At 44.5% G+C, this 230,686-nt stretch carries 197 protein-coding genes, 1 tRNA gene and 4 riboswitches (2 of these 202 running past the window's edge); of the genes, 66 read left to right on the top strand and 132 right to left on the bottom strand.

The window, feature by feature from the left end:
* Nucleotides 1–623: the 5' end (the start) of a choice-of-anchor A family protein gene (locus MKX41_RS27100; protein WP_340973925.1), read on the bottom strand. Its footprint begins 1,522 nt before the window's first position; the window shows 623 of its 2,145 coding nt (coding positions 1–623); the start codon lies at nucleotides 621–623; its stop codon lies off the left edge, out of view.
* 110 nt (nucleotides 624–733) lie between these two features.
* A riboswitch (cyclic di-GMP riboswitch) is annotated at nucleotides 734–824 on the bottom strand.
* 491 nt (nucleotides 825–1,315) lie between these two features.
* Between MKX41_RS27100 and MKX41_RS27095 the strand changes: the two genes are divergently transcribed.
* Together MKX41_RS27095 and MKX41_RS27090 are read left to right on the top strand one after the other, a co-directional pair.
* On the top strand, nucleotides 1,316–1,708 hold the full coding sequence (locus tag MKX41_RS27095) for a hypothetical protein (RefSeq protein ID WP_042184484.1): 393 nt from the start codon (nucleotides 1,316–1,318) through the stop codon (nucleotides 1,706–1,708).
* 441 nt (nucleotides 1,709–2,149) lie between these two features.
* A complete protein-coding gene (locus MKX41_RS27090) occupies nucleotides 2,150–2,524 on the top strand; it encodes a winged helix-turn-helix transcriptional regulator (protein ID WP_042184482.1) in 375 nt (124 codons plus the stop codon).
* Nucleotides 2,525–2,588: 64 nt separating this feature from the next.
* Here MKX41_RS27090 and MKX41_RS27085 read toward each other — a convergent pair whose 3' ends face one another.
* The 7 genes from MKX41_RS27085 to MKX41_RS27055 form a co-directional block, all read right to left on the bottom strand.
* Entirely contained in the window at nucleotides 2,589–3,131 is a 543-nt protein-coding gene (locus tag MKX41_RS27085; RefSeq protein WP_340973924.1) for an NAD(P)H-dependent oxidoreductase, read from the bottom strand.
* Nucleotides 3,132–3,607: 476 nt separating this feature from the next.
* Nucleotides 3,608–3,709 (bottom strand): sporulation protein YjcZ, encoded by a 102-nt coding sequence (locus MKX41_RS27080; protein ID WP_197071258.1) that lies wholly within the window; start codon nucleotides 3,707–3,709, stop codon nucleotides 3,608–3,610.
* 30 nt (nucleotides 3,710–3,739) lie between these two features.
* Nucleotides 3,740–3,895 (bottom strand): hypothetical protein, encoded by a 156-nt coding sequence (locus MKX41_RS27075; protein WP_197071257.1) that lies wholly within the window; start codon nucleotides 3,893–3,895, stop codon nucleotides 3,740–3,742.
* A 178-nt stretch (nucleotides 3,896–4,073) separates the two neighbouring features.
* On the bottom strand, nucleotides 4,074–4,304 hold the full coding sequence (locus MKX41_RS27070; protein WP_042184478.1) for a hypothetical protein: 231 nt from the start codon (nucleotides 4,302–4,304) through the stop codon (nucleotides 4,074–4,076).
* Between the two features lie 93 nt (nucleotides 4,305–4,397).
* A complete protein-coding gene (locus MKX41_RS27065) occupies nucleotides 4,398–4,841 on the bottom strand; it encodes an N-acetylmuramoyl-L-alanine amidase (protein WP_340975104.1) in 444 nt (147 codons plus the stop codon).
* A tRNA-Thr gene (locus MKX41_RS27060) sits at nucleotides 4,806–4,877 on the bottom strand. The genes MKX41_RS27065 and MKX41_RS27060 overlap by 36 nt, the downstream gene beginning before the upstream one ends.
* 95 nt (nucleotides 4,878–4,972) lie before the next feature.
* Nucleotides 4,973–5,281: an MTH1187 family thiamine-binding protein gene (locus tag MKX41_RS27055; RefSeq protein WP_076285946.1), complete on the bottom strand. Its 309-nt coding sequence runs from the start codon at nucleotides 5,279–5,281 to the stop codon at nucleotides 4,973–4,975.
* Nucleotides 5,282–5,655: 374 nt separating this feature from the next.
* A riboswitch (cobalamin riboswitch) is annotated at nucleotides 5,656–5,890 on the top strand.
* Nucleotides 5,891–6,107: 217 nt separating this feature from the next.
* Between MKX41_RS27055 and MKX41_RS27050 the strand changes: the two genes are divergently transcribed.
* The 4 genes from MKX41_RS27050 (at nucleotide 6,108) to MKX41_RS27035 (ending at nucleotide 12,267) form a co-directional block, all read left to right on the top strand.
* Nucleotides 6,108–8,093, top strand: a complete 1,986-nt coding sequence (locus tag MKX41_RS27050) for an anaerobic ribonucleoside triphosphate reductase (protein ID WP_076285947.1) — start codon at nucleotides 6,108–6,110, stop codon at nucleotides 8,091–8,093.
* Nucleotides 8,090–8,605, top strand: a complete 516-nt coding sequence (nrdG, locus tag MKX41_RS27045) for an anaerobic ribonucleoside-triphosphate reductase activating protein (RefSeq protein ID WP_340973922.1) — start codon at nucleotides 8,090–8,092, stop codon at nucleotides 8,603–8,605. The genes MKX41_RS27050 and nrdG overlap by 4 nt, the downstream gene beginning before the upstream one ends.
* Before the next feature lie 55 nt (nucleotides 8,606–8,660).
* Nucleotides 8,661–10,994 (top strand): ribonucleoside-diphosphate reductase subunit alpha, encoded by a 2,334-nt coding sequence (locus MKX41_RS27040; protein WP_042184468.1) that lies wholly within the window; start codon nucleotides 8,661–8,663, stop codon nucleotides 10,992–10,994.
* A gap of 241 nt (nucleotides 10,995–11,235) precedes the next feature.
* The gene (locus tag MKX41_RS27035) at nucleotides 11,236–12,267 is read left to right on the top strand and encodes a ribonucleotide-diphosphate reductase subunit beta (RefSeq protein WP_036682584.1); all 1,032 of its coding nucleotides are present in this window, start codon (nucleotides 11,236–11,238) and stop codon (nucleotides 12,265–12,267) included.
* 171 nt (nucleotides 12,268–12,438) lie between these two features.
* Here the strand turns inward: MKX41_RS27035 and ssuE are convergent, their stop codons facing one another.
* Nucleotides 12,439–12,987: an NADPH-dependent FMN reductase gene (ssuE, locus tag MKX41_RS27030; RefSeq protein WP_042184465.1), complete on the bottom strand. Its 549-nt coding sequence runs from the start codon at nucleotides 12,985–12,987 to the stop codon at nucleotides 12,439–12,441.
* Between the two features lie 497 nt (nucleotides 12,988–13,484).
* On the opposite strand from ssuE, the gene serS reads away from it, so the two are divergent.
* Nucleotides 13,485–14,771, top strand: coding sequence for a serine--tRNA ligase (gene serS / locus MKX41_RS27025; RefSeq protein ID WP_340973919.1), 1,287 nt, complete (start codon nucleotides 13,485–13,487; stop codon nucleotides 14,769–14,771).
* 431 nt (nucleotides 14,772–15,202) lie between these two features.
* Nucleotides 15,203–21,442, top strand: a complete 6,240-nt coding sequence (locus tag MKX41_RS27020) for a 5'-nucleotidase C-terminal domain-containing protein (RefSeq protein WP_340973917.1) — start codon at nucleotides 15,203–15,205, stop codon at nucleotides 21,440–21,442.
* A gap of 84 nt (nucleotides 21,443–21,526) precedes the next feature.
* On the opposite strand, the gene MKX41_RS27015 is transcribed toward MKX41_RS27020, so the two are convergent.
* The 11 genes from MKX41_RS27015 to MKX41_RS26965 all read right to left on the bottom strand — a co-directional run bounded on the left by MKX41_RS27015 (nucleotide 21,527) and on the right by MKX41_RS26965 (nucleotide 37,087).
* Nucleotides 21,527–22,165, bottom strand: coding sequence for a histidine phosphatase family protein (locus MKX41_RS27015; RefSeq protein ID WP_076285207.1), 639 nt, complete (start codon nucleotides 22,163–22,165; stop codon nucleotides 21,527–21,529).
* A 38-nt stretch (nucleotides 22,166–22,203) separates the two neighbouring features.
* The gene (locus MKX41_RS27010; RefSeq protein WP_076300123.1) at nucleotides 22,204–23,007 is read right to left on the bottom strand and encodes an aminoglycoside N(3)-acetyltransferase; all 804 of its coding nucleotides are present in this window, start codon (nucleotides 23,005–23,007) and stop codon (nucleotides 22,204–22,206) included.
* A 148-nt stretch (nucleotides 23,008–23,155) separates the two neighbouring features.
* Nucleotides 23,156–24,718, bottom strand: a complete 1,563-nt coding sequence (locus MKX41_RS27005; protein WP_340973914.1) for a response regulator — start codon at nucleotides 24,716–24,718, stop codon at nucleotides 23,156–23,158.
* Nucleotides 24,715–26,616: a cache domain-containing sensor histidine kinase gene (locus MKX41_RS27000; RefSeq protein ID WP_340973912.1), complete on the bottom strand. Its 1,902-nt coding sequence runs from the start codon at nucleotides 26,614–26,616 to the stop codon at nucleotides 24,715–24,717. The genes MKX41_RS27005 and MKX41_RS27000 overlap by 4 nt, the downstream gene beginning before the upstream one ends.
* A 131-nt stretch (nucleotides 26,617–26,747) precedes the next feature.
* Nucleotides 26,748–28,424, bottom strand: coding sequence for an extracellular solute-binding protein (locus tag MKX41_RS26995; protein WP_340973911.1), 1,677 nt, complete (start codon nucleotides 28,422–28,424; stop codon nucleotides 26,748–26,750).
* A gap of 91 nt (nucleotides 28,425–28,515) precedes the next feature.
* The gene (locus MKX41_RS26990; protein WP_340973909.1) at nucleotides 28,516–29,406 is read right to left on the bottom strand and encodes a carbohydrate ABC transporter permease; all 891 of its coding nucleotides are present in this window, start codon (nucleotides 29,404–29,406) and stop codon (nucleotides 28,516–28,518) included.
* 18 nt (nucleotides 29,407–29,424) lie between these two features.
* Complete coding sequence (locus tag MKX41_RS26985; protein ID WP_340973907.1) at nucleotides 29,425–30,414, bottom strand: ABC transporter permease; 990 nt, start codon at nucleotides 30,412–30,414, stop codon at nucleotides 29,425–29,427.
* Nucleotides 30,415–30,633: 219 nt separating this feature from the next.
* Entirely contained in the window at nucleotides 30,634–33,861 is a 3,228-nt protein-coding gene (locus MKX41_RS26980) for a cellobiose phosphorylase (RefSeq protein WP_340973905.1), read from the bottom strand.
* Nucleotides 33,862–33,889: 28 nt separating this feature from the next.
* Entirely contained in the window at nucleotides 33,890–35,227 is a 1,338-nt protein-coding gene (locus tag MKX41_RS26975; RefSeq protein WP_340973903.1) for a glycoside hydrolase family 30 protein, read from the bottom strand.
* Nucleotides 35,228–35,532: 305 nt separating this feature from the next.
* Entirely contained in the window at nucleotides 35,533–36,552 is a 1,020-nt protein-coding gene (locus MKX41_RS26970) for a LacI family DNA-binding transcriptional regulator (protein ID WP_340973902.1), read from the bottom strand.
* 52 nt (nucleotides 36,553–36,604) lie between these two features.
* On the bottom strand, nucleotides 36,605–37,087 hold the full coding sequence (locus MKX41_RS26965; RefSeq protein WP_340973901.1) for a hypothetical protein: 483 nt from the start codon (nucleotides 37,085–37,087) through the stop codon (nucleotides 36,605–36,607).
* Nucleotides 37,088–37,452: 365 nt separating this feature from the next.
* Between MKX41_RS26965 and MKX41_RS26960 the strand changes: the two genes are divergently transcribed.
* Nucleotides 37,453–38,178, top strand: a complete 726-nt coding sequence (locus MKX41_RS26960) for an HNH endonuclease (RefSeq protein WP_340973900.1) — start codon at nucleotides 37,453–37,455, stop codon at nucleotides 38,176–38,178.
* A gap of 103 nt (nucleotides 38,179–38,281) precedes the next feature.
* Here the strand turns inward: MKX41_RS26960 and MKX41_RS26955 are convergent, their stop codons facing one another.
* A complete protein-coding gene (locus MKX41_RS26955) occupies nucleotides 38,282–38,479 on the bottom strand; it encodes a YwbE family protein (protein WP_042184438.1) in 198 nt (65 codons plus the stop codon).
* 61 nt (nucleotides 38,480–38,540) lie between these two features.
* On the opposite strand from MKX41_RS26955, the gene MKX41_RS26950 reads away from it, so the two are divergent.
* Complete coding sequence (locus MKX41_RS26950) at nucleotides 38,541–38,843, top strand: hypothetical protein (RefSeq protein WP_339244493.1); 303 nt, start codon at nucleotides 38,541–38,543, stop codon at nucleotides 38,841–38,843.
* A 28-nt stretch (nucleotides 38,844–38,871) separates the two neighbouring features.
* On the opposite strand, the gene sdaAA is transcribed toward MKX41_RS26950, so the two are convergent.
* The 3 genes from sdaAA to MKX41_RS26935 all read right to left on the bottom strand — a co-directional run bounded on the left by sdaAA (nucleotide 38,872) and on the right by MKX41_RS26935 (nucleotide 41,339).
* Nucleotides 38,872–39,750 carry an L-serine ammonia-lyase, iron-sulfur-dependent, subunit alpha gene (gene sdaAA / locus MKX41_RS26945; RefSeq protein WP_340973899.1) on the bottom strand — a complete coding sequence of 293 codons (879 nt, stop codon included), beginning with the start codon at nucleotides 39,748–39,750 and terminating at the stop codon, nucleotides 38,872–38,874.
* Complete coding sequence (gene sdaAB, locus MKX41_RS26940; RefSeq protein ID WP_340973898.1) at nucleotides 39,747–40,457, bottom strand: L-serine ammonia-lyase, iron-sulfur-dependent subunit beta; 711 nt, start codon at nucleotides 40,455–40,457, stop codon at nucleotides 39,747–39,749. Before sdaAB ends, sdaAA begins: the two co-directional genes overlap by 4 nt.
* Before the next feature lie 300 nt (nucleotides 40,458–40,757).
* Entirely contained in the window at nucleotides 40,758–41,339 is a 582-nt protein-coding gene (locus MKX41_RS26935) for a DUF4269 domain-containing protein (RefSeq protein ID WP_340973896.1), read from the bottom strand.
* A 129-nt stretch (nucleotides 41,340–41,468) separates the two neighbouring features.
* On the opposite strand from MKX41_RS26935, the gene MKX41_RS26930 reads away from it, so the two are divergent.
* Complete coding sequence (locus MKX41_RS26930; RefSeq protein ID WP_340973895.1) at nucleotides 41,469–42,368, top strand: SDR family oxidoreductase; 900 nt, start codon at nucleotides 41,469–41,471, stop codon at nucleotides 42,366–42,368.
* A 32-nt stretch (nucleotides 42,369–42,400) separates the two neighbouring features.
* A complete protein-coding gene (locus tag MKX41_RS26925; protein WP_094874201.1) occupies nucleotides 42,401–42,856 on the top strand; it encodes a hypothetical protein in 456 nt (151 codons plus the stop codon).
* A gap of 7 nt (nucleotides 42,857–42,863) precedes the next feature.
* On the opposite strand, the gene MKX41_RS26920 is transcribed toward MKX41_RS26925, so the two are convergent.
* The 9 genes from MKX41_RS26920 to MKX41_RS26880 form a co-directional block, all read right to left on the bottom strand.
* Nucleotides 42,864–44,486, bottom strand: a complete 1,623-nt coding sequence (locus MKX41_RS26920; protein WP_340973892.1) for an NAD(P)H-hydrate dehydratase — start codon at nucleotides 44,484–44,486, stop codon at nucleotides 42,864–42,866.
* A 46-nt stretch (nucleotides 44,487–44,532) separates the two neighbouring features.
* Nucleotides 44,533–45,165, bottom strand: coding sequence for an NAD(P)-dependent oxidoreductase (locus MKX41_RS26915; protein WP_340973890.1), 633 nt, complete (start codon nucleotides 45,163–45,165; stop codon nucleotides 44,533–44,535).
* A 217-nt stretch (nucleotides 45,166–45,382) separates the two neighbouring features.
* Entirely contained in the window at nucleotides 45,383–45,796 is a 414-nt protein-coding gene (locus MKX41_RS26910) for a GNAT family N-acetyltransferase (protein WP_339268423.1), read from the bottom strand.
* A 245-nt stretch (nucleotides 45,797–46,041) separates the two neighbouring features.
* Nucleotides 46,042–47,181 (bottom strand): glycoside hydrolase family 88 protein, encoded by a 1,140-nt coding sequence (locus MKX41_RS26905; protein WP_379424940.1) that lies wholly within the window; start codon nucleotides 47,179–47,181, stop codon nucleotides 46,042–46,044.
* Nucleotides 47,182–47,224: 43 nt separating this feature from the next.
* A complete protein-coding gene (locus tag MKX41_RS26900) occupies nucleotides 47,225–49,180 on the bottom strand; it encodes an alginate lyase family protein (protein ID WP_340973888.1) in 1,956 nt (651 codons plus the stop codon).
* A gap of 79 nt (nucleotides 49,181–49,259) precedes the next feature.
* Nucleotides 49,260–50,882, bottom strand: a complete 1,623-nt coding sequence (locus MKX41_RS26895; RefSeq protein WP_340973886.1) for an extracellular solute-binding protein — start codon at nucleotides 50,880–50,882, stop codon at nucleotides 49,260–49,262.
* A gap of 58 nt (nucleotides 50,883–50,940) precedes the next feature.
* Nucleotides 50,941–51,801: a carbohydrate ABC transporter permease gene (locus MKX41_RS26890; protein WP_340973885.1), complete on the bottom strand. Its 861-nt coding sequence runs from the start codon at nucleotides 51,799–51,801 to the stop codon at nucleotides 50,941–50,943.
* A 10-nt stretch (nucleotides 51,802–51,811) separates the two neighbouring features.
* Nucleotides 51,812–52,732, bottom strand: a complete 921-nt coding sequence (locus tag MKX41_RS26885) for an ABC transporter permease (protein ID WP_231573375.1) — start codon at nucleotides 52,730–52,732, stop codon at nucleotides 51,812–51,814.
* A 281-nt stretch (nucleotides 52,733–53,013) separates the two neighbouring features.
* The gene (locus MKX41_RS26880) at nucleotides 53,014–55,278 is read right to left on the bottom strand and encodes a helix-turn-helix domain-containing protein (protein ID WP_340973883.1); all 2,265 of its coding nucleotides are present in this window, start codon (nucleotides 55,276–55,278) and stop codon (nucleotides 53,014–53,016) included.
* A gap of 254 nt (nucleotides 55,279–55,532) precedes the next feature.
* Between MKX41_RS26880 and MKX41_RS26875 the strand changes: the two genes are divergently transcribed.
* Nucleotides 55,533–55,841, top strand: coding sequence for a hypothetical protein (locus MKX41_RS26875; RefSeq protein WP_076285185.1), 309 nt, complete (start codon nucleotides 55,533–55,535; stop codon nucleotides 55,839–55,841).
* Between the two features lie 107 nt (nucleotides 55,842–55,948).
* Here the strand turns inward: MKX41_RS26875 and MKX41_RS26870 are convergent, their stop codons facing one another.
* The 4 genes from MKX41_RS26870 to MKX41_RS26855 all read right to left on the bottom strand — a co-directional run bounded on the left by MKX41_RS26870 (nucleotide 55,949) and on the right by MKX41_RS26855 (nucleotide 59,750).
* Nucleotides 55,949–56,173 carry a YezD family protein gene (locus MKX41_RS26870; protein ID WP_042184406.1) on the bottom strand — a complete coding sequence of 75 codons (225 nt, stop codon included), beginning with the start codon at nucleotides 56,171–56,173 and terminating at the stop codon, nucleotides 55,949–55,951.
* A gap of 111 nt (nucleotides 56,174–56,284) precedes the next feature.
* Nucleotides 56,285–57,148, bottom strand: coding sequence for a sulfate ABC transporter permease subunit CysW (gene cysW / locus MKX41_RS26865; RefSeq protein ID WP_340973881.1), 864 nt, complete (start codon nucleotides 57,146–57,148; stop codon nucleotides 56,285–56,287).
* A gap of 519 nt (nucleotides 57,149–57,667) precedes the next feature.
* The gene (gene cysT, locus MKX41_RS26860; RefSeq protein WP_076285184.1) at nucleotides 57,668–58,522 is read right to left on the bottom strand and encodes a sulfate ABC transporter permease subunit CysT; all 855 of its coding nucleotides are present in this window, start codon (nucleotides 58,520–58,522) and stop codon (nucleotides 57,668–57,670) included.
* Nucleotides 58,523–58,622: 100 nt separating this feature from the next.
* On the bottom strand, nucleotides 58,623–59,750 hold the full coding sequence (locus MKX41_RS26855) for a sulfate ABC transporter substrate-binding protein (RefSeq protein ID WP_340973878.1): 1,128 nt from the start codon (nucleotides 59,748–59,750) through the stop codon (nucleotides 58,623–58,625).
* 388 nt (nucleotides 59,751–60,138) lie between these two features.
* On the opposite strand from MKX41_RS26855, the gene MKX41_RS26850 reads away from it, so the two are divergent.
* Entirely contained in the window at nucleotides 60,139–62,406 is a 2,268-nt protein-coding gene (locus tag MKX41_RS26850) for a poly(ethylene terephthalate) hydrolase family protein (RefSeq protein WP_340973876.1), read from the top strand.
* Between the two features lie 129 nt (nucleotides 62,407–62,535).
* On the opposite strand, the gene MKX41_RS26845 is transcribed toward MKX41_RS26850, so the two are convergent.
* Complete coding sequence (locus tag MKX41_RS26845; protein ID WP_340973874.1) at nucleotides 62,536–63,585, bottom strand: lactonase family protein; 1,050 nt, start codon at nucleotides 63,583–63,585, stop codon at nucleotides 62,536–62,538.
* 249 nt (nucleotides 63,586–63,834) lie between these two features.
* On the opposite strand from MKX41_RS26845, the gene MKX41_RS26840 reads away from it, so the two are divergent.
* The 3 genes from MKX41_RS26840 to MKX41_RS26830 all read left to right on the top strand — a co-directional run bounded on the left by MKX41_RS26840 (nucleotide 63,835) and on the right by MKX41_RS26830 (nucleotide 65,967).
* The gene (locus MKX41_RS26840; RefSeq protein WP_042184394.1) at nucleotides 63,835–64,095 is read left to right on the top strand and encodes a GlsB/YeaQ/YmgE family stress response membrane protein; all 261 of its coding nucleotides are present in this window, start codon (nucleotides 63,835–63,837) and stop codon (nucleotides 64,093–64,095) included.
* Between the two features lie 236 nt (nucleotides 64,096–64,331).
* Nucleotides 64,332–64,832 carry a CcdC family protein gene (locus tag MKX41_RS26835; RefSeq protein WP_042184392.1) on the top strand — a complete coding sequence of 167 codons (501 nt, stop codon included), beginning with the start codon at nucleotides 64,332–64,334 and terminating at the stop codon, nucleotides 64,830–64,832.
* A gap of 172 nt (nucleotides 64,833–65,004) precedes the next feature.
* Nucleotides 65,005–65,967, top strand: coding sequence for an L-lactate dehydrogenase (locus tag MKX41_RS26830; RefSeq protein ID WP_042184390.1), 963 nt, complete (start codon nucleotides 65,005–65,007; stop codon nucleotides 65,965–65,967).
* 72 nt (nucleotides 65,968–66,039) lie between these two features.
* On the opposite strand, the gene MKX41_RS26825 is transcribed toward MKX41_RS26830, so the two are convergent.
* Nucleotides 66,040–68,286, bottom strand: coding sequence for a heavy metal translocating P-type ATPase (locus tag MKX41_RS26825; RefSeq protein WP_340973872.1), 2,247 nt, complete (start codon nucleotides 68,284–68,286; stop codon nucleotides 66,040–66,042).
* A gap of 232 nt (nucleotides 68,287–68,518) precedes the next feature.
* Here MKX41_RS26825 and MKX41_RS26820 point away from each other — a divergent pair, with 232 nt between their 5' ends.
* Complete coding sequence (locus MKX41_RS26820) at nucleotides 68,519–69,280, top strand: CPBP family intramembrane glutamic endopeptidase (RefSeq protein WP_340973870.1); 762 nt, start codon at nucleotides 68,519–68,521, stop codon at nucleotides 69,278–69,280.
* Nucleotides 69,281–69,335: 55 nt separating this feature from the next.
* Here the strand turns inward: MKX41_RS26820 and MKX41_RS26815 are convergent, their stop codons facing one another.
* The 4 genes from MKX41_RS26815 to MKX41_RS26800 form a co-directional block, all read right to left on the bottom strand.
* Entirely contained in the window at nucleotides 69,336–69,701 is a 366-nt protein-coding gene (locus tag MKX41_RS26815; RefSeq protein ID WP_042184384.1) for an ArsR/SmtB family transcription factor, read from the bottom strand.
* Between the two features lie 109 nt (nucleotides 69,702–69,810).
* Nucleotides 69,811–70,545, bottom strand: coding sequence for an ABC transporter permease (locus tag MKX41_RS26810; RefSeq protein ID WP_076285177.1), 735 nt, complete (start codon nucleotides 70,543–70,545; stop codon nucleotides 69,811–69,813).
* A gap of 2 nt (nucleotides 70,546–70,547) precedes the next feature.
* On the bottom strand, nucleotides 70,548–71,264 hold the full coding sequence (locus MKX41_RS26805) for an ABC transporter permease (protein WP_076285176.1): 717 nt from the start codon (nucleotides 71,262–71,264) through the stop codon (nucleotides 70,548–70,550).
* Nucleotides 71,261–72,172 carry an ABC transporter ATP-binding protein gene (locus MKX41_RS26800; protein ID WP_042184378.1) on the bottom strand — a complete coding sequence of 304 codons (912 nt, stop codon included), beginning with the start codon at nucleotides 72,170–72,172 and terminating at the stop codon, nucleotides 71,261–71,263. Before MKX41_RS26800 ends, MKX41_RS26805 begins: the two co-directional genes overlap by 4 nt.
* A 350-nt stretch (nucleotides 72,173–72,522) precedes the next feature.
* Here MKX41_RS26800 and MKX41_RS32365 point away from each other — a divergent pair, with 350 nt between their 5' ends.
* Nucleotides 72,523–72,780 (top strand): hypothetical protein, encoded by a 258-nt coding sequence (locus MKX41_RS32365; protein WP_405175478.1) that lies wholly within the window; start codon nucleotides 72,523–72,525, stop codon nucleotides 72,778–72,780.
* Nucleotides 72,781–73,154: 374 nt separating this feature from the next.
* On the opposite strand, the gene MKX41_RS26790 is transcribed toward MKX41_RS32365, so the two are convergent.
* The 5 genes from MKX41_RS26790 to MKX41_RS26765 form a co-directional block, all read right to left on the bottom strand.
* Nucleotides 73,155–74,210: a hypothetical protein gene (locus MKX41_RS26790; RefSeq protein WP_340973867.1), complete on the bottom strand. Its 1,056-nt coding sequence runs from the start codon at nucleotides 74,208–74,210 to the stop codon at nucleotides 73,155–73,157.
* Complete coding sequence (locus tag MKX41_RS26785) at nucleotides 74,200–74,775, bottom strand: sigma-70 family RNA polymerase sigma factor (RefSeq protein WP_339799955.1); 576 nt, start codon at nucleotides 74,773–74,775, stop codon at nucleotides 74,200–74,202. Before MKX41_RS26785 ends, MKX41_RS26790 begins: the two co-directional genes overlap by 11 nt.
* 801 nt (nucleotides 74,776–75,576) lie before the next feature.
* On the bottom strand, nucleotides 75,577–76,992 hold the full coding sequence (locus MKX41_RS26775; protein ID WP_339799953.1) for a HAMP domain-containing sensor histidine kinase: 1,416 nt from the start codon (nucleotides 76,990–76,992) through the stop codon (nucleotides 75,577–75,579).
* Nucleotides 76,989–77,663 (bottom strand): response regulator transcription factor, encoded by a 675-nt coding sequence (locus MKX41_RS26770; RefSeq protein WP_076285173.1) that lies wholly within the window; start codon nucleotides 77,661–77,663, stop codon nucleotides 76,989–76,991. The genes MKX41_RS26775 and MKX41_RS26770 overlap by 4 nt, the downstream gene beginning before the upstream one ends.
* A 147-nt stretch (nucleotides 77,664–77,810) precedes the next feature.
* Complete coding sequence (locus MKX41_RS26765) at nucleotides 77,811–78,230, bottom strand: pyridoxamine 5'-phosphate oxidase family protein (protein WP_339799951.1); 420 nt, start codon at nucleotides 78,228–78,230, stop codon at nucleotides 77,811–77,813.
* A 161-nt stretch (nucleotides 78,231–78,391) separates the two neighbouring features.
* Here MKX41_RS26765 and MKX41_RS26760 point away from each other — a divergent pair, with 161 nt between their 5' ends.
* The 6 genes from MKX41_RS26760 to MKX41_RS26735 all read left to right on the top strand — a co-directional run bounded on the left by MKX41_RS26760 (nucleotide 78,392) and on the right by MKX41_RS26735 (nucleotide 84,785).
* Nucleotides 78,392–79,606, top strand: a complete 1,215-nt coding sequence (locus MKX41_RS26760) for an MFS transporter (RefSeq protein WP_339799949.1) — start codon at nucleotides 78,392–78,394, stop codon at nucleotides 79,604–79,606.
* An 80-nt stretch (nucleotides 79,607–79,686) separates the two neighbouring features.
* Nucleotides 79,687–81,138, top strand: a complete 1,452-nt coding sequence (locus tag MKX41_RS26755; protein WP_042184368.1) for a hypothetical protein — start codon at nucleotides 79,687–79,689, stop codon at nucleotides 81,136–81,138.
* Nucleotides 81,139–81,287: 149 nt separating this feature from the next.
* Nucleotides 81,288–81,398: riboswitch (TPP riboswitch) on the top strand.
* A 160-nt stretch (nucleotides 81,399–81,558) separates the two neighbouring features.
* Nucleotides 81,559–82,608: an ABC transporter substrate-binding protein gene (locus MKX41_RS26750; RefSeq protein ID WP_076285169.1), complete on the top strand. Its 1,050-nt coding sequence runs from the start codon at nucleotides 81,559–81,561 to the stop codon at nucleotides 82,606–82,608.
* 266 nt (nucleotides 82,609–82,874) lie between these two features.
* A complete protein-coding gene (locus tag MKX41_RS26745; protein WP_036682688.1) occupies nucleotides 82,875–83,168 on the top strand; it encodes a thiamine-binding protein in 294 nt (97 codons plus the stop codon).
* Nucleotides 83,165–83,926 (top strand): ABC transporter permease, encoded by a 762-nt coding sequence (locus MKX41_RS26740; protein ID WP_340973865.1) that lies wholly within the window; start codon nucleotides 83,165–83,167, stop codon nucleotides 83,924–83,926. The genes MKX41_RS26745 and MKX41_RS26740 overlap by 4 nt, the downstream gene beginning before the upstream one ends.
* 16 nt (nucleotides 83,927–83,942) lie before the next feature.
* Nucleotides 83,943–84,785, top strand: a complete 843-nt coding sequence (locus MKX41_RS26735; protein ID WP_081393129.1) for an ABC transporter ATP-binding protein — start codon at nucleotides 83,943–83,945, stop codon at nucleotides 84,783–84,785.
* Nucleotides 84,786–84,899: 114 nt separating this feature from the next.
* Here the strand turns inward: MKX41_RS26735 and MKX41_RS26730 are convergent, their stop codons facing one another.
* The 3 genes from MKX41_RS26730 to MKX41_RS26720 form a co-directional block, all read right to left on the bottom strand.
* Nucleotides 84,900–86,450 carry a flavocytochrome c gene (locus MKX41_RS26730; protein ID WP_076285167.1) on the bottom strand — a complete coding sequence of 517 codons (1,551 nt, stop codon included), beginning with the start codon at nucleotides 86,448–86,450 and terminating at the stop codon, nucleotides 84,900–84,902.
* Nucleotides 86,451–86,653: 203 nt separating this feature from the next.
* Nucleotides 86,654–87,403: a WecB/TagA/CpsF family glycosyltransferase gene (locus tag MKX41_RS26725; RefSeq protein WP_076285166.1), complete on the bottom strand. Its 750-nt coding sequence runs from the start codon at nucleotides 87,401–87,403 to the stop codon at nucleotides 86,654–86,656.
* A 78-nt stretch (nucleotides 87,404–87,481) separates the two neighbouring features.
* Nucleotides 87,482–88,363 (bottom strand): nucleotidyltransferase domain-containing protein, encoded by an 882-nt coding sequence (locus MKX41_RS26720; protein ID WP_340973861.1) that lies wholly within the window; start codon nucleotides 88,361–88,363, stop codon nucleotides 87,482–87,484.
* 185 nt (nucleotides 88,364–88,548) lie between these two features.
* On the opposite strand from MKX41_RS26720, the gene MKX41_RS26715 reads away from it, so the two are divergent.
* Nucleotides 88,549–89,592, top strand: coding sequence for a YncE family protein (locus MKX41_RS26715; RefSeq protein WP_339268378.1), 1,044 nt, complete (start codon nucleotides 88,549–88,551; stop codon nucleotides 89,590–89,592).
* Nucleotides 89,593–89,660: 68 nt separating this feature from the next.
* Here the strand turns inward: MKX41_RS26715 and MKX41_RS26710 are convergent, their stop codons facing one another.
* Nucleotides 89,661–91,184 (bottom strand): DHA2 family efflux MFS transporter permease subunit, encoded by a 1,524-nt coding sequence (locus MKX41_RS26710; protein ID WP_076285163.1) that lies wholly within the window; start codon nucleotides 91,182–91,184, stop codon nucleotides 89,661–89,663.
* Between the two features lie 192 nt (nucleotides 91,185–91,376).
* Between MKX41_RS26710 and MKX41_RS26705 the strand changes: the two genes are divergently transcribed.
* The 5 genes from MKX41_RS26705 (at nucleotide 91,377) to MKX41_RS26685 (ending at nucleotide 96,796) form a co-directional block, all read left to right on the top strand.
* On the top strand, nucleotides 91,377–92,267 hold the full coding sequence (locus MKX41_RS26705) for a TetR/AcrR family transcriptional regulator (RefSeq protein ID WP_256716355.1): 891 nt from the start codon (nucleotides 91,377–91,379) through the stop codon (nucleotides 92,265–92,267).
* Nucleotides 92,268–92,293: 26 nt separating this feature from the next.
* Complete coding sequence (locus MKX41_RS26700; protein ID WP_042193184.1) at nucleotides 92,294–92,983, top strand: response regulator transcription factor; 690 nt, start codon at nucleotides 92,294–92,296, stop codon at nucleotides 92,981–92,983.
* On the top strand, nucleotides 92,980–93,984 hold the full coding sequence (locus MKX41_RS26695) for a sensor histidine kinase (protein ID WP_340973859.1): 1,005 nt from the start codon (nucleotides 92,980–92,982) through the stop codon (nucleotides 93,982–93,984). The genes MKX41_RS26700 and MKX41_RS26695 overlap by 4 nt, the downstream gene beginning before the upstream one ends.
* A gap of 114 nt (nucleotides 93,985–94,098) precedes the next feature.
* Nucleotides 94,099–94,860 carry an ABC transporter ATP-binding protein gene (locus MKX41_RS26690; RefSeq protein ID WP_076285161.1) on the top strand — a complete coding sequence of 254 codons (762 nt, stop codon included), beginning with the start codon at nucleotides 94,099–94,101 and terminating at the stop codon, nucleotides 94,858–94,860.
* Entirely contained in the window at nucleotides 94,850–96,796 is a 1,947-nt protein-coding gene (locus MKX41_RS26685) for an ABC transporter permease (protein WP_340973858.1), read from the top strand. Before MKX41_RS26690 ends, MKX41_RS26685 begins: the two co-directional genes overlap by 11 nt.
* A 58-nt stretch (nucleotides 96,797–96,854) precedes the next feature.
* Here MKX41_RS26685 and MKX41_RS26680 read toward each other — a convergent pair whose 3' ends face one another.
* Nucleotides 96,855–97,400 carry a GNAT family N-acetyltransferase gene (locus tag MKX41_RS26680; protein ID WP_340973857.1) on the bottom strand — a complete coding sequence of 182 codons (546 nt, stop codon included), beginning with the start codon at nucleotides 97,398–97,400 and terminating at the stop codon, nucleotides 96,855–96,857.
* A gap of 69 nt (nucleotides 97,401–97,469) precedes the next feature.
* Complete coding sequence (locus MKX41_RS26675; protein WP_076285158.1) at nucleotides 97,470–98,141, bottom strand: O-methyltransferase; 672 nt, start codon at nucleotides 98,139–98,141, stop codon at nucleotides 97,470–97,472.
* 331 nt (nucleotides 98,142–98,472) lie between these two features.
* Between MKX41_RS26675 and MKX41_RS26670 the strand changes: the two genes are divergently transcribed.
* Nucleotides 98,473–99,369, top strand: coding sequence for a LysR family transcriptional regulator (locus MKX41_RS26670; protein WP_076285157.1), 897 nt, complete (start codon nucleotides 98,473–98,475; stop codon nucleotides 99,367–99,369).
* A gap of 439 nt (nucleotides 99,370–99,808) precedes the next feature.
* Here the strand turns inward: MKX41_RS26670 and MKX41_RS26665 are convergent, their stop codons facing one another.
* Nucleotides 99,809–101,059, bottom strand: a complete 1,251-nt coding sequence (locus tag MKX41_RS26665; RefSeq protein ID WP_340973854.1) for an MFS transporter — start codon at nucleotides 101,057–101,059, stop codon at nucleotides 99,809–99,811.
* 186 nt (nucleotides 101,060–101,245) lie between these two features.
* Here MKX41_RS26665 and MKX41_RS26660 point away from each other — a divergent pair, with 186 nt between their 5' ends.
* Nucleotides 101,246–101,821, top strand: coding sequence for a TetR/AcrR family transcriptional regulator (locus MKX41_RS26660; protein WP_339244459.1), 576 nt, complete (start codon nucleotides 101,246–101,248; stop codon nucleotides 101,819–101,821).
* Between the two features lie 82 nt (nucleotides 101,822–101,903).
* Here MKX41_RS26660 and MKX41_RS26655 read toward each other — a convergent pair whose 3' ends face one another.
* The 3 genes from MKX41_RS26655 to MKX41_RS26645 all read right to left on the bottom strand — a co-directional run bounded on the left by MKX41_RS26655 (nucleotide 101,904) and on the right by MKX41_RS26645 (nucleotide 106,699).
* On the bottom strand, nucleotides 101,904–102,386 hold the full coding sequence (locus MKX41_RS26655; protein ID WP_076300085.1) for an NUDIX hydrolase: 483 nt from the start codon (nucleotides 102,384–102,386) through the stop codon (nucleotides 101,904–101,906).
* Nucleotides 102,387–102,419: 33 nt separating this feature from the next.
* Nucleotides 102,420–104,135, bottom strand: a complete 1,716-nt coding sequence (locus MKX41_RS26650) for an ABC transporter ATP-binding protein (RefSeq protein ID WP_340973851.1) — start codon at nucleotides 104,133–104,135, stop codon at nucleotides 102,420–102,422.
* A gap of 311 nt (nucleotides 104,136–104,446) precedes the next feature.
* A complete protein-coding gene (locus MKX41_RS26645) occupies nucleotides 104,447–106,699 on the bottom strand; it encodes a beta-L-arabinofuranosidase domain-containing protein (protein ID WP_340973849.1) in 2,253 nt (750 codons plus the stop codon).
* 145 nt (nucleotides 106,700–106,844) lie between these two features.
* Here MKX41_RS26645 and MKX41_RS26640 point away from each other — a divergent pair, with 145 nt between their 5' ends.
* Nucleotides 106,845–107,738, top strand: a complete 894-nt coding sequence (locus MKX41_RS26640; RefSeq protein ID WP_340973847.1) for a helix-turn-helix transcriptional regulator — start codon at nucleotides 106,845–106,847, stop codon at nucleotides 107,736–107,738.
* Between the two features lie 327 nt (nucleotides 107,739–108,065).
* Here MKX41_RS26640 and MKX41_RS26635 read toward each other — a convergent pair whose 3' ends face one another.
* From MKX41_RS26635 to MKX41_RS26625, 3 genes are all read right to left on the bottom strand, one after another.
* Nucleotides 108,066–109,622 carry a sigma-70 family RNA polymerase sigma factor gene (locus tag MKX41_RS26635; RefSeq protein ID WP_340973846.1) on the bottom strand — a complete coding sequence of 519 codons (1,557 nt, stop codon included), beginning with the start codon at nucleotides 109,620–109,622 and terminating at the stop codon, nucleotides 108,066–108,068.
* Between the two features lie 85 nt (nucleotides 109,623–109,707).
* Nucleotides 109,708–110,037 carry a carboxymuconolactone decarboxylase family protein gene (locus MKX41_RS26630; RefSeq protein WP_340973844.1) on the bottom strand — a complete coding sequence of 110 codons (330 nt, stop codon included), beginning with the start codon at nucleotides 110,035–110,037 and terminating at the stop codon, nucleotides 109,708–109,710.
* Nucleotide 110,038: 1 nt separating this feature from the next.
* Nucleotides 110,039–110,443, bottom strand: coding sequence for a tautomerase family protein (locus tag MKX41_RS26625; protein WP_340973843.1), 405 nt, complete (start codon nucleotides 110,441–110,443; stop codon nucleotides 110,039–110,041).
* 110 nt (nucleotides 110,444–110,553) lie between these two features.
* On the opposite strand from MKX41_RS26625, the gene MKX41_RS26620 reads away from it, so the two are divergent.
* Together MKX41_RS26620 and infC are read left to right on the top strand one after the other, a co-directional pair.
* A complete protein-coding gene (locus MKX41_RS26620) occupies nucleotides 110,554–111,459 on the top strand; it encodes a LysR family transcriptional regulator (RefSeq protein ID WP_340973842.1) in 906 nt (301 codons plus the stop codon).
* Between the two features lie 60 nt (nucleotides 111,460–111,519).
* Nucleotides 111,520–112,038 (top strand): translation initiation factor IF-3, encoded by a 519-nt coding sequence (gene infC, locus MKX41_RS26615; RefSeq protein ID WP_340973841.1) that lies wholly within the window; start codon nucleotides 111,520–111,522, stop codon nucleotides 112,036–112,038.
* A gap of 108 nt (nucleotides 112,039–112,146) precedes the next feature.
* Here infC and MKX41_RS26610 read toward each other — a convergent pair whose 3' ends face one another.
* From MKX41_RS26610 to MKX41_RS26570, 9 genes are all read right to left on the bottom strand, one after another.
* Nucleotides 112,147–112,848 carry a histidine phosphatase family protein gene (locus MKX41_RS26610; protein WP_340973840.1) on the bottom strand — a complete coding sequence of 234 codons (702 nt, stop codon included), beginning with the start codon at nucleotides 112,846–112,848 and terminating at the stop codon, nucleotides 112,147–112,149.
* Between the two features lie 18 nt (nucleotides 112,849–112,866).
* Entirely contained in the window at nucleotides 112,867–113,469 is a 603-nt protein-coding gene (locus tag MKX41_RS26605; protein WP_042184310.1) for a response regulator transcription factor, read from the bottom strand.
* The gene (locus MKX41_RS26600) at nucleotides 113,466–114,620 is read right to left on the bottom strand and encodes a sensor histidine kinase (RefSeq protein ID WP_340973839.1); all 1,155 of its coding nucleotides are present in this window, start codon (nucleotides 114,618–114,620) and stop codon (nucleotides 113,466–113,468) included. Before MKX41_RS26600 ends, MKX41_RS26605 begins: the two co-directional genes overlap by 4 nt.
* Before the next feature lie 4 nt (nucleotides 114,621–114,624).
* Entirely contained in the window at nucleotides 114,625–115,359 is a 735-nt protein-coding gene (locus MKX41_RS26595) for an ABC transporter permease (protein ID WP_042184306.1), read from the bottom strand.
* Nucleotides 115,360–115,361: 2 nt separating this feature from the next.
* Nucleotides 115,362–116,270 (bottom strand): ABC transporter ATP-binding protein, encoded by a 909-nt coding sequence (locus MKX41_RS26590; protein WP_042184304.1) that lies wholly within the window; start codon nucleotides 116,268–116,270, stop codon nucleotides 115,362–115,364.
* A gap of 194 nt (nucleotides 116,271–116,464) precedes the next feature.
* Nucleotides 116,465–117,217, bottom strand: coding sequence for an oxygen-insensitive NADPH nitroreductase (gene nfsA, locus MKX41_RS26585; protein WP_340973837.1), 753 nt, complete (start codon nucleotides 117,215–117,217; stop codon nucleotides 116,465–116,467).
* Nucleotides 117,218–117,248: 31 nt separating this feature from the next.
* Complete coding sequence (locus tag MKX41_RS26580) at nucleotides 117,249–119,711, bottom strand: heavy metal translocating P-type ATPase (RefSeq protein WP_339799899.1); 2,463 nt, start codon at nucleotides 119,709–119,711, stop codon at nucleotides 117,249–117,251.
* Between the two features lie 113 nt (nucleotides 119,712–119,824).
* Nucleotides 119,825–120,025, bottom strand: coding sequence for a copper chaperone CopZ (gene copZ / locus MKX41_RS26575; protein ID WP_339268345.1), 201 nt, complete (start codon nucleotides 120,023–120,025; stop codon nucleotides 119,825–119,827).
* A 53-nt stretch (nucleotides 120,026–120,078) separates the two neighbouring features.
* The gene (locus MKX41_RS26570; protein WP_231573462.1) at nucleotides 120,079–120,351 is read right to left on the bottom strand and encodes a metal-sensitive transcriptional regulator; all 273 of its coding nucleotides are present in this window, start codon (nucleotides 120,349–120,351) and stop codon (nucleotides 120,079–120,081) included.
* Nucleotides 120,352–120,728: 377 nt separating this feature from the next.
* On the opposite strand from MKX41_RS26570, the gene MKX41_RS26565 reads away from it, so the two are divergent.
* The 7 genes from MKX41_RS26565 (at nucleotide 120,729) to MKX41_RS26535 (ending at nucleotide 127,267) form a co-directional block, all read left to right on the top strand.
* Nucleotides 120,729–122,249 carry an MDR family MFS transporter gene (locus MKX41_RS26565; RefSeq protein WP_340973836.1) on the top strand — a complete coding sequence of 507 codons (1,521 nt, stop codon included), beginning with the start codon at nucleotides 120,729–120,731 and terminating at the stop codon, nucleotides 122,247–122,249.
* Nucleotides 122,250–122,254: 5 nt separating this feature from the next.
* On the top strand, nucleotides 122,255–122,818 hold the full coding sequence (locus MKX41_RS26560) for a PadR family transcriptional regulator (RefSeq protein WP_042184294.1): 564 nt from the start codon (nucleotides 122,255–122,257) through the stop codon (nucleotides 122,816–122,818).
* 119 nt (nucleotides 122,819–122,937) lie between these two features.
* Nucleotides 122,938–123,915 (top strand): aldo/keto reductase, encoded by a 978-nt coding sequence (locus MKX41_RS26555; RefSeq protein WP_340973834.1) that lies wholly within the window; start codon nucleotides 122,938–122,940, stop codon nucleotides 123,913–123,915.
* 288 nt (nucleotides 123,916–124,203) lie between these two features.
* Nucleotides 124,204–125,478 (top strand): hypothetical protein, encoded by a 1,275-nt coding sequence (locus tag MKX41_RS26550; protein WP_340973833.1) that lies wholly within the window; start codon nucleotides 124,204–124,206, stop codon nucleotides 125,476–125,478.
* Between the two features lies 1 nt (nucleotide 125,479).
* Nucleotides 125,480–126,067, top strand: coding sequence for a signal peptidase I SipW (sipW, locus tag MKX41_RS26545; protein ID WP_340973832.1), 588 nt, complete (start codon nucleotides 125,480–125,482; stop codon nucleotides 126,065–126,067).
* Between the two features lie 91 nt (nucleotides 126,068–126,158).
* Nucleotides 126,159–126,779, top strand: coding sequence for a TasA family protein (locus MKX41_RS26540; RefSeq protein ID WP_076285138.1), 621 nt, complete (start codon nucleotides 126,159–126,161; stop codon nucleotides 126,777–126,779).
* Nucleotides 126,780–126,937: 158 nt separating this feature from the next.
* A complete protein-coding gene (locus tag MKX41_RS26535; protein WP_340975100.1) occupies nucleotides 126,938–127,267 on the top strand; it encodes a helix-turn-helix domain-containing protein in 330 nt (109 codons plus the stop codon).
* A gap of 200 nt (nucleotides 127,268–127,467) precedes the next feature.
* Here the strand turns inward: MKX41_RS26535 and MKX41_RS26530 are convergent, their stop codons facing one another.
* Nucleotides 127,468–127,623, bottom strand: a complete 156-nt coding sequence (locus MKX41_RS26530; RefSeq protein WP_231573373.1) for an anti-repressor SinI family protein — start codon at nucleotides 127,621–127,623, stop codon at nucleotides 127,468–127,470.
* Nucleotides 127,624–127,649: 26 nt separating this feature from the next.
* Nucleotides 127,650–127,734: riboswitch (cyclic di-GMP riboswitch) on the bottom strand.
* Between the two features lie 470 nt (nucleotides 127,735–128,204).
* Here MKX41_RS26530 and MKX41_RS26525 point away from each other — a divergent pair.
* The gene (locus MKX41_RS26525; protein ID WP_042184285.1) at nucleotides 128,205–131,072 is read left to right on the top strand and encodes a 2-oxoglutarate dehydrogenase E1 component; all 2,868 of its coding nucleotides are present in this window, start codon (nucleotides 128,205–128,207) and stop codon (nucleotides 131,070–131,072) included.
* A 52-nt stretch (nucleotides 131,073–131,124) separates the two neighbouring features.
* Nucleotides 131,125–132,399: a 2-oxoglutarate dehydrogenase complex dihydrolipoyllysine-residue succinyltransferase gene (odhB, locus tag MKX41_RS26520; RefSeq protein WP_340973831.1), complete on the top strand. Its 1,275-nt coding sequence runs from the start codon at nucleotides 131,125–131,127 to the stop codon at nucleotides 132,397–132,399.
* A gap of 403 nt (nucleotides 132,400–132,802) precedes the next feature.
* On the opposite strand, the gene MKX41_RS26515 is transcribed toward odhB, so the two are convergent.
* The 5 genes from MKX41_RS26515 to MKX41_RS26495 form a co-directional block, all read right to left on the bottom strand.
* Complete coding sequence (locus MKX41_RS26515; protein WP_340973830.1) at nucleotides 132,803–133,771, bottom strand: hypothetical protein; 969 nt, start codon at nucleotides 133,769–133,771, stop codon at nucleotides 132,803–132,805.
* Nucleotides 133,732–134,340, bottom strand: a complete 609-nt coding sequence (locus MKX41_RS26510) for an RNA polymerase sigma factor (RefSeq protein ID WP_076299891.1) — start codon at nucleotides 134,338–134,340, stop codon at nucleotides 133,732–133,734. Before MKX41_RS26510 ends, MKX41_RS26515 begins: the two co-directional genes overlap by 40 nt.
* 334 nt (nucleotides 134,341–134,674) lie before the next feature.
* On the bottom strand, nucleotides 134,675–135,913 hold the full coding sequence (locus tag MKX41_RS26505; RefSeq protein ID WP_339268334.1) for an L-lactate MFS transporter: 1,239 nt from the start codon (nucleotides 135,911–135,913) through the stop codon (nucleotides 134,675–134,677).
* 138 nt (nucleotides 135,914–136,051) lie between these two features.
* On the bottom strand, nucleotides 136,052–136,780 hold the full coding sequence (locus tag MKX41_RS26500; RefSeq protein WP_042184277.1) for a LytR/AlgR family response regulator transcription factor: 729 nt from the start codon (nucleotides 136,778–136,780) through the stop codon (nucleotides 136,052–136,054).
* The gene (locus tag MKX41_RS26495; protein WP_340975098.1) at nucleotides 136,777–138,381 is read right to left on the bottom strand and encodes a sensor histidine kinase; all 1,605 of its coding nucleotides are present in this window, start codon (nucleotides 138,379–138,381) and stop codon (nucleotides 136,777–136,779) included. The genes MKX41_RS26500 and MKX41_RS26495 overlap by 4 nt, the downstream gene beginning before the upstream one ends.
* Nucleotides 138,382–138,643: 262 nt before the next feature.
* On the opposite strand from MKX41_RS26495, the gene MKX41_RS26490 reads away from it, so the two are divergent.
* Nucleotides 138,644–139,159: a nucleotidyltransferase family protein gene (locus MKX41_RS26490; protein WP_340975096.1), complete on the top strand. Its 516-nt coding sequence runs from the start codon at nucleotides 138,644–138,646 to the stop codon at nucleotides 139,157–139,159.
* A 51-nt stretch (nucleotides 139,160–139,210) separates the two neighbouring features.
* On the opposite strand, the gene MKX41_RS26485 is transcribed toward MKX41_RS26490, so the two are convergent.
* Entirely contained in the window at nucleotides 139,211–140,728 is a 1,518-nt protein-coding gene (locus MKX41_RS26485; protein WP_340973828.1) for a methyl-accepting chemotaxis protein, read from the bottom strand.
* Between the two features lie 244 nt (nucleotides 140,729–140,972).
* On the opposite strand from MKX41_RS26485, the gene MKX41_RS26480 reads away from it, so the two are divergent.
* The gene (locus tag MKX41_RS26480) at nucleotides 140,973–142,067 is read left to right on the top strand and encodes a GGDEF domain-containing protein (protein ID WP_149646260.1); all 1,095 of its coding nucleotides are present in this window, start codon (nucleotides 140,973–140,975) and stop codon (nucleotides 142,065–142,067) included.
* 172 nt (nucleotides 142,068–142,239) lie between these two features.
* Here the strand turns inward: MKX41_RS26480 and MKX41_RS26475 are convergent, their stop codons facing one another.
* Nucleotides 142,240–145,362, bottom strand: coding sequence for an EAL domain-containing protein (locus MKX41_RS26475; protein ID WP_340973827.1), 3,123 nt, complete (start codon nucleotides 145,360–145,362; stop codon nucleotides 142,240–142,242).
* Between the two features lie 291 nt (nucleotides 145,363–145,653).
* Between MKX41_RS26475 and MKX41_RS26470 the strand changes: the two genes are divergently transcribed.
* Nucleotides 145,654–145,797, top strand: a complete 144-nt coding sequence (locus MKX41_RS26470) for a hypothetical protein (protein WP_167348483.1) — start codon at nucleotides 145,654–145,656, stop codon at nucleotides 145,795–145,797.
* 171 nt (nucleotides 145,798–145,968) lie between these two features.
* On the top strand, nucleotides 145,969–148,296 hold the full coding sequence (locus MKX41_RS26465; RefSeq protein WP_340973826.1) for a septation ring formation regulator EzrA: 2,328 nt from the start codon (nucleotides 145,969–145,971) through the stop codon (nucleotides 148,294–148,296).
* A gap of 100 nt (nucleotides 148,297–148,396) precedes the next feature.
* Here the strand turns inward: MKX41_RS26465 and MKX41_RS26460 are convergent, their stop codons facing one another.
* The 22 genes from MKX41_RS26460 to MKX41_RS26355 form a co-directional block, all read right to left on the bottom strand.
* A complete protein-coding gene (locus MKX41_RS26460; RefSeq protein WP_076285217.1) occupies nucleotides 148,397–149,998 on the bottom strand; it encodes an ATP-binding protein in 1,602 nt (533 codons plus the stop codon).
* A gap of 180 nt (nucleotides 149,999–150,178) precedes the next feature.
* Nucleotides 150,179–150,967 carry a formate/nitrite transporter family protein gene (locus MKX41_RS26455; RefSeq protein ID WP_076285132.1) on the bottom strand — a complete coding sequence of 263 codons (789 nt, stop codon included), beginning with the start codon at nucleotides 150,965–150,967 and terminating at the stop codon, nucleotides 150,179–150,181.
* A gap of 358 nt (nucleotides 150,968–151,325) precedes the next feature.
* Nucleotides 151,326–152,426, bottom strand: coding sequence for a toxic anion resistance protein (locus MKX41_RS26450; protein WP_042184271.1), 1,101 nt, complete (start codon nucleotides 152,424–152,426; stop codon nucleotides 151,326–151,328).
* Between the two features lie 11 nt (nucleotides 152,427–152,437).
* A complete protein-coding gene (locus MKX41_RS26445) occupies nucleotides 152,438–153,142 on the bottom strand; it encodes a hypothetical protein (protein ID WP_076285216.1) in 705 nt (234 codons plus the stop codon).
* Between the two features lie 34 nt (nucleotides 153,143–153,176).
* On the bottom strand, nucleotides 153,177–154,232 hold the full coding sequence (locus MKX41_RS26440) for an ATP-grasp domain-containing protein (protein ID WP_076285131.1): 1,056 nt from the start codon (nucleotides 154,230–154,232) through the stop codon (nucleotides 153,177–153,179).
* On the bottom strand, nucleotides 154,229–155,062 hold the full coding sequence (locus tag MKX41_RS26435) for an HAD family hydrolase (protein ID WP_340973822.1): 834 nt from the start codon (nucleotides 155,060–155,062) through the stop codon (nucleotides 154,229–154,231). Before MKX41_RS26435 ends, MKX41_RS26440 begins: the two co-directional genes overlap by 4 nt.
* Nucleotides 155,059–156,210: a cysteine protease StiP family protein gene (locus MKX41_RS26430; protein WP_340973821.1), complete on the bottom strand. Its 1,152-nt coding sequence runs from the start codon at nucleotides 156,208–156,210 to the stop codon at nucleotides 155,059–155,061. The genes MKX41_RS26435 and MKX41_RS26430 overlap by 4 nt, the downstream gene beginning before the upstream one ends.
* The gene (locus MKX41_RS26425) at nucleotides 156,194–157,636 is read right to left on the bottom strand and encodes a phosphoribosyltransferase family protein (protein WP_445671327.1); all 1,443 of its coding nucleotides are present in this window, start codon (nucleotides 157,634–157,636) and stop codon (nucleotides 156,194–156,196) included. Before MKX41_RS26425 ends, MKX41_RS26430 begins: the two co-directional genes overlap by 17 nt.
* A complete protein-coding gene (locus MKX41_RS26420; RefSeq protein WP_256716336.1) occupies nucleotides 157,581–158,792 on the bottom strand; it encodes an HpcH/HpaI aldolase/citrate lyase family protein in 1,212 nt (403 codons plus the stop codon). Before MKX41_RS26420 ends, MKX41_RS26425 begins: the two co-directional genes overlap by 56 nt.
* Before the next feature lie 171 nt (nucleotides 158,793–158,963).
* Nucleotides 158,964–159,704 (bottom strand): TerC family protein, encoded by a 741-nt coding sequence (locus tag MKX41_RS26415; protein WP_340973818.1) that lies wholly within the window; start codon nucleotides 159,702–159,704, stop codon nucleotides 158,964–158,966.
* 26 nt (nucleotides 159,705–159,730) lie between these two features.
* Complete coding sequence (locus MKX41_RS26410; protein ID WP_076285128.1) at nucleotides 159,731–161,032, bottom strand: TerD family protein; 1,302 nt, start codon at nucleotides 161,030–161,032, stop codon at nucleotides 159,731–159,733.
* A gap of 232 nt (nucleotides 161,033–161,264) precedes the next feature.
* Nucleotides 161,265–161,846 (bottom strand): TerD family protein, encoded by a 582-nt coding sequence (locus MKX41_RS26405; protein WP_076299900.1) that lies wholly within the window; start codon nucleotides 161,844–161,846, stop codon nucleotides 161,265–161,267.
* Nucleotides 161,847–161,897: 51 nt separating this feature from the next.
* Complete coding sequence (locus MKX41_RS26400) at nucleotides 161,898–162,473, bottom strand: TerD family protein (RefSeq protein ID WP_042184261.1); 576 nt, start codon at nucleotides 162,471–162,473, stop codon at nucleotides 161,898–161,900.
* 29 nt (nucleotides 162,474–162,502) lie between these two features.
* Nucleotides 162,503–163,099, bottom strand: coding sequence for a TerD family protein (locus MKX41_RS26395; RefSeq protein WP_076285126.1), 597 nt, complete (start codon nucleotides 163,097–163,099; stop codon nucleotides 162,503–162,505).
* A 126-nt stretch (nucleotides 163,100–163,225) separates the two neighbouring features.
* Complete coding sequence (locus MKX41_RS26390; protein WP_042184258.1) at nucleotides 163,226–163,672, bottom strand: tellurite resistance TerB family protein; 447 nt, start codon at nucleotides 163,670–163,672, stop codon at nucleotides 163,226–163,228.
* A 327-nt stretch (nucleotides 163,673–163,999) separates the two neighbouring features.
* A complete protein-coding gene (gene aguB, locus MKX41_RS26385) occupies nucleotides 164,000–164,875 on the bottom strand; it encodes an N-carbamoylputrescine amidase (RefSeq protein WP_076285125.1) in 876 nt (291 codons plus the stop codon).
* Between the two features lie 53 nt (nucleotides 164,876–164,928).
* Nucleotides 164,929–165,957 (bottom strand): agmatine deiminase family protein, encoded by a 1,029-nt coding sequence (locus MKX41_RS26380; RefSeq protein ID WP_340973814.1) that lies wholly within the window; start codon nucleotides 165,955–165,957, stop codon nucleotides 164,929–164,931.
* A gap of 145 nt (nucleotides 165,958–166,102) precedes the next feature.
* Complete coding sequence (gene yfcE / locus MKX41_RS26375; protein WP_042184252.1) at nucleotides 166,103–166,651, bottom strand: phosphodiesterase; 549 nt, start codon at nucleotides 166,649–166,651, stop codon at nucleotides 166,103–166,105.
* A gap of 126 nt (nucleotides 166,652–166,777) precedes the next feature.
* Nucleotides 166,778–168,262: a glutamate synthase subunit beta gene (locus tag MKX41_RS26370; protein WP_340973813.1), complete on the bottom strand. Its 1,485-nt coding sequence runs from the start codon at nucleotides 168,260–168,262 to the stop codon at nucleotides 166,778–166,780.
* Nucleotides 168,263–168,557: 295 nt separating this feature from the next.
* Entirely contained in the window at nucleotides 168,558–170,513 is a 1,956-nt protein-coding gene (gene pulA, locus MKX41_RS26365; protein WP_340973812.1) for a type I pullulanase, read from the bottom strand.
* A gap of 121 nt (nucleotides 170,514–170,634) precedes the next feature.
* Complete coding sequence (locus MKX41_RS26360; protein ID WP_339268314.1) at nucleotides 170,635–171,258, bottom strand: C39 family peptidase; 624 nt, start codon at nucleotides 171,256–171,258, stop codon at nucleotides 170,635–170,637.
* Complete coding sequence (locus MKX41_RS26355) at nucleotides 171,258–173,459, bottom strand: PAS domain S-box protein (protein WP_340973810.1); 2,202 nt, start codon at nucleotides 173,457–173,459, stop codon at nucleotides 171,258–171,260. The genes MKX41_RS26360 and MKX41_RS26355 overlap by 1 nt, the downstream gene beginning before the upstream one ends.
* A gap of 280 nt (nucleotides 173,460–173,739) precedes the next feature.
* Here MKX41_RS26355 and MKX41_RS26350 point away from each other — a divergent pair, with 280 nt between their 5' ends.
* Nucleotides 173,740–174,555, top strand: a complete 816-nt coding sequence (locus tag MKX41_RS26350; protein WP_339244406.1) for a hypothetical protein — start codon at nucleotides 173,740–173,742, stop codon at nucleotides 174,553–174,555.
* Here the strand turns inward: MKX41_RS26350 and MKX41_RS26345 are convergent.
* On the bottom strand, nucleotides 174,548–175,324 hold the full coding sequence (locus tag MKX41_RS26345; protein ID WP_231573370.1) for a YheC/YheD family protein: 777 nt from the start codon (nucleotides 175,322–175,324) through the stop codon (nucleotides 174,548–174,550). The two genes, MKX41_RS26350 and MKX41_RS26345, sit on opposite strands and share 8 nt — an antisense overlap.
* A gap of 182 nt (nucleotides 175,325–175,506) precedes the next feature.
* On the opposite strand from MKX41_RS26345, the gene MKX41_RS26340 reads away from it, so the two are divergent.
* Nucleotides 175,507–176,610, top strand: a complete 1,104-nt coding sequence (locus tag MKX41_RS26340) for a glycosyltransferase family 4 protein (RefSeq protein ID WP_340973807.1) — start codon at nucleotides 175,507–175,509, stop codon at nucleotides 176,608–176,610.
* Nucleotides 176,611–176,668: 58 nt separating this feature from the next.
* Here MKX41_RS26340 and MKX41_RS26335 read toward each other — a convergent pair whose 3' ends face one another.
* Nucleotides 176,669–177,910 (bottom strand): DUF445 domain-containing protein, encoded by a 1,242-nt coding sequence (locus MKX41_RS26335; protein ID WP_076285116.1) that lies wholly within the window; start codon nucleotides 177,908–177,910, stop codon nucleotides 176,669–176,671.
* 273 nt (nucleotides 177,911–178,183) lie between these two features.
* Between MKX41_RS26335 and MKX41_RS26330 the strand changes: the two genes are divergently transcribed.
* Nucleotides 178,184–179,047, top strand: coding sequence for a Cof-type HAD-IIB family hydrolase (locus MKX41_RS26330; protein ID WP_340973800.1), 864 nt, complete (start codon nucleotides 178,184–178,186; stop codon nucleotides 179,045–179,047).
* A gap of 101 nt (nucleotides 179,048–179,148) precedes the next feature.
* Here MKX41_RS26330 and MKX41_RS26325 read toward each other — a convergent pair whose 3' ends face one another.
* The 4 genes from MKX41_RS26325 to MKX41_RS26310 all read right to left on the bottom strand — a co-directional run bounded on the left by MKX41_RS26325 (nucleotide 179,149) and on the right by MKX41_RS26310 (nucleotide 184,964).
* Nucleotides 179,149–181,377 (bottom strand): amylo-alpha-1,6-glucosidase, encoded by a 2,229-nt coding sequence (locus MKX41_RS26325; protein ID WP_340973799.1) that lies wholly within the window; start codon nucleotides 181,375–181,377, stop codon nucleotides 179,149–179,151.
* 64 nt (nucleotides 181,378–181,441) lie between these two features.
* The gene (locus MKX41_RS26320; RefSeq protein ID WP_445671349.1) at nucleotides 181,442–182,320 is read right to left on the bottom strand and encodes a carbohydrate ABC transporter permease; all 879 of its coding nucleotides are present in this window, start codon (nucleotides 182,318–182,320) and stop codon (nucleotides 181,442–181,444) included.
* Between the two features lie 18 nt (nucleotides 182,321–182,338).
* Entirely contained in the window at nucleotides 182,339–183,229 is an 891-nt protein-coding gene (locus tag MKX41_RS26315) for an ABC transporter permease (RefSeq protein WP_042184236.1), read from the bottom strand.
* Between the two features lie 22 nt (nucleotides 183,230–183,251).
* Complete coding sequence (locus MKX41_RS26310; RefSeq protein ID WP_339799851.1) at nucleotides 183,252–184,964, bottom strand: ABC transporter substrate-binding protein; 1,713 nt, start codon at nucleotides 184,962–184,964, stop codon at nucleotides 183,252–183,254.
* Between the two features lie 252 nt (nucleotides 184,965–185,216).
* On the opposite strand from MKX41_RS26310, the gene MKX41_RS26305 reads away from it, so the two are divergent.
* Both MKX41_RS26305 and MKX41_RS26300 read left to right on the top strand, forming a co-directional pair.
* Complete coding sequence (locus tag MKX41_RS26305; protein WP_339799849.1) at nucleotides 185,217–186,785, top strand: response regulator; 1,569 nt, start codon at nucleotides 185,217–185,219, stop codon at nucleotides 186,783–186,785.
* Entirely contained in the window at nucleotides 186,763–188,484 is a 1,722-nt protein-coding gene (locus MKX41_RS26300; RefSeq protein ID WP_340973797.1) for a sensor histidine kinase, read from the top strand. Before MKX41_RS26305 ends, MKX41_RS26300 begins: the two co-directional genes overlap by 23 nt.
* Before the next feature lie 103 nt (nucleotides 188,485–188,587).
* On the opposite strand, the gene MKX41_RS26295 is transcribed toward MKX41_RS26300, so the two are convergent.
* The 3 genes from MKX41_RS26295 to MKX41_RS26285 form a co-directional block, all read right to left on the bottom strand.
* A complete protein-coding gene (locus tag MKX41_RS26295) occupies nucleotides 188,588–189,949 on the bottom strand; it encodes a sugar phosphate nucleotidyltransferase (RefSeq protein WP_340975093.1) in 1,362 nt (453 codons plus the stop codon).
* 11 nt (nucleotides 189,950–189,960) lie between these two features.
* Complete coding sequence (locus MKX41_RS26290) at nucleotides 189,961–190,797, bottom strand: DUF6492 family protein (protein WP_340973795.1); 837 nt, start codon at nucleotides 190,795–190,797, stop codon at nucleotides 189,961–189,963.
* Between the two features lie 289 nt (nucleotides 190,798–191,086).
* On the bottom strand, nucleotides 191,087–191,266 hold the full coding sequence (locus MKX41_RS26285) for a hypothetical protein (RefSeq protein ID WP_340973794.1): 180 nt from the start codon (nucleotides 191,264–191,266) through the stop codon (nucleotides 191,087–191,089).
* A 267-nt stretch (nucleotides 191,267–191,533) separates the two neighbouring features.
* Here MKX41_RS26285 and MKX41_RS26280 point away from each other — a divergent pair, with 267 nt between their 5' ends.
* Entirely contained in the window at nucleotides 191,534–193,837 is a 2,304-nt protein-coding gene (locus MKX41_RS26280) for a UvrD-helicase domain-containing protein (protein WP_340973792.1), read from the top strand.
* Nucleotides 193,838–193,903: 66 nt separating this feature from the next.
* On the opposite strand, the gene MKX41_RS26275 is transcribed toward MKX41_RS26280, so the two are convergent.
* From MKX41_RS26275 to MKX41_RS26210, 14 genes are all read right to left on the bottom strand, one after another.
* Nucleotides 193,904–194,485: a 50S ribosomal protein L25 gene (locus tag MKX41_RS26275; protein WP_340973791.1), complete on the bottom strand. Its 582-nt coding sequence runs from the start codon at nucleotides 194,483–194,485 to the stop codon at nucleotides 193,904–193,906.
* A gap of 171 nt (nucleotides 194,486–194,656) precedes the next feature.
* Nucleotides 194,657–194,929, bottom strand: coding sequence for a helix-turn-helix domain-containing protein (locus tag MKX41_RS26270; RefSeq protein ID WP_262495646.1), 273 nt, complete (start codon nucleotides 194,927–194,929; stop codon nucleotides 194,657–194,659).
* Between the two features lie 15 nt (nucleotides 194,930–194,944).
* Complete coding sequence (locus tag MKX41_RS26265; RefSeq protein WP_339799838.1) at nucleotides 194,945–195,181, bottom strand: DUF6953 family protein; 237 nt, start codon at nucleotides 195,179–195,181, stop codon at nucleotides 194,945–194,947.
* Nucleotides 195,182–195,290: 109 nt separating this feature from the next.
* Entirely contained in the window at nucleotides 195,291–195,608 is a 318-nt protein-coding gene (locus tag MKX41_RS26260) for a hypothetical protein (RefSeq protein WP_042184217.1), read from the bottom strand.
* Nucleotides 195,609–195,702: 94 nt separating this feature from the next.
* On the bottom strand, nucleotides 195,703–196,578 hold the full coding sequence (locus MKX41_RS26255) for an alkaline phosphatase family protein (RefSeq protein WP_340973790.1): 876 nt from the start codon (nucleotides 196,576–196,578) through the stop codon (nucleotides 195,703–195,705).
* 5 nt (nucleotides 196,579–196,583) lie between these two features.
* On the bottom strand, nucleotides 196,584–197,627 hold the full coding sequence (locus MKX41_RS26250) for an ABC transporter ATP-binding protein (RefSeq protein ID WP_340973788.1): 1,044 nt from the start codon (nucleotides 197,625–197,627) through the stop codon (nucleotides 196,584–196,586).
* Nucleotides 197,624–198,427, bottom strand: a complete 804-nt coding sequence (locus tag MKX41_RS26245) for an ABC transporter permease (protein ID WP_042184213.1) — start codon at nucleotides 198,425–198,427, stop codon at nucleotides 197,624–197,626. The genes MKX41_RS26250 and MKX41_RS26245 overlap by 4 nt, the downstream gene beginning before the upstream one ends.
* Nucleotides 198,424–199,347, bottom strand: a complete 924-nt coding sequence (locus MKX41_RS26240) for an ABC transporter permease (protein ID WP_042184211.1) — start codon at nucleotides 199,345–199,347, stop codon at nucleotides 198,424–198,426. The genes MKX41_RS26245 and MKX41_RS26240 overlap by 4 nt, the downstream gene beginning before the upstream one ends.
* Nucleotides 199,348–199,438: 91 nt before the next feature.
* A complete protein-coding gene (locus tag MKX41_RS26235) occupies nucleotides 199,439–200,551 on the bottom strand; it encodes an ABC transporter substrate-binding protein (protein ID WP_042184209.1) in 1,113 nt (370 codons plus the stop codon).
* 194 nt (nucleotides 200,552–200,745) lie between these two features.
* Nucleotides 200,746–201,522 carry an ABC transporter permease gene (locus MKX41_RS26230; RefSeq protein ID WP_042184207.1) on the bottom strand — a complete coding sequence of 259 codons (777 nt, stop codon included), beginning with the start codon at nucleotides 201,520–201,522 and terminating at the stop codon, nucleotides 200,746–200,748.
* An 18-nt stretch (nucleotides 201,523–201,540) separates the two neighbouring features.
* The gene (locus MKX41_RS26225; RefSeq protein WP_340973784.1) at nucleotides 201,541–202,317 is read right to left on the bottom strand and encodes an ABC transporter ATP-binding protein; all 777 of its coding nucleotides are present in this window, start codon (nucleotides 202,315–202,317) and stop codon (nucleotides 201,541–201,543) included.
* 11 nt (nucleotides 202,318–202,328) lie between these two features.
* Complete coding sequence (locus MKX41_RS26220; protein ID WP_340973783.1) at nucleotides 202,329–203,360, bottom strand: ABC transporter substrate-binding protein; 1,032 nt, start codon at nucleotides 203,358–203,360, stop codon at nucleotides 202,329–202,331.
* Between the two features lie 22 nt (nucleotides 203,361–203,382).
* Nucleotides 203,383–204,837: an aryl-sulfate sulfotransferase gene (locus MKX41_RS26215; protein ID WP_042184203.1), complete on the bottom strand. Its 1,455-nt coding sequence runs from the start codon at nucleotides 204,835–204,837 to the stop codon at nucleotides 203,383–203,385.
* A gap of 28 nt (nucleotides 204,838–204,865) precedes the next feature.
* Nucleotides 204,866–205,411, bottom strand: a complete 546-nt coding sequence (locus MKX41_RS26210) for a MarR family winged helix-turn-helix transcriptional regulator (protein WP_042193136.1) — start codon at nucleotides 205,409–205,411, stop codon at nucleotides 204,866–204,868.
* A 408-nt stretch (nucleotides 205,412–205,819) separates the two neighbouring features.
* Here MKX41_RS26210 and MKX41_RS26205 point away from each other — a divergent pair, with 408 nt between their 5' ends.
* The 3 genes from MKX41_RS26205 to MKX41_RS26195 are packed head-to-tail and all read left to right on the top strand — an operon-like array spanning nucleotide 205,820 to nucleotide 208,315.
* Nucleotides 205,820–206,563 (top strand): metal ABC transporter ATP-binding protein, encoded by a 744-nt coding sequence (locus MKX41_RS26205; RefSeq protein WP_218640868.1) that lies wholly within the window; start codon nucleotides 205,820–205,822, stop codon nucleotides 206,561–206,563.
* Nucleotides 206,556–207,398, top strand: coding sequence for a metal ABC transporter permease (locus MKX41_RS26200; RefSeq protein WP_042184200.1), 843 nt, complete (start codon nucleotides 206,556–206,558; stop codon nucleotides 207,396–207,398). The genes MKX41_RS26205 and MKX41_RS26200 overlap by 8 nt, the downstream gene beginning before the upstream one ends.
* Nucleotides 207,395–208,315, top strand: a complete 921-nt coding sequence (locus MKX41_RS26195; RefSeq protein ID WP_340973781.1) for a metal ABC transporter substrate-binding protein — start codon at nucleotides 207,395–207,397, stop codon at nucleotides 208,313–208,315. Before MKX41_RS26200 ends, MKX41_RS26195 begins: the two co-directional genes overlap by 4 nt.
* Before the next feature lie 54 nt (nucleotides 208,316–208,369).
* Here the strand turns inward: MKX41_RS26195 and MKX41_RS26190 are convergent, their stop codons facing one another.
* From MKX41_RS26190 to MKX41_RS26170, 5 genes are all read right to left on the bottom strand, one after another.
* A complete protein-coding gene (locus MKX41_RS26190) occupies nucleotides 208,370–209,839 on the bottom strand; it encodes a stalk domain-containing protein (protein WP_339799822.1) in 1,470 nt (489 codons plus the stop codon).
* A 34-nt stretch (nucleotides 209,840–209,873) separates the two neighbouring features.
* A complete protein-coding gene (locus tag MKX41_RS26185) occupies nucleotides 209,874–211,751 on the bottom strand; it encodes a FecR family protein (RefSeq protein WP_340973780.1) in 1,878 nt (625 codons plus the stop codon).
* A complete protein-coding gene (locus tag MKX41_RS26180; RefSeq protein ID WP_340973779.1) occupies nucleotides 211,748–213,508 on the bottom strand; it encodes a CHASE2 domain-containing protein in 1,761 nt (586 codons plus the stop codon). Before MKX41_RS26180 ends, MKX41_RS26185 begins: the two co-directional genes overlap by 4 nt.
* 16 nt (nucleotides 213,509–213,524) lie before the next feature.
* A complete protein-coding gene (locus tag MKX41_RS26175) occupies nucleotides 213,525–213,743 on the bottom strand; it encodes a hypothetical protein (protein WP_340973778.1) in 219 nt (72 codons plus the stop codon).
* Between the two features lie 178 nt (nucleotides 213,744–213,921).
* The gene (locus MKX41_RS26170; protein ID WP_340973776.1) at nucleotides 213,922–219,777 is read right to left on the bottom strand and encodes an S-layer homology domain-containing protein; all 5,856 of its coding nucleotides are present in this window, start codon (nucleotides 219,775–219,777) and stop codon (nucleotides 213,922–213,924) included.
* A 255-nt stretch (nucleotides 219,778–220,032) separates the two neighbouring features.
* On the opposite strand from MKX41_RS26170, the gene MKX41_RS26165 reads away from it, so the two are divergent.
* Nucleotides 220,033–220,422, top strand: coding sequence for a hypothetical protein (locus MKX41_RS26165; RefSeq protein ID WP_042184194.1), 390 nt, complete (start codon nucleotides 220,033–220,035; stop codon nucleotides 220,420–220,422).
* 219 nt (nucleotides 220,423–220,641) lie between these two features.
* On the opposite strand, the gene MKX41_RS26160 is transcribed toward MKX41_RS26165, so the two are convergent.
* The 3 genes from MKX41_RS26160 to MKX41_RS26150 all read right to left on the bottom strand — a co-directional run bounded on the left by MKX41_RS26160 (nucleotide 220,642) and on the right by MKX41_RS26150 (nucleotide 223,780).
* The gene (locus MKX41_RS26160; protein WP_042184192.1) at nucleotides 220,642–221,658 is read right to left on the bottom strand and encodes an AI-2E family transporter; all 1,017 of its coding nucleotides are present in this window, start codon (nucleotides 221,656–221,658) and stop codon (nucleotides 220,642–220,644) included.
* Nucleotides 221,659–221,826: 168 nt separating this feature from the next.
* Nucleotides 221,827–223,011 carry a polysaccharide deacetylase family protein gene (locus MKX41_RS26155; protein ID WP_340973774.1) on the bottom strand — a complete coding sequence of 395 codons (1,185 nt, stop codon included), beginning with the start codon at nucleotides 223,009–223,011 and terminating at the stop codon, nucleotides 221,827–221,829.
* Between the two features lie 211 nt (nucleotides 223,012–223,222).
* Complete coding sequence (locus MKX41_RS26150) at nucleotides 223,223–223,780, bottom strand: GbsR/MarR family transcriptional regulator (protein ID WP_339799810.1); 558 nt, start codon at nucleotides 223,778–223,780, stop codon at nucleotides 223,223–223,225.
* Between the two features lie 218 nt (nucleotides 223,781–223,998).
* Here MKX41_RS26150 and MKX41_RS26145 point away from each other — a divergent pair, with 218 nt between their 5' ends.
* The 6 genes from MKX41_RS26145 to MKX41_RS26120 are packed head-to-tail and all read left to right on the top strand — an operon-like array spanning nucleotide 223,999 to nucleotide 229,192.
* A complete protein-coding gene (locus MKX41_RS26145) occupies nucleotides 223,999–224,880 on the top strand; it encodes a carbohydrate ABC transporter permease (RefSeq protein WP_076285209.1) in 882 nt (293 codons plus the stop codon).
* A gap of 25 nt (nucleotides 224,881–224,905) precedes the next feature.
* On the top strand, nucleotides 224,906–225,751 hold the full coding sequence (locus MKX41_RS26140) for a carbohydrate ABC transporter permease (protein ID WP_042184188.1): 846 nt from the start codon (nucleotides 224,906–224,908) through the stop codon (nucleotides 225,749–225,751).
* A gap of 34 nt (nucleotides 225,752–225,785) precedes the next feature.
* Complete coding sequence (locus tag MKX41_RS26135) at nucleotides 225,786–227,132, top strand: ABC transporter substrate-binding protein (protein WP_340975091.1); 1,347 nt, start codon at nucleotides 225,786–225,788, stop codon at nucleotides 227,130–227,132.
* Between the two features lie 14 nt (nucleotides 227,133–227,146).
* Nucleotides 227,147–227,935, top strand: coding sequence for an HAD family hydrolase (locus MKX41_RS26130; protein WP_340973771.1), 789 nt, complete (start codon nucleotides 227,147–227,149; stop codon nucleotides 227,933–227,935).
* A complete protein-coding gene (locus MKX41_RS26125) occupies nucleotides 227,932–228,273 on the top strand; it encodes a DMT family transporter (protein ID WP_445670737.1) in 342 nt (113 codons plus the stop codon). Before MKX41_RS26130 ends, MKX41_RS26125 begins: the two co-directional genes overlap by 4 nt.
* A 52-nt stretch (nucleotides 228,274–228,325) precedes the next feature.
* A complete protein-coding gene (locus MKX41_RS26120; protein ID WP_339268272.1) occupies nucleotides 228,326–229,192 on the top strand; it encodes a metallophosphoesterase family protein in 867 nt (288 codons plus the stop codon).
* Between the two features lie 82 nt (nucleotides 229,193–229,274).
* Here the strand turns inward: MKX41_RS26120 and MKX41_RS26115 are convergent, their stop codons facing one another.
* Nucleotides 229,275–229,871, bottom strand: a complete 597-nt coding sequence (locus MKX41_RS26115) for a TetR/AcrR family transcriptional regulator (protein WP_076285089.1) — start codon at nucleotides 229,869–229,871, stop codon at nucleotides 229,275–229,277.
* A gap of 225 nt (nucleotides 229,872–230,096) precedes the next feature.
* Between MKX41_RS26115 and MKX41_RS26110 the strand changes: the two genes are divergently transcribed.
* Nucleotides 230,097–230,686, top strand: partial view of a hypothetical protein gene (locus tag MKX41_RS26110; RefSeq protein WP_042184178.1) — the 5' portion only. Its footprint extends 244 nt past the window's final position; 590 of the gene's 834 nt are visible here — the first part of the coding sequence; the start codon lies at nucleotides 230,097–230,099; the stop codon falls past the right edge of the window.

Raw genomic sequence — 230,686 nt, 5'->3', positions numbered from 1 at the left:
TTAACTGAACTTCCGCTAACGTTAATGATAACTGTGGCGCTATTTGCAATATTAAACTGTAAGCCATTAGCACCAGCGAAATCGGCAGCACTAAGATTAAGAACGTTAAATGGTTCCGGAGCATCAATCGTTATTTTCCCATATTCCTTTTTGAAAGTTCCTATTGTAGCAAGCGAAGAGAATTCATTAGAACGTCCAATAAGAAATTGCTCTTCAGCATCAAAATCAATAGGAGTCCCTTTTCTCGCTGGTTCTTTAAGATCTACACCGTTGCTGGAAAAAACACCACCATAAACGGATGCTCCATGAACAGTCCCATTAGTAAAACTGATGTCATTACCAGCGATAAGAACATCTCCACCTGGATTATCCTTGGATACGCCGTAATTCTGCAAAGTAATATTACCTTTGGCCGCAAGGCGCCCATGAACCTGATCATTAGATTGTTTGAAATCCCCAAAAATAAAAGTATTAAAATTCCCTGCAATACCTAACACAGGTGTAGGAGTATAGGGAAGTACCTCCCCAGCCGCATTTACCAAATGACCTCCAGAAAGACCACTACCTACTGTCAAAATCCCCGCTAATATTAGTGCTAGCAGCGGTTTCATTCTTCTTTTCAAAAAGCACACCTCCTAAATCTATGATTTATATTTAATCAGAATAATTACCAGAAACTCTAAAGGACCTAACAACAAAAAAGACCGCCAAAAAAGAAGTGGAATTCCCTTCTCATGGCAGTCGGACGGTCATAGCGCATTTAAGACACTTTAGACTCCTGGACTTTGCGTCCCACCCTTTCAGGCGGTTTGCTATTATCATGATAATATATGTATTGACTTGCGGATTAGAACTAGCATTTTAAGCATCCTATTAAATAATCGTCTATGACTTTTAATACTTTTGAACTAATAATAGTTTAGCGCTCCATCCCCACAATTGTCAATCAATTCCTTTTGATATTCATACACGTAAGCAAGCACAAAAAAAGCGCCTAAAGGCGCTTCACACAAAGGTTTTCCTTCAATTTTAAAGTAACTTTATATAGCCTAATATCGATATCCATAATGGAATACTTAGAATCAAACCAAATACCATTCCACGGTGGAGACTTCCTTCCTCTTTCATCCTAATTCTCCCTTTATATAAGTCTGAAGCATTATTTTTTATTATTACAATTTTAATATATTTTATTCTTTCTAATTTAGTTGTGAATTCAATCACATTGGACTAGCTGTTTAGAAATACCATTGATTATTTTTGGAATATCGGGGTAGAATACGAATATACGTTCCCATTAGAGGTGATGAGATTCATGAATAGAGCTGAAAGCAGGGACAACATGCTGGTCAAATCTTATTTATTGCTTCCGATGATTTTATCAGCTTTCGAACGGGACTCCGCCATTCTATCTGCACATTTACGAACACCTACCCCCTATCTGGAGGTTCTTGAAACAGCCGCAGCAGTTGCTACAACAGATCTAAGAGATGTTCGTTCAGAGATGAGAAAACGGGGAATCAAGGTTTATGAGCAGAACAGACTTAACACGGGGATAGAAGCCAAATTTATATGTCGTGGATACCATGAACGAATGCTGTTGTTAAACGACATCGTCGCTGCCCAAGCTGCCATTCATATGCGCAGATATCTCGGTCTGGATATTTCATCTTTTAAGAGCTATGAAGAGCAGTATCAGATTAAGTGAAGTAGCGAAGAAGCTCCCCCTCCCTCATTTAATTAGCGAACAAAAAAATAGGCCTTACCATGGGAGTTGGCAAGACCTGAGAGATTTATACCACAAAACACTGGGGGGTGTTTGGTGTCTTCAATATATACCTTGAACCTGAAAATAAGATGATGCTCACATGAAAATTACATTAAAAACTTCAATTCGTCGCTTAGGCTATCCGCTTGGCACTTTTGATTTCCAACCAAAGAGGCCCGCTTCGCCGACAGAGAAAATCGACCGATTGATAGTTAGCCACGAGTGCTTTGAACAAATTGTTTCAAAATGATATAGTGAATTCGTTCTCACAGGATGACTTGATAGCAGGTTGTAAAACATAATAAAGTCGGGACCTGAGTACGGAGCGACAACAGGCGTTTGCCTTTTCGTTGAATATTTTCTGAAGGAGGGTAATAGCCCATGAGTGATGAAATCTGTATACCGCCTGGCATTCAACAGAAGGACACTAGCTTTGGCTACACCTTGTCTATTATTAGTGGTAAATATAAAATGACTATTCTCTACTATCTCTCTGAAAACAAGATCGTGCGGTTCAATGAACTGCAACGGGGTATCGGTACAATACCTTTTAAGACATTAAGCGTTATGTTGAAAGAACTGGAAGCCGACTGTCTCGTCAGGCGCGAGGAATTCCCCCAGATTCCCCCTAAAGTTGAGTATTCCTTGACCGAGAAGGGCCAATCGCTTATTCCGGTGCTGGATATGATGTGCACTTGGGGAGAGAAAAACTTCGTTCCAGCCGCGCAAGAGATAACCATACCTTTTACGATTTAACGACAACTTATGACAAAAGCAGCATTTCCATTAATGAAAATGCTGCTTTTTGCTTCAAATCTAATTACATATTTTCGATAAATTCAACATAGCCTTGCGAACTGATATCCAATTTATTTAAGTAATCCGTACTTCCTACCGTCTCAGATTCCGTGCCATAAATGGCATAGAAGGAACGATAATCAGCGTTGCAATACAAAAAAGTCGTGTCAAAGGGAGATAAAATACGGTCAAGCCCGTAGCCGAGTTTACCTTCTTCACTAAAGTCTTTTGCACTTCCTCCGGCAGTTACAGCTAATGCGATTTTTCGATTTCTTAATTTATCACTCTTCGAGCCATATGCCCATCCGTAAGTAAATACTTCGTCCAGCCACTTTTTAAGCAGAGGTGGACTACTAAACCAGTAGACAGGGAATTGTAAGACGAGCTTATCATGCGCTTCAATCAGCTGTTGTTCCTTTTCCACGTTGATTTTTTCATCGGGATAGGCTTTGTACAGCTCGTGCAACGTATATTTGTCTGGATATTTACGGAGTTCTTCGATCCAGCGTTTATTAACGACGGATGTTTCGATGTTTGGGTGCGTGACGACAATAAGTGTTTTCATTGGTGTATCCTCCATGTTTGAATCAGATTTAGGACTTGAGTATACCTCCCACCATGACATCGCGTAAGTATGCACTTTTAGTTCACGTACTTACCTAAAGGTAAGCACTGCAACCTGCCTGCACGTATGATTGATGTATAGTCTTCGGGGCGAATCTCGTCTTCGGTGTACACCCAAATATCACACAAGAGAGACTGGGTCATTCCGCCATTTTACTTGAGTAAAGGTTAGACGGATGTAACGTTATGTGTTTGAACTCTATATCACTGATAAAAAAATTTGCCTGAACGCAAAGAAATGCCCCACCATTACTGGCAGGGTACGGTACTTCCGCATAATTTCAACATAATCCATTTGGGATACTCGACTACCACTTAAGGTTGACAGGGTGCGTCTTTGATTATGTATGAAAAAAATCCACCAGCATGAGTACTGGCGGATTTAATAAGGTGCAGCTATATTGGGAGGTTTGAAACTTAAATAAACAAAGTCTTAGAGATGATTACCAACAAGATAAACAGAACCAGAATTGCGGCGGTAGAAGTAAAGCCACCATATCCTCCTGCGAATTCGCCCATTTTAACTCCTCCTTTGTAATTGAATACAATTTAAAATATACAAGCTTTTGTAATGATGACCAGCAGGATAAAGAGCACTAAGATTGCCCCTGTGGATGTAAAGGCTCCACCAACAAAACGTTCAGGTTCACGTTCACGTTCACGTTCACCAACGCCGCAACAACGTTCTCCACGTACTTCGCCCATTTGTCAATTCCTCCTTTTTAATTGGATACAAAACTAAGATATGCGGGATTTGTATCGGTGCTTGGGTAAAAAAGAAACGAAAATAGTAGGCCTGTTGCGGGATCCGACATTTCGTAAAAAACAAAAAAATACCCACCAGCCGAAGCCAGTGGGCGGTTTTTCCCGGTTTTATGATTTTTTAAATAAGGGCTATAGCCAGCAGAGTGAACAAACTCAAGGTTAAGATGTCATTTGTAGCAAAAGGATTACCAAAAAAAGCTGAAGTGTGCACAGATCCGTTATGTTCCGTTCTTAAGTAAACATTATTTCTGTCCACATTTGTAATTACGCCTACGTGCTGTCTACCATCTTTAGTCAGAATCCGCACTCTTCTATTCATGTAGCGCAAGCAGCTGCAATAAGCATCCATCAGGAAACTCCCCCTCGCTCGTATTACTTTATTTTATGATGAGAGGTTACGCCGGTAACGGCCAGCAGCGCCCAAAACTTCCGGCTCGACAAATTAACTTTCCAGTTCACTTTGTAAGGTTAACTGTCTTACTTGCTCTTTCTTGCCGTTTACGAGTACTACCACTTTATTGTCATTGTTGCCCTGATTCGCTGTTTCCTTCTTTTTCAGCCCTAGGTACTTTGCAATCCCGATCACATGGCTATCAATGATTGCTTGGATAACCACATCTTTTTTGAGTTTGGCAGCGTCGGTTACCACATCCAAAAATAAATTCTCCGTGAGTACTGCAGGTATGTTGCTCTCACGCACCACGTGCAGGTTTTTTGCCTTTTGGCCCCGGTCGTTGGGGACTCCATTACAAGCGGAAAAGACACTCTTTCGGTAAAAGAATGGTAGAAGAATCAAAAAAGCGCGGCTCTTGAAATTCCAAGAATCCGCGCCACAAAAGGTTTTTTTGGATGCTGGTGAAGGGAATTGAACCCCCGGCCTACGCATTACGAGTGCGTTGCTCTACCCCTGAGCTACACCAGCTTAAGGCTGATTTTTCTGTCAAACAAAAAATATTATACAACTTTCAGCCAGAAACGCAAGCCTATTTCTCCCTATTTCCCTACTCTCCCAAACTGCTATTCCACCTGTAGTTTACGCTCCACAGACTCCAGCTTTCCACGGCTAGTGGAGGGTTTATCGCGGCGGTCGTCTATTTTAAGTGAGGTAGAGACACGCTCTGCACCTGCGGCAAAAGGAGACTCGTGCAGCGCTTCGACTGCAGCAAAAATACGCTGAAGAGGCCCTTCGATGATTGTACCCATGGATGTAAGCTCATAAGTAATCCCTTCTACCGTCTTCAGCACTCGCTGCATATCCGCAACATAGCTGCTAAGGCTCGTACTACCTGTTCCAATCGGAATAACGGTTACTTCAGCAATAGGCATGAGAATACCTCCTCGGAATTTTAAAGTATGTGTCTCCTTCTATTGTAACAACTCCACCGCTCTGCCACAAATGATCTCATCTTTATTATGCCCCTTCTTCTTTCCCCAAAATTCTCCGAAATATGACTTTCGCCACAAGTATTTTTTCTAACATGAATTCTAGGGTCATCTGCACTACATTTATGGACTCTTTGTGGCATCTTTTCGGACAATTTATGAATCATTTTTTATATGCCTGTGGATCAATTGTGGATTACTTATGGACAGCCTGTGGATCATTTGTGGAGTACTTTTGAAGAACCCGCTCCCCGCGCGGGTTTTCTAAAAAACTGTTTACAAACACAACATCTTGGGTTATTTTTATCTAACGACAACAAAATATAGTGGAGACAGGCGCTTTGATCCTTTATCGGAATTAGAGCTTAATAGGGAAGTACGGTGAAAATCCGCTGCGGTCCCGCCACTGTAACCGGATGCCCCTTACAAGCTTTTAGAAGCTTAAGATGGGCAGATCTCCTGGCAGAAGCCACTGAGGGGTAAGAGCCCCTTTGGGAAGGCGCTGAGAGGTCCTACGGAAGCCAGGAGACCTGCCTGTTTCGACGACACCAACTATGAGTGCCTGCGAGGAACAGGAACGGTGTCCGCATGCGGTCATCTTCTTAGAGGCCACTACAAATATCTGTGTGGATATTTACATAACGCATCGGGCATTTTCTGCCATCCTCGCTAGAGGATGCTTTTTTTATGAGATCAGAATGAATATACGGCCGCTTATGCGGCCCCACTTCTTAATGATAGGACGATAGACTGAGAGGAGAGCTATACAATGACGTTGTTGGAGAGACAATTTAACGGTACAACAAATGCACGAGAAGTTCTTTTAGAAGAGCTCATTGATTTAGGACGCGATATTATCGACAGCCGGGATTTGGACTTGCTGCGCGAGAATGCCAATTTGAACGGAGAGAGTTTCTCCGGTAAAATGAGCAAGTTCGGCAGTGAATATTCAAAATGGTACGCCCGCAACTTTACGATGCCACCGCAGCTAGTGCAAGCCATTGATGACAATGTCGTCTATGTGCATGATCTGGATCAATACGCAATCGGAACGACTAACTGCATTTTTATCCCGTTTGATAAGCTTCTCCGCGAAGGCTTCAACACCGGCAACGGCAGTGTTCGTCCTCCGAACTCCATAATGACAGCTATGTCACTGGTAGCAATTATTTTTCAATCCCAGCAAAATGCTCAATATGGCGGCGTATCCGCCAATAAGCTCGACTATGATCTAGCACCTTATGTAACCAAATCCTTCGCTAAGCTGTTCCGCAAGGGTCTGGATTATTTTGATGAGGGACAAGCTAATGATTCTTTGGGCGAGATTACAATGAGTCGGACCGATCTGGCGGAGTTATATCCAAAAGCGTTTCGTTTTGCACTAAAGGAAACCGAAATCGAAACCCTGCAAGCGGCTGAAAGTATGGTACATAATCTCAACACCATGTCCAGCCGATCCGGTGGGCAAATTCCGTTTACCAGCATCAATTATGGTACTTGTACTTCACCAGAAGGTCAGCTTGTGATCAGCTCTCTGCTAACAGCAACGATGAACGGACTTGGCAGCGGAGAAACACCTGTGTTCCCGATTCAAATCTTCAAATGCAAGCAAGGAGTCAATCAACAGCAAGGTGATCCTAACTATGAATTGTTCCTAAAAGCGGCGGAATGTTCTGCACGCAGACTATATCCGAACTTCGCTAATCTGGACGCTCCGCTCAACTTGCAGTATTATGATCCAAGTGATCCTGATACGGAATTTGCTACAATGGGCTGCCGCACCCGAGTGCTCGGTGACCGTTTTGGGCGTAATCATTGCTCCGGGAAGGGCAACCTTTCCTTTAATACACTGAATCTGGTTCGGCTCGGTCTGGCACACGGCACAGTAACAGGCCGACGTACCGTCGCAGATGAAGCTGGCTTCTATGAGGATCTAAACCACTATATGGATATTGCGCTGGAAGGACTTCTTCATCGGTTCCACATCCAAAGCGCGCAAAAAGCTAAAGCATCCGATTTCATGATGCGAGAAGGCGTCTGGGAAGGCGGCGAAAATCTCGCTCCTGAAGACTCTGTAGGCGAACTGCTGAAGCATGGTAGTCTGTCGCTTGGCTTCATCGGTATGGCGGAATGCATGAAAGCCATGTACGGCAAACACCATGGCGAGGATATGGAAGTCCATGCCAAGGCTGTGGCTATCGTGCGTCACATGCGGGAGTATTGCGACCTTAAAAGTGAGGAACTTAATCTCAACATTACCTTGTTCGCAACACCAGCGGAGGGCCTGTCCGGCAAATTCACCAAGATTGATCGCAAGGTACTGGGTTCTATTCCGGGCGTAACTGACCGTGAGTATTATACGAACTCTTTCCACATCCCTGTATACTACGATCTAGGTGCTGCTCAGAAGATCAGCTTGGAAGCTCCTTTCCATGAATACTGCAATGCCGGGGCTATTTCTTATGTCGAATTAAATGGCAATGCCCGCAGCAATCCATCTGCTTTTATCAAAATCATTAAATATGCACTAGAACAACAGGTCAGCTACTTCAGCATTAACCATCCGATTGACCGCTGCTCCAGCTGCGGATACGAAGGCGTAATTGGGACAAACTGTCCTTCCTGCAACGCACATGAGAATGACGTGCACATCCGTCGTTTGCGCAGAGTTACAGGTTATTTAACTGGCGACTATCAGACCCGCTTCAATGCCGCCAAACAAGCCGAAGTACGGGATCGCGTTAAGCATCTATGAATATTTGCGGATACTATCCGGAGTCGATTAACGAGGGAGAGGGCATGCGGGCCGTCCTCTTCATCAGCGGCTGCCGTCATCGTTGCCCGGGATGCTTTAATCCCGAGACATGGAACTTTAAATATGGAGAAGTCTTCACCTTAGAACGTCAATATGAAATCATTGCAGAAATCGCCGCTAACCCTTTGCTGGATGGTCTAACACTGGCAGGCGGCGATCCTTTTTTCTCGGCAGAAGAGGTACTTGGGTTCGTTCATGAGCTTCGCGCCGTGCTCCCTGGCTTCCCCATCTGGATTTACAGTGGTTATACGTATGAGGAACTAACCGCCCTTCCCGGTTCGCCGGAGTGGAATCTACTTACACAGTGTCAGGTATTAATAGATGGACGTTTTATAGAAGAATTGAAAGATACTACACTTCCTTACCGAGGAAGCTCTAACCAACGCATAATCGACATTCCGGCCAGTACGAACGGCTCGGAGGTCTTTCTGTGGCAGCCTACTGCGCTATAATATATCAATTTTTGATATTCAAAATTAATCCAAAATAAGAAGGGATGAAATAACCATGCCACAATTCGTAGTAAAACCAGATAATCGCCAACTGGCTTTTGATGAGAAGCGCCTTTCCGTATACGCCGACCGTATCTTAGAAGGTCTTGATCAACTAAATAAAGAAACATTGCTGCGGGGAGTAATTTCCAAACTGCGTCGTGACTCCGTAAGCGGAGAAGAAATTAGCAATGCCTTCACCATGAGTGCTCTGGAGCTTGTAACGAAAGAAGAGCCTACTTGGAAGTTTGCAGCTGCCCGTGCCCTTCTGACTACCCTTTATAAAAAAGCAGCCGTTCATCGCCGCTATAAAGCTTATCCAGAAGAGCCCTACGGTGAGCTGTACCCGCTAATTACGGATCTCGTAAAAAAAGGAATCTATCGTGAAGAGCTTCTAAGTCATTACACCAAAGAACAAATTATCGAACTAGGTGGGTGTATCGATTATACACGCGATCTTTTGTTTGACTATATCGGTCTGCTTACGCTATCCGACCGTTATTTGGCGCATGATTTTGACGGCCGTGTAATGGAGCTTCCACAAGAACGTTATATGATTATTGCTATGTACCTGATGCACCGTGAACCAGCTGAGAAACGTCTTGAGCTTGTAAAAGAAGCTTACTGGGCTATGAGCAACATCTACATGACAGCTGCTACCCCTACAATGTCCAATGCCGGCAAAAAGGTCGCTGGACAGCTATCCAGCTGCTTCATCGATACGGTGGACGATTCCCTTGAGGGTATCTTTGATTCTAATACAGATGTAGCGCGCCTTAGCAAAATGGGCGGCGGTATCGGCGTCTACCTTGGTAAAGTACGGGCACGGGGTTCGGATATCCGTGGCCATAAGAACACTAGCTCCGGCGTAATTCCTTGGATTCGCCAATTGAACAATACAGCAGTCAGTGTAGACCAGCTCGGAACACGTAAAGGTGCTGTCGCTGTCTACCTTGATGTATTCCATAAAGATATTCTCGCTTTCCTCGATCTTAAACTAAATAATGGTGACGAGCGTATGCGTGCACATGACGTATTCCACGGTGTAACCCTGCCGGACTTGTTCATGGAAGCCGTTGAATCACGCAGCCACTGGAACCTCTTCTGCCCACATGAAGTGAAGAAGGTTATGGGCTGGACGGATGAGAACGGTCGTCCGCTTGGTCTGGAAGACTTCTACGATGAAGAGCTTGGTAAAGGCACTTTCCGTGAAAAATATGCTGAAGCTACAGCCAATTTGGAATTGTCCCGTATTACCGTTCCTGCGATCGACATCATGAAACGGATTATGAAATCACAGCTTGAAACAGGTACTCCATATATGTTCTACCGTGATACGGTTAACCGGACGAACCCGAACCGTCACCAAGGTATGGTCTTCTCTTCCAACCTGTGCACAGAAATTATGCAGAATCAATCCGCTACCGTTATTGAACAGGAAGAATTAGTAACCAAAGATGGCAAGACCCGGATTGTTATCTCCAAAATCCCTGGCGATTTCGTAGTCTGCAACCTGAATTCGATTCACTTGGCACGTGCGATTCCAGCTGGTGTGCTGGAAAGACTTGTACCTATCCAAGTACGTATGCTGGACAACGTAATCGACATTAATAATATTGAAGTTCTGCAAGCACAATACACGAACAGCCAATACCGCGCAGTGGGTCTCGGCACATTCGGCTTGCATCACCTATTGGCACTCAAGGGCATTCGTTGGGAATCTGATGAAGCCGTAGAATATAACAACCATTTGTATGAACACATCAACTACCTGTTGGTACGTTCGAGTATGGAGCTTGCCCGTGAAAAAGGCCGTTATCCGAAGTTCGCCGGTTCCGATTGGGAGACAGGTGCATACTTTACTTCACGTGGCTACGTTAGCGGTGAACAAGAAGGTAAATATGTTACCACTGAACAATGGCGCGAGCTGCAAGAAGAAGTGGCTAAAGACGGTGTTCGTAACGCATGGATGTTCGCGATTGCACCGAACGGCTCCACATCGATTATTGCCGGCTCCACAGCCAGCATTGATCCTTTGTATGAACTGCTTTCCTATGAAGAGAAAACAACTTACAAGATCGCTAACCCAGCACCAGATCTGTCCGACAAGACGATTTGGTACTATAAAACTGCGTTTACAATTGACCAAAACTGGTCGATCCGCATGGCTTCTGCTCGTCAGCGTCACGTCGATCAAGGTCAAAGCTTCAACCTGTATGTTCGTCCTGACATCAAGGCTACCGAGTTCCTTGAGCTGCATCTGAACGCCTGGAAGGGCGGATTGAAATCAACTTATTATGTGCGTAGCCGTGCTTTGACAATAGAAGAGTGTGATTCTTGCGCTAGCTAAGAGTCTTACTGCTTTAAAAAATTCGGTGATTTAATCGTAACTGCGAGCAATGTTTGGGCTTCCGGTCGCTGTTATCCTCAGATTTCTTGATCTATACCGTCTTCGCGGTAGAAATCCGAGGATAAAGGCGAACGCTATCGCTCCTACAGCTCCAAACTTTCTCTCCGTTACTTCATCAACCTCATTTAATTAAAGATCAGACAAGACGAATTACCCGCGCAAAAAAATGGAGGGAAAATAAATGCAACTACAAAAGATTTTTAACACTGAAGCACCCAACCAATCCACACGCATCATCGACGGTGAATGCTCCGGTATTCTGAACTGGAACGATATCCGCATGCCGCATATGTACAAGCTGTACAAGGTGCTGCTGCTGAATCACTGGATCGCGGATGAAATCCCAATGTCCAAAGATGCGCAACAATTCCCTATGCTCGATGCTGAGGAGCAACGCGTATTTAAGATCAACATCTCCCTGCTCGCCGTGTTAGACTCGATGCAGACGATGTTCGTAAGCGACGTGAAGCGTTATTTTACTGACTCTTCTCTAGAAGCTATCTCTGCCATTATAGGACAACAAGAAGTGGTGCATAACCAATCCTATTCCTATGTTCTTTCCTCTATCGTGTCGGAAAGTGAGCAGAAAGAAATTTTTGAATATTGGAAAAAAGACCCTGTCCTGCTGGAACGCAATCAGTTTATCTCTGATATTTATCAAGAGTTCCGTGATAACCCTACGAGACAAACCTTTTTCCATGCGCTGGTAGCGGATCTCATCTTGGAAGGAATTTTCTTCTACAGCACCTTTGCCTTCTTCTACAATCTGGCCCGTGACCAAAAGATGATGGCGACCAGCCAAATGATCTCTTATATCCAACGTGACGAGAATCAGCACTGCTATTTCTTCGCAGAAGTATTTAAGCAGCTGCTTGTAGATTTCCCTGAGTTGAACACTAAAGAGAATATGGATTACGTGTATCGTACGATCGACCGTGCGGTAGAGCTTGAAACCAACTGGGCTTACTACACCCTTACTAATGTCCGCGGTATTGATCTTAACGAGCTTAGTGACTACATCAAATATACAGCGAACAAGCGCTTAACTTTGATGGGTATGGAAAAAGCCTACCAAGGCGTTGATGTTAACTGCATGCCTTGGATCAAACCTTTCTCCGATGATGCGCTTAATGCCACCAAAACCGACTTCTTCGAAGCTAAGTCCCGTAACTACGGTAAGGTTGGCGACGATAACGGATTCGACGATTTGTAAGACAGGATTATAACGAACCCTTTATAAAAAAAAGGCCATTCTCTACTTTCACAGTGAGATGGCCTTTTTACTATAGCAAAAAGCGTCTCTTCACCCCTTGAATCAGGTATGAATGAGACGCTTATATAGTTGGTATGAATCCATCTGAAACAGAATGCTTGCTACTTAGTCTTAAGCCTTGCGTTCCACACGATGTGTAGTTTCTTCTGCAAGCTCAGCTAACGCATCATTCAGACGCAGCTTCAACTCCTCAGCAAGCTCTACCACTCCGTGATCATTACGAACCACCTGAGAATCCACGGCATACACTCCACCAAGAATGTAACGTGCACCGAGTACAGACAAAACAGGTTTCAAAGCATAATCAATCGTAAGTAGATGTGCAAGACTGCCACCCATGAAGAGCGGGAGTACGATTTTGCCGGCCAATCCCTTTTGTGGAACTAGATCCAAGAAGGTCTTCAACACGCCTGTATAAGAGGCTTTATAAACCGGGCTAACCACGATTACCGCATCGGCTTCGGCTACAAGGCCGTTCGCTTTGACGATAGAATCACTCTCAAACTTGGTATGAATCAAATCTTCCGCTGGCAGCTCTGCAACGTTAATACGCTCAACCTCAAAACCCTGATCCGTTAAGCTTGCCTCCGCATACTCTATAACTGCATTGATGCGCGATACCAAGGAAGGCGTTCCGTTAATCACAACAATTTTAGCCACTTCTCCACCTCTTTCATCCCATTAAGCAGCTCACACTGCAAGTATTTATCCCGACAGGAATACTTTAAATTAATATTAATCCTATCGCAGATTAGATATTATTGTCAAACCATAAACGCTTGCGCTCATCCCACTCTTGCGATATACTAAGCAACAATATTAAATCCAAGAATCAGGCCAATGACCGGCATCCAACCGTGAGGCGTCTGCGACCGGAGCCTATAATGACTCCCTAAGTTCACCGGGTTTCGCCCGTTACCGCGAAGACCAAAGAGGGTCGAATTCTTTCCTGCTGTTAAGGAGATTCGATCAACCTGGGTGGCACCGCGAGCTGACGCTCCTCGTCCCATGGATGAGGGCGTTTTTTGCGTTTTTTCAAGCATAAATACCTTCGGCGTCCTTATAAGGACGGTAAGTGTTTGTGCGAGAACTAGAAGGATAAAGTGAAGTGTGAAACTTACACTTTCTTATCTTTTAAACAAAAAGGAGCGAGCGATATGCTGGAAATGAACTGGATCAAGGATAATCAGGAACTTGTAAGAAACACTGCCACATGGAAAAGAATTGACTTCCCACTGGATGAATTGCTGGAATGGGATGAAAAGCGCCGAAGCCTGCGACAAGAAACAGAACAAATGAGAGCCGAACGTAATGGGCTAACTAAAGAGGTTGAACGATTATTACGGCAGGGTGACCGCCCTGCTGGAGAGATCGTCAAGGCACAGGTACGAGAACTCAATCATCGGCTGAACCTGCTGGAAGCTGATCTGAACGAGGCTGAACGCCGCTGTAGAGAGCTCATGCTGCTCGCACCGAATCCGGTGTCGCAGGATACACCCATCGGCAACGATGATAACGATAATGTAGAACTGCGGTTGAACGGAACGGTGCCGGAATTCGGCTTTGCGCATCGTGATCATGTGGAGCTAGGTGAACTCCACGATATTATTGATATTCCCCGTGGCGTCAAAGCAGGCGGTCCTCGCAGCTATGTGCTCAAAGGAGCCGGCCTGATGTTACATCTCGCTGTACAAAGACTTGCCCTAGATGTGCTCACTGCACGCGGATTCACCGTGATGGATGTTCCTGTGATTGTCCGCCCTGAAGCGTTGGAGCGAACCGGATTCTTCCCGGGTGGGATGGATCAGACGTACGAGCTCAGCGGAGATAATCGCTGGCTGGTAGGCACATCTGAAGTGTCGCTAGTTTCACTCTACAGCGACGAGATTGTAGAGCTCGACACACCCATGCGATTAGCCGGAATGTCGACTTGCTTCCGCCGTGAAGTTGGATCAGCGGGGCGAGATGTGCGCGGGCTGTACCGCGTACATCAGTTCTCGAAGATCGAGCAAGTCGTCTTATGCCGAAATGACGAGGGGGTCTCGGACCATATGCTTCACGAGATCCTCGCGAATGCCGAGCACATTCTTCAGCTCTTAGAGCTCCCCTATCGAGTCATGGCTGTCTGCACAGGGGATATGTCCCTGAAGACGCATAAGCAGTATGACATCGAGACATGGATGCCTAGCAGAGGCGCATACGGTGAGACCCATTCGGCTTCTAATCTACTCGATTTCCAAGCTCGTCGTTCGGGCATCCGTTATCGGGATGCGGACGGTCGCTTACAATACTGCCACACCTTAAATAACACCGCAGTGGCTACGCCAAGAATTCTGATCCCGCTGCTGGAGAATCACCAGCAAGAGGATGGTTCTATCTACATCCCTCAGGCGCTGCGCAAATACATGGACGGATTAGAGCGGCTAGAACTTCCACAACAGTAGTCTGTTTTATCCAGGTAAATTTAAAATATAATGCCTACTCACTTCTCAACAAGAAGCTGAATGGGCATTTTTTTGTTCTAAGACCTCCCGAATAGCCGAGCCCAATAACTCCTACTCTATTGTTATTCAAATGTAAAATTTAACAGAAGTATAGAATACATTTGTTGTAATCCTTTGATAATTCAACTATAAAAATTAATTTATATATGGGACTATTCATCATCCAATAAACACTAGATTTTAAGGATTATTGTATTTATGCACTATTTTCAGCCCCTATTCTTATGCGAAAACAATAACTTTTTATTTTTTTATTTTAATTTATAGAACCTTTAATTTATATTAATGCAAACCAACCTTTCATTTTACATTTGAATGATAAGATTTAGTAGGTTTCTAATAAAAGATTTGAGGGGAGAATACTTATCCAAATGATTATTTCTTCAAGAGTAAGGAAATGGTGGGCTAGTGGACTGGCAATGTTAATGCTTGTCGGCAGTGTGCTACCAGCTATTCAGACTGCCGAGGCAGCACCGGATAATAGCAATGTTGTTATCTCACAAGTCTATGGCGGTGGTGGAAACAGCGGAGCAGAGTTTAAGAATGATTTTATTGAATTATACAATCCTACCAACAAACCAGTAGTTTTGACTGGATGGAAAGTTCGGTATACTTCCGCAACTGGAACCTTTAGCAGCGGAACAGAATTAACAGGAACTATTCCTGCAAATGGATACTACCTCGTCCAAGAGGCTGCAGGAACAGGAGGAACTACTGCACTACCTACTCCTGATGCCGCAGGTATCCTAGCTATGAGTGGGACAAACGGTAAAGTCGACTTGGTTGACCCATCGAATAATACGATAGATTTAGTTGGCTATGGTACAGCTACAGGTGTTGAGGGAACTCCAACCCCTGCTCTCACCAACGCGACAGCCGCTATTCGTAAAGCAGCAGCTGGTGCACCAGCTGATAGCCGTGGTCTAGATACGGATAACAACGTTGCGGATTTTGTTGTTCAAGCAGCAAGTCCACGCAATAGTAGTTATGGTAAAGCACCAGAGACAGCTAGCTCCGTAGTAGCTTCACCAGCCGCTAATGCCTGGCCGGTAGGCACTGAAATTTCTCTGAACTCTCCGACAGTTGGAGCATCCGTCTATTCAGCTGTTTATGGATCAGGTGGTTCAACTGATTTCCAACCTTACACAGGGCCTATCACCTTAACTGAGGACACTACGATTAAGGCGTATGCTTCAGAACCGAATATGCCAAACAGCGCAATAACAACTTTTGACTACACGATTCTGACCAAAACAGACGTCGCAACAGCACGCCTTGGTAATAAAGGTCAGAATATTTCAACAGAAGGTATCGTAACTCACATTAACGCAGCAAAAATGTATATTCAGGATGGAACCGGTGGGATCGTACTTTATGGATTCCCAGAGTTCGCAAACGTTGGAGATCGTGTTGCAGTTAGTGGCGAGATGGATATCTACAGCAACCTGCAAGAGCTCAAACTCCAAAGCGGACTTCAATACTCTGTCGTTGCGAGTGATGTAGGTGTACCCGCACCTAAATTGATTACAGCAACCGACTTGTCTGCAGCGAACGGAGAAAACCATGAAGCTCAGCTGGTAACTATGAATAATGTCACTATAGATAATGTAAATGGAAATACAGTGACTGCAAGTCAAGGCGGACAACAATTCACAATTTTCTCAACCCTGCCTAAACTAGTAAAGGGTGCAACCTTTGATAGTATCACTGGGGTTATCGAGCAATATAATACAACTTATCAATTCATTCCACTTAACGAAAACGCTTTGGTGGAAGAAACCTTTTCTGTAATGGCGAGCCCTGGTGCAGGTCGCATCATTAAAGGAAGTGCTGTGACCCTATCCAGCCCTACCCTTGGAGCACAAATTCATTACACGACCGATGGAACTGAACCGACAGCAGCAAGCAAGCTTTATTCAGATCCAATTACAGTTAGTAAAGATCTTACCATTAATGCAATTGTCGTAGCAGATGGCAAGACAAGTAAGGTGTATACCTTTGCTTATAAAGCTTCTGATCTCCCTCGTATACATGATATTCAAGGAGAATCTCATGCCTCTGAGTATGTAGGTCAGAACGTTACTGACGTAGAAGGTATCGTTACCCAATACGGATACACATTCGCAACTGGCGCTTATAGAGGTTTCTTTATGCAGGACCCTCAGCCGGACAATAATGTGAACACATCGGAAGGTATTTTCGTTTACAGCACAAATGCATCCCTTAAACCTAAAGTTGGAGATTTAGTGCGCGTTAATGGAGTCGTTTCCGAGTATAACGAAGGAAGTGCGAGCAATCTAACCTCCACTCAAATTAATATGACATCACTAACAGTAGATTCCTCTTCTAGTTATACTGTGCCTGAACCTATCGTACTTGGCAAAGGTGGAAGAGCTATTCCTTCTTCCATCATTGATAATGACAGCATGGCTGATTTTGAACCTAGTGAAGATGCCATAGATTTTTATGAATCGTTAGAAGGCATGCTTGTAAAACTCCCTACCCCTACGATTATTAGTCCTTACTGGACAAGTGGTAGCGGAAATTCCATGCTTTATAACATCCCTACAAGAGTAGAAAATGATACTCCTGATGTCATCACACCAGCTGGTGGACTAGTTCTAAAAGAATATAACCAATTCAATCCTCAGCGCCTTATCATTGCTTATGGAAATCCGGGTCAAGAAGTCATCACCGGAGATAAGTTCGCTGGAGATGTTACAGGGGTCATCGGATACAACAATGGCAATTTCAAAGTAATTCCGGAGAACGGTAAGCTGCCAACCATTACCCCAAGTACTTTTAAACAAGAAACAACTACTCTTGAGGTTAATGAGGACAAGCTATTAATCGCTTCATACAACATTGAGAACTTCTACCCAGGCGTCGGAGCAACAAAAATCCAGAAACTTGCCGACTCCATCACGAATAATATGAAAAAGCCTGACATTATCGGCGTGGTCGAAATGCAGGATAGCAATGGTGAAACCAACAATGGAATCACTGAAGCAAGTGCTGACGAACTGATTAAGGCTATTGAAACTGCAGGCGGTCCTGTATATAAATACACAGACATCGCTCCAGTCAACAATCAGGATGGCGGAGCTCCAGGCGGAAACATTCGCGTAGGCTTCTTGTACAATCCAGCAAGAGTACAGCTTGCGGATAGTGTAAACGGTCAAAAAGGTACATCTACGCAATCCGTTGCATATGATGCAGCGACAGACAAGCTGACTTACAATCCGGGACGAATTGATCCAACGAATGCTGCATTTGCTAGTTCACGTAAACCACTTGCTGCACAATTTATTTTCGGTGGCGAAAAAGTGATCGTGATCGCAAACCATTTCAATTCAAAAGGCGGCGATAATGGTCCTTTCGGGAACGTTCAGCCACCGGTATTGTCCAGTGAAACACAACGTCATAAAATTGCGGCGGTCGTAAACGGATTTGTCAAAGAGGTTCTGACTGCTAATCCTGAAGCCAACGTCGTAGCTCTTGGCGATTTGAATGATTTCCAATTTACTAAAACTGCAACTATTTTAAAAGGTACAGAGCTGGACAATTTGATCGACACATTGCCTTTAAATGAGCAGTATACGTACACCTATGACGGAAACTCTCAAGTACTGGATCATATTCTTGTCAGTAAAAATCTAACGGCTTCTTCCAAAGTAGATGTCGTCCATCTAAATGCCGACTTCTCTCCATCGAAAGGTCGGGTATCCGATCATGATGCGGTTGTAGCACAGATTGATTTTAGTACTGCTGAAGACTTCCCATTAACAGTTCTACACACCAACGATACGCATGCAGGATTAGATACTGTAAGCTCACCAAACAACATCTTGCGCCGTGTAACAGCAATCAAAACTGCTAAGGCGACTACAGAAAACCCTATTCTTCTCGATGCGGGTGATGTGTTCTCCGGAACACTCTACTTCAACAAGTATCTGGGTCAAGCAGATCTGGCCTTTATGAATCTGGTCAAATATGACGCTATGACTTTCGGTAATCATGAATTTGATAAAGATTCTGATACGCTTTCCAAATTTATCGGCAACGCTAAGTTCCCTTTTGTCTCATCCAATGTGAATTTCTCTGCAGATGATACGCTAAGCAAAATGTTTACCAATGAAATCGGTCGTTCGGGTAATGCGGCAACCATCTACCCTGCTCTAATCAAAGAAGTTGACGGAGAACAGGTTGGTATCATTGGTCTGACGACAGAAGATACTGCCAACATTGCTTCACCAGGTAAAGTAACTTTTGAGAATGCTGTAGTGAAGGCAACAGAAACTGTCGCTATGCTGCAAAAAGAAAAGATTAACAAGATTATTGTTCTCTCACACCTTGGCTACGAAGAGGATCTCAAGTTAGCCAAAGCGGTTAATGGCATTGATATTATTGTCGGTGGTCACAGCCATACGCAATTAGATCAAGCGGTTGTAGATAACAGCGATCCTAATGCACCGAAGCTTATTGTACAAACTGGTGAAAAAGGACTCTTCCTTGGTCAGCTTGAAGTTAAATTTAACAAAGATGGCGTACTGACAGATTGGAAAGACCAATTAATCTCCATCGACGCTAAGAACGGCGCTAACTATGTTATCGCAGAGGATCCTGAAGCTAAAAAAATCCTGGATACCGACTATAAGCCAGGTATTCTAGAACTGAGCAATGAGGTAGTAGGAAACTCAGAGGTTGTTCTAAACGGCGTTCGTGATAATGTTCGTACAAAGGAAACTAACCTTGGTAATCTGATTGCCGATGGTATGCTTTTTGCAGCCAAGAAAGCTGGCACTAATGCGGTAATCGCCCTGCAAAATGGTGGCGGTATTCGCGAATCTATCAATGAAGGACCAATTACACAAGGTGAAGTACTCGGAGTACTTCCTTTCAACAACGATCTGGTTACGATCACTTTGACCGGACAAGAAATTAAGGATGCAATGGAGAATGGGGTTTCCAAAACTCCAGCAGCAGACGGACGTTTCCCACACGTTGCAGGGTTGAAATTCTACTATGACTCTACGAAGCCTGTGAACGAACGTGTATTACGTATCGAAGTGAAGAACGGAGACAAATACGTTCCTCTAGATCTAAAAGCATCTTATGAAGTAGCTACTAATGCTTTCACAGCTAAAGGTGGAGATTTCTATACTTCACTTGAAAAGGCCTATAAAGAAGGTCGCGTGAATCTACTGTACCTGCCGGACTTTGATGTATTTACGAAGTATCTTCAGAAGATTGGAAATGTCACTGCGAACACTTCCGCTGTTGAGGGCCGGATTGTGGATCTGAAGGGTGCACCATTGCCGGAGATAACCCCAACACCAGTGCCAACACCGGTGCCAACATCACCAACAGTTCCAACATCAACAGCAACAGCAACAGTAGCACCAACACCTACTGCAACAACAGCACCAACGGCTGCACCGCAAGTAACAACAATTGATGCTGCTGATCTGACCAAACAACTTGCTGAACTGCCAACTGGTAAACATGAACTGGTTATTCCGGTTAAAGCGACTACTGGCGGCGCTCAAGTAGAACTCCCAGGCAGTGTGCTTGTAAAACAAGCTGCTGCACAGCCTAACACCATTCTTACCCTTACTACTGATGGCGCTTCGTATTCCTTGCCGCTCAGTGTTGTAAACAGTGTATCGCTTGCCGCTCAATTAGGCACCAGCGACTTTACAATTACAGTATCCATTCTATTAGCGGATTCGAAAACGCTAAGCAGCACAAACCAAGCTATCGCTTCACAGCTAGGTAATGCTACTTTAGCTGCTCCAGTAATCGAATTTAGTGTTTCAGCAGTAGCCGGATCTAAGCGTGTACCGCTGAACAACTTCGGCAGTACTTATGTTAATCGGACGATCAATGTACCTACTTCCTTAAATTCAAATAACGCAACGGCAGTCGTCTTCGATCCTGCTACAGGCAAGATTTCCTTCGTGCCTGCGATATTTGCCCCTAAGGCTAATGGAACAACAGATGTTACGATTAAACGGAACAGCAACAGCTATTACACCGTTGTTAAATCTTCCAAAACGTTCGGAGATATTAGCGGACACTGGGCTAAAGCGTCCATTGATCTGTTAGCTTCCAAACTGATCGTTAGTGGAACCAATAGCGATACATTCTCTCCTTCACAGTCGATCACACGGGCTGAGTTCGCAGCATTAATTACGCGTTCTCTTGGACTTGTGACAACGGGTGGCGAGACAACTTTTAAGGATGTAAATCCAAACGCATGGTATGCTGATGCTATTCGCACTGCTGCAGAAGCCGAATTGATTTCTGGTTATACCGATGGCAGCTTTAAGCCAGGTAGCCCGATCACTCGGCAAGAAATGGCCTCTGTATTAGCTAAAGCCATCAAGTACACGGGCAAAACCTTAAATGCCGATCCTGCAGCACTAGCTAAATTCAGTGACGCAGCAAGCATTCCTGCTTGGTCCCAAGCAGCAGTAGCAGAAATCGCTGCTGAGGGCATCATTCAAGGAGCGAAAGACGGTTCCTTTGCTCCACAAAAGCTGGCAACTCGTGCTGAAGCCGTTACGATGCTGGAGAAGACCTTGAAATCTCTTCAGTTCATCAATTAATAAAGGCCCACAGCTCTGAGGACAAAAAGGCGGTTCCTAGGGTGCATAATGCACTCGAGGAACCGCCTCTTTTTCATATAACCTCTAGGATTCCATCCCAGCCTCATTCTCTTCATAATGACTTGTATCCCCGTGCAGCAGGATCTCCGGCACGCCATCCGTAAAATCAATCCTGGATAAGCAGGTTGGATATATGTAAGGCAGATCCCATAGCTTAGGCAACTCTCTGCCCTCAAAATAAGCCATCAAGAGCTTGATCACTACCGTATGCGTTACGATAAGAATCGTCTCACCCTGATGGGCAGTGAGAATTTCCTGAAGCTTCTCCAGTGTTCTTGTCTGCACCTCTGCGAAGGTCTCGCTGCCCTCCACTTTAAACCGGTCGGGTTCCTTCCAGAAATAACGATGCTGGTCTGAATACTGGGCTGCCAGTTCAGCAGAATCTCTACCTTCCCATACGCCCATGCCAATTTCTTTAAATGCATCGGAAATCTTCAGCGGAACATCCCGCTCTCCGCGTATAATTTCAGCTGTACGCAGCGCCCTTGGGCTAGAGCTTGCATAAATGACATCCAGATTTGTAGCCTGCATTCCCCGACTCAACCATTCCGCCTGTTGTACGCCAAGCGTCGTCAGCGCAGAATCCATATGACCTTGCATACGATTCTGCACATTCCATTCTGTCTGTCCATGACGCGTTAGATATATCGTTGTAGTACTCATCCGTTGCTTCTCCTCCTAATCCCTAATTCAGAGATAGTCTACTTCCTGTTTTGCTCCATCCAGTTCACCGCATAGTCTACAATTTCACGCTGTGGAATCAATTGAGCTGCAGCTGAGGCGATATGACCATTTGTAATGAGCCCTGTCTCTTGCCCGAATTGCTCAGCAAGTTCAACGAAATCGTCAGAGTTCCAATCTAGCTCCTTGAATTCCACCCACTGTCTATGACCATCCACTAGTATAGGTGCTCCGCCAATGGCTTCCTTCTTTCCTTCATAGAAGGCCCGGCATTCAGCAAGATGTAATGAAGTATTATTCAGATTTCCAACGCCTAGCAGCAGCACACTTCCCCCCAGATCATAAATACGAGCTAATGGAGAGTCATCCCCCAAACCGTATTCAAGGGAGTGACCATATATAATCTCATCCCTATGCTTGCCCCAAGCCGCAAATGAATGAATGGGGTGATCGCTGCGCTTTACCTCTTTTTGTCTACGGAAGCAATCCGGAATAACCCCCATCCCCCTCAGTGGGGTCAGGTCTGGATCATAAGCCGGCATCTGCTCACGGATACTTTGCCACCAAGATTCGGGCACCGGTGGGTTACTCCAGCCAGCAGGGTCCGTCAGATCACTAGAATGCGTGGGCATCACAAGTGTACCTGACTCTCCAAGGACCTCCTCAAGCGCCAAAATAACGGCAACCGGGCCACCTGCCACCCATTGGCCTAGTGATTTGAAGGACGAATGCAGTATAATCGTCATCCCCGCCTGTACACCCAGTCGCCGAAAGTCCTCTGCCAACGTCTGAACTGTAATCAAATTGCCTTGAATTTCTTCCACCCTTCATTCCTCCAAACTCTCTTGCTGCTAATCCTAGCAAAGCTTCTCACTGCCATTATATAGGAGGATCACTTCTAACGACACCCTTAACGCCCATCAAGGTACAGTACAGCAATGATATTTATACTAAAGCTACTTATCCTGCCTTTTACGACAGATCTTCAGACAGCATTTTGGCTCTATAATCCCCTGGAGAGATCCCTTCCAACTCTTTGAATACACGGGCAAATTGCTTACTGTTCTCAAAACCTACTTTCTCCGAAACCTCAGCAAGCTTGCCACATTCTTTCGCTAGCAGTTCTTTAGCATGACGGATGCGTACCTTTTTTAAATAAATGACAAAATTCTCACCAGTATATGCTTTGAAGGCTTCGCTAAAATAAGAATAATTCAAAGAAACATGGTTACTAACCATAGCCATATTTAGTGGACGAGCATAGTTCGTTTCAATATAGTTCAACGCTTCCTCCATATCAGCATGTTCCGTATGAGCAGAGCGCACTCCTACAATGTAATCACTCACACTCAGGAGCAAATTCTCAAGCGCACGATAATAATCATGGAAATGGCGATAGTTATACATGTTACCAACCGTACGATATAGCTTTAACACCTCAACCGAGGCTTCCCCATACAGCCGAAATACTTCATCCAGCACCTGCTCATTGATACTCTGCCCGACACTCTCGAGATAAGACAAGTCCAGTTCCTTCAAATGCTCTGTTTGAAAAATAACAGACAACAGGCATTTTATTTCCTTCTCACGTTCTGTCCCAAGCATATTGAGCAGTTTACGAAGCGCCTCCTTCGGCAAAGGAAAGTTACGACGCTCTTGACTGACATCCTCGTAATCCAAAAATCCTTCTTGCGGAAACAAAAAAGTATATTGTAGTGCCCGACAAGCTTCCTTGTAACAGGAACGAAGTTCTTCGAGACCTTTTCCCTCACGGCTGATTCCGATCGATAAACTAGTTATTTCTCTAGCTTCAGCTTGACGGGATAGTTCCATAAAGCTCTGTCTACTAGTCCCGATTAATACTAACTTACCGTCCCAGTCCGTTATAATTTCTGAAAAACACTTTTCGATTGGCCCCATCAAACGTTCGACCAGCCCTTGAACTTCTGTCGCCTTCATCCGAGTCCCATCATTAAAATAGTAATTCAGCACGCCAACTGTAAAAGGAACCTCCAAACCATTTAGCTCCTCTTGCTGCTCGGGCTCCAACTGAACCTCCTGCTGCTGCAGCAGTCCCCGTAAACGGCTGGAGCGTAGCTCTTTGCGAAACTGTTCTGCTTCCCGCTCTATTTTCTTGACGCTGAACTCCTGTTCTTCCTGTTCCTTATGGATATGCAGCAGGATTTCGAACAGCTCATCTCGGCGAATCGGCTTAAGTAGATAATCCTTCACACGATAACGTATGGCACATTTAGCATATTCGAAATCATCGTACCCACTTAGGATCACCACTGCTGGTTTTTTCTCGCCTCTTACCTCCACAGATAGCTGCTCCAAAAGCGTAATTCCATCCATTACCGGCATACGAATATCCGTAATAATAATATCTGCACCATCTGTCTTAAAAACCTCGAGCGCCTCTGCACCATTGCTCGCCATTATTATCGAATATGCGGACGGAAATTCCCTTTCAATCATGATCTTCAGACCTACACGAATATTTTTCTCATCATCAACGATCAGTAATTTCTTCATGGTTGTTTTTCTCCCGTCAAAAGAACTTTCGGCAAGCTTAGACGTACCATCGTCCAACTCCCTGCCTCGCTCTGTACTACAAGCCCGTATTCTTCGCCATAAAAGATTTGCAGACGCTGGTGTACATTTCGCAGTCCTATGCCCCCTGCTCTCTGGCTTACTTCCCGCTGTTCACAGGAGCTATCACAATTACAACATTCATCCTTAGCATATATCGCCTCGTTTAAAGCAACTAGACGTTCTGGGGTAAGACCGATACCATTATCACGAAGCTCTATGGAAATATCACCTTCCGTTTCCGAAATATGAATATGAATGTTCGGGTTCTCTAAATTCTCTTTTTCACCGTTCCAAGCATGCTTAACACTGTTCTCTACAATAGGCTGCAGTGACATTTTCAGCACCTCCAGCTCCAAATATCGAGGTTCAATATGAAGTACAAGCTTAACCGGGTACTCAAAACGAATATTCATTACTTCAATGTAATTCTCAATATGGCGGACTTCATCGCGAAGCTTCACATACTCCCCAGACCATTTGAAATTATAACGCATCATTCCACCGAGCGAAGTTAGTGCGTCTGATATCGTTCGCTGATTTTCAATTTCAGCAAGCATTTTAATATTTTCAAGTGTGTTATACAAAAAATGTGCATCTATTTGATTATGCAGCGTGCGCAGCTCAGCCTCTTTGGACAATGCCTGCTTACTCACAGCCTGAGCCACCAACTTATTAATTGTATTCATTAGCTTAGAGAAATGATGGGCAAGCTCACCGACTTCTCCCCCACCCCGAATCGTAATGCCACTATATGCTTCACCTCTGCGCACGCTTTTCATCGTTTCGGTCAATCTGCGCAGATTTTTTAGAATAAAGGCATTCATCACATAAGCGATCAACGTGAGTAAAATAATAAATCCGATGTTAGCTCCAATAATAAAGTTGCGTGTACGGGAGATATCCTTCAAAACGCCCTCCGTTGAGACCACATTTAACAGATAAGCATCAATACGTTCCAGCGGTGTGTTAATAAGTAAATAAGATTTACCGTTGGCTGTATAACTACTATCCCATTCACCAGTAGCCTTGAAGGTCTTGTATCGTTCAGTAATAACACTAGCCATCTCCTCGTTATCCTGTAGAAAAGACTGATCAGGACGAGTAAATAGCTGCAGCTCACCATCTACAAGGAACATTTGTGTCTGGTTATCCCGTACATCGGTATATGTCTTTGGTGTAAAGCGGTTCAACATCATATCTACTTGAACCATCCCAATATGGTTGCCAGCAGGACGACTCATCTCACGTAGTAAAGAAACCTTCGGCAAACTCTCAGTCGGTGCACCCAAGTATCTCTGCATCAGATCCGGATCACTCCTTTGAAAAGACCAGTACTCCTGTTCCTCCAACTGCAGTGCTTTCTGGTACCAGGGCTCGGAAGAGACTCGTTCTTCGCGAAATAAAATCGGCCAAATTTCATGCATCGTTTTACTTTTGGAATACAGCCGTAAATGCTCGATATTCGGATTATTAAATTGAATACGTGTCATATTCACATAAACATTTGTATTAAAATCAACCAAATCTTCAAGCATCGGCTCAGTCTCATTCGCAAGAAAGTCTTTAACATCCGAGTCAGAATACGCCATCTGTGCTGCCCGCTCCATCGCTTCAATTTGATTGTGGATATGCAATTTTTCCATTTGCAGCAAATACTCATTTTTCTCAACAGCATCTCGGAAATAGGTACTATTGATAGACTCATAAAAATAGACGGACACCAGCAAGCACGGACCTATAATAATAAAAACATAGGCAGCAATCAAACGACTCTGCAGCGACCTTCGTCCCCACCAATATAAGAAGGAATTCCAAATTTCTTTGCTGCGCTCACGCATATTATCCCTCTTCACTTCTTCAACGTTCACCTCGCTAATATCGTGAATACTTAACATACTTAACAACTATACCTTATTATTGTTTCAAAATAACCCAAAAACCCGCAATCAGCGGGCTTCTGGGTTATATTTTATTGGGCGAGCTTCACTTTGTTCTCTTCATACTTTTTCTGTTGATAGGCTTGGAATTTATCTACACCTATATCCTTTTGTTTCGCTAAATACTCACTCCATATTTTATCGAACTCAGCATCCGAAGAAGCCATAAGCAGCTTAGGAATCGTCTTCCCGCGCAGTTCTTTCAGCTTTGTAGCAATGATGCCTTCAGGGGAGTTACCTGTAGGATCAATCTGTTGGAACGTTGAAGTACTAGTCGCTTTTCCTCTCGTCCAATCTTCCAATTGTTTAAAAGGTTCTACTGATTTAGGTGCCCATTGATCCGTGATATTCGTGTTCTGCATCATCCAGTAGGTGAACGAAGATCCGTATTGCTTATCAAACGCCGAACGATCCTTATTCATTAGATCAAACACTTCAGGCTTAAATTGGTCTTTGCCATCAATCGTTTCGTAGCTGACACCCTTTTCACCGAGGAACAAATCTTTATTACCTTCTTCACTGTTCAAGTAGCTTAGGAAGCGGATAGCGCGAGCTTTATCCTTTACATCTTTGGAGATCAGTGTTACTGTCCAGCCTGCGATCGCAGGTCCATCTAGGGTCGGTTGATCCAAGTTCGTATTCGAAGGACCATCAATAGCAATATAAGTTTTGCTAGGATCTTGTTGGTAGATCGTACCTAGTTGCGCTGCAAAGTCTGTACGTTGGTAGAGCATCGCGAAATAACGACCTTGAGCGATCTTCTCTTCCATTTGTGGACGTTTATCAATAAAGATATCTTTAGCAAGTAGTCCATCCTGATTCGCTTGGCGAAGTGTCTTCATCCAGCGGATATATTCAGGATCAGTCTCACGGGCATATACCTGACCATCTTTTTCTCTAGGAATTGCCAGGAAGTTCTGAAGATAACCTTCCAGAGAATCATTACCGTTTACACCAAATTCATGCAGACCAAGCGGGATTAGCGGCTGTCCATTTACGTCAGGGAATTTCTCCTTCGCTAACTTAAGCGCATTCAAGAAACCTTCTGGTGTGCGCATATCAGGACTGCCAATCGCTTCATACATATCCTTACGGACCGCGAATACTTGGTTGGATACGTAGTTCTCTCCATATTTCTCATAGTCAGCAGGAGAGGAAGAAGAGTTAGGATAGCCATACACATTGCCATCTTCCTGAGTGTACCAATTCAGCTTATCTTTATCAGAAACTTTGTAGAAATAAGGATCATATTCATCAGCAAGCTTGTTCAGAGGTAGCGCAAGATCACCTTCGATTATTTTCTTAATTGCATCTTCATAGAAGCCCAATGTGATGAAATCAGGCAATTTACCAGAAGCAATGAGTGTGTTCAGTTTCTCATTCTCGTTACCAGCCGGAACGATGAAATTAATATCAACGCCGGTCTTCTTAGTTACATATTGAGAAGTTGGGTCCACGCCCCATTTGTTAGGGAACCAAGAGAAGTTCAGGTACCAGTCAAACGTAATCGGTGAAGTGTCAATCTTCCAACCTGGTTCATCAGCAGACAATGTAGCAGCAGGTGCATTTGTCGCCCCCGTGTTCGTTTCTTTAGTACCATCCGAATTTCCTTTAGCGTTATTTCCACTGGAACAGCCTGCGGCTGACAAGGCCATAATCGCTGCCAGAAGTAGAGCCATCGCTGTTCTCGGTTTGCGTTTCATACCCATATTCTTTACCCCTTTTCTATGATTGTTAATTATAAGCTCAACCCCAGAGCTCATAGAGATGAGCTGCTGGAGGAGTTACCTTTACTAAGGATCAGCCCTTAATGGAGCCGATCATCATGCCTTTAACAAAGTAGCGTTGTAAGAAAGGATATACGAACACGATAGGAAGTGTGGTGACCACCATCGTCGCCAGCTTAATAGACTGTGACGTTACGCTTCTTGTCATGCCGCTACCTTGTGCAGCGACCATCATTTGAGTCGAGCTAGATTGTGCTACAACGCGGAACAGGTACGTCTGAATCGGCTGTAGCTCTGTATTATTGATATAGATCATACCTGTAAAATAATCATTCCATTGGAACACGCCGTGGAACAGCGCAATGGTCGCAATAACAGGCATAGACACTGGAAGCACAATTCGTAGGAAGATGGACCAATCATTAGCCCCATCAATCCGGGCCGCTTCCTCCAATCCTTCAGGAATCTCTCGGAAGAAGGTCATGAAGATAATAAGATCGAAGAAGCTAAACATCGCAGGAATGATATACACTAAGAAATTATCTAGTAACTGAAGGTCTTTGATAAGCAAGAAGCTAGGGATCAACCCTCCCGCGAAGAAGAGCGTAACTGTACCCATAAACATGTAAAACTTTCCACCAATCAAGCCTTTACGAGAAAATGCATAGGCTACCATCGCTGTGAAAAATACATGCAGGACTGTGCCGATCACTGTTTTGGCAACGGTGATCCACATCGCCTGCATAATGCCAGGGCTGTCGAACACTGCCTTGAAGTTTCCTAGACTGAACACCCGCGGCCACCAGTATATACCACCTCGCATAGCGTCCGTGCCTTCATTAAAGGCATTGACGAGTACGTACCAGATCGGATAAAGCGTTATGAAGCAAATACACAGCATAATGATATTGTTGACGATATCGAATAGGGCCTCGCCCTTCGTTTTGCGATTGAGAGCAAACATGTGTAGGTCCTCCTTATCCTAGAACAATGATGTATCGTTGATTTTTTTAGACACTTGGTTAGCTATCAGCAGCAAGATTAGAGCAATAATCGATTTTAATAGTCCAACCGCAGCCGAATAGGAGAAGCGGCCTGAGAGAATCCCTGTGTAGTACACATAATAATCGATTACATTACTTGCACTATCATTCAACGAGTTACGTAGCACCAAGATCTGATCGAAGTTGGAGCTTAGTACACCACTGACTGCAAGAATGAAGAGAATACTGATCGTCGATTTGATGGCCGGCAGCGTAACAAACCACATCTTCTGGAATCTTCCAGCACCATCAATCGTAGCAGCCTCATACATTTCAGGAGATACACCAGAGATTGCTGCTAGATATATAATCGCTGACCATCCAAGTTCCTTCCAAATATCAGATGAAATAACAATCGTCCAGAAATAGCTAGGTTCGGCCAGATAGGTAATAGGCTGATCAATGATATTTAGCGCTAACAAGATGTTATTGATAATCCCTATATCCGCAAGCCAGGTCGCTAGAATCCCGCCGAGTACAACCCATGAGAGAAAGTGAGGTAAATACGAAATCGTCTGAATCCACTTTTTGAATCTCACCGAACGGACCTCGTTTAGGAATAGTGCAAATATAATCGGCAGCGGAAAACCGATGAAGAGCTTGATCAAGCTAATGCCTAACGTATTCCTAATAACGTCAACCAAGCTTTCATCTTGTAGGAATTCTTTGAAATGAGCTAGTCCTACCCATGGAGCTTCGGAAATTGATTTGACAATGTTGAACTCTTTGAAGGCAATAATAACTCCATACATTGGAATGTAGTTGAAGATGATCATCCAGGCTACGCCTAGTAGGGCCATGGTCTGTAAATGACGCTGGGCTAAAAATCTCCTCCACAGCGAGTTTCTATTTACTTTACCGGTTTCGAAATTGCCAGGAATTAACGGATTCATCGCTGGGCTTACTTCCACGCTTTTTTTGTTCTCCATCCTTTGGACCTCCAGGCTATGTATCTTTTTCTTTTTCTGAAGCGCTTACAATATCTATGTATTTATTGTATTTGCTTTTGCCTGTCTCCGTAAGGCTTTGAATTTCGGGTTATAGGTTCCATTTTTCGGGTTCAAGCTAAAACGCCTTCGGTGTCCTTTAAGGACTTTCTTATATTTGGAGAAAAAAATAAAAGGAGGGCCTAGGCCCTCCCTTATTTTCTATGCCATTATTGCTCGAATTTGCTTGATCTCTCCACGCCGCAGAGCCTCTGCCTCATCGCCACGAACGAGTGCTCCTGAAATTTCGGTCACTGTTCCATCGTGATAGACGAGCGTCATGCTCTGAATAACAACCTTCTTCTCCCCAAACGTATTCTCACATTGTGGGTTCGAATAAGTTACTTCCGTGCCACCTAGAAATGTGAAAGAGAGATTGCCTTGTTCATCAAATAGCCAGCCTGGTAGAACCGGATCCAAAGATAACGTAAGCTGTCCATCTTCTACTCTGAAAACATGGCTTCCGGCCATCATCGTTCTCCACATACTCAGGAATTCAGCAGTCGATCCACTTAGTCTTGCTACGAACCCTCTACCGTGATTATTAGGATCAGGATTGCCTCCAGTCGCAATAAAGGATGAATTTTCAAGCGTGCTGCGTCCATAGACAGCCGGATCCAGGAACGGAACTAGAGAGGTCTTCAGCTCGCCGTAGAATTCCTCGTATAGCCCGCCCTTCAGCAGCTCAAGCAAATATTTGTAGGACATATGCAAGAAGTTAGACTCCCGCTCTAGCCAGCCTGGCGTAAAGGCTCTCATTCGTCCGATCTCATGAGACTCTCCCTCTAGACTAACCGAGGTTTGATACATAGACGTAGTCGGATCATATAGCTCTGTTTGCTTAATCAAATTATAGATTTCTTTGGCTTGCACCGGATCCTTCAGCGTCTTCAACCAACGAGTAGGTCCCTCAAGGAAATACGGCAATGCAAATACCTCAAACTCCTCTACCACAGCTTTTGGGAGGCCGTATCCGCTAAGTACCGGTTGACCTTCAGCATCTGTCACCTGCTGGAATTTCTTCGCCTCAAAGCGGAAATAGGTTGGGGTAAGCCCATTACCCAGTTTTACCGCCTTGTTGATCCCCTCATCGATTTTGACCAAGAACTTGGAAAGGGCCTCACGAATGTATTCTAAGTTTACTTCAGACTCAACCCCAGTAATACCAAAACGGATACGTGCTCTGTAGGCCTCACGCGCCGAAGCTACAGTATCCCAATAATTAAATTGTTCCAAGTCTCCCGACAGAACCGCCGTGACCGCATGATATACCTCTTCAAGCAACTGGGCAATTTCTTCTGGCAGGTCTACAGCTCCTTGGACGTCCTCTTTGCCGTTCAGAGCATCTAACAAAAAGACTACGGTACGTTTCAGCTCAAAAGTCTCACTCATTCCGGAGCCGAACAATCCAGGCAGTCCATTCATAGCATCGTTCCAGCCCGGCTTATTGCCTTCCATTTCTACACCCATACCATAAGGATCAAGCGTAGCAAATTTATTCAAGGCAAGAGACAACATCTTCACGAACAGATTGGTGTGGTAAATGGCGCCGAGACCGCCTTCAGTACGCAGCCAATGGGTATCTCCAGCTTTCCATTTCAGCTTGTGCAGCTTCTCCTCATCCTCAAGGAGTGCACCATATTGCCGGGCCTTTCCGTCACTGATTACATATTTCTCACTGCGTGGCAGCACATACGCTGGGCTGTCATAGAACGCATAGGTGTTATCCCCAAATAGAAGCTCCTGCTTTTTGTCAGGGAAGATATCCAAGTAACCTACTACCAGATCCATATTATATGTCCAGTGATCCGACCAGAAGCCTTCGCCAAAAGCTGCCTCAATGTTTTGCTGTGACAGGGCAAGTAATCCCGACAAAAATTGTTGTTCGCTTACCTTCAAGGCAACGTTATGATCCGCAATATAGTTCACTAAGCTACCTGGTGTGAACCGAGTGCTACACAGCTTTACAAGCTCAGCTTGATGATCTGCCGCAGCTTTTCCAATCCACTCCGCAGCTTGTGCCTTACTATCCGGTTTCACTTCAAAGGTTGTTCCTTGCACGCTCAGTGGATTGTAACCATCCGCCTGAATCAAGCTATAGAACATTTTGATGTTAAAGCTACCCACCTTCGGATTAAAAAACACATCATTCCGACGATTCTGATTCATATCACGGAAGTTTCCGTTCCCCTGTGAATAATATTCTGGGGCGAGTGAGAAGAAATTGTAGTCACGCTCCAAGTCACCGTGCTTACGCGAGTATAAGTGAACTACAAAGCCATCACCACCATTGTCAAAGACAAAAGGATAGCCTCCACGCAGGAAGTTATCGAGATAGGATTGACGGCAATACGCATCAAACACAGCCGATGAAGTGTGAGTAGCAATGTCTTCCGTTAATTCCTCCGTCAGACCTGCGGCCTCTTGAGATTTAGACAGGATATATTCATCGCGGCATAACTGCTCCGCCTTCTTATTGATTTTGTCGATGTCATTTACATGTCCAACCAGTGTATTCAGGATCAGATTGCTTCCTGGTGCTAAACGTCTTGCCACTCCGCTAAAACCGCACGGAACCTTGTTGACCGGGTATTGCGGAAGCTCGCCCAGTTCGGCAAGGGTTAATCCCGCAAAGCGGTCTGGGTACGTAAGCGAGGTATTGCCACCAAAGACTAGCTCGAAATCGACGATTGGCGAGACTTTTTCTCCTTCTCCAGTGAACGATAGGTAGAAATGGCCATTGGTAATTTCGCTAACCTGTGCATCATCATTGGTGCTGGAACGCAGCTTATAGAACGGAATACCATTCTCTAAGTTGTATACGTCCATCCAGCTGCGCAGTAGATTCCCTATTTCCTTGTATCCACTGTTCTCTACGCCATAAGGCAAGATTTCAGGCAGACCATCCATCAGCTCCAGCTCGATCTCTTTACCGCCGATGTTCTCAATCTCTACCCGACGTACCAACGCTGCATAATCATCATTAGGCAAATTAAAATAGTGTACGGTCGTCTTCAGACCATGTCCGGCATGGCTTTCTTCAATGGTAAGCCCATTAGGCAAAATGGTCATGAGGCGCTTTGCAGCAGGATCTGGACGTGCAGATTGAAACGGTTCATAAATCTCTTGCTCGCCTTTAATTTTGATAAAGGTTCTGAAACCGGTCGTCCCTACGTTCTTATAAGAGATATTTGCAGGAGAGAATTCCATGATCGGCGAATTCTTATCGCGTACCCCGAAGCTGCAAATGGCCTGACCCCGATTCACATAAAAAGTCCACATCGGAATTCCCTTCAGTCCGGCAAGACCCGGTAAGAAACTGGAAAAAGGCTTTCCTTCATCAAATTGCTCCATTACAAATGTACCTGATTCGAAATAATAGTTGCTCATATTTATGTCCTCCTAAGTTGTAGATTATTTATGAAATCAAATGCGTTACGATGGAATGAGCCGATAGCTCGCAGCTTGCAATCTCTTCGCCTAGACCTAGCGTTACACTGTGCACTTCTTCACTTTCATTCATCAGTACGACAGCAATACTACCGTCAGGATTACGGAATGCTGTGGTTAAGATACCTTCCGCTTCAGATGTAAATCCGATCCGTACTGCACCTGGCGCAATGAATTTACTGAAATGCCCAATGTAATAATAGGAGCTGTTATAATGCACTTCATCTGTTGTCGTATCTGCAATAATCGGCGCATCGCAGAGATTGCCTACATGGTTAGGACCTCCAGTCTCATCCAGTACCAGGTTCCAATCCAGGTATCCTTCTGTCCACGCATTGAGATCTCCAATCATGTTTCTGCCGTAACGTTCGCCAGTAAACCATTCCCCCAGCTTAACGCCGCCCTCTTGGCAGCCCTCTGTGAACAACAGATGCTTGTCAGGAAATAAATCATGTACCTTTTCTACTTTGTCGAACTCCTCGCCTCCGTACCAGTGTATACCTGTACCCCACACATACTTTGCAGCTTCAGGATCAGATAATACTGCCGAAGCACGCTCGACCATAATATCGCGGTTATGATCCCAGATTACAATGTTCACATCTGAATGGCCGGTCTGATGCATCACAGGTCCAAGATGATTTTTAACAAAATCCCGTTCCTCTTCCGCACTATAAATACATGAATCCCAGACCTGAACGGCAGCCGGCTCATTTTGCACGGAAACTGCCCAAATCGGTACTCCCTCTTTTCCATAAGCTTCAATGAATTTCGTATAGTAGCGTGCCCAAACTTCTGCGTATTCCGGCTTCAGTGATCCACCGTTATTCATTTCTCCATTTGTTTTCATCCATGCCGGAGGGCTCCAAGGAGAAGCCAGCATCGTGAATGCACCGCCTCTTACTTCCATGGCATCTTTTATCAGCGGAAGTACCCACTTATGGTCATGTGAGATATCAAAAGTAGCTAGCTCTGTGTCATGATCAGCAACATAAGTATAATTGCCGAGGGCAAAATCACAGCTGTGAATATGAACACGCCCCATGCTATAGCCTAATCCCTCTACTGGATGGAAGTACCGATGAATAACCTCTGCTCGTTTCTCGGAGCTCAGACGTGACAACGTATAAGCAGCAGCTTCAGTGAAAGCGCCGCCAAATCCAATCATCTTTTGAAACTCCTGCTCTGGCTTAATCTCCACATCGGCAGACCCAGATCCTACTCTTGCGCTAAAAACAATTGCATCTTTTGGAGTTAAGCGTTCCCCTGTATCTTTTGCAGTTACCACAGTTTGAACTTTTGCCATTCCATCCATCTCCTCTGAATTGTTTTCTTACCAAAGCACTAGTCTTTACTGGATCATCTTCCGATGTTATAGATTCGGAGCAATGAACCATCAAATCGAAACAATCGAAACCGGTTTCGATTGTTTCGAAAAAAAATGATCTTCCAAATCAATTGAAAGAGCATTTATAACAATGGGTCTATTATAGCTCCATCTCACTACATAAGATGTGCCAAATACCACTATCTCATCTCATAAGAACAATTGAAAGCTATACTGTCTTTTACTTTAGCAGGACTCTTTTCAGTTCGTCAAGATTTATCAGACTACTTTCCGCTAATCGGAGGTGCACAGGATTCCCGTTCAACCACTTCCACCGGAACTAAAATCGCTTCCTTATCTAATACTTTACCTTCAATTGAGGTTAAAAGAATGTCCGCCGCTTGGCTTCCAAGAAGCTCCGTATCCTGACGCACCGTTGTCAATGCAGGTGTAACGTACTCGGCAAGATCGATGTCATCGTAACCCATAACTGAAATATCCATCGGTACGGAAAGTCCACTATCTTTAGCGGCCATAATAGCCCCTAAGGCTAGTAAGTCACCGGAAGCAAAGACGGCGGTTGGATGATCAGGGAGCTTAAGAAGCTCCAGCATCGCGTTATAGCCGCTTTCCCGAGAATAAAAGGCTCCGTTTACAACATAGGACTTAGGTACTTTAAACCCTCGCTGCTTCATAGCGGTCTTGTAACCCAACTCCCGCATTTTACCTGGAAATGTATTCATGCCTCCGGATATATGGGCAATCTTGCGATGCCCCAAAGAGGCTAGATACTCCACTGCCAGCTGGGCTCCAGAAGTATTATCTGAGCATACCGTATGCGTCTCAGAAGTCTCAAAATCCATAATAACGGTAGGAATATCACTCTCAAGCAGTTCACGGAAATACGGATCCTCATAATCGGACAAGAAGACAACAACGCCGTCTACGCCACGAATCCTGCAATTCTCTAAATAACCGCTTTGCTTACCACCGACATCTTTGGAGATAAACATGAGAGCATAACCCTTTTCAACAGCAACCTTCTTAAAGCTCTCGATCACAGCGCTGAAAAAAGGATGGCGAATACCAAATCCCGTATTCTCTACGAACAGCACGCCGATGGTCCACGATTTCTTAGTGGTCAATGTACGGGCATGTGAATTTGGCAAATACCCCATTTCTTGGGCAACCCGGAATATTTCCTGACGAGTTTTCTCACGTACATCGGAATAATTATTAAACGCCTTAGAAACCGTTGTTGGAGAGTAACCGGTTCTTTTGGCAATATCGTATATCGTTGTCAAATCGGCTCGCTCCTTGCCCTGACAAATGAAATGCCTTTTGTTCACTGCAATTTTAACGTCTTTCCGTACCGCCGTCCAGCGAAAAGTAACTTTGTACAGAGGGGAGTAGTGTAACGGCCTGAATCAACAGCCCTAGACTCATATAGATCAGATGTATCATTGCAACACTATTCAGCATGTACGTCTGCACCGTTATCCAAATGATTTGCCCAAACCCGATATACAGAGACAAAGCCCAGAAGCTATATAATTGCTTGAACGGATTAAATCGTTCCACCAAGTGCCACTGAGGTCTCTTGACCAGACCATAAACAACGAGGAGGGGCAGTAATCCAAATACGATAAATAGCAGAATACCCGGGAATAAAAAATCAGAGAATGGCGATCTTTCCAGCATAGAAGTCGGCATTTTCATTAGATCCCCGCTTGGATCTATTACAAGAGCACCGCCCCCTCCTAACGCTCCAACCGCCAAAAAAATAAGAAGAATATAAAGCCATGTTACTGTACCCGGCCTTCCCTTCGTTAATTCCATTTCACTTCCCCATTTCCAAATAAGAATTAGAGCAACCCTATCTAGATAACGAATCTGCCCTTTTTTCTATTTTACAAGTTTTCCCTGTTTATCACCGAGATGCATATCACAAATTTGGCTGTGTTTACGGTTTTTTTACGTACGATGTGAACAGCAGCGCTTTACGTTATACTAAGTTTAGAAGCTAACATTTCACTTAACGGAACTCATAAATAAACATCATTGAATCCAAAGCATAAACAATTTCTACGTCCTTATAAGCGAGAAATCCAAGACATAAAGTATGGTGTGGATCTTATAGTTTATTATATTTCAAAAACAAGGAGACAGGACATGCGTACACATGCGCTGCACCTAACATACCTATGAACGATACCGACCTTCTATCTACCAAGCAGTGTGCTTATTGCCACAAGCTGAAGCCGCTCACAGAATTTCGCAGACGTACAGGCAAACGTTCCAAGGGGCAGTCACGCCGTGGTGCCTGCCGTGAATGTCGCAAACAACGGGAAACACTAAATATAAAACTCACAGCAAACCCCTTACTGGTGAAGCTTGATACGATCCAAACCCATCAGCACACTCTATTAGAGCGTCCCAAAGAGGGAAAGCCGTCTTCCGCTGCTGCTTCTTCAGGACAATCTAATCCGAACCGACGCGTACGAGGTTTGGAACAGCGAAGAAAAAGGTCGCATGCTCAAGGCACAAAGCTAAATCCGGAAGATCCAACCCAATTGATTCCTTCTACCAAAGGGATGATTCTAATGCGCGGTCATAGCGACAAGGGACGGCGCTGGCATCAGGAGATTGATCTAGCGCTTGCAATTATCCTGGTCAGGGAACATGCCGCTATCGTTGTAAACCGTCGAACGATTCGACGATTGTATAGTAATAAGGATTTTCGCGCTTATATACTAGCCAGAGACAATTACACCTGCTACTTCTGCGGCGCTTATGGGGACACCATTGATCATTTACTACCTCGTGCTAAAGGTGGTCATACAACCCCAGATAATTGCGTCTGCGCTTGCACGTTATGTAATCAGACTAAAGCTGATAAATCTGTTGAGGATTTTATGGGCCGAATATAACAACTTAAACCAAAAAGCCCTAATTCGTAGGCTGTTCTGTTTCCGTGAACAGAACAGCCTACGAGATTAGGGTCGCTTTTTAATATGGAGAAGTGTAGTTTATTTAGTTGCCTGTAATATTCTTAACTCGTCCTACCTGTCCGCTAGTCAATCTGACCTTAATGCCATGCGGATGCCGAGGCGAGTTCGTGAGAATATCTTTCACCGTACCGTGTGTTAGCTTGCCTGTAGGCTGATCCTGCTTAAGTACAATATCCACTTCAAGCCCAGGACGAATATCCGCTCTTACTTGTCCGTTCATAATGTAATCCCCTTTCATGGGTTATAATGTTGTCAACTACAATAGATAAGGATGAGACGTTATGGCCTTCGGTATCAATAGAGAAGAATTAACCCGGTGGAAAAAAGCGGTCTCCGCAGGAGAGATCGCCTTCTTGACTCATTATTGGCTGGATCCACGCTTTCCCGGCATCACTACCGTCACCAAGGTGGGCTGTAGTGATCTTACCACACTGAAACACTGGTGCGAGGAGAACGGATTGCCTGCCCAATATATTCATAATCGTTCATCGTTTCCCCACTTTGACCTCATTGGACCTAGGCAGGCAGAAATCCTTCGACAAGAAGGTCAATGGGATCAGCTGGAACGTTTCAAACTGCTCTAAATACAAATTGTGATTTGAGACGTATTAATTACTTCTTTTTGCGTAAATCCTGCATGATTTTACGGCCGGTAGGTGTCTGTGCTAAACCGCCCCCTGCAGTCTCGCGGTGTTTCTCTGGCATAGCTGAGCCTACCTCGAGCATGACCTTGATAACTTCATCTGAAGGAATCACACTACGAACACCAGCCAGTGCCATATCTGCGGCGGCAAGTGCAGTAACTGCACCGAATCCGTTTCTAACAATACAAGGAATCTCAACAAGTCCGCCAACCGGATCACAAATCAGGCCTAAAGTGTTCTTAAGTGCTAACCCGACAGCATGCACTGCTTGTGCAGGCGTTCCGCCGCGTAGCTCGGTTAACGCGCCTGCTGCCATCCCAATGGCAGAACCTACCTCAGCTTGACAGCCGCCTTCCGCACCCGATACAAAGGAGTTATTGGCGATGACATAACCGATGGCCCCGGCTGCGAACAATCCGGATACCATGTAGTCATCATCCCAGCCAAACCGTTCCTGACAGCTGAGAAATACACCCGGAATAATCCCGCATGAACCAGCAGTAGGCGTCGCAATGATCCGGCCCATAGAAGCATTCACTTCGGATACAGCCAGCGCGTAAGCCATAGCTTGACCTGCAGGTCCACCTAGGCATGGCTCATCAGCCGCGTTGTATGCTCCTACCCGCTGGGCATCCATGCCTGTAAGGCCGCTGCGCGAAGTTGTATCTTCATGCATCCCGCGATGAACAGCCTCTTTCATCACGCCATAATATTCACGCATCGTGGAAAATTCATGATCACTGGAACGTCCAGATTCCACGCTTTGCTCTTCGAGCATAAGTGCTCCAATCGTGAGACCACGTTCCTCACACAATACAGCCAGCTCGCTAAGTGTTTGAAAATTCATGTTAAACTTTCCTTCCCCTTCTCATCTTGCTTACCTTCGTTTAAATTAACCAACTTCACGGATTTCACAGCAGTGAGCGCTTTAAGCGCTTCAATAAGCTCCGGTGTAGCCGCTTCATCCAGCTCCAGCACCGTTAAGGCTGCACCACTACGATTCTTGCGATCCAGAGACATATGCCCTATATTAAACTGTCCGTTACGCATCACTTCCGTAACACTCGCCAGAACACCTAAATAATCCATATGATTAATCAGAACCGTCGGATAGATCCCCGTAAGCTTCACTCCAAAACCGTCGATATCAACAATCTCGATGTTTCCGCCACCAATAGATGTCCCTGTTAGTGTCATTTCGCTTCCTGTTTCTTGTCCGATGAGATACAGCTTAACGGTGTTCGGATGTGGGAACAGACCTGTTCCTTGCTTAAAAGAAACTTCCATCCCGGCTTCGACCGCCAGTTCTAGGGAATCTGGAAGCCGATGATCGTCGGTAGTGAAATCAAGTAACCCTCCAACAATCGCTCGATCTGTGCCATGTCCCTGATAAGTTGCTGCAAAAGAACCAAAAAACGTTACTTCAGCCACACGCGGTACTTCACCCAACACCTGCCTTGCAGCCCTCCCGATCCGTGCCGCCCCAGCGGTATGTGAGCTTGAAGGACCGACCATCGCCGGACCAATAATTGAAAATACATCCTTAAAACGCATAAAAGACCTCCTGCCTGCAAGAATAGGCAATTATCGTACTCCTATATAGTATACTGCACTAGCAGTCGGAGTTCACCGTGACATTTGCTGTGATATCCAAATGCCTGACTTTGCGTATTCAAAGGCTAGTATTTCTATTTCATGTCCTGAGTATCACAAGATATCCTGGGAGCACAGCATAATTCCACCTCTATACTGCCAGCCCATCCCTTCCCAGAACCCTCTTCCATGTTCATTGGTTTCAATAACTATCAGGTGGCACTTGGTAATACCGGCTGCGCGGAGATTCTCAAGACAAGATCATACTTGTTCCCTCGCTTGAACAGAATGGCATAAAGCATGAAGAGCGCTCCGAGGAAGCTTTTCCAGCTCCAGCAGCGCTTCGTAAGGATCGCCCTCTAATCCCATAGCTTTCGCAAAGGCAGGCTCTGTCTTCCATCCGCTTGATTTTAAAAGAATGATCCGTTCGCGAAAATCATCATCCATCTGAGCTAAAATTTCAGCTTCAACGATCATATGCAAATAACCATTCTGGAGCTCCGTTCGCCTCGGCTGTCCAAACAGTTCGATAGGCCAGCCCTTTACCATAAAGTTAATTTTCGTTCGAGGAATCCCTTGAACCACTCGTGATTCGCTAACAAACCCCTCCATGGCTCCAAAATATCGAACAACTAGCGCCTTAAAATCCGCAGGATCATGAACCTCACATATGATATCCAAATCGCTGCCCTCCACTTGAATTCCAAGCGGTATTGTCCCAACCAACAAAGGGTTATAGTCCTTTAGCAAATTCATAATATCGAGCTCTAAAAGAAGGTTATAGACCTCTTTCTGAACCGCGGTTCCATGAATCAAATCATCGATATTTCGCCAATCATTCATTTTGAACAAGCGCCTCCTCCGACTCGGGTTTATAAACGCATATGTATGTATTGATGACAGCGCACGCTTTTCTGGGCGCATGCATAGAAATATACGGAAGGAAGAACGCAAGGAGGTTATTTAAAAAAAATGAATCCCATCTACCCCTATTATGGGGAGCGGACAGTATGTAAAGAGCAGCCTATTGCTTTTCCTCCACAGCATCAAGATCGTCAGCCGGGCCTGGAGAGTCTGATGAATCCTCGTCCCATCAGTGAAAACCCGCAAATTATCGGCAGTGGAAAACTGAAGGGAAAGGTTGCACTCATCACCGGAGGCGACAGCGGGATTGGTAAAGCCACAGCCATTGCTTTTGCAAAAGAAGGTGCAGACATTGCTATAGCTTATTTATACGAAGCCTCAGATGCGGAAGTCACTCAAAAGCGGATCGAAGAATTAGGGCAACGCTGTCTAAGGATTGAAGTTGATTTACGCCATAAGGAGAATTGCTTCAGGGCTGTGGAGCATACGATTCGCACCTTCGGCAAGCTGGACATTCTGGTCAATAATCACGGTGTCCAATATCCACAAAAAAGTATTTTGGATATAACAGAAGAGCAATTGTACCAGACGTTCCAGACGAATATCTTTTCATTCTTTTACCTCACTCAGGCCGCACTTCCACATCTTAAAAAAGGTGCATCCATCATTAATACCGCTTCCATTACTGCCTATCAAGGAAATAAAGAGCTCATAGATTATTCCTCCACCAAAGGGGCGGTGGTCTCTTTTACCCGCTCTTTAGCCTTATCTCTCGTAGACGCTGGCGTCCGAGTCAACAGTGTAGCTCCCGGTCCGGTATGGACCCCACTGATTCCCTCAAGCTACTCTGCAGAGGAAGTTAGTATCTTTGGTACAGATACACCCTTTAAACGTGCTGCACAGCCTTATGAGCTAGCAGGAGCATATCTATTTTTAGCGGGCCCTGATTCTTCATATGTTACTGGGACATGTATACATGTCAACGGTGGAGATATGGTCACCAGCTGATACACAACACACCACGAGAGGAATGTATACCTATGAATAAGATGCCCGATTATGATATTCCTTCAGTCCGTTTAACAAGCGGCATGTATGCCTTAACAAAATTAGCCTGCGCAGGGCTAACGTACGTCCTTATCTCTTTACTTATGCTTGGGTTTCCACAACATAACGGCATACCAGAGGGTTGGCCACTTTCGATCCCCTATGCGATTTACGCTTATGGACTACCAGCCGCACTAGTAGCCGATGTTCTGCTGCGCCTCCTGCGTTCCACTTCCCACATCGTTTCCCTTGTTGTATACGTAGCCGCAGGTTTCGGTGCAGGTCTATGGCTGGCAGCAGAACAAGGTGCAGAGCTACTGCTGTGGGGCTTGGCTGGAATTTTGGGACTGTTGCTGCTACGAGTGACGCAACTGGGTGTTGAGCGTTCCCCTCTGTTACTGCCTGTGTTTGCACTATTTCTACCGCTGCTTTGCTTGCTGCTGTTATAAGCTGCACTCAGAGTGCTTCTATGATATCACCGGCAATGATAGCCGCTGGATTATTCCGCTGACGGGCGGCTCTCTCCCCTGCTAATCCGTGTAGATATACACCAAAAGCTGCTGCCTGCGCCTCATTCAGTCCCTGAGCCAGCAGGCTGGAAATGATGCCCGTTAGCACATCACCGGCTCCACCAGTACCCATGCCGGGATGGCCTGTGGTGTTTACATAAGCTTGCCCTTCAGGCGTTGCTATAACCGTATGTGCTCCTTTTAATACAAGGGTAACCCCATGCTCTTTCGCATATCCCATAGCCAGACTGATGCGGTCCCGTTGTACCTCAGCTGTTGTTATACTAGCAAGACGGGCCATCTCACCTGGATGAGGCGTCAGAATCACCGGATGGCGTCTACTTGCCCAGCTCTTGTAATCAGCGTCAGCTAATATATTTAAAGCATCCGCATCGATCACCAGAGGACAATCCGTCCCTTCCCAGAGATTGCGAAGCCATTCTGTATCAGCCTCGAATCGACCAAGACCGGGACCAATGGCAAGAACATCTCGTTCTTTACTTAGCTTCAGTAGCTCTGAAACGCTCCCTGCTTGCCAGGTTCCATCTTCATTGCCCCCAACATCGGCTAACATGAGTTCAGGGGCAGAACCGATGATACAGGGCAGCAGCTTCTGAGGAAGCGCCCATGTCACTAATCCGCAGCCTGCCCGGAGCGCAGCACGGGCAGAGAGCAGTCCGGCGCCGCTCATTCTTAAGGTGCCGGCAGCAAGAAGGACATGCCCATAAGTACCCTTATGGCCTTCAGGCGAACGCCGGCGGGCCAGATCTACGCCCAGATGGGCATGCAGCACTTCCGGTGTCAGCAGGTGAACCTGCACACCGCTTTCAGGGGCCAAAGAAGACGGAATGCCGATGGCCCGGACCTTCACATGCCCCGCTGCGCCTGCACCGGGGTATTGCAGGAGGCCTCGCTTGAGAAACGCGAGGCAAACCGTCACCGACGCATGAATGCAAGGCTCATGCGTCTCACCGGTGTCCGCGTTCAGACCACTTGGGATGTCCGCGGACACGATCACTTTGCCGCTGCTATTCGCTGCGGCAATCAGCTCCGCATAGGCACCGCGAGGGGCTCCCGCGGCGCCGGTGCCGAGCAGCGCATCCAAGATGCCGCTGCACTCGGCAAGGTCCAGCCGATCCCTGCCGTATACCACGGCAGGAAGGCCCATGGCTGCAGCCGCATCGCGCTGCAGAGCTGCCTCGCCGGAGAGCGACTCCGGCGGCACCGCATAAACGAGCGTGACGGCGATGCCGGTCTCGCGAAGATACCGTGCGGCGGCGAGGCCATCGCCGCCGTTGTTGCCTTTGCCGACGAGGATAAACCATCGCTCGGCGGCGGCATTGTCCAAGGTCAGCGCATGATCTGCGCTGACCTGAAATGCATCCTTCCCGGCGTCTTCCCATCCGGCTGCATTTCTGCAGCCCTCTCCACCTCTCCGCCGGCACAGCGCAACGATCTCCTCTGCGATCACTCTTCCCGCATTCTCCATCAGCGCAATAGCTGGAATCCCCAGCCGCTGGATTGTTTCTCCGTCCAGCCGCCGCATTTGCTCAGCAGTTACCAGATACATGGTTCGGCCCCTTTCCGCTACACTTCAATCCACAACTAGCTTGATATCAATAAGCTACAGTAAATCTCGTCCGGCTAAAATTCCCTTCCTCCAGCTCGTCCACCATAGCTACAGCAAAATCCTCTACACTGATTATACTTTCGCCATTCTCATCAAAAACGAGACGGTCGAGTCCAATGCGGAATTGGCCTGTACGTCGACCTGAATGAACTACCGCAGCAGGACTGGCATACGTATAATCCAGTTCTGTGTTTTTGTAAATTTCATAAGCTTCCGCATGTGCCTCTGCCAGTGGTCTAATCTGAGCAGGGAAATCTGCCGTATCCATCAACAGCTCTCCAGATTCAGTCTTCAAACTCCCTGCACCACCCACAACTAGCAGTCGATTGAGCCCAGCTTCTTGCATCCCCTCTACAATTGCCTTAGCTGCTGTTAGCAAATCCTTCTCTTGGCCGAGTGCTGGACCGTATGCACTGATTACCTCTTCATGTCCACGGACCGCAGCTGCAACTGAAGCAGGATCTAGAACATCTACAGTCGTGATATGCAAACGTTCATGTTCAAGAGTTACTGATTCTGGATTCCGTACCGCAGCTGTTACCTCATGTTTTCTTTTTAAAGCCTCCTGTACAATCGCCTTTCCAATCGTTCCTGATGCACCCAATACTACAACATCCATCTGTTTTTTCCTCACTTTTTCCGGGTAAGACCAGCGTGCGGCCTTCCTGCTTATTTATATTTTTCAATACTCGTCTCAATAGCCTTTCCCTTACAACCTTTAATCATTATTTATCCCCTGCGGTCCATTTGAAATCAAATCGCATCCGTTAACTTCCAAACGAAAAACCCCTTCACCAATACAAGGGGCACTCTCTACTAAGTAGCATGTCCTCACATTAAGGACGTAAAAACATTCCCTGAGAACGTGGCATGACCGATTCAAAGCCATATTGTGCATACAATTTAGAGGCTTCCCCATCCGCGATTAGACTGACATAAGCCTTGTCCGGTACAGTATGAAGAAAATCCCTGATTTCCCCCATGATCAATTTTCCTAAACCGCGACCCTGATAAGAAGGCTTCACTGCGATATCCGTAACCTGAAAAAAGCATCCCCCATCGCCAATCACCCTGCCCATCCCGACCAAGGTATCTTCCTCATACAAGGTTACTGCAAAAATAGAACGAGGCAGCCCTATCGCAGCCCCTTCTTCGCTCATTGCACTCAGACCGGCCTCTTTTCTCAGTGCTAAATACTGTTCCACTGAAGGACATTCATGACGTATATCCAGCTTTCCTGTTGTCCCCATACCTTTCTCCTCCTAGCATCCTACAATAAAATAGAATTAGCGCCGTTCAGCATTGCTGTTCCAACTATATACGACTCAATGGTGCACAGGCAAGACTTGCCTCCGTCGAATATACAATAGCCGCCTGGCACATAGGCTAGGCGGCTTTTTTTATCAATGATTTTCATTATTATGAAGTGTTATCTTCTTATTAAAAAGGCGATTACTCCCAATATTCTGGTTAACTGATCTGGTATATCGTTTTACTACCACAAGAACAAGTCGTTCCCCTTTAACTTAAAAATAGCTTCCATAAAATAATAATCGCCATAAATGATTGAAACATGAATGTCTTTATGATGATACGCTGCTGAACCGCCCATTAAAAGATGATCGGAATCGGTCGTCCAGTCGCAGCGAGTAGCGTCCACTTTTTTCACGAGCTTCAGCGCGGCGTTCAGGTAGACCTCCTTTTCGTGCTCGCCAACAACTTGGGCGATCTCGATCAGTCCGCAAGCTGCGATCACCGCTGCCGTGGAGTCTTCGTAAGCGGGCTCCTTCGGTTGCCGGAAATCGATTGGAATAACCCCGTTATCCGGAATATTAGCCATAAAATAATGCGCCACCCGTTTGGCTGCCTGCAAATATTCCGGCTTTCCCGTATGCGTATAACTGATCATAAAGCCGTATAAAGCCCAGGTCTGCCCACGTGTCCAGGACGAGCCATCCTCGTAGCCTTGGCCGCCGTAAGTTCGGACCACGCCTCCATGGAACGGATCAAACTCCACGATATGATTCACGGACCCGTCCGGCCTGATAAAAGCTTCTAGAGCGGTGTCCGCATGCCTCATTGCGATTTGCGCATATCGCGGATCTTTAGTCTCTTCGCTCGCCCAATAGAGAAGCGGTAGATTCATCATGCAGTCCACGATCGCCCACCCTCTTGTATCTTCGCTGGCCGTATCATCGTTCCAAGCGCGGATAAATCCGCCTGCCAGATTAAATCGTCCAGCAAGTAAGTTGGCGGCGTGCATTGCCCTCTTACGAGATTCCGGATTTCCGGTAACTTTATAATTGGCCAAGCTCGTAGGCAACCACATAAATCCGACATCATGATGCAGACCGTAGAATTGATGGAAGCAGGCATCCAATGCATCCTCCGTAAAATTGGCGATTTCCTTGTACTTCTGAGCGCCGGTTTCATGGTACATGAGCCACATCATACCGCCCCAAAATCCATTCGTCCACCAGTTGATATCTTTTTCGATCTGATTATCGTGCGTACCATTTCTTGTCGTGTATGGAATTTTGTTTCTTGATCGTTCACATACGACGTCCATTTTGTCCGTTAGTTTAGCTATGACATTATCTACCCAAATTTGATCATCAGCCTGAAGGTTCAACAATCTGCTCACTCCTATTTTTTAACTTTCTAAGGGTCACCCCTTTTCAAGCCCGTTTGCTTATGTGCATATCTCTTTCGTTTATCGAAACCAAGTACTGATCTCCAATCTCGAAGCTAAATACACCTTCCTCTTCTTCAATAATCTGAACGGCAGGCTGTTGCCCCCCTTGAAAAGGAATAAGCACGGTCAAGAAAGTCATAGTACCGCTGTACCTATCCTGAAAGCGGACCCTTGTCGAAGGCCTTGAGATATCGGTCTCATCGGACAGCCTTCCCTCCAGAAGATCCAATTTCCCCGTATGGCTTGTCGCAATCGCCAGATTTGCAATATCGCTAGTCCCAATCACGCCGCCTAGGCTCTCTTTCACCTCGACAAAATCCAGATGGAAATAACGCTGAACGCTACGATCATTTAGTCCTTCTACCCGATCTGCAATAACAATGAACCGATTATCGACTAGTGAAATATGCCGATGATGGACAACCGGATCATAGTTTGTATGGCTGGCGCTGGCGAGCTGGTAGAAGCCTCTATCCTCTACATTGTAGATTCCACCAGGCTTTTGTGGCCCAAATGTAAAGGAATTAATATACTCGAAATGATCTCGCTCATCGATCAGCAGCGTAGAGTGATAATTCGAGCTCTTAAACTGCTTACGGTCCTCATCATTCCGATAACAAAAAAATCCGGGATCGCAAATCATGTCTTTTCCGAGCGCCGTAAAATCAAAGCTCATCAGATCGATATGGGCATGGGCATTCTGAATCGGGCTTTTACATGTAAACAAAAAACTGAGAGCCTTCGAATCCCAGCCACTGCGGATAATTGCTTGATCCAATGTACGATTCCAGAATGTCGTGGGCTTATCCAATACAAACTCTCTATCCTGCAAGGAATACAGCTCCTCCACAAATTGGCGGACATCGAGCGCTCTCCATACATGCTTACTAGCTTCCCTTACAACTTCGTGTACATCAATCAAATTCGTTGCAAGCCCTAGCCAGGAGCTATCATTCAAGGCATAATACCCATAAACGCCAGACATTACCGCAAGCGGATTTGCAAAAGAGTCTCCGACAGGTACACATTTCCCGGTTGGTCTTAACGAGTAGATCGAGTAATCCAAATTCTTTCTGAACCGTCCCATGTACTCCGCAGAGAACTCAAAATCGAAACGTTTAGCCAGAACGACAGCCAGCCCGAACCAGAACATGCAGCCATTATGATACGATGGACAGCCTTCAATTTGACCGCCATCCTCTGTCAGTTGCGCCATGCTGCACTTTTCGATGCCCTCTATCGCAAAAGCCTTCCATTCCTCGGCTTCTTTCAGCTCGGGAAAGTAAAGAGCAGTCGTCAGAAGGCCCAAACATTCCATTAAATAATGGTTATGATCCGCTTTAGGCCACAGCTGAGGAGACACGTTACGCAAAGCTTTTACTTGCTTGTAAATGACTGTTAAATACTTCTCCAAAATTTCTTCCGTGAACAACTCCGAAGGGCCTAGATGCTCCAGAACAAGCGGCCAAATTTTGTAGCCCCGGATACCAATCTCCAAAACCCTCAGCGGATGGCATTCCGTAAAATAGCCAATCGGCTTAGCCAGTAAGTCCTCAGGAATAGTGACCGTTTCGATCCAGTCCAGCATTTCATCGATGACCTTGAGTCCGTATTTCGCGTCCTTGGTGAGCGAGTAGGCTTCCAGTAAATCCTGCCAATGCGTCATGCGATTCAGCTGCCATAAATATTCATTGTCATTATGTCTGCGCTCTAGCCAGCTAGGCGGATTCCCGACAAACTCTCTGACTCCCCCTGTACCAGGAAGCATGATCATTCCTTGATAGGCGAATTCGGCATTCGCAATCGTCTCGCGCACGTGATCAGGCATATGTGCTGCGATATAGGCGGCTTTCTCGTCCATCGGCTCAAGCCGTGAGCGCAAGTTAGCTAACAGCTCCGTCGTAGTCATCGGCTCTTTCAGCAATGATTGCAGATTCATTTATTCATCTCCATTATGTTATTTTGAATTCGAAATGCCCCCTCCGAAATCATCAAGACTCCGGAAGGAGCGATTCCAGCTATTTCATGTAACGGTCGTATGCACCTTGCTCCACAGCAAGCAAATCCTTGATGCCCAAGCTTTCCAGCTCTTTAATATACTTGCTAAATGTCTCATCGTTTACTGGTTCCACGCCGAGCACCCAACGCTGCAGCTTTTCCTCCACATAAGTCAGTACGCCCGCATTTAACTCCTCAAATTTGGTCCGTTCATCATCTGTATAAGAAATCGGCGGATAAGCCTTCATAATATAGCCATTGTCAATGTATTCCTTGATGCCTTTCAACGCAGTTGCGTTTGTCCATTGTTCTTCGTAAGCGTAGTCTTGATGGAAGGCGAGCTCGATCTGGGCTCCCTCTTCCTGAAGCTGTTGAATGACTGTCTTTTCTTTATTTTTCAATAATGAATCTTTAAACTTCGGTTTGCCGTCCACGAGGTCGTAGTCCTTACCTTCGATGCCAAAGTTCATCAGTCTCCGACCCTCTTCGGAAAACCAGAAATCCATATATTTGATCGCTTCTACGGGATGCTTGGTAGTCGCCGAGATTCCCCATCCGCTTGCATGCGTCCCCTTGCGAGAACTTTCTTCGATTACTTTGCCTTCAGTGTTCGCTGGAGGCGTCATCGGAACAAAAGAGAAGCCTGGAATCTCAGTCGCAAGAATGTCATTGAAGTTAGCTGTGCTGGCGAACCAGTCGTGCGTCATGCCGCCGACATTGTCTCCGAGCAAAATGTTACGCGCCTTCTCTCCGCGGGTGAAAATTTCTTTATCGATTAAGCCTTCCTTATACCACTTCGCAATATTTTCGATGGCAGTCTTATAACCCGGCTCATACATGCCGTACTTGACGACACCGTTATCCGCGTAAAATCCGCGTTTGGCCGCATCGGCCCCGCCTTGCACGCCCCACTGAATCAGTAGATCGTAAATTCCATCCAGCTTGGATCGGCTGAAGTATGGGATTTCATCGTTTACTCCATTACCGTTCGGATCTTTTTCTTTGAAGGCTTTCAAGAGCGCATACAGCTCATCTACAGTTTTCGGCTGCTCTAGTCCCAATTTATCCAGCCAATCCTGACGTACAAACCAGCCCCTTGCAGCCGGTCCATCTGGCGTAAAGTTAAGGAAATACGTTTTGCCGTTATAGGCTTTCATATATTTAGCTGCATCTGGATGTTCGGAAAAGAACTTTTTAATGTTCGGGGCATATTTTTCAATCAGATCATCTAGCTCAAGAAAGGCCCCTTCAATCCCAAGGCTGTCGTACTGCTCCTTAATTTGATGATGGACCAGATCCGGAATTTTTCCGGAAGCCATCATTGTATTGAACAGTTCTTTACTATTCGTCGAGGCCTTAGATGCAGTACCCTTTAGCTTAATATTGGTCATGGCTTCCGCTTCTTTGAAGACAGGCCAGTTATCGTCGAATATAAACTTATCTGAGTAGTGCATATGGAGCGTCAGTTCAACCGGCTCTTTAGAGATCAAGTTCCCGGATAGTTGTTCTGTATCCGACCCTTTTGAATCATTCGCTGAACTTCCACTATTTTGCGGAGCGTTATTGTTACTACAGCCTGCCAGCAGCATACCGACTGACATCATGATTATTGCAGATGATTTCATCCATTTTTTGTTACCCATATTCATGACCTCCCAATATTGGTTTCTTGATTTCATAGTAAAAGGATTGAAGTAGCCATTAGCCTTTGACGGAACCGATCATGGCGCCTTTGACGAAATATTTCTGAATGAAGGGATAAGCTGCAACAATCGGTATAATGGAGACGATAATAGTTGCATAAATGATCGTTTCCTTAGAATATACCGCCATATTCCCCATTTCGTCGCTCACGTTCATTTCTACGATGAGTTTCTTTAGCAAGACTTGTAGCGGTACCTTACTCTCGTCGCTCAGTAGGATCATCGTCCAGAAATAGCCGTTCCAGCGGTACACCGCATAGAATAATCCGATCGTTACAAGAGAGGCTTTGGACAGCGGCAGATACACCTTCCATAAAATCGTCAGATCATTTGCTCCGTCAACCTTTGCCGCTTCCTCGAGTTCCTCCGGAATACTCTGGAAGAACGTTCTCATGAGGAAGACATAGAAGGTCGTAATCGCGAAACCGATAATGATCGTAAACCTGTTGTCAAGCATGTTCAAATCTCTGAAATTGAGATACATCGGAATCATGCCCGGTTGGAACCACATTGTCAGCGCGATAAAGAAGCTGATGGCCGTACGCCCCATAACCCGTTTCTTGGACAGGGCATAGGCCCCGCAAATGGTGAGAATTAAATTGACGATTACGCCGAATATCGTGTAATAAAACGTGTTAAAATAGGCAATCCAAATCCCCTTTTCCGATAATACCTTTGCATAGGAGTCAAAGTTAATATCGCGCGGCAGCAAGATCACCTTGCCGGTAACGACCGCATCAGAGGAGCTGATGGATGCGGATAAGACATAGACAAACGGATATAATGCAAGCAAAGCGATTATTCCAAGAAATACACAGTTAAAGATATAGAACAGCTTTTCGCCTCTGGTTTTTTTCATCTTCCATCACCTACCATAATCCAGTCTCTGTTAACTTCTTGCTCATCTTGTTGGCAAATACGACTAGAATAAATCCAACGACGGCATTGAACAGTCCCACCGCTGTCGCCAGGTCGTAACGTGCATCCTGTAAACCGGACCGGTACACGTAGGTGTTAATAACGTCGGCCGTCTCATAGGTGGCTGGCTGATATAGAAGAATGATCGCCTCATAGCCTACTTCCAACATGGAGCCCACCTTCATGACAAGCATGATTGCGATCGTCGGAATGATGGCAGGAAGCGTGATATGCCACATTTGCTTCCATTTATTAGCTCCATCGATAACCGCTGCCTCATACAAAGCCGGATTGACACCGGACAATGCAGCTATATAGATGATGGTACCAAATCCCGCTTCCTTCCAAATATCCATGGACCCGATAAAAATCGTACGGAAATAATCGGGATTGGTCAGAAAGTATTGCTTTTCTCCACCCATCATTTCGATCAGGATATTGATAATGCCGTTGCTAGGAGCCAAAAAGTTAGTAACGATCCCAGCTACGACAACGACCGAAATAAAATGGGGCAAATACGTGAAGGTCTGCACCGTTGCTTTGAATACCCCATTCTTCAATTCGTTAAATAACAAAGCGAGGATAATCGGCACAGGGAACGCAAACAGCAATTGATACAAACTGAGCAATACTGTGTTTTTTAATAGCCGCCAGAAATATGGACTTTTAAAAAAGGTCTCGAAGTGTTCAAATCCAACCCAGGGACTCGCTTCAATTCCTTTATATACACTGAAATCCTTAAAGGCGATTTGCAGGCCGTACATCGGCTTATACGCAAAGATGATATACCAAGCCAGAAACGGTATCAGGAGTAGATAAAGATAACGGTCCCTGATCAGGTTGGTTTTTATTTCTTTAAAGTTAAGCAGCACTCTCTTCTCCTCTCGCAACGATGTTTAGCTGATCCCCTCAGGAGCGCTCCCAATTGAAAGGTCAGCGTTGCAATTTAAACTATAGGAATGAATGTAAGCGCTGTCTATCGCCATTATTTCATCTAGCGGCAACTCTTTATGTCTGGGTTCATAATGTGCATTATTTTATGTATCAACAATTTCTCGTTATATAGAGAAACGCCCGTCGAACATACAATAGCCGCCTGGCAATTAAGCTAGGCGGCTTTGTTTTGAATCAACGGTTCTCATTACTTGAAGCCTCATTCCTTCTCGTTAAGTTTCTTTGCGTATTGGCCAGGAGCTAACCCTTCATACTTGCGGAACATGCGAATAAACGTGTTTGCATTGTTGCACCCGACCATTAGTGCTAAATCTCCAATTTTGATATCTTTCTGCTGACGCATAATCTCTTTAGCTTGCTGCACACGATAAAAATTCAAGTAATCTTTAAAATTTTCTCCGGAATGATTTTTGAAAGCGATACTGACATAACCAGGAGAGAAGTTAAACTCCTCCGCTATCATGCTAAGCGATAAATCCCTATTGTAGTTGTCATGAATATATTCAATCATCCGCTTTACCGTACTGTTATCCATCATTTCATTCTGCTGATCAATCGTATCCATCATGGCGCCGAACAAGGAAGTAATGGCGGAAACCATAAGCTCCTTCGATTCGCCGTGCTGTACGATGTCCAGAGATTCCTTATGAGCTTGAACGAACTCTTCGAAAGGCATATTCAACTGCTGGATAATTCGGCTCAGCGTAGCCAACACAAGCAGGCTGAACTGGTCGAGCTGCTGCCTGGTTAACTGCCTTTGCTCCAGATTTTCCGATAGCAGGCGGTTTAGCGTATTTAAAGCATTCTCCCGCTTGCCGCGAATCACATAGCTGATCAGCTCGCGTTCCGTATCGATAGGATAATAATAGCTGACCATCTGAACTTGACTGAGTTGTTTATAAGTAATGACGGAAGTCTTGTCCACAGCCGATCTTCTCTTCAGAATATCAAGTGCCTGGATAAAGGAGCGGTCAATTTCCCCAGCAGAAATTACAGGCTGGCCTACAGCTGCAGTCAATCCGTATGCATGCGCGTCCTCGATTTGAGCCATCGCTTTCATGAGCTTCTTCTGAATGGATTCCGTATCGGATTCACTGATTATGAAGACAAATTTGGTGAAATCATGATCAAGCAGTTCACAAGGGAAATGAACTTTCAACTGCTCATGAATAATCAAGGAAGTCTTTGATTTTATCGTAAGAATCGCATCTTTCGAATATTGCTCCTCCAATTCCTTAGCGTTCGAGAATGAAATCACACAAACGCTCAAGTTGCTAGAAAGGCTTTGCAGTTGATGTGCATTTAGCAGGTCATCCACCTTGTCAGGTGGAACGAGTCCATGGAGCAAATCCCGCAGGAACTTGTCTCTCATCGAAAGCTTGTGCTCATGTAGCGCGGATTTCATCTGTTCATTGGCTTTACTTATAGTCGTCGCTGTCTCGTTCAAGAAAGCGAATTCGTCTGCTCCCGAAGGCTCACCGTAGCTCTTGAACAATCCGACGAGATGACCCACAGGCCGGTACATGCGCCTGGAAACTGTATAGGCGAACGCAAGTCCCACAAAGATAAGAATGGCTAATAAAAGTACAGTCCCTTTTAAATTGGGGGAAAAGGAGTCCACCAAAGAGTAGTTCTGTGTAACATACATATACGACCATTGCGGCATCGTATTCGAGCGGATTAAATGGAAATCGAATTCATCATTGGATAGCTTCTTATAATCCACGGTTGCCTGTTCATCCAGTTGTGCCAGTGGATAGGCAAGCAATTGTTTTTTCCGTTTATCGTCAAAGTTTGATTTAAGCGTTACGTATCGACCATTCTCGATAATGGCAAAAGCTTCTTGCGCATCAGGTGATAGGGGTGGCAGCAGCAATTGTTCAAAGAATGAGACAACAAAAAATAATGAGTTCCCTATTCCTACCCGTTCCGGATTAACGATTCTTATGGATGCGCTTTCATTGTTCGTCGACGTTGTATTTTGGCTGCTCGATACCGTTATGTTTGGACTCGTGCTGTCTGTACCTAATTGTGCCAAATCCTCATTAGTGATTCCCATATCTTCCATATAGCGTCTTCTATCCGACGAAATTTGCGGCGTAATAACCAAATCGTCGTTAGTCTTCATTAAATCGATGCTATAGCCGAATTCAGAGAATGCATCTATATGATTTTTCAGTGCATAAGAGGCTTGCGTGATCTCATAGTAATCGCGATCTTTTTCAGCGAATTTAACAACATGATCATCTAATCTCAATTGTGTAATTAAATTGAAAGAAACACCGAGTTTCGTGTCAATTTTGTCGCGCGATTGCATGAGAAAATTCTGCTGCTTCTGGCTTAATTCCGATCGCACGTTTTGGCTGTCCTTAAAAAAAGAAAGGCAGACAGCAATCATAGTGTAAGCGAATATAATAACCAGATAAGCGATAAGTAGTTTTGTGAAAAAGGATTTTCTAAGCAATGTGATCTCCCCTTGATGATTCCTTTATAAATTGAAAATCACCCAATGGTAAAATTCGTATCCTTATTGGGTGAGCGTATATCTTTACACTCTTTTGGAAATATCTAACTCACACTATATATGAATATGAAAATACCGTCCATTCCCAAAATTCATACACATCCGCCAAAGTGGTAAGTATTATATTCTTGAATCCTATTACTCACTGTGTGGAATAGTATATATAACAATATTCTAAAAAGGTTGGTGGCATAATGTCTCCTGTAGCAAAGCTGTTTAAATGGGGAACGTGTGTGTATGAGGCTTTTCTGGCTCTGCCTGTCCTCGGCGGTCTCTTTATTATAGCCAATGGTTGGGTCCCACTTGCCGTTGCCTTTTTACTCCACGCTGTAGCCATTGTAATCCTGCAAAGAGAGCGGAAACCCATCGTAGGGAATGTTCTAGGCATTATCACCTCGATTTTAGCGTTTATCCCACTCTTAGGTTGGATCATGCATGGCATCACTGCGCTCGTACTGCTCGTTGAAGGGATTTCCTCTTCACGTCAGGCAAATCGTTATTAATAAGAGCACCTAAATCGTCAGAAAAATAACCCGCCCCTATTCAGGAGTGGGTTATTAGCGTTTATTCTTAAATATGATATATACCTTTATGATTGCCCGAGATTGTATCAACGTCCTGCCGATTGGGAATCGGCCCGCCGGGTTCCACTCTCATTAATGTAACGCCCGTTTGCGTTGCCATTGCCATTCTCAAAACGTTTGCGTTCCGTACGCTCCATCTGAACAATCTGACCTTCATGCACTACGATGTGCAAGGAGCCAAATTCCATATCATCCAGAAGCCCTGCAATCCGCGTAAGCCATAAATCATCCACTTTCAGCGGTTTAGCCATTCTCTAGCCTCCCTTTCCCCATCCAAAGGATTATATCCGCCTAAATTCCATAATTCCGTTATTACCAACCCGTATACTATGAATTAACTTAGCACGGAACCAAAAGTACTGTCAATGGGCATTTTTTCGTGATAACCAGCTTTTAATAATCATCGTCACCAAAGCCAACAACAGGAGCAGTGAAGCTACTGCAAAAGAGGCTGAAAATTGATATTCATTGTACAAAATCTCAACATGCAGCGGCAGTGTATTCGTCTCCCCACGTATATGCCCGGACACCACAGAAACTGCGCCGAACTCGCCCATGGCCCGCGCATTACACAAAATAATACCGTACAATAAACCCCATTTAATATTAGGAAGCGTGACTCTGAAAAAGATTTGCCACCCATGTGCTCCGAGGGTAATCGCTGCCTCTTCCTCCTGTGTCCCTTGATCCTCCATCAGTGGGATTAACTCACGCGCTACAAAGGGAAAGGTCACAAACAGCGTGGCCAACACGATACCTGGAAGCGCAAATACGATCTTGATATCATGGGCGCTCAGCCAAGGGCCAAACCAACCGTTGGCGCCGAAGACGAGCACAAAGATCAGACCGCCGATGACAGGCGATACTGCAAAGGGGAGATCTATCAAGGTAATGAGAAACCCTTTACCGCGAAAACGAAACTTGGTTACTGCCCATGCAACCGCTACACCAAAAAAGGTATTCAGTGGTACAGTGATCGCTGCAACAAGCAACGTCAGCCGCAAAGCGGAACGGGCATCTGGATCGGTCAGAGCAGCTATATATACGTCCCAGCCCTTTTTGAGTGCCTCTGTCAGCACGACAATCAAAGGCAAGGCAATCAGCCAAAAAAGGACTAGTCCAGCAGCTCCGATCAACACCCATTTTACAGCCTTGGTTTCCGTTGTCGCTGGCGAGGACGTATTCTTCTGTAGCCGGGGGGCTTGGAGTGGGATCGTGCCTGCCACAAGTTATTCCTCCTTTAAAGGGTTTTACGAAAGCATGATTAGCTTCTGAAAAATGCCGTATTTCGGTAGATATGAAGTGTCTTCGAGAAATCTTGGTTTTCATATCGGTTGCTGTCTCGGAAATTTAATGAAACAAGATTACTGGTAATGGGTCACTCCAAGGAATATTGGACTTCCGATCGCTGTTATCCTCAGATTTCCTGATTTGAACCGCTCCTCGCGGTAGAAATCCGAGGATAAAGGCGAACGCTAACGCTTCTACAGTTCCAATATTCCTCTCCGTTCCTTTCTTACCAGCCATCTGGTTTCAAAACTTCGAGATCGCTATCGCTCCTCCAAAACTGGGATTACTCTTCGAGTACTTTATCTAACGGAGGATTCCGCATTTTACGGAAGCAAGTATGCTTCGTAAAATAAAGTCGTCATTTACCTGTTAGGGTATAGCTTCGCTAAGAATCGCTCAGCAAAACAAAACTTCCAAATTAAATACTTGCAATATAGAGAGTAACACCGAAAGACTTACCGAGAAGTCTTACGCACCCAACGCTGGAGCGTATTAATGACTAACAGCATTAAGAAGGAAATGAGAAGCAGGAGCAACGCAACGGCAGTAGCACCAGCGTAATCATACTGCTCCAGTTTGGACATAATAAGCAAAGGAGCAATCTCCGTTCTCATCGGCATATTACCGGAGATGAACACGACAGAGCCGAATTCACCAATACCACGGGCAAATGCCAAAGCAAAGCCTGTTAACAACGGCGGGAACAGCTCAGGCAGTACTACTGAACGAAAGGTTCTCCAGCGGCCTGCACCGAGGGTTGCCGAGGCTTCCTCCATATCTCGGTCCAAATCCTCCAGCACCGGCTGTACCGTTCGCACGACGAACGGTATCCCGATGAACATTAAGGCAAGGGTAATGCCAAGCGGAGTAAATGCCACCTTTAATCCTAGTGGCTCAAGCCACGCTCCGATCCAGCCATTTGTGGCATAAAGAGCCGTCAAGGAGACACCAGCTACAGCTGTCGGTAAAGCAAACGGAAGATCGATCAGCGCATCAAATATTCTTTTGCCCGGAAATTCGTAACGCACTAGTACCCACGCCAGCAAGAGACCTAGAATAGCATCCACAAAAGCAGCAGCCGCTGCCGTAGACAGGCTGACACGATACGAAGCCAATACACGCGGATCGGTAGCTACATCCCAGAATTTCGCCCAGCTCAGCCCAGTAGAATTGAACAACAATGCTGAAAGTGGCAAGAGTACCACGAGACTCAGGTAAAGTACGCTGTACCCCATCGTTATCCCAAAACCGGGTAGTATCTTTCGCCGCGTTGTCGCCGATACAGCTGTAGTCGTTGCGGTGACATTCATCCCCTATTCATCCTTTCTCGCCTTCGGCAGGTTAGCCGATCAGCCCCTTACTAGGGACAAATCTCTTAAAGAAAAATATAATTTTCGTTTTATTAATCTGTTATTTAGCACCCGGCACATAGATCTTGTCAAAGATCCCGCCATCGTTAAAATGCTTCTCTTGCGTTTCTTTCCAGGTTCCGAATTTATCAGCCAATGTGAAGAGCTTTATTTCCGGGAACTTATCTTTATATTGTTCTTTCACGCTTTCTAGCGTTGGACGGTAGTAGTTCTCAGCCGCGATTTTTTGTCCTTCTTCCGTATAGAGATACTTCAAGTAAGCCTCGGACACTTCACGCGTATTTCTTTTATCCACAACCTTATCTACTATTGCTACCGGCGGTTCAGCCAGAATGCTCTCAGATGGATTTACGATATCGAATTTATCTGGACCAAGCTCTTCTACAGAAAGGTAAGCTTCATTCTCCCATGCAATCAGCACATCGCCAATTCCACGCTCTACAAAAGTGGTCGTAGAACCGCGCGCACCCGTATCTAGCACCGGAACATGTTTGAACAATTCTTTTACAAATTCCTCAGCCTTAGCTTCGTCGTTATTGTTGTGGTCTAGCGCGTAACCCCACGCCGCCAAGTAGTTCCAACGTGCGCCACCTGATGTTTTCGGATTTGGTGTAATCACTTCTACGCCTTCCTTAAGCAAATCCGGCCAATCTTTGATTCCTTTTGGATTTCCTTTGCGTACTAAGAATACGATCGTCGAGGTGTACGGTGAACTGTTATGATCAAATTTACTTTGCCAGCCTTCATTAATAAGTCCCTTTTCCTGCAAGGCATCAATATCATAACCAAGTGCTAAGGTCACAACATCCGCTTCCAGACCATCAAGTACAGCACGGCTTTGTTTCCCCGATCCACCGTGGGATTGTTTAATGGTGACCTTCTGTCCTGTTTCTTTCTCCCAATAGGCAGCAAAAGCTTTATTATAATTCTCGTACAATTCGCGAGTAGGGTCATAAGATACGTTCAGTAGCTCTACTGGATCTTTAGATGGAGTTTTTGTTGCTTCAGCCGCATTTGTGGCCTCCGCTGAATTGGTTGTTGCTGGTGTGTCTGTTGCCGAACTAGCACTATTGCCGTTGTTGTTATTGCTGCCGCAAGCAGCAGTAAGCCCTGCCGTCAGCAACAAGCTAAACCCTACAAGAAGCCCTTTATTCATCTTTTTCTTCATCTTTTCCACTCCCCCATGTTTTTCTTGCCTTCATTTCTTTCCTGTGGATAACAAAAAGAACGGAGGAAAGCCCACGTATGGCAGGTCAAACCGGTCCTATGACACGTGTCTGCGAGCCTAATGCAGGCGTTCCTCCGTCTGTACGGTAAGAACTTTCTTCAATTATTCCTATCTACTTAGTCGGTTTATATGGATATAATACTGAAACCCTTTAACCGTGTCAAACCTTTTTTTCCAGCCAATGACAAAGGAATCTTACAAATCCCACGCTATACAGGCAATAGTGTGGGTTCCTGTAAGATCCACTTGTTATTGATGCTATAAAGTAATATTATTGCTACAGCTTATGGTCTAGAGAAATTACCGCTTAATGTCGGGAGTGAGAATCATGGGTATGGATTTAGAGTACGTCCCTGCGCCGATAAGACCACGGCTTCATAGGAGAATGACTCAAGAAATTAGTCGAAGGATTAGGGGAACTTACCGTTATGATACAACGGTCTGGAGGACAGCAATCGCTGGTCTTTGGATCGTTTGCTTTTTAGCCTTCACCACTGCCGTATTAGGTATACCCACTGGATTAGGGGTGCCAACAGATATTGCACTCGCTGCAGGTACGAGTACCATTCTGCTGGCCATTGCCAGCAATATCATTGCTGTACTGATCGCCTTGACCGGACTGCGCATCCCACGACTATTCGCAGGTTGTGTATTGAGCGATGTTGGAGCGATTCTACTAATCTTATATTACGCAGATTTTGAGATTGAAGCTGCGGCTCTCATTGCTGTTCTACTATCCGTATTAGGTGCATTGGGTGGATTAGCCATCGGACTGCTGCGCAGCAAAAGAATAACCATGGGACTTCTGCTTACCATTACGGTAACTTTTTCCCAACTTGCTCTGGCAAACGGAGTGCAGGAAATACCTACTTTGGAACCCATTGATATCAGTGATTCCGATGTGATTCCGTTGACAGCCGCAAGTCCGTCACAACGTGGCAATCAAGCCTATCAGACCTTCACTTATGCCAGCGGTAAGGATCTGCATCGGACCGAATACGGCAAGGATACCAATGTGATCTCTTCTACAGTAGATGCTTCTGCTTATATTAAGGATTGGTCAAAACTCCGCACTTTATTCTGGGGTTTCGATTATAATGCACTTCCACTGAACGGCCGAGTATGGATGCCTGAGGGCGAAGGTCCCTATCCGGTAGTTCTGATGGTGCACGGAAATCATATGATGGAAGATTACTCTGACGGAGGGTACGCTTATCTCGGTGAACTCTTGGCCAGCCGGGGGTTTATCGCAATTTCCCTGGATGAGAATTTCCTGAACTATTCTGCTTGGTCCGGTATTCCGGACAATGATTTCAAAGTACGGACCTGGATCATTCTGAAACACCTGGAACAGCTAGCAGCTTTCTCGGATGAACCAGACAATCCTTTTTATCAAAAAATAGATTTCACAAAAACCGCCCTGCTCGGCCATAGCCGTGGAGGACAAGCTGTTGCTATGGCAGCAGACGCCGAACGTTGGTTCAAAAATGATCCCGTTATGAAGGCAGTAGATCGTTTTAATATAGCCTCTGTGGTCGCCCTTGCCCCTACGGACAAAACGATAGACGATCAGCAAGCCCGTCTCAAGGATGTCAATTATTTGACTCTGCAAGGGGCTCGTGATGGGGATGTACATGATTTCTATGGTGATCGGCAGTATATACGTACTTCCTATTCTCCAGGATCCTCCGCTTTCAAAAGCTCGCTGTATATTGCGGACGCCAATCACAGTCAATTCAACAGCGATTGGGGCGCGTATGATCAGACATTACCTGCTGGCCTCTTTTTAAATCGAGCGCAAATTATGGATGCAGACAAGCAGCGGCAAATCGCTAAAGTGTATGTGTCAGCTTTTCTGGAGACCACTTTGCATGGAAAAGACGAATACCAGAGCTTGTTCCGGGATTACCGCAGCGGACTGAAATGGCTACCGGAGACCACTTACTACAATCGATTCCAGGATGGGGGATATCGGCCAGTAGCCACATTTGACGAGGACCGCAACAAGAATACCGTTAATCTCGGAACAGCAGAAGCATCCGGATTATCCTGGTCGGAAGAGCTCGCGAAGGATCGTGAATCGAAGAGCAAAGCCACATATGGTGTCGTTCTTGAACGCACAGCCAAAAAAGACGAGGAAGCTTATTACAACATTAAGCTTAAAGACAGTGTTGTTACTGAAATGGCCCTTTCAGACGCAGATGGCCTTACATTTTCCTTAGCAAACCTCAATGGTGATATCAAAGATGAACTAAGTATTCCGCTACCTCCCAATGTAGAGGTTGAGTTAACCGACAAAAATGATACCTCGGCACGCTTGCCGTTAAGTGAGGTAATGGATATTCTGCCACTGCCGCAAACTCAGTTCACGTTATTCCCATGGCTTGAAGAACGGATTAATGATGGGAAGTACGGTGATCTGTCCGAAGCTGTATTTCAGACCTATGAGATGCCGTTCGAACAGTTTCAGGAGGAAGAACCTGAGCTAGAGCCTGAGAACCTGACGGAAATCACCTTCTACCTTGAAGCCGAGGGAGATAAAATCATGCTAGATGACATCGGCTTTTACGATCTAGGAATTCGAAATATGTTTTAAGGTAACTTGCCATTATACCATTTAAGGCCTTCCCCTCAGCACATGTACAGCTGATTGGAAGGCCTTTTATTTTGATGAATTTGGGGGAATAGCCTCTAATATGGAAACATACAATAACCTATTCCCAGCCTACACGGCTTGAATACAGACCGGTGTCTTTATCTTCAGCTCGTTCCCTGTAGGAATTAATCTGCCACTGTCACTATCGATGGAGAACGAAGTAATAATATCACTATTTTGATTCGCAGCGAGCAGCTTGCCACCAATAATGGCGAAATTACGCGGAGTACGTCCGCCTGTAACCTGCCAATCTACCGCTTCAAGATGACCTGTTGAACCCTCAATATGGAACAAGGCGATACTATCTTGTCCCCGGTTTGAGACATACAAGAATTTACCACATGGCGATACATGAATATCGGAAGCTGTATCATCACTACCCGCATTATATTGCTCTGGAAGCGTGCTGACATGCTGTAAAATGCTGAGGTTTCCATTCTGCTCATCATTAGCAAATACCGTTACGGTACAGTTTAGTTCATTCGCCAGATAAATCCATTGTCCTGAAGGGTGTACCGCCAAATGGCGTGGGCCTGAACCTGGTGGAAGATTAATCTCCCGATGCTTAGACAGCTTACCTTCTTCAAGGCGATAAATCAGGATTTGATCCAGTCCCAAGTCGCAAACCAGTATATGCTTGCCGCTTCCATCCGGAATGACGGAGTGTGGATGCGGAGCTTCCTGACGGTCTTCACGAATTCCTGAACCTACATGTTTCACTTGATCAGACATGACCTGAAGCGAACCATCCTCATTTACTGGAAATACGTTGGCATTGCCACCGGAATAATTAGAGACGAATATGTAATCTTGCTTAGGACTGATCGAGACATAACAAGGAGCGCCACCTTCCGTAGGACGACTTCCAAGTGGACTCAACGCTTTAGTAACAGGATCAATAGCAAAAGCATAAACCTCGCCCTCATCCTTCTCACTAACCGCATAGAGCACGCTGCCTGTGCTGTTTACTGCTAAAAACGATGGATTCTCAATGCCCTTAGTACCCTCAAGAATCTTCATTTCCCCTGATAAAGGACTAAGTGAGCAGAGTAGAATAGCTTCCTCACCTTCAGGGTTGTACGTTCCCACATAAAACAATACCTCATTAAGCCGTTCCATAGTAGCGACTCCTTTGTTTGTATAAATTGTATTTACTTCTTAATTACCCTTTACTGATAGCAACTCACTCAGTATTTTATAATATTTTTTCACTATAGCATGTTTATAGTTGTAATACATTATCGAGTTCAATTTTGAAGCCATTTCCTAACTCTCCCGGCAGTAGTAAGTTTTTACAAGTGGTTTAAACATGATTGGCAAGGTTAATAGTAGACATCGAAAACAACAAAACGAAGGAGTTGAAGTAACATGAGTTTTTTATGGATGTTAATTGTTGGTGGGATCATTGGTTGGTTAGCAGGTCTGATTATGGGCAGAGATATTCCAGGCGGGGTAATTGGTAACATTATCGCAGGTATTATCGGTTCATGGCTCGGTGGCGTGCTTCTGGGAAGCTGGGGACCTAAAGTAAGTGATTTCTATTTCTTCCCTTCTTTGATCGGGGCCGTTGTTCTGATCTTTATCGTCAGCCTTATTCTTCGCTCAACAAATGGGCGTAGCCGTTCATAAGCTTAGGCTGAACCAATAATTGTTGGACTACTTATATTATTAAAAAAAATAGCAGGTCAAGGTTAACTACCTTGACCTGCTATTTGGTGTTTTCGGCCTCTTTCTACTTAATGTAGTATGCAGTGCTTTTCACGGAGCTACTACCTCCATACAGCGGCTACACTTCAATGTTCTGCCATCGTTTTTCTGTTATAATGGAGATAAAAGTGACTCAAATCATAGAGAGGTCGTGAATCATGGGTAGCATTAACCCCTCACTCCTACATATCGGCTCCACTATAGGGACCTTGCTCATGGCGCTAATGGTTATTTTTATTCGTCTAAAAGCTAGCGCACGTCCGGTTACCATTCGAAAAATATGGATTCCACCTCTCGGGATGTCGACTGGCTTTGCCATGTTCGTTGTACCTGAAGTTAGGTTTCCTTTATGGTGGGCAGCACTCGCCTTTTTGATTGGCTGGTTCATCTTCGCGTATCCTCTAATACGCAGCACAAACTTCGAACAACGGGATGGACAAATTTATGCTCAGCGTTCTAAGAGCTTTGCTTTCATTCTGCTCGGACTCCTTTTAGTTCGCACCTTACTTCATGAATTTATTAATAGTTATGTCAGTATCCCTCAGTCCGGTGGGTTATTCTTCATCTTAGCCTTCGGAATGATTCTTCATTGGAGATTCTTTATGTACAAACGTTATAAAGCTATGACCTCCTCGGAGGCACAGTCCTTACAGTCATAAGTATATATTGTTATTCTAAGAAGCCATTTCAATTCATACGATTGAGATGGCTTCTTACGTGGATGAATACCTTGTAGGAAAAAACATTTTTCTGTGTCCGATGTTAGGTAACTTGTGGAGGGATACGTTAAAATATATGCATACCTAACAATAGAAAGCGAGGTCAAGGCAATTGAAAAGTAAATCAAGAAAAGTTGCCATCGTCGGTGCCGGGATGGTCGGTTCCAGCTGCGCCTACTCCATGGTCAATCAGGCAATTTGCGACGAGATCATGATGATCGACCGCACCTATGACCGCGCTATGGCACAAGCACTTGATCTCTCACACTGCATGGATTTCACAAGCACACGCACCAAGGTGTATGCAGGAACCCATAGCGACTGCGCAGGAATGGATGTAGTTATCTTAACCGCCGGCGCTAATCCAAAGGCAGGGCAGACAAGACTTGACGTCCTGGAAGCTTCTGCAGTCATTACTAGAGAAATTATTACCAACATTATGGCTGGGGGATTCGATGGAATATTCGTAGTCGCCGCTAATCCAGTCGATATTGTCACTTATATGGTATGGAAAATATCAGGGCTGCCTCGCCACAGAATTATTGGTACAGGAACCTCCATTGACTCCTCGCGCCTAAAGACACTGCTATCTGATGTTTTCTCCATCGATCCACGCAGCGTAAACGGCTACGCACTTGGAGAACATGGTGAATCCCAGTTTGTAGCTTGGTCACATGTGACGATTGGCGGTAAGCCCATCCTGCAAATTATGGATCAGCATCGTGAGCGGTTCCAGCATCTAGATCTGGAGGATATCTCCCGCAAGACCAAAGATGCGGGCTGGGAGATTTTTACCAAAAAAGGCTCCACACATTTCGGTATTGGCAGCGCACTGGCTTACATTACTCGTTCCATTCTGAATGATGAGCATAAGATCATTGCCGTATCCGCAATTCTGGATGGAGAGTACGGGCAAAGTGGTATATGTACCGGCGTACCTGCCATTATTGGCAACACTGGAATTCAAGAGCTACTGGAGCTTAACCTAAACACCGAAGAAGCGGAGAAATTCAACGCCTCCTGCAGCATTGTTCGCTCAGGCATTGAGAGCTTACACTTGGAAGACAGCATTTAGTTCTCCTGCAAACGGAAAAAATCGCTCTTTGGGGATCGGTGAATAACACCAATACCCTAAAGAGCGATTTTTTTATCCTTGATCTTTAACCTTTAATGCTCGGATACTGTTCAGTACAGCCAGCACGGTTACCCCAACATCTGAGAATACAGCCTCCCACATCGTGGCAATCCCAAATGCGCCGAGAATAAGAAATATAGCTTTAACACCTAAAGCGAAAATAATATTTTGCCATACGATCATCCGTGTACGCTTGGCAATGCCGATAGCAACAGGAATCTTCGAAGGTTCATCGGTCATAATTACAATATCTGCCGCTTCAATCGCAGCATCGGAGCCCAGTCCGCCCATTGCGATCCCAACATCTGCTCTAGCTAGTACTGGGGTATCGTTAATTCCATCACCGACAAAAATAATTTTCTCGCGATGTGACTTTTCACGATCCAGCTTCTCGATGGCCTCTACCTTATGCTGCGGCAAAAGCTCCGCGTGAACCTCATCTACACCTAACTGCTTCCCAACATCTTCAGCTACAGAAGAAGCATCGCCAGTTAACATCACCGTTTTACGGATGCCAAGCTTCTTGAGGCTCTGAATAGCCTGCTGCGAGTCTTCCTTCACTTCATCTGCAATCACCAGATAACCCCCATACTGATGATCCACCGCGATGTGAACAACTGTACCGCTTTGCGCAGGCACCTCATAAGCTATGCCCTCTCGCTCCATCAGACGCGCGTTACCTGCAAGTACGGTCTTGCCTTCAATCGAAACCCCGATCCCATGACCGGAGATTTCGTTGTAATTCGAGATCGCTTCCTTAGAAATCTGTTCTCCATAAGCTGCCCTAATCGATTCGGCAATCGGATGGTTCGAATGGCTCTCCGCATAAGCAGCTGTCTGCAGCAATTCATCCTTAGAATTGCCACCTGACGGATAAATTCCTGTAACCTTAAATTGCCCCTTAGTCAACGTTCCGGTCTTATCAAAGACAACTACTTTCACATCATTCAGCGCTTCAAGATAGTTGCTTCCTTTAATCAGAATACCACTGCGTGAAGCTGCTCCAATCCCTCCGAAGAAACCAAGTGGAATCGAGACCACAAGCGCACATGGACAGGAGATTACGAGGAATACAAGCGCCCGGTAAATCCAATCTGAGAAGGTTGCCCCGCTAATTACTAGCGGAGGAACGACAGCTAGCAGGACAGCTGTGATCACTACTATAGGTGTGTAAGCCCGTGCAAACTTAGTAATAAAGTTCTCTGTTTTGGCTTTGTTGCTTGAAGCATTCTGTACCAACTCCAGAATTTTGGATACGGCTGATTCACCAAAGGTCTGTGTGACTTGCATCGTAATAACGCCGTTTCGATTAATAAATCCACTTAATACTGTGCTTCCCGGTCCAGCCGAACGCGGTACAGACTCCCCGGTAAGTGCTGATGTATCCATCATGGCGCTTCCCTCAAGGATCGTTCCGTCCAGAGGTACCTTCTCACCCGGTTTCACAACAATCACATCACCGATCGACACTTCCTCAGGAGAGACTCGTTTTAGATCATTTCCAAGCTTAAGGTAAGCAAATTCGGGACGGATATCCATAAGTGCCGTGATAGATCGACGTGAACGGTTTACTGCTAGACCTTGGAACAACTCTCCGATTTGGTAAAAGAGCATAACCGCTACGCCCTCTGGATACTCACCAATCGCAAAAGCACCGATGGTTGCAAGAGCCATCAAGAAATTCTCATCAAATACCTGACCCCGGATAATGTTCTTAACCGCCTGCCAGACAACTTCACTACCCACGATGAGATAGGCTGCTAAGAAAATCAGCAGTTCTACTACACCCTCCACCGGTAAGAATATTCCGGCAAGCGCGAGTATCCCACCGCCACCTAACCGCAGTAGAATCTTACGGGTATCGCCTTCTCCATGCTCGTGGCTGTGGCCATGGCTGTGACCATCCGCATTATCATGCTTATGTCCGTCTGCAGCCTGATGATCGTGTTCATGGCCATGTTTGTGATCCTCTCCATGCTTATGACTACCGTTATTCTGCAGCTTGCGACTGCCCTGAGTCTTCTCTCTTACATTTACATGGGGCTCAAGCGCCTTCACCGTTTTCTTTGCTTCAACAATCGCCGATTCCTCATAACCTGCGGCGGTTTCCATCGTCATTGTCTTCGTAACAAAATTAACGGAACAAGACGATACGCCCTCGATTTTCTTCACTTTATCTTCGATTTTCCTTGCGCAATTGGCGCAATCTAAGCCTTCTAATTCCCACTGACGTTTTACTTTTCCTTGCATCGTATCCATACGGCACATCTCCTCAAATAAAAACCATATATGAGCACTTGTTCATATGTTTTCTTATTGCTATTATATTCCCTTTATTTTTGAAGGTCAATACGTCATATACACCATTTTTCTCCGCTCTCATAAAAATTAAATAAATTGATTTTTTCGTGAAAATATGGTAAATCATGTATGATTGCACCCGAGATGAATTGGCAACTAAATTACACAGAAGGAAGGATGAATGTAGACCATGTCAAAGCTAGCCAAGACGTCTTCTTTTTCACAGAAATACCCAGTTTGGACCGTTGTTATTATTGAGGTGCTGTTACTTTTAGCTGTATCTGCCGCCGGGACTTACGCTACAATTAAAGAGCTTTCGTATACCGCCCCTGTACTGATCTCCTTTATTCCAATCGCGCTTGTACTGATCATCTACTTCACGGTTAAGAACAAATGGAGTGATCTTGGCTTCCGTCCTCTGAATACCATTTCCTCTGGGAAGTGGATCTATTACGCACCTCTAGCTGTCGTCCTGATCACCATATCCTTTAAAGGTTTTCGTGAGATCAGTACGTCTGAGGTGTTGTTCTTTATCTTCTTCACCCTGCTTGTAGCCTTTGTGGAAGAAAGTATTTACCGCGGATTGATTTTCAAGACTTTACTCACTAAGGGCGCTAAAACGGCTGTGATTACTTCAAGCATACTCTTCTCTATTACCCACTTGCTTAATGCTTTATCCGGTACAGACATGACGCAAATCCTCCTACAGCTCGTATATTCTCTTCTGATCGGTTTTGTGCTTTCTTTATTGATGCTGAAAAATAATAATATTCTACCGCTGATATTGTTTCATTTTGTACATAATCTGATTCAGTTTGTTGGAAATGATAATACAAGCGAATATATGGGGATCGATCTATTCATCCTTCTCGTACTCGCTGTGCATTGTCTCTGGCTGGCTCTATCCTTTAGAAAACCAACCCTATCGAGCAACCTAAATCAATCTAGTTAACGCAAAAGAGCGGTTCTCCAATAATCGGAGAACCGCTCTTTTTTGAAAAATACAGCTATTCATGACGGACATGTTCATGCGTCTGCAGAAAAATCTGCTCTACATGCGCATCGTTGAGCGAATAGAATACCGTCTTTCCTTCTTTACGACGCTTCACAATTCGTAAATTCCGTAAATAGCGGAGCTGATGGGATATCGCAGATTGTCCCATATCAAGGATCACGGACAAATCGTGTACACATAATTCTTTCTGGGACAAAGCGTAAATAAGCCGCACTCGTGTGGGATCACCCAACGCTTTGAACATCTCTGCCATTTTATCCGTTATTTCTCGGTCAGGCAGAATCAATGCAATGGATTCCGGTTCAAGCTCCGAACCCTTGCATGTGTTATCGCAATCTTCTAATGCCGTTGGCTCCATGCTATCGCCTCCTCCACCAGCTAGTCAGCTTTGCTGATTGTTTTCCTCAATTATATGAAAACCAGCTCTGGATGTCCATGGAGAAGGCGTTTATAAGAATCGCTGTAAATCAGACCGCTTTACGATAAAAGGAGAATAGTCCTGCCGCAAAAAACACAATAAAACTACCGCCCACTACCATCATCAGCGTTTCGAACGGTAAATTAAAAGCCCCAAACGTGTCATCACCATACGGCATCATAGCCAACATCGGTTGTACCCAAGGATAATAGGGGCCATAGGTTGAAGAATTGGCGATCAACATATTAGGAATGGTCAGACTCACATTCAGCGCCAGCGGTGCGCCAAAACTGCTCCAGCCTTGAGAGATAGCCAGTTGCAGTGCAGCGAGTGGCAGACAGGCAATAAAGCCGCCAAATACCGAGCTAAGCAGCAGCGACCAAGGGATCGAATCCGGAATATTTCGGAAAAAACCCATTCCCAGCACCATCACCAGGAACGTTAGTTGAACCGCAGCCAGCAATCCGATAATCATCACATATTTTGAGAGGTACACTGATAACCGAGTCACAGGCAGAGACAGCAACATCTTCCAGCCTCCGTCATGATGCTCATAACGACAGATCAGCGCTGCGAAAATACCCGAAAGCACAGGTAGAAACAGCAAGGCATGCATCATGGACATCACATTTAACAACAGTTCCCAACTCATCTTCTCCCCTTGATTATCCGCCAATGCCCCGGGAAGTAATGCTAAAATCGGACTGCCTATAACTAAAAGCCAGACATATGATTTAGACATTTTTAATCGTTCTGCCGACAACACTCTCCAAAATGAATTCATCGTTAATCCACATCCTTTCGTGCGAAGTGCAGTGCACCCGGCAAAAGAATCAGCAGCCCCAGCAGCAACCCTGCACCGCTAAATAAGAGACGATGCGAAGATTCCCAAGCCATATATGGCCATGTTAAAGGAACCCACTCCGAAAGTAACATGGAGAAGATAGACACCAGAGATAAGGTTATTCCAAGAGCAACTGGCAATGTCTGATTACGGTTAGCCAGAGAAAGCCACAGCTGTAAAGCAATAACCGGCAATGCTGCAATATAGGACATAAAGCCAATTCGTAACACATCCAAATACGGAATCAGTTCGACCTTGAAGCCCAAAACAAGCCCTAAACCAACTGTACCCACCGAGAGCAACAAACAAGAAACCGCCACTAGCACCAAACATAACACCAGCTTAGCCATAAATACTGAAGTACGTGAGATAGGTAGTGCCAAGAGCTGCTTCCACGAGCTCATCTGATGTTCTACATTTGCAATCAACGAGCATACTAAGGTCCCTCCAAGAAAGAGAGCAATGGGCACAAATGCAGCCACATTGTTCAGAAGCCCACCCCATAAATCTGCACTATACTGCTCGCGAAGATAATCATAACGAAGGCCGAAGTTCAAGCCTTGCATGGCTACAAGTCCAAGCGGTCCAAGAAACACTAGAAACCAGAGTCCCTTGCCACGGATTTTGAGCCAATCCGCCGACAGTGCCCGCCACATCATGATTCCTCTCCTCCTACAACCTGCAGGAAGAAGTCCTCAAGTGATTGTCTCCGCTCCTCTACACGATAAATAGCATGCCCATTCTCTACCAAGGCTTTGACTAACAAGGCAACTCTTGCATCGATCATCCGGGAGAAGACTAGCTTTTGGTCTTGAAGTATCCCTGTGTACCCCCGTTCTTCAGCAAGACGCAGCGCGGCCTCCGGGTCCGAGACTGCTAACCGCATTTCTCCCCCGGCTTGCCGCTGCAGATTCGTTATACTATCTTGGTACACCATTTGCCCTTGACGAATGATCCCTACGGTATCCGCCATTTGCTCAATTTCACTAAGCAAGTGACTGGATACTACGACGGTAATCCCTTGCTCCTGCGGCAATCGTTTAATCAGTCCGCGAATTTCCTGAATCCCTGACGGGTCAAGTCCGTTCGTCGGCTCATCCAGAATAAGCAGCTCCGGTTCCCCGAGCAAGGCAGCAGCAATACCTAGTCTCTGCTTCATCCCAAGGGAGAACCCTTTAACTGGACGCTTCTCTTCCCCTGTTAAGGAGACAATATCTAGCACCTCAGCAATCCGTGACTTCGGAGCACCAAGGATACGCCGGATGGCTTCAAGATTATCCACAGCGCTTAAGTGCCCGTAATAGGATGGAGACTCGACAAGCGACCCTACCTTCCGCAAAATTTGCAGTTTATGCTTGCGAAGATCCTGGCCGAAGACTTCAATCCTTCCTGATGTTGGAGTGATCAGTCCAAGCAGCATACGAATTGTTGTTGTTTTCCCTGCCCCGTTTGGGCCAAGAAAGCCATAGATCTCTCCTTTGCGGATGTTCAAATTTAAATTTTCCACCGCAGCCCGGCCACGGTATTTTTTTAGTAAATCCTTCGTTTCAATCACTGTTTCTTTCATGTTCCTCACCTCGGTAATTAGCATAACGTCCCAAGGTTAAGAACAAGGCGGCACGAAGTTTAAGTTTTGTTTAAATTTGACGATATGGATGTTCAATGAAAATAAAGTCCTAGACCGCCGCTGTTTAATCAGCAAGATTTCTTAGAACAACGGCATAAGGGTAAGGCTTGGACTTGGTAGCCACTCCGTCCTTCTGTAGTCTGCGGCTTCTCACAAAGGCAACAGTATGGGCGGCGATCGACGAGCGCTGTGCGAATCAGGCATTCAACATTACGAACGGCGACCTGTTTCGTTGGAATGAGTTATAGCCGAAAATCGCTCAATACTTTGGCATGGAAACAGCGCCTCCGTTGCAGATGTCTCTAGACGTTGTCATGGCGGACAAGGAGCAGCTTTGGAACAAAATGATTGAGAAGCATGGGCTTGCTCGGCATTCCTATAAAGACGTGTCCTCTTGGCTATTCGGCGATTTCGTGTTTGCATGGGACTACGATTTTTTTGCCGACGGAACTACGGCTCGACGTTTAGGCTTTCACGAATTCGTCGATACCGAAGAAATGTTTATGAACATCTTTGACGACTTCCGCAAGCGTAAAGTCATCCCGTAAATTACCGTATAAATTAAGAATGCCTACCTTATACGTGCTCAACATTTGGTTTTGTTTTATGTGGTTTTAAGCTTTGCAGCGTTTCTAATTTTACGCCTAAGAATCTCCGTTCTGTCCATTCGTGCTTTTGATTAAACACAAATGACCCGCAGGAGGGGACACTTTTTAAAAGTGTTCCATCTTACGGGTCACCATTCAGAATCGAGGTTTTTGTACTCCTATTCTCCGACCAACCCAACACTGATTGTATTGCCTCGAACAAATACCTGGAAGAACAGTTTAGTTCAGTCCTTGTCCTTTTTAGTGTAATTCAACATGATCGTTTTTGGCTCTGGATTATCCATTGGGTTCTATACCTCATGCGCCTTGACTTGTTATTTCTTCGATGGTGTTTCATTTTTGTGTTCAATAATTTGTAATACTTTTGGTTCAATAGCTTTTAACTGTTGTTCATTTGAACGATTACTTTTAGGAACTTCACCATTAATTTCACCTTGAATTTGTCCATCAACCTGTGTTTTTGCAATGACATCAATTACTTGTTGTTTAGAGACATTTTTAGATGCTGCAATCTCCACAACAGATTTACCTTTTGCTAATTCTTGTTTTAATTCTTCTGGGCTAATTTTTAGTAAAGAAAACAGTTTTGCATCATTTAGATAGGCATCAGCAGAATAATCAGGCTTACCATTTCTAGAGAAAAAACCTTCTACTTTAATGTTTGAAGGTGTAGTCTCACCTCCGATCAGAGAAACACTGATTGTATTGCTCTGAACAAATACCTGATAGAACGGTGTTTTTGATCCCTTTTTGGTGTAATTCAACATAAACGTTTTTTGATCCGGGTTCTCCATTTTCTCCATAGCAAATTCGTACTCTTCGATGTTGCCATACATTTTATCAATTAGATAATCTACCTTCGACTTGATTTCCTGATCGGATAAAGTAGTGATTGGCTTCTCTTTAGGCTCCCAGTTTTCTTGAATCACGTGTTCAATCGCACCCGTAATACTGTTTGTATGAAGGGTAATCTTTTTACCGGTTCCTTCTTTTTCCTGCAGTATGATGCTTGTTTGGACACCTTGAACGCTGCTTGCATCGATTATCTCAAAAGATTTTGTTTCGGGAAATGTGCTATACAGCTTCTCAAGTGTTGCTTTGCCAACCTCATCCACCTTGACTTGTTCAGCAGTCATTGGTGTTCTAGTAAACATTTCAATCAGGGTAGGGGCCGCATATGCTGCGGTTGGAATTAAAATCGCAGCAGCAACTATTCCACCAATTAATCGTTTTTTCATGGTTATTCCGCTCCTTTTTGGTTGCAAATATTGAAAATAAGACTGTTCTATACGTTTGGAAATAGCCGGAGGGCACTCCATAGTTTCTGCCTCTTTGTGCAGATGTTCACGGATTTTGCGTTCAGTTAGCATTGATCTTTTCCATCCTTTCTGGGGGGAGATTCCATAAGTTTTTTCGAAGCGCCTGAAGGCCAGCATGATATCTGGACTTGACTGTACCCAGCGGAATATCAAGCAATGTCGCGATTTCCTCAAGAGTATAGTCGTGAAAAAAGCGGAGGATAATCACCGTTCGCTGTTTGTCGGTCAGTTTTTGGATTGCCTTCGATATCATTTGATTCGTCCCATCCATCAACACAGCAGGTTGATCCCAATGAGACTCTTCCCGAGAGAAGGCACGAATGCGTTCAAAAATTCGGAATCTCCGCCAGCTCTTGACCCGAAATCTCTGCACTTGACGGATTACCAAGCCGTGTAGCCAGAAGTGGAAAGGTCGGTTCGTATCGTAGTTAGCAAGTGATGTCCACATTTGCATATAGATCTCATTCATGACATCTTCCCGATCCTGCTGATGATCCACCAGAAAGGAGACTGTCCGGTAGACGTCCTGATAGGTGGCATCATACATCGTATGAAACGCCTGTTGATCACCATCTTTCATTTTTATGAGTAACTGGTACATGTATTCACTTTGCATTCAGAGGGCCCTCCTAAGTAAGCTGCTTACACACTATATTGCCTCTCTATCAAAAAAAGGTTCGGTTTTCTTTGTTTTTTTTTGCAAAAGGCTGAGTGTCGACGACCATCGATCAGGAAGACTACCAGGAGTGCAACGACCCTTATGGCAGCCGTGGCCTGTCTAGTGCTTTATTTTTCAGTCTAATCACACTGATCACTGGCTGTCGTAAAGGGGTATCAAGTATTAAACATTACGTCCACTACGAGAATAAAACAAAAGCCGGATTCCTTAGAGTAGGAAAACCCGGCTTTTGTTTTATTGGATAGTCCTTAGCGTATATTTTCGTTAAAATGTTGGCGGGGCCCCTGTAAGCATTGAATTAGCCAAAACGGTAGCCTTTCCCTCGTACTTTCTCTCTATATGCGAATCCCCCCAACGGCACATCAGATGTAGGAGTTCCTTTAGACTCCAGCTCTTAAATTCATTATTACGTTTCTTACCGAATGTCAGATGAAAGAGAATAACAGGTTTCCATTTCCCACCATCACCTCTAAAGTTGCCTCTACTGTAGTGTTGTATATTTTTTCAGTCTTTTTCACACAACTTGCCCCTTTTCGAAATATTTCAACACAGGTCATTGGTAACTCCTAAGAATTGGAACCATTAAATGGCCCTATTAAACATTATAACTACAACCAAATATATTACGCTATTCTGCTCGTTAGTTGTTAAAACAGGTGCCGTTGAGCTCGTTTTTATTGACTATTTTTTCCCGTGAGAGCTTAATGACGATGGTAAGTCTAAGATTTTATTTTCTTTCTACAGCGGATTAAAGATTACTACGGAAGTTCCATCTCCTGTACTCTCCATATCCCACTCTAACTCCATATGCTTCATTAACAGATCCACGATGGACAGCCCTAATCCTGCCCCTTTGTAATCGGATGGACTCTGGATACCTCTGCCGTGATCCGTAATCAAAATAACACGTTGCCCATTACGGGACTCCGTAGAAATCCCTACATAAAGACCACTGCTGGCATGACGTACAATATTCTGAAACAGATTATCAAGAATACGGCGGAACCAGACCTCATCCACCATCCAGAACAGCGGATCAGCCTCCAGGTCAATATCGATCTCGAAGTTCTCTTTTTCCCATACGGGGTACCAAGCAGCAGCACTTTCCCGCAACAAGCGCAAGACATCTTTACGCTCCTTCTTCAAAGTGATCCGTCCGCTGTTGAGGAGATTGTAGGATAAAAGATTCTCGATTAAGACGCTAAGATCTGCTATACGCTTATCCATTAGCTCTAAGGACTGTTGTCCTTGCGGGGTTAAGCTCTCTTTAGTCATTACATGGATGTGACTGCGAATAACCGTTAGTGGTGTACGCAAATCATGAGATAGGTTAGATACTAGACGTTTACGCAGCTCTTCCTCTTCGATTTCCCTCTTTCGACTTTCGTCAAGCTTCGCCACCATCGTGTTAAAAGCTTCCTCCAGTCTGCCAATCTCATCCAGCTTGCCCGTCATAATAGACTTAGGCATTCTATCCGGTCCCGTAATCGTCATCGCGGTTTGCAGCTGTAGTAGCCGTTTGCGTATTTTTCTAAAGAACAGCAAAGAAACCAGTGCGAACCCTCCAAAAAGTACAAAGAGCACAAAGTAATACAAAGCCCAAGCCCCGACTCCCCCATAAGCCCCTTTGTTGAGCAGCTTGTTTGGAATTTGCATTACCATAAACCCTTTACCCGCATCCACTCGGTCTCCCATGAAGGCGACGATGGCTAAAGGATCACGTTTTGTACTTTCTTTCATAAAAAAAATAGCCTCAGCCGCCGTCCACTGCTCCGGAACTCCGCTGCCATGGTCCGGATTGCCTTCATCAGGTGTGAGAATCAACTGGGTCATTCCCTGCCCATCTACCCAAAACATAGTAGCCTCAGTGTATTTCCGGCTCATTTCATGTAGCCGCTCATTTATGCCTTCTGAAGAAGCATCTTCCAATTGAAGCGCCTCTTTATGCCACATGGTCTCCAGCGCTGCAACACTCGAATACAGAGAGGTGTCTACAGGTGGAGCCCCTTTAGTCACTTCATTAACCATATTGTAGAGAACAAAAGATAACGGCAGGACCACAGGGATAAAAAGCAGTGCAGAAACAATAATAAGCAAATATCCCGATAGCAAAGAGGAGTTACGCTGCTTGCGAATGCGCCCTAACCCCCTCATGCTCTTACCCGATATCCGATCCCCCGGACAGTTTCTATAATTTCGGGATTGCCCGGATCAAGTTCTAACTTTTCGCGCAAATATCGTATATGTACCATCAAAGTTTTATCCCCTTCGAGATAGGCTTCTCCCCAGACGGCTTCATAAATCTGCTCCTTCGTCATAATCTGGCCGAGATGACGCAGCAAATAAGAAAAAATCTGAAATTGCTTACCCGTAAGCATGACTTCTTCCTGTGTCTGAGCATTTATTACTCGGTTATCCCCTTCATATACGACTAGGTGTTTAAGCGTGAGCGAATCCTGAACAGATGCCCCATTCCGCCTGAGCAGCACTTCAATTCTGGCAGCCAATTCATCCGGATGAAAAGGCTTCGTCAAATAATCATCCGCGAATTCAAGCCCCTGCAGTTTATCATCAATAGAGGTTCGCGCAGAGAGCATCAAGATCGGAAGCTTAGGGTACGCCCGCTTCAATCGTTGTCCGACAGTAAAGCCATCCAGGCCAGGAAGCATTACATCCAGAATGGCCAATTGACAAGGCGCCGCTTCCTCCGTCGCTCCCTCCCCGCTCCGCAGCCAACGCACACTATAACCACGCTCACTTAAATCCGCAGACACGACGCTGCCGATTTCATGATCATCTTCAATATATAACAGAGTAACGGTCATGTATTTTAAGTCCTCCCCTGAGAAATTACGTAAAAAGTTGAAGTCATTATAACATGTTTTAACAGGTCACTCAGGGACTTATCTTTTAAAAAAGCCCTCCTAAACCCGTGGGGGATAGGAAGGCTTCCGGAATCGATTTAAATTGGTTTAGGGAGTCCACACGCCGTGCTCTTTATTACTGCCAACATACTCAATACGCGTTGGAGTAAGTTCAAGAATCACATAATTAGGGTCATCAGACCCTGTAAACCATGGCTCCAGCTCTTTGTTCCACACCTTTGTGCGCAGCCCTTCATCTTTAGAAACGGCAACGGTGGCTTCAATCTCCAGCACATCTTTGCTTCCGCCTGACTCATATCCAAGCAGCAAAAAAGCATTCGGATTATTCGATAATTCCTCCACCTTATGAGTTTTGCGATTCGTAGCTAAATAAATCTTCAAACCCTCATGGAAAATGGCCATGTAACGTACTTTCGGTTTATTTCCTTCTTCGATCGTACCAAAGGAACCAAACTTGTTGTCATCCAATGCTCTAATAATGAGTTGCTCCAGTTGTTTGTTATCCATTACGTAAATCTCTCCCTTCAAGCATGTAAACAAAAGTTTATATATCCAAGCTCACCGTTTGGATTTATCATAACAATGGTGCTTATTATAATGTACCCTTCCGGTTCACATTGAATCCGACCTTACTCCATAAACTACTTTCAATATAAGGAGCTTACTTCGTGAAAAAACTGATCTGGATCGGCTGTCTTTCCTACTTTGTCATTGGCCTTGCTCATGTAGTGCTGGGATCTATTCTTCCCGTTCTGCTACAGCATTATGACCAAAATTATAGTGCCGGCGGGCAATTAATCTTTAGTCAATTCGCTGGTTTTCTGGCTGGTGTGCTTGTCTCTCCCCTACTCAATCGCCGTTTTGGGAAACGAGGAGGCATCATTATCGCCACCGCCCTTCTCCTGACTGCTGAGATTGCGTATGCTTTTCTACCCCCTTGGGAGTGGATGTATGTCATTGCTGTTGCGGCTGGCTTTGGTTTCGGTATGATCGAAGCCGTCATCGGCACCATCATTATCGGAGCTGTGACAGAAGGAACCGCGATCGCGATGAGCCGACTTGAAGTCCTATTTGGGATAGGAGCACTTGTAATGCCTCTTATCGCCAGTCCGCTCATTGCTACCGGAGCATGGAGATTAGCATTCCTAATTGTCGCTGGCTTCTCATTACTTTCTCTCATCCTCTGGGGAAGAGGCCATTTTGGGAATCTGCAGCGCATACTGGACGAGCGAGCACCTCGCAAAGTCTCAGCATCCGCACATTCCTCGCAGTCCAGCAAACAGCTTCCGTATAAAGGGAAACAATGGATTCTGCTGGGCATCTTCATCCTTTTCTTCTTTCTTTATGTAGGTACGGAGATGAGTCTGGTCAACTTTATGCCCGCCATCTTTATCGCCAAGCTAGGGATGACAGAATCTGCGGCGGCGCTGACAGTCACTTTCTTTTGGCTAGCTATGTCTACGGGAAGATTGTTTGCTGGAGTGATTGCAGAGAAAATTTCTTACCGTGTATATATTTTAAGTAGCTGTTTACTGACCTTGTTACTGCTGGCTCTTTTTCCGTTCACAGATAATCTATTAGCTGCATTCATCGTAATTATGCTACTTGGGCTATTTATGTCCGGTATTTTCTCCATAGCTTTAGTCTTCTCCAGCAAGATGCTGCCAGGAGCCGAAGAATCAACACCCAGCATAATGATCGCTGCTGGAGGTGTCGGTGGAGCTCTGCTGCCCCTATTCATGGGCTGGTCTATGGACCATCTAAAGGTGGTACAAACTGCTGGATTACTTGCCGGTTTTGCCGCCTTCTTGTTCTTGCTGAGCATTGCCGCATGGAGGTTCCAATCCAGGCAAGCAGTCCAAAGAAAGAGTTCCAGTATTTAGAATGTTAAAATGGTATCAACCTAATCCTTTTAGGGTAATGTCATCTATAAGCATATTCTGAGCACAAGGATGGACGATGAATGGATAAGCTTTCAACTGAGCCTTTATTACATACTGCGCTTATGCAGTTTATTTTTCCCTTTTCAATAAAAAAGGGTGATTCTAAGAAGCTTATCCAACAATTGCAGGATGATGGCTTCACACGTTTTTTTCTGGATAATAAAGAGTTAGAAAATGCCTATTACGGAGAAGATCACTGTGTTTCCCATGAACGGATGGAGCGCACCTATTTACCGTTTGCTGCACACATTCTTTTTCCACGCAAGAAGGATGTAGACTCTTTCCGCCGCTTTTCCAGAGTCAATAATCTGGACTGTATTCTAGAGATTCCTCAGCAGTCTATATTTTTTAAAATTCTCTCGACGGATATATTCATATGTCCTTTTCAGCTTGGATTTGTGACGATACGTGTCCAGCTTGAGGGGGATTCGATTCCCTTTAGTATTGCACTGGAATTCGCGGACCGCTTCCGGACGCTTGAGAATACCTTCGTACAGGATGACTACACCTATATCCATTGCGGGGAACAGACCTATGAGATGGTAGAGGATTTTGTCTTCCGAAATCTGGTGGATGGACTGGAGCCTTTTCTGGATCACTCGGATATCAATGGGGCTTATTTCGAGACCCTTCCCTTTTTCGTAGATGAAAGAATGCAGGTGCAAGCCTTTTATGGCTTTCAGAGTGAAGGGGATTCTGATGAGATTAGTATAAATATACGCTATCGCGCCTCTCAGCTTGATGGAATTGATCTGAACGGGAAGCCCTATGCCAGTGCCAGCGATCCAGCGTATATTGCGAACTACTGTCATGAGCATTCCTATAATCGATGGGGCCCAGACTCGTATTATATGATGAATGAGCAGACCTTTTGCTGTCTAACCCGAGCTGAACCAAAGATCGCCGTTAGCCTCGCCAACCAGATGTACGGGCAATATTATTACGGATTTCTACTCAATATTTTCCACAAAATCGTTCTGCTAAAGCTGGCAAATATGCATTCCCGACTACGCATAAACCACGATTATGATGAGATCGATAATTTAATCTACTCGATTAATAAATTCTCGGCAAAGTTCTATTTCTTGGAGCTGATTTCACAGTCGCAAGGACGGGAGATTTTTCTTCAGCTGCGTAAAGTATACGGGAACGACGCTCTGTTCGAGGAAGTAAAAGAAACCTTGACTGACCTTTTTCAGTATCAAGATAAGTTCCAGTCGAAGCGCCGGGATAATCTGCTGATGATCCTCACTGTATTTACGGTGGTAAGTGGGATTTATGGCATGAATCAAGTCATTGACGATCTGGATGGAAAGATTCAATGGAGTAAGATGGTTAGCTATTCCCCCTTTGAGTTTCTTGCTCTTTTCGTGATTATGAGCGGGATAATGATCAGTGTTGTCCTTACGCTAGGTGCTCTGGTTACTGAGCTTAAGCGGCGTCATCGCAAGAAACATAAAGATCTGGATTAATGAAAACGGACGGAGAGATTTGAAAAATTTAGGAGCGTGCTACTAGACATTCCGAGAACAGCCGTCTATAATACACCGTATGCAAGCATAAACGCCTTCAGCGTCCTTATAAAGACGATTAGCGTTTAAGCGAGAAATACCCGTTAACTTCATAGAACCAGGGGTGCTGGAATTGGCCGGCTGAGATTGTATCCCACAAGATACTGACCCTTATACCTGATCTGGATAATGCCAGCGTAGGAATCGCCAATTGGTTTTGGTCCCTGTGACCTTTACTAACCTTGCGCCAAGCCAGCGTCCCGATCACTCGGGGCGCTTTTTTTGTGTAGATCACAAAAGATGTAGAAGAAATGTACATACTACACTTTATGGTTCATGTTGGATGACGGGATCTGGCAACCTTAAAGGAGAGAAGAAGACATGCAAGTCAAAAAAGTACTTATGCTTAGCCTCACCTGTATGCTCATTCTTGCGATTGCCGGATGCGGCAGCAACAATGGGAATACAGCCGGAAACAAAGGAAATGCTGCGGAATCGAATGCAGCGACCGGATCAAATGCTCCAAAAGAGCTTACCAAAGTTAAGGTTGCACTGGATTGGACACCGAATACGAACCACACCGGTCTATACGTAGCCAAGGATCTTGGTTATTACGCGGAAGAAGGTCTGGATGTAGAAATCGTTCAACCTGGCGCAGCGGGTTCTGATACGATGGTTACCTCTGGCGAAGCTGCTTTTGGAATCAGCGCTCAGGAAGGATTGACTCTAGCTCGTCTACAAGGCGTTCCCCTTGTCTCGATTGCAGCCATTATTCAGCATAATACTTCGGGATTCGCCGCTCCAGTGGATCGCAATATTAAATCACCAAAAGATTTTGAGGGTAAAACTTACGGAGGTTGGGGCTCTCCCGCTGAGGAAGCAGCCATGAAGGCGATCATGGACCCTGTTGGTGGCGATGTGAAAAAGGTGAAGCTAATCAGTATTGGTGAAGCTGACTATTTTACTGCAGTCAAACGTGACATTGATTTCGCTTGGATCTTCTACGCTTGGACCGGTATTGAAGCCGAACTGCGTGGTGAGCCTCTGGATATGCTCTACTTGAAGGATTATGCGCCTCAGCTCGATTATTACACACCTGTGCTGACCACGAGTGAGAAGCAGATTTCTGAGAATCCAGATTTGGTGAAGGCTTTCCTGAAAGCCACATCGAAGGGTTATCAATATGCGATTGATCATCCAGAAGAGGCTGCCGCTACATTATCCAAGGCTGTGCCTGACCTTGATGCCGAGCTTGTCCTAGCTAGCCAAAAATGGCTTAGCCCGAAATATAAGGACGACGCCCCACGCTGGGGAGAGCAAAAAACCGAGGTCTGGCAGAATTACGGCGACTGGATGTATGATTTGAAGCTGCTGGACAAACCGCTGGATGCAGCTAGTGCATTCACGAATGATTTTTTACCGGCGGAGTAAATAACAATTATAAATGAATCACTTCGTTATCAAAGTTGGCTTTTTGAACTTACCTATTTCAATGAGAGTTCAAAAAGTCAGCTTTCAGAACCAAGAAGGTTGGACGTTACTTGAGGAAGGAGGAACGGAGCGTAGTGATGTGCTACGTGAGTACCGGACTTCCCAAGTTCGTTCAAGATTTGACGCCGAATCTGCTTCCTGAAAACACTTCGTTATCAAAGTTGGCTTTTTGAACTTACCTATACAATTTGAGAGGATTGATTATTGTGGCTAACACATTGCTAAGCATTCAAGTAATTCCTAAGACTCCAAACAATGAGGACTCCATCCCATACGTAGATAAAGCGATTGAAGTTATTCAAAAATCCGGCGTTAAACATCAGGTGAATCCACTGGAAACTACTATGGAAGGTGAACTGAGCGAGCTCCTGGAGGTTGTACGTCAAATGCAGGAGGCGCTGATCGAAGCAGGTAGTCCAAGCGTGATCTCCCAAATCAAAATCGCTCATAACCCTAACGGAATCAGCATGGATAAATTGACGGAGAAATATCGGCCGTGAGATCGACCTGGAAGCTAATATGGCCGCCCCTTGTGGCGGTCGTCTTCTTTTTAACCATATGGCAGTTATCTGTTTCTCTATTCCATATCGAATCCTGGATTCTGCCGAGTCCTGCTGATATTGCTCGCGAATCCACCAGTAATGCCTCAGGTCTCTGGGCTCATACGATGGCTACGCTCCGACTCACATTAATCGGTTTTCCTATTGGTACAGGTGTAGGCTTGATCGTCGCTCTACTTTTGCATCTTTTACCTTGGGCTAGACGGGCTTTTTATCCACTCATTATTCTGAGTCAAAATGTTCCCTCTATCGCACTCGGACCACTGCTTATCATCTGGTTTGGCTTCGGTCTTTTGCCCAAAATCGTGCTGATTACACTGGTATGCTTCTTCCCGGTAGCTGTCGCTGCAATGGGCGGCTTGTCTCAAAGTGATCAGGTCATGATGAATTATATGAAAATGGCTGGCGCAAGCAAGTGGCAAATCTTCACCAAGCTGGAGCTTCCGTCTTCTATCCCGGCACTATTTTCCGGTGTGAAAATATCTGCTACTTATGCGGTTATGGGAGCCGTGGTCGCTGAGTGGATTGGCGCGGATAAAGGGATTGGCTATTATATGCTCCTGCAAAAATCGGCTTACCGTACGGATCGGATGTTTGTCGCTATTGTTATTATTGTGCTCCTTAGTCTTGTGCTTTTTGCGATTATCGCCTTGCTCGAAAAATGGTTAGTTCGCTGGAAACCGCGCCGTAACTCATAGAAAGGAAGATGCCTGTATGTCTCAAGTGACGCAAATAGAGCAAAGAACAACTGAAAACATAAGCTCTCCTGAAGCTCATACTGCACCACCTGCTCTTGAAGTAAGCGGCATCTCCAAGTCCTTCACCCATCGTCGCCGCGAGACGAACGTGCTTAACAACGTCTCTCTTAAGGTAGAGCAGCAAGAGTTCGTTTCGATCGTCGGTCCTTCCGGCTGCGGAAAAAGCACCTTATTCCATATGATCGGCGGACTAGTGAAGCCCGATGCAGGAACGATCCGCATGAACGGTAGAGCCGTTACGGGTCAACGTGGTGAAATCAGTTATATGCCGCAGCAGCCTGCGCTTTTTCCTTGGCGAACGATTGAAGATAATGTACTTCTAGCCGGGGAAATTAAAGGCGCTCTGCAGGATGGAGCTCGTGAAGAAGCGCGCCAGTGGCTCGCCAAGGTTGGCTTGAATGGATTCGAACAGGCTTATCCGCATATGCTGTCTGGTGGGATGCAACAGCGTGCTGCTTTTCTCAGAGCATTGCTGGCTCCGCAGGAGTTGATGCTGCTCGATGAACCTTTCAGCGCATTGGATGCACTAACTCGCAGTGAAATGCAGCGCTGGCTGCTGGAGCTGTGGGAGGAGAATCGCCGCTCCGTGCTATTCATTACCCATAACATCGAAGAAGCGTTGCTGCTCTCGAATCGTATTTATGTATTCTCGGGTCGCCCCGGCTCCATCCTACATACTGTTGATGTGCCATTTCCACGGCCACGCCGCGATGAGATTACGGATTCCCCGGAATTCCTTAAACTCAAACGCCAGCTGTCACAGTGGATGCGAGAAGAACAAGCTAAAAGCGAGAAGTAGCTTTTTGAATAGAGGTCACTCCACTCACTTTAAACGAGAGATTAAACAAAGAACCGCCCGGGCTTCAATTAGCCCAAGCGGTTCTTTTGTTTTAACCAGAATAGCAGTTAAATCTTATTGTGCTTGTACAAACTCAGCAGATTTAATCCCTGCTTGACGGCCGAAAATAATGATTTCAGCTACAGAGTTACCACCGATCCGGTTTTGACCGTGCAATCCACCTGTAACTTCACCAGCCGCATACAGGCCAGGAATAGCAGCGCCGTCTTTATTTAATACTTCTGTGTTCGTATTGATCTTCACACCGCCCATGGTGTAATGAATCCCTGGGGCGATCTTAATAGCGTAGTAAGGACCCGCGGATAAATCATTGTCCATCCCTGTTGTTCTGCCGAATTCAGCATCGTTCTTGTTCTTTACCGCGCTGTTCCAAGTATCAAGTGTCGCTTTTAGCTTATCGGCTGGAACACCGATTTCTTTCGCCAATGCTTCGATGGTATCCGCTTGGATCACGAAGCCCATTTTGTCATATTGTTCAATTGCTTTCACGCGTGATTTGACGCCGGAATCAAAGACAAGCGTTGCCGCTTTTTCAGGAAGTGCATTGATCGCTTCGGTAACTTTATCACGTGTAGTCAATTCGTTTACGAACCGTGTGCCTTCGCTATTCACGAGGATAGAACCTTCGCCGCGTACAGCTTCCCCGATCAGATAAGATTTTTCTTGTTGAACTGTTGGGTGAACCTGGATTTGATCCATATCAACGGTGGTTCCGCCAAGTGCCTCAATCATCTTGATGCCGTCGCCGGTACTGCCGATTTGGTTAGTCGTTACGTATCCTTCCAGATCAGGTCTAACTTTTGATATCATATCCATGTTGGATCCAAAACCACCTGTTGTTACAACAACTGCCTTCGCTGTAATGGTTTTTTCATCAGCTTGGTTAAAGAGTACTTTGACACCGTTAGCCTTACCGTCTTTTTGAGTAATTTCTTTAACATCCGCGTTCACAAACAGTGGAATTTCTTTTTCTTGTACGTTTCTAACCAATCCTTTGACAAGGTATTGGCCTACCGCAGAGCCGTCTTCTGGACGGTGGGTGCGTTTTTCGCTCATGCCGCCTGTGATCGTAATATTGTTCAGCTTGATTCCGATCGAATCCAACCAATCGATTGCACTTGCGGAATTGTCAACGAAGAAACGAAGCATCTCTTTATCGTTCGTGTCATGGCCGCCCTTTAGTGTCTCTTCATAAAACTTATCATTGCTATCTTCAATGCTTTGCTCTTTTTGAAATTTCGTTTGGGAAGCGTTCATTCCTGAGGAGGATTTACTTGTATTCCCACCTGCAACCGGCATTTTTTCTAAAATAACAGGGTTCAAGCCTTTGGCCTTAGCTTCCAGTGCAGCAGACATTCCTGCACCACCAGCACCAACAATAACGATATCATAATTATCTTTTAATTGATCCAGTGGTGTGTAACTAGCTTCTGATGCACCTGATACGGCTTCAGCTTTATCATTTTTGGCCGTCTCATTTACCTTACTTTTGTTCTCGTTGCCATTACTATTACCTGCGCTGTTGCTATTACTGTTACCGCAGCCTGCGATTACGAGCATGACAGAGAGAATGAGAATGAGAGCAGTACTTGTTGTCTTCTTCATCTTTATAACGCCCCTTTGTGAATGTTTTCACATTAATGATAACGCAAAGATGCTGTTTTGGGAAGTTTTTTATGTAATTAGTTATGGTTACTGTTACATTTCCATGAATATTTTCATTTAAATTTTCATAAAAATTCTTAATTTCAATATTTCCTCAGCTTACTACTCAAAAAAAGCCACCCTTTCCAGAGCGGCCATCTGCCTTATTTCCTAATCATAGCTCGATACACGAATTTAGGAAGAACTGCTTGCCTGCGCCAGCGCGACTTTTGTCCTTTGGCCACAGGTGCGAATAAGAGTCGATGCAGCCACTCCAAATTGAGTTTCTTCCATATCGCAGGGGCTGGAGTCACTTTTCCCGCTATAACATCCAAGCTTCCCCCCACGCCAAACACAACCTTAACCTGAGAAAGCGCCTGTTTATGCTTATAAACCCACTTGTCAGAGTATGGAGCCCCCATCGCGACAATCAGGAAATCTGGCTGTGCGTGCTGAATCTCTGCCACAATGGCCGGTTCCTCTTCTTTAGCAAGAAAACCATTATGTCTTCCGGCAATTTTCACATTCGGATATAGCTCTGTAATCTTTTCGACCGCTTTACAGCTGGTATGCTCATCCGTGCCTAAGAAATAAAAGCTCCAGCCCAGCTTATTCCCTTGTGCGAGCAGCTCAAGAAGTAGTTCATACCCCGTAACTCGTTCAGCTATAGGGTCACCTTTTCTTCTCGATGCCAGCACAATGCCAATCCCATCAGGAGTAATCAAATCTGCCTCATGGAGTATGGTTCGAAGCAGCTCATCCGATTGGCTTGTTATCGTAATTTCCGGGTTCGCCGTAATCAAATGAAATAGCTTCGGTTCTCCGGATTGAATATGTTTTGTTAGATGAAGTGTTGTCTCGTTTAGTGTTAGTTTTGAAAAAGGAACGCCTAATATAGAGACTGTCCCAGCCATTTAATCACCTCTTACTGAAAAGTCCATTCCAGTATACCTTACCGTAATCAAGAAGGATAGTCAGCGTCATTACTCCGTTTATTCCTCCAAAAACTTCCACCACTCTATTAACCAAGGTTCATCGATCCCCCGCAGGCGGAATTCCTCCAAAAGTATCTTTCGAAATTGTTTTTCCATTTTGACAAAATTATTGTCCTCCTGGTACATGGGAGCAAAGGATTCATCCTCTCTAAGATAACTCCAAAAATCGCCTGCACACTCCAAAATCTTTCGACCTACGACCGTTTGCTGCGCTACGGGAACAAGCCATTTGTCATAGGGATACGGATAACCTTCAATAGTGATTGCACAGCGTAAAGCCTCTTTATAAAGGGAAACCGCTAAGAACAAGATGGGAAAGGCGTCGCCACGAACTACAGGATTATCTAGACTTCTGGCATAGCTTCTTAGCTGTATGTATGAATTCTTACGAAATTTCATTAGTACTTCAGGTTGGAGTGGAACATAGGAATGAAAAAGTGGCTTCAGATCCAGCAGATCGTAGTAAATATAGGACACTGATGCATTCCACAGCCATTCCATATCCCCGCTCATTAAAGCTTCTTTGATATCAGATATTTTATGGAGTGTATAATGCCCTGTCTTCCCACTCGGAAGCCTTAAATCCATAAAAAAACTACTGTGCTCCGGAATCAGCCCTGCTTCCTCGAACCGATGATTAATACTGTTGTAAGACTCATCCTCACAAATAATGATTATATCTACATCCGACTGCCCATCTACCACCCCGAGTGCGGTCGATCCATCTAGGATAATGCTTACCCTCTGACGATCTTCTTGCAATAACGGATGATTTAGGATCTCTTGCGTAATGAACTTTCCAATCTCCTCTAGTAATTCGCGATGAAGTAGCAACTTATCAGGTGTTAGTAAAATATCCGACAATACTGATTTCATCATCGTATCCATCAGCCTCCAATCGATCTCAATCCCCTTGTAAATATAGCGCTTACATTTAATCTGAAATGTGGATTTGGGAATATCATTCTATACTCTAGAGATACATCTTGCAACGATATATAGTACCCTTTTGCCCTTGCCCAAATATAATGAATCATCTAGTCATTTGAAGAGGGGGTTATATCATGGCGTTACCCACCATCATAACCACAGTTCCTACATCCGTACCTGTCGGAGATATTGAGGTAAATCCCATCACCAATCGGGTATACTTCGTAAATCCTAACACTACAGCCGGAACTGTTGGTGTATTAAGCACCCTGACCAATCGGATCATTGCAACCATACAAGTAGGTAGATTTCCGCTCAAGCTTGCCATCAACCCAAGAACAAACCGTGTGTACGTCACCAACTTCCGCGATGGAACGGTATCTGTAATTAGCGGACGGACAAACCGTGTAATCAAGACCCTCCAAGTAGGCAGGAACCCTGATAGTGTTAACGTTAATGTTCGAACGAACCTGATTTATGTGTCGAGTGCCTCTGGCATCGTAACCGTCATCGATGGCAGATCGAACTGCATTCGGACTACTATCCAGATCGGCGGCCGCCCTTCCGCTATCGTCATTAATAAACGTACCAATCGCATTTATGTAACGAATACGATAAACAATTCCGTATCTGTCATTAACGGTAGTACACAAACTGTAATAGCAACCATCAAGGTTGGCAACAACCCAGTAATCACACCTGCGCTAAATCCGATTACGAACCGTATTTATGTAGCGAACAACTTAAGCCGCTTTCTTTCCGTGATCAATGGCCGCACCAACAAGCTCCTCAAGAATGTACAGCTTGGACGGTTACAAAGCGAGGTCATCCTTAATCCGCTTACAAACCGTGTTTACGTGTCCAGTGCTCAACAGGTTAAACAAGGGAAGCTTTTTGTGCTTAATGGAAATACCAATAAAGTGATTGCAACTAGAGTGTTATCTTCCTCCTCCAGCACATTCATCAACCCGATTACAAATCATTTATTTGTCAGTAATTTCAATAAGAACAGAATGTCCGTGTATAACGCCAGTACGTTTAAAAGAATCGCGGTATTCCCCTCCGTAACAGGCGTAAACATCGCACTTAATCCACTAACGAACAGGTTATATGTCGCAAACGACAATTCCATCACAGTCATTCAGGATGGTCCAAGATTAACACATCATTATAAGTAATCTTTACTTTCTTATATTTGCAAAAAAAGGCGCTTCACCTATAAGGTGAGCGCCTTTTTGAATATAGACTAATGCGTTGTAACTTGCTTAGCAGCTACTTTCTTTGCAGTCACTTTCTCTTCTGCCGTTTCCTTAGGCTGTACACCTCTTTTAATAAAGAAGGCTAGAATAAATGCAATAATCGCTACGCCTACAGATACCAAGAATGCATCGTTAATTCCTTCAATAGTAGCTTTCGCAATGACTTGATTTTGTATACCAAGCAATTGGTCTGCCGAAGGTTTAGCCGTTAATTTACTTACAGCATCAGCGACCATATCTTTCACATGTGAAGTGGTACTGTTAGACATAATGGTTACGAGCAGTGCCCCACCTATTGCCCCTGATACTTGCTGAATCGTACTGTTCATAGCTGTACCATGCGGCGTATATTTGGCTGGGATAGAATTCAAACCATTGGTCATAACTGGCATCATCACCATAGAGATCCCGAACATTCTCACAGAATATAGAATCATGAGTGTCGAATATTTAGTCGTTTCAGTCAGATCACTAAAGAAATACGTACTAATTACTACAATCGCTAGACCGATTAGCGCTAATACCTTACCGCCGAATTTATCGAACAATTTACCTGTGATTGGAGACATAACACCCATAATTAACGCACCAGGCAACATTAGAAGTCCCGAATCCAATGGTGAAATCCCTCTAATATTTTGCAGGTAAATCGGCATTAGCATCATCGCTGAGAACATTGCCATATTCAGTGTAATCGAAATCGCTGAAGATAAAGCGAACATCGGATATTTGTACACTCTGAAGTTAAGCATAGGCTCCTTCATCTTCATTTGGCGCATAATGAAGATCACTAATCCAATCGCTCCGATAATAAGCGCGGAGTAGACCATTGGATCATCCCATCCTTTATTCCCAGCAGAACTGAAGCCATATAGGAGACCCCCGAAACCAATCGCTGATAGAACTACAGATAAGAAATCAATCTTAATAGCCACATCTTTTTTAGGATCATGCAATTTGAAGAAGGCCAGAATGAACACCAATACAGCGATTGGGGCAATCATAAAGAATAGTACAGGCCATTCATAGTGCTGAATAATCCATCCAGATAATGTAGGTCCGATAGCTGGTGCAAAAATCATAACCAGCCCGAACATCCCCATAGCTGAACCACGTTTCTCAGGTGGAAAGGTAGTGAACAATACATTCATTAATAATGGCATCATGATCGCAGCCCCTGAAGCCTGAACCATTCTGGCGATCAGCAACACAGGGAAGCTTGGTGCTAATCCGCCGATAAAGGTTCCTATCGCAAATAATCCAATCGCGATTAAGAACAACCGTCTCGCGGTATACTTTTGAATCAAAAAAGCTGTTGAAGGAATCATGATCCCGTTCACCAGCATATAGCCCGTTGATAGCCACTGTACCGTTGAGGCACTGACATTAAAATCCTTCATAATCGATGGTAAAGCTATATTGAGTAGGGTATTACTCAGTAAAGCAACAAATGCACCAATCATGAGGATTGCCAATATCCCGTAAGATGCTTTACTTTCTTTTGCTTTCATTTTGGAATCCTCCATTCTATAATCATACTAACGGTTCAAAATTGAACTCATGTTATAATCCGGTGTAGAATATATTACTCCCTTATTTCTCGCTTGGCAAGACAAAAATCACTTAAAATTGAAATTGTATTAAGTGGAAATATACGCTAGTCTATATTGGAACAAAGAGTTCAGCTTAAAGGGGCACCTCAGATGATAAATAAACGAAAAGAGCAAGTGGTTCATAAAGCGCATGAATTATTTATTGAAAAAGGCTACCACGCCACATCCATTCAGGATATTTTGAATCATAGCCGGATCTCCAAAGGATCTTTTTATAACTATTTCCCTTCAAAAGGGGATCTCTTTAAGGCTGTATTTACGTCCATTCACGATCGACTTGAAGAAGGGCGAAATTCCCTGCTCATAGGTCAAGATCCTTCTGACATTAAGATATTTGCCGAGCAGATTCAGCTGGTCATGAAAATCAATAAGAAAAATAAATTGTTACAGCTCGTAGAAGATGCTTTGGTCTCCAATGACCCAGACTTAATAACATTTATCAAAAAAACAAAGTTCAACCTCCTTACCTGGGTACATGAACGTTTCCTTCATATTTTCCCTGAGGATAAGAAACCCTATTTACTGGACGGAGCCATCATTTTTACAGGAATTCTACAAAATATGCTACAAATCAACAGTGCTATGAATGAAGTCATCACCTCTAAGCAGATCATTGATTATTGCACTACGCTTATCCAAACCATTGTTGAAGAAGTAAGTCAAATGGGCATTCAACTCATCTCACCAGAGCATGTGGGCAAATTATTACCCGCAGCGGAATACAGTGATTTTTTCAATAATGATTTATCCTTTGCGACCATCAGCTTAAAAAAAGTAATAGAGAGATCATTTACAACTGGTGATGCGAACCTCACTAATTATCTAAAGCTGTTATACTTTATCCAGGAAGAAATCATGAACAACAAGGAACCGAGACAGTTCTTAATCGAAAGTGCTCTGCTATCCTTAAGAACATGTCCTAATCTAAATGAAGCCAAAGAGTTTAAGCATTATCAGGATGTATTATCTAAAATGCTGTAAAGCTAACTAAAAGTGTGGTGAAGCATTTGTTCAAGCTATTATTAATCGAAGACGATTCAACGCTGTTTAATGAGATCAAGGAGCGACTTACCCAGTGGTCTTATGATGTGTATGGCATTCAAGATTTCAGCAATGTCACGCAGGAATTTATAGAGATCAAACCTGATTTAGTCATCATCGACATCCAATTACCTAAATTTGATGGGTTTCATTGGTGCCGAATGATTCGTTCCCACTCTAACCTTCCGATTATCTTCTTATCATCCCGGGATCATCCTACGGATATGGTAATGTCGATGCAGCTTGGAGCCGATGACTATATTCAAAAGCCCTTCCATTTCGATGTACTCATTGCCAAAGTACAAGCGATTCTTCGGCGCGTCTACAATTACAACACGGATAACCTTGAGCTCAAGACATGGTGTGGAGCAACCGTGGATTATGAGAGAAATGTATTGACGCATGATATGGGATCGATTGAGCTTACGAAAAACGAGATTTTTATATTGAAATTGCTTATTGAGAAAAAAAATAAAATCGTCACCCGCGAGGAATTAATCAATAGCTTGTGGGATGATAAACGTTTTATAAGTGACAATACCCTTACCGTCAACGTAAACCGGCTGCGAAAAAAGCTGGATGAGATAGGCTTGGGTAGTTTCATTGAAACGAAAGTAGGACAAGGGTATATGGCCATCGAAGAGGAAGCACTATGATTAAAAAGTATCTCTTGGAAAGAAGTAGCTGGATCCTACTAGTCCTCTTTACCAATCTTTTTATACTTTTTGTCACCTATATGGATTCATCAATCCCATTCTCTTCAGTTCTCTATCTGGTCTCCTTGTCGATGCTTTTTTTTGTGATGTTCTTAATCCTTCGCTATCCCAGAGAAACCAGGTTCTATAAAAGCTTGGTTGAGCGAGATGATGATCTGGATGTAACGAGTATCGCCACCCCCGAAAGCCCGTTTGAGCATATTATTGAAGAGAGTATTATCAATCAAGCTAAATGGTTAAAACAGGCTGCCTCGAACAATCAAATGACGTTAGAACAGGAAAAAGATGAACTATTATCGTGGATTCATGAAGTGAAGACCCCTCTGACAGCGATGCATCTAATGATGGAGCGAATCGAAGATGATGTAATGAGGAAACATCTGACCTATGAATGGCTGCGCATACATCTTCTGCTGGATCAACAGCTACATCAAAGGCGAATTCCCTTTATCGAAAATGATCTGTATATAGAACATATCGATTTAGAAACGCTTATTTTCGGGGAGATTAAGACGTTGCAATCCTGGTGTATTCAGAAGGGGATCGGCTTTGAGCTGAACTTGGAAGTAGCTGAAGTGCTTAGTGATGCCAAATGGCTGGCTTTTATTATCCGACAACTACTAACCAACGCCGTAAAATATAGTGAAGCTTCAGATATTGCAGTGAGTAGCTATCAGCAAGCTGAGCATATCGTTCTTAAGGTGAAGGATGGCGGGCGCGGGATAGATCCCAAGGATCTGCCTCGGATATTTGATAGAGGATTTACTTCCACCACCGTGCATCGCGACAATGCCGCCACAGGTATGGGATTATATTTAGCCAAAAAAGCGGCGCAATCCTTGTTGATCGTCATCGGAGTTGAATCGAGGCCCGGATCAGGGACGACATTCACTTTAACCTTTCCGCTTAAAAATGAATTCGTGAAGCTCTCAAGCGTGTGACAACAATGTCACATGCTTTTTTATTTTGTTCGGGCAATCGAAGGATAAGAACGGCAAAGCCTTTTATAATAAAGCTATACAAAAAGAACGAGTATAAAAAGGGAGTGAATCATTATGGCAATTCTTGAAGCCACTAAAATTCATAAAAGCTACGGAAATAAATTAAACAAACAATCCGTGTTGAGTGGACTGGATATTTCTATAGAAGAAGGCGAATTTGTTGGGATCATGGGCTCTTCCGGTTCAGGAAAGACCACCCTGCTTAACGTTCTCTCGTCAATTGATCAGATTAGCAACGGATCGATTACCATTGAGGGTACTGAAATTTCTAATATGAAAGAAAAGCAATTAGCTGAATTCCGGAAAAATCATTTAGGATTTATTTTTCAAGAATACAATCTCTTAGATACGCTGACGGTGAAGGAGAACATCCTGTTACCTCTATCCATTACCAACACCCCTAAGAAAATTGCCAATGAGAAATTCGAAAACGTCGCGAGGGAGCTAGGGATTTTAGAGTTAAAAAATAAGTACCCGAATGAAATCTCTGGGGGTCAAAAACAACGCACCTCTGCAGCCAGAGCCTTCATTCATGATCCAAGCATTATTTTTGCTGACGAACCTACAGGAGCCTTGGACTCTAAATCTGCTTCTGATTTGTTAAACAAGCTGAGTGAACTAAATCAAAGACGAAAAGCAACGATCGTTATGGTTACACATGATCCAGTGGCAGCTAGCTATTGCAGTAGAGTTATTTTTATAAAGGATGGTACGATCTATACGCAATTAAATAAAGGAGAACAATCAAGACAAGTCTTCTTCAACGACATCATAAAAACACAAGGTGTATTAGGTGGTGTGCAGAATGAGCATTAATGTACTGATGCTTCGAAATCTGCGAAAAAACATCAGAAATTACTATCTGTATGTATTTGCTCTCGTTTTTAGCGTGGCCTTATATTTCGCCTTTGTTACGTTGCAATACGATCCCTCGATGGATGCAGTAGAAGGCTCGATCAAAGGTGGCGCAGCAATCAAGGCTGCCTCGGTCTTACTGGTCGCGATTGTATCCATTTTCCTGTTATATGCAAACACTATCTTCATCAAACGCCGGGGAAAAGAAATTGGTCTGTTCCAGTTAATAGGGATGACCAAAAGTAAAATATTCCGAATCCTTTCGGCAGAGAATTTCATCCTATATTTTGGTTCTTTAATTCTAGGAATAGCCGTGGGCTTTTCTATTTCCAAATTAATTCTTATGATTCTTTTTAAAATAATGGGGATCGATGCGATAGCATCCCTTCGTTTTTCTACCCCAGCCCTGGTTCAAACGCTGATCGTATTCTTTGTAATCTATCTTTTGATCATGCTGATGAATTATGGATTTATTAAAAGACAAAGCATTCTATCCTTATTCCGGGTGACCTCAACCACAGAAGGCAACGTGAAAAAGCTGTCCTTCTTTGAAATGATTATAGGGATCGTTGGGATTGGATTGATTCTGCTTGGCTATTCGATTTCATCCCGATTATTTAGCGGAGACTTAACATCAATGACTGAGCTATCTATATCCATGATCACTATTCTGGCTTCAGTTATCATCGGGACTTATCTTTTTTATAAAGGCTCGGTAAGCTTTATCTTTCATCTCATTCGTAAAAAGAAAAACGGGTATCTGAATATTAAAGAGGTGTTGTCTCTCTCCTCCATTATGTTCCGAATGAAATCAAATGCCGTACTGTTAACCATCATTACAACGGTATCAGCTCTGGCGCTGGGTTTATTATCCTTGAGTTATATTTCTTTCTACTCTGCTGAGAAAAGTGCGAAGCTCTATGTTCCGTCAGATTTTATTCTTACGGATATCCAGGATGCTAAACAATTTAAAGAGGCATTAACGACTGAAAATTTGCTGTTTACGGAAAAAATAACCGAAGTCATTCAAGTGGATGTAAATATAGAGAAGCTTCTGGCAGAAAATTCCAATGCGCTCGGTAAGATGTCGAATAATATGACTCTTCCCGTCATCAGTGAAAATTCGCTGGAGGGCATTGATCTATCCCCTGATGAGGCCTATTTTACGAAGACAAGTAGTGCAATGGAGAATCTGATTTCTATGAAGGACCAGGGTGGCATTGAATTCAAGGGACAACATGAAGTCATTCCGCAGTTTTATAAAAGAATTGATATGGAAGCCCCCGTTTTATACAATTTCACAGGTGGTGGCTTACCCCTTGCTATTGTAGACGACACGACCTTTGAACGCTTAAAGAAGGATCTAGATCCAGCCCTTCAAAGAAAGTCCTCTCTTAATATCGGCATCGATATGAAAGAACGGGCAAGCGTTGAGCAGGCTAATGAGCTTTTTCAGAACATGAAATTTGCAAAAGGCCACATAACCGACTCTCAACTGGAGACGAAGAACAATCAAAAGCAAACTATGGGACTTATCATGTTTATCGTGGCCTTTCTGGGGCTAACCTTCCTGATTACCTCTGGATGCATTCTTTACTTTAAACAAATGGATGAAAGTGAGAATGAAAAGCCCAACTACACGATCCTCAGAAAGCTTGGTTTCACGCAAGGGGATCTGCTTAGAGGGATTCAGGCGAAACAATTATTTAATTTTGGGATTCCATTAGTCATTGGATTGCTTCACAGTTACTTCGCCGTAAAATCAGGATGGTTCTTCTTCGGTACAGAGCTCATGACACCGATGATTCTGGTGATGCTGCTATACACCGCTTTGTATTCGATTTTTGCAGTGCTATCCGTGTTCTATTATAAAAAGGTAATTAAAGAGTCACTTTAAAAAAAGAGGGGTTCCACAAGCCAGCATGGCTTAGGAACCCCTTGTTGTTATCATACCTCTATCTCCTATCTTCATATTCAATTCTAGTTAACCCGTAGAAGACTATATCCTCGAATTTATCCCATTTTAAAATATGCCGTTTAAATTCCCCTTCAAATCTCATTCCAGCTTTTTTCATAACGTTAGAGGAGGCAGGATTTCTAGTCATTGCCGCTGCCCATATTTTATTTAATGCGAGGTCTTCAAATCCAAAATCAATTAATCGCTTAGCTGCTTCAGTCGCATAGCCATCTCCCCAAAAAGATCTTCCTACCCAATAAGCAAGCTCACCTCTTTGATGCGATTTGTCTATATTTAGACTCATACAGCCTATTAAGGTATTACTCTCTTTACTAATTAAAGCAAAAGGAAATCCTTCCCCTTCGTCTGCGCTTTTCCTACAGGCACCAATCCAAGATTCAGCCGCTCCATCAGGGTATGGATGAGGAATAGACAGCGTTGTTCTAGCTACTTCTATATCCCCAGCAAGCTCTTGAACTTTACTTGCATCTGTGGATTGAAACTGTCTTAGTATTAACCTTTGTGTTTCAAATGTAGGTTGCATAGAAAGTACCTCTCACTATTGGATTTTCAATAGATTATATTACAATTGTTGGATATTGCAATACATATATCAGCTATTCACAATCCCCAATACGAAACCATCATACCCTTTACTTCCCACTGTCTGAATGGCAGTAGCCGAAATCTTAGGCTCTTCAGCCAACAGATCATAAAATTCCCGTACGCCTACTACACGAGGATCTTTGCTATTCTTGTTAATGATCTCGCCTTCACGAATCACATTATCGCCTATAATCACTGTACCGGGCCGGGAAAATTGAAGCGCCCACTGTAAATAGTTAGGGTTGTTGGGTTTATCGGCATCAATGAATATAAAGTCAAAGGGTTCCACACCCTCTTGTTTCATCTGAGACAATTGCCCCAAAGCATCGCCTATACGAAGTTCTATCAGATCATCTACTTGAGCAAGCGCGAAATTGGCCCCAGCCACCTGAGCATGCGATGGATCTAACTCCAAGGTAACGATATGTCCGTCAGACGGGAGCGCCCTTGCCATCCAAATTGTACTGTACCCACCCAAAGTGCCAATCTCCAGAATCCGGCGTGCACCTTTCATTTGAACCAATAGGTTAAGGAATTTTCCCTGACTAGGTGAGACATCAAAGGGCGGCAGCCCTGCCTGTTGATTCGCGGACAACACTTCCTCCAGCACGGAGTCCTGCGGAATTAAGCGCTCTGTAATGTACTGATCGACTTTATCCCATGTAGTCGTTTGATTCATATTTATCACTTCTCCTTTGAAATAAAATTTTCATTTCCACAATTAGGGATCGGTCGTAACTACGAGGAGTGTTTGGACTTCCAGCCGCTGTTGTCTCCAGATTTCTTCGATTAAAACCACTATTCGTGGTTGAAATCCGTAGACAAAGGCGGTCGCTGACGCTCCTACAGTTCCAAACCTCCTCTTCGGTACTCCTTTTCCCTAACTAAAGATTCAAGTTCAACTTCATACCTGTATTGTAAATCAGTTATAATCATAAATATAATATATCTTTAAACCAAAATTATATATTTAATATATGAATCAAACGATAGCAGATAGGAGCTTAACCATGAATCTACACGCCTTACGCTTATTCCATGTGATCGCATCAACGGGTAGCGTGACACGCGCCTCAGAAACTTTAAATATCAGTCAGCCTGCGATTACGGCTCAGATCAAGAAATTCGAAAAGGAACTATCCTTCGCCCTATTCAAGCCTCAAGGTAGAGGAATTGCTTTAACGGATGCGGGTGAAGAGCTTGCCCTACTCGCGAAAAGACTGTTCGCTGTCGAACAGCAGATCGAACAATTCACTCAGGATTATGTTAACGGCACGAATGGAAGTATCCGCCTAGCCGCGACGTATTTACCTGCTCATTTCCTTATTCCTACCTGGATCGCAAAGTTCAAGCAACAATATGAGCAAGTGGAAATGGTGATTACTACCACCAATTCAAGCGATGCCCTGAAGCAGCTGTTAAATGTAGACGTGGATATGGCGATTTACGGAGGGATTACCGAAGCCTATCCAGATACGATCCGGACAGAAGAGTTATTTCAGGATGAGTTATGGTTTGTGGTCGCACCCCATCACCCCTATGCGAATCTGCAAATTTCTTTATCCGAAATGATGAAGGAGCCCTTTGTCATGCGTGAGGAAGGGAGTTCGACGAGAGAGAGATTATTATCGTTATGCCGTACATATAATACGCCAGCTCCCACGATCTCTTTGCAATTTAACGGACTTCATGAAGCGATTCAAGCCGTTATCGCCGGGTATGGCGCCAACTTCGTCTCTTCACTCGTTGTTCGCGAATATGTTGAACGTGGAGAGTTATGCCGAGTTTATGTTGAAGGCATACATCTGAAGAACAGCATTGCGATCTGTACGCGAAAAAATGAACCATTATCCGCCTCAGCGGCAAACCTTATTCAAATGATTCGCCAAAATCCTTATACGATGTAGCATTAATGTTTAGAGAGGCTTATCGGAATCGAGGCAGGAAAGCATCCTGGAGCCTACTTTTCGCTGCATACCTCTCGCTGGATTAGTGAAAACCTGCAATAGTGCAGCTTTTTGTACAGGCATCCTCATCATGCAGACCAAAAACTGCAAATGTACAGGAAATATCCTCACAAACGGCTTGAAAGCTTCTTCTAGCGCAAAAATAACTGCAGATTCGCAGGAATAAGTGCTTCAGCTCTCCACGTATTATAAAAAGATGTACTTTTGCAGGTTTATCCACCGGTTATAGTTAGTAATTAGTCAATCATCACATCTTGAGCACATTGTGCTGATTATATCCTTGAGCCATCCTATATTTACGTAAAAAAGACTGCTCTCTAGTCTGACTATATCCAGCCCGGAGAGCAGTCCTTGTAAGTACAGGCTTTATTGGAACGCCTTACGCTTGCTTCTTCTCCGTTAAATAGTACAGGAAGGCCAAGATCGGCAGTGCCAGACCGATCAAGCTTGTCAGACCCCAGCCCCCGTACGCATATGCCCAGCCGCCCAGTGAAGAGCCGATGGCTCCGCCTACGAAAAATATCGCCATAAATAATCCGTTTAAACGTCCTCTCGCCTCGTTGCCAAGGGAATAAATTGCCCTTTGTCCAAGCACCAGATTACCCGATACCCCCATATCCAGCATAATAGCTGCTGCAACCAGCAATCCGAGCGTCACTCTTGAATCATTCTGAAACAAGTAAGCAAGAAGAAAAGCCACAGCTGCCAGCACAAACGCAAGTCCGGTCAACGGCCGGGTCCAGCCCCGGTCAGCCAATCTCCCAGCGATGGGAGAAGCGATAGCCCCAGCCACTCCGGCCAGCGCAAACAAGGCAATGCCTTGCTGACTTAAATGATACGTATCGGCCAGATGCAAAGAGACCGTCGTCCAGAACAGGCTGAAAGCTCCAAACAGGCTAGCCTGATAAATCGCCCGGCGGCGTAACACTGGCGTACTCTTCAGTAAAGTACCTAGAGAACGGATCAATCCGCCATAATTCATTGTAGGCACAGGTTGGCGCTGCGGCAGCACACGGGACAATAGAAGTGTTAATAAGGCAATCACTACGGCGGATATGGCATAAATCGCATGCCAACCCCACAATCCAGAGACAAAGCTGGCCAGTGGCCGGGCGAACATAATACCGAGCAGCAGCCCACTCATTACATTACCGACCACCCGGCCGCGCTGCTCTTCAGTAGCCAGAAAAGACGCATACGGCACAAGAATCTGGGCAGCTACGGAACCGAGACCAATGAACAGGGATGCTCCCAAAAAGATCGCTGCATTCGGAGCTAGTGTGGCTGCTACCAGTGATACCACCACCACAGCCAGCGACACCACTGTCAGGCAGCGATTCTCAATAATATCGCTAAGCGGTACTAGGAACAAAAGTCCAAGAACGTATCCTACCTGGGTCAAAGTTACAATCAGACCCGCTGCCCCAGAAGAAAGCTGCGTAGCTTGGGCGATCTGTCCGATCAGGGTTTGGGCGTAATACAGATTGGCCACAATTAGTCCGCAGGAGGCCGCTAATAGAAATGTAATCCATCCAGGGATCGTCTTTCCTTCCGCATGTTCCTTGACTGGATTCACTGAACTTACTGAACTTACTGAACTTACAGGATTCATTCGTCTTCCTTGATTCATAAGATCTCCACCCTTCGATTCTAAATACTGAACGCAACGTTCATTAATTGATTTAAATATATACTGAACGTTCAGTTTTGTAAATAGGCGATTGGCTACTTCATATAACCTTTTGTATAATGAACGTATAGTTTCTTTTTAGATCGCAAGTTAAATAAAGGATAGATTAATCGGGAGGGATCTCTGATGGATAAAAAAAGAGGACGGCCGCGCAATAGCGAAGCCGAGGCTTCTATTCTGGCAGCATCGTATGATCTACTACTAGAGACTGGATTTGGTGCGGTGACCGTAGAGAAAATCGCGGAACGGGCCAAGGTAAGTAAAGCAACCATTTATAAATGGTGGCCTAACAAAGCAGCTGTGGTCATGGACGGCTACCTCTCTGCAGCATCCGCAAGATTGCCAGTGCCGGACACCGGTTCGGTCATGGACGATATTATGATGCATGCCACAAACCTGGCTAATTTTCTTCGCAGCCGAGAAGGAAAGATCATTACCGAGTTGATCGGCGAAGGTCAATTTGATGCTGGCCTTGCTGAGGCCTATCGTGCGAGGTTTTTCGCTCCCCGCCGCCAAGAGGCGCGACAGTTGTTGGAGCGTGGGGTGACCCGAGGCCAATTAAAAGCGGATCTGGATATTGGGATCACGATTGATCTGCTGTATGGACCGATATTTTATCGGCTTCTGATCACAGGGGATGAGCTAGACGAAGCTTTTGTGAAATATATGATCACCTCTGCCTTTGAAGGCATCAAAGCATAACAAGAATAAACGTCTTTGGCGAAACTTATACTTTCTTATATTTTAAAAAGCCATCCTTTGCAGGATGGCCTATCACTTATATTTACACCGTTCGATCTAAATTAACTTCAAACGTGTCTCCAGTTACATAATCCATATACCTCGTATTCCCATCGTAATCCAAATAAGCTTGATAGCGGGTACGAATAGCCGGTTGTGTAATCCAATCAAGCACTTTCTCTTTTGCCATCCACATCACTTCAGAGGTTTCCTCCGAGGTACATAATTCCCCACCCACAGGCTTGCAGATAAAATCAAACATAACCTTGGTAGGAACATCGGTTACACCGTCATACCATTTATGAATGCCTGTATTGGAATACACACCAATCAATTGAGATACCGTGACATCTATTCCACTTTCCTCTTTAATCTCTCGAATTAATGCATCCACCAGGTTCTCTCCGACCTCTACTTGTCCACCAGGAAATACCCATCCACCATCATGAGTCTTTACTAAAAGGATATCTCCTTGTTCATTTTCTGCGAATCCACCTGCCGCTACAATATGTGTTGGCCAAGCCATAGAATGCACCTCTTTTTAGAAGAGGTTAACAATTTAATCAGCATTTGTAAACGATATTTTTCTATTCCATAACGCTTTAAAAGCTTCGCAATGCTCTATTAAATCATCAAACTTTCCTTCACCCACGACCGAGCCTTGGTCCACTACCAGTATCTTATCAACGTCTTTTATAAAATTTAGTCGGTGGGCAACAATAATGATGGTTTTATCCTTAAATTCCTGCAAAATCGTCTCCATAAGGCTTTGCTCCGTAATATTATCAAGTGCAGAAACAGGTTCATCTAGAATTAGAATGTTTCTTTTCTGAGCAATGATTCTGGCAAAAGCTAATCGCTGTCTCTCCCCGCCTGATAATTTAACCCCTTTTTCACCTACCAAAGTGTCTAAACGATCCGGTAATTGGCTTACCTTTTCTTGCAGATGAACCTTTTCCAAAATCTCATACAACTCTTCATCGGACAAGGAATGCTCATCAAATACAATATTGTCCCTAATCGTAGCGTCAAAAATCGGCGTGTCTTGTGATAAGTAAGAGATATGATCATAGTAGCTATCCAGATGGATCTCATCGATATCCTTACCATCCAATAAGAGTTCACCTTTGTCCTTTTTTAATAATCCTACGACTAACTTAATCAGAGTTGATTTCCCGCCCCCACTTAATCCGACAATAGCAACGGACGTTCCTCGCCCAACGGAAAAACTCAGGTTGTTCAGAATTCCCACATTACCATAGTTAAAAGATACATCCCTAAATTCAATATTACCGTGGATCTCAGTGATAACTTCTCCTCGTTCTAGATTCTTATCTTCTGGGGCATGAATAAACTCTTCAAATCTCTTGTAGGTCACTCTATTCAGTCTGTAATCTACAAAGAGGACATTGAAGATAGCAATCGGCGAATAAATCTTATCAATAAACATAAACAGTGCGACCACAACACCAAGTGACGTCTCACCTGCGACAATGCTTTTCACACCGTAAATTAAGACAACGACTTTAATAATCGTGACAAACAACTCGAATATCGCGAAAAAAGCTTCATGGATCATTTGTAACTGAGCATTTTTTTGAATGATAGTGCGTGCAGTCTGGCTTAATTTATCGATCTCTTTCTCATATCTTTTGTTCGTTCGGAAGACGACTAATTCCATAAATCCACGGATAGAGAATCTGGACATCTTTTCTTGTTCCTGTAGAATGGCCGCCTTCATCGCATACAGAAATTTCAACAGCAAATTCGTTATCAAAAAGACGACCACGTAGCCTGCAGCAATCACTACCATGATCCTTAAATCATAGAAGCTGATAAAGATAAGACTGAACAGAAGAGTGGGCAATAACTCATGTAATGTTTTGAGGAAAAAGGAGAAAATCATGCTGTTTCCAGCTGCTGCTCCATTCTCGATCACTTTAATCATCTGACCTGTGCCCATATCCTGATAGGCTTGATAGTCGATTTTGGATATTTTAGATAGTGCAAGTATCTTTAACCTCTCCGTTATACTGTTCGATAAATACACACTAGGGTATTCATCCACATAATTTAGGATCACCACCCCTGCCAGCAAAAGGCCGTACACCAAGATTAAATTAAATATCTCACCAAAGCTGTTGATCACCGTGACCTTGTCTAATATTTTTTGAAACACTACAATGCCTAAACTACTCAGCAGTTGAATAGTAAAACCCAATAAAATATAACCGCATATCCACCATTTCAGGTGAGCTAGACTCTTTTTCAACATATCGTTAATCCCCTATCTTTTAATTGAATGCAAAAAAGCCAGGCAACCCCCACCATCCAACTATTAAAAACCATCCACAAATAAACGGTTCTCAAAGTTAAATAGGTTAAGTGCCTGGCTCTATACAAAAAGCTGCCTATGGCACCGTTCAATGTTCTAGTTAATGTAATCAAAAGGGTAGACTCCCCCCTTGATAGCTGGTACGCGTTTGACCCAGCCCGATAACTAGTTACTTCGAACGATACGGAAAGACATCCATTTCACCCCAATTAAAAGAATTGTTCCTATTATAATTCTCTAATCCATATATTTCAAGAATTACGTTTGACGATACGTAGTCCTGCCACTTGGCCCACCTTATGTCCTTCATGCGAAGCGAACTTGATCGTAACCGCTGAGTTGCTGCCCGTGATCGTCTGCGGAAGCTCGTAACGAATGGTCTCCAGCTTGTTCATCTCTTCAGACTCAAGGACGCCTAGCCCAAGTTGTTCACCATCTGCCGTAATATCGAAAGCCACCGAAGTATCGTTGGACTTCAAATACGTTACCACCAGATCCACTTGCTCCTCTGGCAAGACTTCCATCGTGAAGGAGAACCAGCCATTGATCCAGCTATCGCGATACTTGCGGTTGTAGATTTTGCCTAAGCTTACATACTCTCCTTCGAAGTTATGGTCACGTTCAGGTTGCATTTCAGCAGGTTGTACCGAATCGACGGTTAGCTGTTCAAGCAGCAAGTTATTCTCCACGGCTTCGCGATATTCAACTTCTATCAGCTTCCATTCCTCCGGCGTGAACAAATCCCAATACACGGAATAACGATGATCATGCATAGGGTAGAATGGACGAAGCTCATGGTCTCCTGCATATCCTAAACCTTTCATCCGGAACACATTTTTGCTAACGTTAGACTGAATCAGGCTATCCGTTAGCGTCTCGCGATCTCCAATTAATACAGAAGCAAGGGCGCGATCACTGCCTAGCTCAGCATTTATAGGTCCAAAATCACCTGCAAGCACAAGCGGTCCATAGAGGAATGCAATTCGGTTTGGATTATCCGGCATGGACTCGATTCTTACCGACATCGGAATATCATATTCGACAACGTCTCCATCCTGCCATACTCTATCCAAAGCTAGGTAGCTGGATTTGCCCACATTCACTTGAATGTCTTCACCATTTACTTTAACGCTCATGCCTTGCTCAGCCCAGTAGGGGTATCTTAGCTTCAATGTGAATTTAGTTGGTTTCTCCGTGCTGATACGCAGGGTGCCTAATCCCTCTTCAGGGAACTTGGTCTCTTGCTTCAAACTAATGCCTTGCTCTTCCCAAGTCACTGTTGAAGGTGCGTACTGATTCACATACAGCTCATCTTCACTATGGAAGTAAATCGCCGAGCCATACATAGAATGGCTTTCCATTCCTGAGCCTACACAGCATGTAAAGCTCTCAAACTGGGAGTTGAACGACTTATGTCCCCCCATTTCGAGGGATACAAAATAACACACACGTCCATCAACCGGCTCCTGAGAAGCTAGGACATGGTTATACATTGCACGTTCGTAGTAATCCGCATATGCGGCATAAGCATCCCACTGGAACATATGCTTGGTCAGCTTCAGCATATTGTAGGTATTACACGTCTCACATGACCCCTCTCCCAATCGGTCGTTCAGCTTATCCGGTTCGCCGAAATGCTCATTATAGCTGTTGCCGCCAATCACGTATGAATGATGATTCACGACCCGATCCCAGAAGAAGCGGGAAATACCTGCATAATGCTCCTGCCCTGTTACCTCATATTGTCTAGCAGCTCCAATGATTTTTGGAATCTGTGTATTAGCATGTCTTCCAGCTAGGGTATCTTTTTCTATAGCAAGATCATTTAGCACTTCCCCATGATAAAAGCTTTCCGCTAACGTGAGGAAACGGTCATCGCCAGAATCCTCTGCCAAATCTGTGAGGACTTCATTCATACCGCCGAATTCACAACGCAGCACCTCTTGGATCTGATCTTTATTCAGCCCTGCAAAAATATCTTCAAGCCACATTCCAAGCTTCGTTTCAATAACGAGCGCCTTCTGATTTCCGGCCAATCGATAAGCATCACGAAGACCCGCAAACAGCTTATGCATCGTGTACAGCGGTACCCAGCCACCGTTGAGGTCAAAGCCCTGTGAGCGAATGTCGCCTACCTTCACTTCCTCAAACAGCTCTTTGCCACGAGGAATCCCGGAAATGAAGCCATTACCATGCGCATCCTGACAATGCTCCAATTCGTCTACTACATAATTCACGCGGGTGAGCAGCTCTTCATTCCCTGTAGAGGCATACATTAACGCACATCCAGAGATATAATGGCCTAGCGTATGGCCGCTAATGCCTTGAGATTCCCAGCCTTCATAATGAGCAGCCTTAGGCTCTAAGCCAGCATATTGGCGAAAACGCGACAGAAGCCGATCTGCCTCAAGCTTGAGTAAATAATCCGTATTTAACTCCATCGCATGGAGAAGTGGACCTGAATCAATGCGTACATTCTGCAAATCAAAAGCTTGCGTCTTCAATGAAATCGCTCCCTCGCAATCTTGTCAGGGTGATATGACAAGTGTATATTTGTATCCATAAGATAACATCGGAACCTTGATTTGTCGGTAGATCAGCCATACAAATGGTGGACAAATCCGACTTATTAATTGCTAGGAGGACCGCATGACCTATTTGAAAATAAATGCAGATACTCCTGTTCATTTTACTGCGGCAGGTGAATTCATCTCAGAAACGCCATGGAAACATGTGGAGCGTGTTATGGGGAACTTCGAACTAATCATTGGCGTGAACGAAACGGTATATTTGAGTGAGCAAAACAAACAATTTGAAGTAGGCCCTGACGAAGCCCTTTTGCTTATGCCTAATCGCACGCACGTCGGCTATAGAGAATCACGACCCGGGGTTAAGTTTTATTGGTTTCATTTCGAGCTGAAAAGCGAGGGTTTATTGCTGAGTGAGGAGGAAATGAAGCCTGAGGCGGAAGAAATCTTTTCGCGCACACAGCGCTTATGGTCCGTACATGATCTATATCTACCACAGTTCATAAAGATCGAGCACAGTGACCGGATTCATATCCTGGCGAATCAAATCCTCCATGTGGCTAACTCAGGATATTTGACCTATTCCAGTGTTAATTATTTGTTGACCTCACTCTTAATTGAGCTATCTGAGCATGCGCTTCAGCCGTTCGCCAGTAAGCTAATCCGTGCGCAACAAGATGTCACCTTTGTAAAAATAGCCGAGTGGACAAGAATACATGCAAGTGAACCTCTTACGGTGGCAATCATCGCGGAGAAATTCAATTACAACAAGGATTATTTAGCTCGGCTATTTAAACAACATACCTCGATGGGGCCCTTGGAGTATATTCATTCAGTACGTGTGACTAAAGCGAAGGAGCTGCTAACCAGAACCGCCCTCAGCGTGAGGGAAATCGCGACAGAGACGGGGTTCACCGATGATAAATATTTCATGCGCCTCTTCCGAAAATACGAAAACATGACACCGACCCAATATCGCAACGCCTATCATAAGACGTTTATGAATAATGATTGAAGTAAAAAACTGCGGCAGGCTTCAACGTTTTGAAAAGAGTTTGAAACAACACTCCGTCCGCGGAGCCCCCTCGCCATGGGTTGAAGAAGGGGGAAGCGGATCCTCCGATAGATAATCAGGGAATTTCTCCCTAAAAAATCTGATATTCTGTTCATTTGTCTAGTGATTAGGGAATATCTCCCTAAAATTCGACCAATTTGTTAAAAAGTATAGATATTACCCTGATTTTAGGGAAAAATTCCCTAATTACTCTCAAGAAAAGAAGCTGCCTCTAAGTAGCATTCACTACTTTTGAGACAGCCCCTTCTCTAACTTACATTCTCTATATTATTGAATCGTTTGCGAAGAAGAATTCCATCGCCAGCGCGGAGTCGATCCTTGCAGATGCACCCCTCCATACCATTCATCGATTCCTTTTTTCTGAACCCAGTCTTCATTTCCAGCCAATACACTTTTGCCTAGCTCGGTTAATGCAAGCTCGCAGTCTTTGAATGGCATTACTGGATCGTTATAACCAGGAAAATCATTGAACCCATGGGTTTGCAGCAAAGGGTACGGGCGTTGTGCCATCTGTCTTAGAATATGCCAATATTGCAAATCGCCCATGCCTAGTATATGAAGCTTATCTCCCACATTTTTGAACAACCCGTAAGGGGAATTCATTCCAGCATGAATCATCTCCAGAGTCATCTGTTCAACAATACCAAGTCCATTAGAGGTCGATGGGAACCGAGATAAATGCGCTATGAAGGCGTCATGTGCAAATGGCAATGCGGATGTATCCTTAGTTAGTAGCTGTTGTAATGATTCTGGATTCGGTGATACATAGGCTTCCCAGAGTTCTTGGCCTACCTTTAGCTCCTTGTCGCCGATTAACTTCCACGTTCCTGATAAAGTCTCCATTTGCTCTACAGATAGTTGTCCAAGTCCTCGAAACAGCTCAATGCCGGGATATTCTCCAATACACAATAAACTCAGCTTCGTGGATCCCTTCTTCTGCTTGGAGAACCAATGGAGCAAATAGCACAGCATCGTCTGATCGAATAGATCATGCTCGAACCATAATACAACTTCATCATATTTATGAAAATCAGCTAAGATCTTTTCCTGTTCCTTACTGATCTGTATAAATTCCTTCTGCGGAATCCCCATCGTTTGTTCTAAATAATGCGCTCTTACTAAGCGGTTATTCTGTTCCCCAGGCTCTAAAAAGACCTGACCATGAGAGTAGACCTCTCTCCATACTAGTACATCACCTTTCACGATTCCTTGCCGCAGCTTCTCTCCCACTACATCTCCATTTACAATATGAAGCACACCTTTTCCACCTTCGTACAAATGATTGAACACGGAGAGGACATCCGCAACAGGTAGCGCACCCTTAAGCTTGCGGCGAGCATCAAAGAGTCGTTTCTTCAATACCGGGACTGAAGTCCCCAGAAAGTCAGCAATCTCTTGAAGGGAATATCCCTGAAAATAATATAATTGAACGGCGATCCGCATATTGGATGTCAATGCAGCTATAGACTCGTGAAGTAGTCGTCGCGCTTCTTTTTTCTCAATAATGTCCGCCACACTAAATGAAGATTCTGTCGCTTGCGCAGCTTCATCGTAGGGTAATGCAGGATGCTGCTTTCTTCGCAAGATACGATAACATTGCCGCACCACAATAGCTTTAAACCAGCCCGGGAATGCCTCTATTGCTCGTAATTTATTCAAATGCAAAAAGGCTTCTGTGAAAGCTTCCTGCACAGCATCTTCCGCTAATTGGTAATCGTGGAGCTTTTCATACGCAACTGCATTCGCCATTGGTGTAAAATGCCTAACGATCTGTTCAAAAGCTTGTCGGTCTCCTTGTTTAGCCTCTTCGATATACTGAAGCATTTTCTCCCCCGCTCCCTTCTTCCGTATTATATACAAGTGCCAATGAAGTTCCTAAAGGTTACGGATGGGATTGAAAAGTCAGACGTTATTTATTTTTTCCTATTACATCCTTTGCAACCTCTAGAGCTGAAGAGGCTCGCGGCCAACCTACATAAAAAGAAAGGTGGGTGATGGCCTCCACGATTTCTTCAAGTTGTAAGCCGTTCTCTAAAGCCAAGCGCAGATGATAGGGGAGTTGTTCCGTCATGCCTCCTATCACCAAAGCAGAAATCGTAATCATGCTACGATCCCGAAGTGATAATTGCTCCCGTCTCCATAAGTCCCCAAATAACACATTTTCCGAGTAGTCGACGAATGCTGGAGCAAACTCCCCTAACGATTCCCGTACATTTGTGACGATTTTCCGATGCGCCATATTACACCTCCCTAACCGGAGGTTGTAGCATTTGAGCAACACCGTTACCAAACGACCAATCTTCGAATTCCGTGTCGACGAGCACAATGAATATATCTTCTTTTCTGATGTTTAGCGTCATCGATAATTCCTCGGCTAACATCGCGTAAAAGCTTGTTTTCTGCTCCGTCGATCTTCCGGATTTTAGCGTAACTTGGATATATATCAGTCCGTCGCTTCGTTCAATATTTAAATAATCTTTACTATAAAAAAACTCCCCCGCTTTATGCGCATGAAAAACCTGAAACATATCATCATCCGGTACATGGAAATGCTGAATTAACGCACTCATAATCGCTCTGCATATTCCCTCTAGCTGATGAATGTCGTATTGTTGCTCCAAATAACTGACTCTAATGAATGGCAAATTAATTCACTCCTTCTTTGGAATTCTTTTATTGTACTCTCAGTATTTTGATTTATATAATTGAATAAGATAATAATCTTAATCAATTATACCGATAGAGGTGACAATCGATGGATCTAAAAGAACTGATGGCTTTTAAGACCATCCTTCAAGAAGGCACTTTCTCACGTGCTGCCGAAAAGTTGAATTATGCGCAGTCTACCATTACCAACCAAATTCAACGACTTGAAAAAGAACTGGGCATACAACTCTTTCACAGAGGCTGGGAAGTAGAACTGACAAGTGCTGGGCAAGTTTTTGCAGCGGAAATCGATAACCTTATTCAACATTGGAACTATGTATCAGAACTCACCAAGGCTTTACAGCATGACGAAATTGGCACACTCCATATCGGAGGCATTGAATCCATGATGGAATCCGTCCTACCGAACGCCTTGGGAAAGTTTCATGAGCAAAAACCCAAAATGGAATGTAACTTCATTCAGGGTAACACTGATTCGCTCTCACAACTTGTTCTACAAAGTGAACTGGATTTCGCCATCTGCGGTGAGCCGTCCGACCTGTCTTTCTTTTATTTCGAACCGCTCTATCACGAGAAAATCGCTTTTATAGTAGATCACAATCATCCTTTAAGCGGACGAGACAATATTTCATTTCGAGAAATTCTTGAATATCCAATTATAGCTGGAGGACACACTTGCTTATATTATCTTCGGTTAGCTAAGCAATTTTCGAGATTGGAATCAAAGCCCACTCTATCCACCATAAGTCAAATTTCTGCTATTCCTCATTTTATAAGAAAGAACCCTGGGGTGGGGGTAGTGCTTGATTCGACAGCTTTAATGACAGATATCGTAAAAATCGATGTTGAACTAAGCGAGCCGTTCATTCAAGTTGGTATATTGCAGCGGCGCAACCGAGAATATCTAGCAACATCATCAAAAAAACTATTCATACAAATCATAAAAGAGGAAATTGAGAGGATTAGTAACGCTAATCCTACGCTCCACATTTGAACCTCAAGCTAGTTCCATATATGATAGCTATATCATTGTTCTCAGGGAGGATTCACCCAAGTGGCTGTATTAATTAACGAACAAATTAGAGCATCCGAAGTAGTACTTACTGGACTTAGAGGTGAGAAGCTGGGGATTGTGTCCAGAGAAGAGGCGCTGGCCATGGCTCGTTCAGCAGGTGCTGATCTGGTATGCACCTCACTAATGAGCAGCCCACCGCCCTGCAGCCTAACTGCAAAGGGCAAAGCAAAAGCGGCCGCGCAGAAAGAAGCAGCCTCAGCACGCAAGGCTAGTGGTGGCTCAGCAGCAAAGGGCGGCAGCAAGGAGAAGGTCAAAGAGCTCCGCTTCACGGCTCATATTGAAGAGCATGACTACGATACGAAGCTCCGTCAGGCTGAGAAGCATCTCCGCTCCGGCAAGCCGGTGCAATTAGTCGTGAAGGCATCCGGCGCCAAAGAAGCGGCTGCCTCCAAGGCCGTATTGGAGCGACTAGTGACTGACTTGAAGGAAGTTGGAACGAAGGACACTGGCATCCAGACAGGTGGTAAAGGGTCACAGGTGAAAATAAATCCACGTTGAAGAGTGGCCTATTCGCTCCGATCATATAGAGCTAGTAAAAAGGCCATCCTCTGTGGGATGGCCTTTCACTTCATAGGCAATGTTCTTACTCACTCTTAAGCATTCACTTTAAACATGATTGCCCATTAATCCCCTCGGGCGATAGTTCATGCCGCCAGCATAAAGGTGGGAAACATCTCCTAGTCCAATACATCTAGGAACCGCAAAGTTCTCGCTGCGCTCTTCAAACAAGATCGTCGTTACCGAGCTTGGCGCTAACCAAAATACGGACCAAGCCAAAGCTAAAGGAATCTGTAATAAATGAGCTAGCCATGCGAGGCCAAAGCCACCATGGCATACTACTCCAATCTTCTTGGTAGAAGGCTCAAGGATCCGATACAGGCCATCTTCTCTTTTATAATGGTGTCGAAGTAAGAATTGATCTGACGCCGCTTGTAATTCGCTGAACCGCAATCTGTATTCCTCTTGCTTCAACCAATGATCTGTTTCATCAGACCATACTCTCTTTCCACTCGATAGTTCGCTAATATGTTCTCCGGGGCTATCCCAAATAGACGACAATTGTCCATCTAACATAATCTCTGTCCAATCCAGTTCACAAGTCCAAGGTTCTGTCTGAATTACAAGTCCCGTCTCTTTGGCCACATAACTGGCTGTGGTCTGTGCTCTACCCAGTGGTGAAGCATATAGTTCATCCAGACCGATAGATGCCATGCGTTTTCCTAGTGCTGCTGCTTCAAGATGCCCGAATTCCGTTAGACCATCTATGGAATAGTCCGGATCACCATGACGAATCAGAAATATTTGCATAACAATGCCCTACTCCCCTCAAATCCAGCCTTTTTCCTCTGCCAGTCGTACCGCCTCAATTCGACTTTTCACTTCCAGCTTATTGAGTATTTCAGAAATATAATTGCGAACAGTTCCATAAGAAAGGTGTAGCGAAAAAGCGATCTCCGCCGCCGTTTGCCCTTCACCAGCCAACTTTAAAATCTCTCGTTCCCGTGCTGTTAGTGGATTTTCTTCCCGCAGGCTACCAAAAACTAACTCGGGGGATACCTCCCGATGTCCAGCCATTACACGGCGAATAGATTCAGCCAGCTTATCTACAGGCTCGTCCTTTAACAAATACCCTTGTATACCAGCCTTCACTCCACGCTCGAAATAGCCCGGACGGGCAAAGGTAGTCAAGATGATAATTCGAGTCGGACAACCTTTACTCCGCAATATTTCTGCAACCTCCAAACCGCTCTTGAACGGCATTTCAATGTCCATGAGACATACATCCGGCTGAAGCCTGTCGATTAAAGCTAACGCCTCAGCTCCATCACAAGCCTCTCCGACGACTTCGATATCATCCTCAAGATCCAGCAGGGATGCCATCGCTCCCCGAAGCAGACGTTGATCCTCCGCTATAACGATGGTTATCATGCACTCTCACCTCCTGTTGCTTCCTTAACGATTAGAGGGATCATAACGATCAGCGTAGTTCCCTGACCTTCTTCTGAGCTTAGCGACAGAGAGCCATCAATCAGGGATAGACGTTCCGCCATCCCCTTCATACCATTTCCATCACTAAGCTCACCATTACATCTCTCACCGTTCTGGAGGCCAATTCCGTTATCTTTAACGGTAACTCGAACTTCTCCGGCGGTCTTTGCCACCCCGATGAAGCATTTATCCGCTCTACTATGCTTCACAATGTTAGTCACCGCTTCTTTGATACAGAGGCTGAGAATATTTTGCGTCAGATCGGATACTCCCTCTAGCGAGATGTCCCCTTCCACTTCCAAGGCAATCTCCGCCGTGCGCAGCATTTCCCCGGTTTCTGCCAGTTCTTCTGCTACTGAGATCGCACGCATTTCCGACACTAGCTCGCGCACCTGACGGAGCGCAGCCCGCGAAGTACGCTGAATTTCCCGCGCCTCCTCTTGGGCTCGCTCCGTATTTTTGGTCACCAGCTTCTCTACGAGTTGGCTTTTTAATGTAATCAAGGACAGCGTATGCCCGAGGGTATCATGTAAATCACGAGCGATTCTCATGCGTTCCTCACGCTTCACCAACTCTTTAATCACCTCATTAGCTTGATCTAGCTCTTTCTCCAGCTTCTGATGTTGATGCATGGATCTTACGCCGAATGGCATAATCAGCATAATAACGATAAACGGGATTAAAAACATAATACTAACCCATTCCAACTCACGGCCTACTAAGACCAGCACCGAAAGTACCATAACCACAAAAGAAGTAAATGCAATTTTAAACCCTTTATTCTCCGTATAATAAGCTATAAAATTCACGGTGAAAAAGCCCATATACAGATTAAAGGGCGTATAAAACAAGCTAAGCACCACGATGATCACCATTTGAGTCGTTAACCAAACATTAAACACGCCACCCCGAACCCAATACAGCTGGCGATAGCTGATGGCAAACACCGCTATCATAATCCCACCTAGAATGAGCTTCATTCCAGTCTCCCCGCGCAAATTCAGGATGGGCAAAATCAGATAAACAGCCCATACATAAGGGAAAAACCCCTGACTTCTCGGAAATAACTGGAACTGTCCACGCTCGGTCATTACTTTACACCGCTTCCTGTTTTTTTCGAATATAAACCGATAGTAACATAAAAACTACCAAATATCCGAGCAAAATCAAGACATTACTCCAATGTGGGGCTGAACCACGTACAATCTCCCACGCCCCATTTCCATAGTTATAAGAAGGTAACCAATGACCAATCTTCTGCATTAAACGTGGTAAAATCTCAATTGGCATCCACATGCCCCCCGCTACAGCAAGCGCCATATAAATCACGTTACTGACTCCACTAGCCGTATCCACCCGTTTCATAGCACCTACAAGCGTACCAATCGCCAAAAATGGAAGGGAACCGATCAGAATCCATAGCCCACTAAGCACCCATTGACCCGCAGATAAGGAGACACCATTGATTAAATATCCTGCGGCAAAAATACAAATGACCGAAAACAGATGCATCATCGTTTGCCCGAACATTTTTCCGAAGAAATAGACGGAACCCGGTAGCGGGGTAATCCGAATAAAGGTAGTCCAGCCTTGTGTTCGTTCTTGCACTAAACGGATGCCAAGCGTCATGATCGCAGAGCCCATTACACTAAAGGTTGCCATCGACATTAAGTAGTGAGCGCGCCACGTCGGATCATCGTTACCTGTATTAACCACGCGGGTGAAGATGAAATAGAACATAATGGGCATGAGCAATGACCAGAATACGTAATAAGGATTACGGATGATCCTCAGCATCTCGGCTTTACACTGTACAGTAATTAATCTCATCTTTAGATAGCCTCCTCTTGGTTCATGGTCAATTGTTCAAAAGCGTCATCCAAACGTCCCTGATCTATACGAACATCCTTCACGGGAAGTCCAGTAACAAAAATCGCTCGCAGCGCTTCATCCGTATCGTCTGTCGTCACATGAATTCGACCTTCTTTTTCATAACAACCCTCAATAGCGGTTAGTTCCAGCAGGCTCCTGCGTAATTTTGATCGATCACCTATTGGTAAAAAGGACAGCGAACGCTTCACAATCCGCGATTTAATCTCATCTGGACTTCCGTCTGCAACTAAATGGCCTTTGCTAAACAACAGAATACGATCCGCAATATCTTCAGCTTCCTGTAAGTAATGTGTCGTGAACACAATCGTCTTGCCCTGCTCCGCAAGTCCACGAACCGTATCCCAGAACCGCCGACGGGAAGTAATATCAAGTCCAACCGTAGGTTCATCGAAAAAGATCAGCTCTGGATCACCAGCCAGGGCCAGCGCGAAGCCTAGACTACGCTTTTGACCGCCCGAGAGCTTCTCGGCGTATCTATTCAGATCCGCTGGCGCAAGCCCTGTAGCTTTAATTAGAAACTCCATATCCATCGGCTGTGGATAATAGCTACGGATCAGAGCAATGATCTCCCGAACCTTCAGCCGATCCATCACACTTACCTCTTGCAGCATCGCACCGGTCTTTTCACGTACCATTTTATCTTTTGGATGTTGTCCAAATATTTTCACTGTACCTTCAGTGGGCTCTAATAGCCCCAATAACATTCCCAATGCCGTTGTTTTGCCTGCTCCGTTTGGTCCAAGAATAGCTGTAATCGAACCTTTGGCAATGTTGAAGCTGATATTATCTACTGCTTTCTTATCCTTATATAATTTGCTAACTCCATTCATCTCAATAACACTGTCCATTTCGTAACCCCTCCGATTCCGAATGCGTTTGATCTATTTCAATCATATGGAAAAAGGAGACCTGACATTAGTATGGACTGTCATTTCTTTAAGATGACAACTGTCACCTTCATGCCTCAGGGTACGAAAAAGAGGTTGCCCTTCCCGTAGTTTTAACTACGAATAGGGCAACCTCTTTAATCGAAAATACTAGATTACCTCTTAAAGAATCCTTTTCCGAGAAGGAATTCCTTCATATGCATTCGCGCTGGCTGTGCCAACCGTTCTGCCATAATCACAGACCAAGGTGTATCCTTGGCACCATGAGTCCGCTCACGCATATAGTCTGAAGAGACTTTATCGTAAGTCTTGACCTGCTTCACTGTCGTTTCGGCATTGTAGCGATTGCGATGTAGAACAGCCTCTAATGGCAGACGCGGACGCAGGCTTGTGGCTCCATCAGGATAGCCCACACACATTCCAAATATCGGATAAACCAATTCGGGCAGTCCAAGCAGCTCAGAAACCTCCGCGATCCGGTTACGGATTCCGCCGATATAAACAATCCCGAGCCCAAGCGATTCCGCAGCTACAGCAGCATTCTGAGCAGCAAGCGCAACATCAACGGTAGCTACAATAAGGTTCTCCGCAGAATCCTCATACGATGTCTCTCCCTGCAAATGAGGTTTTGTCACCTCACGCAACCGATACAGATCCGCGCACCAGACCAAGAAGACTGGGCATTGTTCTATATAAGCCTGATTACCCGATAATCCGGCAAGCTCTGCTTTTATAGCCGGGTCAGTCACTGCAATAACACTATAGGCTTGTACACTGCTGGAAGTCGAAGCCATTTGGCCTGCTTCAATAATAGCTGCAAGCTGCTCTTCACTTACTGGCTTATCCTGATACTTGCGGACAGATGCATGGTTCATTAATAGAGATATTGTCTCGTTGTTTTCTTGCACAGCGGCCACTCCTTACATAGTTAGGTTTCTCTTAAAGCTTTACCCGCTGCAAACGAAGTGCATTCAAGACGACGGACACAGAACTGAATGCCATCGCAGCTCCAGCTAGCCATGGAGCTAGAAATCCGAGTGCAGCAATCGGTATACCTATTGTATTGTATGCAAGTGCCCAGAACAAATTCTGCTTAATATTACTCATCGTTTTACGGCTCATCATAATGGCATCGGGTATGCTCTTCAGATCTCCCCGCATCAGTGTAATATCTGCAGCCTCCATTGCTACATCCGTCCCTGTACCAATCGCCATGCCCGTATCTGCAGTAGCCAGTGCAGGAGCATCATTGATGCCATCCCCAACCATAGCTACCTTTGTCCCATTCCGCTGCAGCTTACGAACTTCCTCCGCTTTGCCTTCTGGCAGAACCTCTGCTAACACTTTTCGAATACCTGCTTGCTTCGCAATAGCTTCTGCGGTGATTTTATTGTCACCTGTAATCATAATGACCTCTATGCCCATCGCATGAAGCGCAGCTACAGCTGCTTTTGAGGTTGGTTTAATCGTATCCGCTACAGCGACAATCCCGGCAATCTCATCGCCCACCGCTACAAGCATAGCTGTCTTTCCTGCCTCTTCCAGTCTCTTCATGACTGAGGTCCACTCTGTGATGTCCAATTGATGATCTTCCATCATACGCCGTGTACCCACCCTAACTTGTTGATCGGAGACAACAGCCATAATTCCCCGTCCAGGTACATTATCAAACTGTTCAGCGGTGGGTAAGATCAAACCTCTGTCAGCGGCTCCTGCAACGATAGCTTCCGCAAGCGGATGTTCTGATAATTTCTCGGCTGCCGCAGTTAAAGCTAATAGACGATTCTCTGCACTTTCTTTACCATAAGCGGCAATTCCAGTGGTAGTCACGATATCAGTCAGCATGGGCTTACCATTTGTAACCGTACCTGTCTTATCCAAAACAACGATCTTAATCCCTTGTGCGCCTTCTAAATGCTCACCACCCTTGAACAGAATACCAAGCTCTGCAGCGCGGCCTGATCCCGCCATAATGGAGGTCGGTGTTGCAAGACCTAACGCACATGGACAGGCGATTACGAGCACCGCAATAGCTTTTTCAAGGGCATCGGCAAATTGACCAGGTGCTGCCCAGAAGTACCAGACCAAGAAAGTGATCATCGCAATGCCTACAACAATCGGTACAAAAATACCTGAGATGACATCCGCGATCCGCTGGATCGGCGCTTTGGAGCCTTGGGCCTCCTCCACTACTCTAATGATTTGAGCGAGTGCAGTGTCTCTTCCTACTTTGTTGGCTTTGATTCTTAAGATCCCATTCTTATTTAATGTAGCACCGATAACAGTATCTCCAGGTTTTTTCTCTACAGGAATACTTTCTCCGGTCAACATAGACTCGTCCACAGAAGAGGAACCCTCTACTACCTCACCATCCACCGGCACCTTTGTTCCGGGCTTCACCAATACAATATCACCAGGAATCACTTCATCTGTAGAGATATTCATTTCTTTGCCATCGCGGATCACGAGAGCCGTCTTTGCCTGAAGCCCCATTAAGCTCTTAATGGCGTCAGAGGAACGTCCTTTTGCTAGCGCCTCGAACCATTTACCAACGAGGATGAGCGTGATGAGTACAGCACTCGTCTCATAATACATTTCAATGTCATGATTCATTCCCTTCATACTTAATGAATCAATCGTCAGATAAAGACTGTAGAAATACGCTGCTGATGTCCCCAGTACGACCAACACATCCATATTGGCACTTCCGTTACGAAGTGCTTTATACGCGCCTACGTAGAACTGCCAACCGATGATAAACTGTACGGGGGTCGCCAGAACAAGCTGAAACCAAGGATTCATAAATAACTCCGGTGTTGGAATCCAGCTTGTGAATGAAAAATGACCTGCCATCGCCCATAACAATGGGAAAGAAAGAATAGCAGAAATGATCCACTTCCACTTCTTATGCTGAATTTCCTGTACACGACGATCCACATGATCCTTGCGGTCTTCTTTAAGAGTAGCTTTATATCCGATATTGCTTACCTTCTCCATGATCTCTCTTGGACTAATATTACCGGGAGTATATTCTACATGTGCCGTTTCCAGCGCTAAATTCACATTCACTGCTGCGATCCCCGGCGTACGACTCAACACTTTTTCGATCCGCGCCGAGCATGCAGCGCAGGTCATGCCTGATATATCAAAATCCGCGGTCTCTTTGACGGTATCATAACCAAGAGCGCGGATTTTATCTTCAATTTGTGGTAACCCTGATACAGAAGGATCAAATCCGACAGTGGCTTGTTCCAAGGCCAAATTTACATTTGCGCGAGAAACACCCTCCATCCGGGACAAACCTTTCTCAATTCGAGCTGCACAAGCAGAACAGGTCATGCCTGTAATCTGTACGGTCGCTTGCTGTTCATTGGGTGAAGCTGTTATTTTTAACTTATCCATGATTCCAAAGCCTCCTCATACCCCTATAGAGTATGATAATTTCTATAAAAAGAAAAGGCATTGGAGCTTATGGCATTCCCATACAGCTCCAAGCCTTATTACTGTGCTTCAAATTAAACTACATCATACCCTTGCTCTTCAATAGCTTCTTTAATAGTTCCAAGGCTCACCTTGTTCTCATCATACTCAACGGAAACTTTTTTAGCAGCAAGATCAACTTTAGCAGTAGCTCCAAGATTACCTACAGCCTTCTCTACAGAGTTGACACAGTGACCACAAGACATTCCTTCAACGTTTAATGTAGCGTTCGACATTATAATTACCTCCAGTAAATGTTATGAAGCCATGCTCAAGGAGCATTAGCTTATTATTTCATTAATTTGTTAACCGTAATTAGCAGCTCATCGATAACCTCATGTTCACCGGCTTCGATTCGTTCAATAATACAACTCTTCATATGCCCTTCCAGCAGCATCTTACCAACACCGTTTAGTGCCGCTTGAACCGCTGCGAGCTGATTGAGCACATCGTCACAATAAGTATCCCGCTCTATCATACCCTTTATCCCGCGGATCTGGCCTTCAATCCGGTTAAGGCGAGTATTCAAACCATTTTTGAAATCTGTCGAATGATGACTCATTCGTTCTCCAGATGCTGAAGAATGACAGTCAGCTTCGCAGGATTTCTCAGTTTGTTCTTGCTTACTAGTAGACATAAGAATCAGCCTCCTTGCCAATAATATAATATACCCCCGTAGGGTATGTCAAGAGGCGTTCTTTATTTCCTATCCCCCAAATCCCATTTTTTCAAGCATAAACGCCTTCGGTGTCCTTATAAGGACGGTAAGCGTTTAAGCGAGAAATATAAGACATATAGTATTGTGTGAAACTTATACTTCTTATATTTGAAAAAAACTATTGCTACCCTATTCAAATTTGAATATAATAAATTTTGCTTCTAACCTATGAACATTTTTTGAACGGATTTATCACTATTAGAAAAAGGAGCCTGCGAAGCATGCATACTAAAGAAAGTAATCTTAAACTCGTAGTTATCGGCCTGCTGCTCGGTATTCTGATGTCCGCGATGGACAATACCATTGTAGCTTCAGCTATGGGAACCATTGTTTCCGACCTTGGCGGTCTGGACAAAATCGTATGGGTCACTTCGGCCTATATGGTCATGGTAATGGCTGGGACCCCTATCTTCGGCAAGCTCTCGGATATGTATGGACGTAAACGTTTCTTCATGTTCGGACTGATTGTATTCCTGATTGGCTCAGCACTGTGCGGTACTGCAACCAGTATTACACAACTAAGTATTTACCGGGCAATTCAAGGAATCGGCGGCGGTGCACTAATGCCTATCGCCTTCACCATCGTTTTCGACATTTACCCTCCTGAAAAAAGAGGAAAGCTGACCGGCCTTTTCGGTGCGGTCTTCGGAATTTCCAGTGTACTCGGACCATTATTGGGTGCATATATTACCGACTATGTAGGCTGGCAATGGGTATTCTACATTAACCTGCCGCTCGGAATTATTGCACTTTTTCTGATCGCAACTTCTTACAAAGAATCGATCTCTCACGCTAAACAGCGCATCGACTGGGGCGGAGCCTTCACTCTCGTCGGCGCCATTATCTGCCTAATGTTTGCGCTAGAACTGGGAGGCAATCAATACGCTTGGGATTCCAGTGTCATTCTCGGCTTATTCGCCGGCTTCGCTGTACTCTTGCTGGCATTCATCCTCATTGAGAGAGTGGCGGCTGAACCTGTTATCTCGTTCGCGATGTTCAGTAAACGGTTGTTTGCAACAAGTAGTGTGACAGCCTTGTTCTATGGCTCTGCCTTTATCGTAGCCACCATCTACATTCCTATCTTTGTACAGGGCGTATTTGGCGGCTCCGCTACGAACTCTGGACTGATCCTCATGCCGATGATGATCGGTACGGTCGTGGGCAGTCAGACCGGTGGGCTACTTACAACCAAAACCAGTTTCCGCAACATTATGATCCTATCCGCAGTCTGTTTTGTAGCAGGTGTCTACAGTCTAAGCACTTTATCACCAGATACCTCCCGTCTCATGCTTAATGTATTCATGGCCTTAACTGGATTCGGCGTGGGCTTCTCCTTCTCCGTGCTAAGCATGGCAGCTATCCATAATTTCGATATGCGCCAACGCGGTTCGGCAACTTCAACAAGTACCTTTATGCGCTCGCTTGGGATGACGCTGGGGATTACGATCTTCGGTATTATTCAGCGTAACAACTTCACTAGCAGCATTAGCGAAGCTTTTGGCGGAAGTGAGCAGTCAGCAGCCTTCGGCGATCCACGGGCAGCCCTGACACCTGAAGCAAGAGCCAAGATTCCACCTGAAATTTTAGAGAAAATATCTAGTGCACTGTCCTCTTCAATCGCACATACCTTTATGTGGGCCATGATTCCTGCCGTCCTTGGTTTAGTCTTTGTGCTGCTTATGCCAAAAGACCGCCTCACCATTCCGAGTAAAACTGCTCAGGCGTCCGAGGGTAAAAGGTAACGATTATGTCGATGAAATTGGCTATTCTCGGACTATTGCTTGAACGAAACATGCATCCCTATGAAATTACACTAGTCATGAAAGAGCGCTCCATGGACCGGATTACAAAGCTCCAGCTTGGGTCTCTCTACTATGCTGTCGATAAACTTGCACAAGATGGTTATATCGAAGCTTTAGAAGTGATTAGCAGCAGTGATCGCCCTGACAAAACCATTTACGGTATTACTGAGCAAGGTAAAAATTTATTCGAGCAGTTAATTCTACAGCAAATTAAAAAGAACGAGCCCTTCTATCATCCGATGTATATGGCTCTAGCCATGTCCCGTCATGTTGATCAAAACAAGGTGGAGAAGCTGCTCGAAGAACGTATTCGGGAAACCGAACATCAGGTGAATCTGGCTTATCAGGTATATGAAGAACATATTCCTATTGTTCCTCGTTCCGCCCTTCATCTCATGTACGGCACCTATGAACACACCCTTATTGAACTAAAATGGCTACAACGTCTCTATGATGATGTTGTAGCACGCAAGTTGAATGACATTGGAACACCACTTAATACAGAGTAGAGTCCTTAGGACCTCTACTCTTTTTTTTCGCTTTTGCAGAGACAATAAATACCACACTAGAATCTAAGCGTGTACAATATGTACGTGTACGCAATCATATTTTCCTAGGAGGAATCACAATGTTGAGAACGCTGCCTTTAAACAAGCGCGGTATACCAGCCAGCCGTATTGCTCTAGGTTGTATGGGATTTGGTGGAGGCTGGGATCATGAACCGATTACCGCCGAGAATGTTAAGCAAGGACATGCAGCCTTCGACGCAGCACTATCTATTGGTATCAATATGTTTGATCACGCAGATATTTATACCCGTGGTAAAGCCGAGAAGGTATTCGGTCAAATCTTTAAAGAACGCCCAGGACTCCGCGAAGAAATCATTATTCAATCGAAGTGCGGTATTAAGCTAATGGAGCCTGGAGACAGCTCTAATGTCTTTGACTTCTCAAGCCAGCATATTCTAAGCAGTGTAGATGGAATATTGTCGCGACTAGGAACGGAATATATTGATATTCTGCTGCTCCATCGGCCTGACCCCCTAATGGATCCAGAGGAAGTAGCTTCTGCTTTGCATCAATTAAAGGCAACAGGTAAAGTTCGTCATTTCGGCGTTTCCAATATGAGCGCAGCGCAGATCAAAATGCTGCAAGCCTATTGCGAGGAACCTTTTATCGTAAACCAGCTACACATGAGCCTAGCCAAGCTCAGCTGGGTCGATGCTGGAATCAGTGTAAACCGTGAACCTTGGAAGGATATTACCTTTCCCGAAGGAACCCTTGAACATTGTCGAATGGAGAACATTCAGCTTCAAGCTTGGGGCCCACTCGCACAAGGCTTATTTAGTGGACGTTCATTAGAGGATCAACCAGAGAATATGGTCCAAACAGCTGCCATGGTTAAACAACTTGCAGATGAAAAAGGAACAACACCCGAAGCCATAGTGCTATCCTGGCTAATGACACATCCGGCAGCTATTCAGCCTGTGATTGGGACTGTGAATCCGCAGCGCATCGCTGCCTGCGCCGATGCAGACAAGCTGGAGCTTACTCGAAAAGAATGGTATGACCTATATGTTAGTTCACGTGGTACTCGTCTTCCCTAACTGAGCCCACAATTAAACTCGCAAGAATTCTAATAGCCTAATCGTGCCTCTCGCATGATTAGGCTATTTTTAATACATTCCCCTCCTATGCATCGTTCTCTATTGCGAATAAAAATAGATATCAAGCGATAAACCGAGATAAATAGAGATAAATTAACATTTTTGTTCTTTATAGAGCACAAACGAGACTTATTGACAGTTTTCTTTTCAATTTATTCCATGTATTATTCATTACAGAAGTTGTTCTCAATAAAGAACAACAATAACGAACCAAAGAAACTCAAGACATTGAGGGGAGGTATTCCTCTGAGACCCAGATCAGCAAAAAGAAGACCTAAACGAAAGAAACAAATCGGATTACGTGTTCTGCAATCAGGAATGGCTGTCTCCGTCTTGTTTCTGACTACCTCGCAGCAAGTGGGTAGTACCTATGGTGGTTTTGGAGCTACTACGCAAACCACTAGCACAATTAGCTTTTGCGAAGTATTTCCAAACTCGATCAAGGGGCTTCTAACAGAACTCAAAGATCATATCGAAAGAGCTACTGCTTTAAAAGGATCGCTGCAAAGCTATACCCCTTCAGGCAGTCTCTCAGACGTTTCGGGAATAGAAGGCATGACGCTGGATGAGCTTGATGTCGCAGCGCAAGAGATTTCCACACAAATCTCCGCGCTTCAATCTCAAATCGATGGCGTGAATGAGCAACTGGCCACCAACAGCCAAATTTGGAACGAAATCAATGGTGAGCTGAACGCAGCAGCAGCCGTCCTATTCCAGATTGGAGGATATATGACCTCTCTAGATTCAAACTGTCTAGAAATCAAGGATGAACAATTCTTCAGAGAGCTGCAAAGCAGCCTGAATCAAAGCGGTGTAATCTCTGAATCCCTGAATGCTTCCTTAAAGGGAGTCATCCAATATCTAAACTCCATACACGACATCGGGCTTCCATTTGCTTCGGTAGTGACCAGTGATGTATATGGACAACCCGAGTTACGCAACGAGGCGTTTCAGCAGCCGTTACCTTTCCTGATTCCTTTTAGTCAGCCGGCCGGCAATATCTCTAGCGAACTTACCTCCACTTATGAAAATCTCAATACTGAAATGAATGGTCTTAAAGAATCGGCTACTTCAGGAATCAGCAATCTTCAGAGTCAGCTCCAATTGATCAGTCAAACCCGTGAACAACAATTGGAAGCACTTGAGAAAGCCCGACTAGAGGCGCTGGAACAAACGAAGAAAGAAGAAGAACGCTTGGCACTGGAGAAAAAAGAAAAGCAAGAAGCTGAGGACAAAGCGAAAGCTGAAGCTGAGGAGAAAGCAAAAACGGAAGTGACTCCACCGAAAGGTGAAGCTACTCCAGAGAACATAAATAATGAACAGCCTGAAGCCCCAGCCACTAACCCGGTCGTTCCGGAAATTGGTGAAGAGCTAACGATTCCAAAAGATGTACCACAGCAAGCGGTTCCTCAGGAGGCGCCAAAAGCGGAAGATACAACCACTTCCCCACCGGTAGCAACACCAGCCCCTTCGGACCCTCAACAAGTTAAAGGTGGCGAATAATATGCGGATTAAAAAAATGGTCAACAATACATTATCGAGCATCATGCTTGTGATATTCATTCTGCTGGTGGTAGCCGTAGTTTTATCAAAGGCCTCCGGCGGTGAACCTGCCTTCTTCGGATACCAGATCAAATCGGTACTCTCAGGTTCGATGGAACCAGGGATTCAAACCGGATCGATTGTCGCTTTAAAACCCGGAGGAGATATGAATCGCTTCAAAAAAGGCGATGTGATCACCTTTAGAAATGAAGAAAACCTGCTCATTACTCACCGTGTTGTAGAAGCAACAATGAATAACGCTACCGGTGAAGCCATGTATCGCACGAAAGGTGATAACAATGATGCACCTGATATGAACCCTACCAGTTCCACGAATGTTGTAGCTGAGTATACCGGGGTCACCGTACCTTATGTAGGTTACGCTATGAATTTCGCAGTTTCCAAAGCTGGAAGTGTTGTGCTCATGATCGTACCAGGCTTGATGCTCCTGCTCTATGCCCTGTATTCATCATGGAAGGCTGTAGCTGCACTCGAAAAGAAAAATGCTGCTATACTTCCCACCTCTCCACCTCCAACTGAAATACAGTAATCCGTTGATTGTCCGCTTCCGCTTACGAACCGGAAGTTACAATATATAACTTTTATAAAAAAACCACAAAAACCGAGGAGGAATTTTAATTATGGGTATCAAAAAAACATTGGGTCTTGGCGTAGCATCTGCAGCACTGGGTTTATCATTGATTGGTGGAGGAACTTTCGCTTACTTTAGCGACACTGCACAAAGCACCGCTACATTCGCAGCAGGTACACTGGATTTGAACTCTGATCCTTCTGTTATCGTTGATTTGAAGGATCTGAAGCCAGGCGATACGATCAAAAGAGACTTCAAACTAAAAAATGACGGTACACTTGATATCGGTTCGATCCTCCTCAAAACAGCTACCTCTATTAATGATGTAGGTGGTAACAACGGCGCTAACGATTTGGCAAAATCCATCAAAGTTAAATTCCTGGTGAATAAAGATAAAAGCGGCATCTTACCTGGTAGTGAAGAGAAAGTAGTTTGGGAAACTACCCTAGCCGATTTGAAGACTCAGACACCGGATCTCGTAAAAAATACTGGACTTGATGCAATCTGGGGTACTAGCGAAGCATCTGGAATTAAGGCCGGCACAAATGATAGCTTCACCGTTCAATTCGAATTTGTTGATAACGGCCAAGAGCAAAACTACTTCCAAAAAGATTCATTAACTCTGACTTGGGATTTCGTAGGTAAGCAAACTGCTGGATCCGCTAAATAATCTAATAAGTCTTCCATTCGAAGAGCAGCAGATTCTTATTCCGGAAGCGGATAAGTAGATGCTGCTCTTCTCTTTACAATAAACTTTGTCGAATTTATCGATATTTGCTATACTAATAACAAAAATTACGGAGGGGCGTCAGCATAGTGGCACAAAATATGGGCCAACGTATCCAGCATCTCCGCCTAGAAAAGGGGTTATCCCTATCTGAGCTTGCGGACAGAGCGGATGTTGCTAAATCGTATCTTAGCAATGTGGAGAGAAACATCCAATCCAATCCTTCAATCCAGTTTATCGAAAAGATCGCCGATGCGCTTCAGGTATCCATCCACGCTTTGCTCTATGGAGAACCTAATGATGCTGAGGAGTCACCTTTAGATTCGGAATGGTTCCGATTGGTGCAGGAAGCTATGGCCTCAGGCATAAGCAAACGCGAATTCAAGGAGTTTCTGGACTACCAGAAATGGCGCCTTGATCATAAGGATTAATATTCCACCTGACCTGATAAGATCCTCTTCTACTCATACTATTAAACATAAGCGCCTTCGCCTCCTAACATGGACTGCGAAGGCGTTTGAATTCTAGCAGAATATAAGGACCAAGTCTGAAACTTATAGATTCTTATATAAAGAAAAAGAGCACAGCGAGTTATCGCTGTGCTCTTTTGATATCTAATGCTCTGAATGTATTACTGCACGGCTTGCACAGTCTTCTCATGAAAGAAGCGACGAATTTCATCTGCCTTTATGCCAGCCTTCTTAGCTGCTAATAATAAATGGACCCACTCTACGTCTAGATCAATGACCTGCTGTTCTCTGTTGCTTCCCTGGTTGGACTTGTCCAAAAAATCTCCTCCTAAGATTTTAGTCCCCAGGCAATCCGGCTGTCATAGTATTTCTACCTTAGACCCGCGACTTTGTGCCCCTGCCTTTCGGCAGGTTTACCTTTTACTGGACCCTTTACACGAAAGGATCTACTTTGAATATATGAAAATCGCTAACTGCAATAACATTATACTATACTAAAGTGGAAAAGTGTGTCGATTTCTGATTAGTTTTTCCATTAAAAAACAAAAAATAGAAGCTCTTTTGTGCGATATCTTGTCCTTTTAACACGATACTCGTCCTATTCATAAAATTAATTAAGCCGATAGAATGATACTTCCTTCCCTATTAGTTAAAAATAAGGATATTAGAATCATTTTAGTGGGCCTTAGGAATGGGTAATGAGAAGAAACAGCGTTCTTTTCATTAGAACAAGCTAACCCATACCATTTTGCGAACGTATTGGACGAAAGAATGAATTGATTACACGTGTGGAAAGTAGCACAATAAGATGAGAAATGAAACCGCAATCATCACAGCTCCAGTAAGCGTTGACACAAAATGTCACGTATGGAGTTCATCCGTTAAGGAGGATGTATTCATGGCAGCCAAAGAGCCCTATAACGAATCCATTTGGAGTAAGTATTACGGACCCAATTTAGGCTACATTCAAGAAAGATATGAACAGTTTGTGAAAGATCCTTCCACCGTAGAGAATAATTATCGCGAGCTTTTTACAAATTCGGGTCCCCCACCCCTAACACCGGATAGCGAACCGGCTCCACAGCCTCGCATTTCGGGAGACACCGAATGGCTTAGAAAGGCAGTAAGAGCTTCCAAGCTAATCGCTAATATTCGTATATATGGCCATATGGCCGCTGATATTGATCCGCTTGAGCGCGATCACAATCCCATGGCTAAATATCTTGAACTCGAAACCTATGAGCTGACTCGTGAGGATCTGCTCGCACTACCTGCCACGCTCATTTGGGAGAATGCGCCGAATGATGTGCATACCGGATGGGATGCAGTTCAGCGTATGCGTCAGGCTTACACCAAGACAATCGCCTATGAATTCGGGCATGTGCATGAAGAACAAGAACTGAAATGGTTGAACAGACAGGCAGAATCCACAAGCTCACCAGCGCCTTTAAATAATGCAGAACGTAAAGAGCTGCTAAACCGCCTGATCCAAGTAGAGCAATTCGAAACCTTCCTTCACAAAACCTTTGTGGGTCAGAAGCGTTTCAGTTTGGAAGGCAATGACGCTCTCGTACCGATGCTGGATGAAATCGTACGCGCTGCTGCGCATGACGGCGCAGAGCATATTCTGATGGGCATGGCGCATCGTGGTCGCCTCAACGTTCTTGCACATATTTTGGGCAAACCTTATGACATTATATTTTCAGAGTTTCATCATTCTCCGAACAAGGAGCTTTTCCCTTCCGAAGGCTCTACAGGCATTAACTATGGCTGGACGGGTGATGTGAAATACCATCTGGGTGCAGACCGCGCTGTCCGTGAAGGAGAAACGGTACGCACAAGAATAACACTAGCGAATAACCCAAGTCACTTGGAATTCGTCAATCCTGTCGTGGAAGGCTTCACTCGTGCTGCTCAAGAAGATCGGAGCACAGCCGGATTGCCGAAGATTGATACCAGTAAAGCTATGGCGGTACTGATGCATGGCGATGCTGCTTTTCCAGGTGAAGGGATTGTTGCAGAAACACTTAATATTGGCAAACTTCAAGGTTATCAGAATGGCGGGACGATCCATATCATTGTTAATAACCGGATCGGCTTTACGACAGAAAGCGAAGACTCCCGTTCAACGCATTATGCAAGTGACATCGCCAAAGGATATGAAATTCCAATTATCCATGTCAATGCTGATGATCCTGAGGCCTGTATATCAGCCGTTCGTTTAGCTAGTGCATATCGCAATCAATTCAAAAAGGATTTCGTTATTGATCTCATCGGCTATCGTCGTCATGGACATAACGAAATGGATGATCCTGAAACTACACAACCTATCGTGTACGGTAAGGTACGCAATCATCCAACCGTTTACAAGGTGTATGCGGAGCGGCTACAGCGTGAAAAAATTCTTACAGCTGAAGATGTACAAAAGATGCACGTTGAAACAGAAGGCGTATTGCAACGTGCGTACGATAGTATGAAGGAAGGCAATCACAAGAAAAAAGAACCAAAAGCCTTCATTCCTCTTCATACAGATCGCTCAGCGGCAGGCACTACAGCCGTACCGATCTCCAGTCTGCAAGAGATTAATCGTGAGCTACTGAGCGTACCTGATGGATTCCAAGTCTATCCGAAACTGGAGCGAATTCTGCAGCGTCGCAAGGACGCGCTGAATGAAGGTGAAAAGGTCGACTGGGCACTCGCTGAGTCCCTCGCCTTCGCAACCATCCTGAAGGATGGAACGCCAATTCGACTTAGCGGTCAGGATGCACAGCGCGGCACCTTCGCACACCGCCATCTGGTGCTGCACGACAGCAAGACAGGAGAATTATTCTCTCCGCTTCATCAGCTAAGTAATTCTCGCGCTTCCTTTGGCGTATATAACAGTCCGCTATCTGAAGCTTCTGTGCTAGGCTTTGAGTATGGTTATAATGTGTTCGCACCAGAAACCTTCGTCATCTGGGAAGCACAATATGGCGACTTCGCCAATGCAGGTCAGGTTATATTTGATCAGTTCATTGCCGCTGGACGTGCGAAATGGACGCAGCGCAGCAATCTCGTCGTCATGTTACCGCATGGCTACGAGGGACAGGGACCCGAGCATTCCAGTGGTAGATTGGAACGCTTCCTACAGTTATCCGCGGAAGAGAACTGGACCGTTGCTAACTTGACCACTGCTTCTCAATATTTCCATGTCTTGCGACGCCAAGCTGCTTTATGTGGACAGGAAGACGCTAAACCACTGGTGATTATGACGCCGAAGAGTCTCATTCGTAATCCGCGCAGCACATCTGCCGGAACTGAGCTCGCTTCCGGACAATTCCAGCCTGTGCTAGCAGAGCCCCTGCTAGGCCAGAAGCCTGGTGAGGTCAAACGTCTAGTAGTCTGCAGCGGTAAAGTAGCTATCGACATCCAAACAGAGCTAGAAGCTGCTTCAGACAAAGATTGGTCATGGCTACATGTACTGCGCCTTGAGCAACTCTATCCGTTCCCAGAACATGAACTGAGTGCTCACTTAAGCTCCTTCACATCCCTTCAGGAAATTGTCTGGGTGCAAGAAGAGCCGAAGAATATGGGCGGGTGGAGTTATACCGAACCTCGGTTACGGGCCATCGCACCGCAAAACACTAGCGTGAGATATATCGGACGTCCTGAACGTTCCAGTCCTGCGAGTGGTTATGCAGATGTTCATAGCTTTGAACAGCGTAGAATTGTTTCAGAGGCCCTAAAAGCAAATTCACAAGTACAAACAGCTGTACCGTCCTCTTAAGAGGACGGTATCACAATAGCGTAAACCATTATGTTTGGGGAGGTAACGGCCTGTGTCAGAAATCTTAGTACCCGATCTGGGAGAATCTATATCCGAAGGAACCATCTACAAATGGCTGGTTAAAGAAGGCGACACGGTAGGTCAAGGTGATGTGCTTGCTGAGTTAGAGACGGATAAAGTGAATTTGGAAATTAGTGCGGAGGTGGAGGGTGTCATCTCCTCCATCCTACGTCAAGCGGGCGAGAACGTAGCCGTTGGCGAAGCCATCGGCATCATTGGAGCCGCTAGCGGCAGTACACCGCAGGCCGCTGAGAGCAAAGCGCCTGAAGCGGCACCGGCAAGCGGCAGCGCAGCAGCCGCACCTGTAGCAGCGCCCGAAGTCGCTGCAGCGGGTGGCGAAAGCCCCGCTGCACTGGCATCGCCGGGCGCACGCAAGCTGGCACGGGAGCGCGGCATCGACCTCGGCGATGTTAGCGCCCGTGATCCTATCGGCCGGATTGGTCAGGCCGATGTGTCGGGTCATGGTGCAGCAGCGCCACAGGCCGCTGCACCGGTAGCTCCGGCGGCACAAGCCAAGCCGGAGCCAGCGAAGCCGGCTGCGAGCAAAGCCGCGCCGGAGGATGGCAAGAACGTGGAGCGCAAGCGCATGTCGCGCAGACGGCTCACGATTGCCAGCCGCTTGGTAGAAGCGCAGCAGACCGCAGCCATGCTGACCACCTTCAACGAGGTGGACATGACAGCGATCCTCGACATCCGCAAGCGCCGCAAGGATGCTTTTAAAGAGAAGCATGAAGTAGGACTAGGCTTCATGTCCTTCTTCACCAAAGCCGTGATCGGTGCGCTGAAGACCTACCCTCTGCTGAATGCAGAGATTGACGGTGAAGATCTTGTCGTTAAGAAATTTTACGATATCGGTATTGCCGTTGCGGCTAAGGAAGGTCTGGTGGTTCCAGTTGTCCGTGACGCAGATCGCCTCAGCTTCCCGGAAATCGAACGTCAAATTGGCGAACTCGCTTCCAAGGCACGCGCTAATACACTTAGTCTCTCCGAGCTTCAAGGCGGTACGTTCACTATCACCAACGGCGGTGTATTCGGTTCACTATTATCCACCCCGATTCTGAATACCCCTCAAGTAGGTATTCTAGGGATGCATAAGATTCAATTGCGTCCAATTGCGCTGGACGAAGAAAGAACCGTTAACCGCCCAATGATGTATATCGCCCTTTCCTACGATCACCGGATCGTTGACGGCTCTGAAGCGGTTAGCTTCCTTGTCAAAGTGAAGGAATTACTGGAAGATCCAGAAGCACTGCTGCTGGAAGGCTAACCCTGATCGATCTTTCGACTTAAGAATATAAAGAAGGTATCCCTAAAGCTTCGCATTAGGGATACCTTCTTTTGCATCTGAATTAACTTTTGAGATGAAGTATTTCATAATTACAAGGTGAATCATGAATCCTTAGGTTAGAAAGTCCGGCGTTGTCGGGAATGCTTCCTACCTTGCATATGATCTAACTGTATTTTATACACTTATTTATTTCTGATCTCCCATATCCTCTTCCTTAATTGCATTCTCTACAACTAAAATCCGTAAAAACGTTTATTTCCACTAATCTAACCAGTAATAGCTGTATTAAATACAACTACAGGGCTTATATAAAGGTATTAGTTAACTTTAATTGTATATAGTACAACTAACTTAGCGCATGTAACTACAAAACTACAAGAATCTACTTCAACAGCTCCCTAGCCAACTGCAGAAATTGCTCCTTACTCAAAATCTTATCTCCGTAGCTGCTGAGTGTATAATACGCATCCTGCTTCTCGTTATACCAATTCAGATAATCGTAGCTTACCTCTTCCTTCACTACTTTGTTATAGATCACTTCTGTGCCAGCCACTATAATCTTATCCGCTTGATTCTCAGGTTCTTGCTCCACGAACACTTTCCCGCCATGCATGATCGTGGTAGAGATACCTATAAAAGCATTATTCTTCGAATAAATTGCACTGATCCAGCCTGGTTCCGACCAAGGTATAGCCTTCATAAATAAATTACTACTTCCCTTATCTTTGTTTGCTTGGGCAGTAAGATCTTGTAACGTCTCCTGATATAGAGAACTGTTCTTCTCCGCATCCGTAGTCGGATGATTAGGGTTTATAACCCCATATTCAAAAGCATACCCTGCTGCCAATGCAGGAAGCATCGGCGCCCCTGTCCGCTTGATTTCCTTCAAAAAATCAGAATATTCGCCTATCCGCTGCTCTTTATACTTAAAAGACAATTCTGTTGCCAAGCCTGCTGCGCCTGCATTATTGTTCACAAGATAGGCGATCAATTCTCCCGGTTTAGCGAAAGCATCTACTTTCTGTGCATACTTATCATAGGAAGCTACTCCTGCAGATTCATTCGGCGCAACATGCTGAACCTTTACTACGCCTTCACTATTGCGGATCTGTATATATTCCGATGCAGCATACGCTGTCACTGAGATCATCAGGAACAAAGCTAACATACTGGCAACTGCCGTTGTTTTATTCATCGTCTTCAGCGAGAGCGAGAATGATCGCTTTCGATCTGATATGCCACGGATATGTCCCATAACCTTCTCTTCTACATCGATCTCACCCAGAAGTTCATTCCCGGCTGAGGCATAAATTATATTTTGGTATTCATCGCTGATTGTGGTTCGTTCCATCTGATCTCCTCCTCCAATTTCATAGCTTCCTGCACCTTCCGCTTGATCCGGTTCATTCTCTTCGTCAGTGCATTGGGACTGACCCCAAGAATTTCGCTTATCTCCGCATAAGTTTTTTCCTCGAACACCCGCAGAATAAGCATATTCCTCTCTTCCAGCGACAACTGTGCTAAAGCGGCTGACAATGAGGGATTAAACAACCGATCATCCAGCTCTTGTTCAGGACTTGCAGACATAAAATCAGGCTTGAAGATACTCATGACTCGCTTTTGCAAACGCCGTCTGCGCAGCAGGTTTAAGCAATGATGATACGCGATTCGATAGAGCCATGCCGAGAAATGCATCTGCGGCTTGTATTGATGGATAGATTGATAGCCTTTTACCAAAACATCCTGAACTGCGTCCTCCGCATCCTGCTTGTTTTCTAACAAACGATAGCAATAGCGGTAGATTGGCGTTTGGAAAGCTCTAACGATAAAAGCATACCGTTCGATATTGCCCTTTTGAATACTAATGATTAACTCTTCCAGCTCCTTTGGGTCTAGCGAATCCTGTGGCGTTGTAAGCACCTCCTTAACCTTTATATCTTCTATAACACTTGTGCAGCGAAAAAAGTGCCTATGTAAACCGAACTATTCTCCCAAATTCACTCCAATTATACACATGTAGAGGCTAATAAGAGCTATACAGTCAGTAACCCTAGCAGAATGAGCCAAAAATCAATAGTAGCTGCAATACGGACCGTGTTTCTGTAATATTCTCCAATGAGTAATTCATTCTGAATTCAGATCACCTTAGTTTTTTTGTTTCACATGCTCCACGGACTACTGCCCACCAATAGAAAAAAGACGTACAACTGTTGTCAGTTTGTACGTCTTTGTTTAATTTATTGTCTTTTTACCTTTAAGCCGTCCGTTCTGTAGCTTTGAGCCGAAGCGCTTTCTTCTCTTTCGCTTTCTCCACCGGCGGTTTTAGCGAAATTGCGATGATACAGGCCAGCAGACACAGGAGACCAAAGATCACGAAAGTAGGTTTAAACCCGCCCAGGAAGACGGCGATGAACGAACCTGAAAGGGCTCCAATACCGAAACCTTGATATACGATTCCATAGTTCTTACTATGATTCTTAAGACCAAAGAAGTCACTGACAATCGCCGGGAACACTGTAATGTTACCCCCGAAGCAGAATGCAATGGCAGCTACACAAGTGAAGAACAGTCCGAAATTCAGCGTCGCATAGCTAAGGGTCAACATAGCGGCTGCCGTTACTGCAAGCGAAGCGCCTACCAGCTTCAAACGGCTCATTTTGTCAGACAAGGCACCCAAGATCAAACGTCCTGCTGTATTAAAAATTGCGATCATCGCTACCGCATTAGCTGCCGTCTGTACATCAAGTCCAGCTAGCTGCACACCGATGTCTTTTACAATACCGATCAAATACAGACCACACATACAAGCGGTAAAGAAAATAATGAACAACAGATAAGCTTCTTTCGTACGTAGCATTTCTTTTACCGTGTAGTCTTTTGGTTTAGCGATAGTCGAAGTTGCTGTTGCACCCAGTGATGCCGCTTGTACTGGAGCTTCTCTGACGAGCAAGGAACCGATTACAATCATCACCATAACAATCATGCCCCAATACATAAACGTATTAGACACACCCACCGAGTCGATCAAACTACCATTGATATATTTAAAAATCAAACTCCCCGTTCCGTAAGCACCCACGGACACACCGGAGATTAAGCCTTTATTATTCGGAAACCATTTAATTAAGTTAGATAATGAAGTGATATAAGCTGTTCCGTCTGCAAAACCAACGATTACACCAGCCAATATATAGAACATTAGAAGCGAATTCGCCTGAGAGCTAAGAATCAATCCTAGACCAAGCACAATCCCTGCGGCGGCAGTTAACCGGCGAAGACCAAAACGATCCTGCAATTTCCCTGCGAACAAAGTCGCAAAAGCGAGTGCAAAGCTCGTGATCGAAAACGTAATCGAAACAGAATTAAGCTCCCATCCGAATTTTGTTACCAGATGTGCATTGAACAAGCTCCATGTATAAATGGTACCTAGACCCATCTGCATAATTACTGTTCCTAATACGATAAGCCACCGTTTGGCGTTTTTGTTGTCCATCGTCGAAGTCATGGTCTATTCCTTCTTTCCCTCTCGTGATCTGCTACAAGAGCTTCTTTTGCCTCTTTATTGTAGCTAAACCAGCGGATGTTGAGAGAAATCTGGCATGAGATGACGAAAATGAAGAATGAACTGCATTTATAGGCGCATGATCTGCCTGAATTCCTTTACCTTGCTTCGACTTACCGGCACCTCAAACTCCAAATCATGCAGGCGCAGCAAGTATGTATTGTTGAACCAAGGGATGATTTCCTTGATTTTGGACAGGTTAACGATATAGGAACGATGGCAGCGGAAAAAACGATCCTCCGGCAGTCGATTATAAAAATCGCTGATGCTGAGCGCCATACTATATTCCTCACCTTTAGTTATTACGCTCGTACTTTTCTCTTGTGCGGAGGCGTAATAAATATCATCAGCATTCACTACGATAATCTTCTCATTTTTCCACAGATTCACCTTATCACTTACTGGATTACGTTCCTCTTCCCCCTGTCTTCCGCGAGCAGCGAACGCCCCCTCTAGCTTGTGCAGCATAGCCTTAATGCGAACCTCGCTGTAAGGTTTAAGAATATAGTCAAACGCTTCAATCTCAAACGCCTCAGCGGCATGCTCCTTATACGCAGTAATAAACACTATATAAGGTTTTACCGAGAATCTGCTAATATTCTGAGCCAGCAGTACTCCGTCAATCGAGGGAATGTTAATGTCCAGAAAAATCACATCTACCGTCTCAACCTGTAAAAATTTTAGTGCATCCAGCCCATCTTCAAATTGTGCAGCAATATCGATTCCGCTGTGAGTCTCTATTAAATAAGCCAGTTCCTGTCTCGCTAGCTCTTCATCCTCCACGATAATTGCTCTCATAGGCCCTCCTTTTTGACATCAAAATAAATGTTCGTCCCTTTATCGAGCCTCTGAATTGTAAGACCAGTTCCATAGATGAGCTTGACCCGTTGATGTACATTAAACAGTCCGATCTTATTCTCCGGCATATCGCCAGCATAGACCTTCTCTATGGTTTCTTTGCTGATGCCCGCTCCGGTATCCCGAATGCCAACTCGAACATTATCGCCTTGATCTTTTACAGAAATCGTTACGGTTCCCGTCCCTCGTACCTTCAGTATGCCATGTATGATCGCATTCTCTACAAGCGGCTGAATGATTAGACTCGGAATCCGAACCTGAACCTCATCAATATCATAGAGGACATTAAGGCGACTTCCGAAGCGCGCTTTTTCAATCTCTACGTACTGTTGAACCTGTTGCAGCTCGCGCTTAATATCAATGAATTCATCCGTCAGCTCCAGATTGTATCTCATATAACCGGACAGATTCACGATCAGCTCGCGCGCCTTATCCGGGTTAATCCGAATCGAGGACGCAATCGCGTTCAGTGCATTGAACAGAAAGTGTGGGTTAATACTTGTCTGCAAAGCCTTTAGCTCTGCTTTGTTCGCCATTTCTTTAATGCCCTCAACCCGCGATACTTCCATTAGCGTAGAGATCATTTGCGACAAACCTACAGCCATAGCTTGTAGAGAATAAGTGATCTTGTGGGCTCTGGTGTAATAGATTTTGAGCGCTCCCGTCACTTCACCTTTTTCCTTCAATGGAATAATAATCAGCGATTTAATCTCCGGATTCACATAATCACTATCGTCGTTACGGATCGTAATTTCACCACTGGACAACGTCACCTTAGTTTCTTCACTTATAATTTCATTGGTCGTAGTATAGTCCTCTTCTCCAACACCAACGTAAGCGAGAATGAGTCTTGTATCCGAAATAGCTACAGCGTCTGCACCGATATCTTCTTTGATAATTTGGCAGATGGTACGAAGCGACTCGGGATTAATATTGCGAAAATAAGGCAAGGTCTTATTGGCAATATCCAGTGCCAGCTTGGACTGCTTCGCCGCAATCCGTTCCTTTTCACCTTCCACACTCTGCACTAGCATGACAATCAGACCGACACTAATCTGGCTCATAATCATCGGAAAAGCAATTTTGGACACGATATCCACACCCAGCGACGACGGTTCGGCCATCACTAGAATGAGCAGCATCGTCAGGGCTTCACAGGCCATCCCGGCCAAAATACCGGCCATCCAGCGACGTTCACCAGAAGTGCGGCGGTATATTACCCCTGACACAATCCCTGCGGTAATACTCGTAATCAGACAAGGAAGAGAGGTTACCCCTCCGATATCAATTAAAAAACGGTGAACCCCTGAGATGATGCCTGTTATGAGTCCTACCCATGGCCCGAACAAAATCCCACCAGACACGATGGCGATAATTCGCACATTCACAAGCGAGCCTTCCACATTAATGCCACTATAGGTACCGAAGATGGCGAATAAACTGAAGATCGTCGTCGCTATGGCAAGCTCCTGCGGGGCGTAGGTTCCTTTTTGAAAAATCTCTTTAAACCGCGGCAGACGAGTCAGCACGAACAGACACATCAGCAGTAGTGCAGCTCTTTCGAATAATTGCAGTAAAATCGTAAACGTATATTGCACGGTCTCCGCCTCCAAAGGACTAGATGTCGACTTATTATAAAGATAGTTCATGCCTCTGTCCATTCAGCCTATCCTTTAATACCTCTATTGAAACTCTTGTTGTATGATATGAACAGAATAAAAACATACATATACGGAGGTGGGCGGTTTGCAAAAATTAGAACACGAGGCAGATATCATACAGCTTGTACAAAATGATCCCTGGATGATGGATATATTAGAAAATGCTAGATCGCTGCAGTTACCTGACTGGTGGGTTTGCGCTGGCTTTGTGCGTGCAAAAATTTGGGACACCCTTCATGGCTTCGAAGAACGGACACCTTTGCCAGATGTTGATGTTATTTATTATGACGACAGCAATCATCAAGAGGAAGTGGAGAAGGATTGGGAGGCGAAACTAAGAGATTTAAACCCCAATGTTCCCTGGTCTGTTAAAAATGAAGCAAGAATGCATACCGTCAATCAACTTCCACCTTATACATCAGCTGTTGATGCGATATCCAAGTTTCCGGAAACCGCCACAGCGCTTGGACTCTCCCTAAATCCATCAGGTAAAATCATCCTAGTCGCTCCACACGGAATTTCCGATGTTATTCATGTAGTATTACGACCTACCCCACATTTTACTGAAAACCCGAGCTTACTCCCTATTTATGAACAACGAGTTATTAAAAAGAACTGGCAGGCGACGTGGAAACAGTTGCAGATCAGCACTACCTAAAATAACAAAAAGCAAGCCCCCAATATAGCAGGGCTTGCTTTTCTGGTTTTTTTACACCGCCAAATCGATACCTACTACACCAACGACATCTCCCTGACGATTCTTAATCGCTCTGGATAATGTAACACAAGAACGCTTCGTAATCGCTGATACATAAGGCTTCGAGACATATTCACCTTCATTTATGGCCCCATTCCACCAATCACGTCGCTTGGCATTCAAGAGGCCAGCCGCTGGCTCGGAATAGATAAAGGTCCCATCCGTCCGATTGGACCAAATGGCTTGTACATCCGGATTTTTTTTAATGTAAGAGGTCAAAACACCTTGATGAACTTCAGTATCCGGGTCATACAGTTCTTCCTTAGCTGAAATTGTCTCCAAGAGACTCTGCATTTCTTGAAGCCGGGCAGCATATTGGCTCATCTCGATTTCTTCTCGGGCTGCTATGCTGGTAACCGATTGCTGCAACGATTGCGACTCCGCTAACAGATTAGCGCTGACTTCGTTCAGCTGCCCGATCTGGCTCCGCTGCCGTGTCACTTGTTCCAGCGTAAGATCAACATTGGCAATCGTCTCATTCACGATAGCCACTGCCCCACTCAGCTCCGTCGTCACTTCAACAATCAGCTTGCCCTGCTTTGCGGCAGCATCGATGGTTTCTGTTACGGCGCTGCCTACCTCATCGACTCTCGACGCGATATCATCGAGTCGAAGCTTCACAGTGCCGACCTCGTTCACCCCACGTTCCACTGAAGCTTGCTCTTTCGTCACGGATTCCAGCACCTGCTGTACTCCGTTATTAATGTCGAGCAAGATGCCAGAGGAACGGTCTACCGAGCTCTTGCTTTGATCAGCCAGCTGCCGAATCCGGCTGGCCACCACCGCAAATCCGCGGCCCTGTTCCCCGGCCCGGGCCGCTTCTATGGAAGCATTAAGCGCTAGCAGTGAGGTCTCATCCACAATTCCGTTAATAAGCGTATTGATCTCTTCTACCATCGCAATATGATTACTCAAGATAGTAAACTTAGCTAACATGTCCCCGCTCTGCATCTGTAAATCCTTCATCACAGCATCTGCGATGCTCAAGGAATCAACCATGGTTGTCATTCCTTGACGAGCATATTTCATATTTGACCCCAGTCTCTCCGTCAACTCTTCGATATGTGCGGTAACGGATGCTACTCCGCCCATTGTCTGATAAGCACCTTCAATATTAGCTTTAGCTTCGTTACTGCGAATCCGCAAATCCATCTCGTATTCATGTGAATAATCTGCTGTCCGCTGCAGCTCTTCTGTATGACGACTGATTTCTTCGAGTGCACCATGCAGTCGGTCCGAAGTAACTACAATCTCATTGCCAAGCAGCTCAACTTTATTCTGCGACTCCTTCAGCAGCGCTTCTTTGCGGTAACCGTAGCGGGACAAATTTAGTAGGACCCAGCCTAGAGAAGCCATAAGCAGGATGATTACCAGCTTATGAATCCAGAACATGTCTATCAACAAACTGTAAACACTGACAAGGAGCAACAGGACGACTACAAAAATCTGGCTAGGGCGAATCTGCATCATTATTCCCACTCCACTCGATTGATGTTATGTATTCTAACATTATATCAGCAGAGTTAGTTAAAGGAAATACTTTCTATACTATTCCTTTTCGATCAGTCTTTTCACACGCAAATCCATATCCCTGGAGGACCTACACCAACGTTACCGTAATATACGAATATATTTGGAGATAATTGGTCGAGAGGGAATCCGTAATTATTGTCGAATATATAAGCAAATTGCCACTGGAAAAGAGGAACACATTATGCATACTACATCTCAAACTCCTCGTCAGACCCATTGGAATCGCGTGCTGCTTAATGCATTCTGGATCATCCTGATTGTGGATTTAAGTATTCATATGTTTGTTTCTCAATGCCTATGGGGCCAACATTCGGATACCCTAACCATGGGAGAGTTTATTACTCAGTCGCTGATTCCTGATTCCATCATATTGACTTTGATCATTATTCTGGAATTTATCTATAGATGGAAACCCTTATGGTCCGAGCTAGCTATTACAGTAGCGAGCCATTTATTTGCGCTTCTGATTATCATCAATCTCAATGATGAACTGTATGTAATGTCATTAATTATGCTGCTGCCGCTGCTTGTATCCATGATCTATATGAAGTCTAGTTATATGATAGCCTCTTCTGCTGTTTGTCTACTGTACACGATCATTTTATTCATCAAGGCATCTAATCACGGATACGTCCCCATCACCCAAACTATCATTATTGTTCTTATTTTTGCTGCTACTGCTTTAGCAGGCTTTGCAGTCATCGGTCGTGGGCGTGATTTGATGAGATCACTGGAGAACTCCGTAAAGTCAGAACAGGAATTACGCATTCAGAATATAATCATGGATCGGCTATCCAAGATCGATCCTCTGACGGACCTTTATAATCATAAGACGTTTCATGAATACTTAGGATGGCTGATCGATCATCAGCAGAGTAATCCATTTCCCATGCAGCTAGCCGTTATGGACATCGACAACTTCAAAAAAGTAAATGATTCCTATGGGCATTCCGTTGGAGATATCGTATTACAAAAGGTTGCAGCGATCCTCCTCGAGCATGTCGGTCCTGATGATTTCGCGGCTCGCTTTGGCGGGGAAGAATTTGTCGTCATTCTGACTTCTAAAACCCTTGATCATTCTCATGAGATTATGAAGCATATTCTAACGTCCATCTCCGATACCCCTTTTGCGGAAATGAACGGCAAAAGCGTAACCGTCAGTATCGGTATGCACGATTTTATAGGTACAGATTCCAAAAATTCTACATTTCAGAAAGCAGACGATGCACTTTACGAGGCTAAGAATACCGGGAAGAACAAAATCGTAATCAGCTAAAGACCGAACACAAGCAAAAACGCCTTCGACGTCCCTAATGGACGGTAAGCGTTTATGCGAGAAATATAAGGAAAAATATATAGCGTGAAACTTATAAATTCTTATATTTGAACAAATAAGCCCACGGATCTTTTCACGGGCTTGTTTGTGTTCATCTGTTTGAATCTGACTGCTAAATCCCATAGCGCCTCTGTGTTTCCAAAAGCTCTTCGACTGCCTGCTTTGGCACAGGTCTGCTAATCAGGTAGCCTTGAACCTTGTCGCAGCCTAATTGCTTGAGCAAATCCATTTGAATAACCTCTTCTACACCCTCTGCTACAACTTTTAGTCCCATATTATGCCCCAACTGTATAATGGACTGCACAAAAGACTGGCTGTTAGCTTTTTCTGAGAGTGAATCAATAAAGGTTTTATCCATCTTGAGCGTTGAAATCGGTAATTGCTGCAAATAGCTAAGTGATGAGTAGCCCGTTCCGAAATCATCCAAGGCGATACTAATGCCCTTAGATTTAAGAAACTGCAGCTTACCCAGAATACTCTCAAATGATTTCATAAAAATAGACTCCGTGATTTCCAGCTCAAGACAGCTTGGATTTAGGCCACTTACTGCCAGACTATCCTGTACCATCTCGATAAAATCGTTCTGGAATAGCTGAATAATCGAAATATTGACAGATATTTTATAAGGAACACCTGTACGATCTTGAATACCTTTCATAAAGATGCAAGATTCGCGAAGCACCCATTCACCAATATCGATGATCAGTCTGGAATCCTCAGCAATTTTTATAAACGAAAGTGGAGATACAGAACCAAGCGATGGGCTGTTCCAACGAATTAAAGCTTCAAAGCCTGAGATGAATCCGGATTCGATATCCATCTGGGGCTGATAGTTCAGTTCAAATTCATTATTGTTCATTGCACTGCGCAAATGTTTCTCTATATTCATTCGTTCATTAAACGCTGTATGCATCGATTTGTCATAGACTACATAAGTTCCCTTGCCATCCTCTTTAGCACGGTACATCGCCACATCCGCATTACTCAAAATTTGCTCGGCCGTCTCTCCATCCTCTGGATAAAAGGAAATTCCGATGCTTAGAGAGACGTACAGATTACTCTCTCCTATTAAAAAGGACTGCCGGAACGCTCTCATTATATGCTCTGCCAGATTCAATACAGCCTCACGGTCCTCTGTATCCTTAATAAAAATAACAAATTCATCTCCACCTAGCCGTGAGAGCATATCTCCTTCCCGCATCAGTGACTGCAATCTCTCACTTGCCTTCCGGATGAGTACATCCCCGGATTTATGACCTAAGGTATCGTTGATGTATTTGAAATTATCTGAATCTAGAAACAGTAGTGCAAATTTCCCTCCCGGATGCTTTAGATACTTCTCCATGGTCTCCAGCAGACATAAACGGTTAGGTAAATTACTGAGCGCATCCACATAAGCCAGACGATGCATATGTTTCTGATTGTCTAGAAGCATATTATATTGTACCAGAAGCTCCTGTTGAGTAGTCGCGAGCTGCTCATAGGTCGCCCCAAGCTCTTGGTAGCTGTTGCTCAGATTAAGCTCCGCTTGCTTCCGCTCGCTGATATCAATCAAGGAGCCCATAAATAACAGAACTTCATCCTTTGGATTAACGGTAGCCTTACCCCTAACTTCAAACCACACGATTTGATTGTCCTTGGTAATCATGCGGAATTCCGTTTCGAAAATAGGTGTAACACCCTCCAGGTGATCATGTTTAAGCTTACGGGTTGAAGCTAGGTCATCGGGATGAACGATACTAAAAGCTCCCTCTTCAAACGAGTTGATTTCATCCTTCGTGTAACCTATGAGGTCATACCATCGGTCTGATAAATTAAAACGTCTCGCCTCCAAATCAAACTCCCACATATATGCACCAGAACCTTCTGTGGTGAGCCGGAAACGTCGTTCACTGATTTGAAGCCTATTAAATTGTTCCTGTAGATCGACCTCTGTCGCTGAGAGCTCTTCGTATGTAGCTTCCAATTCCCTATAACTTAGCTGTAGCCTCAGCTCATTTTGTTTACGATTATCGATATCCACACCTACAAGTACAAAGATATCGGCTGCTTGCTTATCAAGTCCTTTTAATAAGGCTGTCCGGAATGAAAAATATCGCGCTTCAGATGACTGGTCTGGGAGCTTAATTTCTACGTTGTTAACATATTCATTCCGTATTGCCCGCATCAAAAGATCACGGATTGCAGCCGTACTACCTTCTAGACCATCGATATCCTCAATATTTACTCCCAGCACCTTTTTTTCACTTAAACCCGTCATCCGCTCAGCAAACTTGTTAAACCGCACTACCTTTTTATCTGCCTGCACCGCCCAAACTACCATACCACTATGCTCTATAACATCCTCAAAAAATTGATGCTCTGAATAAACAGCACGCCGTAAACGATTAATATTCATTTTAAGCAGGACTCCACCCAGCATAAGAAGACAGAATAGAAGGATTGCTCCGTAAACCCATCTTTTGTGGATCATGCCTTTATAATAATCAGAATGAACGAAGAAATAGTTCTGGTACAATTCTTCAAAAGCACCCGAATGCTGTAATTCCACCAATCTCTCGTTAACATAAGAAACTAACTCCGGTGTAGACTTATTGATTGCAAAAGCCACATCCCTGGGATAAAGATCATTCATTTCCTTAATAATACTGTCCGTCTTCCCCTGTTCAACGAGCAGATAATCGACCACCTCCTGATTCTCAAATAGAAGGTCAATCTCCCCTTTTTCTAAAGCCTCCAAGGCTTTAGGGATCGTTGCATATTCTACGTAATCATTAATTCCCAGTTTCCCGTTCAGTACTGTTTCAGAATACTGCCCGTTTCCTAGACCTATCTTATAACCTCCAAGCTTATTTAAATCGATCTCACCCTTAAGCCCTCGCCTTGCGTAGATTGAAATATAGCTTTTGAAAACAGGTTCCGAAAATAACAACTCTTGTTGTCGTCCTTCCGTTACTGCCATTAGACCCGCTGTTTCGATATCTCCCTGAACGAGCCGATTATATACATCAGGCCACTTCCCTGTACTGTAGTGGACATCGTAATCCTGCTTCTCAAAGATCATATTACTCAATTCAATATCAAAACCGGTCATGTACCCATCTTTTATATATTTATAAGGTGGATATTCCAGCTCTACTTGATATTCGATCTCCTTTCTTTCGGCGTGAATGGCAGTAGGAGGTAAGAGCATAAACAGAATGCTAATCAGAAGCAACAGTCTGTACTGCTTCATCGCTCATTCCCCCTTTTTACTGAATTTACAGTAATATCCTAAATGTTATTCGACAAAATATGGCAATACCCCTGCTTTTTCTTTCCTCGTCACATAATATACGCAAATCCCAGCAATGAACCCTTCCCTTTGTAATTTATATAAAATTACGGATGCTACATTTTTATATTGCTTTTTAGATAGAAAATGTGGATAATAGCAATAATGATACAAGTTGATAATGATTATCATTATTAAATAAGTTATTGATTTCACTTTACTATATTTAAGTTAAAAGGAGACTGATCACCCATGAACGTTACCTCTACCAGAACAACACTACAGGTTGACGATTATCTGGATCTGCTCAATCTTGCCGTTAAAGTTGGAGATTTAAAATGGCAAAAAGAAATTAAATCCAGATTGCAATACATTCTTTGTCTGCCGACAAGATAATCTTTCTGAATATTCGCCGCATTCCTTTAGGGAATGCGGCTTTTTTTGCTTGTATGATTGGCAGCCATGTAAGAATAGGAGTATCCCCGCGTCACGTGAGGGTTAATGATATAGTATAATTATCAGCATAATATATTGAATACAAAGTCCTTCAGATTGGAGCGTGTCAGCTTGAAAAAGTATTTAGCTTTATTCTTATTGATCAGCGTGTTATGGATACCCGTTGCATACGCCGCCGAAATCCCTGCTCAACAGGGATTAGTAACCGATAAAGCTGGAATGTTTAGTTCCGCAGAAGCGACGTCCATTTCTGCTGCTGCCACTGGAGATCTCGTTACTATGCATGTACTCACCGTAGATTCCTTAAACGGCACTCCGGCCGATAAATACGCCGAGGATACTTACGCCTCATGGGGACTGTCCACTCGCGATATTCTCTTGCTGATCTCCGCTGGCGATCAGTCCATTGAACTTAATTTTAACAATCCTGGCTTTCAAACCTCGTTAAATGCCTGGTCCCAAAATCAGGGAGGAAAATCAGGAAGTGCTGCCATTACAGCGCTGCTTGATACTTATTTCATCCCTTATGCCAGAGAAGGAGACTTCGCTGGAGGGACAAAGGCTTTAATTAAAGCGGTTCATTCCATCGGGGAGAGTACCGGAAATGTTGGAGGAAGTGCAGGAAGCGGTAGCGCAGTTGGCAGTACGAATAGCGGTTTAGGGAACGGAACCTCCGGTAAACCAGGGAACTCGGTCAATACAGGAAGCCGCTCCAGTAGCTCCATGTTTACGATTGCCGCCATTCTAATCGGAATCGTACTAATACTACTTGTGCTATTTATTGTGATCACAGGTATACGTCGACGCAAACAGCTAAACGTACAACAAGAGCAGTTATCCGATTTGCTAGTACGGGCGAATCGAGCATTGGAGTCATTAAAGCCATTTCAAGGGATCGTTCAGGGAAAAACCGAGGTACTGGTAGAAGGCATTTCAAAACGACTCTCTGCAAAGCTCGTTGAAATCTCTTCACTGCAAAATGATGGGCAAGGTGTACAGCCACCCTTTTATCATTTGACTGCCCTTAAGGCAGCCGTGGAACAATTACAGCAGACTGAGGACTCCTTCCGCGCAGCGCTTGAGGAGGAAGAGAAGAACATTGCTGTCATCAGTGAAGCTGATCGCAATGTTAAACAGCGAATTACAGAGCTGAAAGAGGATGCACCAGAGCTTGAAGAGCAGCTACAAGGTGCGGTTAAAGAAACTGGCTATGCACTTCAAGAAATTGTAGAAGAGCTCAAGGAGCTTGCCGAGGAGACCTCTAAGGCAGATCAATTGGAGCTTTTTGACCCTATCGCCGCACAAGAAATTACCGAGGATGCACAAGATCGCCAAGAAAAGATTGAACAAGACCTGAAGGATGTCGATCTCTACGATGATAAGCTAAACCAGTTCCCTACGGTATTAGCTGCAGTCCGTACCAAAATCACAAACATCATCGAGCAGAATTCACTCCACAACATGAAGGTAAAACCATTTGACCGTCTGGAGCAGGCCCGCGCAGAATCGCTGACTCTTGAAGCGCCGCTGCGTGTTGGAGATATGGATGAGGTGCGCAAGATTGGCGCCACTCTTGACCTTCTCCTGGATGAGGCTGTTGCTATGACAGAACAACAAGCACTCCTTCGGCAGAACAACCGCAGAGATTTAGAGACATTCCGCACCGAATGGAGCCAATTAAAACAGCGGCGAGACGGACTGCAAAGCCGGATTACCGAAGCACGTATGTATTTTGAAGAACAACATGTGTCAACTGTGGAGAACATCCTTACAGAGTGGAGCACACGCCTTCGGGAAGGTGCTAGTGAAGTGGCGCAGATTGAGAATTGGACCAGTGATGAGCGCGGCGAATATGATAAGGCCCACAATGCGCTAGAACAGTTGCTGTCCCTCCTAGATGAAGCTGCAAGACAGTTCGATGGTGTCTCAGAAAGTCTAAATGCACTTCATGAAAGACTGGATAAGGTCACTCGCCTCTTTTCCGAAGGGCAAAGCCGGGTGGAAAAGACCCAGCGAATGCTGCATAGCAGAGGATTATCTTCTAGAATTCACTTCGAGCTATCCTTACTGCCGGAATACAGTGCACTGGATCATCGCCTGGCATCCCGGCCTTATAATCTTGAGGAACTGGAGTCCCTTGGCCGTTCTTATGATTCACAGATCACTTCCTTTGTGAATGAAGCGAACCGACTCGTTCGTCAGAAGGAAGAAGAAGAACGACTAGCTCAATTAGCTATGATGAGAGAACAGCAACGTCGCGCGCAGGCTCGCAAACGAATGTCCTCTGGCCCTCCTTCATCAGGTGGATTCGGTGGAGGACGCTCCTCCGGTGGCTCCTCCTGGGGTGGAGGCGGCAGCGGTGGCAAATCCTCCGGCGGATCTTCTTGGGGCGGCGGAGGGAAGTCCGGCCGAAATTCATCAGGCGGATCCAAGTGGTAGACTATCTCCAAACAAAAGACTCTTCCAGCCTGCTTGGGCGGAAGAGTCTTTTATTATGAATTACTGCTTGCATGACGAAGAAATAGTCATGACAAGCCCTTTATTTTATTGGCAGATAAATCGTAACGGCCGTACCTACGCCCACTTCACTCGCTATGGCCACTCGCCCTCTATGTGCAGATACTATCTTTTTAACAATCATGATTCCCAGTCCATTACCATCACCTCTGGTCGTGTGAAAAGGCTGGCCTAATTTATCGAGTACTTCCCGGTTCATACCCTCTCCGTTGTCTGTGAAGGTAATCTTCTGGAATCCATTCTCCACATCTAGGGCAACTGTAATGCTTCCGCCAAAGGGCAAGGCTTCCATTGAGTTTCTTAGGATGTTTAGGAAGACCTGCTTGATATGATTGCGATCACACAAGATATTCGCATCAAAATGGAATTGCGTGTTCAATGATATATTATTCATCTCCACTTGAATCGCAAAGATGCTGAGCACTTCCTGCAGAATCGTGCTACATTGTTCTACCCTATAATGCGCAGCCTGCGGTTTACCTAATATGAGGAACTCACTCACAATGAGGTTCATTCTTTCTACTTCTGACATAATAAGATCATAATGTAGCAGTTGCGAATCTTTATTGGCCAGTTGAAGCATTCCTTTGACTGTAGTTAGCGGATTGCGAATCTCATGTGCGATACTCATGGCTAGTTGTCCAGCAACCACTAGCTTCTCTGTATTGCGCAGCACTTCTTCCGTTTTTTTCATCTCTGTGATATTACGAAGACTCCCAATCACACGAGCTAAACATGCATTCGAATCATAAACCGGAAGCACATCCAGCATATAATGTTCAAACAAACCGTTGCTCTCTTGAATCACTTCCAGCCCAGCACATGCCTCTTGCTGAAGAATGACATGCTGAAAATAAGAGCCCACATTTCGAATTTCGAAGACACTGGCACCGATAACAGATTCTTGATGTTCACCATCCAAATGAAGCATGTTTAAGCAGTTCTCATTTATATTGACGATCGTTCCGAGTTCATCCGTTATAATAACACCCAAATAATTGGTATCCAATAGGATTCGATTTAAAAGCTGAAGCTCAGCATTCCCTCTACGCAGCAAAATCTCGCGTTCGATGGAGTCAGCCATGGTACAGAGTAAAGGCAATAAGTGGGGATGCGCCACATCTATATCCGCCATAAATGATATCGTCCCCAATATTTCTCGTCCATCCTCTTTATAAAAAGGAGCCGTACAGCATACTAAACGATGAAGAATTTGATGATAATGGTCTTGTCCCTTCAACTGAAAAGGCCGCTGGTGTTCGAGACACAACGCAATTGAATTTGTACCCACTTCTTTATTTAGTTGTACACCTTCTTTGATGCCAACCTGCCCAACGAGATCAATAATTGTCGGATCCCCTTTGAACGCCAATAGATAACCTGCATCATCCGATATCGTAACAAGGATCGGATTACCTTTTACTGAAGAAAGGAACTTAGTCACAAAAAAATCAATAACCTCAATCACTTCACTATATACACGGAGTTGTGACCCCAGTTCATCTGCAGCATAACATTTTGGAAAAATAGGAGGCTGCTCAGGGTCTATTCCTTGATCCATGCAATGCTGATTGGAAGCCTTAATGATAGTCTCATCCGTCAGTACCCCTGTTGTCTTTTCCAAAGCCTTACCCCATTCTGTATGAATCTTCAATTTTGTAATACTAATATGTATTCTACTTCTTTCCCCCTAATCCTTTTGAACCCTAAAAAATCAAAATATCCCAATGCGAATAAATTTCTTGCAGCACAAAAAAACTCCGCTCTTTTAAAGAGCGAAGTTGCGGATGCACATTATTTCTTCTTAATCCTTCGTGTCGTCAAGAAAAGGTTTGTTCACATAATAATACATAACCCCCATCAGAACTCCACCGCCAATTAGATTTCCGATTGTAACGGGCACAAGATTATGTACCACACCGCCCCACGAAACCGTTCCGGGATGGTCAAGGACTAATGCAATTGCAAAGGTGCACATATTGGCAATACTATGCTCATAACCGGAGATGAAAAAACAGAATACGAATAAGACCATTGCGAACATTTTGGCCCCATCGCCCTTTATATTCATCGGGATGAAAAAAGCCATACAAACGAGCCAGTTACAGAGGATAGCACGGAAAAAAAGCTGACCTGCCGGAGCCTCCATTTTATGCTCAACCACATATAGTAAAAAACCATTTACATCAGAACTGTAAAACAGGCCTGTTAAAAAAATCAACAGTGCAAATGCAGCAGCACCAAGAATGTTACCTATATAACTCATGACCCACATACGTACAACCTCGGTCCATTTCATTTTGCGCCTCAAAGCCGTGTACGTGTAGTAGAAAGTATCTCCGGTAAATAAGTCCCCTCCCCCGTATGAGATTAGAATGATCGCTGCTCCAAAAGTAATCGCAGCCATTGGATACGCAAATGGTGAATGCTCCATATAGAAGTAGTTGCCTGTCTTGAATGCTACAATTACGCCGAACCCGATAAACATACTGGCCAGCATGGCTCTGGCAATATAGCGCAATATACTTTGCCGATAGATCTTTTGTTTCTTAAGTGCTAATTGTTCAACCTGTAGCAGCGCCTCGTTCTCCATGTGACCTCCTTAGGAATTTGGGTTTTCCAGCTAGTTATCGGCTAATCGTGCAATCTTGCGTTATTATACCCAATAACCAGCTGGAAATTACTTGAACCAAATCATGGTAAAAATCCTAAGTGTCCTCATTCATTTTTGCAATCGCTTCTGCTCTTTCACTACTGGCTACGATGATAAGCACGAGTATCAAGCACCCTAAGATCATATGCCTATCCTCACTTCCTCCACATAGTCTTGTGACAACTTATGTGTGAAGATAGGGCTTTATGATTGAGTATTGGCGTTTAAAAAAGCCTGTTGAATGAATTCAACAGGCTTCTCAATCTATTCTCTGTATTTTTATTATTGTCAAAACAATTTAGTTCAAGAAACTGCTCAGTTGACTCTCAGCCTCTCCTTGCTTCAGTGCCTGAGGCTTGTCCGCCTCATTTAGTCCTAAACGATTGCCTAGTTGAGTATTGATTGCCGTCATTTTAGACGTATAATCCTGGCAGCTCTCAATAATGCGACGGTTGGACTGTTCTGAAGTGTCTAATGCGCTAAGCAGATCACCGATCGCTTGATTCACAGCTTCCATAGACATAGAAGGCTTAGACAGCAACTCGGTTGTTTTCTCTGTAGTGGTACGCAGCAGACGTGCATTTTCTTTAAATTGATCTTCAATCGTCTTATTCGTCGCTTCTACAGCATTGATGACGTTCTCCTGATCCGCTAAAGACATCGCAATCATTGCCGACACCGTGATCAGATTAGAGGTCTTATCAATAGCGTTATTCACGGAATCAATCAGCTTGTCATTATTGTCATTAATAATATCTGTAGCAGCAATCGCTTGATTGTACAGCAGAATCATTTCTGTCATCGACTGAATTCGAACCATCACTTTACGCAAACCGCGCTCCAGATAAGCTTTACGGTACTCATTCTCAGGCTTCGCGATCTCTACCTCGAACAACTCTTTCAACTTAGTGCCGAAAGCAATTTTGGTCTGTAGGTTATAGATCTCTTCCATGGAAGTACGTTTCAGCTGACGCATATTCACAATGCTCTCTTCGAGGGTATCTCTACCATCGCGAAGCCCTGTAACAATGGCATCAATGTTCGTGCGGACCGACTGATATTTGTACACATAGTTCTTCATCGGACTCTTGCGTAGCATCTTGCCAAAGAAGCTCACATTCTTACTTTGCTGCAGATTCTCACACTCATTCCGCAGCTTCATAATCATGTTAGGCACTTCAACGCGTTTACCAGACATCAGGTCATTCACCGGGCGATCCAGCAGCTTCAAGGTTTGTCCCGCTTTTTCCTGCGTCTTAACCCCAAGCTTACCGATATCATCCATCAAGGAATCCAGTGTAACAGTATCCGTTTGGGATACCTTCTCAATTAATTGTGCCGCTTCCTCGACTACCTTTTGTTCATCTTCTTTTTTTAATTGGATCAACTGCGTGGACATGGGATTCCCTCCTATAGTTCGGAACTGCTGTACCGCTGATGAATCAGTTCCGCCTTCGTCTGAAGTTCCATCAGGTCTTTATGTTCGATCGTGGATGCAATATCCGATATTTTGGAATCGACATCTCTTAGACCGTTCAGCAGCATTCTCCGATTCTTCGTCTTTGCTTCACCGCCTAGGCGTAAGAACGGGTTGATTACACCATTCAAATCCTTCAGAATCAATCTGCGGACCGTATGATTAATCTCGCCGTTATTCAGCTCCTGCAGCAGTGGAATTACACGTTGAAGCCTCGCGAAGAGCGCCAATGATTTCTCGACAATTTCATTGTCCAGCGTATCCTTCTGCCCTTCTGAGATAATCATATCTTCCAGAATGCTAAGATACTCCACAACCGGAGCGAACTCCGGCCCAATCTTCACCGCGCTCTCAGTTCTACCGTCATAGCTGTGATTACCTGATGTAGTATCATTTGTCGTGTTGCTTAATTGAGGAGCACTCGCAGCGGGTGTCGGAGCAATAGGTGTCGTCACAGGGCCTGCTGGCAACACCTCCGCTGGGAGATTGGTTTTTGGACTTCTCGTTACCAGAGCACCTATCCCCGCACCCGCTAAAGGCAACAGCAGAGAGATGAATTCGGGAAGAAAAGAACTCGTTAATACAGCAACAACGTAGCCGATACCGGCGTAAAGCAATACTTTCGATTTAAACTGAATTGTTCTCACCTCTTGTGAGCGACTTTATGAACGCTCAATTCACGGCATCCGGAATGACAGATTGGCCGTTTATTTTCATAATCATCGGTTGCTCCAGATGGCTAGCCAATACATCACCTTCAAAATTCATAGGCTGAACCTCGCCACCGAGTGCGCTTTTGACGGCTAAATAAGGAAAGTTAATCCCTGACAGACATGACATATGCAGTCCACCGGACATTCGTGGGTTAATTTCCAACAGCTTTGGAGTATCTCCATTGTATTTCATTTGAATATTGAAATTGAAGGGGATCTTGTAAACTTCTGCAACTCTAGCTGCAATCTCCTCCAGTTCAGGAATATGCTCCATCAATCGCAGGCGACCGCCTACTTTTCGACGTGGCACAGCTACTAACAGCTTACCGTTCTCATCTGCCAGACAATCTATACTATACTCGTAACCCTCCAGTAATTCCATCACCATCAAATCAGGGAAGGTCTCTTTGCTTGCAAGAATACGATAGGCATCATCAAACGTAATCAATGGAGTTACATACCCAAAAAGCTCTTGAAGAGGATCGCGGGTATTGTCGATAATACGGAAGCCTAACCCGCCTTCTGTTTCAGTAGGCTTAAAGCAAACACGATGTCCCTTGGCAACAAGGTCCTCGTAAGCGTCTTTAAACTGCTCCGCTGTACTAACTACATGATAATCCGGGATACTCATAATGCCCTGCTCACTAACATTCTCGTAAAATTTACCTTTGTCCATAATAGACTCCAGCAAATCAAGATCTCTACAGACCAGAACCTTTGTACCAATCGCATCAAACATTGCCGCATGGAGAGCAATATCAAGCATATGCAACCGTGGAATAAAAACATCGATCTCATTACGCCGACAGAAATCAACGCAAAACTGAACATATTCTATTCCCTTCAGCGCCGGCTCGGTTTCAGCAAAGTCAGCACCTTGTAGGGACATATGGCGAATATCCGGGTGTGTCGCAAAGATTTGAACCGGTATACCATCCTCGTTATTGCGGAGGAGATTCATATAATGGTAAGCCACGGAAAACCAACGATTGAAATAAATATTTACCTTTTTCATAGTGGCCCCACTCCCAATGCAGTTAGATTATTATAGATCATATTTACATACTGCAAAATCTCATCTCCAGCAAATACACCTGATTCTTTCGTGAATGGATATCTTGATTTTACAAGACCACTCTGTTGCTCTGCAAATATTTCACCATGGCAAGGGGCAATAGCATAGTCGGCACTCTCAAGCAGACTCTTATCTAGCAGTGAGTCCCCGGAGGCCACCATAGGTTCAGAGCGAACGGTGCGCCGCAAATGGAGTATAGCATCGCTTTTGTTCACGGCAGCCGGCACAGCGTACAGCTTGCGGCCTTGTAAAGAAACTCTCCAGCCGAGATTATAGAGCCGATCTGATAGATTAGTGATTTCATCTAAAGGCAACTGATCCCGATAAACCATGAAGGAATAGAATAGATCATCACAATAATTCTCACTAATGATCCAATCCTCACGCACGACCGCCTTGATATATGATCTAACCTCTTCAGCCCCAGCAGAGTGACGAGCTACCAATCTCCCGATTGATTCTCTCCATTCCTTATCGACAACTCCACCGATTAGGATATTCCCCCCATTGCTCGTAACCGCATAGTCAGGTATGACCGTTTCTTGAAACAGATTAATACGCTTATATTGTTGTATCGTACGCGTAGTAACCGGGATGAAAATAATCCGTGTGTTCAGATCCATCAGCTGATTTAATGCTTGCTGCGAAATATAGGATCTCGTCTTTCCCTCGATAACTTCCGCCGGAATTAGACCTGGGGTATTCTCCGGCACACCTATTGCACCTAAAGAATAGATCAAAGTACGATCTAGATCACTAGCATATATCATTCTGTCTCCCCCTTCAGCGGTTTAATTATTCCGCAGCAGGAGTACGTCATCCCAGGAAAGATCTCAACAGGAACGCCCCGGTCCTTCGCTAAGAGAAGAATATGCTTTAGATTCGGATTATCCATAGTATCGACAAGAATTTTCCAAGGTACTCTGCGCAGTAATACGCGGGTTGTTTCGCCGACCCCCGGCTTTATCAGATTAATGTTATCTATACCGAAAGTCTCCTGAATACTCTGAATATCACGAAGACCCTGCCAAGTGATTTCTGGCGGATGCTCCAGCATCTGTCCAGCGATATTCTTCGCTTCTGCTACTATGGAAGGAAAATACGGGCAAATCGTATTAATAAATACATTGGACTCGTCCGCATCCAGCCACTCCTTATAAAACTTTGAACCATGAAATTCCTCAGGACCAATGAGATCAGCGTGTAACACCGTTCGGCTCATCAGCCCTGAAACGGTAGAGTTTAAGCAGGCGCTAGGAATGAGATAGTCTTCTCTAGTCCCAAACATGCCTGCGCAGTTTCCTGGGTCAGCCAATACGGCAAGATCATCATTTAAGCGAATACCATACTTCTCATAGAGGGTGTTGCAAGAATCAATCAGCACCCCACGGATAGCCCCTTTTCCTGTCCACCCATCCACAAACTGCAAATCAGCATCAAGTCCATGCTTCTGCAGAATGTAGAGTATCGCATTCTCATCTATACCTTTTCCTCGAATGATAGAAATACTATAATGCGGCAAGTCTACCTTGTATCTCTCAGCTATATAACGCTTAATCAGTATACCAATGGGTGTTCCTGCTCTAGCTAAAGAGACAAGCACCGTACTTAGTCCTCTTCTTGAGACAATCATCTCAGAAACAATGGAAACAGCTAAAGCAACCTTCTTAGCTGATTGCTGCAGCGTCTCATGAAACAAGTCGATATACTGCTCGGTAGGCTGATATTCAACGGGCAACATCTCAGAATAATGGACACCCGATTGAATAGCTTCCTCCCTTTCCTCTGTCGCGAGCTCCAGCGAAACGTCACTAAGATCCTTGAGCAGAAACGTAACATCTGACGGTGGATAGCTACCTAGCGGAACCGGTTCTGCTATTTTTTTGTCCATGACTTTATGATTACTTGTTCCCTTCATACTGGAGGCCTCCACTTCTTCCTTCAGGAGTCAGTACAATAAGATGCACTTTATGGCGGGCCAGTGTCTTCAGTATATCAAGCATGGGTTTCATTCGTTCATGCGGTACATCACGCTCAATCAGCACGAATATATCATCATACTGATCAGAATCCACATTGTAAATAAAGTTTTTAATTTCCGGATCGCTAGCTGAAGGATATGCGGCAGCACTATGCACTCCGTAATCTGGTCGACGTTCAGGGTGGATTGGACTGCGAGTAGAGGACTGATATGAAATGCCTTCCCCCATCTCAGCCGCTATCCGCATAGGAAGGTACATAAATTCCCCTACACCCATCACTAGAGTCTTAGAATCTCCCCCTCGTAGTTCTCTTAGCTGAGCGGCTATCCGGGTTACCCCTACATCAAGACCATCATTATTCAGCGACTCCAGTCCGAAACGTCCGCTGTACTTCAAATAAGGAGACGAGTTGGTGTCACCATATGAATCTACGGATGTTGCCTGCAGACGTTCTAAACCGTCCACTACATAAGTAGTCACTACTTCGGATTCCACTGAAGACGATAACAAATCTTTGTCATTCCTAGCATTTAGCAAAGGCGTGCCTTTTACTTCAATACTTCCTTGAAGCAAACATAAGGACTTAATCCGAATCCCCAGTTCCTGTTCTAATTCGCTATAGGTATGAAGATTATTACCGCTCCTCCAATCCAAAATAGAAACGACTACGTATTCCTCCCGAGGGAATTTGGACTGAATATCACGGATCGTATTAATTACTGTATTCCCTGTTGTAATCTCATCATCCACCAAAATAATCGGCTCAGTCCCTGATAATAGCTTAGTATTCAAGGCGTAACATAGATGGTCAACCGCATGTGAATGCTCTTCTTCAAAGCTAACAATGGACTCCAAATCGATGATATGTTCACGGGTAGTATGAATATATGATGCTGCATCGGCAAACATGTTGTACACACTGTGACCCAGCGCAGTTGCAGTCTCAGCAAAACCAATAAAGACAACAGGCCTAGGAAGAACTAATCTTGCAGCTAATAAATGCTCATAGGCTTCCTTGGCAGACTCAGGGTGCATCAGTCCGTGTACAGCTTTATCTAATAAATCTTCCATCCTATCATTATCCGCAGAATTACCGTTCATCTCCTGATATAACAGCAGCGCTAATGCAGCACCACTTAGCAGAGAGGTGTACGGATTAACAGGGATATGTTTACCAAGTACCTTGCTGACGAACAAAAAGGAGCGTTTCTTATTAATCCGGGCTGCCATGGAGAATAAAGTATCCACAGGCAAATGAAAGGGATTAGATGTTTCGGTAACCGTAACCTGCAGGTTCTCGACTATGTTATACGTGTGTAAATTCGTTTTCGGGTAATAATCCGACAAAATGCTGTTGTTCATGTAACACCCCGTATATTTGTGATCGTAGTAAAATCCGTTTTGCCCAGTTCAAATGCGGCTTAATCTCGTTCATCTTATTAGAATATTGACTCTTGAAGACTCCTAGGCTGCCATCGTTACTCTCTACGATACTGCAGGCGTCAACATATTCCTCGTGCATTACCGTGTACATGGCCTGAACAGGTCTGAGGTGTGAGGGATGTATAATCGTCTTGCCCAAGATTCCATTTTCTTTATCTAAAATCACTTCACGAATAAGCCCATCCATGCTGCTAGAAATGTAACTATTTCGCATGTCGCGGCCGTTTTTACCATAGGTGTCCTCAAACGGAGTCTGCCGTAGCTGTGGTCTGAGCACCCGATGCCCTTTATTCGCAAAATATTCCCAGACTGGTCCGGAAATTACATACCCTTCTTCCACTCTGCCAAAAATATTAATAATATCCGATATGCAGTCTCGAATAGGGGTAAGATCATAAATACTAATATCAGGACTACGGCGCAGTCCGAATAAACTTGAGAAGTCTGTTGCTCCAATTCTAACGTTCAACACATATTCGCGGTAGTTGCCTAGCAAATTACGAATAGATAAAAGACTATCTACCCGGCTCTCCCGGTAAATAATAGGCGCACTTTCCAGAATTGGCATGCCATAAAGCACTGGGTCTGAGTAACTGCGCGTTCTATTGTAATCGGCTATCGCCTCGAAATATTGGATTCCGTTGTCGACCGAAAACTTAGGGAAAACAAACCCTGTTAACATCGTAACCAAAGATCCTAACCGAAAAATCAGCTGCTGTAGCTGCTCCGGGTTACGAACTCGGATGAAGAGAAGCGGAAGACTATCACTCCCGCTTGGCTCGTTCTCCTCATATGCGGCGAGAAAAATAAGATGCTGAATGAGAGACTCCTCTGCATGGTCAACCTCGTTATCTCCGATCGCATCCTCCAGATCAATAATAACGGTTACAAGTCCTGCACTTTTAAGCTTCAAAATGTCTTCGGGAACACTAGCACGAGTTGCTGGCATATAAAGGGCAGCTCCAACAGCATGAGCCAGCAAATCTTTACTCGTAGTATTATGGTTAAATGAAATCGGCGGATTATAAAATAAGGCTATTTCTTGTTCTTTCGTCAGGTAATCGAAGTATCTCAAGATGGTTCCCCCTTATAGTTTTGCGAAGCCAAGCAAAACAAGCGCAGGCCTCTCCTATAGAGAGTGGCAGAACCAGCTATACCCTATCCGGTTCTCTCATATATAAGTGAAGGCCTACGCTATAAACATATACGATTACCTGAAAGCAGCAGTGTTCAACTAGCTTTGAAATCAAGCATTTCTATGGGCTTCTTTTTTCTTACGCAGTACGCTGAAAAGGATCGTACCACCGAATACAAGAATAATGATTGAAAAGAATAATACATGTGGCATTTCGTACCCAAAAGCGCCCGCGAGCATTTTACCAGCAATAATGGCAATAAGCGCAAAAGCGGCACGCTCGAGTTCCGGAATTTTATCAATAAGCTTTAAGAATAATTGCGCTACTCCCCGCATCATCAGAACGCCTATGATTCCGCCCATAAAGAGCACCCAAACCTGGTTACTAACACCAAATGCAGCAATAACACTATCAATACTAAAAGCAATATCCATTAATTCAACAAGGAGAACCGTCTTCCAAAAAGAGAACCCCTTATTCTCGATCTTCTCATCGCCACCGCCCTTAAATAACCCGCCATAAGCGATATAAAAGAGATAGGCTGCACCAAGAACCTTAACCAACATGAATTTAATAAGAAATGTCCCTAGACCGATAGCCAAAAATCTGAATACATAAGCTCCTATAATACCGTAAAAGAGCGCCTTCTTCTGTTGTTCTTTAGGTAAATGCTTAACCATGACGGCGAGAACAAGCGCATTATCTGCAGAGAGCAGTCCCTCTAGCAGAACTAAGCTACCAATAATGCCCCAGCTAACCGGGTCTGAGAGCGTACCTACCACATCGCTCCATGAGAAAAAATGACCGTAGTTCTCACTAATATTCCTAAAAAAATCAGCGAACCAATCCATTACACTTGCGCCTCCGAAAAAATCGTCTATTTACTGCCAGCAACCCAGCGCAGTCCCCAACCATATGCCTCATCAATCTCCCGATGACCACTGTAATATTGGACCAGCCGTTCAACACTGAATGTCTCGTTATTCACATTCCGAAATAACGCGATGGCACACATGCCTTTGCGGTTGTTATGCTCGTCCAAATTGACAATAATATCGGGGCCATCACTCTGGGTAATCGTGACAACACCGTCAGCTTCTGACCAATTGGTAACACCCTTATAAATAAAAGAAAAAATTAGAATCCGTTCAATATCAGCAATTTTGCTGCCATTAATCCGCAGATTCTCACCGGTTGTTACAGAGCCTGTCCGGTCATCTCCATCAAGCATGACATAAGGAGGTTGGTTCAATGAGCCAAAAGCATTGCCCAGCGCCTGAACTACTCCCTTACTGCCATTCTTCAACTCATATAGACAAGCAAGATCTAAATCCACACCATTTTTACGATTAAATAGCCCTCCACCCTGCTTCTGATTCCAGTTAAGGTTAATTAGCAATTCGCCCAAACCACCAGCTGATTTCTTCAGGTTGATCGAATCGCCTTTTTTCTTCAGTTCGATCTTCTTCAGGTTGAGATTGACCGGAGGGGGTGTTACAGGTGAAGGCGCAGCTGCAGGAGGAGGTGGAAACTGAATCTTAGGCTCCGCTACCGGCGCTGATTGACGTTTAAGCTCTGGCTGCGGCGGAGCAGCAGGCTTAGGCACTGGTATTGGTGTCGGTGCCGGTTCATCGTTCGCTTCTATCCCAAAGTTCCTACACAGTTCCTGTAGACCACCAGCAAAACCCGCGGCAATGGCGCTGAATTTCCATTCACCGTTATATCTATATAATTCTCCTACCACAACAGCCGTTTCCACGGAGAAATGATTTTCAAGATCACATCGGAGAAGCTCCGCACCTGTTACTTGATTCAGAATCCGAAAATAGGCCTGATTTACCTGCCTAAAGCTTTGACCTCGCTTCTCGCCATCATAAATGGTAAGTGTAAACGCGAGTTTCATCACATCAGAAGGAACTTTGTTTAGTTCCACGTCAAATTGCTTGAGGCTGTTTGATGTAGGCATTTCCTTATATCTGATATAAGGTGTAGACGGATTATTATAAAATATCAAATCCTCATCTTTGCTTACTTTACCTTGCGCTCCAAGCAGAAAAGCAGAAGTATCAATCTCAAGTGAAGATGGCGATTGCCAGCCAATCTCTACGATAAGAGAATCAAGTCCAGGATTCCCTTTAGTTAAATCAACCTTTTGTCCTTTGACAACTGTAATACCCATTCTTACACCACCTTTATAAATGGAGCAAGCATAAACGCCTTCGGCGTCCTTATAAGGACGGCAAGCGTTTAAGCGAGAAATATAAGACATAATGTATCGTGTGAAACTTATATTTTTAAATAACTCCACAAAGTGGAGTTTATACTTCGAGACCCATTCCATTTCCTTTGTGAGGCAATCCATAAAGAATTAAAAAAAGGGCAGGATCGGTGATGACCCCGCCCGGAAGATGCTATTGCGCGTCCAGCCCATAATTTTTACACAATGCGCTAAGGCCGCCGCCAAAACCACTACCTACTGCCTGGAATTTCCAATCCGCACCATTGCGGTAGAATTCGCAGAATACAACTGCCGTCTCTGTTGAGAAATCTTCACCCAGGTCGAAACGGAGTACTTCACGATCTGTGGAAGCATCCACAACACGTACGAAAGCATTGGAGACTTGTCCAAAGTTCTGTGCACGAGTTTCGTAATCATAAATCGTTACGGTAATACCAATACGCTGAATATGGGCAGGGACTTTGCTAAAATCAACGATAATTTGCTCGTCATCTCCGTCGCCTTCTCCTGTACGGTTATCTCCCGTGTAGACTACAGAGCCTGCGCCACCATTTGGGTTGTTATAGAATACAAAATCATCTGTACCTTTAGCTTTGCCGTCTTCATGAAGCAGAAACGCTGAAGCATCGAGGTCAAAATCTTGACCTCCACTATACTTATTAGTGTCCCAGCCCAATCCAACTACTACCTTTGTCAGACCTGGATTAGTCTTGGTAAGATCAATCCGCTGTCCTTTGGAAAGACTGATCGTCACTGACATAACCTTCTTTCATGAGTGGATTCAGTTCACTGTGTACTACAAGATTTATTGCAAGCCGTAATCGCGAGTCAAACCGCTCAAGCCGTCTTTGTAGCCGCTACCGATTGCATTGAACTTCCACTCTGCACCATGACGGTACAATTCACCGACAACAACGCCAGTTTCAATAGAGAAGTCTTCACCCAAATCGAAACGGATTAGTTCTTCATTGTTCAAATCATTTACGATACGCACATAAGAACGAGAAACTTGACCAAAGTTTTGGCTTCTTGTTTCAGCTTCATAAATTGTAATAGTAAAAGCTACCTTTTCTACATCCGCTGGGATACTCAAAAGATCCACTTGAATCTGCTCATCATCACCATCGCCGTCACCTGTACGGTTATCACCTGTATGAACAACAGAAGCGTTCTCGTTCTGTTTATTATTGAAGTAAATGAAGTTGGTTTCTTTTTCAACTTTGCTGTTCGCATTAGTCAAGAAAACGGAAACGTCCAAGTCGAAATCTTTACCGCCGTCATATTTATTAGTGTCCCAACCAAGACCTACTGTGATTTTGGATAGACCTGGATTTGTTTTTGTTAAATCGATCTTTTGACCTTTAGATAGATTAATTGCCATGATAACATTCCTCTTTTCTTTTATTTGGATTATACGTAGCGTTCTGCCAGTTGATTGATATGTGCCGCGTGACTACCCTCACCAATTGCGGCGAACTTCCACTCTCCACCTTGACGGTAAAGTTCCCCACAAATAAGCGCTGTATAGCCATTGTAATTATCAGATAGGTTGAAACGGATTAGCTCATTGTTGCCTACAGCGTTCATCACACGGATATAAGCTGATTTAATCAATCCGAAATCCTGTTTACGGTTCGTGGCATCATAAATATTCACAACTACCAGAACCTTGTGTACATCGGAAGGAATGGCATTCAGGTTCACCATGATTTGCTCATCGTCTCCATCACCATCACCCGTGAGATTATCTCCGGAGTGAATGACAGAGTTACAAGGACTTTGCTTGTTATGGAAGCACACCAGGTTACCCTTCTTAACTAGCTTACCATTCTCGTTCAGCATCAGTGCTGAAGCGTCACAGTCCACGTTGGCCTGTTTCTTCACACCGAAGAATCCTCGAGCTGGCTCAGCCGGATCCCAACCTAAACCTACAATTACGTTAGATAAGCCTGCATTACCTTTTGTGAGATCAATCTTCTGACCTTTTACCAGATTAATTCCAGCCAACTTTACGTACCTCCATTCTCTAAAAAGAATCACCATCTATTAGTCTAGCTTTTGGATGTTATATGAGTGATACGCTAAAGAACTAAATACGTTTCATCCGAACTCATGTATATGGTATTACATCATTTATAAACTGAATTCACCAGGGTTTAATCCCAAGACACCGCAAATATGCCGCACAACTGCTTTTTCATTGTCATCAAAATCACCATCAGCTGATCCAATAGCTGAGCACACACCCACAATTACACGTCCCACATCTGGTTTACCGGTAAACTTACCGATTGCTTTAAGTGCTTCCTGCTTACCGATTTCTGGTGAGAACTCAAAGTTACTTACATAAAAGTTGAACTGGGTAATGACATCTCTCATGTCAAACACCTTAAGCTCATTACTCATATTCATGTAACCAGCCATTTTATTCTTTTCAGCTTCTTCTATTTTACCGTCGGCAGCAGCAACCAAGGCGCAGCCCGCAACTACCGCATTCATGAAATCTTTATTTTTGAATTTCTTTACTTGTTCTGTTAGTCCGTTTTTGGTTGTGTTCAACCAGTTTTTAAATGTGCTCATCGTTTTCTCCTTCTATCACTGCAAGATTATGATAACAAAAGATATCCCAGAGCCTCCTCTCCACGTATCCGACAGAATTTTCATAGTAGATCCCTGAATCACGGTTTACTCTTCTAATATACCTGATAAAATATCAATATTCTACTTTTCCAGACTTTTACAGAACTTTTGATAGAAAAGATTGTGTCCGATCTTGCACAGGAATTCCGAACAATTGCTCCTCTGTTCAAAGAACCCCCGTATTTCTCGTTGAAACACCAAAAAAGGCACTGCCAGAGATTCTATCCTCTCTAGCAATGCCTTTAGCACATTTAACTGTGAATTCTTTTAAAGAATGATGTCCCCATCATAAGAACCAATCATTTTGTACAGATCCGGCCGGCGATCACGGAAGACGCCCCACTCGATCCGTCCGACTTCCAAAGCATCCAGATCAAATTCGCTCACTATTACAGCTTGCTCGTCCCGGCCTGCTTCAACAATTTTATTGCCTTGCGGTCCCGCAATGAACGAAGAGCCGTAGAAATTAATGCTAGAATCTTCATCAATTTCTTCACCGATACGGTTGGAGGCAACGACTGGAATAAGGTTAGCCGCTGCATGCCCAAGCATACAAGTCTGCCAATGATCTTTAGAGTCGATCGATCCATCCTGCGGTTCTGATCCGATAGCGGTTGGATAGAACAGAATTTCTGCTCCCATCAGGCTCATCACTCTAGCCGCTTCCGGGTACCACTGATCCCAGCAAATCCCTACACCAATCTTGGCATAGCGAGTGTTCCATACTTTAAAGCCAGTATCTCCCGGATTGAAGTAGAATTTCTCTTCATACCCTGGGCCATCTGGAATATGGCTCTTGCGGTATTTGCCCAGTATCGTTCCATCGGCATCGATTACAGCTAGTGAATTGTAACGTGCGTAGTTCTTTTTCTCATAAAAACTGATTGGCAGCACCACTTGCAGTTCCTTGGCTATTGCTGTGAAATGATTAATCGCTTTGTTATGCTCAAGCTCTGTTGCATATGCGTAATAATCAGCCTTCTCTTTCTGACAGAAATACGGAGTCTCGAACAGCTCCTGCAGCAAAATAATTTGTGCTCCCTGTGCCGCCGCTTCTCTGACCAATGTTTCAGCTTTGCTGATATTCTCATCAATATTGCTGGAACAGCTCATTTGCGTCGCAGCTACTTTTACATTTCTCAAGAATCTGTCCTCCTTATATATAAATGTCCCTTTGGACGTTTAGTTTCCTTCAATTATTGCTGAGCAGGCATTTGTTGCGTAGTGCAGTGAACGTTCCCGCCCTCGGTGATGACCGCCATACCGTTAACTGTACGAATCTTACGTTCCGGGAACATACCAGCCAGTACTTCCTCGGCAAGTTTATCTGTTTCCACCGCTGTACCGCCAAACACAGGTAAAATAATTCCACCATTTACGAAATAGAAGTTCAAATAACTGAGCGTCAGACGGCTGCCGTCATGATCCACCCGTGGTGGTTGCTGAATCTTGATGATCTCCAGCTTACGCCCTTTGGCATCTTTGGCATTCTCCAAAATACGAAGATTCTCCTGTGTAATCTCAAAATTCTCGTCCTGCGGATCCTCACAGACCTGAATAATGACTTTACCTGGAGCAGCGAAGCAAGCGATATTATCCACATGACCATCGGTTTCATCACCACTTAGACCACGCTTAAGCCAGATAATAGTTTCTGTACCTGTATAATTGCGCACGTTCTCTTCAATATTCTCGCGCTTCAAATCCGGGTTGCGGTTCGTATTGAGCAGACATTCTTCTGTAGTAATCAAGGTGCCTTCTCCATCCGTATGGATCGAGCCGCCTTCCATCACAAGCGGCGCATCAAAGCGTGTTACTTGTGTGTGTTCGAGAATCTGTGGAGCTACCTCATCATCCAGATCCCAAGGTGAATATTTACCGCCCCAGGCATTAAACTTCCAGTTCACGCCTGCTAGAACGCCGTCTTTATTAACAACAAAGGTAGGCCCGTTATCACGCAACCAAGCATCGCTATGCTTTATAGGCAGCAGCGTTACATTCGATCCGCTGACCAGACGTTCTACCTTTTCCACGTCCTCCGGGTTAACGATGACCGTAATCGGTTCAAACTCGGCAATAGCTGTAATAATGTCAGCATAACCTTGGCATACCGACTCGTGGTTGTCCGGGAAACACATAGATTCCTGCACCGGCCAGGAGATAAAAGTACGTTCATGCTTGCCCCATTCCGGTGGCATTGTATAGTTCAAATCTTTAGGATTCATGTGTTAACTACCTTTACTATTATATTTGGAGCCAGCCCTGCCCTAAAACTCCTACCTCATCATACAATAATATGTTCTAGTGCTCAATTCCCTAGAACACTAATAATGTTGGAAGGAATTCGGGTCACATGTGATCTGACTGAGCTTATAGTGTAATCCTTTTTACCACATCGCCCTCAAAATCCTTAACGATGAATTCTCCACCCTCAAGGATACCATAGGAATTCGGGTTATTCTCTTTAGGCAGCGATATCGAACCGGGATTCAGCACGTATACGCCCTCTTTTACATCCGCAACCGGAAGATGGGTATGCCCTTGAATAAAGATATCCTTCTCAGATAGTGCCGGTAAATTCTCAATACTAAAGCCATGACCGTGTGTAACATAGATTCGTCTGCCTTCATGCAAGAGCATCACATAATCGCCCATCATCGGGAACTGCAGCAGCATCTGGTCTACCTCAGCATCGCAGTTACCACGTACTGCCGTTATAGGCTTCTTTTTGTTATATTCATTCAGTTTATTAGCAACTCCCTGCGGGTCATAACCCTTCGGCAGTGGATTTCTGGGACCGTGATATAAAAAGTCTCCTACGATTACAAGACTGTCTGGCTGTTCTTCCTCTACCTTTTCCAAAGCCCGTTCTAACCAGAATAAAGAACCGTGAATATCGGAAATAAACATTAGCTTCATCATGTATTCTCCTTTTCGACTTAAATAGATCTTGTGCTTAGGTTTCAATTTTAACCTTGAATAGGCAGACAACGCAAAAGCGGACGTTCCTCCAAAAGGAACGTCCTGCCCTATATGCCTCTATTCTTACGGCAAATTCGATGATCCCATCAAGAATCGGTCCACTTCGCGGGCGGTCTGACGCCCCTCATCAATAGCCCAAACTACAAGGCTTTGTCCGCGGCGCATATCACCTGCTGTGAATACCGCCTCTACATTGGTCGCTTGTGCTCCGAACTCCGCCTTGGCATTTCCGCGCTCATCACGTGCCACCCCAAGCTCACCTAGCACAATCTCTTCGGGCCCTGTGAATCCTAATGCGAGTAGTACCAGCTGTGCATGTAGAACTTCTTCACTGCCTGGTACTTCAACCGGAACTATCCGTCCCTGTTCATTGCGAGTCCACTCAATGCGCACAGTATGCAGCTCCTGCACATGTCCACCATCGTCACCAACAAAACGTTTCGTCGAAACGAGATAACGACGTGGATCTTCCTTATAGAGTGAAGCCGCTTCTTTTTGGCCATAGTCCACCTTAAGAACCTTTGGCCATTCTGGCCACGGATTGCTAGGCTGACGGGTCAGTGGAGCTTGTGGCATAATCTCAAGCTGGATCACACTACGACAGCCGTGGCGGATCGACGTAGCTACACAGTCTGTGCCAGTATCTCCGCCACCGATTACAACTACATCTTTATCTGCCGCAGACAAGTATTCACCATCAGCGAGCTCTGAATCCAGTAAGCTCTTAGTATTCAATGTCAGAAACTCCATCGCCTGATGAATGCCCCGCAGCTCACGACCCTCTATAGGAAGCTCTCGTGCCTGCGTAGACCCGCCACACAAGATAACAGCATCGTGCTCCACCTTGAGTTGTGACGCCGAGATATCTCTCCCAATCTCTGTACGAGTTACGAATGTAATGCCTTCAGCCGCTAGCAGGTCTACTCGGCGCTGAACCGTCTTCTTATCCAGCTTCATGTTCGGAATACCATACATCAACAAACCACCAATCCGATCTGCCCGTTCATACACGGTCACCGTATGCCCTGCCTTGTTAAGCTGAGCTGCACAGGCAAGACCTGCTGGACCCGAGCCCACTACAGCTACCTTTTTACCTGTGCGAGTAAGCGGGGGCTCAGGAACAATCCAACCTTCTTCAAAACCTCTATCTACAATCGACTTTTCAATCGACTTTATCGTTACGGGCTTGCCGTTCATCCCTACTGTACAAGAACCTTCACAAGGTGCCGGACACACACGTCCAGTAAATTCAGGGAAGTTATTGGTCTTATGCAGACGTTTCAGTGCAACCTCCCAGTTCCCACGATAAACCATATCATTCCATTCAGGAATCAAGTTGTGTAGAGGGCAGCCGGAAGCCATACCAGACAACAGACGTCCTACATGACAAAATGGCGTACCACAGTCCATACAACGCGCGCCTTGCTCGCGCAGATTCTCTTCATCCATAGGAATCGAGAATTCATCCCAATTCTTAATCCGCTCAAGCGCCTCACACTCCGAAGGCGTCTGCCGTTCAAATTCCAAAAATCCGGTTGCTTTCCCCATCTCTCTCATCCTCTCTAAATATCCCCACAGATATATACTTCCTAAACCGTTAAAAAAGAAAAGTACGCGCTATGTTTGTCTGCTGCCAAGCCTATGCCACTCTAAAGCGCCAAAGTAAATGCCTTCATATTAACATCCAATATCATCATCGAAAATGAGTAATGTCACCTTTTTATGTAAAATGAAACAATCAAATTAAGAAAATGGAAAAACAAAAAAAGCACACAGAGTACTGTACCTTAATTAGGGTACGTTATTCCGCATGCTTTTTAATAATGATCTTGTAAAAGACTATTTATTTCGCCGTCAGGACTACTGTCCCAATTCCATTTACAGTTAGCTTATTTCCAGTCAGCTCCTGCGTAAGATCAGCCCCGAAGATGGTCTTCCATGCTCCAAGCTGCGGCAGAACCACAGAGGTCTGTTCAGCATTCGCATTAAAAAGAACATAAATATGCTTCGCTGCACCTCCTCCAGCATGGCCACGAAGCGTGTAAGCTACTGCACTTGCCGGTGCTTTTTCAAAAACCAAATGGTTCCGAATGTCAGCTGCTGTTCGCATACGGAAGGCCGGGTGAGCTTTACGCAGTTCGATTAACTGTTTCATATACGCCACATCTTCCTGATGCGCGGCGCACAATTCCCAGTCCATACGATTGATCTCGACCGAAGATTTATAGCTGTTCTCCACCCCGTCCTTCGTACGCATAAACTCCTGCCCTGCATGGATAAAAGGAATCCCCTGACTCATGAACACTATCGCAGAAGCTAGTCTGTGCATGGAACGGCGCTGAGTAACCGTCTCACCCTCGGTGGACAATACGATTTTATCCCATAAGGTATGATTATCATGACACTCCACATAATTAACGTTTTGCTGAGGCTCCTCGGCAAATTGCTTAATTCCTGGGCTGAAGTCAATTCCTCCCGCAATCCCCGCCTTGATCGCAGGCTCCAGACCCATCATTCCACTGATGAAGCCCGGCTGATCGTACAAAAAGATATTTCCTTTAATAGCATCCCTGAAATCATCATTAAAATGTCCGATTCCCGGCATAAGGGAGGCATTCTTCTGATGAGCGAGCCGTTCCATCGGTAGCTCAGTCCCCATCATCCAGCCTTCACCGATCGTCATGATAGACGGATCTATTCCATCCAGACGCCGCCGGGTTTCCCGCATCGTATCGACATCCATCAAGCCCATCAAATCAAAGCGGAAGCCGTCGATATGGTATTCTTTAGCCCAATAGACCACGGACTCCACAATGAAGCGGGACATCATCAAGCGTTCTGTAGCCACGTCATTCCCACAACCCGACCCATTCGACAGGCTTCCGTCTTGTTTATAACGCAAATAATAGCCAGGAACCAGTTTAGTGAAATTCACGCGATATCCGTCGTACACATGGTTGTAAACAACATCCATAATGACGCGGAGTCCACGATCATGAAGCGCTTGAATCATTGTTTTTAGTTCTTGAATACGTAGTCCGGGCACATAAGGATCCGTAGCATAGGAGCCTTCAGGAGCATTGTAGTTCTTCGGATCATAACCCCAGTTAAAATGAGGCTCATCCAGCTTCGTCTCATCTACACTCTCTGTAGAATAATCATAAATAGGCAATAGCTGCACGTGGGTTACACCGAGATCTGCGATATGATCGAGTCCGGTGAGAATGCCCTCTGGTCCGCGGGTTCCTTCTTCCGCCAAAGCGAGATATTGACCCTTATGAGCCATACCGCTTGCTGGATGAATGGATAAGTCACGCAAATGAAGCTCATAAATAATAGCGTCTACAGGATCCTCAAACGACGGCTTATCTTCCGTCCACCGCTCAGGGTCCGTCTTGCGCAAATCTAGAATAGCACCTCTGTCCCCATTCACGCCGACAGCACGCGCGTAAGGATCAGCTGCTTCATTCCACTGTTCACCTAGACGCACTCGGTAGGTATAGAACTTGCCATCTAAATCACCGTCAACCGTAGCTCTCCACGTTCCCCGAATATCGCGAATCATAGCATATTTGGACCCCGCAGCTCCCTGCCATGAATCATAAATTACTAGCTCTGCCTCCTGAGCCGTAGGGGCCCACAAGCAAAATGATGAACAGGCCGATGAATATGTAAGTCCGAGATCATCCCCGTCATAACTAAACAACTGATCAAACTCCTGAGCGAATACGGAAATCCCTCTAGTAGTCGCAGGATCACCATAATAAATCGGTTCCTTCATTTCCTTTTGTACGGACAAAGCACCTATCCCCTTTTCCAGTTATTAACTGGATTATAGTATGATCCTCGAATTTGTGCAAACGTTTGGACTCAAAATAACCAGATCATTTTTCCAGGGTAATTGCATAGCTAAATCACGATTAACTAGGCGTTTCTAAGATATTCATTCCCACCATCGTAATGATGTCTTTATTTGCATAATATGGGATGCGGCGTTCTTTACAAAGAGCAATCCTTCCATCCTTATACCTCACACCATTATCCTGAACGATGAGGATTGGACGATCCCCGTTATCAGGTACTTCATATCCTATTCCTAATACCCAATGGTAATCGTAAGCAAAATTCCCTCTCCACCGAAAATTAAACCATTTATCAAATTTAACAGCTACTGGCCGACCTGCATCAATCTCCACTTTATACACATCGAAATCGTTAAAAGTAGAGACAGAAAGCTTATGTCCCCCTTTTGGCGATATTGAAGAGTGGATATAAGCTGTGATCCCCTTTACAAAACTACGTGTACTCATCCCCAAAGGGGTCCCTCCGTGATGACTGTATATGTAATTAATATGAGCTGCTTTAGAGTGAAAATGACCTTTGCCACGAATAAAGTCCATTCCTAGCTGGGTATTCCAATACTCGGTTAAAGCTGCCAGCGTCGCTGGTCCACATGCAGAAGACGGGGATGAAACCCCAGCCTCCCACTGTGTGTATGGATCTACCGATAGTTTGTAACTGAGACTGGAGTTTCTATGCCTCATCAGGATGTTTCTCCCTTTGAAGAGTTCGGCTTAGAAGCTGAAAGGGCAGGGCCTTCCGGAAGTAAAATCACATTTTCACCAACATCCATAGATCCCTCTGAATTAGATCGTGATTCCATTTCCTGTGCGGGCTTCTGCTCTGCCTGAGCAATATCTTCCTCATCGCCCTCATATTTGCTTTCAGGATTAATCTGTAGCGTGAAATAGAAATTAGAGCCGTTTCCTTCGCTACTCTCCACCGCAATGGCTCCGCCCATCAACTCGACAAGCTTCTTGCAAATGGCTAGTCCTAAACCCGTCCCGGCATACTTACGATTAAACGAGGAGTGCAGCTGGTAGAATGATTGAAACAACTGATGCTGCTTTTCTAAAGGAATACCTATCCCCGTGTCTCTGACATTAAACTTCAAAGTCGATTTCTTTGAAACCACGGACAATTTCTGCTCCACATAAATACAGACATTACCTTGGTCAGTAAATTTAATCGCATTGCTGACCAGATTAACCAATACCTGACGTAATCGTCCTGCATCTCCCATAATGAACGTAGGAACTCCTGGTGCCATGCTGTAAGACAGCTCAAGATTTTTTTCCAAAGCCTTAGCCATAAATAGATCCGTTACACTGTCCAGTACCTCTCGAAGATGCACGGGCTCATGTACGATCATCATTTTTCCGGCCTCAATTTTACTGTAATCGAGAATTTCATTAAGAATATATAGAAGAGAGCTACTGCTCTCCTTAATAATATTTGTGTACTCACGTTGTTCTTCATCTAGTTCCGTCTCTGCAAGCAGATCAGTCATCCCCACAATGCCGTTCATAGGCGTGCGTATTTCATGGCTCATAATGGCTAGAAACTCTGATTTAGCCTGGTCTGCTTTTTCCGCAGATTCCTTCGCCCGAATGATCTCCTTCTCATCTGTAATATCCCTGAAGACGACTACAACCCCCTTAGGTTCACCTTTATCAAAAAGAGGGGTTACTTGGTACTCCGCAAGAAAGCTTGTACCATCTTTACGCCATAAGACTGCATCCTTGCTCTGGTAAGATCCCCCTGACCTAATGGCTTTGATAAGTGGCGACTCCTCTGGCCGGTAATGTATCCCATCAAGCGCTGTCTGCTGAATATGATCTAGATAGGAATGACCCATGATCTCATCATGTTCATAGCCGAGCATATGCAAACCAGCAGGGTTGATGAAGGTCACCTTCTCCTCCATATCCAGTCCAAAAATACCCTCAGATACTGCATTTAATATAAGGGTGTACTCATTGCTTAGCTTCTCAATTTGTTCTGTATATCTTATACGTTCCGTAATGTCACGGGAAATACCATATACACCAACCACTTGATCGTCTACAATGATCGGAATATTAGTGGTATTAATCTCTACAAGATGGCCTTCTTTATGAATAAGCGTCAGATCATAGCTTTGGGGATAGCCCTTAGCAGCTAAGTTAAAATGATACAGCGTCTTCTCCATGTCCTTCTCATGCACAACGGGACCAAAGTACATTCCGATCAGTTCTTCCAGCGAATACCCGGTCAGCTTCTCCAGATTCGCATTGGCTGTTAAATAATCCCCTTGTAAATTCATTGAGTACACAGCAGAGGGATTATATTCAAATAAGGATTTATAGCGCTGTTCATTCTCCTGAAGCTTGAATTCGAACTGTTTGCGCTCTTCAACTGCATGACGCGAGATTAAATCCAGCGAATTCTCGGACATCAATCTATAATTACGTTCACTTTGATAAATCTGTTCCTCTAGATCTCGTTGATCTGCCATTTGTTGATCTGCAATCTTTCGGTCCGTAATATCTTCGGCGTACACAATAATACATGAAGGGGCTTGTCCTGCTGTTACAAATCCTGAGAATGTCAGGGAAAGCCATACCGGTTGATCCCCTTTGTAAAAGCATTCTTCCTTCTTCCAGCTCCCTGCTGGAGAATTCTGAAGCTCGTCCATCACCAATCTATAGGAAAGCTCTTTCGAAGACGTCTGTCTATTTTCCATTTCTGCAAAAATAGCCCCAGCAAGAAACTCAGCTTCCGTAAAGCCAAGTAAATTGCAAAAAGCCGGATTGACCTTCAGCCAGTTGCCCTTACCATCGTTTAAAGACAGTACGGCTATTCCCTCTGGGGACCTCATAAATGCATGTTCCAACATTGTGCTATATTCTACCGCGTTATCCATCTACGCCAGACCTCCTTTGTTGCGAACGTTGCATCCTTTATTCCATCCTAAGTTCAGTATACGATAAGAGAAGTGAGTATAGAAATGCCCTGCGTATTATTTTGAATAGGGAATAGTTTAATTTTAAATATTGACTGGATGGCCTGAGGCAAACTATTATTAAACATAATAATATCGTTCGTGACCTATTACGCTGGAAGCACCCGTAATAAAGGCTTTTGCCTTTGCTACGGGTGCTTTTTTTTGTTGCCATTAGGTTTCGATAATAGGAGGAGAATAAATGAAAATATTTAAGCCAGTGCCCTTACTACTGCTTACGATCCTGCTACTGCTAAGCACATCATCAGGAGCTATTGCTGCATCTACAACAGAATTAACCCCTTCTATAAAAGCAGCTTTTGATCTGACGGCCGCAACGGCAGAAGGTCCTGCCAGGGTTAAGCTGACTTCTCTTTACAATGATTTATCCACCTTAAAGCTGCAGTATGATCAGCGCGAGGAGCAAATCCGAATCCTTCACTACAATAATGAGCAATCGCTAGTTGTGGTTCGTCAACAAATTAAAGGAATTGATCTTGAAACAGTGACCCGATTGGAAGCCTCCGTTAAGAGTAGCAAGCAGCGCTATCAGCCCTTATTTGACCAGTATAGTGCACTTAACAAGCGAATTAGTATCGCCAAGTCACTTAAGGACAAGACCTTGAATACCGTACTGCGTGCCCAAGGTGATGCTATGAAGATCTTGGTTCAGTTGGCACGCCAAGAGATCAGTGACAAGCAGAATCAGCTGAACGCCGCGAAAAAGAAACGTTCCCAAAAGATAGCCGAAGCGCGTAAAACCTTGTCTGGCATTGAAAGTCCTCAAATCACGATCAAATCTAACAAGAGCGTGATCACCTCGTTAAACAAACGTGTCTCAGCAGATTGGACTGACTTTAAAGCAGCGATTCGCAAACAAAACCTTACCCTAACCAACCAGTCCTTAGCTGCACTGGTCTCCGGTTACCGTCAGATCGCAACCCATAAGCAAAAAATAATTGAGCTCGAACAAAAGGTTTCCCTTGTTATTGCGAATACGAAGAAGCAAATCAGTTAGCGGACTTCTTCTTCTCATTTGCTCTGCGGTAAGCCATCACTTTGCGGTACATGCTCTTATTAGAAAGATGTTTGAAAATATATGGATCTGGACTCGTATTCACTTCAATAATCCAAGGCGTCATGTGCTTATCTAATCCTACATCTACACCAATCTGTTTAAAGCCAGGATATTTCTTATGGTAGAAACGTCCGGTATCCTCACCTAGCTTTCGCAATATCTTAAGCATCTGAGCTTGCTGAGCATCGTTCAAATAAGGCGACAGCAGCTTCTCCATAGACATTAGCGTACCACCGTTATGATAATTGGTAACAATCTTGCCCTTCTCAGCTACTCGGCCAATCAATCCGGTAGTTTCCCATTTGCCACGCGGACTGAGCTGGACCATCACACGGATATCAAAACGATGCTTTCCGTGCTTTAGCAAAACAATCCCTCTCTGAATCAAGTAACTGCGTCCGCGTGTTGCTTTCTTAAGGGATGAATAAAAGGTGTCATAGGCTCCAAAGGTTTTTATCTTTGTTCCACTTTGGTATTTGTATTCTGTTCCATGAGAATCCTTACTCTGTTCAACCTTCATTACACCGTTACCATAGGTGCCATGTTCCGGCTTAACGTAAATCATCCCATATTTCAAGAGCATCGTTCTTAAGTTTGCTTTACTAAACTTCACTGTTTCTGGAATGAGCGGTGAAATCTCGGAACTTTGCATGAGCACCTTGGTTTTAATCCATTTGCTGGTCAACGCAGACTTTAACTTTGTTCCCAATTGCCCTCTCCCCTGTCACTCAAATAATGATCACAGCCTTGCTTAACCTTAGTATTTTATGCTCCGACAATATGAATGGAATGGGTTGAACGCCCTCTCCGCTCTCAGATGTATCTCCAGATACTCAAGCTGCATATGGTGGGAAGAGGATAACCATTAGCGGATCAGAGGAGGCATGAACCATGCATATTTGTATTATTGCGCCGGAACGTCTCCCGGTTCCGGGAGACGGGTCAGTAGAAATCTGCATTTGGGCCATTGCCAGAAAGCTGGCTGAGAAACATAAGGTTACCATTGTGAGCCGCAAAGTGCTGGGACTGCCCGATGCTTCCATATTGGAGCGGGTCAGAATCATTCGGTTGCCCGCAAGTACTCCCGTTCATTATCGTACTTCGGTATTAGACTACATTCAGAATGAGTCATTTGATATCGTTCAGGTCGATAATCGCCCCCATCTTATGTCTGCTGTAAAGAAACGGCTCCCTCATCTTCCGGTATTTCTATTTCTGCATTCTCTTACATTCACACCGGACACAGTTAAGACTGCTAGAGCCTTGGCTAGAGCAGATCTGATTATTGCGAACAGCCACTCTCTACAGCGAAGACTAACCCGTCGCTTCCCTCAATTAAACAATGAAATCCGTATTGTCCTGCTCGGAGCAGATCTTGATCGATTCACTCCTGTAGCGCTACAGGAAAAATACCATCTTCGCAAACTTTACAGACTCCCGAGGGTCTTTACCGTCTTATTCGTCGGTCGAGTCATTCCCCGCAAAGGGGTGCCCGTATTGATACGTGCTATGTACCATTTAAATAAGCACCTTCCTGCTCATCTTGTAATTGCAGGCAAAGGGAAACCGTCATATTTGCGACAGCTGAAGCTGCTTGCACAGCGACTAGGCATATCCGTTTCCTTCCTTGGAAATGTAGCTCATGAGGATATCCATACCCTTTATCAAGCAGCCGACTGCTTCGTATGTCCTTCTCAGAATCATGAATCCTTTGGGCTTGTTAATGTAGAGGCCATGGCCTCGGGACTACCGGTCATCGCTTCTAGCAATGGCGGTATCCGTGAGATTATCGACTCCGGCCATAACGGATATCTGGTGGAACGATATCGCGAGGCCTTGCCCTTTGCTAGAGATTTGCTGCGACTAGGCCGGAATCCGGAGGTAGCAGCAACCATTGGGAAACAAGGACGAGCGGATGCGCTTGAAGCCTTCAATTGGCAACGTACAGCAACTGATTTGGAACGGCTTTATCAAGCTGCCTTAGTACAGCAATAGATCCTATAAACATAAAAAAGTAGTCCGCCTCCATACACTGGAGACGGACTACTTTGATTTAAATAAATTGAACAACTGTAAGTACAAGCCCTACAACAAAACCGCATAAGGCACCGTTCACACGAATCCACTGAAGATCTTTACCTACTTTATCCTCCAGCATATTCACTAGACTAGCATCGTCCATGCTATCCAGATTCTCCTTCACCAAAAGACCGATTCGGAAGTGGTTAGCCTCTACAAATGCAATCAATGAAGCGCGAATCCGCTCCTCCCAGCTACCGATCCACTCTTGTTCCTTACTAATACGGCGCATAAGAAGGGTGTATAGTGCAAATAGTTTTCTTCCGCCAGCTGCCCGGTCCTCTTCTAATAAGGAGAGTGCCTTACTACGTACGTTCTCCAATTGAGTATGCAGAAAAGCAGTTACTGCTTCTCCCTCAAGCTCTTGTAGTGCCCATTCTTTCACAGAAGTCATTCTAGCCTCATCATTAACAATCTGGAACAACGCCACCCGAATTTCCCGGATGATCTCTTCACGATAAGGGCTATCCTCTTCACGAAAATCGCGAATACCGGACTGCAGCATGCCTTGCAGCATTTCACCAAGCATATCCGCATCCATGAATCCAACGAAAGCCTGAAAAGCCATCCCTTTCAGTCCACCGAGCTTTACTTCAGCCAGTTTCTCGCTGGCGATCTTACCCAGCATAGCTTTCGTTTCAGGACGACCGCTCCAGTTAGATACCCCTTCCAGCGCATAATCCAGAGCCGCTACATCTTTTCCGTCGTTCATTAATTTAGTGACAATCTTATCAGCCGCAACTCCAAGCTCCGCTTCACGAATATAGTCAGAGGCTGCCTTTTGAAGAAAAGGTACAGCTTTCTCTACCGGAAGACGTGACACGAATTCGCTAAGTTGCTCTAGGATCTGGGCTCTCGCCTTCTTCTTGCTAAAGAACTTCGTCAGCAGCTTGGAACTCATAGACATAATGCCAAACTTGCGCAGCTTGTTCTCAATACTCTCTTTGTTCAGCAGCTCAGTCTCCATAGCGGTAATTAACGACTGAATAATCTTATCCCGATTCTTGAGCAGCAGTGAGGTATGTGGAATACGCAGCCCGAGCGGATGGCGGAATAACGCGGTTACCGCGAACCAGTCGGCAATCCCCCCAACCAGCCCAGCCTCAAAGCCACCTCTTAGTAGAATTACAGCGAGATTTTCAGGTAGAAATAGTGTAATCAGAAACCCACATGCCATAAAAGCTAGTGACATGGTGGCCAAGTTTTTGGATCTCACGATTAGTCCCCCTTACATACACAGCTGCCGATGTCCTTACGCAGGAAAAATACCGACGGATCACGTCCCACGAACATGAACTGACGATAGACTCGGCTAGTCGATTAGTTTAACAACTATTGTACCACGACTGAACTATATTCTAAAAATATACGATTAGACTAGGAATGAAAAGGTGTTTTTGGTTTTCAGAATATTAATGATAAGATACAATTAACGTTCTCACTAGCCCGCGAAGGGGACAACTATGACTGGATAAGGAGATCTTACAATATGCTGATTGCTTTAGATATGGATGGAACATTGCTGAACGAAGAAGGACAAATTAGCCCAAAGAACCGCGAGGCGATTATAAAGGCTCAAAATTTAGGTCATATCGTAATTATTGCTACGGGACGCTCTTTTATGGATGCGGAACGACAACTGCGGCTGGCAGATCTGGAATGCCCTGTAGTCAGTCTGAATGGCGCAGTGGTTACATTGTCTGACCACACGCTGGCAGCAAGTAAACCGCTGAAGAAGGAAGACATCATTCCTGCATTACGCTGGATGAACGAAATTCCGGATTTGTATTACGAGGTATACACAGAGGACAACGTATATGTGGAGCTCAATAAACGGGTAAGATTAGAGAAACTATCTGCACTAAGTGAAGAAGAAGTACCTGAGGAAGTTGGCTGGCTGCTAAAAGCAATGATCGATCAGCAGTTTCAACAAGCGGCTGTAACTTACGTCGAAAGTATGGAAGAGATCTGGAGTAAAGAAGAAAACGTCATTTATAAAACATTAGCCTTTTCTCTAGACCGGGAACTGCTCAAAGAAGCCTCCACCCGCTTCGCCGCGATCCCTGGCCTTATTATTACAGCCTCCCATGTCAATAATATCGAAATTAACCATGAGGACGCCAACAAAGGCTCCGGTGTAGCTATGCTCGCCGCCCACTATGGCATCCCGCTAACAGATGTAGCCGTAATGGGTGACAGCTATAATGATCAACCGATGTTCGAGGTGGCAGGCTACCGGATTGCCATGGCTAACGCAGCACCGATTCTAAAGGAAATGGCTGAATTTGTTACAGTCAGTAATGCCGAAGATGGAGTGGCGACAGGACTTGAGCATCTTATGGCTAAATTCTGAACCAACATGCCTGGCTTAAATCATAAACTGCAAAAAAAACCTCTAACATCATCCTGAGGATGGGTTAGAGGTTTTTTTAAGATTGTCTTAACTAATTATAGCTACAGCTTTATACAAGGATGATCGTCCAAGCTCAATGGCTTGGCAAACTCAACGTCTTTTAATAACTCGTTATTCCGCTTATTGTGCATAACACGTGATTCGGATAGCCCTGACTGAATCTCCTTGAGCATTTGACGATTCTCATCATATAAGGTAACTGCCAGTGTATGATCATCTTGTCTTACAACCAGCTCCATATTGGGCTTAACTTCAAGCGATACCGTTTCGAAAGGAGACATATCGATGATAACTTTCAGTCCCACATTCTTGAATGTATAGGCGTAAGTGATTTCAAGTCCACGGTTATATGTGGCTTCGATCTGTCCCTTTCCTATGTTCACATTATAAGCCAAGGATTCAAGCTCTTGCGGAATTCTTGGAGCAATTGTCAGTGTATTGTTAATCAGGTCTGGACGGATACCTAAGAAATATTGGTACCACACACGCAGGTGCTCAGCATTGGACCAAGCTTGCAGGTATGCACCCGTCAACTTCGCCCAGCTCTCACCTTCCTCTGGATAAGCATCCATATTCTCACAAAGTCCACCAACAACACCTAAATTCAAGGCCTGCCAGTTCATATTCTTGAATAGCTGATAGGCCGTTTCTTCCTGCCCTGCTTCAATCATACGCTGCATCGCAATACCATTAAGCCAAATCCAAACCGCACCGTTATGGTAAGCCTCGTCTTTCGGATAATGAGATGTTAAATGAAACGGACGAAACAATGGATGATGTCTATCTAGCGAAGCAACACCCCATGGATAGACCAACTCTTCCCACGCGGTACGAATCGCTCTAGCCTTAAAATCGTTATCATCAAACATTTCAAATGCAAATAACTGGTTTGGGCGCAGGGAGAATTCCGGCTTATCTTCTGCATCCAGTCTGTCTGCTAAATAAGGATGCGCTTGATCAATGAAATCGACCTCAAAATGGCGCTTCAAGGTTTCAGCAATGCCCTTCCATTTATCAGCATTCACCTTGTCATTCATATATTCAGCAAAGTAAACACCAGCAAGCAATTGGTTATACCAGAGTGCTTGAATATCGTTGGCACGGGTATCCCGAGGAGAATATGACTCCAAATTGCCATCCCGGGCATCCATCCAAGTTTCATTATCTGCGTGCTTCAAGTACCCTTTATCATCTACCCAATATTTAATGGAACCTTCAATACTATATTCTACATTGTGATACAGCTCTTTAATGATCGCTGTATCTCCTGAATACTTAACGTAATCCTGCAACTGGATAATGAATCGCGGCGTACCATCCGTTGTATGGTAATCTACTTTTCCAGGAGACAAGATATTTGGAATTCTACCAAAGTATTTAGAATCTTCGTCCGTATTCTGAAACTCTGCGAATGATAGCAAGATATTTCTAGCCGTTTCGAATTGCCCTGTAACGAGCACGGCGCCTGGAAGAGCTATGAATTGATCCCGTCCCCAATATTCGTTAAACCATGGCAGCCCTGCATAGATACCATCACCCTGCTGTCTAGTAACCAACTGATCCATTGTGATGTTCAACCAATTCATGGCTAAAGTAAATGTATCATCACTGCTGGTTAGATGGGCATTATGGTGTAAGAAATCTTCCATCCGCTTAACACGTTCATCTTTCAAAGTGCTAATATCTTGTCTAGCTTTAAGGATTAAGCTTGCTGCTTCTTCGGATGTCTTACCTGCAGCGATATAATAACCCCCAGCGTTTGCACCGGTAATTAGAACTTCATTATCCATATGCAAAGGTGAAAGGTTGATAGCACTAACTGCAATCAACCAATCTCCCTCGATAGCGCTAAAGAACGCGATATGATCCTGTTGGTTTATATAGCTAACATTCTCTCCCCTTAAAACGATGCCTATGTCTTCCTTCGCATTAGCGAGACTAATTTCTAATAGATTATGATAATCCAACAACCACAGCTCTTCTGTAAGATCGGCGTGCTTACGCACCATTTTATAAGGATAGGCCCAAACTTCAGATTGTCGATTGTCTAGCTTCTGTTCACCTACGAATAAGGTGTATCCACCGAAAATTCTATTCTTAGCAATATTAAGTCCCTCAAAAAATGCATGTTCCACATGATCCGTATGATGGGATTGCGTAAAATAAAATGCTGCCTCTTTATTTGTAAATGAAATACTCCGATTGGCTTCTTGAGAGACAAATGTCTTCATGTCATCCAGAATTGATGTATGAACTTGATTACTATTCATTGTAAGCCTCCTACTTGAAAATAGTAGGCCGCTATGAAGCTTCATAGCGGCTGTCTACTAATATTTATTCTTTAACCGAACCAACGACAATCCCTGATACGAAATACTTTTGCATAAACGGATAAATCAACAACAATGGTAGCGTAGAAACTACGATTTTAGCAGCGTTCAAAGTCTTATTCGAAACTTTTGCTAATTCCAATAATTTTTCAGGATCCGTAATGTTCTGAACCTCAACGCTAAGCTGTTGGATATAGGTTTGCAATGGATAATTCGCCGTCTTATTAATATAAACCAGGGCACCAAAGTAATCATTCCAATGGCCCACAATAGTAAAGAGCGTAACGGTGGCAAGCGTAGGCAATACTATTGGGAGATAAATTGTCCCTAATATTCTCCACTGTGAAGCTCCATCTATATTCGCTGCTTCCTCTAGAGATTTCGGTACAGCGCGGAAAGCATTCATCAGCAAGATAACATTCCCTATCGGTACTGCACCCGGCAAGATCAATGACCAGATGGAGTCTAGAAGATTAAGCTCTTTGACTACCATAAAGGTTGGAATCAATCCGCCTGAGAATAACATCGCGAAGATAACGAGATTCATATAAACCTTCTGACCCGTGAATACTCGTGAACTTTTAGACAATGGATAGGCTGTAAGAATCATCAGTACCATATTCACAAGCAGACCTAACACTACCCGTTCTACAGAGATCATGAATGAACGCCAAAACTGGCTGTCAGACAATAATTTTTCATAGGAGCTAAACGTCGGATTAACCGGGAATATACTTACTAGATTTGCGGAAGCCGCCGCATTATCACTGAAAGAGATGGCTACTAAATTGACTAACGGTATGAGACAGGACAAGGCGAACGCTAGAACAAATACCCAGATAATAACATCTGCAATACGACCCTTGATGTTAGATACGTAAATGGGAGAACCCCCCTTTCTTTAGAAAATACGATAATCCGTAAGTTTTTGGGCCAATTTATTCGCAGAAAGAATCAGTACGATACCAACGACCGACCGTAATAGGCCAACTGCTGTACCTAAGCTGTATTGTCTTTCTACCAGACCCACCCGATAAACGTAGGTATCAATAATATCCGAAGATTCATACACCAAAGGATTATACAGATTGAAGATCTGATCAAAACCAGCATTCAATACATTCGGCAAGTTCAAGGTTGTAACCAGCAAAATAGTTGGCATTAAGCCTGGCAACGTGATGTGCCACAGTTTCTTAAACCGGTTGGCTCCATCAATGGAGCCCGCCTCATAAAGTCCGGGATCAATGGATGTCAGGGAAGCTAGGTAGATGATTGAACCGTACCCAAAACCCTTCCAGACATCTGTTAATACTAGCATCGGTCTAAACCAGGTATTGCTGGCCATAAACAAGACCGGGTCAATCCCAAACCAACTTAACATAGCATTAACAGGACCTTCATAAGAGAAGATATTCATGACTACAGTAGCTAAGATCGCCCATGACAAGAAGTTCGGCAGATAAACAACCGTCTGTATGAATCGCTTAGCAAACTTTACCCGAATTTCATTTAATAACAGGGCAAACACGATGGATGTAAAAGTACCCACGATAATTTTCCATAACGCGATAACGATCGTATTACTGAAAATCTGTTTGCTGTCAGGAATTTGGAGCATAAATTTGAAATTATCAAGACCTACCCAGGATGAACCACTCATTCCCTTAGCCGGAACATAATTTTGAAAAGCCATTATAATACCGAACATTGGAATAAACGAAAAGATAATTAGGAAAATCATGCCTGGCGCCATCATGAGATGGAATGCTGTCTGATCTTTTTTATTTTTCATTTACGGATCATCTCTTTCAACATCATTTGGTTGCTATCGCTTCGTTAACTTCCTTAGTAATTACTTCGCCGCCAGTTTTATTCCAGCTATCTACAAACTTATCAAACGCATCAGGTGTTTGCTCACCTGTAATGATCTTCAAGTACATTTCAAGTTCCATTTTAGTAAGTGTCGGCCATTTCAACGTCATGGATGATGTACTTCCAAAGAATAATGGATTCACTTCTTTAATATTAGAGGCTTTCACCAAACTAGCTGTCGTAATACTGGAAGTATATCCAGCCCATGCATTGGAGTCTGGTGTTTCTCCATTCTTCTTACTATCAAGAAATTTCTTATAGGAGTTATAAGCCGTTAAATCCTCATTGCTAGTTAATTTACTTGTATCGCCTGTTTCTAATGCTTCTTTCATGATGTCAACGTTACGATAGAAAGCGTCATAATAATCGATATTAATGGCGAGCGGAGATCCGCCAACATTCATGCTCTTATAATCTTCAAATTCTTTCAAAGCTTTTTCATCTTTTTCTTGGTAACGCTGATAGTCATATTGAACACTCACAAGCTTGGCTGCAAGTTCAGGATGTTCAAAGCCTTTGCGAACAACCAAATAACTGCTGGAAGGATTTCCAGTGAACATTGTAAGCGAGCCATCTTCTGATTGTGGGGCAACATAAGATACCCATTCCGCTTCTGGATTCAGCTTAAGCGTGTCAGCCACAGTCCAGCTTCCCCACCAGTTATCCATGAACGACCCACTTTTTCCGCTTGTAAGTAGCGCCTTGCGGTCATCACCAGTACGTACTGCAAACTGGCGATCAATCAAGTTATTCTTGTACATTTCAGACAACTTGGTCAGTGCTGGCTTCATTTCTGGTTGAACAGATCCGTATACAGCCTTTCCACTTCCATCATCAATCCACTGTTTTGGATACGCACCATATAGTGAAAAAATATTATTAAATGAGAATTGTCCACCAGAGACACCGGCAACGTTTTCATTATCGACAACAAGACCTAGCGTCTTACCCGCTCCGTTACCACCTGGATCTTTTTCTACAAATTGCTTAATAATGTTCTCGACATCAGCCATTGATTTCGGCTCAGCAAGTCCCAATTTGTCCATCCAGTCTTTGCGAAGCCAGAGGATACCAGGACCATGTGAGATTTCAGTAGTTGGTATGGCCATCAGCTTGCCATCGAACTTTGCGCTATCCAGAACACGACCACCGTAGGAATCATAAATTTCCTTAATTCGATCGCTGGCAGTATTTTCATAAACCTCTGTCAAATCTGCAATCAGATCGTTCTCATAAAGCTGTTGCAATGTCGCGTAGTCAGGAACCACCATTAGATCAGGGATTTCACCGCTTACAATCGCCATCGAAACTTTCTGACTATAGTCTGTACCATCATTGGACTCAAACGAGGTCGTATTTTGAATGTTCAGCTTATCCTTGAAATATCTTGTCCACACATTGTTTGTGGCATTATCTTTCTCATAAGGCGTTCCTGCAAGTGCTGAATAGCTCGTTGCCACTTGTCCAACAGAATAAGTAACTGTTTCAGGATAGGCGCCAAATGGAGTCGTCTGTGCTTCTTTCCATGCAGGATCACTCGCATCTGTCTTTGGGGTAGATGCTGAAGAATTATTAGAACTTGAACAACCTACCATAGCAACAGCTAATAGTGATGCTAATACTATGGAGCTTGATTTTCTCAATTTATGTTTCATTATAAGAGCCTCCCTTTTTCTATAAAAAAACTCGTATTAGAAAACGATTTCAAAGCGCCGGCCAGCTTCAAAAAAAATTATATTGTTACTTCCTTAAGTTTATAGATTATTGCTATCCATCGTAAACGCAAAAAAATTATGTTTTACACAAATAAATACTCATCATTAACGATAATATCGAGGAATAATTGCTACGGTCGAAGATGTTATACTACAATATCAATGTCACTACATGTCGAAAGGTGGTAAATAATGTTATCCATATTGGTGGTAGATGATCATAAGGAGGAGCGAGAGGGGATTGCTTTCCTCATTAAGGAGCTTGGCTTCCCCCTCCAATTGCATGTTGCAGAAAACGGTCGTAAAGCACTTGAATATGTAAGCGCACACTCTGTCGATATTCTATTTACCGATGTGCGGATGCCTATAATGGATGGATTACAGCTAACAAAGGAAGCATTAAAGTTGCACCCCAAATTAAAGGTGATTTTATTCAGTGGATTCGCTGAATTTGAGTATGCCAAAACAGCCCTCTCCCTGGGCGTATCCGAGTATCTTTTGAAACCGGTTAACATTGAAGCATTCCAAACTACTTTAGAAAAAGTTATTCAGGAATTAAAGAGCCAGCAACAAAAAGAAGAAGCGTCACAAAGAAAGCTAAGCTATGTGAGAAAACATCTACTCTTCTCTCTAGTCAATGGCATCGGAAGCCCGCCTCCTCTTCAAGAGCTGTCTATTGAATTACCCAGCCATTACAATAAAATGCTTTTGTTAGAATTCGATAAGCCATTTTTTGAATCTGTGGATTCGGAGTTCGAAGAGTTTGTTCTTGGTTTAGTAGACACATCTGCTGATTACTTAAATCTAAACGGATGTCAAAGTCTACTACTGTTTCCCGAGCAAGAGTCCCCTTCTTCCCAGTTTGATAATAATTCAGCGATGCACCTGCATCATTGTATCCTTGATAAATATAAAGTAAATTGTTATCTCGCTATGAAAGAGGAACTAACCTCAATACTAGATTTAGGTTCACTTTTGACTTCATTAGAAGAATTGATGGAATATCGTTTTTTTCTCCCAGATACCTTTGTGTTTAATACACAAAATGACTTACATTTCTCTGAGGCCTTGTATCCAGACCTTACAGATAGCCATCTACTAGATCAGATTCGAAATAATCTGAAGGATCAAGATATTTTTAGCTTACGAGCAAATACTGAGATTTTATATCAAAAATACGTACATCAAGTACAGTATTCACATTTATATGTAAAGTATATGTTTTCCACAATCTATCAAGAGATCATGACACAAGCTGCACCTATATCAGAAATGGAGCTGCAGACTGCCGTCGAGACCATATATGGATCTGAAGATTTGCGGGATATCAAAGATATCATATTTGAAGGTATCGCTCGGATTGATCAGAACTCTACTAACCATGAGCCTACTCAGAACCGTGATGTCGATGCCGTCAAACAATATATTGAACAATATTATGCAGATGATCTCAGTCTGGAAATGCTTGCTGCTAAAGTGTATTTGTCTCCACATTATCTTAGCTCCATATTCAAGAAGCAGACAGGCTGTGGGCTTAATAAATATATTAAGAATGTCCGCATGCAAAACGCAAAAGAGTTGTTAACAAATACACATCAAAAAATATCAAATATTTGCACCGCAGTGGGCTATCGCAATATTTCATACTTCTGCCAAAATTTCAGGGATTTCTATGGGTACACACCAGAAAAATATAGACAGTATAATCAGAAGTCCTCTGTATATCGGGAGGAGCATCATGCAACTTTGGCGGACACTTAAGCAAAATATTCGCGACTTGAAGTTTCAAACCAAGATCATGCTTTCATTTATGTTAATCAGTATGATTCCTGTGATTATATTGGGCAGCTTCTGCTATCAAGAAGCCAAATCATCCCTCATTAAGCAATCCAAATCTGATTTGAAAGCAGCCTTAAATCAAGGGGCTTTAGCTTTAAATAGTCATCTGGATGTCTACAATAAACTCATGAATTTCTTGAGTTTTAATCAGGAAATTATTAATTCAGCTAATCATACCTACACAAGTATGTATGAAATGTATGATCAGTTAACCCATGTGATTGACCAAAATTTCAATACGGCACGGTATCTAAATACAGGTGTAGAACAAATCACTCTGTATACAGGAACCAATCTTTTGGCACATGGCAATACCGTCCGAGCCCTAAATGATATTAAACAGGAACATTGGTACCCGCCGTTGATGAAGTCAGTCGATGTCCTGTGGTTTACAGATAATAAGGAGATTTTTGCTGTTCGACGCATTATTAATACGAAACAGAAAGATCCAAAAGAAAATGTGCTGTATGCACGTGTGAATTACGATTCGTTATTCACACCTTTTGACTCCCTACTCTCTCAAGGTTCAGAGATTCTCGTCAAAGATGCTTATGGAAAGTCGATCTATGCCTCGCCTGGTATAGAAGGATATATTCCTTCCAATAGCACAAACAACTTAGATACGCTGCAATGGAAAAATACAAAGTACACTGTATTGCAATCTGAAGTTCCTATATCAGGATGGACAGTGATGTTATGCAAACCTACGAAGATGATTACGAATTCTGCTTGGAAAATCCTTTCGACAGTTGGGCTTGTTATTGTTGCCTGTATTGCTGCCGTTGCTATAACCGCCAATCTATTTTCTCGAAAGTTCAATTCACAAATTAAGCGTCTGCGCAATAATATGCGCACCGTAGAAGAGGGATCCCTGGAAGTCACCGTCACCAGCACATCCAAAGATGAAATTGGGGATCTAATTAGAGGCTTTGGCAATATGGTTGACAAAACAAAAGTGTTAATCGATAAAGTCTACATTGAGGAAATTTCACGAAAAGAATATGAAATGAAAGCCCTACAGGCTCAGATTAATCCTCATTTTCTATATAATGCTCTTTCGCTCATCAATTGGAGAGCCATCCGAATCCATGCAACAGATATAAGTGAAATGGCGCAGCTTCTATCCACGTTCTATCGGACTACGCTGAATAAAGGGAATAATATTATTTCGGTTTCAGATGAACTATTGAATGTACAATCTTATATACAGATTCAGCTTAACATGCATAGCAACAGCTTTGAGATAGAATATCAGATCGACGAGGCTATTCTCTCTTATTACATGCCTAACCTGATGCTTCAGCCTCTAATTGAGAATGCTATTATTCATGGTATTGAGAATAGAGAAGAAGAAGGAAGCAAAATTATTCTATCCGGAGAAATGGTGGAGGAGTGTATCATCTTCAAAGTAAAGGATAATGGCGTTGGCATCCCACAAGAACGACTCAATCTTCTGCTTAAATCCCAGTCTATAGGCTATGGGCTCAAAAATGTAAATGACCGGGCTATGCTAATGTACGGACCAGAGTACGGCCTGTCCATTACCAGTATTCTAGGACTGGGAACGGAGGTCACATTTCGATTTCCATCCAAAAGATACGAAGGTGGCTCAGATCTATAACTCTTTTAAATGCAGTGATGTTAATTAGCTACACTCTAAAATTAAATTCAACCGGGACATGTACGCTGGATTAAACCCGGTTGATTTTTTTCAATCTATTGAATTACAAATGATCAGGAGCGCTTTCCTCCCCCACCCATTCAGCAGAAACACGTACATAATCCCCCACATCAGAAGACGTCACCAGTTCAATAATGATCAATTCGAGTGGTGTAATCGCCCGCAAACCATGTCTCGCACCGGCAGGTACTATAACTGTGTCTCCGGCTGCAACTGCATGAAGAACGCCGTTCATACGGTACTCTCCATTGCCCGAAAGAAAAGACCATATTTCTTTGGTATGCCTGTGAAAATGATAGCTGGTGTGCTTCCCTGCCAACATCGTGATTTTGGAAGTCGTAACCTCAACTCCTGCTGCTGTTCGTGAGAAATCCAGAATGCGTGAGCTCCCCCACCGCTTTTCTTCAATCATCGGCTTCGCGGCATGACCCTCCAGCTTCTGCTTAATCCGTTTCGCCTGCTCGATCCCAGCAACCAAAATACCATCCGCACCCGCCGCCACAATCAAACCTGGGGCACCGATGACATGTACGGGACAAGAGAGTTCGTTCACTAAATAGGTTCCTTTTGAATCCTCAGAAATGCTCCCCCTGCCAATTACCTTTTCCTGCAAATGAGGGGTAAGCGCATCCCAACTACCAATATCCGCCCAAACTCCGGTGTAAGGAATAACTACCGCTCGCTGCGTATGCTCAAGCACTTCATAGTCAAAACTTCGTTCTGGCAATTCGTCATAATGCTCCACTAGCTCCATGTAATCTGCTGAAAGATTCCGTTCCATCATAGTTGAGAGCAAGTATCCTAATGAGCAAGAGAACACCCCACAGTTCCATAGTCCTCCACAGGTAATGAACTCGGCCGCCGCCAGTTCGTCTGGCTTCTCTGCAAATTGCTTCACATTTAGAAAAGACGTCCCCTCTGAACCTTCACTCGGCAATATATACCCGAACTGTGTGGATGGGAATTCAGGCGTAACACCGATCAGGGCAATATCCGCTTGTGATTCGGACAGCACGCTGGGAAACTGCCGAAGCTGACTGAAAAAAGAAGCCTCCACATATGAATCCACCGGAATGACCACAACGATCTCTTCTAAGTTTATTTTCTTCACGGAATGTAAATAGCTCGCCGCCAATGCAACTGCAGTAAAAGTTCCCCTCTTCTGTGGCTCCGCCAGTAAAGCAACCTGATTGCCAACAGATTTGCGGGTAATTTCCACCTGACTGCGATGGGTTACAATGCAGCTTGAATCTAACAATCCTGCCTCATCCAGTCCTCTGCATACTCGCTCGATCATCGACTCCATGCCGCCATTTTCTGTTGGAAGAAGTCTTAAAAATGCCTTTGACCTGATCTCATTCGACAGCGGCCACAGCCTCTTCCCCGATCCCCCTGAAAGGAGCACGATCTGCAACGCTATCGCCCCCCTGCGCTGGACTTACTACTCGGTGTTCTCACATACCCCTTCCGTTTATGAAAAGACAATGATCTATACTTTTCCGCCAGCTCATTCAGCTTCTGCTTGGACAGCTGACCTGCATTCATATGGAGGCCTTTATTGCGTGCTTTTTGGATCTTCATGCCCCCGCGATCCTTCGAATACAGGTAATTCCCATAAGTTTCGAATTCAGAAAAAGCAAATTGCTTAGTTCGGTTCATACTGTGTATAATCGCCGAATACCAAGGCTTCTGATGCTTTGCTTCAATCTCTCTTTTCATCTGAGTCAATTGGCTGCGTTCAAACAGCATATAATGCGTCACAAAAGAAGAAGCAGATGCCGCCTTCTTACCCATTAGCTTCCTATAGGTTGTAAAGTACTGAGGCTGACTCCAATTACGGCTGTAAAAAATCGTCTTTCCCTTCTCACGGAATCGATGAGGAGCGATTAAGACCGTATCTGCATCGATGACTAAAAAATAGTCAGCCGTACACAGCTTGTCACCATTCAGCTTCAACAATTGCTGGAACAACCAACCGGATCTTTCCCATTTCCGTGAACGGTAATGGATATCTTTTTTTGTAATCGGGAGGACTGTATTCTCATCGACAAAGGTACAGCCCTTTTTTCGGCAGAAATCCAGTATACGTGTCTTTTTTGGAGCAACAATCAATATACGACCTATCGGATGCTTAACATGTGTTCGGACAGCGTCAATAACATAGGGGAGTGTAGCCAAATCTTTCTCGATAGCCGGAATCAGTACATCTATGGTAACGGCATGTCTTATGCGGACCTTATTGGGCGAGGGCATACGGTCATCTCCATATCATGATTTTGCTTTAGGATATGAGGATAATAAGGAAAGGGAATGGGCTTTACTGTAAACTTAAGAGAGGACAAGGGGGGATTTATACCCTTCTTTTCGCCCGCAGAGCCCAATTCGCTCACTTCTAGGGTATTTATACCCCTCTTTTCGCTCACAGAGCCAAATCCGCTCCTTTCTGGGGGATTTATACCCTTCTTTTCGCCCGCAGGGCCCATTCCCGCTCACTTCTGGGGTATTTTTATACCCCTCTTTTCGCCCACAGAGCCAAATCCGCTCACTTCGGGGGGATTTCTGCCCTTCTTTTCGTCCATAAAGCCAATTCCAGCTTTTCTACGAGATTTATACCGTTCTTTTCGCCGCCGGAGCCAAATTCCAGCACTTCTACGGTATTTATACCGTACATTCCGCCCACAGAGCCCAATTCCAGCACTTCTACGGTATTTATACCGCACATTTCACCCCCAGAGCCAAATTCCCGCATTTATACGGGATTTATACCGTACATCTTGCCCACCAATCCCCATTCACACAACCAAGCTCCACACTCCCCCATACTATATCCAGCATTTTTTTCTGTGCAGTAAAAAGGCTGGGATGGTATATTGTAGATTGGCTAAATTTTCGGCGTATTTTAATCGGCACATTTTAAGATTGAACTCAACCATTCTCCAACTAGTTTTGTTGAGCTCACTCTATACAGAAATATATGAAGGTGAATCTATTGAATAAGCTCTTATTTCATAATATCCCGCTGGGAGCAACCGGCGAACGCATCCCGCAAGCGGCAGTAGCTTCAGCACAGACCAGCAAGGAGCTAGTGAAGCGGGAGGAGGGGGACTCCGCTTATTTCCGCAGGCTGGAGGAAGGCGGCATCCTGCTCAACCGCCCGCAGATTGCTGCGGTGCGGCATCATAAAGGGCCGCTGCTGACACTGGCCGGTGCAGGCTCCGGCAAAACCTCGGTTCTGATCTGCAGAACCGGTTATTTGTTGTCCGTGCGCGGCGTCTCGCCGAGTCAGCTGCTATTGCTGACTTTTTCGAGTAAAGCCGCGGCAGAAATGCGCGAACGAATCGCCCTGCTCCCGGGAGTCAGCACAGCGGACGTTGCAAGGCTTCAGGCCCGTACGTTCCATTCTTTTTTCTTATTTTTCTTGCGCAGACAAGGATTGCAACAGGAAATTTTCAGTGAGACACGGCGCCAGCACATCCTATTGAAGCAGATCATGCGTGAGCTCGGACTGCCGAAGGATGCTTATCCACCGGAAACCGTACTCTCTCTGCTCTCTTCCTGCAAAATGAACATGGGCACTGTGGAAGATCTACCAGAAGGCACCACCGCCGAAAAAGAAATGAAATCCATTCTGGAAATATACGAACAATGGAAACAAGACAATTTCAAAATCGATTTCGATGATGTCCTCTTAATTGCCTATCGGATGCTGAAGGAGCGTCCGGAGCTTTTGCAAGAGTTGCAGATGAGATATCTGTACGTGATGGTGGATGAGTTCCAGGATACAAACGCCTTGCAGTACGAACTTGTCAAAATGGTCGCTCACCCACAGCATAATCTAATGGTGGTTGGTGATGATGACCAAACGATCTATTCCTTCAACGGAGCGCGCAGTGAGTTCATTCTAGAGTTCGAGAAGCTCTATCCGGGAGCAAGGGTTATTACGCTCGATATTAATTACCGCTCAGGCCCAGCTATCGTTGGACTTGGCAACGGCATTATCAAGCACAATACACGTCGGCGTTCCAAAACCCTGCAAGCCGCAAAAGGTAGTGGAAGTCAGCCACGATATATGCGTCCGCAAACTGCAGATGAAGAAGCCGAGCAGATGATCGAGCATATTTTAAACGAGGTCTCTAGCGGCAAAAGAGAATATAGCGACTTCGCCATGTTGTACCGGGCCTCGAGCAGCAATCGGGCCGTTCTCGAACTGCTCCTTTTACGCGATATTCCCTATATTGATTACGGAGAAGGGCAATTATTGTACGAGCACTGGCTGATCTCTCCGGTAGTGGATCATTTGCGACTCTCCTTGAATCGGCGAAATTTTGCAGCGATGGAAAATATCCTGCCGACACTATATATGAACCGTGAAAAAGGTATGAATCATATCCGCCAGATGGAAGCTAGACAGCCCAAGCAAGGACCGTTAATCCACCTATTGTCTATGCCTGGCATGGAAGACTTCAAAGGGACTAAACTAAGAGATCGGCTCGATCTAATCCGTAATATACGCGAACTGACCCCAATACAAGCAATCCGGCAGATTCGTACCCAATTCTATGATTATTTCATCGAAGCGAATGAACGGCATCAAGCGACGCTTCATAGAGAGACGTTAAAAGAAATGCTAGATGAGCTAGAATCCTCCGCGGCGCGTTTCGACAGCATCCCTGCCTTTCTTGATTTCATAGATAATGTCACGGAGCGTAACGAGCATAATCGCCAACCAGGTACTAAAGAGCAAGGCAATCGGATTGCATTAATGACCATTCATAAATCAAAGGGGCTAGAGTTTCCTGTAGTCTTTTTAATTGGAGCGTCTGAGGGAATTCTTCCGCATAGCTCTGCACTGGAGGGCGACCGGTTAAAAGACCGCAAGCTTGCTGCCGGAAGCAGCGGAGCCTCAAGCTTAGCAGCACTAGAGGAGGAACGGAGACTGGCGTACGTGGCCGTTACGAGAGCCCGAGAGGAGCTATTCATCAGCTCACCTGCACAGCATCGGGGTAAAAAAGCGGAGGTCTCCCGCTTCATGTTATCCGCCTTCCGTTCAGCGGTTTCTTCCACAGCAGCAACTACGGTGAGTAGAACCGTGACAACAAGATCCTTACCGACCAGCCGAGCGACCACGACAAAAACAAAAACCCATGTCGTTCCGGTATGGAACTGCACGGGCAACAGTTGTCCTGGTTGGACACGCATGAAAGCTGGCGGAGCAGAGGATCATCTAACCTCAAAGCCCTGTCCCTTATGTAGCTCACCTATGGCAAAGGATCAGCGAGAAGTTCCCGTATGATTTACACGCAAAAAAAGCAAGTTTCCTCTTCCCTGGAAACTTGCTTTTTTTAATATAAATATATATTTAAGCTGTAGCTACTACTGCTTCTTCAACTTCTTCATGTACAGTCTTAATCTGAATCATTACTGCATTCGGATCGGTCAGCACTTCGATTCCATCTTGGAAAATCAGGTCAGAAACTAGCAGCTGATCGCCAATATCAAGTTTACTAATATCTACTTCCATAGAAGTAGGCAAAACGCCCGGCATACAACGAACTTCTACTTCATACAATTCCACTTGCAATACGCCACCGGCTTTCACGCCGATTGCTTCCCCTGCAAAATGAATCGTAACTTTACTATCCATATTTACAGACATGTTCACATGCTGGAAATCAATATGCAAGATCTTACCTGACAGAGAATCCTTTTGAATATGCTGAACAATGATCGGCATTGCTTCATCGTCCGTTGTTTTTGCTTGCAGAATAGCCCGTGGATTTTTTTTCAAAGTACCCAACAGCTCTTTTTCATCCACTTCTACGTTTAGAGTATCTTTACCCACTCCATACAATACAGCCGGGATACGTCCCTGTTTTCTCGCTAATTTCTTTTGGGACTTTGTTTCGCCAGTACGCTTGTTTAATTGAATAAATTTACTCATTTTTTATTTCCTGCTCTCTTTGACCATAAATTCTTGTCAGTCTAAGTATAACATGACCATATAATCTAGTCAAATTTAGCAGAAATCTCCCTTTTCCATACAAAAAAGAAGACTTGAGTGAATTCAACTTCCCATTCCTCAACTCTTCCCAACTGCACTTTTTCAATTTATTTAACGCTTACTTAAACCATGTTCACCTATCACTTCTTCTATTGTACAATCACTTTCATTTAACTCTTCGATTCCGATGAGTTCCCCAGGCTGTACATTAAAATATAAACAAAGCTTTAAGAGCAAGTCTCTGGGATACTGTACCATCTCATCCTTATACATACGGCGAACCGAATCAAAGTGATAATTAATATCTTTAGCAAGCTTTCGTATAGAGAGTTTGGGATCATGATTCTCCATGACCACACTTAATTTACTACGGATAACCGGCATATATTCACCTCCAGCTTAAGTCCACGCCCACAAAAATCCATCGCGATCCCACGCGATTTTGCCGCCGTGCAGCTTCCGGAAAGCTTTCTTTACTTCCTTGGACAGTGAGGCATTGCCATTCTCATTCACAAATACAAATTGTTCCCCAAAATTCTCTTTCACATATTCAATCGCCGCGGTCTGATACAAGGTACCCGTAAACCGAATTTCCTTAACCATCCATTCTGCTACCTCTTGTGCTGTTACTTCCATATGGATGTGCCTCCTTTCATGTACTTCATGCTAAAATGTGCCCTCATTATAACATGAATACAGCCCGACCGGACAAACGTCCGAATCGGGCTGTATTAGGATGTCTGAATTAATGTGGATATGTATGATTCGAAGAATGACGAGTCTTCTGCCCGCCACTTACCATCAACAAAATCCCTGTGATCAAGTGTAGTACCCATCCCACGAATGGAATCCAAGCGAGTAAAGAAGTTACAATTCCGAGTACTGAACCATAAATAGATTCTTGGTTCTTTGAAGATAAAATCAAAGTAACCAGGTGAAGAATAAACATCAATCCCAGTGCGGAGTACCCAGTGCCAATTACAATGGCAGCACCCAGAATTGGAATTGCCAAAATAATTTCAAATGAGCCTGTAATCCATTTCAAAGCTCTAGAAGCGCTCAAAAGACAACCTCCTAATTAGGTAAAATATACTATTTAGTATACAAAAATCCAGCGTTCCCGTATATGATTTTTATCGTGCTTTACTATTTTATTTTCATCCTAAAATCACAGGTTCATTCACCTCATGAAGTGGTTGCTTTTGCACAAAAGGGGGCAAGCCTTCCTTGCTCATTGCAGCTGAGGGAGCAAGCCCTAAGCAGTGGCACATTAACGGAGCCAGCCTTAATTGGGGGATTGCTTGATCTTCTTTTGCCAGAGGCAATGCATCTACTCCAAACGTATATAACGGCACATCCCGCTCGGAAGAGGTGACCCCTCCATGGTACCCATTTGCGTTCATCCCATGATCTGCCGTAATCAGAATCTTATACCCCTGCTCCATCCAAATAGGCAAGACAGTGGCTAGCAGTCCATCGGCGTTACGCACGGAAAGCTCATATTCCTTGCTCTCCCCGCCATAACGATGCCCGGCGTCGTCTATATTCATGGAGTGAATGTATAGAAAATGCGGATCATAAGCACTCCGTAAATACACGGCATCGGCAAACACATGACTGTCAGGATAGTGATCCTCAAAATAAAAGCTGCCATGCTGAATTGGCTTCATCACATTATGCTGATGGCGATCAGCCAGTGGATCAAAGGGTGCAGAATTATAAAGCTCACTGACCCAATGATAGGCGACAGCAGCTGTACGCAAATTAGCGGCTACTGCCAAATGAAATACACTTTCTTCATGGCTAGGTCTCACAATATGGTTAGCCGTAATTCCATTTTTGGACACGGGTGTACCCGTTAAGAGCACTTCATAAAGCGGGCGTGATAGACTGGGTAACTCCGACTGTACTCGATAACAAGATAAGGATCCTTGCTCCACAAGATGCTCCAGATAGCCCATGTATTTGCGAGCAGCATCATATCTAAGTCCGTCCAAGACAACCACAATGAGTTTATTGGTCATATCCGTCATTCTACTCACGCTCCTTCTCGCTCTAAATGTAAAAGCTCGGAAGGGTTCAGCGCCAATGTGACTTTGTCCCCTTCTCCAACCCGCAGCCAGCGTCCATCATTTAAAAGATCAACCGTTAAGCGGATTCCTTCAGCCTCAACCGTACATCGAATAATATTGCCTAGCACAGACACCGATTTAATCATTCCATTCACCAGTTGTGCTCCGGCAGCAGCCTCCTGCTGACCCGCCCCATCATGCAGTAACGTTACGGCTTCAGGACGAATAGCAAAGCTGTCCATCCCACTATCTATTCCGTGGAACAGCGCCATCACCTCTGGCCGAGTCAATACGTTATAACTGCCCATGAACCGGGCAACGAACTCTGTGCGCGGCGCGGTGTACAGTCCTTCCGGTGTTCCATCTTGGACGATGCGTCCACCATTCATAATGCAGATGCGGTCGGATAGAATCAGCGCTTCTTCCTGATCATGCGTAACGAATAGGGTCGTCATGTTAAAGCGCTTCTGAATATCACGAATTTCGGCACGTAGATTCTTACGAATCTTGGCATCAAGTGCACTCAGGGGCTCATCCAGCAGTAATACTTTGGGCTGCACGGCTAGAGAACGGGCCAGCGCTACCCGCTGCTGCTGTCCACCGGAGAGTGACTGCGGGTAGACATCCCGCTTCTCCTCTAGATCGACTAAAGCCAGCAGTTCCTCGCAGCGGCTACGTCGGGCGGCTTTGGACAAACCACGCATCTTCATTCCATACTCAATATTTTGGCTCACCGTCAGATTAGGGAATAGAGCATAAGACTGGAACACCATTCCCACCTCGCGTTTACGGGGCGGCAGATTTGCCAGATCTTTATTCTCTAGAAGGATTCTGCCGCCATCCAGCTCCGAAAGGCCAGCTATGCAGCGAAGTAACGTACTTTTCCCGCAACCAGAAGGTCCTAGCAGCGTCACAAGCTCCCCTTCACGAATCTCCAAATCTATATTGTCTAGCACACAGGTTTCACCAAACATTTTGAGTATTCCCTGCAGCTTCAGATAATCGTTCATCCCTTAACGCCTCCTCCCATCTTTTTGCCAAGCTTCATTAGTACCATCGAAAGGACTAGAATAAACAGAAAATACGAGATGGCAATCGCACTGGCTAAATGTCCGCTTTCACCCATTCTTTGATATAGATACACCTGAATCGTCTGAATATGCCCGCCAACTAGCATGTTTGTAAGGACAAATTCACCGAACAGAACGGAAAATGATAATAAGGTAGAGACGATAACGCCAGGCCAGATATTTGGCAAAATCACATTCATAAAAGCCGTTCTGCGGCGGGCTCCAAGCAATTCTGCGGCATGCAGCAGTTCTACGGCGTTAACGGTCAACAGACTATTGCGAATGCCCTGATACATATAGGGAAGAATGACCACAAAATACGCCCCCACCAATAAATAAGCTGTTCCAGCGATATCAAAGAGGCCAGAGGAATAGGTACGAATAAGTCCCACCGCAGCCACTACACCAGGCACCGCATAAGGCAGAACAACAATCACTTTCATAAAGCTCTCCCAGCGCGGAAAATAAATGGTGATGACAAAAACAGCTGGCAGCATCACGGCCAGACTCAGCACCACGCTAATCAGGCATAAATACAGCGAGGTCCAAAGCGCCTCCAAAAAACGAATATCCTTAAACATTTCTCCGAACCAATTCAGTGTCCAAGCTTGAGGCAATAAGGTATTTTGCCAGTCCTGCGCGAAGGCATAAATACCGGTTGCTAGCAGTGGAAGTAATAAATACACCATGAGCATTAGCATGAAAGTACGCGGAGCGAAGCCTGCTTTACGTATATTCATTGCCCCACCTCCTCACTAGCTGCCGTCCACAAGCGCCGAGAAGATTTGGTTTTCACATCCGGTTTACTGAGCGCTTTAGCTCCAAACCTCTCCGTTCGCCGAACCATCAGATGATTCAAATAGACGGCCAAAATCGTAGTCAGACCCAGCAGAACAGCAAGCGTACTCCCCATTTCTGGCTGAGTAACCACATCTCCAGCAACCAGTGAACCGATACGTACCGCCAGCAGATTATAATTCCCGCCAACCAAAGCATATGCCGTTGCATAAGCACCCATCGCATTGGCAAACAGTATTCCCAGTGTGCCGAAGATCGCCGGAGTTAGAATTGGCAGCCCAATCGTCTTCCAGAACTGCCACGGTCCTGCTCCCAGCAAGGACGCCGCCTCTCTCCACTGCTCACGAATTCCGTAAAAGGATGGATACAAGAGCAGTAAGGCTAATGGAACCTGAAAATAGACATACACCAGAATCAGACCAGACCAGCTATATAAATCAAAATCGGTAAAAACACTCCAGCCCCACTGTTTGAATAAGAGCGTAAACACTCCATTGTTACCAAGCAAAATAATATACGCAAAAGCCAGCGGAACTCCTGCGAAGTTAGAGGTCATATTCGACAGCATTAAGAGTCTGTCCCTTACCCTCGGAGTGAACCGAGTAATACAATATGCACAAAAAAGTCCGACAATGATCCCTATCAGACTTGAGGTTAAAGAGATCAGCAAGCTGTTCTTGATTGCCTGCATGTAATAGGCACTTTGCAGTGCATGCAGGTAATTGCCTAACGTAAGTCCAGTTCCATCGGCCTTTTGGAAACTTCCCGTCAGCATGGACAATACAGGCACCAGCTGAAATGCCAACACCATCAGTGCAAACGGAATGAGTGCCAGGATCACACCGCGGCTTTTCTGTTTCAACTTCCTCACTCCTTGTCGCGGGAATAGAACAAGGGCACCTTACGGCATCGTAACGAAGGCGCCCTGTTTCTTTTTTGGGGGAAGAACAATTCTAGTTCAAATGCACAAGCACACGTTCCTGCCATAACTGTGGAATGGTCTTCGCTGTTTCTTCCCATACCTTGTAATCGCCAACAGGCTTAGCGTTAACATACTCCTCTTTTGGCAGCAGCTTAGCCGCAACATCATCCGGCAGTATTACACTGTCACGGATCGGACGAGCGTACCCTTTGGCAAGATTAATCTGTCCTTCATCACTAAGGATGTATTGACGTGTCAGCTTCGCAGCGTTAGGATGCGGCGCATATTTGTTGATGATCGTTGCATAACCGCTCACCACACTGCCTTCCTTCGGAATGGCTACCGCGAAGCCATCTTTGTTGATCTGATCTCTATAGTTCAAAGCGTTGAAATCCCACAGCAGGGTAACTTCTACTTCCCCTTTTTCAATGTTAGCAAGAGAAGCTTCTGCATTGGAGAGACGTCCTTTTTTAGCTAAATCTTCGAAAAAAGCAATCCCCGGTTCAATGTTCGACTCATCGCCACCAAAAGCAATCGCCGCGGCCAATACAGCCATCTGCGCTTGAGCAGCTTTGGTTACATCACCTACGATGATTTTGTAATTTCCGTTCTTCAGATCTTCCCAGCTCTTCGGTGGATTAGCCACGAGCTTGGTGTTTGTCAGAAACGAAATCGTCCCTTGATAGCCGACAATCCAATTCCCGTCCTTATCCTTAGCCCAATTAGGGATCTCATCCCAGTAGGTCGTTTTATAAGGTTGTGTTACTCCTTTATCCACGGCAACCGATCCAAAAGCGATACCTACATCTCCGATGTCAGCCGTTGGTTTATCTTTTTCCGCATCAAACTTGGCAATTTCCTCCGCGCTCGACATATCCGTATCTGAATGTGTAAGACCATACTTACTACTCATATCACTCCATGTATCTTTCCAGTTCGCCCAGGAATCCGGCATTCCCACGCTGATAACACTGCCCTCTTCTTTAGCTTTACTCTCGATCTCGGTCAGACTTAATTCTTTGGTGCCAGCATTTCCATTCGTTGATTCGTCAGCCTTAGCCGAATTTCCACAAGCAGCAAGCAACAGGACGAGCAAGGATAACATTAGACCCATCGATAATTGATTTTTGATCCCTTTTTTCATGATTTCCCCTTCACTCCTATTTCTTATTTGCGGGCTTCTCTATGCTCCAACTGTTAGGCACCCAATTGCAGTATAGGCGTGTACTATTTTCGCGGCATTAAGGAGGATAGGAATATTTGTAAATAAAAAGTAAGACATACCAAAAAACCACCTGATTCACTCAGGCGGTTCTCGTGTTTATGCTTAAAGCTATACTACCTTCTACGCGCCGCCACACTTACCACGCCGTATCTATAGAGCACTTTCTTGCCGAACCATCCAAATAACCGATCCGTGAAAAAGCCCATAAAGCCAAGACAGAATAACCCTACAAAGATCCAATCTGTCCGGAAAAACAATCTGGAATTCCAAATCAGATAACCTACACCTTCGTTCGAAGCAATCATTTCCGCACCGATAATCGCCATATACGAGGTTCCCATCGCTAACCGGATGCCTGTAAAAATATACGGTATCGTCGCCGGGACGATCACATGAATCAGAATTTGCCACTCACTGGCGCCCATACTACGGGCTGAGCGGATTTTATCCTCCTCTACGGACATCACACCGGTCAAGGTATTCAGCACCACAATAAAAAAGGTAGCGTACATAATCAATGCAATCTTCGACTGCTCCCCAATGCCAAACCACACTAGAAACAATGTAATGAATGCAATCGGCGGGATAAAACGAATAAAGTTCAGAAAAGGCTCTGCAAAGATACGAATCACATTCACCTTTCCAATAATCAGACCTACGGGAATCGCCATTAAACTGCCGAGTACCCAGCCAATTAGCACCCGGTAAAAGCTAATCCCTATATATTGCATCAAAGTTCCGTCTTCCAGAAGTTCCCGTCCACCCTTAAGCGTACTCCAGGGTCCAGGGATCACATCAGGACCGTAGATCACTGCCCCAAGCTGCCAGACGCAAAGTGCGGCAATCCATAGTATGGATACAGAAACCCATTTCTTTTCCACCCATTTCATCATCTGTCCCACCCTATCCTATTCTTCGAAATGGCTCTGAATCTGGTTGTATAGCGAATAAAATTCCGCTGAGGCTACGTCCCGTGGATAAGGCAGCGTATTGTCATAAATGTCCGCGATGTTAGAGGAAGGGCCTACAGACATAATGCCGATCCGTTCCCCCAATAGCAAGGCTTCCTGAATATCATGGGTTACAAAAATCACCGTCTTATGCGTCTGTTGCCAGATGTTGACCAGTTCCTTCTGCATCGTCCTCCGGGTCATCGCATCAAGCGCACCAAAGGGTTCATCCATCAGCAGGATCGCTGGATCATTGGCAAGCACCCGTGCCAGCTGAACACGCTGCTTCATGCCTCCCGATAACTCCTTCGGGAACTTCTCCTCATGCCCGTTCAGTCCTACAAGTCCGATGAACCTATCCGATATCGTGCGCCGTTCAGCCTTTGCGATTTTCTTCATTCGCAGTCCAAACTCCACATTCTCTCGAACCGTTAGCCAAGGGAATAAAGAGGAATCTGCTTGCTGAAATACAACAGCCCGATCTCTGCCAGGCTTATTCACCTCTTCGTTATCCACCCGAAGGTTACCGCCAGATTTGGAAACAAATCCGGCGATCATATTCAGCAGCGTCGACTTTCCGCAGCCACTTGGACCGAGTAGAACGAAGAACTCTCCGCCTTTGATTACGAGATCCACATCTTTAATAATATAATGAACATCTCCAGCGGCTGACTCACTGTAGCTCTTGCGAAGCTGCTCAATATGAATGGTGTGCTGCTTAGCAGGTGATGACATGCTGAACCCTCCTATTTCTTATACGTGACTTTTTCCGGCAAAGCTTTGGTTAGCGGTTCAAGATTCAGCTTGCTATCCAGATCGAAATCCTTCTCGATGATTCCATTGTCGACCATATATTTCTTCTGCTTCGTCAGACTGTCATAAGCCGCCTGCGTGAATCCGAGCGCCCATGGATTGTTCGGAAGATCTTTGATCGTCGATTCCTTAGGCTGCTTCACTTCCTCGTACATCAAATCAGCAACCTCATCTGGATGAGCCTGGGCATAGCCCCCTGCTTCATCCACTGCTGCGAGAAAGTTCGCGATCCCCTCTGGATTTTTCGTTACAAAATCATTCCCTGCTACAATGCCCATCCCTAACCGCACGGTTGTTTTGGACATATCCGTCAGCTCATGTACGCCTGCAAGGGCACCCAGCTTATCATTAAGAACTGAACCATAGAACCATGCACCATCCACAGCCCCTTGCTTCAAAGCGATATAAGATTCGTCAAAGGCTCCCTGCCCTATCAATTCCACATCACTGAGCGCGATGTTATGCTCTTTTAAATATTCATCCCAAAGGTACGGAATGAAGGTTCCACGAATAAAGCTCAGCTTCTTGCTTTTCAATTCCTCAGCTGTCTTGATATCATCCTGTACGAACAGCTTCCATTCTGTAGAAGCTTCATCTGTCGCCAGACCCGCAGAGGCGATGATAGCGTAATCTCCTTTCGACACTGCGTTCAACAAGGGAAAATCGGCCCCGAAAGCAACATCTACCTGTTTAATGAAGAGTGCATTTACACCTTCTGCCGGGGAACCAAAGTTGACTAGTTCGGCGTCTATCCCGTGTTTGGCGAAGATACCTTTATCTAATGCCACACGAAAGGTTGGATTCGTATTGATGTCAGCGATTTTAATCTTCAATGTCTCTTTTTTGCCGTTCAATGCTCCATCTTTAGAGGACGACGCATCACCTTTGGAGCTGCAACCTGATAATAGGATAACAACGGATAAGGATAAGAGCAGAAAGTTTGAGCTGATCCATGACTTTTTCACAACGACATCCCCCTCAAATGTATTAGTTGGCTTTGCGGCTACTACCTTCATCAGTCGTCGCCACACAAGCAGCCCCCTCAACAAACGGCAGGGTTGTTGCCACGTTCACTACCGAATCCGATCCCTTAGGTGCAGCTCCTGGTACTCTGAACTGCGTGACATCTATCGGCTCAATCGCTTGTTCTTCCGGCTTCTCCAGCTGTGGTACCCACGCATAAGGCACACGATAGGAACGGTAAACCATGTTTGTATTTCTGGAATCGTTATACGGTGAGATATATTCCCAGACCAGTTCATGCTCTGGCGTAACCTCGAAAAGTCTACCGTTAGATCCTTCCGTTATTAAGGTGTTGCCATTCGGAAGCCGCTGTGCTGAGCTGATATAAGGACTGTAGAATTTGTAGGAATCCGTCGGAACGGAGAAGCCTGCTTCTGCCGCGGTATACTGCCATTCAATTTCGAGTGTCACTGGATTAATCTCTAGAATTCGAGAGTAGTCGCGAAGTGCATTTTTTTGCCCAAAGGGTGAAGATGGATTGGGAAGACCATAACCGCCCCAACCTCCGTTATCAAATACGAGTAGGTTTCCTTCTCCCGGCAAGCCCTTCGGAATGATGTGCGCATGATGCTGGCCAATGATCCAATCGATATGCTTCAATTCTGGCAGTGAGTAGTCTGGACCAATTCTCCACACGATGGCCCCGGTACGCTTATCTGTAATTGCGATAATATTCGCTTCCCGTGCATCCCAGATCACGTTATCTGGATGGAAACGCTCATCGCCTGCATCGTAAAACTTATTAGGTCCTACATACGAAGCTGAATTGATATGCAACCAGTCACCGACACCGCCCCCCAGATTCCCGAAGGAGCGTGAGTTAGGATCACGGAATAAGACGTTTTTCGCCGCTTCATCAAAGCCTAGCTCTGCAAAATGTTCATTCGGGGCCCACTCCCAAACGATATTCCCTTCCCAATCCACTTCGATAATCGTGTCATCCAGCAGCTGCTTGTCGGAGATTTGGTGGTTGTAGATATTTTTGTGAGCGAGGATTAGGGTTTTGCCACCGTCTACCTTAGGCTCTAGCCCTGGTGCAAAATAACCCACCGGATTGCCTTCGCGCTGATAGTCATGATGCTGGCGGGCATACCAGAGCGGTTCATAACCCGGATCTTCTATATGTTCATAGCTGTTATATTTCCATACGATGTTACCGTCCCAATCGACCTGCACCAGATCTACATTATCCTGAATGCCAAATTTGGGATCTCTCCTTCCTGTACTGCCTAGCACATAACCACCAGGGAAGATTTTAGCCGGAAACCCGAGCAGCCCCTTCCACAGATGCACTTCTTTACCGTTCATATCAATCAGTACAACACCTTCTTCACCCGCTTGAAATACGGTATAGCCACTCCACGCTTTGCTCGGATTATATACGGTTGCTCCAGTTGGAAATATGGTTGAATGTCCCATCGTTCATCTCTCCTACATTTAATTTATTTTAATAGCTAAGATAATTACTTTTCTTTGTGACTGCTCGTGGCTTCTGTTCAAGGTTTGGAGAAGCTTCAGCCTCAGCATTCTCCTTCACCAGCTTCAGCAAGATGTCTGAGAATCCTTCGAGATTACTAATGATCCGCTGATAAAAGTGACTTTGCTGCACCAATTCCTCTTCCGTGAACCCCTCAAACAGAAGCGAAATACATCGTTCCCCAATGTTGCTGTTAAGCTCTGCCATCTTCCGGCCTTTGTCTGTGATGTCCAGCATCACCGTCCTGCGGTCCCCTTCCTTACGTCTGCGCACAGTAAATCCGCCTGCCTCAAGCTTATCGCTCAAAGCGGTGATCGCACCTGACGTAAAGTCCAGTTCATCCGCTAAATCCCCAAGCCGCTGTTCACCCTCGCGAATGATTTTATGTAGAATCAGCATGCCGGGTAAAGAGATGCCTGCTACTGCAACCTTATCCCGTTCCTTTACAAATCTGCGGACCATCTTGCGGAATACCCAGTCCGTCTCCTCCAGCTGTCTCCAATACGTATCGCTCATTCTTACCTCATCTCTCTCCATAGCCAACAAAAAAAAAGACTCCCAGCACAACTCCCAGGCAAGGGAAAAGTGCGGGAGCCTTTGGCGGTCCAATCGGCTCAGATAAATTATTTCACTGTTCATTTAATTAGTGTTTAAGTATTGCTGATATCATATAACCCTTTATTCCTACCTGTCAAGTATGTATTTTTAATTCTAAAAAAATCACCCCGATACCGGTGCAGATCGCATGCTTGTACTAATTCAAAATCAAATAAATTTTAAGCTTTTTCATTGACATTTTGCCCATTGTTAAATATATTGTACCTAAGAACAAATGTTTACCTAGGGAAACAAATTAGATAATTAAAATAAATGTTTCCAATAGGAAACAAATCAATAAATTTCAAGACGAGGAGCTTTTTAATGATTGAAATTAGAAACCTAAACGTGGATTATTTCGGTAATTCAGCGCTAGAAAATGTAAATATCGATATCCCCTTTGGGTACACCATCGGAATTATCGGGCCAAATGGTGCAGGAAAATCGACATTCATTAAGTCATTGTTAGAAGTAATCAAGAAAAGAAGCGGGACGGTGAGGGTAGAGGGAAAAGACATTTCTGAGTATAAACGGAAGATCGCATATGTACCGCAAAAAAATGACATTGACCTTACTTTTCCAATCACAGTGAACGATACAGTGCTAACTGGAACCTATCCAAACTTAAGAATTTTCCAACGCCCCGGGAAAAAAGAGCGGCAACGCGTCGAGGAATGTATGGCCATGGTAGATATAAGTGATCTTGCAAATAAACAAATTAGCAATTTGTCCGGGGGGCAACTTCAAAGGGTTTTTATTGCCAGAGCGCTTGCCCAAAAAGCGGATGTATTTTTTTTAGACGAACCTTTTGTCGGCATAGATCTAGTCAGTGAGAAAATTATTGTAAAACTGCTTAAACAGCTTCGCGAAGAAGGGAAAACCATATTGATCGTTCATCATGATTTACATGAAGTCGAAGAATACTTTGACAAAGTAATCATTCTCAATAAAAAGCTTATTGCTTTTGGCGATGTGAAAGACACCTTTACAGCCGACAATATCCTCAATGCTTACGGGGCTTCCTTAGGTAATCTTGTAATCAAAGGAATGGGGGGCACCGAAAATGATTGACTATTTCTCATCATTATTAAACATTCCGATCTATGCGCTTAACGCCGGATTGTCTGCTATCATTCTTGGTATTGTTTCAGGGGTTTTAGGAAGTTTTATTGTACTCAGAAAGATGTCATTAATGGGCGATGCTTTGTCTCATGCTGTATTACCAGGTGTGGCGTTATCTTATATTTTAGGGATTAACATTCTTGTGGGAGCTTCATTGTTTGGACTTTTAGCGGCCATCCTCATTCAATTCATAACAAGTCGCAGCAATATCAAAAGTGATACCTCGATCGGAATTATTCTCAGCTCATTTTTCGCTCTAGGAATTGTCTTAATCACTTTCGCCAAGAGCGGGCTTGATCTAACTCATATTTTATTTGGTAACATCTTAGCCGTCCCGCAGTCCGAATTAATGCAATCATTTATTATCATGCTTGTTGTTATAGCCATCATTTCATTGTTGTATAAAGAGCTGTTAATTAGTTCGTTTGATCCTGTCGTCTCTAAGGCATTTGGTTTAAAAACGGGATTCTATCATTATTTATTGATGATGCTGTTATCCGTGGTTACTGTGTCCTCATTATCTCAAGTAGGCATTGTGCTTGTGATTGCAATGCTGGTTATTCCAGCAGCTACATCTTATCTTTGGACGAATAAGCTGATCCACATGATTATCCTGGCTTCTACCATCGGCGCTGTATCTGGAATTATAGGTGTGATCATTAGCTTTAGATTCAATTTACCTACAAGTGCCACCATTGTTCTAGTAGGGGTAAGTTTGTTTGCTATATCATTTATTATCTCGCCCAAAAATAATTTTCTAAGAAAAGGGGTTAAACAAGGATGAAAAAAACAATAAAGATGCTCTCTTTGACAATGTTCATCTTGCTATTTACCGCATGTTCAAACGTTAGTGAGGGAGAAGCAGACCATGACAAGTTGAAGATTGTTGCAACCTACTCCATTATCGCGGATATGACCGAAAACATTGTAGGGGAAAAAGCTGAGGTCTATAGCATGGTTCCCATCGGAACAGACCCGCATATGTACGATCCATTACCTAAGGATACAAGTAAAGTATCTAGTGCAGATTTAGTTTTTTATAACGGATTGAACCTGGAAACAGGTAAGGGGTGGTTCCAAGACCTTCTTGATGTCACTAATAAAAAGGATGTCGCTTTTGCCGTCTCAGATGAAGTAACTCCAATGTACCTAACAGAAAAAGGCAAAGAAACTCAAGAAGATCCTCATGCCTGGCTTGATGTTCAGAATGCTATTAAATATGTAGATATCATCACTAAACATGTAATCGAAAAAGATCCGGACAACAAAGAATTTTATCTGAATAACCAATCAGAATATGTTAAGAAACTTAATGAATTGGATCAATATGCAAAAGAATCGGTAGAAAAAGTCCCGCAGGAGAAACGCATTTTAGTTACAAGCGAAGGGGCATTTAAATATTTTTCAAAAGCCTACGGATTTGAATCCGCATTTATTTGGGAAATCAATACCGATAGTCAAGGAACGCCAGAACAAATGAAAAATATAATTAAAATCATTGATGAAAATCAAGTGCCGGCTTTATTTTTGGAAACGAGCGTTAATCCGAAAACAATGGAAACCATCTCCAATGAAACGGGTGTACCGATACATTCTAAGATTTTCACCGATTCTTTAGCTAAGAAAGGCGAAGAAGGCGACACATACATTAAGATGATTAAATGGAATATTGATAAAGTCGTTGAAGGATTGTCGTCATAAAAAAAGGCTGTCGAGATTTTTCTCGACAGCCTTAACTTTTATAATAACGAACCATTATTGGCCACTTTCTAGCACAATTGCATGACTGTCCTCATCATAAACCTGCATAAAAGCTGAAACCGTCGGCAAATATTCAGCTGCCACATATAAAGTGCCCTTTATGTTTTGCACATTAAGGCTTGCATCTGGCTTTAGGGAAAGTGTCCACTCCCCTTTGCTAATCATCGTCTCTTTGCTTGCCGAATCCCAACGAATGTCCGCTCCCCATGCGCTAAATAGCGCTCTAACCGGTAAATAAATTTTGCCGGATTGCTCAAGTGATAGATTGTTAGTATTCAATTTCACCTGTACTCCGTCCAACCATACTTGCATGTCCTTACCCGCTGGTAGTAACGAGACTGCATCGAGCAGATCACCCTCGCTACGCAGTGGCTTAAGGGCTTGCAAATCGAGACTCAATACCTTCAGCTTGTTATTCAGCGTATCCGTCACATACAATTTCCCGGAAGCAAACGCAACACCGGAAGGCTGATTAAACATCACTTTATCCAATGCTCCAACTTGATCTCCCAAGGTGCCCTGCCCTGCAACTGTGATGACTCTTCCATCTTTCTGAATGGCCCGAACCCTATGGTTCAGACTATCAGCAATCAGCAAGACTCCATCGGCATAGGCCAGTCCACGAGGACGATTGAACAGCGCAGACAGACGATCTCCATTGTGGAACCCTCCAGCCATATATCCAGTCACTGGATCAACTGTCGTTGCTTTGCCCGCAAAGGTCTCAACCATATTGCCTTTAATCAATCGAATCATCTGATTCCCACTGTCAGCCACATAGAGATTACCGGTTTCATCGAACACAAGACCCACGGGCTCATTAAATTTGGCCGAAGCTACCGAACCATCTAAATAAGCACCAATATTACCCTGCTGACCTGCAAAAGTTGTCACAATACCTTCCGGTGTAACTTTGCGAATCACATGATTCAGCGTATCGGCTACATATACATTGTCATTACTGTCTATTGCCAATCCACCCGGCGCGTTAAACTGCGCGGTATTGGGTTGTCCATCTTTATAGCCAGCCGCTCCCGTTCCTGCGAAGGTATATACTTCTCCATTCTTAATTTTACGGATGACATGATTGTCGGTATCACTGATATAGATAATGCCTTTACTGTCAGCAGCGGTATACGTCGGATGATTAAACAAGGCCTTTGCACTCTTCCCATCGATATGTCCTTCTGCACCTTGTCCAGCCACTGTCTGCAGCTTACCATTACTCCACTTGCTGATAGTACTGCTTCCGGACTGTACGATAATGAGGTCATTGCTGCCAGATACAGCAGTCAATCCCCATGGCTGTTTAAGAGAGAGTACAGCGTTAGAAGAGATATTCTGATTTATACTCCCTTGAACGTTGCCGCTTACGGGTTGTACTGCCTCTGCGGTAACGATGCTAGATTGTACTGCGCTTATGAGCATAAATCCACAAACGATGGAGATGAGTTCCTTTTTCATTATGTTTGTTCTCCTCTCGAAGGTTATTGCGCCTTTAAAATAACAAAGATAATCTAATCTGGAGGTTGTCTACTACTACCTCTACAGGGCCGTTTTCTGTATCTTCAATCCTCACGAGAGGAATAGTAACGATATAAGGTTCGGGAAATAATCCATTCAAGAACTCCGGAGTAAGTTTAAGCACAAAAGTATTCTCACCGTTCCGCTCCAGTACATAATCTGTATCTTCTAGTGGAGATGGATCTCCTAGATCATATTCATAACGATATCTAATCTCCCCTACATCATAACCCAGCGAATGGATGATAAATTCTGGTGCTTCACCTTCACCTATAGGGCCAGTATGGTTAAAATAACTCGGAGTGATCATTCCCTTGTAGGTAAAACCGCCATCTGCTATCAGTTGATCCTCTTCCTGTACTTCACCCCCGGAAAGAGCATTCTTTAACAAACCGCCGTTTATCTTGATTTGAACGAAAGAGCTATAAGGAAGTGATTCACGCAGCTGAATGTGAAGCTTATTCTCTCGAATATATACCTCACCTAAATCGAGCTTGTCCTCACTTTGATTCAAAGTAACACTCACCCCATCCCTCGCAGCATTAGGATTAGAGTCATCTGCGATATTAAAGACTAACGGTGCTGTAAACGGCAAAACAATCTCATTATCACGGACGAGATAGTCATAGATATGTTCTCTAAATTCCTGCTGGTCTAGCTCAGGCGCACCTAGCGGATTAGGTGTTGGCTCCGGTGTTGGTACCGGCGATGGTGTTAGTGTTGGTGTTGGTGTTGGTGTTGGTGTTGGTGTTGGTGTTGGTGTTGGTGTTGGTGTTGGTGTTGGTGTTGGTGTTGGTGTTGGTGTTGGTGTTGGTGTTGGTGTTGGTGTTGGTGTTGGTGTTGGTGTTGGTGTTGGTGTTGGTGTTGGTGTTGGTGTTGGTGTTGGTGTTGGTGTTGGCTTTGGTGTTGGTGTTGGTTCCAGCGTCGGCGTTGCTGTTGGCTCCGGCGTCGGTGTTGACGTCGGTTCCGGTGTCGGCGTTGGTGTAGGTCTCGTCGGCGATGTTGGTCTCGTCATATCTAAGGGAGCTGAACTAGATAGATCATAGTGAATCTGAGGTGGAATTGTTGGAATAGGCGGACTTGAGTGAACGGGCATAGCGGCTTTTATTTGCTCGAGTAGTTGCTCGATTTTTTTCTTAGCCGATTCGAATTCTAATACCTCTTCTTCGTTCAGATATTTCAAATGCTGCTCTAGCGCAAATTGTGGTAATGCATTTAGGGACAACTGCGACTCTATCCATTGTTGATTCTCCATAATTAACTGCTGGGAGGCTGTTATCATACGCTCAATTAGCGTGGGATCAATAGTCGAAACTACATGAACTGTTCCTTCCAGAACTCCCAGATAATCGCCGTTATTCCCTATCCCATTATTAAGGACTACGTTACCTTGGCTATTAACGCTAACAAAAAACTCTGTACCCATAACACCCATAATAGCTGTTGGTGTCTCAATCTCAAAGCGAGAATCGCCATCCAGTTTCTTTTTCACCTTGATCAGGACTTGCCCGTTTTGCAGCTTCAGGCTTGTTTTCCCACCCAATGCCTTTGCGCTTTCTACTAATTGGCTAATGGTAAGCGTAGTACTAGCTCCGATCGTAACTTCTTTGTTAGCATCAAGATCGAGGCTAATTTGCCCATCATTGCCTGTTATAATCGTATCACCTTGGGTAATCGCCATTCCTTTAAAAGCGTTGAATTTCTTCGTTCCACCGCTCTTTTTCACTTCAGACTTGCCTGAGACCGCAGTTATTTTCCCAATTTTTACGCTATCCTTCGCCTCTGTGACAACTGCTGGCCAAAGAATACTGAACAATAGCATAAACGACAGTGTAAGCTTTAACGACCTCATCTCAATCCCTCCAGTTCATAGACACTGATTCCTTGTTCCTTGCCCTTTACCTTGATCTCTCCTAATGAAACGGCTGATACTCTATCTTTTACAAAAGCGTAGGTAGCCTCACTGATGAGGATTTGTCCAGGCTTCGCATTGCTTTCCAGACGGGCTGCCGTGTTGACGGTGTCGCCAATCGCTGTATAATCCATCCGGGTCTTGGAGCCGATATTCCCGAATACAGCTGGACCAGTATGCACCCCGATACCGAATTTCACTACAAGACCAAACCGTTCGAACAGCTTTTGTTCCACCGCAGCCGAGCCTTCCTTCATCGCCCACGCCGCCTTCACCGCTTGCATTGGATGATCCTCCAGCAGCAATGGAGCATTAAAGATCGCCATCGTGGCATCCCCGATAAACTTGTCCAGCGTGCCATCATACTTAAAAATACAACCCGCAGTCAGATCCAGATACTCATTCAGAATCTCAACAATCTCCTCTGGTTCAGCAGCCTCCGATAACGGAGTGAACCCGCGAATATCAACGAATAACAGGGTTAGCTCTCTGCGGCTTCCTCCCAGCTTCAGCCCTTCTTGACCGTTCTTGAGAATTTGATCGACAACCTGCGGAGCAACATATCGACCAAAAATATCCGTAACTCTACGTTTCTCCATCAGTTCTTCTAAATATTGAAAAGCTATTACGATAATACAACTAACGATTAGAAAGGGAATCACATAACCCAGTGAAATTACTATCCCTTGGTCATAGAAAAAACGACCTGCAAAGATAAGAAGTGCAATGATGACCACAATGACCGCGTAGGAATATAGCATCTTCACTTTACGGAATAGTAGATAGGCTAGGAGCGCAACAAAAAGCAACACTACCTCGTTCCACTTCCAATCCAGTACCCGCTTATAATTATCGTCCAGTAGAGATTGAATAATATTTGCATGAATTTCCACACCATATAACGTATTTTTTCCGCTAATTGGTGTTAGGAAGTCATCCTTAAACCCTGTAGCATAGGGCCCTATAAGCACAATTCTATTCTCAAAATAAGATGGTGGAACCTCTCCGCTAAGAACCGCCGAATAAGGAATCTCCTCAAAGTCGCCATTGCCACCTGAATAAGGGATATAAAAGCGCCCAAAGTCATCCAGTGGGAGTTTCTGCGGATCAGCAGTGCCCCCCATCGCCTCTCGATATTTCTGGTAGACCGTCCATGACAAGCTGTGAATAGACTCCCCTTCATAGTCAAAAGAATAAAGAGCCTTACGCACCACTCGATCAGTATCGGTAATAGTATTGATATGGGCGGTTGCAGCCGCGGCCTTCCGCAAAGCCTCAAACGGCTGGGATAGCTCCAGCGCTTCGATCTTTCCCTGCTCGGTATTTGGCGCAAATGTGCCATATACCGGCAAAACTACATTCCCCGCACGGGCCACAGCCGCAGCGAATTCTGTATCCGCCTCCGGGTCCTCCGAGCCTACAGGGAACGTAAGGTCAAAACCGATCACTGCTGGATGTCCCTCGGAGAGCGTATCTAACAGCTGTGCATGAACATTTCTGCTCCACGGCCAGCTGCCAAAGTCCTCCAAGCTCTGGTCGTCTATCCCGATGATAGCAATCGTTGTATCCACAGACCTCTCGTGCTGCATCACGCGGTCTTGTAACAGATGATCAATGGAGTCAAGACTCCCTCTATACAGTACAACCGCAAAAATTACCGTAAGTAGAAGCAAAATATGTGCTAACTTTACTCTCAAGGTTCGTTTCTCCAATCTATGTATTATGCAATGAGTCCGAGCCAGCGCTATAATAAGCGTTCAAATACGTTGGTAATTGATAAGCAAAGAAGAAGGGGGCAGTGGATAACAGAATAAGGAATACAAGCAATCGTGGATGAATACCCATTCCTGCGCCAATTGGAAGAAGTGCCGTAACAAGGAGAATAACTGCCGGATCATCGTGAATAACTAGTGTAACAACGAAAGATATCATTATGACTGCCAGCAGGAAGCTAGATTATGTCTATTAAAAATTTATTCAAAAATATTATATATGAAAAATCATATGAATAGTAAGAATTTCCTGCTTTGCTAGAAGAAAAGGAATATAGAGTGCAAAAAATGACAAAGGCAGGCCAGAGTTACCTCTGCCTGCCTTTGCCATACTATTCTTATAAATTGATTATTCCATATAACAGTTTTGCAATTTCAGCACGGGTTACTTTGCCACGAGGATCGAAATGATTGTCGCCCTTACCGTCAAGGATTCCCTTAGCTTGCAATTCACTTACCGCTTGCTTCGCCCACTCTGATACGCTGTTTATATCCTTAAAGCTTGCAGTAGCAGCAATGGAAGACTGCACTCCAGCTTTGTATTGTATCAATTTCTGCAGGACAACAGCCGCTTCTTCACGTGTAATTGCATCTTTAGGACGGAACTTGCCATCACTGCCTTGGATGAGTCCAAGCTGGACAGCTTTGTCTATTGATGATGCGTAATAAGCATCTTTTGATACATCTGCAAAAGCACCATTCCCCGTAGTTTCACTTGTCTCATTCAATCCGAGTGAACGAATGGCTAGTGTAACAAAATCTGCACGGGTTACATTCGCTTGTGGACCATAGTGCGTATCGTCGATACCCTTAATCACATGCTTAGCCGTCAGCTTGGAAATGTACAGCTCTGCCCAGTGACCAGCGGTATCACTAAATTGCTTATGGTATTCCAGTACCGCGAAGGAAGAGAAATGATCTGTTGTAAAGGTAACGGTATTGCCTTTAAACACTCCACCCAAATATTCCAAGGTACTGCCATTTACATAATAGACACCCGCAAAATCTGTATCAAGCTTAGCAAGCTGTTCCTTCGTCAGCGTCAGGGTAATCGTAACAGCACCTTTAAACTGATGAATAGCCGTTTCTTTGCCGCCTGCTGTGGTACTGAGGTTCAGCGTCACGGTTGCCTTGGATGGACTTATTCCAGCGACATTGCTTTGTACAGCTGTCGTAGTTGTATCAACGCTCAGCAGCAGCATTTCACTGCCGGCCGGGATCGCTGGTAAAGAGCTTGTTGGTACGCTTAATGTAACGCTGGAAGATACAATATTCAGATTCAGCTTCTTGTCGGCAGCCTGTTGGATGCTCGTTGCATCAAGTGCAATTCTAATCTGATCTTGAGCCGAGGTTGCCCCGCCTACGCTAATCTTTAGGCTTCCCCCTGTAGCAGCTTCCTCTATCAGCTTCTTCAAGGCTGACGGATCAGCTGTATACGTTCCATTACTTCCTAATGCCAGTTCAATGTTTCCTTTTCCCGCTCCAGGTGTGGCTGTAGGCGTTGGAGTCACTGTTGGCACTGGCAAAACTACTGGAGGTGCCGATGTCACCTCTGGTGCTGGTGTCGGCGTTACTTCTGGCGATGGCGATACCTCTGGTGTTGGTGTCGGTGTTACATTCTCTTTCCCAGTGTAGAAGCCCCAAATGTCTGAAAGCACACTACCAGAGTTATCATCCTCGACTTTTGTATACCACTGGTAGTAGCTTTCTGGATTTAGCTTACTCCAAGTGACCTGAGTCTCCGTACCGCTCTCTACTTGCTGCTGGGTCGCAATTGTCTGATCACTGTAAACCTTAACTCCAATGTAATCGGTAGCTACACGTTTGGTTACAGGCTGCAGATCGAGATCTAGTACGAACTCATCTTTGCCAGGGAACTCATTTTCATCATAATAATTATAATCATCCAAGTAAGGCGAATAAGTCTTCACACGAAGCTTGTTGTTAGCTACATCGAACTGAAGCAGACGAATATAACCAAGTCCACCCTCTTCGGCACCTTGATAATCTGCCAGCATTTGATATACACTGCGGTCCGCAATGCCATCTCCATTATCATCCAACTCATCTACCTTAAGCTCCGCATCATGATAATGACCGGATAAAGCTGCGATTACGTTCTTGTTAGGTTTTACAACCTTTTCAAAGATCGTATCGGCAATCGGTGCGCGGTTATTAGATACGAGCAGGTATTCATGAAGACAAAGAATCGCTTTACGTTCTGGATAACGAGCAACGACCTCATTCATCCATTCAATTTCCTCTTCAGCCAGTCCCCAGCCCATATATACGATAATGAAGTCATTTCCGTTCGCAGATACTAAATCATAATGGCCCCGGTTGTTGTCATAGGATCCGCCAAAGGTTGGCATGTCCTTAAATCTCCATTCCCCAAAGTATTGCCAGAATTTCGTGTAATCTCCGGTTTGATGGCCTACATCATGATTACCCGCAAGAACACCATATGGAATACCTGCATCCTCAAGTACCTTCATATCCCGATCGGCTTCTTGCCATTCATATTCCTGATAGGATTTGTCCACTACATCTCCGGTATGAATTACATATTTCAAGTTCAAATTATCCTTATTGTCGGCAATCCACTTTACATTTTTCTGATAAATGTAAGGGTAGCTTTGAGAATAATATTGCGTATCAGACATCCATACAAAAGAAAAATCATAGGTATCCTGCGTAACTGTAGGTGCAGTCTTAGTCGCGGACGCAATCTCATCCTGAACCATGACAGCAATGCTATCTCCGCTAGCGAATTCTCCAACAGTCACCGTAGATTTCAGTTCAAAATCCTCAGTACCAGCAATTAAATGATCCAGCTGTATCCACTTTTCTTCAGCAGGACTCCACGCGTAGAGACTTACTTTACGACCTGGAAGTGAATTACCCTTCCATTCAATATCCACACGATCTGAAGCCTTCACCGATTCATCCAGCTTAATTTCATAGCGCTGATATGGGAATTGCTCAACAGCATCGTTAATTAAGTACTTTCCGTCAACTGAACTTATTTTGCTGTATTCGTCACTGTTAAGGGCTTCTTCGCCCGCAGGAACGGATTGCTTCGGCGGTTCTGTATCGGATGCGTTCTTAAATCCAGTAAATCCTTGCTCTGGATGGTTACCATCGTACTTGAAGCCTCTATAGAAGGTAACATCCATCTTATCCTGGTTAGGATCTTCAACCTTAACCTTCAAGGTCGGATTCGTACCCACACCAATCTCCCAGTTCTGAGGTGAGATCAGGAGTGGTGCAAATGGATTTTCATTCGGTACATGGAATGTAATTACCTTTTCCACCTGATTACCTATCTTATCCAATGCGGTGATAGAAAGCGTATGGTCTCCACCGGACAACTTTCCGGATGTAGTAGCATAAGGCAGTTCAATAACATTGCCGTCCAGCTTCACGCTAACTTTATCTACACCTGCGTAAGTATCCTTGATCTCAGCAGTAATTACGAAATTACCACGATAAGTTTTTCCATCTTCAATCGATGCTTTAATGGATGGTGGCGTGTTGTCTACAACTACGTTTGACGATACCTTGGATCCACCTTCGGTCACTGTTACTTTATGTTCTCCGTCCGTTACTTCTGTAGTATTCCAGTTATAAGCCTTCGAACGGAACAAATCAGATTTCAGATCGAACCGGAAGCCGATGGATTCATGCTTACCTGCGCTGTCCCCCATCTTAATTTCTTTATCACGTTCTGCATAAGCAGGGTCCCAAACTTCAGTACCGTCTGCAAGTAATAGGCGCACATTCTTTACTTCAAAATCATCTTTATTCTCCTCGGGACGAGGGTCAAAAGGCGATGATTTAGAGCCCGCCCGAATGTAGATCACATTATCCTTGCCCACTTGCAAAGCGGCAGAGGAGATCGGGAAGGTCAATGTCGTATACGTAGTAATCGGGTCCATAAAGGTGTATAGAATACTCGCATCCCCTAATTCTTCTGGTCCCATGGTGATACCGTTTTTGAAATAATAATCTACATTCTTCGCATCAAATACAAAGTAAGCATCATTCTCAAGCGCGGCATATACCTCGTTATCGCCAAGCACCTTATTGTCGATGCTCAGGCCCACTTCATCAGCCTTTGCGGTAGCAGAGGTTCCTTTTACCGTCATAGAGCCATTAATGAATTGCCCATCCTTAACATTCAAACGAAGCGCTGATTGATCTGGGCCACCTGTAATTTTCACTTTCATTACCGGAGATTCAGTCTCATTTGTGCCATCGGAAACGACGAAATAATACTGTATTTCATTTCTGCCGATCAAATCAGCAGACGACAATTTATAATGATATAAGCTATCGTTAAAGTCTTGGGATAGATTATGGCTGACAAAATCAGGCTGCTTATCCGAAGCTACCCTTACTTCTACAGACGTAACGGCTTTATTGTCATCCGCGAAAGCCTTCAAATCCAGACTCATCGACTGATCAATCTCCGTTACAGCAGTCAGATCATTTACCGTCGGATTTTCGGTATCCGGATCCACATGGATCGGTGTGTTAGGAAGCAGTGCAACATCTACCTGCCCTGGTGACGGAACCGCTGATCCTGTACTAATCTTGAGCATTTTACTTTGCCCATTCACAGGATACTTGTATAGAAGGGCTTTATTTTCTTTGGTGTCGTCACCTTTAGCCCCACCATCATAGGTAAGATCAGCATCATAATACGCAGAGGAAATTTCTTTCTCGGTATTACTTTTGATTACGACGGCCCGGCGGCCAGAGTTCGCCATCCCATCGCTTTTGATTTGAAAGAGATTTGTGCCATCCATCAGATTAGTGTTGAATTCTGCATTAAAATCACTAGCGGTGTATGTACTGTTAGCACTATTAATAACCCAGAACACTACGGACTGCTGTGCAGGAATTACAAAACTCTCTTTCGTAGAGGGCCACTTCACATCGGAAGCATTGCCTTTATCAGGATAGCGATAATAGATCTTGTAGTTTTTAAAATCAATCGGTGCATCAGTATTGTTATATACCTCAATGAATTCAAAAGCATCGCTGCTCGTTCCTTTTACATTCGTCGAATTGGGCAGCAGCTCTGTAATTAACAGCGGCGGCACATTATTCGAATCAAATGCAGGCAGGTTCACATGAACAGAATAGCTCTCTGTTACATTGTTTACACGAATGCTGTAGTGCAGTTCTGGTTCTTCCAGTGCAGCCGCAGGAATCACGGCCGTGTATTCCCCCTCACCTTTTGAGGTCATGGTGATTACCGTATCTTTCACCTGAGAAGGAGAGCCGTATTGCAACTTCACTACCGGTAGCGTTCCGTCTGGTCCAATCTCTAGGTTCGTAATCTTCGCGGTGACGGGAAGATCCGCTGGATCCACACTGCTCTGCGAGTGGTGTTCAATTACCGGTTGCTTGTCTCCAGGTACTAGCTCAGGCAGTTGCTCTGGATCTACGGTTCCTGGTGTAGCCGCAACCGTTCCCGAAATCGCCATGAGACTCATCATAGAGCTGTCGGATTGCGAATACTTATAGAAAATCCCGTTGTTTTCCTTCACCTGTTCTTTTCCATAAGAAGCAGAGACAATAAGAGCATCTCCTGCTTTACTTTTAATTTGTAAGTTGCGCGGAGAAGTGTTTGCCATACCACCGCCACCGTTAATACGGAACAGGTTTACACCTTCCTGCAGAGATGCTGAAGGATTAAAGTTTTTGATGAAATCTTCGGCAGGAACACTCAGATTATTGCCGTTCATAATCCAGAAGACGATATTTCCATGCGCCGGTATGACCGCATCGCCATTTGGTGTCCAAGTATCTTTGTCATTATAAAAGAAATAATAATCCTTAAAGTTAACCGGCTCGTCCGTATTATTGTAAACCTCAACAAATTCGTAACCATCTACAGAGCTACCATCCGCGCCTTTTACATTTTTAGTATCTGGAACAACCTCTGTAATAAGTAAAGAGCCTGGATTGGTTGGTGTCGCGTATACATCTGTCATTACAGTCGGTTGACTTAAAAGCGTGTTGAGCTCAACCTGTTCATCAAAATGTGCTCCTAATTCGGAAGATGTCTGCTCTGTATCCGGCCGCTGTTCTTCCGCATATCCTGCTGGAACCATGATCCCCAACATCAAACTACTTGCAATTACGCTGGATAGAAAACGTTTAGCTTTTGCTGTTATTCTCAAAACTCCGAACACTCCCCGTAAGTTTGATTGTGACCCTTCTGCATAAATATGCAATTTAGATCATCTGGAAATTATACTAGGGGTATATTATCGCTATATCATTTCAATGTTAAATCTTTAGGTTATCTTAAATATTGTTTAAGCTTCAGCTCAGCTTTCCGGGTTATAATAGAAATAAGTTAAACCACAACCATTACAGACACTTTCAACAGAAACCATAGAACGTTATTCGTAAAATAAGAAAAGAGGACTCTAATGGATATAAAAAGAGTGATTATAGTAGGAACCGTAGTTATAGTAATGTCTTTCGGAAATGCTTGGAGTAGCCTTACTGCTAACGCAAGCTCGTCAACTCAATGGTCCACCACAAGTGTTGCGGATAAAGACGAATTATTATTGAAAGCCCTTAACCAACCCACAGATGATGATCTGTACGATGCCTTATATGACGGCAAATCACTTCAAGATATTGCAATAGAACAAAACACAGATATTGAAGATGTGATCGATCTACAGGTAACCCAGCTAACGGAACAGCTAGATTCACGACTAGCTTCCGGAAATATTACAGCCGAGCAGTATGCAGCACACAAAGCGGAGCTGAGGGACATCGTTACGGAGAGCGTTCTCACTTCTTTCGGCTAAGAAAGATACATATAGTGGCCGTATAACATTTCTCCGCGCCCAAGCTAAAACGCCTTGGGCGTCCCTAATGGACGGTAAGCGTTTATGCGAGAAATATAAGGATAATATATAGCGTGGAGATTATAAATTCTTATATTTAAATAAAGAGGGTGATCCGATAGCCATTGAATGGCTGTCAGATCACCCTCTTCGTATATTCAACGCTATTAAACTGAATTCCTAAGTCTCTATCTTGTTATCTCTATTGATCTCCAGTATATCCAGGAAGAATACAAAAATTGGAATTCCGAGAATTAGACCCCATACACCCATATAGTGCTCAGAGAAGAGAAGTACGATAAAGGTGTAGAACATAGGCAGATTCATTTTGGATGACATCAGTTTTGGATTTAAGAAATAACCCTCAACAAAATGTAGTATGGCGATCATAACCAATACATATATCGTCATTGCTATGCCACCAATGTTGTAACCAATAATACAAAGTGGTATTAAGGAGATCACAAAACCTACAACTGGAATCAAACTAAGCAGGAAGATCATAATCGATAAGGCGAATAAATACGGAAAACCTAAGATCCAGAGTCCGATCACCGTAAAGCATGTATTAAACAGCGCGATCAGAATTTGCGCTTCGATCACTTTACCAAACGATGAGATGAATTTTCTACCGAAATACTCAAGCTCAACATAGAACCAAGAAATCTTGCTCTCTTTAAGACGGGCAGTGAAACTGACAATTCTGTTCTTCTCAAGGATAAAGACAAAGCTCAGAATGGTGGATAATACGAAGCTTGTGCCCCAATTACTTATTTTCAGGACGTATTCAAGACCATCTTTCACATAAGACTGGTAGTTCAAATCCTTAAGCTGGGCAAATAAATACTGCACGATTTCGTTCTGCGGAATGTTTGCAGGGGTTAAACTGGTCAGAAAATTAGTTAACTGCTTTATCTGTGTGAAGACCTTCGGTAAATAATTCACTAAGGTCACTACGATCAGAGCAATCAGAGCTAAATACAAAATAACAATAATGACTTTACTGTTGACCGCAACATATTTATTGATTCGCTTCGTGAGCAGCACCTGAAAGCTGTTCATTACATAAGCAATCAGAAATGTTAACAGTACTAAATTGAGCATATCTCTAATACTGAATAGCAGCAGGGCAACCAGCCCCAAAATAAAAAAACGCCGGACCGTTAAATTCGCGTAATAACGCTTAAATACTTCCATCTGTTCTCTCCATTCGCCTACCAATTAGTACTCTAATTATAGTCTACAGTAAGGAATTCACTTATAGCAACTAGTGATTCGCCCAAATTGGCGAAATTTCTCACTTTTTGTAAACTCCTAATGAACATAGGGAAAGCTGATATCCATTCCATACATTTCCTTTGCCGTTTATAAGCCTCCCGTTGTGTTCATTAACTTAACGATTCGACTCTTCTGATCGTAGTTGAGATCAATATGTAGATCCTTGCATAATTGTATAAACGGAACCATCAGGGTCCCTTTCCTCATTTCGGGCGCACTTCCTATCAGAGCTACTCTTTGGTTATTCAGGGTTAATTCCATAGGTGAATCTATATGTTTAACCTGCTCAAGAGTTTGGACTGCAGTTAGACTCTGACTTCCCCCGTTGATCCGGGAGGCATTTCGGTCCGTTCTCGCATTGATCCCATCCTGGATTTTAAATGTTAGCGAAATTCCGAGTGAATCACATGCCGATAGCAATCGGTCATTGTATGATCCATAAGGAAAGGCAACCGCTGAATCGGTATTCCCCAGCTCTTCCTTCAGTCTTTGCTCCGCCTTGGCTAAATCACGAGTAACTCTGCTGTAGTACTCCGTATTCATTTCGTTTCTGTTCTCATCATCGATATATAACAAAGCACTGGCGGCTGGCCGCTCCCCACCCTCAGCATCCACGATACCATAATGGTGTAAATCGTACGTGTGACTATAGAATCCCATCCCGTCCCGCTTCATTTCCCGCATCTGCTCCCAATTGAGCTTCGGCACACTATTCGGATCTGGGTGATCAATCGTAGATACGATAACAAAATTCACTGCCGTATAGCCATATTTTTTGAGAATAGGAAAAGCCAACTCATAAAAGCTCTCATATCCATCATCAAAAGTCAGCAGCACCGCATTATCTGGAACCGTGCCGCCATTCAGCATAAATTCACGGTATTGTTCCATCGTAATCACGTGAAACCCTTCTTGCTTCAGCAGGTTCATTTGATCATCAAACCGATCGGCAGATAAGATCCAAGGAAACTGCGGCATTGGCTTCTCTGAAAGATGATGGTACATCAGCACAGCTACATGGTCTCTATAGTAAATACCTTTCGGAAGTGCCCCCTGCTTCTGCCAGCCGATATGCATATTAAGGGCCTGTTCTGCTGCAGCCTTGGGAATCATTAGCTCATCAGGCGAGCCCGGATATGTAGCTACTGTCTTAATGATTTGACCGTTCACATCTATAGTAACTGCAGAAGACTCGTGTTGATTGTTGAAAATAGCAGCAAGAATTATTAGCAGAACAATGACTAAAAGTATCATATATTTTTTCGTATGCAATCTCTGAATCTCCTTAAAAAGATCTTTTATTCACTATGTAACTACATATTTGGTGACAGTTCCACCTACTTTTGGTTACATTTTCTTTTTTATTTTGTTTCTTATCATAAAAATAGGAGGCGAACCCTAAGCCTGAACTGACTTAAGGAACACCTCCCTCACATGGAGATCTATATATAATTATGTACATCTATTTGTAATTGTAGACGGTCTAGGACCTTCTCTTGTCTACAAAGTAATTTTCTTCCCCTAGCTCGTCCACAAACTGCTGCAGCCAATCATAATATTGAATGGCATGCTCCAGCTTCTCCAGATCCTTCAGGCAGAATTGCCGCTCCTCCTCAGGCGTATCCACGGCATGAACCAATCCCTCCAGCTCAGGAATAACAACATCCAAGGCTTGCCTCATGACATCAATCTCCCGCTGCAGCTTCATTCCAAAAAAATTCTTAAAGGTCTGAAAGAAATCTGTTTCCACTGCATACAGATCCTTTCGCTCCCGCTTCTCCTCCAGCTTGGTCACCATCTTGGAAGCCATCAAAGAACGAACTCCATAGCTCATATTACTCTTACTCATATTCATCACATTCTTCATCTCTTCAAGCGTCATCGGCCGGTCTTCAAAGAACATAATTCCATACAGCTGCCCGAATGAGTAATTGGCGCCATATAAGTCCATCGTCTGAGCAATTGCATCAATCATCGGACGCAGCAGCTGCTCGCGTGGAGATAAGTCTCTATTCTCTTCACCAAAGGCTACCTGTTTCATAGCTGCACCTTCATTCCACTTAGAATCTACCTTCTATTTTACACAAAATAGCAACTACTTTCGCTAATCTCTTAAATTTTTACATAATCTCGCATCGATCTTTACGCCCGCTTGACCACGCAGCTGCTCGATGAGTGTACAATTTTTTTTGAACGGAGGAGCTTTCCTCAGAATTATACCGCAAAAAACAGAAGATGGAATGGGGTATCGACAAAATAATGAAACGCACAAGATTTATAGGTGAGTTGAAACCGGTGCTCTTCACCTTGCCGGCAATGATTCCATTCGTGGTATTTTGGCTCGCGCCATTACTTTATGTATTTTATCTCAGCTTTACTGAGTGGGACTTCATGAGCCCCGAGAAAACCTTTGTCGGACTAACCAACTATCTGGATCTGTTCAGCAATCCCGCCTTCTATAAAGCGCTAAGAGTAACCTTGTTATTCTGTGCGGGAAGTGTACTGCCCGTTATTCTGATCGGACTTGGACTTGCACTCCTGATGAATGGGAAGCTGAAAGGCTCCACCCTCTATCAGGTATTGCTTTTCTCCCCTTGGGTCACGCCGACCGTGGCGGTATCCATTGTCTGGTCCTGGATCTATGAACCTGAAATTGGCCTTGCTAATACTGTACTTGACCTCTTAGGTCTAGAAAAAATCGGTTGGCTTCAAGATCCTAAATGGGCACTGCTCGGCGTTCTGCTCGTGACGATATGGAAATCGGTAGGCTGGGCGATGATTTTTTACTTGGTGGCACTACGCAATGTCCCTACCGATCTGTTGGAAGCCGCTGAACTGGATGGAGCAAATGCTGTGCAAAAATTCAACCGTATTACTTTACCGCTAATCTCGCCAACGACACTGTTTCTGTTCATCGTACAGATCATTGGTGCCTTACAGGCATACGACCAGATTAACGTACTCACACAAGGTGGACCGTCGGGATCAACACGTACCTTGCTCTATATGTATTATCAGTCTGCCTTTGAAGCCTTTCAGATTGGAGAAGCCTCTAGTGTCGCAATGATTCTGGTATTTATATGTATGCTGCTCTCCGTAATCTCACTAGAGGTTAGTAAACGGACAACCCATTATCAATAACTACTGCTGTAAAGGAGAACGACTGATGAATGCAACGACCGTACGAGTGGGCAAACTGGCCCGCCATCTATTTTTTGCAGCTATTGCACTGATCATGGCCTTCCCCTTCTATTGGATGGTCACCAGCGCCTTAAAAACCAATGATGAAATCTGGCAGTCTCCGCCGACGATCTGGCCGAAAGAGCCGCTGTGGGGTAACTTTTCAGCCGCCTGGCACGAAGCCCCTTTCTTTAGATATATGGGCAATAGCGTATTTGTCGCCGTGTCGATTGTTATTTTGCAGGTGATAAATTCCGGGATGATGGCCTATGCGCTTACGCATATGAAATTCCGCTTCAGAGGGCTGTTCGCAGGTGTCATTCTTTTCGGCTATATGGTCCCTGCCACCGCCGTTTATCTTCCCGGATATCTGGTATTGTCCCAGCTTCATCTACTGGATTCATATGCCGGGTTGATTCTATCTAACTGTGTAAGTGTCTTCTCTATCTTTCTAATTCGGCAAGCCTTCCTTCAGGTTCCCCATGAGCTGGTAGAGGCTGGAGAAGTGGATGGTTCCTCGCATATGCGGATTCTCTGGACCATTCTTGTCCCCATTACACGGTCTTCCTTTGCTGTGCTAGCCCTGATCACCTTCATTGATCAGTACAATAACTATTTCTGGCCAATGCTCATCACCAAAGATCCTAATCTACAGCTGGTCTCGGCCGGTCTGCGTAGTTTCTTCACTCAAGGAGGTGCTTACGGATTGAAATGGCCGCTGATCATGGCCGCTAGCGCATTCACCATCGCCCCGTTGCTGCTAGTATTTCTACTAGCTCAGAAAACCATCATGCAAAGCGTCAACATGACCGCTGGTTCCAGCAAAGGATAAGCTAACTATTCTATTTAATAAGAGGAGAATGATGATGAACGTATTGAAGAGACTGTCCGCCCTATCTTTGGTTGCCGGATTTACAATGTTAACAGCTTGTGGAGGAAATGCGAGTACAGATAATGTTACAGCGGCAAATGGAGCTTCTTCCTCCCCCTCCGCAGAGGCTGCACCTACACAAAATGCACCGGTAACGATTGAGTTCTGGTATGGTCTCGGCGGTAAGCTTGGTGAGAATATGGAGGCACTGATTCAGAAATTTAATGCCTCCCAGCAAGAGGTCATTGTCAAAGGTATCGCGCAGGCAGACTACACTGAAACCGAGCAGAAGCTGCAAGCGGCCATTGCTACAGGAAAAGTGCCTGCTGCTGCTCTCTCCTCAAACGTAGATTGGGCCCGCAAAGGATATTTCGCTCCGATAGATGAGCTTATGGCATTGCAGCCAGATTTTAATAAAGAGGATTTTGTCCAAACCTTTCTAAATCAGGGCCAGGTTGATGGCAAGCAATACTTCTTGCCGATGTATGGAACAACACAGGTTATGTACTATCGCAAAGATGCTTTTGAGAAGAACGGAATTGATGCGAGCACATTGAAGACTTGGGAAGACCTAGCTGCCGCAGCTGCGAAAATGACCGTGAAAGACGGCGGCAAAACCACCCTCTTCGGTTGGGAGCCTATGTGGGGTTCAGGGAACATGATTGATGCCGTGCTCAGCAAAGGAGGCACTATTCTTAGCGAGGATGGGAAACAAGTCATGATCGACTCTAAAGAGTGGATCGAAACCTGGGATTTGTTCCGCAAATGGATCCACGAGGATAAGATCATGCGGATTCATTCAGGGGGGCAAGGCTGGGAATATTGGTACAAAACAATTGATGATGTAATGAAGAATCAATCCGCAGGCTACACCGGCTCCAGTGGCGATCAAGGTGACCTCGACTTTAGCATTGTTTCTGCTATGGAGCAGCCAGGCTGGGCAGGGATTGGCGAGGGCAAACCCGTAGCCCAAGCACTGATGGCCGGCATTCTATCTAAAGCTAGCGACAGTGAGAAACAAGCGGCTATGAAATGGCTAACCTACTTCACAAATGCCGAGAATACTGCCTCTTGGTCCATTAATACTGGATATATTTCGGTGCGCCAATCCGCATTGCAAGACCCGGCGTTTGTGTCATTCAGTGAAAGCAATCCACAGATTAAGGTTCCGTTGATGCAAGCTTCTCATGGTTCTGCACCATTCCAAGATCCAACTGGCGGCAAAATCAACGATGCGCTGAAAATCGCCGCTGATAAGGTGCAGATTGAGAATATTCCTGCAGCACAGGCACTTAAGGAAGCACAGGAAACAGCGCAAGCAGCGCTTGATAAACTAAAATAAAGGCGGTGGAGTTCATGTCTGAGCTCATCACGCCACAAGGCAGATACGCTGTAGCAGCTATTCTATTCGACAAGGATGGTACGCTGCTCCAGTTCGTATCCCTCTGGGGCAGCTGGGGCGAGTGTTTTTTAGAGCGATTCACGAAGGATATGAAGCAAAGAGGACTACAGATTCCAGAAGAACAGCTCCCTGCATTAATGGGAACTATACACAATGCCCAAGGAAGCATTACCGATTATGATCGGAACGGCCCCCTGGCTATGGGGACTATGAGTGACCTCTATGCCATCCTGTCATGGCAGGGTTATCTGCAAGGTTTATCGTGGGCGGAGTCCATAGAGCTTGTTCATCAGTGCCGTCTGGAAGCGGATGTTATGTTGGAAAAGAAACGCCCCGTTCACTCGTTGCCGGGTATTCATCGTTTTCTCGATGAGTGTGCGAGTGCTGGTATCCCTCTCGCCGTGGTGACCGCAGATGAAACAGATGCTGCAGAGAAACATCTCCAATGGCTCGGCATACGGCACTATTTCTCCGAGGTAATTGGAACAGACCTTGTGGATCAGGGTAAACCTTTCCCCGACATGGTGCAGCTTGCCTGCGAAAGGTTGGCCGTTGAACCCGCGCACACAGCAGTTATCGGTGATACTAATGGGGATATGCGAATGGCTAAAGCAGCGGGTGTGCAGGTAGCTATAGGTATCACTGAAAATGAAGACATTAGTGCTTCGTCGCATATTCTCCCGGATGCAGATCTCATTGTGCGATCTTACGCTGAACTCAGCATCGAGGTTACTTCCCTGTGAAAATAGAAGGAATATGGGCATGGATGTTTCTGATGCTAGCGATTGTGTTCGAACTCTCAGGGACCATCTCAATGAAAATATCTCAGGGGTTCACTCAGCTCTGGCCTTCCGTGCTCATGTTTCTGTTCTATGGAGCCAGCTTCACCTCCCTGAATTATGCCCTCACCTCTATTAAGGTAGGCGTTGCTTATGCGATATGGTCAGGGGCGGGAATCATCCTTATTTCTTTCATAGGAGCCCTGTTCTTCGAAGAAAAGCTAACCCTGTCCTCCCTACTATGGATAGCCGTTATCCTAACCGGGATCATAGGACTGAACATTAGCGGGAAGACGCATTAGTGAACAGCCACAGTATTTCATAGATTCATAAAATGAAGGGGGATGCCTAAACATGAGCGCGAACACATTACCTGAAGAGAAGCCTGTTATTACCTTTCAGATCATCACGGATACGCATGTCACCGCTGACCGAAATCATGAGTACAATCTTAACTTTGAGCTGGCGCTCCGTGATATAGCCGCACATGGAAAAATGAGCAGTGGGATTATGCATATCGGCGATGTCACAAACCATGGTTTTTCTGCTGAATATAAAGAAATGCTTCGTATCATTAATCAACATAAGGCTGACTTGCCCGACATTACTTTCACTTTAGGTAATCATGATGTAGGCCTCGGGATTTGGAAGTCTCGCTTAGGGATGTATACGTCACAGACTGGAATGTCTGGACCCTATCATGATCACTGGATTAATGGCTATCATTTTATCTTTCTAGGTACAGAAAAAGGATTACCTAAATTCTGTCATCTTTCCTCTAAGCAGCTTGATTGGCTGGAGCATAAGCTTGGGGAGCAAGCTTCACCGGATCAGCCTATCTTTCTTTTCCTGCATCAACCGCTTAAAGATACAGTAGCTGGATCGTTAGAATCACAAGATTGGTATGGTGTCACTCAAGATAAGGAATTAAAAGAGATTCTTTCGAGACACCCCCAGACCTTGTTATTCACTGGTCACACCCATTGGGAGTTAGAGGTAGACAACACTATGTACCCTGGCCATGGAGAGATGGCAACAATGTTTAATGCTGCTTCTGTCGCCTACCTTTGGACAAACGAAGATAAGCATAAGACAGGCAGCCAAGGCTTCTATGTGGAAGTATATAGAGATAAAGTGCTTGTCCGGGGCAGAGACTTTAAGACAGGAACCTGGATTGAAGCTGCACAATATGAGGTTGCTTATACAGCAGTAAACGTATAATGAAACTCCCCGCAGCAAGCTGCGGGGAGTTTCATTCTGTGAATTACACGCACAAGGATTAGCCGTACCGCCACGCTCTGCGTTATTCATCCCATGCTTCTAACAGCTTCGGAATGCCTTCTACAAGAAGCTTGTGGTATACCTCGGAAATATCTTCAATATCATCCGTATTCGCCACACCCAGCAGCGTCTGCATAACGATCCCGTCAATAGCTCCAATCAGCAATGAGGCAATGGCTTTATTGTATTTCCCGGGTTGTTTTTCGTACAAGCGTTGTAACAGCTCCTCGGTATGACCAATCCATTTCTTATACTTAACTTTCAATTGATTGGAGATTTCCTCGTTCCCGAGTATCGCTTCCTGGGCAAGATAGAACTGCATTCGATTGTCATCTATTTTGTTAAAACGATCTTTCACATTCTCGCTGATTTGCTCAATAACTTCCCCGCGGCTATACTTCCCTTGCTGTACCTCCTCGGCAATTCTCGTAGATACGGATAGACTGCGATCCATCGCATCATAAAGAATCTCTTCTTTACTATTGTAATGATGATACAACGCCCCCGTGCTAAGCCCGGCTTCATCGGCAATTCTCCGCATAGTCGTACCCGCAATACCCATTCGATAGATAACACGATTCGTCGCCTCAATAATATGTAATTTTCTATCCTCAGACATAAACTCCCCGCCCAACTGAATCGCTTATTGCGATTTATTTTTATATGAAAAGAGTACTGAATCTAATTTGTTTTTTGTGTGTTAATTAGCACAGACAGAACCAATTAATTCCTAATACAATAAAACCGAACAGTTGTTATGTTTATGAATTAACCAAGCATTGTAGGGTTGAAGCTCAGTATCGGCAACAATTGATTACGCTTTCACAAAAAAAGGAGGTTTATCATGGATATTCCTGCATGGCAGTACGGCGTTAGTATGATCGGCTACATAGTTCTGCTTCTTATTGTTGTCAGTATCATGCGCAAGCATTATAAGTTTGCCCACTGGTTCTGGATTGCTTCTTTACTAACCTTTCCCTTATGGCTTATGGGCGGTGTCGAAGGCTGGTTTCGGTGGGCCAAGATTTTAAGTGTAATTCTTCCTACGATATTTGTTGGATTCATTCGTATTGCTAACTACGAGAAACGAAAAGGACCGTTCTGGAATGGGTTACAGAAGGATTGGGTATTGTGGTTCGTATATGGCGTTCTATTCCTTAATATCATGGAAGCGACCATTAAAGACTTTACGATGGGGAATACATTCAATGCGCTTACCGGCCTCCTATTATGTATAACCATCCCTTTTGCGCCAAAATATTGGAAGATTTCTACTGAATCGCACGGCGATCTCATTGCATATACGACAATCGGCTGGAACTTCCTCTATACAACTTGGAATGCAGCCTTCGTCTATGCAGAGAGTCCGAAGTTCTTTGCAAGCTCGCTATGCATTCTTCTCGCAGCCGAGCTCTATCCCATCATCAAACGCCG

It is taken from the genome of Paenibacillus sp. FSL R5-0475 (assembly GCF_038004585.1).
GTDB lineage: Bacteria > Bacillota > Bacilli > Paenibacillales > Paenibacillaceae > Paenibacillus_AQ.
Note: the sequence above shows the minus strand (reverse complement) of the source record. Positions and strands in the feature narration are given on the sequence as shown.

Coding starts and splice junctions, on each gene's coding strand:
- MKX41_RS26370 (WP_340973813.1), bottom strand. CDS start 168,262: ATGGGGAAAGCAACCGGATTTTTGGAATTTGAACGGCAGACGCCTTCG.
- MKX41_RS27070 (WP_042184478.1), bottom strand. CDS start 4,304: ATGGATGCTTATTGCAGCTGCTTGCGCTACATGAATAGAAGAGTGCGG.
- MKX41_RS26770 (WP_076285173.1), bottom strand. CDS start 77,663: ATGACCGTTACTCTGTTATATATTGAAGATGATCATGAAATCGGCAGC.
- MKX41_RS26275 (WP_340973791.1), bottom strand. CDS start 194,485: ATGAGTAAATTTATTCAATTAAACAAGCGTACTGGCGAAACAAAGTCC.
- sipW (WP_340973832.1), top strand. CDS start 125,480: ATGCGGATTAAAAAAATGGTCAACAATACATTATCGAGCATCATGCTT.
- MKX41_RS26765 (WP_339799951.1), bottom strand. CDS start 78,230: ATGGATAACAAACAACTGGAGCAACTCATTATTAGAGCATTGGATGAC.
- MKX41_RS26755 (WP_042184368.1), top strand. CDS start 79,687: ATGGATAAGCTTTCAACTGAGCCTTTATTACATACTGCGCTTATGCAG.
- MKX41_RS26605 (WP_042184310.1), bottom strand. CDS start 113,469: ATGATAACCATCGTTATAGCGGAGGATCAACGTCTGCTTCGGGGAGCG.
- MKX41_RS27050 (WP_076285947.1), top strand. CDS start 6,108: ATGACGTTGTTGGAGAGACAATTTAACGGTACAACAAATGCACGAGAA.
- MKX41_RS26535 (WP_340975100.1), top strand. CDS start 126,938: ATGGGCCAACGTATCCAGCATCTCCGCCTAGAAAAGGGGTTATCCCTA.
- nrdG (WP_340973922.1), top strand. CDS start 8,090: ATGAATATTTGCGGATACTATCCGGAGTCGATTAACGAGGGAGAGGGC.
- MKX41_RS26895 (WP_340973886.1), bottom strand. CDS start 50,882: ATGGGTAACAAAAAATGGATGAAATCATCTGCAATAATCATGATGTCA.
- MKX41_RS26640 (WP_340973847.1), top strand. CDS start 106,845: ATGACCTATTTGAAAATAAATGCAGATACTCCTGTTCATTTTACTGCG.
- MKX41_RS26300 (WP_340973797.1), top strand. CDS start 186,763: ATGCAACTTTGGCGGACACTTAAGCAAAATATTCGCGACTTGAAGTTT.
- copZ (WP_339268345.1), bottom strand. CDS start 120,025: ATGTCGAACGCTACATTAAACGTTGAAGGAATGTCTTGTGGTCACTGT.
- MKX41_RS26980 (WP_340973905.1), bottom strand. CDS start 33,861: ATGAGCAACTATTATTTCGAATCAGGTACATTTGTAATGGAGCAATTT.
- MKX41_RS26810 (WP_076285177.1), bottom strand. CDS start 70,545: ATGAATTCATTTTGGAGAGTGTTGTCGGCAGAACGATTAAAAATGTCT.
- MKX41_RS26715 (WP_339268378.1), top strand. CDS start 88,549: ATGGCGTTACCCACCATCATAACCACAGTTCCTACATCCGTACCTGTC.
- MKX41_RS26500 (WP_042184277.1), bottom strand. CDS start 136,780: ATGAGAGCAATTATCGTGGAGGATGAAGAGCTAGCGAGACAGGAACTG.
- cysT (WP_076285184.1), bottom strand. CDS start 58,522: ATGAATGTCACCGCAACGACTACAGCTGTATCGGCGACAACGCGGCGA.
- MKX41_RS26730 (WP_076285167.1), bottom strand. CDS start 86,450: ATGAAGAAGACAACAAGTACTGCTCTCATTCTCATTCTCTCTGTCATG.
- MKX41_RS26910 (WP_339268423.1), bottom strand. CDS start 45,796: ATGGGGACAACAGGAAAGCTGGATATACGTCATGAATGTCCTTCAGTG.
- MKX41_RS26735 (WP_081393129.1), top strand. CDS start 83,943: ATGTCTCAAGTGACGCAAATAGAGCAAAGAACAACTGAAAACATAAGC.
- MKX41_RS26440 (WP_076285131.1), bottom strand. CDS start 154,232: ATGAAAAAGGTAAATATTTATTTCAATCGTTGGTTTTCCGTGGCTTAC.
- MKX41_RS26290 (WP_340973795.1), bottom strand. CDS start 190,797: ATGCCCTCGCCCAATAAGGTCCGCATAAGACATGCCGTTACCATAGAT.
- MKX41_RS26695 (WP_340973859.1), top strand. CDS start 92,980: ATGATTAAAAAGTATCTCTTGGAAAGAAGTAGCTGGATCCTACTAGTC.
- MKX41_RS26990 (WP_340973909.1), bottom strand. CDS start 29,406: ATGTTTGCTCTCAATCGCAAAACGAAGGGCGAGGCCCTATTCGATATC.
- MKX41_RS26850 (WP_340973876.1), top strand. CDS start 60,139: ATGGGTATGGATTTAGAGTACGTCCCTGCGCCGATAAGACCACGGCTT.
- MKX41_RS26270 (WP_262495646.1), bottom strand. CDS start 194,929: ATGCCGGTTATCCGTAGTAAATTAAGTGTGGTCATGGAGAATCATGAT.
- MKX41_RS26935 (WP_340973896.1), bottom strand. CDS start 41,339: ATGAATGATTGGCGAAATATCGATGATTTGATTCATGGAACCGCGGTT.
- MKX41_RS26965 (WP_340973901.1), bottom strand. CDS start 37,087: ATGGAATTAACGAAGGGAAGGCCGGGTACAGTAACATGGCTTTATATT.
- MKX41_RS26115 (WP_076285089.1), bottom strand. CDS start 229,871: ATGTCTGAGGATAGAAAATTACATATTATTGAGGCGACGAATCGTGTT.
- MKX41_RS26815 (WP_042184384.1), bottom strand. CDS start 69,701: ATGGAGCCAACGGCATTAGAAGATTGCGATAACACATGCAAGGGTTCG.
- MKX41_RS26130 (WP_340973771.1), top strand. CDS start 227,147: ATGTCTGAGCTCATCACGCCACAAGGCAGATACGCTGTAGCAGCTATT.
- sdaAB (WP_340973898.1), bottom strand. CDS start 40,457: ATGCGTTTTAAGGATGTATTTTCAATTATTGGTCCGGCGATGGTCGGT.
- MKX41_RS26230 (WP_042184207.1), bottom strand. CDS start 201,522: ATGAAATGGGTGGAAAAGAAATGGGTTTCTGTATCCATACTATGGATT.
- MKX41_RS26600 (WP_340973839.1), bottom strand. CDS start 114,620: ATGACCGAGCGTGGACAGTTCCAGTTATTTCCGAGAAGTCAGGGGTTT.
- MKX41_RS26570 (WP_231573462.1), bottom strand. CDS start 120,351: ATGAGTCATCATTCGACAGATTTCAAAAATGGTTTGAATACTCGCCTT.
- MKX41_RS26200 (WP_042184200.1), top strand. CDS start 206,556: ATGATTGACTATTTCTCATCATTATTAAACATTCCGATCTATGCGCTT.
- MKX41_RS26560 (WP_042184294.1), top strand. CDS start 122,255: ATGTCGATGAAATTGGCTATTCTCGGACTATTGCTTGAACGAAACATG.
- MKX41_RS26825 (WP_340973872.1), bottom strand. CDS start 68,286: ATGGATACGATGCAAGGAAAAGTAAAACGTCAGTGGGAATTAGAAGGC.
- MKX41_RS26360 (WP_339268314.1), bottom strand. CDS start 171,258: ATGAGGCATAGAAACTCCAGTCTCAGTTACAAACTATCGGTAGATCCA.
- MKX41_RS26710 (WP_076285163.1), bottom strand. CDS start 91,184: ATGAAAGCAAAAGAAAGTAAAGCATCTTACGGGATATTGGCAATCCTC.
- MKX41_RS26650 (WP_340973851.1), bottom strand. CDS start 104,135: ATGTTGAAAAAGAGTCTAGCTCACCTGAAATGGTGGATATGCGGTTAT.
- MKX41_RS26925 (WP_094874201.1), top strand. CDS start 42,401: ATGAATAAGATGCCCGATTATGATATTCCTTCAGTCCGTTTAACAAGC.
- MKX41_RS26315 (WP_042184236.1), bottom strand. CDS start 183,229: ATGAAAAATAAAAAAGATCAGACAGCATTCCATCTCATGATGGCGCCA.
- MKX41_RS26210 (WP_042193136.1), bottom strand. CDS start 205,411: ATGAGCGATACGTATTGGAGACAGCTGGAGGAGACGGACTGGGTATTC.
- MKX41_RS26495 (WP_340975098.1), bottom strand. CDS start 138,381: ATGTGTCTGTTCGTGCTGACTCGTCTGCCGCGGTTTAAAGAGATTTTT.
- MKX41_RS26285 (WP_340973794.1), bottom strand. CDS start 191,266: ATGTGCGGTATAAATACCGTAGAAGTGCTGGAATTGGGCTCTGTGGGC.
- MKX41_RS27095 (WP_042184484.1), top strand. CDS start 1,316: ATGAATAGAGCTGAAAGCAGGGACAACATGCTGGTCAAATCTTATTTA.
- MKX41_RS26255 (WP_340973790.1), bottom strand. CDS start 196,578: ATGACGGATATGACCAATAAACTCATTGTGGTTGTCTTGGACGGACTT.
- MKX41_RS26955 (WP_042184438.1), bottom strand. CDS start 38,479: ATGAACGGACAAGTAAGAGCGGATATTCGTCCTGGGCTTGAAGTGGAT.
- MKX41_RS27005 (WP_340973914.1), bottom strand. CDS start 24,718: ATGAAGAAATTACTGATCGTTGATGATGAGAAAAATATTCGTGTAGGT.
- MKX41_RS26890 (WP_340973885.1), bottom strand. CDS start 51,801: ATGAAAAAAACCAGAGGCGAAAAGCTGTTCTATATCTTTAACTGTGTA.
- MKX41_RS26475 (WP_340973827.1), bottom strand. CDS start 145,362: ATGAAGCAGTACAGACTGTTGCTTCTGATTAGCATTCTGTTTATGCTC.
- MKX41_RS26145 (WP_076285209.1), top strand. CDS start 223,999: ATGAAACGCACAAGATTTATAGGTGAGTTGAAACCGGTGCTCTTCACC.
- MKX41_RS26400 (WP_042184261.1), bottom strand. CDS start 162,473: ATGGCAATTAATCTATCTAAAGGTCAAAAGATCGATTTAACAAAAACA.
- sdaAA (WP_340973899.1), bottom strand. CDS start 39,750: ATGAATTTTCAAACACTTAGCGAGCTGGCTGTATTGTGTGAGGAACGT.
- MKX41_RS26630 (WP_340973844.1), bottom strand. CDS start 110,037: ATGGCGCATCGGAAAATCGTCACAAATGTACGGGAATCGTTAGGGGAG.
- MKX41_RS26190 (WP_339799822.1), bottom strand. CDS start 209,839: ATGAAAAAGGAACTCATCTCCATCGTTTGTGGATTTATGCTCATAAGC.
- MKX41_RS26750 (WP_076285169.1), top strand. CDS start 81,559: ATGCAAGTCAAAAAAGTACTTATGCTTAGCCTCACCTGTATGCTCATT.
- MKX41_RS26665 (WP_340973854.1), bottom strand. CDS start 101,059: ATGAATCAAGGAAGACGAATGAATCCTGTAAGTTCAGTAAGTTCAGTA.
- MKX41_RS26450 (WP_042184271.1), bottom strand. CDS start 152,426: ATGTCCACGCAGTTGATCCAATTAAAAAAAGAAGATGAACAAAAGGTA.
- MKX41_RS26660 (WP_339244459.1), top strand. CDS start 101,246: ATGGATAAAAAAAGAGGACGGCCGCGCAATAGCGAAGCCGAGGCTTCT.
- MKX41_RS26800 (WP_042184378.1), bottom strand. CDS start 72,172: ATGAAAGAAACAGTGATTGAAACGAAGGATTTACTAAAAAAATACCGT.
- MKX41_RS26480 (WP_149646260.1), top strand. CDS start 140,973: ATGCATACTACATCTCAAACTCCTCGTCAGACCCATTGGAATCGCGTG.
- MKX41_RS26435 (WP_340973822.1), bottom strand. CDS start 155,062: ATGATATATGCTAGTGATCTAGATCGTACTTTGATCTATTCTTTAGGT.
- MKX41_RS26325 (WP_340973799.1), bottom strand. CDS start 181,377: ATGAATAGTAATCAAGTTCATACATCAATTCTGGATGACATGAAGACA.
- MKX41_RS26690 (WP_076285161.1), top strand. CDS start 94,099: ATGGCAATTCTTGAAGCCACTAAAATTCATAAAAGCTACGGAAATAAA.
- MKX41_RS27075 (WP_197071257.1), bottom strand. CDS start 3,895: ATGGGCGAAGTACGTGGAGAACGTTGTTGCGGCGTTGGTGAACGTGAA.
- MKX41_RS26620 (WP_340973842.1), top strand. CDS start 110,554: ATGGATCTAAAAGAACTGATGGCTTTTAAGACCATCCTTCAAGAAGGC.
- MKX41_RS26455 (WP_076285132.1), bottom strand. CDS start 150,967: ATGGAGAACGAGGCGCTGCTACAGGTTGAACAATTAGCACTTAAGAAA.
- serS (WP_340973919.1), top strand. CDS start 13,485: ATGCTGGAAATGAACTGGATCAAGGATAATCAGGAACTTGTAAGAAAC.
- yfcE (WP_042184252.1), bottom strand. CDS start 166,651: ATGAAGCTAATGTTTATTTCCGATATTCACGGTTCTTTATTCTGGTTA.
- MKX41_RS26415 (WP_340973818.1), bottom strand. CDS start 159,704: ATGGATTGGTTCGCTGATTTTTTTAGGAATATTAGTGAGAACTACGGT.
- MKX41_RS26350 (WP_339244406.1), top strand. CDS start 173,740: ATGAAAATATTTAAGCCAGTGCCCTTACTACTGCTTACGATCCTGCTA.
- MKX41_RS26555 (WP_340973834.1), top strand. CDS start 122,938: ATGTTGAGAACGCTGCCTTTAAACAAGCGCGGTATACCAGCCAGCCGT.
- MKX41_RS26380 (WP_340973814.1), bottom strand. CDS start 165,957: ATGAATCCTAAAGATTTGAACTATACAATGCCACCGGAATGGGGCAAG.
- MKX41_RS26175 (WP_340973778.1), bottom strand. CDS start 213,743: ATGATATCTTTCGTTGTTACACTAGTTATTCACGATGATCCGGCAGTT.
- MKX41_RS26410 (WP_076285128.1), bottom strand. CDS start 161,032: ATGGGTATTACAGTTGTCAAAGGACAAAAGGTTGATTTAACTAAAGGG.
- MKX41_RS26235 (WP_042184209.1), bottom strand. CDS start 200,551: ATGAAAAAAGGGATCAAAAATCAATTATCGATGGGTCTAATGTTATCC.
- MKX41_RS26610 (WP_340973840.1), bottom strand. CDS start 112,848: ATGCAAATATTTCTGATTCGTCATGGTGATCCGGACTATTCCATAGAT.
- MKX41_RS26305 (WP_339799849.1), top strand. CDS start 185,217: ATGTTATCCATATTGGTGGTAGATGATCATAAGGAGGAGCGAGAGGGG.
- MKX41_RS26635 (WP_340973846.1), bottom strand. CDS start 109,622: ATGCTTCAGTATATCGAAGAGGCTAAACAAGGAGACCGACAAGCTTTT.
- MKX41_RS26805 (WP_076285176.1), bottom strand. CDS start 71,264: ATGATGTGGCGGGCACTGTCGGCGGATTGGCTCAAAATCCGTGGCAAG.
- MKX41_RS26590 (WP_042184304.1), bottom strand. CDS start 116,270: ATGGACAGTGTTATTGAGATGAATGGAGTTAGCAAATTATATAAGGAT.
- MKX41_RS26470 (WP_167348483.1), top strand. CDS start 145,654: ATGAACGTTACCTCTACCAGAACAACACTACAGGTTGACGATTATCTG.
- MKX41_RS26580 (WP_339799899.1), bottom strand. CDS start 119,711: ATGGATAAGTTAAAAATAACAGCTTCACCCAATGAACAGCAAGCGACC.
- MKX41_RS26900 (WP_340973888.1), bottom strand. CDS start 49,180: ATGAATCTGCAATCATTGCTGAAAGAGCCGATGACTACGACGGAGCTG.
- MKX41_RS26720 (WP_340973861.1), bottom strand. CDS start 88,363: ATGATGAAATCAGTATTGTCGGATATTTTACTAACACCTGATAAGTTG.
- MKX41_RS26225 (WP_340973784.1), bottom strand. CDS start 202,317: ATGTCATCACCTGCTAAGCAGCACACCATTCATATTGAGCAGCTTCGC.
- MKX41_RS26595 (WP_042184306.1), bottom strand. CDS start 115,359: ATGAGATTAATTACTGTACAGTGTAAAGCCGAGATGCTGAGGATCATC.
- MKX41_RS26785 (WP_339799955.1), bottom strand. CDS start 74,775: ATGCAAAGTGAATACATGTACCAGTTACTCATAAAAATGAAAGATGGT.
- MKX41_RS26680 (WP_340973857.1), bottom strand. CDS start 97,400: ATGCAACCTACATTTGAAACACAAAGGTTAATACTAAGACAGTTTCAA.
- MKX41_RS26250 (WP_340973788.1), bottom strand. CDS start 197,627: ATGAACGATTATCTGAAGCTGCAGGGAATACTCAAAATGTTTGGTGAA.
- MKX41_RS27085 (WP_340973924.1), bottom strand. CDS start 3,131: ATGAAAACACTTATTGTCGTCACGCACCCAAACATCGAAACATCCGTC.
- MKX41_RS26505 (WP_339268334.1), bottom strand. CDS start 135,913: ATGGACAACAAAAACGCCAAACGGTGGCTTATCGTATTAGGAACAGTA.
- MKX41_RS26655 (WP_076300085.1), bottom strand. CDS start 102,386: ATGGCTTGGCCAACACATATTGTAGCGGCAGGTGGATTCGCAGAAAAT.
- MKX41_RS27015 (WP_076285207.1), bottom strand. CDS start 22,165: ATGAGTACTACAACGATATATCTAACGCGTCATGGACAGACAGAATGG.
- MKX41_RS26540 (WP_076285138.1), top strand. CDS start 126,159: ATGGGTATCAAAAAAACATTGGGTCTTGGCGTAGCATCTGCAGCACTG.
- MKX41_RS26430 (WP_340973821.1), bottom strand. CDS start 156,210: ATGAAGGGAACAAGTAATCATAAAGTCATGGACAAAAAAATAGCAGAA.
- MKX41_RS26920 (WP_340973892.1), bottom strand. CDS start 44,486: ATGTATCTGGTAACTGCTGAGCAAATGCGGCGGCTGGACGGAGAAACA.
- MKX41_RS26670 (WP_076285157.1), top strand. CDS start 98,473: ATGAATCTACACGCCTTACGCTTATTCCATGTGATCGCATCAACGGGT.
- MKX41_RS26875 (WP_076285185.1), top strand. CDS start 55,533: ATGTCTCCTGTAGCAAAGCTGTTTAAATGGGGAACGTGTGTGTATGAG.
- MKX41_RS26725 (WP_076285166.1), bottom strand. CDS start 87,403: ATGGCTGGGACAGTCTCTATATTAGGCGTTCCTTTTTCAAAACTAACA.
- MKX41_RS26840 (WP_042184394.1), top strand. CDS start 63,835: ATGAGTTTTTTATGGATGTTAATTGTTGGTGGGATCATTGGTTGGTTA.
- MKX41_RS26855 (WP_340973878.1), bottom strand. CDS start 59,750: ATGAAGAAAAAGATGAATAAAGGGCTTCTTGTAGGGTTTAGCTTGTTG.
- MKX41_RS26975 (WP_340973903.1), bottom strand. CDS start 35,227: ATGGCAAAAGTTCAAACTGTGGTAACTGCAAAAGATACAGGGGAACGC.
- MKX41_RS26355 (WP_340973810.1), bottom strand. CDS start 173,459: ATGGATAACGCGGTAGAATATAGCACAATGTTGGAACATGCATTTATG.
- MKX41_RS26390 (WP_042184258.1), bottom strand. CDS start 163,672: ATGAGCACATTTAAAAACTGGTTGAACACAACCAAAAACGGACTAACA.
- MKX41_RS26310 (WP_339799851.1), bottom strand. CDS start 184,964: ATGAAACATAAATTGAGAAAATCAAGCTCCATAGTATTAGCATCACTA.
- MKX41_RS26775 (WP_339799953.1), bottom strand. CDS start 76,992: ATGAGGGGGTTAGGGCGCATTCGCAAGCAGCGTAACTCCTCTTTGCTA.
- MKX41_RS26165 (WP_042184194.1), top strand. CDS start 220,033: ATGGATATAAAAAGAGTGATTATAGTAGGAACCGTAGTTATAGTAATG.
- MKX41_RS27000 (WP_340973912.1), bottom strand. CDS start 26,616: ATGCGTGAGCGCAGCAAAGAAATTTGGAATTCCTTCTTATATTGGTGG.
- MKX41_RS26870 (WP_042184406.1), bottom strand. CDS start 56,173: ATGGCTAAACCGCTGAAAGTGGATGATTTATGGCTTACGCGGATTGCA.
- MKX41_RS27040 (WP_042184468.1), top strand. CDS start 8,661: ATGCCACAATTCGTAGTAAAACCAGATAATCGCCAACTGGCTTTTGAT.
- MKX41_RS26820 (WP_340973870.1), top strand. CDS start 68,519: ATGTCAAAGCTAGCCAAGACGTCTTCTTTTTCACAGAAATACCCAGTT.
- MKX41_RS26565 (WP_340973836.1), top strand. CDS start 120,729: ATGCATACTAAAGAAAGTAATCTTAAACTCGTAGTTATCGGCCTGCTG.
- MKX41_RS26915 (WP_340973890.1), bottom strand. CDS start 45,165: ATGGATGTTGTAGTATTGGGTGCATCAGGAACGATTGGAAAGGCGATT.
- MKX41_RS26185 (WP_340973780.1), bottom strand. CDS start 211,751: ATGAGGTCGTTAAAGCTTACACTGTCGTTTATGCTATTGTTCAGTATT.
- MKX41_RS26960 (WP_340973900.1), top strand. CDS start 37,453: ATGAACGATACCGACCTTCTATCTACCAAGCAGTGTGCTTATTGCCAC.
- MKX41_RS26985 (WP_340973907.1), bottom strand. CDS start 30,414: ATGGAGAACAAAAAAAGCGTGGAAGTAAGCCCAGCGATGAATCCGTTA.
- MKX41_RS26160 (WP_042184192.1), bottom strand. CDS start 221,658: ATGGAAGTATTTAAGCGTTATTACGCGAATTTAACGGTCCGGCGTTTT.
- MKX41_RS26790 (WP_340973867.1), bottom strand. CDS start 74,210: ATGCTAACTGAACGCAAAATCCGTGAACATCTGCACAAAGAGGCAGAA.
- MKX41_RS26265 (WP_339799838.1), bottom strand. CDS start 195,181: ATGGAAGTAACAGCACAAGAGGTAGCAGAATGGATGGTTAAGGAAATT.
- MKX41_RS26340 (WP_340973807.1), top strand. CDS start 175,507: ATGCATATTTGTATTATTGCGCCGGAACGTCTCCCGGTTCCGGGAGAC.
- MKX41_RS26950 (WP_339244493.1), top strand. CDS start 38,541: ATGGCCTTCGGTATCAATAGAGAAGAATTAACCCGGTGGAAAAAAGCG.
- MKX41_RS26245 (WP_042184213.1), bottom strand. CDS start 198,427: ATGAATATACGTAAAGCAGGCTTCGCTCCGCGTACTTTCATGCTAATG.
- MKX41_RS27035 (WP_036682584.1), top strand. CDS start 11,236: ATGCAACTACAAAAGATTTTTAACACTGAAGCACCCAACCAATCCACA.
- MKX41_RS26195 (WP_340973781.1), top strand. CDS start 207,395: ATGAAAAAAACAATAAAGATGCTCTCTTTGACAATGTTCATCTTGCTA.
- MKX41_RS26140 (WP_042184188.1), top strand. CDS start 224,906: ATGAATGCAACGACCGTACGAGTGGGCAAACTGGCCCGCCATCTATTT.
- MKX41_RS26705 (WP_256716355.1), top strand. CDS start 91,377: ATGATAAATAAACGAAAAGAGCAAGTGGTTCATAAAGCGCATGAATTA.
- MKX41_RS26215 (WP_042184203.1), bottom strand. CDS start 204,837: ATGGGACATTCAACCATATTTCCAACTGGAGCAACCGTATATAATCCG.
- MKX41_RS26515 (WP_340973830.1), bottom strand. CDS start 133,771: ATGGAACGAACCACAATCAGCGATGAATACCAAAATATAATTTATGCC.
- MKX41_RS26995 (WP_340973911.1), bottom strand. CDS start 28,424: ATGGGTATGAAACGCAAACCGAGAACAGCGATGGCTCTACTTCTGGCA.
- MKX41_RS27080 (WP_197071258.1), bottom strand. CDS start 3,709: ATGGGCGAATTCGCAGGAGGATATGGTGGCTTTACTTCTACCGCCGCA.
- MKX41_RS26330 (WP_340973800.1), top strand. CDS start 178,184: ATGCTGATTGCTTTAGATATGGATGGAACATTGCTGAACGAAGAAGGA.
- MKX41_RS27055 (WP_076285946.1), bottom strand. CDS start 5,281: ATGCCTATTGCTGAAGTAACCGTTATTCCGATTGGAACAGGTAGTACG.
- MKX41_RS26150 (WP_339799810.1), bottom strand. CDS start 223,780: ATGAAACAGGTAGCCTTTGGTGAAGAGAATAGAGACTTATCTCCACGC.
- MKX41_RS26485 (WP_340973828.1), bottom strand. CDS start 140,728: ATGATGCAGATTCGCCCTAGCCAGATTTTTGTAGTCGTCCTGTTGCTC.
- MKX41_RS26135 (WP_340975091.1), top strand. CDS start 225,786: ATGAACGTATTGAAGAGACTGTCCGCCCTATCTTTGGTTGCCGGATTT.
- MKX41_RS27020 (WP_340973917.1), top strand. CDS start 15,203: ATGATTATTTCTTCAAGAGTAAGGAAATGGTGGGCTAGTGGACTGGCA.
- MKX41_RS26425 (WP_445671327.1), bottom strand. CDS start 157,636: ATGAACAACAGCATTTTGTCGGATTATTACCCGAAAACGAATTTACAC.
- MKX41_RS27065 (WP_340975104.1), bottom strand. CDS start 4,841: ATGCGTAGGCCGGGGGTTCAATTCCCTTCACCAGCATCCAAAAAAACC.
- MKX41_RS27090 (WP_042184482.1), top strand. CDS start 2,150: ATGAGTGATGAAATCTGTATACCGCCTGGCATTCAACAGAAGGACACT.
- MKX41_RS26120 (WP_339268272.1), top strand. CDS start 228,326: ATGAGCGCGAACACATTACCTGAAGAGAAGCCTGTTATTACCTTTCAG.
- MKX41_RS26525 (WP_042184285.1), top strand. CDS start 128,205: ATGGCAGCCAAAGAGCCCTATAACGAATCCATTTGGAGTAAGTATTAC.
- MKX41_RS26845 (WP_340973874.1), bottom strand. CDS start 63,585: ATGGAACGGCTTAATGAGGTATTGTTTTATGTGGGAACGTACAACCCT.
- MKX41_RS26930 (WP_340973895.1), top strand. CDS start 41,469: ATGAATCCCATCTACCCCTATTATGGGGAGCGGACAGTATGTAAAGAG.
- MKX41_RS26490 (WP_340975096.1), top strand. CDS start 138,644: ATGATGGATATATTAGAAAATGCTAGATCGCTGCAGTTACCTGACTGG.
- MKX41_RS26835 (WP_042184392.1), top strand. CDS start 64,332: ATGGGTAGCATTAACCCCTCACTCCTACATATCGGCTCCACTATAGGG.
- MKX41_RS26675 (WP_076285158.1), bottom strand. CDS start 98,141: ATGAATCAAACGACTACATGGGATAAAGTCGATCAGTACATTACAGAG.
- MKX41_RS26685 (WP_340973858.1), top strand. CDS start 94,850: ATGAGCATTAATGTACTGATGCTTCGAAATCTGCGAAAAAACATCAGA.